The 168,655-nt window shown below is 62.1% G+C and carries 170 protein-coding genes and 9 tRNA genes (1 of these 179 only partly in view); 105 read left to right on the top strand and 74 right to left on the bottom strand.

What is annotated here, in order from left to right; genetic code table 11:
- The coding region (locus NH195_RS09330) for an IS1182 family transposase (RefSeq protein WP_066703577.1) at positions 1-579 on the bottom strand (579 nt) is incomplete at its 3' end.
- 233 nt (positions 580-812) lie between these two features.
- Positions 813-1,772 (bottom strand): NADPH:quinone oxidoreductase family protein, encoded by a 960-nt coding sequence (locus tag NH195_RS09320; RefSeq protein WP_066705880.1) that lies wholly within the window; start codon positions 1,770-1,772, stop codon positions 813-815.
- Positions 1,773-2,145: 373 nt separating this feature from the next.
- Between NH195_RS09320 and NH195_RS09315 the strand changes: the two genes are divergently transcribed.
- From NH195_RS09315 to NH195_RS09300, 4 genes are all read left to right on the top strand, one after another.
- Complete coding sequence (locus tag NH195_RS09315; RefSeq protein WP_066705813.1) at positions 2,146-2,529, top strand: helix-turn-helix domain-containing protein; 384 nt, start codon at positions 2,146-2,148, stop codon at positions 2,527-2,529.
- A 208-nt stretch (positions 2,530-2,737) separates the two neighbouring features.
- Entirely contained in the window at positions 2,738-3,547 is an 810-nt protein-coding gene (gene hisN, locus NH195_RS09310) for a histidinol-phosphatase (RefSeq protein ID WP_066705811.1), read from the top strand.
- Between the two features lie 40 nt (positions 3,548-3,587).
- Positions 3,588-4,928: an 8-oxoguanine deaminase gene (locus tag NH195_RS09305; RefSeq protein WP_066705809.1), complete on the top strand. Its 1,341-nt coding sequence runs from the start codon at positions 3,588-3,590 to the stop codon at positions 4,926-4,928.
- Between the two features lie 11 nt (positions 4,929-4,939).
- Positions 4,940-5,440: a CAP domain-containing protein gene (locus tag NH195_RS09300; RefSeq protein WP_066705807.1), complete on the top strand. Its 501-nt coding sequence runs from the start codon at positions 4,940-4,942 to the stop codon at positions 5,438-5,440.
- On the opposite strand, the gene guaD is transcribed toward NH195_RS09300, so the two are convergent.
- Positions 5,441-6,733: a guanine deaminase gene (gene guaD, locus NH195_RS09295; protein WP_066705805.1), complete on the bottom strand. Its 1,293-nt coding sequence runs from the start codon at positions 6,731-6,733 to the stop codon at positions 5,441-5,443.
- Between the two features lie 137 nt (positions 6,734-6,870).
- On the opposite strand from guaD, the gene mgtE reads away from it, so the two are divergent.
- The 6 genes from mgtE to NH195_RS09265 all read left to right on the top strand — a co-directional run bounded on the left by mgtE (position 6,871) and on the right by NH195_RS09265 (position 13,322).
- Positions 6,871-8,262 (top strand): magnesium transporter, encoded by a 1,392-nt coding sequence (gene mgtE, locus NH195_RS09290; protein ID WP_066705803.1) that lies wholly within the window; start codon positions 6,871-6,873, stop codon positions 8,260-8,262.
- Entirely contained in the window at positions 8,259-8,825 is a 567-nt protein-coding gene (locus tag NH195_RS09285) for a 5-formyltetrahydrofolate cyclo-ligase (RefSeq protein WP_066705801.1), read from the top strand. The genes mgtE and NH195_RS09285 overlap by 4 nt, the downstream gene beginning before the upstream one ends.
- A 36-nt stretch (positions 8,826-8,861) precedes the next feature.
- Positions 8,862-9,632, top strand: coding sequence for an HpcH/HpaI aldolase family protein (locus NH195_RS09280; RefSeq protein ID WP_066705799.1), 771 nt, complete (start codon positions 8,862-8,864; stop codon positions 9,630-9,632).
- Between the two features lie 80 nt (positions 9,633-9,712).
- On the top strand, positions 9,713-10,525 hold the full coding sequence (locus NH195_RS09275) for a TIGR00282 family metallophosphoesterase (RefSeq protein ID WP_066705879.1): 813 nt from the start codon (positions 9,713-9,715) through the stop codon (positions 10,523-10,525).
- 137 nt (positions 10,526-10,662) lie between these two features.
- Positions 10,663-12,444, top strand: a complete 1,782-nt coding sequence (locus NH195_RS09270; RefSeq protein ID WP_066705798.1) for an SLC13 family permease — start codon at positions 10,663-10,665, stop codon at positions 12,442-12,444.
- A gap of 137 nt (positions 12,445-12,581) precedes the next feature.
- Positions 12,582-13,322, top strand: a complete 741-nt coding sequence (locus tag NH195_RS09265) for a YebC/PmpR family DNA-binding transcriptional regulator (protein ID WP_066705797.1) — start codon at positions 12,582-12,584, stop codon at positions 13,320-13,322.
- 46 nt (positions 13,323-13,368) lie between these two features.
- On the opposite strand, the gene NH195_RS09260 is transcribed toward NH195_RS09265, so the two are convergent.
- Positions 13,369-14,250, bottom strand: coding sequence for a LysR family transcriptional regulator ArgP (locus NH195_RS09260; RefSeq protein WP_066705878.1), 882 nt, complete (start codon positions 14,248-14,250; stop codon positions 13,369-13,371).
- A gap of 75 nt (positions 14,251-14,325) precedes the next feature.
- On the opposite strand from NH195_RS09260, the gene NH195_RS09255 reads away from it, so the two are divergent.
- A complete protein-coding gene (locus tag NH195_RS09255) occupies positions 14,326-14,931 on the top strand; it encodes a LysE/ArgO family amino acid transporter (protein ID WP_198403459.1) in 606 nt (201 codons plus the stop codon).
- On the opposite strand, the gene NH195_RS09250 is transcribed toward NH195_RS09255, so the two are convergent.
- Entirely contained in the window at positions 14,928-15,809 is an 882-nt protein-coding gene (locus NH195_RS09250) for a DMT family transporter (protein ID WP_066705796.1), read from the bottom strand. The genes NH195_RS09255 and NH195_RS09250 overlap by 4 nt on opposite strands.
- 184 nt (positions 15,810-15,993) lie before the next feature.
- Between NH195_RS09250 and NH195_RS09245 the strand changes: the two genes are divergently transcribed.
- The 5 genes from NH195_RS09245 (at position 15,994) to NH195_RS09225 (ending at position 17,610) form a co-directional block, all read left to right on the top strand.
- Positions 15,994-16,236, top strand: a complete 243-nt coding sequence (locus NH195_RS09245) for an HP1242/YdcH family protein (RefSeq protein WP_066705794.1) — start codon at positions 15,994-15,996, stop codon at positions 16,234-16,236.
- A 234-nt stretch (positions 16,237-16,470) separates the two neighbouring features.
- Entirely contained in the window at positions 16,471-17,112 is a 642-nt protein-coding gene (locus NH195_RS09240; protein WP_066705874.1) for a thermonuclease family protein, read from the top strand.
- Positions 17,113-17,175: 63 nt separating this feature from the next.
- Positions 17,176-17,251 (top strand) — tRNA-Val (locus tag NH195_RS09235).
- A gap of 159 nt (positions 17,252-17,410) precedes the next feature.
- Positions 17,411-17,487: transfer RNA gene (locus NH195_RS09230), tRNA-Asp, on the top strand.
- Between the two features lie 46 nt (positions 17,488-17,533).
- Positions 17,534-17,610 (top strand) — tRNA-Asp (locus tag NH195_RS09225).
- 121 nt (positions 17,611-17,731) lie between these two features.
- On the opposite strand, the gene NH195_RS09220 is transcribed toward NH195_RS09225, so the two are convergent.
- The gene (locus tag NH195_RS09220; RefSeq protein ID WP_066705792.1) at positions 17,732-19,129 is read right to left on the bottom strand and encodes a helix-turn-helix domain-containing protein; all 1,398 of its coding nucleotides are present in this window, start codon (positions 19,127-19,129) and stop codon (positions 17,732-17,734) included.
- A 74-nt stretch (positions 19,130-19,203) separates the two neighbouring features.
- Positions 19,204-20,448, bottom strand: coding sequence for a multidrug effflux MFS transporter (locus tag NH195_RS09215; protein ID WP_066705784.1), 1,245 nt, complete (start codon positions 20,446-20,448; stop codon positions 19,204-19,206).
- A gap of 241 nt (positions 20,449-20,689) precedes the next feature.
- Between NH195_RS09215 and NH195_RS09210 the strand changes: the two genes are divergently transcribed.
- The 8 genes from NH195_RS09210 to NH195_RS09175 all read left to right on the top strand — a co-directional run bounded on the left by NH195_RS09210 (position 20,690) and on the right by NH195_RS09175 (position 27,918).
- A complete protein-coding gene (locus NH195_RS09210; RefSeq protein WP_066705782.1) occupies positions 20,690-22,222 on the top strand; it encodes an acyl-CoA carboxylase subunit beta in 1,533 nt (510 codons plus the stop codon).
- 29 nt (positions 22,223-22,251) lie between these two features.
- On the top strand, positions 22,252-22,608 hold the full coding sequence (locus NH195_RS09205; RefSeq protein ID WP_066705780.1) for a hypothetical protein: 357 nt from the start codon (positions 22,252-22,254) through the stop codon (positions 22,606-22,608).
- Positions 22,605-23,018 carry a DUF6497 family protein gene (locus NH195_RS09200; RefSeq protein ID WP_198403460.1) on the top strand — a complete coding sequence of 138 codons (414 nt, stop codon included), beginning with the start codon at positions 22,605-22,607 and terminating at the stop codon, positions 23,016-23,018. Before NH195_RS09205 ends, NH195_RS09200 begins: the two co-directional genes overlap by 4 nt.
- A gap of 1 nt (position 23,019) precedes the next feature.
- Positions 23,020-23,427 carry a RidA family protein gene (locus NH195_RS09195; RefSeq protein WP_155846126.1) on the top strand — a complete coding sequence of 136 codons (408 nt, stop codon included), beginning with the start codon at positions 23,020-23,022 and terminating at the stop codon, positions 23,425-23,427.
- 14 nt (positions 23,428-23,441) lie between these two features.
- Entirely contained in the window at positions 23,442-23,873 is a 432-nt protein-coding gene (locus NH195_RS09190; RefSeq protein ID WP_066705867.1) for a hypothetical protein, read from the top strand.
- Between the two features lie 325 nt (positions 23,874-24,198).
- A complete protein-coding gene (locus NH195_RS09185; RefSeq protein ID WP_066705778.1) occupies positions 24,199-24,399 on the top strand; it encodes a glycine zipper 2TM domain-containing protein in 201 nt (66 codons plus the stop codon).
- Between the two features lie 176 nt (positions 24,400-24,575).
- Positions 24,576-26,573: an acetyl-CoA carboxylase biotin carboxylase subunit gene (locus NH195_RS09180; protein WP_066705776.1), complete on the top strand. Its 1,998-nt coding sequence runs from the start codon at positions 24,576-24,578 to the stop codon at positions 26,571-26,573.
- A gap of 109 nt (positions 26,574-26,682) precedes the next feature.
- A complete protein-coding gene (locus tag NH195_RS09175; RefSeq protein ID WP_066705774.1) occupies positions 26,683-27,918 on the top strand; it encodes a Y-family DNA polymerase in 1,236 nt (411 codons plus the stop codon).
- 1 nt (position 27,919) lies between these two features.
- Here the strand turns inward: NH195_RS09175 and NH195_RS09170 are convergent, their stop codons facing one another.
- A complete protein-coding gene (locus NH195_RS09170; protein ID WP_066705772.1) occupies positions 27,920-28,369 on the bottom strand; it encodes a DUF4174 domain-containing protein in 450 nt (149 codons plus the stop codon).
- 103 nt (positions 28,370-28,472) lie between these two features.
- On the opposite strand from NH195_RS09170, the gene scpA reads away from it, so the two are divergent.
- Together scpA and NH195_RS09160 are read left to right on the top strand one after the other, a co-directional pair.
- Positions 28,473-30,596, top strand: coding sequence for a methylmalonyl-CoA mutase (gene scpA / locus NH195_RS09165; RefSeq protein WP_066705770.1), 2,124 nt, complete (start codon positions 28,473-28,475; stop codon positions 30,594-30,596).
- Positions 30,597-30,730: 134 nt separating this feature from the next.
- Positions 30,731-30,964 (top strand): hypothetical protein, encoded by a 234-nt coding sequence (locus tag NH195_RS09160; protein ID WP_066705768.1) that lies wholly within the window; start codon positions 30,731-30,733, stop codon positions 30,962-30,964.
- A gap of 69 nt (positions 30,965-31,033) precedes the next feature.
- Here NH195_RS09160 and nhaA read toward each other — a convergent pair whose 3' ends face one another.
- Positions 31,034-32,254 (bottom strand): Na+/H+ antiporter NhaA, encoded by a 1,221-nt coding sequence (gene nhaA, locus NH195_RS09155; RefSeq protein ID WP_066705766.1) that lies wholly within the window; start codon positions 32,252-32,254, stop codon positions 31,034-31,036.
- Positions 32,255-32,346: 92 nt separating this feature from the next.
- Between nhaA and NH195_RS09150 the strand changes: the two genes are divergently transcribed.
- The 5 genes from NH195_RS09150 to NH195_RS09130 are packed head-to-tail and all read left to right on the top strand — an operon-like array spanning position 32,347 to position 35,619.
- Positions 32,347-32,979 (top strand): VOC family protein, encoded by a 633-nt coding sequence (locus NH195_RS09150; RefSeq protein ID WP_066705764.1) that lies wholly within the window; start codon positions 32,347-32,349, stop codon positions 32,977-32,979.
- Complete coding sequence (locus tag NH195_RS09145) at positions 32,976-33,479, top strand: GNAT family N-acetyltransferase (RefSeq protein ID WP_066705762.1); 504 nt, start codon at positions 32,976-32,978, stop codon at positions 33,477-33,479. Before NH195_RS09150 ends, NH195_RS09145 begins: the two co-directional genes overlap by 4 nt.
- 52 nt (positions 33,480-33,531) lie before the next feature.
- Positions 33,532-34,215, top strand: a complete 684-nt coding sequence (locus NH195_RS09140) for a molecular chaperone DjiA (protein WP_066705761.1) — start codon at positions 33,532-33,534, stop codon at positions 34,213-34,215.
- Between the two features lie 2 nt (positions 34,216-34,217).
- Entirely contained in the window at positions 34,218-35,258 is a 1,041-nt protein-coding gene (locus NH195_RS09135; protein WP_066705866.1) for an endonuclease/exonuclease/phosphatase family protein, read from the top strand.
- A 25-nt stretch (positions 35,259-35,283) separates the two neighbouring features.
- Positions 35,284-35,619, top strand: a complete 336-nt coding sequence (locus NH195_RS09130) for a hypothetical protein (RefSeq protein WP_238379736.1) — start codon at positions 35,284-35,286, stop codon at positions 35,617-35,619.
- Between the two features lie 17 nt (positions 35,620-35,636).
- Here NH195_RS09130 and NH195_RS09125 read toward each other — a convergent pair whose 3' ends face one another.
- The 4 genes from NH195_RS09125 to NH195_RS09110 form a co-directional block, all read right to left on the bottom strand.
- Complete coding sequence (locus tag NH195_RS09125) at positions 35,637-37,190, bottom strand: Ppx/GppA family phosphatase (RefSeq protein ID WP_066705758.1); 1,554 nt, start codon at positions 37,188-37,190, stop codon at positions 35,637-35,639.
- A gap of 126 nt (positions 37,191-37,316) precedes the next feature.
- Positions 37,317-38,000, bottom strand: coding sequence for a P-loop NTPase family protein (locus tag NH195_RS09120; protein ID WP_066705756.1), 684 nt, complete (start codon positions 37,998-38,000; stop codon positions 37,317-37,319).
- A 2-nt stretch (positions 38,001-38,002) separates the two neighbouring features.
- Positions 38,003-39,097 carry an AI-2E family transporter gene (locus NH195_RS09115; protein ID WP_066705754.1) on the bottom strand — a complete coding sequence of 365 codons (1,095 nt, stop codon included), beginning with the start codon at positions 39,095-39,097 and terminating at the stop codon, positions 38,003-38,005.
- Positions 39,098-39,173: 76 nt separating this feature from the next.
- On the bottom strand, positions 39,174-40,964 hold the full coding sequence (locus NH195_RS09110; RefSeq protein ID WP_066705752.1) for a methyl-accepting chemotaxis protein: 1,791 nt from the start codon (positions 40,962-40,964) through the stop codon (positions 39,174-39,176).
- 173 nt (positions 40,965-41,137) lie between these two features.
- Here NH195_RS09110 and proS point away from each other — a divergent pair, with 173 nt between their 5' ends.
- From proS to NH195_RS09090, 4 genes are all read left to right on the top strand, one after another.
- Positions 41,138-42,475 carry a proline--tRNA ligase gene (proS, locus tag NH195_RS09105; protein WP_066705750.1) on the top strand — a complete coding sequence of 446 codons (1,338 nt, stop codon included), beginning with the start codon at positions 41,138-41,140 and terminating at the stop codon, positions 42,473-42,475.
- Positions 42,476-42,614: 139 nt separating this feature from the next.
- On the top strand, positions 42,615-43,121 hold the full coding sequence (locus tag NH195_RS09100) for a DUF2937 family protein (protein ID WP_066705748.1): 507 nt from the start codon (positions 42,615-42,617) through the stop codon (positions 43,119-43,121).
- A 91-nt stretch (positions 43,122-43,212) separates the two neighbouring features.
- Positions 43,213-44,508, top strand: coding sequence for a lipoprotein-releasing ABC transporter permease subunit (locus tag NH195_RS09095; protein WP_066705746.1), 1,296 nt, complete (start codon positions 43,213-43,215; stop codon positions 44,506-44,508).
- Complete coding sequence (locus tag NH195_RS09090; protein ID WP_066705744.1) at positions 44,501-45,181, top strand: ABC transporter ATP-binding protein; 681 nt, start codon at positions 44,501-44,503, stop codon at positions 45,179-45,181. Before NH195_RS09095 ends, NH195_RS09090 begins: the two co-directional genes overlap by 8 nt.
- Here the strand turns inward: NH195_RS09090 and NH195_RS09085 are convergent.
- Together NH195_RS09085 and NH195_RS09080 are read right to left on the bottom strand one after the other, a co-directional pair.
- A complete protein-coding gene (locus NH195_RS09085) occupies positions 45,178-46,050 on the bottom strand; it encodes a phosphotransferase (protein ID WP_066705742.1) in 873 nt (290 codons plus the stop codon). The genes NH195_RS09090 and NH195_RS09085 overlap by 4 nt on opposite strands.
- 161 nt (positions 46,051-46,211) lie before the next feature.
- Positions 46,212-46,634 (bottom strand): RcnB family protein, encoded by a 423-nt coding sequence (locus NH195_RS09080; protein ID WP_066705741.1) that lies wholly within the window; start codon positions 46,632-46,634, stop codon positions 46,212-46,214.
- A gap of 189 nt (positions 46,635-46,823) precedes the next feature.
- Between NH195_RS09080 and NH195_RS09075 the strand changes: the two genes are divergently transcribed.
- Positions 46,824-47,249, top strand: coding sequence for a type II toxin-antitoxin system PemK/MazF family toxin (locus tag NH195_RS09075; RefSeq protein ID WP_066705739.1), 426 nt, complete (start codon positions 46,824-46,826; stop codon positions 47,247-47,249).
- A gap of 139 nt (positions 47,250-47,388) precedes the next feature.
- Here NH195_RS09075 and NH195_RS21155 read toward each other — a convergent pair whose 3' ends face one another.
- Both NH195_RS21155 and parE read right to left on the bottom strand, forming a co-directional pair.
- Positions 47,389-48,093, bottom strand: coding sequence for a hypothetical protein (locus NH195_RS21155; protein WP_155846125.1), 705 nt, complete (start codon positions 48,091-48,093; stop codon positions 47,389-47,391).
- Positions 48,094-48,128: 35 nt separating this feature from the next.
- Entirely contained in the window at positions 48,129-50,084 is a 1,956-nt protein-coding gene (parE, locus tag NH195_RS09070) for a DNA topoisomerase IV subunit B (RefSeq protein WP_066705737.1), read from the bottom strand.
- A 184-nt stretch (positions 50,085-50,268) separates the two neighbouring features.
- On the opposite strand from parE, the gene ppk2 reads away from it, so the two are divergent.
- On the top strand, positions 50,269-51,291 hold the full coding sequence (gene ppk2, locus NH195_RS09065; RefSeq protein WP_238379734.1) for a polyphosphate kinase 2: 1,023 nt from the start codon (positions 50,269-50,271) through the stop codon (positions 51,289-51,291).
- A gap of 45 nt (positions 51,292-51,336) precedes the next feature.
- Here the strand turns inward: ppk2 and NH195_RS09060 are convergent, their stop codons facing one another.
- The gene (locus NH195_RS09060) at positions 51,337-51,981 is read right to left on the bottom strand and encodes a pyridoxamine 5'-phosphate oxidase family protein (protein WP_066705736.1); all 645 of its coding nucleotides are present in this window, start codon (positions 51,979-51,981) and stop codon (positions 51,337-51,339) included.
- Between the two features lie 113 nt (positions 51,982-52,094).
- Between NH195_RS09060 and NH195_RS09055 the strand changes: the two genes are divergently transcribed.
- A complete protein-coding gene (locus NH195_RS09055) occupies positions 52,095-52,484 on the top strand; it encodes a winged helix-turn-helix transcriptional regulator (protein WP_066705734.1) in 390 nt (129 codons plus the stop codon).
- A gap of 11 nt (positions 52,485-52,495) precedes the next feature.
- Here NH195_RS09055 and NH195_RS09050 read toward each other — a convergent pair whose 3' ends face one another.
- Positions 52,496-53,452: an isopenicillin N synthase family dioxygenase gene (locus tag NH195_RS09050; protein WP_066705732.1), complete on the bottom strand. Its 957-nt coding sequence runs from the start codon at positions 53,450-53,452 to the stop codon at positions 52,496-52,498.
- Between the two features lie 179 nt (positions 53,453-53,631).
- On the opposite strand from NH195_RS09050, the gene NH195_RS09045 reads away from it, so the two are divergent.
- On the top strand, positions 53,632-54,096 hold the full coding sequence (locus NH195_RS09045) for a GNAT family N-acetyltransferase (RefSeq protein ID WP_162265859.1): 465 nt from the start codon (positions 53,632-53,634) through the stop codon (positions 54,094-54,096).
- A gap of 10 nt (positions 54,097-54,106) precedes the next feature.
- On the opposite strand, the gene NH195_RS09040 is transcribed toward NH195_RS09045, so the two are convergent.
- Together NH195_RS09040 and NH195_RS09035 are read right to left on the bottom strand one after the other, a co-directional pair.
- A complete protein-coding gene (locus NH195_RS09040; protein ID WP_066705729.1) occupies positions 54,107-54,610 on the bottom strand; it encodes an HD domain-containing protein in 504 nt (167 codons plus the stop codon).
- Positions 54,603-55,022, bottom strand: a complete 420-nt coding sequence (locus NH195_RS09035) for a DUF983 domain-containing protein (protein WP_066705727.1) — start codon at positions 55,020-55,022, stop codon at positions 54,603-54,605. Before NH195_RS09035 ends, NH195_RS09040 begins: the two co-directional genes overlap by 8 nt.
- A 304-nt stretch (positions 55,023-55,326) precedes the next feature.
- Between NH195_RS09035 and NH195_RS09030 the strand changes: the two genes are divergently transcribed.
- From NH195_RS09030 to NH195_RS09015, 4 genes are all read left to right on the top strand, one after another.
- Positions 55,327-56,238: an EF-hand domain-containing protein gene (locus NH195_RS09030; RefSeq protein WP_066705725.1), complete on the top strand. Its 912-nt coding sequence runs from the start codon at positions 55,327-55,329 to the stop codon at positions 56,236-56,238.
- Positions 56,239-56,327: 89 nt separating this feature from the next.
- The gene (locus tag NH195_RS09025) at positions 56,328-56,918 is read left to right on the top strand and encodes an RNA polymerase sigma factor (RefSeq protein WP_066705860.1); all 591 of its coding nucleotides are present in this window, start codon (positions 56,328-56,330) and stop codon (positions 56,916-56,918) included.
- Positions 56,905-57,339: a hypothetical protein gene (locus NH195_RS09020; protein WP_066705723.1), complete on the top strand. Its 435-nt coding sequence runs from the start codon at positions 56,905-56,907 to the stop codon at positions 57,337-57,339. Before NH195_RS09025 ends, NH195_RS09020 begins: the two co-directional genes overlap by 14 nt.
- 3 nt (positions 57,340-57,342) lie before the next feature.
- A complete protein-coding gene (locus NH195_RS09015; RefSeq protein ID WP_066705721.1) occupies positions 57,343-57,885 on the top strand; it encodes a periplasmic heavy metal sensor in 543 nt (180 codons plus the stop codon).
- 38 nt (positions 57,886-57,923) lie between these two features.
- Here the strand turns inward: NH195_RS09015 and NH195_RS09010 are convergent, their stop codons facing one another.
- Together NH195_RS09010 and NH195_RS09005 are read right to left on the bottom strand one after the other, a co-directional pair.
- Positions 57,924-58,424: a hypothetical protein gene (locus NH195_RS09010; RefSeq protein ID WP_066705719.1), complete on the bottom strand. Its 501-nt coding sequence runs from the start codon at positions 58,422-58,424 to the stop codon at positions 57,924-57,926.
- Positions 58,425-58,522: 98 nt separating this feature from the next.
- The gene (locus NH195_RS09005; RefSeq protein WP_066705717.1) at positions 58,523-59,902 is read right to left on the bottom strand and encodes a diguanylate cyclase; all 1,380 of its coding nucleotides are present in this window, start codon (positions 59,900-59,902) and stop codon (positions 58,523-58,525) included.
- A 142-nt stretch (positions 59,903-60,044) separates the two neighbouring features.
- On the opposite strand from NH195_RS09005, the gene NH195_RS09000 reads away from it, so the two are divergent.
- From NH195_RS09000 to NH195_RS08980, 5 genes are all read left to right on the top strand, one after another.
- Entirely contained in the window at positions 60,045-60,323 is a 279-nt protein-coding gene (locus NH195_RS09000; RefSeq protein ID WP_066705715.1) for a DUF3572 domain-containing protein, read from the top strand.
- A gap of 9 nt (positions 60,324-60,332) precedes the next feature.
- The gene (locus NH195_RS08995) at positions 60,333-61,040 is read left to right on the top strand and encodes an HAD family hydrolase (RefSeq protein WP_066705714.1); all 708 of its coding nucleotides are present in this window, start codon (positions 60,333-60,335) and stop codon (positions 61,038-61,040) included.
- A gap of 130 nt (positions 61,041-61,170) precedes the next feature.
- Positions 61,171-61,770 (top strand): heme NO-binding domain-containing protein, encoded by a 600-nt coding sequence (locus NH195_RS08990; RefSeq protein WP_066705858.1) that lies wholly within the window; start codon positions 61,171-61,173, stop codon positions 61,768-61,770.
- A gap of 5 nt (positions 61,771-61,775) precedes the next feature.
- Positions 61,776-62,798, top strand: coding sequence for a GGDEF domain-containing protein (locus tag NH195_RS08985; protein ID WP_066705712.1), 1,023 nt, complete (start codon positions 61,776-61,778; stop codon positions 62,796-62,798).
- Positions 62,799-62,955: 157 nt separating this feature from the next.
- Positions 62,956-63,030 (top strand) — tRNA-Glu (locus tag NH195_RS08980).
- Positions 63,031-63,407: 377 nt separating this feature from the next.
- Here the strand turns inward: NH195_RS08980 and NH195_RS08975 are convergent.
- The 5 genes from NH195_RS08975 to NH195_RS08955 all read right to left on the bottom strand — a co-directional run bounded on the left by NH195_RS08975 (position 63,408) and on the right by NH195_RS08955 (position 68,539).
- Positions 63,408-63,482 (bottom strand) — tRNA-Glu (locus NH195_RS08975).
- A 104-nt stretch (positions 63,483-63,586) separates the two neighbouring features.
- On the bottom strand, positions 63,587-65,332 hold the full coding sequence (recJ, locus tag NH195_RS08970) for a single-stranded-DNA-specific exonuclease RecJ (protein ID WP_066705710.1): 1,746 nt from the start codon (positions 65,330-65,332) through the stop codon (positions 63,587-63,589).
- Positions 65,333-65,546: 214 nt separating this feature from the next.
- The gene (glpX, locus tag NH195_RS08965) at positions 65,547-66,521 is read right to left on the bottom strand and encodes a class II fructose-bisphosphatase (protein ID WP_066705708.1); all 975 of its coding nucleotides are present in this window, start codon (positions 66,519-66,521) and stop codon (positions 65,547-65,549) included.
- 231 nt (positions 66,522-66,752) lie between these two features.
- Positions 66,753-68,063, bottom strand: a complete 1,311-nt coding sequence (locus NH195_RS08960) for a homoserine dehydrogenase (protein ID WP_066705706.1) — start codon at positions 68,061-68,063, stop codon at positions 66,753-66,755.
- Positions 68,064-68,152: 89 nt separating this feature from the next.
- The gene (locus tag NH195_RS08955) at positions 68,153-68,539 is read right to left on the bottom strand and encodes a hypothetical protein (RefSeq protein WP_155846124.1); all 387 of its coding nucleotides are present in this window, start codon (positions 68,537-68,539) and stop codon (positions 68,153-68,155) included.
- A 59-nt stretch (positions 68,540-68,598) separates the two neighbouring features.
- Here NH195_RS08955 and NH195_RS08950 point away from each other — a divergent pair, with 59 nt between their 5' ends.
- Positions 68,599-69,081, top strand: coding sequence for a hypothetical protein (locus NH195_RS08950; RefSeq protein ID WP_066705701.1), 483 nt, complete (start codon positions 68,599-68,601; stop codon positions 69,079-69,081).
- 17 nt (positions 69,082-69,098) lie between these two features.
- On the opposite strand, the gene NH195_RS08945 is transcribed toward NH195_RS08950, so the two are convergent.
- Genes NH195_RS08945 through NH195_RS08935 form a run of 3 tightly spaced genes read right to left on the bottom strand, consistent with a single transcriptional unit; the run spans position 69,099 to position 72,099 of the window.
- Positions 69,099-69,815 (bottom strand): TadE/TadG family type IV pilus assembly protein, encoded by a 717-nt coding sequence (locus NH195_RS08945; protein ID WP_066705699.1) that lies wholly within the window; start codon positions 69,813-69,815, stop codon positions 69,099-69,101.
- 11 nt (positions 69,816-69,826) lie between these two features.
- Positions 69,827-70,372 carry a TadE/TadG family type IV pilus assembly protein gene (locus NH195_RS08940; protein ID WP_066705698.1) on the bottom strand — a complete coding sequence of 182 codons (546 nt, stop codon included), beginning with the start codon at positions 70,370-70,372 and terminating at the stop codon, positions 69,827-69,829.
- Positions 70,369-72,099: a TadE/TadG family type IV pilus assembly protein gene (locus tag NH195_RS08935; RefSeq protein ID WP_066705696.1), complete on the bottom strand. Its 1,731-nt coding sequence runs from the start codon at positions 72,097-72,099 to the stop codon at positions 70,369-70,371. Before NH195_RS08935 ends, NH195_RS08940 begins: the two co-directional genes overlap by 4 nt.
- A 363-nt stretch (positions 72,100-72,462) precedes the next feature.
- On the opposite strand from NH195_RS08935, the gene dnaG reads away from it, so the two are divergent.
- Entirely contained in the window at positions 72,463-74,421 is a 1,959-nt protein-coding gene (gene dnaG / locus NH195_RS08930) for a DNA primase (protein ID WP_066705856.1), read from the top strand.
- Positions 74,422-74,681: 260 nt separating this feature from the next.
- Positions 74,682-76,679 carry an RNA polymerase sigma factor RpoD gene (gene rpoD / locus NH195_RS08925; protein WP_066705694.1) on the top strand — a complete coding sequence of 666 codons (1,998 nt, stop codon included), beginning with the start codon at positions 74,682-74,684 and terminating at the stop codon, positions 76,677-76,679.
- Positions 76,680-76,713: 34 nt separating this feature from the next.
- Here rpoD and NH195_RS08920 read toward each other — a convergent pair whose 3' ends face one another.
- Entirely contained in the window at positions 76,714-77,193 is a 480-nt protein-coding gene (locus tag NH195_RS08920; protein WP_066705692.1) for a hypothetical protein, read from the bottom strand.
- 218 nt (positions 77,194-77,411) lie between these two features.
- Between NH195_RS08920 and NH195_RS08915 the strand changes: the two genes are divergently transcribed.
- A complete protein-coding gene (locus tag NH195_RS08915; RefSeq protein ID WP_066705690.1) occupies positions 77,412-77,714 on the top strand; it encodes an HlyU family transcriptional regulator in 303 nt (100 codons plus the stop codon).
- A 31-nt stretch (positions 77,715-77,745) separates the two neighbouring features.
- Here NH195_RS08915 and NH195_RS08910 read toward each other — a convergent pair whose 3' ends face one another.
- Positions 77,746-78,597 carry an SDR family oxidoreductase gene (locus NH195_RS08910; protein WP_066705688.1) on the bottom strand — a complete coding sequence of 284 codons (852 nt, stop codon included), beginning with the start codon at positions 78,595-78,597 and terminating at the stop codon, positions 77,746-77,748.
- 123 nt (positions 78,598-78,720) lie between these two features.
- Here NH195_RS08910 and NH195_RS08905 point away from each other — a divergent pair, with 123 nt between their 5' ends.
- The 6 genes from NH195_RS08905 (at position 78,721) to ribD (ending at position 82,188) form a co-directional block, all read left to right on the top strand.
- Complete coding sequence (locus NH195_RS08905; protein ID WP_066705686.1) at positions 78,721-79,110, top strand: winged helix-turn-helix transcriptional regulator; 390 nt, start codon at positions 78,721-78,723, stop codon at positions 79,108-79,110.
- A gap of 86 nt (positions 79,111-79,196) precedes the next feature.
- Positions 79,197-79,496: a hypothetical protein gene (locus NH195_RS08900; RefSeq protein WP_066705685.1), complete on the top strand. Its 300-nt coding sequence runs from the start codon at positions 79,197-79,199 to the stop codon at positions 79,494-79,496.
- A 60-nt stretch (positions 79,497-79,556) separates the two neighbouring features.
- A complete protein-coding gene (locus tag NH195_RS08895; protein ID WP_066705683.1) occupies positions 79,557-80,072 on the top strand; it encodes a hypothetical protein in 516 nt (171 codons plus the stop codon).
- On the top strand, positions 80,069-80,488 hold the full coding sequence (locus tag NH195_RS08890; protein WP_066705682.1) for a secondary thiamine-phosphate synthase enzyme YjbQ: 420 nt from the start codon (positions 80,069-80,071) through the stop codon (positions 80,486-80,488). Before NH195_RS08895 ends, NH195_RS08890 begins: the two co-directional genes overlap by 4 nt.
- A 135-nt stretch (positions 80,489-80,623) precedes the next feature.
- The gene (nrdR, locus tag NH195_RS08885) at positions 80,624-81,091 is read left to right on the top strand and encodes a transcriptional regulator NrdR (RefSeq protein WP_066705681.1); all 468 of its coding nucleotides are present in this window, start codon (positions 80,624-80,626) and stop codon (positions 81,089-81,091) included.
- Complete coding sequence (gene ribD / locus NH195_RS08880) at positions 81,088-82,188, top strand: bifunctional diaminohydroxyphosphoribosylaminopyrimidine deaminase/5-amino-6-(5-phosphoribosylamino)uracil reductase RibD (protein WP_066705679.1); 1,101 nt, start codon at positions 81,088-81,090, stop codon at positions 82,186-82,188. The genes nrdR and ribD overlap by 4 nt, the downstream gene beginning before the upstream one ends.
- Here ribD and NH195_RS08875 read toward each other — a convergent pair.
- The 3 genes from NH195_RS08875 to NH195_RS08865 form a co-directional block, all read right to left on the bottom strand.
- Positions 82,181-83,932 carry a capsular polysaccharide biosynthesis protein gene (locus NH195_RS08875; RefSeq protein WP_066705677.1) on the bottom strand — a complete coding sequence of 584 codons (1,752 nt, stop codon included), beginning with the start codon at positions 83,930-83,932 and terminating at the stop codon, positions 82,181-82,183. The genes ribD and NH195_RS08875 overlap by 8 nt on opposite strands.
- 4 nt (positions 83,933-83,936) lie before the next feature.
- Positions 83,937-85,067: a polysaccharide biosynthesis/export family protein gene (locus tag NH195_RS08870; protein ID WP_238379733.1), complete on the bottom strand. Its 1,131-nt coding sequence runs from the start codon at positions 85,065-85,067 to the stop codon at positions 83,937-83,939.
- Positions 85,068-85,297: 230 nt separating this feature from the next.
- Positions 85,298-86,602 carry a capsule biosynthesis protein gene (locus NH195_RS08865; protein ID WP_155846123.1) on the bottom strand — a complete coding sequence of 435 codons (1,305 nt, stop codon included), beginning with the start codon at positions 86,600-86,602 and terminating at the stop codon, positions 85,298-85,300.
- Between the two features lie 222 nt (positions 86,603-86,824).
- On the opposite strand from NH195_RS08865, the gene NH195_RS08860 reads away from it, so the two are divergent.
- The 7 genes from NH195_RS08860 to NH195_RS08830 all read left to right on the top strand — a co-directional run bounded on the left by NH195_RS08860 (position 86,825) and on the right by NH195_RS08830 (position 91,582).
- Positions 86,825-87,424 carry a riboflavin synthase gene (locus tag NH195_RS08860; protein WP_066705854.1) on the top strand — a complete coding sequence of 200 codons (600 nt, stop codon included), beginning with the start codon at positions 86,825-86,827 and terminating at the stop codon, positions 87,422-87,424.
- Entirely contained in the window at positions 87,421-87,987 is a 567-nt protein-coding gene (locus NH195_RS08855) for a hypothetical protein (RefSeq protein WP_066705671.1), read from the top strand. Before NH195_RS08860 ends, NH195_RS08855 begins: the two co-directional genes overlap by 4 nt.
- Positions 87,988-88,141: 154 nt before the next feature.
- A complete protein-coding gene (gene ribB, locus NH195_RS08850; protein WP_066705668.1) occupies positions 88,142-89,245 on the top strand; it encodes a 3,4-dihydroxy-2-butanone-4-phosphate synthase in 1,104 nt (367 codons plus the stop codon).
- Positions 89,246-89,249: 4 nt separating this feature from the next.
- Complete coding sequence (locus tag NH195_RS08845) at positions 89,250-89,795, top strand: 6,7-dimethyl-8-ribityllumazine synthase (protein WP_066705667.1); 546 nt, start codon at positions 89,250-89,252, stop codon at positions 89,793-89,795.
- Positions 89,792-90,277, top strand: coding sequence for a transcription antitermination factor NusB (gene nusB / locus NH195_RS08840; RefSeq protein WP_066705665.1), 486 nt, complete (start codon positions 89,792-89,794; stop codon positions 90,275-90,277). Before NH195_RS08845 ends, nusB begins: the two co-directional genes overlap by 4 nt.
- 186 nt (positions 90,278-90,463) lie before the next feature.
- Entirely contained in the window at positions 90,464-90,772 is a 309-nt protein-coding gene (locus NH195_RS08835) for a hypothetical protein (RefSeq protein WP_066705662.1), read from the top strand.
- Positions 90,773-91,114: 342 nt separating this feature from the next.
- Positions 91,115-91,582 (top strand): MmcB family DNA repair protein, encoded by a 468-nt coding sequence (locus NH195_RS08830; RefSeq protein ID WP_066705660.1) that lies wholly within the window; start codon positions 91,115-91,117, stop codon positions 91,580-91,582.
- Between the two features lie 60 nt (positions 91,583-91,642).
- On the opposite strand, the gene NH195_RS08825 is transcribed toward NH195_RS08830, so the two are convergent.
- Positions 91,643-91,834: a DUF6324 family protein gene (locus NH195_RS08825; protein ID WP_066705658.1), complete on the bottom strand. Its 192-nt coding sequence runs from the start codon at positions 91,832-91,834 to the stop codon at positions 91,643-91,645.
- Positions 91,835-91,974: 140 nt separating this feature from the next.
- Between NH195_RS08825 and NH195_RS08820 the strand changes: the two genes are divergently transcribed.
- Positions 91,975-92,051: transfer RNA gene (locus NH195_RS08820), tRNA-His, on the top strand.
- A gap of 461 nt (positions 92,052-92,512) precedes the next feature.
- On the opposite strand, the gene NH195_RS08815 is transcribed toward NH195_RS08820, so the two are convergent.
- A complete protein-coding gene (locus tag NH195_RS08815) occupies positions 92,513-92,833 on the bottom strand; it encodes a DUF6476 family protein (protein WP_066705656.1) in 321 nt (106 codons plus the stop codon).
- On the opposite strand from NH195_RS08815, the gene NH195_RS08810 reads away from it, so the two are divergent.
- The 4 genes from NH195_RS08810 (at position 92,832) to NH195_RS08795 (ending at position 97,228) form a co-directional block, all read left to right on the top strand.
- Positions 92,832-93,851 carry an RluA family pseudouridine synthase gene (locus NH195_RS08810; protein WP_066705654.1) on the top strand — a complete coding sequence of 340 codons (1,020 nt, stop codon included), beginning with the start codon at positions 92,832-92,834 and terminating at the stop codon, positions 93,849-93,851. The genes NH195_RS08815 and NH195_RS08810 overlap by 2 nt on opposite strands.
- A gap of 204 nt (positions 93,852-94,055) precedes the next feature.
- On the top strand, positions 94,056-94,952 hold the full coding sequence (gene rpoH / locus NH195_RS08805; RefSeq protein WP_066705652.1) for an RNA polymerase sigma factor RpoH: 897 nt from the start codon (positions 94,056-94,058) through the stop codon (positions 94,950-94,952).
- 107 nt (positions 94,953-95,059) lie between these two features.
- On the top strand, positions 95,060-96,028 hold the full coding sequence (locus NH195_RS08800) for a Gfo/Idh/MocA family protein (protein ID WP_066705650.1): 969 nt from the start codon (positions 95,060-95,062) through the stop codon (positions 96,026-96,028).
- A gap of 435 nt (positions 96,029-96,463) precedes the next feature.
- Entirely contained in the window at positions 96,464-97,228 is a 765-nt protein-coding gene (locus tag NH195_RS08795) for an esterase/lipase family protein (RefSeq protein WP_066705852.1), read from the top strand.
- A 3-nt stretch (positions 97,229-97,231) separates the two neighbouring features.
- Here NH195_RS08795 and NH195_RS08790 read toward each other — a convergent pair whose 3' ends face one another.
- Complete coding sequence (locus NH195_RS08790; RefSeq protein WP_066705649.1) at positions 97,232-98,401, bottom strand: dipeptidase; 1,170 nt, start codon at positions 98,399-98,401, stop codon at positions 97,232-97,234.
- A 144-nt stretch (positions 98,402-98,545) separates the two neighbouring features.
- Between NH195_RS08790 and NH195_RS08785 the strand changes: the two genes are divergently transcribed.
- From NH195_RS08785 to NH195_RS08775, 3 genes are read left to right on the top strand one after another with little or no spacing between them, the layout of a single operon-like run.
- Complete coding sequence (locus NH195_RS08785) at positions 98,546-98,863, top strand: DUF4389 domain-containing protein (protein WP_066705647.1); 318 nt, start codon at positions 98,546-98,548, stop codon at positions 98,861-98,863.
- 11 nt (positions 98,864-98,874) lie between these two features.
- Entirely contained in the window at positions 98,875-99,354 is a 480-nt protein-coding gene (locus tag NH195_RS08780) for a DUF2127 domain-containing protein (protein WP_066705646.1), read from the top strand.
- A gap of 55 nt (positions 99,355-99,409) precedes the next feature.
- On the top strand, positions 99,410-99,679 hold the full coding sequence (locus NH195_RS08775; protein WP_066705644.1) for a DksA/TraR family C4-type zinc finger protein: 270 nt from the start codon (positions 99,410-99,412) through the stop codon (positions 99,677-99,679).
- Here the strand turns inward: NH195_RS08775 and NH195_RS08770 are convergent, their stop codons facing one another.
- The 5 genes from NH195_RS08770 to NH195_RS08750 form a co-directional block, all read right to left on the bottom strand.
- Positions 99,680-100,150, bottom strand: a complete 471-nt coding sequence (locus NH195_RS08770; protein ID WP_066705642.1) for a GNAT family N-acetyltransferase — start codon at positions 100,148-100,150, stop codon at positions 99,680-99,682.
- Complete coding sequence (locus NH195_RS21150) at positions 100,147-100,956, bottom strand: HNH endonuclease (RefSeq protein WP_155846122.1); 810 nt, start codon at positions 100,954-100,956, stop codon at positions 100,147-100,149. Before NH195_RS21150 ends, NH195_RS08770 begins: the two co-directional genes overlap by 4 nt.
- A gap of 7 nt (positions 100,957-100,963) precedes the next feature.
- Positions 100,964-102,784 carry a M3 family oligoendopeptidase gene (locus NH195_RS08760; protein ID WP_066705638.1) on the bottom strand — a complete coding sequence of 607 codons (1,821 nt, stop codon included), beginning with the start codon at positions 102,782-102,784 and terminating at the stop codon, positions 100,964-100,966.
- 82 nt (positions 102,785-102,866) lie between these two features.
- On the bottom strand, positions 102,867-103,823 hold the full coding sequence (locus NH195_RS08755) for an alpha/beta fold hydrolase (protein WP_066705636.1): 957 nt from the start codon (positions 103,821-103,823) through the stop codon (positions 102,867-102,869).
- Positions 103,820-104,107 (bottom strand): SCP2 sterol-binding domain-containing protein, encoded by a 288-nt coding sequence (locus NH195_RS08750; protein ID WP_066705632.1) that lies wholly within the window; start codon positions 104,105-104,107, stop codon positions 103,820-103,822. Before NH195_RS08750 ends, NH195_RS08755 begins: the two co-directional genes overlap by 4 nt.
- An 87-nt stretch (positions 104,108-104,194) precedes the next feature.
- Between NH195_RS08750 and NH195_RS08745 the strand changes: the two genes are divergently transcribed.
- The 5 genes from NH195_RS08745 to NH195_RS08725 all read left to right on the top strand — a co-directional run bounded on the left by NH195_RS08745 (position 104,195) and on the right by NH195_RS08725 (position 109,432).
- On the top strand, positions 104,195-104,764 hold the full coding sequence (locus NH195_RS08745) for a tetratricopeptide repeat protein (protein ID WP_066705850.1): 570 nt from the start codon (positions 104,195-104,197) through the stop codon (positions 104,762-104,764).
- Positions 104,765-104,799: 35 nt separating this feature from the next.
- On the top strand, positions 104,800-107,712 hold the full coding sequence (locus NH195_RS08740) for a helicase-related protein (protein WP_066705630.1): 2,913 nt from the start codon (positions 104,800-104,802) through the stop codon (positions 107,710-107,712).
- A 6-nt stretch (positions 107,713-107,718) separates the two neighbouring features.
- Positions 107,719-108,099, top strand: coding sequence for an RNA-binding S4 domain-containing protein (locus NH195_RS08735; protein WP_066705628.1), 381 nt, complete (start codon positions 107,719-107,721; stop codon positions 108,097-108,099).
- 53 nt (positions 108,100-108,152) lie between these two features.
- The gene (gene fdxA, locus NH195_RS08730) at positions 108,153-108,491 is read left to right on the top strand and encodes a ferredoxin FdxA (protein ID WP_066705626.1); all 339 of its coding nucleotides are present in this window, start codon (positions 108,153-108,155) and stop codon (positions 108,489-108,491) included.
- Positions 108,492-108,922: 431 nt separating this feature from the next.
- Positions 108,923-109,432 (top strand): CarD family transcriptional regulator, encoded by a 510-nt coding sequence (locus NH195_RS08725; RefSeq protein WP_066705623.1) that lies wholly within the window; start codon positions 108,923-108,925, stop codon positions 109,430-109,432.
- A gap of 158 nt (positions 109,433-109,590) precedes the next feature.
- On the opposite strand, the gene NH195_RS08720 is transcribed toward NH195_RS08725, so the two are convergent.
- Positions 109,591-109,902 (bottom strand): CBU_0592 family membrane protein, encoded by a 312-nt coding sequence (locus tag NH195_RS08720; RefSeq protein ID WP_155846121.1) that lies wholly within the window; start codon positions 109,900-109,902, stop codon positions 109,591-109,593.
- 230 nt (positions 109,903-110,132) lie between these two features.
- Positions 110,133-110,885 (bottom strand): adenosylcobinamide-GDP ribazoletransferase, encoded by a 753-nt coding sequence (cobS, locus tag NH195_RS08715; RefSeq protein ID WP_066705848.1) that lies wholly within the window; start codon positions 110,883-110,885, stop codon positions 110,133-110,135.
- An 85-nt stretch (positions 110,886-110,970) separates the two neighbouring features.
- Here cobS and cobT point away from each other — a divergent pair, with 85 nt between their 5' ends.
- The gene (gene cobT / locus NH195_RS08710; protein WP_066705616.1) at positions 110,971-111,975 is read left to right on the top strand and encodes a nicotinate-nucleotide--dimethylbenzimidazole phosphoribosyltransferase; all 1,005 of its coding nucleotides are present in this window, start codon (positions 110,971-110,973) and stop codon (positions 111,973-111,975) included.
- Between the two features lie 28 nt (positions 111,976-112,003).
- On the opposite strand, the gene NH195_RS08705 is transcribed toward cobT, so the two are convergent.
- The 3 genes from NH195_RS08705 to NH195_RS08695 all read right to left on the bottom strand — a co-directional run bounded on the left by NH195_RS08705 (position 112,004) and on the right by NH195_RS08695 (position 118,104).
- Positions 112,004-113,893 (bottom strand): monovalent cation:proton antiporter-2 (CPA2) family protein, encoded by a 1,890-nt coding sequence (locus tag NH195_RS08705; protein WP_066705614.1) that lies wholly within the window; start codon positions 113,891-113,893, stop codon positions 112,004-112,006.
- A gap of 164 nt (positions 113,894-114,057) precedes the next feature.
- Positions 114,058-116,928: a hypothetical protein gene (locus NH195_RS08700; RefSeq protein WP_066705612.1), complete on the bottom strand. Its 2,871-nt coding sequence runs from the start codon at positions 116,926-116,928 to the stop codon at positions 114,058-114,060.
- Positions 116,929-117,099: 171 nt separating this feature from the next.
- Positions 117,100-118,104 carry a hypothetical protein gene (locus NH195_RS08695; protein ID WP_066705611.1) on the bottom strand — a complete coding sequence of 335 codons (1,005 nt, stop codon included), beginning with the start codon at positions 118,102-118,104 and terminating at the stop codon, positions 117,100-117,102.
- 107 nt (positions 118,105-118,211) lie between these two features.
- On the opposite strand from NH195_RS08695, the gene NH195_RS08690 reads away from it, so the two are divergent.
- Positions 118,212-118,649 (top strand): hypothetical protein, encoded by a 438-nt coding sequence (locus tag NH195_RS08690; protein ID WP_238379732.1) that lies wholly within the window; start codon positions 118,212-118,214, stop codon positions 118,647-118,649.
- A 25-nt stretch (positions 118,650-118,674) separates the two neighbouring features.
- Positions 118,675-119,133: a hypothetical protein gene (locus NH195_RS08685; RefSeq protein WP_155846120.1), complete on the top strand. Its 459-nt coding sequence runs from the start codon at positions 118,675-118,677 to the stop codon at positions 119,131-119,133.
- A gap of 36 nt (positions 119,134-119,169) precedes the next feature.
- Here the strand turns inward: NH195_RS08685 and NH195_RS08680 are convergent, their stop codons facing one another.
- The 3 genes from NH195_RS08680 to NH195_RS21145 form a co-directional block, all read right to left on the bottom strand.
- Positions 119,170-119,904, bottom strand: coding sequence for a dienelactone hydrolase family protein (locus tag NH195_RS08680; protein ID WP_081423846.1), 735 nt, complete (start codon positions 119,902-119,904; stop codon positions 119,170-119,172).
- A gap of 53 nt (positions 119,905-119,957) precedes the next feature.
- The gene (locus tag NH195_RS08675) at positions 119,958-120,815 is read right to left on the bottom strand and encodes a hypothetical protein (protein WP_066705609.1); all 858 of its coding nucleotides are present in this window, start codon (positions 120,813-120,815) and stop codon (positions 119,958-119,960) included.
- Positions 120,816-120,988: 173 nt separating this feature from the next.
- Positions 120,989-121,072: transfer RNA gene (locus tag NH195_RS21145), tRNA-Tyr, on the bottom strand.
- A gap of 156 nt (positions 121,073-121,228) precedes the next feature.
- On the opposite strand from NH195_RS21145, the gene rlmB reads away from it, so the two are divergent.
- On the top strand, positions 121,229-122,029 hold the full coding sequence (gene rlmB / locus NH195_RS08670) for a 23S rRNA (guanosine(2251)-2'-O)-methyltransferase RlmB (RefSeq protein WP_066705607.1): 801 nt from the start codon (positions 121,229-121,231) through the stop codon (positions 122,027-122,029).
- Positions 122,030-122,313: 284 nt separating this feature from the next.
- Entirely contained in the window at positions 122,314-122,745 is a 432-nt protein-coding gene (locus NH195_RS08665) for a CoA-binding protein (RefSeq protein WP_066705605.1), read from the top strand.
- Positions 122,746-122,802: 57 nt separating this feature from the next.
- Here the strand turns inward: NH195_RS08665 and NH195_RS08660 are convergent, their stop codons facing one another.
- The 7 genes from NH195_RS08660 to hisA form a co-directional block, all read right to left on the bottom strand.
- Positions 122,803-123,324: a YcxB family protein gene (locus NH195_RS08660; protein WP_066705603.1), complete on the bottom strand. Its 522-nt coding sequence runs from the start codon at positions 123,322-123,324 to the stop codon at positions 122,803-122,805.
- A 14-nt stretch (positions 123,325-123,338) separates the two neighbouring features.
- Positions 123,339-123,653, bottom strand: a complete 315-nt coding sequence (locus NH195_RS08655; protein ID WP_066705601.1) for a phosphoribosyl-ATP diphosphatase — start codon at positions 123,651-123,653, stop codon at positions 123,339-123,341.
- A gap of 10 nt (positions 123,654-123,663) precedes the next feature.
- The gene (hisF, locus tag NH195_RS08650) at positions 123,664-124,461 is read right to left on the bottom strand and encodes an imidazole glycerol phosphate synthase subunit HisF (RefSeq protein WP_066705599.1); all 798 of its coding nucleotides are present in this window, start codon (positions 124,459-124,461) and stop codon (positions 123,664-123,666) included.
- A gap of 60 nt (positions 124,462-124,521) precedes the next feature.
- Positions 124,522-124,797, bottom strand: a complete 276-nt coding sequence (locus tag NH195_RS08645; protein ID WP_066705597.1) for a hypothetical protein — start codon at positions 124,795-124,797, stop codon at positions 124,522-124,524.
- Positions 124,794-125,246: a DUF2867 domain-containing protein gene (locus tag NH195_RS08640; protein ID WP_066705596.1), complete on the bottom strand. Its 453-nt coding sequence runs from the start codon at positions 125,244-125,246 to the stop codon at positions 124,794-124,796. Before NH195_RS08640 ends, NH195_RS08645 begins: the two co-directional genes overlap by 4 nt.
- A gap of 95 nt (positions 125,247-125,341) precedes the next feature.
- Positions 125,342-125,704, bottom strand: a complete 363-nt coding sequence (locus NH195_RS08635; protein WP_066705594.1) for a hypothetical protein — start codon at positions 125,702-125,704, stop codon at positions 125,342-125,344.
- The gene (hisA, locus tag NH195_RS08630; RefSeq protein WP_066705592.1) at positions 125,701-126,423 is read right to left on the bottom strand and encodes a 1-(5-phosphoribosyl)-5-[(5-phosphoribosylamino)methylideneamino]imidazole-4-carboxamide isomerase; all 723 of its coding nucleotides are present in this window, start codon (positions 126,421-126,423) and stop codon (positions 125,701-125,703) included. Before hisA ends, NH195_RS08635 begins: the two co-directional genes overlap by 4 nt.
- A 149-nt stretch (positions 126,424-126,572) precedes the next feature.
- Between hisA and NH195_RS08625 the strand changes: the two genes are divergently transcribed.
- The gene (locus tag NH195_RS08625) at positions 126,573-126,959 is read left to right on the top strand and encodes a DUF2147 domain-containing protein (RefSeq protein WP_066705591.1); all 387 of its coding nucleotides are present in this window, start codon (positions 126,573-126,575) and stop codon (positions 126,957-126,959) included.
- A gap of 74 nt (positions 126,960-127,033) precedes the next feature.
- Here the strand turns inward: NH195_RS08625 and hisH are convergent, their stop codons facing one another.
- Together hisH and hisB are read right to left on the bottom strand one after the other, a co-directional pair.
- A complete protein-coding gene (gene hisH / locus NH195_RS08620; protein ID WP_066705590.1) occupies positions 127,034-127,672 on the bottom strand; it encodes an imidazole glycerol phosphate synthase subunit HisH in 639 nt (212 codons plus the stop codon).
- A gap of 18 nt (positions 127,673-127,690) precedes the next feature.
- Positions 127,691-128,278, bottom strand: coding sequence for an imidazoleglycerol-phosphate dehydratase HisB (hisB, locus tag NH195_RS08615; RefSeq protein ID WP_066705589.1), 588 nt, complete (start codon positions 128,276-128,278; stop codon positions 127,691-127,693).
- 205 nt (positions 128,279-128,483) lie between these two features.
- Here hisB and NH195_RS08610 point away from each other — a divergent pair, with 205 nt between their 5' ends.
- Positions 128,484-129,005: a hypothetical protein gene (locus NH195_RS08610; protein ID WP_066705587.1), complete on the top strand. Its 522-nt coding sequence runs from the start codon at positions 128,484-128,486 to the stop codon at positions 129,003-129,005.
- A gap of 20 nt (positions 129,006-129,025) precedes the next feature.
- Here NH195_RS08610 and NH195_RS08605 read toward each other — a convergent pair whose 3' ends face one another.
- The 4 genes from NH195_RS08605 to NH195_RS08590 form a co-directional block, all read right to left on the bottom strand.
- Positions 129,026-130,660 (bottom strand): FAD-dependent oxidoreductase, encoded by a 1,635-nt coding sequence (locus NH195_RS08605; RefSeq protein ID WP_066705585.1) that lies wholly within the window; start codon positions 130,658-130,660, stop codon positions 129,026-129,028.
- Positions 130,661-130,895: 235 nt separating this feature from the next.
- Positions 130,896-132,746: a hypothetical protein gene (locus NH195_RS08600; RefSeq protein WP_066705583.1), complete on the bottom strand. Its 1,851-nt coding sequence runs from the start codon at positions 132,744-132,746 to the stop codon at positions 130,896-130,898.
- A gap of 188 nt (positions 132,747-132,934) precedes the next feature.
- Positions 132,935-133,009, bottom strand: a tRNA-Gly gene (locus NH195_RS08595).
- A 61-nt stretch (positions 133,010-133,070) separates the two neighbouring features.
- Positions 133,071-133,145: transfer RNA gene (locus NH195_RS08590), tRNA-Gly, on the bottom strand.
- Positions 133,146-133,168: 23 nt separating this feature from the next.
- On the opposite strand from NH195_RS08590, the gene NH195_RS08585 reads away from it, so the two are divergent.
- Together NH195_RS08585 and NH195_RS08580 are read left to right on the top strand one after the other, a co-directional pair.
- The gene (locus NH195_RS08585; protein ID WP_066705580.1) at positions 133,169-133,348 is read left to right on the top strand and encodes a hypothetical protein; all 180 of its coding nucleotides are present in this window, start codon (positions 133,169-133,171) and stop codon (positions 133,346-133,348) included.
- Positions 133,349-133,434: 86 nt separating this feature from the next.
- Positions 133,435-134,601: an NAD(P)/FAD-dependent oxidoreductase gene (locus tag NH195_RS08580; protein ID WP_066705842.1), complete on the top strand. Its 1,167-nt coding sequence runs from the start codon at positions 133,435-133,437 to the stop codon at positions 134,599-134,601.
- A 36-nt stretch (positions 134,602-134,637) separates the two neighbouring features.
- Here NH195_RS08580 and NH195_RS08575 read toward each other — a convergent pair whose 3' ends face one another.
- Entirely contained in the window at positions 134,638-135,024 is a 387-nt protein-coding gene (locus tag NH195_RS08575; RefSeq protein ID WP_066705578.1) for an MAPEG family protein, read from the bottom strand.
- A gap of 117 nt (positions 135,025-135,141) precedes the next feature.
- Complete coding sequence (locus tag NH195_RS08570; RefSeq protein WP_066705576.1) at positions 135,142-135,711, bottom strand: helix-turn-helix domain-containing protein; 570 nt, start codon at positions 135,709-135,711, stop codon at positions 135,142-135,144.
- A 120-nt stretch (positions 135,712-135,831) separates the two neighbouring features.
- On the opposite strand from NH195_RS08570, the gene NH195_RS08565 reads away from it, so the two are divergent.
- On the top strand, positions 135,832-136,989 hold the full coding sequence (locus tag NH195_RS08565; protein WP_066705574.1) for a benzoate/H(+) symporter BenE family transporter: 1,158 nt from the start codon (positions 135,832-135,834) through the stop codon (positions 136,987-136,989).
- A 51-nt stretch (positions 136,990-137,040) separates the two neighbouring features.
- Here NH195_RS08565 and NH195_RS08560 read toward each other — a convergent pair whose 3' ends face one another.
- Both NH195_RS08560 and NH195_RS08555 read right to left on the bottom strand, forming a co-directional pair.
- Positions 137,041-140,484, bottom strand: a complete 3,444-nt coding sequence (locus NH195_RS08560; RefSeq protein WP_066705572.1) for a pyruvate carboxylase — start codon at positions 140,482-140,484, stop codon at positions 137,041-137,043.
- A gap of 265 nt (positions 140,485-140,749) precedes the next feature.
- The gene (locus NH195_RS08555) at positions 140,750-142,264 is read right to left on the bottom strand and encodes an MDR family MFS transporter (RefSeq protein ID WP_066705570.1); all 1,515 of its coding nucleotides are present in this window, start codon (positions 142,262-142,264) and stop codon (positions 140,750-140,752) included.
- A 138-nt stretch (positions 142,265-142,402) separates the two neighbouring features.
- On the opposite strand from NH195_RS08555, the gene NH195_RS08550 reads away from it, so the two are divergent.
- The 3 genes from NH195_RS08550 to NH195_RS08540 all read left to right on the top strand — a co-directional run bounded on the left by NH195_RS08550 (position 142,403) and on the right by NH195_RS08540 (position 146,910).
- On the top strand, positions 142,403-143,011 hold the full coding sequence (locus NH195_RS08550; protein WP_238379731.1) for a MarR family winged helix-turn-helix transcriptional regulator: 609 nt from the start codon (positions 142,403-142,405) through the stop codon (positions 143,009-143,011).
- A 45-nt stretch (positions 143,012-143,056) separates the two neighbouring features.
- Positions 143,057-145,666, top strand: a complete 2,610-nt coding sequence (locus NH195_RS08545) for an ATP-dependent helicase (RefSeq protein ID WP_066705568.1) — start codon at positions 143,057-143,059, stop codon at positions 145,664-145,666.
- A gap of 86 nt (positions 145,667-145,752) precedes the next feature.
- Positions 145,753-146,910: a Hint domain-containing protein gene (locus NH195_RS08540; RefSeq protein ID WP_066705566.1), complete on the top strand. Its 1,158-nt coding sequence runs from the start codon at positions 145,753-145,755 to the stop codon at positions 146,908-146,910.
- A gap of 437 nt (positions 146,911-147,347) precedes the next feature.
- Here the strand turns inward: NH195_RS08540 and NH195_RS08535 are convergent, their stop codons facing one another.
- Entirely contained in the window at positions 147,348-147,563 is a 216-nt protein-coding gene (locus NH195_RS08535; protein WP_066705564.1) for a DUF1127 domain-containing protein, read from the bottom strand.
- Between the two features lie 354 nt (positions 147,564-147,917).
- On the opposite strand from NH195_RS08535, the gene NH195_RS08530 reads away from it, so the two are divergent.
- The 10 genes from NH195_RS08530 to murD all read left to right on the top strand — a co-directional run bounded on the left by NH195_RS08530 (position 147,918) and on the right by murD (position 161,003).
- Positions 147,918-149,021, top strand: coding sequence for an Mrp/NBP35 family ATP-binding protein (locus NH195_RS08530; protein WP_066705562.1), 1,104 nt, complete (start codon positions 147,918-147,920; stop codon positions 149,019-149,021).
- 242 nt (positions 149,022-149,263) lie between these two features.
- Positions 149,264-151,243, top strand: coding sequence for a TonB-dependent receptor domain-containing protein (locus tag NH195_RS08525; protein ID WP_066705561.1), 1,980 nt, complete (start codon positions 149,264-149,266; stop codon positions 151,241-151,243).
- Positions 151,244-151,908: 665 nt separating this feature from the next.
- Positions 151,909-152,400, top strand: coding sequence for a division/cell wall cluster transcriptional repressor MraZ (mraZ, locus tag NH195_RS08520; RefSeq protein ID WP_066705560.1), 492 nt, complete (start codon positions 151,909-151,911; stop codon positions 152,398-152,400).
- A 1-nt stretch (position 152,401) separates the two neighbouring features.
- Complete coding sequence (gene rsmH / locus NH195_RS08515) at positions 152,402-153,394, top strand: 16S rRNA (cytosine(1402)-N(4))-methyltransferase RsmH (protein ID WP_066705558.1); 993 nt, start codon at positions 152,402-152,404, stop codon at positions 153,392-153,394.
- 14 nt (positions 153,395-153,408) lie between these two features.
- Positions 153,409-153,765 (top strand): cell division protein FtsL, encoded by a 357-nt coding sequence (ftsL, locus tag NH195_RS08510; protein ID WP_066705556.1) that lies wholly within the window; start codon positions 153,409-153,411, stop codon positions 153,763-153,765.
- Positions 153,762-155,564: a peptidoglycan D,D-transpeptidase FtsI family protein gene (locus NH195_RS08505; protein ID WP_066705554.1), complete on the top strand. Its 1,803-nt coding sequence runs from the start codon at positions 153,762-153,764 to the stop codon at positions 155,562-155,564. The genes ftsL and NH195_RS08505 overlap by 4 nt, the downstream gene beginning before the upstream one ends.
- A gap of 15 nt (positions 155,565-155,579) precedes the next feature.
- Positions 155,580-157,052: a UDP-N-acetylmuramoyl-L-alanyl-D-glutamate--2,6-diaminopimelate ligase gene (locus NH195_RS08500; RefSeq protein ID WP_066705552.1), complete on the top strand. Its 1,473-nt coding sequence runs from the start codon at positions 155,580-155,582 to the stop codon at positions 157,050-157,052.
- Positions 157,052-158,455, top strand: a complete 1,404-nt coding sequence (locus NH195_RS08495; protein ID WP_066705550.1) for a UDP-N-acetylmuramoyl-tripeptide--D-alanyl-D-alanine ligase — start codon at positions 157,052-157,054, stop codon at positions 158,453-158,455. Before NH195_RS08500 ends, NH195_RS08495 begins: the two co-directional genes overlap by 1 nt.
- 9 nt (positions 158,456-158,464) lie before the next feature.
- Entirely contained in the window at positions 158,465-159,547 is a 1,083-nt protein-coding gene (mraY, locus tag NH195_RS08490; RefSeq protein WP_066705548.1) for a phospho-N-acetylmuramoyl-pentapeptide-transferase, read from the top strand.
- Positions 159,548-159,608: 61 nt separating this feature from the next.
- Positions 159,609-161,003, top strand: coding sequence for a UDP-N-acetylmuramoyl-L-alanine--D-glutamate ligase (gene murD / locus NH195_RS08485; RefSeq protein ID WP_066705546.1), 1,395 nt, complete (start codon positions 159,609-159,611; stop codon positions 161,001-161,003).
- 15 nt (positions 161,004-161,018) lie between these two features.
- Here murD and NH195_RS08480 read toward each other — a convergent pair whose 3' ends face one another.
- The gene (locus NH195_RS08480; protein ID WP_066705545.1) at positions 161,019-162,395 is read right to left on the bottom strand and encodes an SLC13 family permease; all 1,377 of its coding nucleotides are present in this window, start codon (positions 162,393-162,395) and stop codon (positions 161,019-161,021) included.
- A gap of 103 nt (positions 162,396-162,498) precedes the next feature.
- Here NH195_RS08480 and NH195_RS08475 point away from each other — a divergent pair, with 103 nt between their 5' ends.
- Positions 162,499-163,305, top strand: a complete 807-nt coding sequence (locus NH195_RS08475; protein WP_066705537.1) for an AraC family transcriptional regulator — start codon at positions 162,499-162,501, stop codon at positions 163,303-163,305.
- 49 nt (positions 163,306-163,354) lie between these two features.
- Here the strand turns inward: NH195_RS08475 and NH195_RS08470 are convergent, their stop codons facing one another.
- The 3 genes from NH195_RS08470 to NH195_RS08460 all read right to left on the bottom strand — a co-directional run bounded on the left by NH195_RS08470 (position 163,355) and on the right by NH195_RS08460 (position 165,214).
- Complete coding sequence (locus tag NH195_RS08470) at positions 163,355-163,867, bottom strand: hypothetical protein (protein WP_155846118.1); 513 nt, start codon at positions 163,865-163,867, stop codon at positions 163,355-163,357.
- Between the two features lie 75 nt (positions 163,868-163,942).
- Positions 163,943-164,209, bottom strand: a complete 267-nt coding sequence (locus tag NH195_RS08465) for a hypothetical protein (protein ID WP_066705533.1) — start codon at positions 164,207-164,209, stop codon at positions 163,943-163,945.
- Positions 164,210-164,281: 72 nt separating this feature from the next.
- Complete coding sequence (locus tag NH195_RS08460; RefSeq protein WP_066705531.1) at positions 164,282-165,214, bottom strand: L-lactate dehydrogenase; 933 nt, start codon at positions 165,212-165,214, stop codon at positions 164,282-164,284.
- A gap of 261 nt (positions 165,215-165,475) precedes the next feature.
- On the opposite strand from NH195_RS08460, the gene ftsW reads away from it, so the two are divergent.
- The 3 genes in view from ftsW to murC are tightly spaced (at most 37 nt apart) and all read left to right on the top strand, a layout consistent with a single transcriptional unit that may run on beyond the window.
- On the top strand, positions 165,476-166,645 hold the full coding sequence (gene ftsW, locus NH195_RS08455; protein ID WP_066705527.1) for a putative lipid II flippase FtsW: 1,170 nt from the start codon (positions 165,476-165,478) through the stop codon (positions 166,643-166,645).
- 35 nt (positions 166,646-166,680) lie between these two features.
- Positions 166,681-167,778: a UDP-N-acetylglucosamine--N-acetylmuramyl-(pentapeptide) pyrophosphoryl-undecaprenol N-acetylglucosamine transferase gene (locus NH195_RS08450; protein WP_066705525.1), complete on the top strand. Its 1,098-nt coding sequence runs from the start codon at positions 166,681-166,683 to the stop codon at positions 167,776-167,778.
- A gap of 37 nt (positions 167,779-167,815) precedes the next feature.
- Positions 167,816-168,655, top strand: partial view of a UDP-N-acetylmuramate--L-alanine ligase gene (gene murC / locus NH195_RS08445; protein ID WP_066705523.1) — the 5' portion only. It continues 564 nt past the right edge of the window; only the first 840 of its 1,404 coding nucleotides appear in the window; its start codon is at positions 167,816-167,818; the stop codon falls past the right edge of the window.

Here is a 168,655-nt window from a genome sequence, read left to right as displayed (position 1 = left end):
TGCGCCAAATGCAGCCTCATCAAGGGTGTCGAGATACTCGCGTACGGCACGAGGCGCATCAGCGGGCTCGATGGTTGAAGCATCCCAGTCTTCCTTTGACGTCGAGTTCTGTTTGTTCGCATCTGCCTCAATCAGGCTGGCATCCACCGCCATGCGCTGGCCACTCGCCAGGCCTTCTTCGATGCAGCGCGCCACCGTTGTCTCAAATAGATGGCGCAGCAGCTCGCTCTCGCGGAAACGACCGTGCCGGTTCTTCGAAAACGTCGAATGATCAGGCACCCGGTCGTTCAGATCGAGGCGGCAGAACCAGCGATAGGCGAGGTTCAGATGCACCTCTTCGCAGAGCCGCCGCTCCGACCGGATGCCGAAACAATAGCCGACCAGAAGCATCCGGATCAGCAGCTCGGGGTCAACGGAAGGCCGGCCCGTGCGGCTGTAGAACTCAGCAAGATGAGCACGGATGCTGCCCAAGTCGACGAACCGATCAATCGACCGCAGCAAATGATCCTGAGGGACGTGATCCTCAAGCGAGAACTCGTAAAACAGCGATGCCTGCGCTTCCTGCCTCGGACCCATCATCGGTCAATCCTCCCGTCCGTTGGAAGAATTGAAACAGCAGATCACACACCGATCAAGCACGAGTTTTTCAACAAAATATCCGCAAAGCAGTCCTTCGCATCTCTGACGCTAACTTTCTCCACTCTCTCTGAAACCTCAATCGTCTGATGTCTGGCCTGATCGCGCCCCTGCGCGTGCCCGACAAAAGTCCGACGCAAATCCGACGCTTTGCCGACCGTCATTTTCGGCCTGTTTCACGGCTCCAGAACGACCTTCCCCGTCGCCTGTCGGCTGCGGATCAATTCGAGCGCCTCGGCAAATTGATCGAGCGGCAGGCGATGGGAGATATGCGGTTTGATCCGTCCTTCCGCCGCCCAGTCGAACAGCGTGGCGAGCGAGGCGCGCAGCGGTGCCGGGTTGAAATTCAGGTAAGCGCCCCAGTAAAACCCGATGGCCGTGATGTTTTTCACCAGCATGTGGTTCGGTTTCATCTTCGGCAGATCGCCGCCCGCAAACCCGATCAAAAGGATGCGTCCGTCGGGATTTGTGGCCCGAAAACAGGCCTCATACAAAGGTTCCCCGACCGCGTCGTAGACCACATCCGCGCCGCCAAGTGCTTTGATTTGTTCGCGAATATCTGGGCTGTCGGCGTCGATGAGATGATCGGCCCCGGCGGCTTTGGCGATGGCCAGTTTGTCGGCGCCGCGCGCGATGGCGATGACCTCCGCGCCCATCAGCTTGCCGATTTCCACCGCTGTCAGCCCCACGCCGCCCGCTGCCCCGGTGACGACAAGGCGTTCGCCGGGTTGCAGTCGGGCTTTGTAATCCAGCGCCATATGCGAGGTGCCGTAAGCGATCTGAAGCGCCGCCGCCTCGGCATAGCCCAGCCCTTCGGGGATGGGGATGCAACGGTCGGCAGGGAAATTCCCGGCCTCGGCCAGCCCGCCCTGACCGGAATAAATCGCCACGCGTTGACCGGTTTGAAATCCCGTAACCCCTTCACCGATCTCAATAATTTTGCCGGAGAGTTCAAGCCCGAGTGTAAAGGGCGGCTCCGGCGTATCCTGATAGCGGCCTGTGCACATCAGCGTGTCGGCAAAGTTCAAAGCCCCGGCACGGATCGCAACCTGGATTTCGCCGGCTGCGGGGGGCGCAAGAGCGGTGTCGGCGAGCTGCGGAGGTTGATCGAAGGCGGTGACGCGACAGGCGCGGATGGTTTTAATCTGTGACATAGCATATTTTGTGACGGCTACATGCGGTTCTGTCCATGTGAAAGGCGCTGAAAGCGAGTCGATTTTGCCCGGTCCGCATCGGTTGGCATGACTGATCCGGTGGCGGAAGATTTTGCAAAACGCAACAAATGATCAAAAAACACGCGCAGGTTTAGTGCTGTCCAAGCCGTGCCAGATCGTCACAGGACGGAATCTCAGGCGTTGCTTCGATATAAAACTTCATTTTTACAGATGGTTGGGGGGATTTGGTCAAATCCTGCCCAAAAAGACAGGTTGAGACATCGGGCCGGTCCTAAGAAATGTGCTATACACGCATAGGTTAAGGGCGTGCAGCACGATACAAGGAGCGGTCAGTATGAAACATCCCGTGGATGTCCATGTGGGAAAGCGGATTCGCCATCGTCGGTGGATGGTCGGCATGACGCAGCAGCAGCTTGCGGAAAAGGTCGGCATCAAATTCCAGCAGATCCAGAAATATGAAACTGGCATGAACCGCGTGTCTGCCTCCCGTCTCTGGGACATTGCCGAGGCGCTGTCCGTGCCCGTGGCCTTCTTCTTCGAAGGTATGGATATGCCTGTCGAGGCACAGTCCGTCGCTCATCAGGAGGATGCCTCCGTCCCGGCCGATATTCTCGCCGACAAGGAAGCGCTCGAACTGGTGCGCTCCTATTACGCGATTCCGGAAAATCAGCGCCGTCGTCTGTTTGAACTGGCGCGGGTGCTCTCCGACGTCGCCTGATCCGGGGACGATCAGGGCCTGAACCGACCCGAGCTGCAGAACCGGCCCCCGCGTCTCTGACGCCGGGGTCGTTTCTTTTTTGCGCAGCCGCCAGGTGGCACCTTCGGCGGTGTTGTGAAGACCCGGCGGGTCGCTTGACCTGTCGCGGCTGAGGGGCTACCGCGAAAGGGACGCGCCCAAGGCGCAGAGGATCGGAGCAGGAGAGAGCATGAACGTCTCGGAATTGAGCGCAGAGATGCGCGCGGAGATTATCGCAACGGCGGATGCGGCGGCAGAGGCCGCGCGCGAGATCACGCTCCGCTATTTTCGGGGGGGCGCGCTCGCTACGGAGTCGAAACAGGCGGTCGGGTTCGATCCGGTGACGGTCGCCGATCGCGGTTCCGAGCAGGCCATGCGCGCGGTCATTGAGGCGCGTCGCCCGGACGATGGCATCGTCGGCGAGGAATTCGGTCCCAAAGCGGGGACGTCGGGTCTCACCTGGGTGCTCGATCCGATCGACGGCACCCGCGGTTTCATTTCCGGGACCCCGACCTGGGGCGTGCTGATTGCGCTGCGCAATGCCGACAGTGTGGTTTATGGTGTGATTGACCAGCCCTATATCGGTGAGCGCTTTGTCGGGGGGCTTGGTCTGTCGGAACTGACCGGTCCGCTGGGCAAAAGCGCTCTGGCGGCGCGGCGCGGCGTGGCGCTTGACGATGCGGTGATCTATACGACCTTCCCCGAGGTTGGCAGCGAGACGGAAGGTAAGGCGTTCCACGATCTCGCCGGACGCTGCAAGCTGACGCGCTACGGCATGGATTGCTATGCCTACGCGCTTTTGGCCGCGGGGCAGGTCGATCTTGTGGTTGAGGCCGGGTTGCAGAGCTACGACATTCTCGGTCCCATCGGGGTGATCGAGGCGGCGGGCGGCATTGTCACTGACTGGCAGGGCGGTCCCGTTCTGGAAGGCGGTCGCGTGCTGGCGGCGGCGAGCAAAGAGTTGCATGAGGCGGCATTGGCGGTACTCTCAACCTATTGACGCCGCCGGGAGGAGCCGGCGGTCCCTCAGGGAGGCCCCGATGCACCATTGTTTCCTGATCCGCAATGCCGATGTCGTCCTGACCATGGACGACGACCGGCGTGAAATCAAAGGCGGCGACATTCTCATCCGCGACGGGGTGATCGAAGCGGTCGGGCAGGGGCTTTACGATGACGATGCGCAGATCCTCGATGGGCGCGGGTGCCTCGTCACCCCCGGCCTCGTCAACACCCACCACCATCTTTACCAGACCCTCACGCGGGCAGTGCCGGGCGCGCAGGATGCGCTCCTGTTCGGCTGGCTCAAGACGCTTTACCCGATCTGGGCCAAATTCGGCCCGGAGCATATGCGAATCTCGGCCCTGGTTGGGCTTGCGGAACTGGCGCTGTCGGGCTGCTCGACCACCTCGGATCACCTTTATCTCTACCCCAATGGCGCTCGGCTGGACGATACCATCGAGGCGGCGCGCGCCATCGGGCTCAGGCTTCATGCCACGCGTGGCTCTATGTCGATCGGCGAGAGCCTTGGCGGGCTGCCGCCCGACAGTTTGGTCGAGCGCGAAGAGGACATTCTCAACGATTGCATCCGCGTGATCGACGCCTTTCACGATCCGAACGCCGGCGCGATGATCCGCGTCGGCGTTGCGCCCTGTTCGCCGTTTTCCGTCTCCCGCGAGCTGATGCGAGACAGCGCCATTCTGGCCCGCGACAAGGGCGTGATGCTGCACACCCATCTGGCCGAGAATGACGAGGATATCGCCTATTCTCTGGAGAAGTTTGGCATGCGGCCAGGGCAATATGCCGAAGAGCTGGGCTGGACTGGGCCGGATGTTTGGCATGCCCATTGCGTGATGCTCGACCGCGAAGAAATCTCGCTGTTTGCGCGCACCAAGACCGGCGTGGCGCATTGCCCCTGTTCGAATTGCCGTCTGGGCTCGGGCATTGCGCCGGTGCGCCCGATGCGGGACGCGGGCGTCAGAGTGGGCTTGGGCGTCGATGGGTCGGCCTCGAACGACATGGGCAACCTGATCATGGAGGCGCGCACCGGCATGTTATTGCAACGGGTGTACTATGGTGCCGACAAGATGAGTCCGCTCGAGATGCTGGAAATTGCCACGCGCGGCGGTGCGGAAGTGTTGGGGCGCGATGACATTGGTATTCTGGCGCCGGGCAAACGCGCGGATATCGCGGTCTGGGATATGTCGGATGTGGAAGCGGCCGGGAGCTGGGACCCGGCGGCCTTGTTGCTGGCCGGGCCGATGATCGTGAAAGACCTGTTCGTCGAGGGGCGCCATGTGGTCGCCGACAGTTGGGTGACGACCATCGACATGGGCACGACACTGGCGCGGCAAAAGACCTTGGCGCTGGGGCTGAGAAACTAGGGGATGCCAGAATGAACCATAGAAAACGACGTGTCGGGGTGGTACTGTGCGCTGCACTCGCGCTGATGGCCTGCGGGCCGGAGACCGGGGCGGGGTTCAGCCAGATCACCCCTGTGACGACCGCCGCGCCCCATGCGCTGGAGCAGGAGGCGCAGATCATCGCCCTGATCAATGCGGAGCGTGCGCAACAGGGGCTTGGCGCGCTCGGTTACAACGCCGCACTTGCCACGGCGGCACAACGGCACGCCAGCGATCTCGCGGCGCAGAATTATTTCTCCCATACCGGCAAGAACGGTTCCTCTGTGGGCGACCGGGTGCGGGCGGCTGGCTATGGCTATTGCTACGTGTCCGAGAACCTCTCGGGCGGTTATTCGACGGCGCAGCAGGCGGTGCAGGGCTGGATGCAGTCCCAAGGCCACCGTGCCAATATTCTGAGCCCGAAAGCCCGTGACATCGGTATCGGCATCGCGCCGGGTGGTATTCGCGTGGCGGTATTTGCCCGCGGCTGCTGATCAGACCGCCGCGCGCTCGCCCATGACATAGGAGGCGACGATCGCCCGGTCGTCGCCCATCATGATGGTCGGGAAGACCTCTTCCCAGATCGTGTTGGCGGTGATGGCGCGCTGGGCGATGGCGGGGGTGGAGGCCAGGTCGATCACCGCGAAATCCGCTTCCATGCCGGGGGCGATGCAGCCGATTTTATCCTGCATGTGAAGCGCCTCGGCGGAGCCATAGGTCGCGAGCCACAAAAGCTGGGCTGGGTGGATCGCGGTGTGGCTGAGCTGGCCGATTTCATAGGCCGCCGCCATGGTGCGCAGCATGGAGAAGGACGATCCGCCGCCGGTGTCGGTCGCGAGACCCACGCGCAGACCTTCGCCCTTGCGCGCGCCCATGTCGAACAGGCCCGAGCCGATGAAGGTGTTCGATGTCGGGCAATGGATCAGCGAACAATCCATCGCCTTGAGATGCGCGATCTCGCGTGGCTCCAGATGGATTGCGTGACCGAACAGCGCGCCTTCGCGCACCAGCCCGAATTGCTCATAGGTGTCGAGGTAATCGCGCGCCTCCGGGTAGAGCCCCTTGACCCATTCGATCTCGTCGAGCTGTTCGGAGAGATGCGTCTGCATCAGGCAGGAAGGGTATTCGTCCCAGAGCTTACCCAGAGCGTCGAGTTGCGCGGGCGTGGAGGTGGGCGAGAAACGGGGCGTGATCGCATAGGTGGCACGGCCTTTTTCGTGCCAGCGCCCGATCAGGGCCTTGCTCTCGTCATAGGCTGCCTTTGCCGTGTCGCGGAGGAATGCGGGGGCGGTGTCGCGATCCATGCAGGTCTTGCCCGCCACGATCCGCATGCCCCGGTCCTCGGCGGCCTCAAACAGCGCATCGACGGAGCCGGGATGGATCGTGCAGAAAGAGGTGACCGTTGTGGTGCCGTTGGCCAGAAGCAGGTCGAGATAGCGCCCGGCGATGTCGCGGGCATAGGCAGGATCGGCGAATTTCGCCTCCTCCGGGAAGGTGTAGGTGTTGAGCCAGTCGATCAGCCGCTTGCCCCAACTGGCAATCATGGCGGTCTGCGGATAATGCGCGTGGGCGTCGATGAAACCGGGCACGATCAGCGCCGGACCGTGGTCGAAGAAGGCGGCTTCCTGATGTTTGGCGCGCATGTGATCGCGCCCGCCGATGGAAACGACATGCCCGTCCCGGATCAGGATTGCTGCGTCCGTGAGCACCTGAACGGCCTCCTCGGCGGGAATCTCGAAAGGGTTGCCGTGATAGGTGACGACCTGTCCTGCAATCAGCTTGTCCATCGGGGGCCTTTTTGATTAACCGCTTTTAACCTCGAGGGCAGATTAGGCGCTGGGCGAGGCAAGGTAAATCAATCTTGCCCCTGTTTCTCGCAAGGAAGCTGTCATAAGGTCCGGGGTGACGAGCAAACGGGCAGGGTATGGTCGAAGACAACGCGGATATCAAAGAGGAAGCCGATCTCGAGGAGGACGGCTACACGTTGAGCGCCAAGGTGCTCAGCGCCATTCTGTTTGCGGTGGACACCGGGGATCGGGCGAAGCTGATCGAGCTGATGGAGCCGCTGCACGCGGCCGACATCGCCGACATGCTCGAACAGGTGAACGCCTATGACCGGCGGCGGCTGATTCTGCTCTATGGCGAGGAATTCGATGGGGAGATCCTGTCGGAGCTTGACGAGGGCATCCGCGACGAGGTGATCCACGTCCTCAAGCCCGAAGTTCTGGCCGAAGCGGTCCGGGACATGGAATCGGATGACGTCGTCGACCTGGTGGAGGATCTCGACGAGGAGGCGCAGGAAGCGGTTCTCGCGAGCCTCGAGGATGTCGATCGTCTTGCGGTCGAGAAATCCCTGTCCTATCCGGAGTTCTCCGCCGGTCGTCTGATGCAGCGCGAGGTCGTGATGGGGCCGGAACACTGGACCGTCGGGCAGGCGATTGATTTCATGCGCGAGGCGGAGGAACTTCCGGACGATTTCTACCACATGGTGCTGACCGATCCGAAGATGCACCCCGTCGGCCACGTGACGCTCGGCAAGATCCTCGGTGCGCCGCGCAGTCAGCCGCTGATCGAATTGCTGGAGCCGGGGTTTCGCACCTTCCGCGTCGATGAGAGCGAAACCGACGTGGCCTATGCGTTCAACCAGTATCACATGATCTCTGCCCCGGTTCTCGACGAGAACGACAGGGTGGTGGGGGTGATCACCATCGACGACGCGATGAACGTCCTGGATGAGGAACACGAAGAGGACATCATGCGCCTCGCCGGTGTCGGCGAAGGCTCTCTGGCCGACCGGGTGAGCGACACGGTGAAACAGCGTCTGCCTTGGTTGGCGGTCAACCTCGTGACGGCGATTCTCGCCTCCATGGTGATCGCCCAGTTCGAAGATACGATCGCGCGGTTCGTGGCTCTGGCGGTTCTGATGCCCATCGTCGCCTCGATGGGCGGCAATGCGGGCACGCAGGCGCTGACGGTGGCCGTGCGCGCCATCGCGACGCGCGATCTTACCGGCGCGAACGTCTGGCGCGTGATCCGACGCGAGGTGCTTGTGGGGCTCGCCAACGGCTTGGTGTTTGCCGTGATCATGGGGGTGGTGGGGATCGTCTGGTTCGGGTCTCCGGCGCTGGGCGCGGTGATCGGTACGGCCATGGTGATCAATCTGGTGATTGCGGGGCTGGCCGGCATCGGGGTGCCGGTGCTGCTGGAGCGCGCTGGGGTCGATCCGGCTCTGGCTTCGGGGGCGTTCGTGACGACGGTGACCGATGTTGTGGGGTTCTTTGCCTTTCTCGGGCTGGCCGGTGTGGTGCTGCTGTGAACGATATTCGGGATGTGAAGGCGCAATTGCGCCAACGGGCGAAAGCGGCACGGGATCTGGCGCATGCGCAGGATCTGGGCGCTGCGGATCAGGCAACCAAGATGCTTCTGGGGTTCCTGACCCCACATAAAGGCAAGGTGACGGCAGGCTACATGCCTTTGGGCAGCGAGATCGACCCGCGCCCGGCGATGAGCGTTCTGCATGGGCGCGGCCCCGTCGCCGTGCCGGTGGTGGAGGCTAGGGCGCAACCCTTGCGGTTCGACCGCTGGACGCCAGAGGGTGCGATGGTGGAGGGCGCGTTCGGCGCGCTGATCCCGGCGCAGTCCGAGCCTGTAATCCCGGAAGTGGTGATCGTGCCGATGCTGGCGTTCAACCGGGCGGGGCACCGGCTGGGCTATGGCGGCGGCTTCTATGACCGGACGCTGGAGAAGCTGCGGGCCTCGGGGCCGGTCTTCGCCGTCGGTCTGGTCTATGCGGCGCAGGAGCTGGCGGACCTGCCGGTCGAACCGACCGACGCGCCGCTCGATGCGATTGTGACCGAGCGCGAAGTGCTTACGTTTTAATGCGCGCGACGTGCTCATCTTTTGAAAGAGAACGCCATGGAACTTCCCGTAAATCGGTTCAAACAGGCCCTCAAGGAGGGGCGGCAGCAATGGGGTGTCTGGCAGACCTTCGGCGGGCCGGACATGACGGAGCTTCTGGCCGCAGCGGGCTATGACTGGGTGCTGATCGACGGTGAACACGGTGCCTTCGATGTGCCCGAGGTGCGCCCCTGCCTTCAGGTGGTCGCGGGGTATCCGGCCTGTTCGGCGGTGGTGCGCGTCTGTGAACTTAACACCGCATTGATCAAACGCCACCTCGATCAGGGCGCGCAAACCCTGATGGTGCCGATGATCAATTCCGCCGAGGAGGCCCGCGCCGCCGTATCCGCCATGCGGTTCGCCCCCGAAGGCGTGCGTGGCTACAACAGCGCGACACGGGCCGGGCGATACGGCGCGATTGCGGAGTATGGCGCGAAGGCGAAGGACGAGCTTTGCCTGATCGTCCAGATCGAAACCCGCGCGGCTCTTGAGGCGCTCGAAGAGATTACCACGGTCGAAGGCGTGGATGCGGTGTTTATCGGCCCGGCCGATCTTGCCGCCGATCTGGGGTATCCGGGCAATCTTGCGGCGCCCGAAGTGCAGGCGGCGGTCGAAGGGGCGATTGCGCGGCTTAAGGCACTGGGTGTGCCTTCTGGGATCGTGACGGTGGACGAGACGTTGCTCGAACGCTCCATCGCGACGGGCACGCGCTTTACCGCTCTGGGGATAGATGCGGTGATGATGATGCAGGCGTCGCAGGGGCTTCTGAGCCGGTTTCGCGACGTCTGAGCGCGCATTTTCGAGTATTTCCGGCACAAAGGAAACGGGCTGTCTTGCGCGTGGCCGCGCTGGGTCTTATGGCTGACGCCATGAAAATCCTGTTTCTCGGAGATATTGTCGGCAGCGCCGGGCGCAAGGCCGTCATGGAGCGCATGCCGCAGTTGCGCAAGGACTGGGGTCTCGATTTCGTCGTGGTCAACGGCGAGAATGCGACCAATGGCATGGGGCTTTCGGGCGATCATGCGAAAGAGTTGCTTGCGGCGGAGGTCGATTGCTTGACGCTGGGCGATCATGCGTTCGACCAGAAGGACATGATGCAGTTTTGCGAACGCGAAACCCGCATCGTGCGGCCGATCAATTTCGCCAAGACGGCGCCGGGGCGCGGGGTGCGGATATTTGAGGATCGGCGCGGGCGGCGTATCCTCGTGGCGCAGATCCTTGGGCAGGTGTTCATGAAACGCGCCTTCGACGATCCGTTTTCGGCGATGGATCAGGTGTTCATGACCCACAAGCTGGGCGGCGCGGTGCAGGCGATTCTGGTCGATGTGCATTGCGAGGCGACGTCGGAGAAGATGGCCATGGGGCATTTTTGCGACGGCAAGGCGTCCGTCGTGGTCGGTACCCATACCCATGTCTGCACGGGCGACGCGCAGATCCTTCCGGGGGGCACGGCCTATCTGACTGATGCGGGCATGTGTGGCGATTACAATTCGGTGATTGGCATGGACAAGGCCGAGCCGCTGCGCCGGTTTGTGACCGGCATGGGCAAGGGGCGGTTCGAGCCCGCGAAAGGCGAGGCGACGCTGTCGGGTGTCTATGTCGAGACCGATGATCGCACCGGCAAGGCCACGCGCGTGAAGCAGATTCGCGTCGGCGGGCCTCTGGAGCAGAGTGCACCGTAACCGGGTTTTCTGGAAAATTCTTCGCGTTTTTGACTGTTTGGCCGGAATTTCCGTCCTTGGACGAGGCGTTTTGACGCTTGTGCCCCGGTGGGCTGGGCGGGCATATTGGTGCCGAAGACCACAGCGCACGGGGCCCCATGGAACTGTTTCATTTCAGCCAGACGACCGAGGCGGTGCTTGCGCTTGTCGTCGTGAGCCTCATGTTCGCCATGTTCGTGCGCGAGATCTTCCCGACGGAGGTTGTGGCGATCACGGGGGCGGCCCTGATGATCGTTCTGGGCATCCTGCCTTATGATGCGGGGCTCAAGGTCCTGTCGAACCCTGCGCCCTGGACCATCGCCGCGATGTTCATCGTCATGGGGGCGCTGGTGCGCACCGGGGGGCTCGAATGGTTCACCCGTCAGGCCGGGAATTATGCCGAGACCCATCCCTCCGTGGCCATTGCCATGTTGCTGGCCGTGGTGGTGGTGCTCTCGGCCTTTGTCGCCAATACGCCGGTCGTGGTGGTGATGATCCCGGTCTTCGTGCAGCTCTCCGGCAAGCTTGGCATTGCGCCCTCCAAGCTTCTGATCCCGCTGAGTTATTCTGCGATCATGGGGGGCACGATCACGCTTCTGGGGACCTCGACCAACCTGCTGGTCGACGGTGTGGCCCGGGCGCAGGGCATGGCGCCCTTCACGATTTTCGAGATTGCGCCCATCGGGCTGGTGGTGACGGCATGGGGGATGCTCTATCTGGCGCTGTTCGGACGGCATCTCTTGCCCAATCGCGACAGTCTGGCGGCGATGCTGTCGTCGAACCGGGCGAAGATGAAATTCTTCACCGAGGCGGTAATCCCGCCCGAGTCCAACCTGGTCGGGCGCGAGGTTCTCGGTGTGCAGCTTTTCAAACGCGAGGGTGTGCGTCTGATCGACGTCATTCGCGGCGACAAATCCTACCGACATGAACTCGACGGGCTGACGCTCGAGGTCGGGGACCGGATCGTGCTGCGCTCGAAGATCACCGAGCTTCTGAGCCTGCAACGCAACAAATCTCTCAAGCGCGTCGATCAGGTGTCGGCGGTCGAGACCACCACGATGGAGGTGCTGATCACGCCGGGCTGCAAGATGGTCGGGCGGTCGCTGTCCTCGATGCGTCTGCGGCGTCGCTATGGCGTCTATGTGCTCGCGGTGCACCGCCGAAACCAGAACCTCGGCCAGCAGATCCAGGACCTCGTGGTGCGCGTCGGCGACACGCTTCTGCTCGAGGGCGCACCGGCGGATATTCAGCGCCTCGCGACCGATATGGACATGGGCGATGTGTCGAAACCGACCGAGCGCGCCTATCATCGCAGCCACGCGCCGATTGCCCTTGCGGCGATGTTCTCCATCGTGTTGCTGGCCGCGCTTGGCGTGGCACCGATCCTGATGCTTTCGGTGATTGCCGTCGCGGTGGTTCTGGTCACCCGCTGCATCGACGCGGATGAGGCGTTTTCCTTTGTCGAGGGGCGCTTGCTCGCGCTTATCTTCGCCATGCTCGCGGTCGGTGCGGCACTCGATGCCTCGGGTGCGGTGGAGATGATCGTGAATGTGATCGCGCCTCTGCTCGATGGTTTGCCGGTGTTCTTCGTGGTCTGGGCCATCTTCCTGATGACCTCTTTCCTGACCGAACTGGTGTCGAACAACGCGGTGGCCGTGGTGGTGACGCCGATCGCGATCGGGCTCGCGAATTCGATGGGGCTTGATCCGCGCGGCCTCGTTGTGGCCGTGATGGTCGCGGCTTCGGCCTCTTTCGCGACGCCGATCGGGTATCAGACCAACACCATGGTCTATGGTCCGGGGGGGTATAAATTCACCGATTACATGAAGGTCGGTATTCCGCTGAACCTCACCATCGGGCTTATTGCCTCGGCTGTCATTCCGCTGATCTGGCCGCTTTGAGGCGATTTCGGGCGGAATTGAGTATTTGAACCATCAGAAAGACGGGCGCAAAGGCCTGTGGCGGCCTTGCAGGTCGGGGGCGCGCTGCTTTATAGAGACGCGAAAGCTCACACACTCGACATTTTCGGAGGCGCCACATGGCAGGCCATTCTAAATGGGCAAACATCCAGCACCGTAAAGGACGCCAGGACGCGGCCCGCTCCAAACTCTTTTCCAAGCTCGCCAAGGAGATCACCGTGGCGGCGAAGATGGGCGATCCCGACCCGGAAAAGAACCCGCGTCTGCGTCTGGCGGTGAAGACGGCGAAAACGGCGTCTTGTCCGAAAGACGTGATCGACCGTGCGATCAAGAAAGCCATGGGCGGCGATGCGGAAAGCTATGACGAGATCCGTTACGAAGGCTATGGCCCGGAAGGCATCGCCTTCATCGTCGAGACCATGACCGACAACGTGAACCGCACCGCCTCGAACGTGCGGTCCTATTTCACCAAGGCCGGTGGCAACCTCGGCACTTCGGGCTCGGTGTCCTTCATGTTCGACCGCGTGGGCGAAATTGTCTACGGGCCGGAAGCGGGGGATGCCGACACGGTGATGATGGCCGCGATCGAGGCCGGTGCCGAGGATGTGGAAAGCGACGAGGAAGGTCACTGGATCTATACGGTCGATGGCGATCTGGCGGCTGTGTCCGATGCGCTCGAAGCCGTGCTGGGCGAGTCCAAGGAGTCCAAGCTGATCTGGAAACCGCAGAACCGCACCGAGGTGGGGCTCGAGACGGCGCAGAAGCTGATGCGCCTCGTCGAGACGCTGGAAGACGACGATGATGTGCAATCCGTCACGGCCAATTTCGATGTGCCGGACGACGTGGCCGAACAGCTCTGAGCGTGTCTGAAAAGACTTTAAAAAGCCCCGCCTTGCGCGGGGTTTTTTATGAGATGAGCGCGGTTCGTGCGGCCTGTCTGACTGCGGCGGTGAGCGGCGCAAGGATTGGGGCCGCGAGCCGCGAGACATGCCAGTAGAGCGCGATGTCCGTTGAAGCCGGGGACAGGGACACGAGACGGCCCGCTTCAAGATGCGGGCGCAAAAGCACCTCCGGGTTCAGCCCCCAGCCGATCCCGGCGAGGGCCGCATCGACAAAGCCCTGCGTCGAGGGGATACGATGGGCAGGCAGGGCGATGCGCCGCCCGGTTTGCGAGCTGACCCAATTGTCCTGAAGCCGGTCTTTTCCATTGAACACAAGCGAGGGGGCCTTGCTCAGCGCCTCTGACGTGATGCCTTCGGGGAAGTGCCGCGCCACAAAAGCGGGTGTGGCGACGGCAAGATAGCGCAGTGCGCCGAGCGGATGCAGATCGCAGCCCGGAACGGCCGTATCGCGTGCAGAGACGGCGGCCATCACCTCGCCGCGCTTGAGCCAGTCGGCACTGTGGTCCTGATCGTCGAGCGTGAGCTGAAACAGCATCTCCGGCAGGTTCGCCATGGCGGGGGGGAACCAGGTGGCGAGGCTGTCGGCATTGACCGCCAGCGGCACGCGTAGGGCAGGACCATCGTTTTGCCCGAGATCGTGGGCGAGTTGTTCCTCCAGAATTCCGATCTCGTCCATGTGACGCGCCAGCCGCCGTCCGGTCTCCGTGCCCTGCGCCGGTGTGCCGCGCAGCACCAGAGGCGTGCCCATGCGTTCCTCCAGGGCCTTGATCCGTTGAGAAATCGCCGAGGGCGTGACGGAAAGCGCATGGGCCGCCGCGTCGAACGAGCCGTGGCGCAGGACGGCGGCGAGGGCACTCAGGGCAGGGTAATCGGATGGATTAAGCATGGCTAATTTGTTCATAGAAAGATTAATTTGTCTAATCTTTCCGCTCTGGTTACCCCATGCCGGAAAGGATTTCACATGTTGCACGCCACGCTCATCGGCTTTCTCACGGGGCTCAGCCTCATCGTCGCCATAGGGGCGCAGAATGCCTTTGTGCTACGGCAGGGGCTGCGGCGGGCGCATGTGCTGCCTGTGGTGCTGGTCTGCGCGCTTTCCGATGCGCTGCTGATCTCTCTGGGCGTTTTCGCCTCCGCACAAGTTTCGGAGGCCTTTCCGCCGCTTTTGCCGATTCTGCGCTGGGGCGGGGCGGCGTTCCTGATGTTCTACGGTGCGAAGGCCGCGCTGGCCGCCTATCGCGGGGGTGGGCATCTCGAAGCGGCCACACAGGGGGCGCAAAGCCTGAAAACGGTGGTGCTGACCGCACTGGTGCTCACTTGGCTCAACCCGCATGTCTATCTCGATACGGTGGTGCTTCTGGGCGCGATCTCCGCCCGGTTTCCCGAGGCGCGCGCGGGATTCGCCACGGGGGCGATCATGGCGTCTTTTGCCTTCTTCTTTTCTCTGGGATTCGGGGCACGTCTGCTGGCACCGGTGTTCGCACGCGAGACGTCTTGGCGCGTGCTCGATGGTGGGATCGCGCTTGTGATGTGGTCGATTGCTGTAGGGTTGATCCGAGGCGGTTAAGTGGCTTTCTTGCGTGCTTCGCGCCAGGTGATAAAGGAAATCGCCGCGATGATCATGGCGCCGCCGAGAATCACGTAGGGATCGACCGCCTCGCCGAACAGCAGATAGCCGAAGCTCACCGACCAGATCAACTGGACGAAGACCACCGGTTGCACCACGGATTGCGGCGCACAGGCGAAAGCGCGGGTCATGGCGTAATGGCCCAATGTGGCGAAGGCGGCGGTGAAAAAGAGCAGCAGAAGCTCATGCAGGCTCGGCGTTTCCCAATGCAGAAACGCGAAAGGTGCGATCACGAGGGGCACGGTCACCGACATCAGGAACACCACGACGGCGGCGGGCAGTTCCTTCACCAACCGTCCGGCGATCAGATACGACCCGGCAAAGGCCATGGCCGAGAGCATCATCGACAGGTGGCCGGGGTCGATCTCGCGGAACCCGGGGCGCAGGATGACAAGCCCACCGAGGAAGGCCACCACAAGCGCCAGAATTCGGGGCAGGGCGATCCGCTCGCCGAACAACAGCACCGCACCCAGCGTGATGTAGATCGGGTTCATGAAGTTCAGCGCGGTGACCTCCCCCATCGGGATGCGGGTCATGGCATAGAACCAGCAGGACATCGCCAGAGCATGAAACAGCGCCCGACCGAAGGTGAGTTTCCAGATTCGCGGCGTGAAGCGGACTTTGCGCACCGCGCCGAGCGCAGGGATAAGGAAGACGAGGCCCAACAGGAAGCGCAGGAAGGCGCTTTCCAGAACGGGCAATCCGTTGCCGACATATTTCACGAGGACGTTCACCATGACGAAGCACAGCGTCATGAACAACATCCAGAGAATGCCGGTCACGGATTTCGAGGGGGCGGTCAGTGAGGGTGCGCTCATGCGCGGACAGTGAAGCCTCGCCCCGGCGATGGCAATTCACTCAAAGCGCACGCGTCCGGCTGCATATTTGCACCTCGTTGTGCGGAACAGGGAGCAAGCCGGGTATCCCTTGATCCGTGTCAAGGCGTGTGGCCGTCCTCTGCGGCCAGACTGTAGCAAAGGCCATCAGACTGAGGAGACGCGCATGTCCAATACACCGCACCAACTCGCCGCTGATTTTCCGGATCTGGCCGGAAAAATCACTGAACGCAAAGCGAGCGATGCGCATTTCGCGACCCTGGTCGGGGAGTATGACGCCTTGAACGACGAGGTGCATCTCGCCGAAACCGATGTGCACCCGATGGAGGATATGGCGCTGGCCGAGTTGCGCAAGAAACGGATGCATCTGAAGGATGAGATCTACCGGCTTCTGACCGCTCCGGCGTGACGGCTGCCTCTATTTCGAGAGCGAGGGCGCGTTAACCGGCAGGTTGCGCGTCCTCTTGCATTCGGAGAACAAATCGCGCACAAATCGCGCGTGAGGTTGGGTAGAATACCATATGTTGCGGTTCTATGGGCCGCGGTGGGTCTTGGGATGACCCTGCTTCCGATTGAAACGGTCGAGGCCGTGAGCGATCGGAACACAGTTTTGCCATCTTCGTCGAACTCTCTCCGACTTGACTTGACTGCGACCGAAGAACCTGCCGAAGTCGCGATCCTGACGACGCCGGACAATGGTGCACTGCGGGTGATCGACGGGGACACGCTGGCCATTGGCGAGACCCGCATCCGGCTCTACGGCATTGACGCACCGGAACTGTCGCAGAGCTGTTCCGACATGCGGGGGCAGGACTGGGCTTGTGGGCAATGGTCGAAAGCGGTGCTCGCGAAACTGGCCGTCGGATCGGTGCGCTGTGTTGCCCGCGACACCGACCGCTATGGCCGCACTGTCGCCGTTTGCACATCGAAGGCGGGGGACATCAACGCCGCCTTGGTCGCCTCAGGCGCAGCCTATGCCTATGCGAAATACGCTCGCGATTATGTCGCGCTCGAAGAGGTTGCTCGGGCCGAGGGGCAGGGGCTCTGGCGGGCGGGGGCGCAGGCGCCTTCGGCCTACCGCGCTGAGAAACGTGGGGCACAGCCGGAACAAACCCCGCCCGGAGCCTGCGCGATCAAGGGCAATATCTCCGGTTCCGGCAAGCTCTACCATCTGCCCGGCGGGCGCTGGTACGGCGGCACGCGGATCAACGAGGCACAGGGCGAGCGCTGGTTCTGTTCCGAAGACGAGGCGCGCGCGGCGGGTTGGCGCAAGGCGCAGGGATAATCCCGCAGCCCCTCTGTCTGCCTCTTGCAAGGCGCGGCGTTTTCCCTTAGACGACGGTCCACCGGGTCGTTAGCTCAGTTGGTAGAGCGCTTCGTTTACACCGAAGATGTCGGGAGTTCGAGCCTCTCACGACCCACCATTTCCCCTCCGTCTCTCCTGCAAATCCTCCGTGCTGAAAAGACCGTGAAGTTTTTTCTTCTGCCCCGACACTTTTTCGCGATTCCCGGCTTGACGGGACCCTGCACTCCCCATAGAACGCCCCTCACGCTTCGGGGCGCAAGCCCCGGAACGGCAGCGAGCGGTTGTAGCTCAGTTGGTTAGAGTACCGGCCTGTCACGCCGGGGGTCGCGGGTTCGAGCCCCGTCAACCGCGCCATCGCTGCTTCACATAGCCCTTAGGGGCACGCTTTGAAAAGCATTGCGCGGTTGTAGCTCAGTTGGTTAGAGTACCGGCCTGTCACGCCGGGGGTCGCGGGTTCGAGCCCCGTCAACCGCGCCACTTTTCAGCAAAAGCAAACAAAAGCGCGTCCGGTTTCGGGCGCGTTTTGTCTTTTGATCATCTCGCTTCCGGCTGGTTTTCTGGTTTTCCGATGGCCAAATACTCAGCCGTACCGAAAGATTCACTCGATCCGATAGGGTAGAGTGCCCCGGTTGTTCGGGTCGATGGTCAGGCGCCGCTCCAGAGGCGGTACGGAGCGTTGATGACAATCGCGCCGTTCGCAGATCCGGCAGGAGATGCCGATCGGTTGGAACGCCGCCGGTTTGGTGACATCGAGATCGTCGGCATAGACCAGTTCCGAGGCGTGGGTGACCTCGCAGCCGAGGCTGATCGCATAGCGCCGCACCGGCGCATGGAAGGCGCCACCGGGTTTCGAGACGTCGCGGGCAATCGAGAGATAGCGCACCCCGTCCGGCGTCTCCGCCAGTTGCCGCAGGAAATGACCGGGGCGCTCAAAGGCCTGGTGCACGTTCCAGAGCGGGCAGGCGCCGCCGTAGCGCGCGAATTGCAGCCGCGTGGCGGAGTGACGTTTGGTGATCGTGCCGGCCTGATCGACGCGCACGAAATAGAAGGGGATCCCCTTGGCACCGGGGCGTTGCAGCGTGGAGAGCCGGTGCGCGACCTGTTCGATCGAGGCGCCGAAGCGTTCGGCCAGCATCTCCAGATCGTGCCGGGTTTCCTGCGCGGCCTCCAGAAAGGTCGTGTAGGGCAACAGTGCCGCGCCTGCGAAATAGTTCGCAAGCCCGATGCGGGCGATCTCGCGGGCCTCGTCGGAATGGAAGCGCGCCAGGTCGAGCGTGGCGTCGAGCAGCTTGCCCTGGGTCACGAGAGCGAGCTGGTGCAGGATCTGGAAACGGCGGGTGGCCCCCGAGGCGCGTGACGAGATCGTCAGTTCGCGCAACTCCGGATCGAAATGCCGCAAGTCGCGTTCGCCGCTGCGCACGGTGATGCCATGCTGTTCGAGCATGTCGAGCGCGGTTTTCATCACATCGCGGCCGCGAGTTTGATTGCGGGCGATGTTCTCGGCGACGCGGTCGACCGCGTCGATATAATTGTCGCAATAATGGAAGAAGTCGCGCACCTCTTCCCAAGGGCTGGGGCGCGACGGCATGTCTTCGCGACCCAGAGCCTCGTCCATCGACGCGAGCCGTTCGGTCGTCTGGCGATAGGCGCGGTGCAATTCGAGGAAGGCGCGGGCGAGCGCGGGGGCGTTCGAGGCGGCCAGGCGCAGATCGGCCAGAGGCGGTGCGCCGTCGGAGAACACCGGATCGGCCAGAGCTTCGCGCATGTCGGTGACCATGCGTTCGGCATCGCCCGACGAGAGTTCGGTGACATCGAAGCCGAACTCCTGCGCCAGCGCCAGAACCACGCCGGTCGAGACCGGACGGTTGTTGTTTTCCATCTGGTTGAGGTAGGGCAGGGAGACGCCGAGCTTTTCGGCGAACGCCCGCTGCGTCAGCCCGAGACGGGTCCGCGTTTCGCGCAGCTTCGCGCCGGCATAGAGTTTCTGCTGGGCCATGCTCTTCTCTCTTTCCCTTTTGCAAAACGAGGTTTGCCAGTGCAAACCCGTTCTGACAAGAGGGGAAAGCGCGCTCAGCCCTCGCGGATCAGCTTGCGTTCGCGCAGCACTACCCAGAGGGCTGCCGCGATGGAGGAGAGCGAGGCGCAGAGCATGATGACGAGAAGCGGTGTGCCGCCGCTTTCCGGGCTGAGGACGGAGCCTGCGAAGGCCGAAAGCACCGCTCCGCCACCGATATACATGAAGCCGCCGAGCCCCGCCGCCGTGCCCGCCAGATGCGGGCGCACGGAGAGCGATCCGGCGATGGAATTGGGCAGTTGCAGCCCGTTTCCGACGCCCAGGAGCGAGATCATGGCGAAGAAATTCATCGGGGTTGCGCGGTCTGCGAGGAAGGTCAGGAGGGAGACGAATACGCCGAGGGCGCAGATGCCTGCGCCGATCAGGATCATCGTGTTCATGCCAAAACGGGCGGAGTATCTTCCGGCGATGAAATTGCCGAAGAAATAGCCGATCGCTGGGGCGGCCATGTAGAGGCCGAGCTTGTCTTCGGTCAGATTGAACACTGTGGAGCCGAGGAAGGGTGCGCCGCCGAGAAAGGCGAAATAGGCGCCCGAGGCCGTGGCGGCGGAGAGCGCATAGCCGAGGAAGCGCTGCGATGTCAGAAGCTCCGGGAAGCCGCGCAGCATGTCCTTCATCGAACCACCGGTTTTCGGTGCGGTTTCTCCTGCATCGAAGGTCACGAGGAGCAGAAGGACAAAGCCGACCCCGAACAGCAGCCAGAAGGCGCTTTGCCAGCCGTAGATATGGGTGAGAAATCCGCCGACCGTGGGGGCGACCATCGGCACCAGAGACATGCCCATGGTGACATAGGCGATCATCTGCGCGGCCTCTTCGCCGGGCACCATGTCGCGCACGATGGCGCGTGAGAGCACCATGGCGCTGACGATACCGGCCTGGGCGGCGCGCATCAGGAGGAAGGCTTGCGCGGAGGGGGCGTAGATGGCGCCGAGTGTGGCGGCGAGAAAGATCAGGATGCCACCGATCAGCACCGGGCGGCGCCCGAACCGGTCCGAAAGCGGACCGATGACCAGTTGCAGCCCGGCGTTCACCGCGAGGAAGATCGCGATGGAAAGCTGCATGACGCTGTAATCCGTGCCGAAATAGTCGGTCATCTCCGGCAGGGCTGGCAGGAAGACGTTCATCGTCATGGCCGAGACCCCGGCCATCAGCACGAGGGTCAGGATGTGCGGCGGGGTGCGGCGGTCGAGAAGGCGGGCCGACGGTGTGCGGTCCGGAGAGGAAATGCGGTTTTGCGACATTGCGCCACCATGAGGAGGGCGCAGCGATCTGTCTACGGGGAATCTGCCGCAGGCCGCTGTTGTTTTCGCACAGCCCAGGCGTTGGTTTGTGCGATGCAGGGTGTTTCGAGGGGGCGCAAACCTTGCAGATTTGCATTTTTCAGCGCAATGATTTTGCATGTTTTGCAAATCTGCCAGAACTTGCTTTGAAAGAATATTTCGCTGGCATATGGTGCCCGCGAAATGACGAGGAGGCTTACCCGTGAAAGACATCATTAAAGAACTTCACGATCGCCGCGACAACGCCCGCCTGGGAGGGGGACAACGTCGCATTGACAGTCAGCATGCCAAGGGCAAGCTGACGGCGCGTGAACGGATCGAACTTCTGCTCGATGATGGCAGTTTCGAAGAGTTCGACATGTTCAAGACCCATCGCTGCACCGAATTCGGCATGCAGGACAACAAATTCTACGGCGATGGCGTGATTACCGGCTGGGGTACGATCAACGGTCGCATGGTCTATGTCTTCTCGCAGGACTTCACCGTGTTCGGCGGCTCGCTGTCGGAGACACACGCCCAGAAGATCGTCAAGATCATGGATATGGCGGTGCAGAATGGCGCGCCGGTGATTGGCCTGAACGACTCGGGTGGTGCACGGATTCAGGAAGGCGTCGACTCGCTTGCGGGCTATGCCGAAGTGTTCCAGCGCAACATCATGGCCTCCGGCGTGGTGCCGCAAATCTCCGTGATCATGGGGCCGTGCGCGGGCGGTGCCGTGTATTCGCCGGCGATGACCGACTTCATCTTCATGGTGCGCGACACCTCCTACATGTTCGTGACCGGTCCCGATGTGGTGAAAACCGTGACGAATGAGGTGGTGACCGCCGAGGAACTGGGCGGGGCCTCCACCCACACCAAGAAATCCTCCGTCGCCGACGGGGCCTTCGACAATGACATCGAAGCGCTCTCCGAAGTGCGTCGGCTGGTCGATTTCCTGCCGCTCAACAACCGTGAAAAACCGCCGGTGCGTCCGTTCTTCGACGCGCCCGACCGGATCGACGACGCGCTCGACACGATCATCCCGGACAATGCGAACACGCCCTACGACATGAAGGAAGTGATCCACACGATCGCGGACGAGGGCGATTTCTACGAAATTCAGGAAGATTACGCCAAGAACATCATCACCGGTTTCATCCGCCTCGAAGGCCAGACGGTCGGCGTGGTGGCGAACCAGCCGATGGTGCTCGCGGGCTGTCTCGACATCGACAGCTCCCGCAAGGCGGCGCGGTTCGTGCGGTTCTGCGATGCGTTCGAAATTCCGGTTCTGACGCTGGTCGACGTGCCGGGCTTCCTGCCGGGCACCTCTCAGGAATACGGCGGCGTCATCAAGCACGGTGCGAAACTGCTCTTTGCCTATGGCGAAGCGACCGTGCCGAAAGTGACGGTGATCACCCGCAAGGCTTACGGCGGTGCCTATGACGTGATGTCGTCGAAACACCTGCGGGGCGACATGAACTACGCCTGGCCGACCGCTGAGATCGCCGTGATGGGGGCCAAAGGCGCGACCGAGATTCTCTATCGCTCCGAACTGGGTGATTCCGAGAAAATCGCCGCCCGCACCAAGGACTATGAAGACCGCTTCGCCAACCCCTTCGTGGCGGCGGAACGTGGCTTCATCGACGAGGTGATCCAGCCGCGCTCGACCCGCAAACGTGTGGCCCGGGCTTTTGCGGCCCTGCGCAACAAGAAGCTCGAGAACCCGTGGAAAAAGCACGACAACATTCCGCTCTGAGCGGGGTCGTGTGACCCGCGAGTGATCCCATGGCCCGCCATGACTGGCATATCCTGAAGGACGAGGGCGCGCTGACCTTGGCGCGCCGTCTGCCCGCACGTTTCGATGTTGCTGTCACGGCGGTGATCGAAGGGGGCGCGGGGTTGCGCAAATCGCGCATCGCTTCTCAGGTACGCCAGGACATGTGGCGCAGCCTGCAAAACCTTCGGGGCTTTGCTCCGGTGGTGCGGGTGGCGGAGCGGGGGGAGGATCTTGAGATCACCGCCGGCGGCATGGTTGCCGGACGGTTTCCGAAATTCGAAACCGAGGCGTGCATTCGTGCGCTCCTTGATAGTCAAGATCACCGCGCCCGTTGGGTCCGGTTCGCCAGGGAGGGTGAAAGATGATCGCACGTGTGTCCGCATTTGCCGCGCTGGCGTCCGGCATGGCCTTTGCCGGTTTTGCCGAACTGGCCCCGCTTGAGGCGCAGGAGCTGAGCGTACCTTCGGGCCAGCCGGTGACATTCTTTGAGACCGTGATGGACCAGCCCGCCATGGGGGTGACCGCACGGTTCCGCTTTCTCGCCCCCGAGCTGCCTGCCTATCTGGAGCGGCTGTCCTATGAGGAGCTGGAAGCGGACCTGTCGTCGCTCTGCGTGAGCTATGCCCTGCCGCGGATCAGCGCGCCGGAACCCGCGATGATCGTCATTTCCCTGTCTTCCGCTCCGACGGAATTCGGCACGCCGGACCCGGATGTGGCGCAGGTCTTCGAGGCCTATCGCCCAATGGGCGGCAGTTGTGAATGGGAGGCGTTCTGAGATGGCTCCGAAATTCCACATGTTCTCCAACGGTCCGCGCCCGGTCGCACCGTTTTCCCACGCGGTCGAGGACGACGGCTGGGTGATCCTCACTGGCCAGATGCCGACCGAACCCACCGCGCCCGATGCGCCGCTGCCCGAAGGCATCGAAGCGCAGACCCGGCGGGTGCTGGACAATCTGTTGCTCATTCTCGGCGAATTGGGGCTTGGTGCGGAGCATATCGTGCAATGCCGCTGCTTCCTCACCGAGTTCGAACGCGACTACGCCCTGTTCAACGAGACCTACAAAAGCTACTTCGCCTCAGACAGGCTTCCGGCACGCACCACGGTGGGCGTGACCGCATTGGCCGTGGGGGCTCTGGTCGAGATCGACCTGATCGCCCGCAGACCGCAGGAGGGCGAGAGCTGATGGCACGCGACTACATGTTGAAACACAAGGGATTTCCGGGGCGGCTTCCGGGCTCGGATTACCAGTTCACGATCCGGCGGGCGAACCCCAAAGGAGTGACGCCGCTCAAGGGGCTTGAGCGTTACAAGGATCGCAAATCGGCGGACAAACGCGCCGATGCGGCGTTCATGGCGGCGCTTTGGGCGCATTTCGGCGAAGAGGAATTCGAACGCGGCAACCTCGATGCCGGGCGGCTGTCCTGGCTTTTCGGCCGCGAAGTGGTGCCCGCCGACCCCGAGACTTTCGACCCGGCCTCCTATGAGGCGCTTCTGAAGATCGACGTCAAACGGGCGATGGCGGCCTTCCCCGAGATCTTTGCCGAAGGCGGAGACGAGGATGAGGAGATGCCGGACTGGGACGCCATGTGGAATGGCGACGACGACTACGACGGGGAGATGGACGACTGATGCGCGGGATTTCGCTTGGCATTCCGGGGTTTGCGCGAACTGCTGCCGAAAATGGCGGGCAGGGCGGGCGTGCCCTTGTGAGCATGGCCGGGCGGGTCCATCTTACTCACAGGCCGCACGGGACCAGCAACCCGTCGACCTGTTCTGAAAACCGTTACCCTTCCCCTCTGGCGAGGTCCGTGCTTCCCCCGAACGGCCCTCGCCTTTCTTTCCCTGACCTTGGGCGTTCTTCCGCCGAGGGGCTTGACGGGGCATTTCACGGCTTTGCGACGGCGCGCGATTGCGTTAGAATCCGCTCAGTATCAACCAAATCACGAGCAGAAAAATGCGCAAATCCATTCTCGTTTCCGCCCTTGTCTCCGTCGCGGCGCTCGCCGGCTGCATGCAGACCGACGGTGAACGTGCCCTCGCCGGTGCGGCTGCCGGTGCCGTCGTGGCCGATGCGACCGACAACAATGTGCTCACCGGTGCGGCTCTCGGCGCGCTCGCGGGCACCTATTGCGACGACGCGGGCGTCTGCAACTAATTCCATTCGTCTGACCGGCGCGCTCACGCGTCGTGACGCTATGAAATCGAAAAGCTCTCCGGACCTTTGCGTTCGGGGGGCTTTTTTCGTGACTGTAACCCAAGAGACAAGTTCCGGCCCGGCGCGTGGCGCGTCTGGCCGGGGCGGACCGATTTGAGAAAGGGAGAGGGCAGGACATGTTCGACAAGATCCTGATTGCGAACCGCGGCGAGATCGCTTGCCGGGTGATGAAAACCGCCAAGAAGATGGGGATCAAGACGGTCGCCATTTATTCCGACGCGGACAAGAACGCGTTGCATGTGGCGATGGCCGACGAGGCGGTGCATATCGGCCCGCCGCCGGCGAACCAGTCCTATATCGTCATCGACAAGGTGATGGACGCGATCAAGCAGACCGGCGCACAGGCGGTACACCCGGGTTATGGCTTCCTGTCCGAGAACTCGAAATTCGCTGAGGCGCTGGCCGACGCGGGCGTGGCCTTTGTCGGCCCGCCGGTGAAAGCCATTGAGGCGATGGGCGATAAGATCACCTCGAAGAAGATTGCACAGGAAGCCGGTGTGAGCACCGTTCCGGGCTACATGGGCCTCATCGAGGATGCCGACGAGGCGGTGAAAATCTCCAACGAGATCGGCTATCCGGTGATGATCAAGGCCTCCGCCGGTGGCGGTGGCAAGGGTATGCGGATCGCCTGGAACGACGAGGAGGCCCGCGAAGGCTTCCAGTCGTCCAAGAACGAGGCCGCGAACTCCTTTGGCGACGACCGGATTTTCATCGAGAAATTCGTGACCCAGCCGCGCCACATCGAAATTCAGGTGCTCTGCGACGCGCACGGCAACGGCATTTACCTCAACGAACGTGAATGTTCGATCCAGCGCCGTAACCAGAAGGTCATCGAAGAGGCGCCGTCGCCCTTCCTCGACGAAGCCACCCGCAAGGCGATGGGCGATCAGTCCGTCGCGCTGGCAAAGGCCGTGGGCTACACCTCTGCGGGGACCGTGGAATTCATCGTCGATGGCGACAAGAATTTCTACTTCCTCGAAATGAACACGCGTCTTCAGGTGGAACACCCGGTCACCGAGCTGATCACCGGCATCGACCTTGTCGAACAGATGATCCGCATCGCCAATGGCGAGCCGCTTTCGATCACTCAGGACGACGTGAAAATCAACGGCTGGGCGATGGAAAGCCGTCTCTATGCCGAGGACCCGTATCGCAATTTCCTGCCCTCCATCGGGCGTTTGGCGAAATACCGTCCGCCGGAAGAGATCGTCACCAAGACCAATGTCGTGCGCAACGACACCGGCGTCTATGAGGGCGGCGAGATCTCGATGTATTACGACCCGATGATCGCCAAGCTCTGCACCTGGGGGCCGAACCGTCTGACCGCGATCGAGAACATGCGCAATGCGCTCGACGCCTTCGAGGTCGAAGGTATCGGTCACAACCTGCCGTTCCTCTCGGCGGTGATGGATCACGAGAAATTCGTCTCCGGCGACATGACCACGGCCTTCATTGCCGAAGAATATCCCGAAGGTTTCCAGGGGGTTGAACTGCCCTACGAGGAGCTTGAGCGGATCGCGGCGGCGGTTGCGGCGATGTACCGGGTGGCCGAAGTGCGCCGGGCGCGGATCTCTGGCCGGATGGACAACCACGAACGCCATGTCGGCGGCGACTGGGTGGTGCAGATCGGAGGTCATGATTTCCCGGTGCAGGTCGAGGCCGACAAGCGCGGTTCCACCGTTCTGGTGAACAACACCCGTCACCGTATCGAAAGCTCCTGGACGCCGGGGCAGACGCTGGCCCTGATCGACATGGAACATGGTACGCTGACGCTCAAGGTCGGCGACATTCCGGGCGGCTTCCGCATCCGCAACCGCGGCGCGGACCTCAAGGTCTATGTGCGCAGCCCGCGCGCAGCCGAGCTGTCGAAACACATGCTCGAAAAGCTGCCGCCGGACACCTCGAAGCTCCTGCTTTGCCCGATGCCGGGCCTTCTGGTGAAGGTCAATGTCGAGGTTGGCGACGAGGTTCAGGACGGTCAGGCGCTTTGCACGGTCGAGGCGATGAAAATGGAAAACATCCTGCGCGCCGAGCGCAAAGGGGTGGTGTCCAAGATCAACGCCAAACCGGGCGACAGCCTTGCCGTTGATGAAGTGATCATGGAGTTCGAATAATCCATGGTGGCCGGGCGGGCATATCCGGGGCGGCGAGACGCAGAGACTGGACAAATGTTCTCATTTTGTTCTAGTCTGAAAGCGTCTGCCCCCTCCCGTCTGCCCGGCCATGTCCCAGCTTTCGCATCTGCGCGTTTCGACGCTTTTCTTCGATATGAACAGCTACTACGCCTCCGTGGCGCAGGCCGAGGAGCCTGCGCTGATGGGGCGGCCTGTCGGCGTTTTGACAACGGACGCGCCGAATGCGGCCTGTATCGCGGCGAGTGTCGAGGCCAAGCGGCGCGGCGTGCGGATGGGCACGCGTCAGGACGAGGCCCGGAAGCTTTGTCCGGGGATCGTCTTTCGTCCCGTCAAACACGACATCTGCGTCGACTATCATCATGCGATTTTGCGGGCGGTGGAAACGGTTATTCCCGTGCATCGGGTCTGGTCGATCGACGAATGTTCCTGTCTTTTGATGGGATCGGAGCGGGACCTGTCCCAGGCTCTGGAAATCGGGCGGTCGTTGCAACAGGCGGTGTTGGGAATCAGTCCGGCCTTGCGCTGTTCCGTGGGGCTTGGGCCGACGCGGCTTCTGGCGAAGATCGCCGCCGAGCTGGAAAAGCCGATGGGGCTCAACTGGCTCACGCCGGAGGTTTTGCCGGAGAAGATCGCGCATCTGGGGCTGGACGATTTGCCGGGTGTGTCCTGGCGGATGAAAGCACGGCTGGAAGCGGCGGGCATTGCGGATGTGGGGACGCTCTACCACATCGCGCCGAAACGTGCCCGGGCGATCTGGGGCAACGTCGCGGGCGAACGGTTTCTCCGCGAGCTGCGTGGCGAGACGGTGGTTTGGCCGGAGACCAAACGCGGCATGATCGGTCACGGGCAGGTGCTGACCGGACCGAACGCAACGCCCGAGGGCGCGCGGCTTGTGACCCGGAGACTGCTTGTGAAAGCGGCGGCACGTTTGCGCCGCGAGGGGTTCTTTGCCCGCAGCCTGTCGATCAGCGTCAAAGGCGGGGACAAGAGGCGGCAGTATCGCGACAGCACATTGCGCGCGACGCAGGACACGTTCTTTCTTTTGGAAATCCTGGCGGGGCTTTGGGCCGAGTTGACGCTCTGTCCGGGACCGAAAGCCGTCTCCGTGACGCTGGGCGGGCTGATCCGGGAGGCGCGGGTGATGGACGATCTCTTCGCGCCCACACAGGATCGCGCGCCACTGTGTCTGGCCATCGACCGGCTCAACCAGCGGTTCGGTCAGGACACGGTGCGCTACGGTCTTCTGCCGCCGCATCACGTGCCCTATACAGGGGCGAAAATCGCCTTCGGGCGCATTCCGCTGGCCGAGGATTTTCGCGAGTAGCTTATCGCCCGCTTTCCATTTCCTGCTGCCGGAGCGGCGTCTTGTCGATGGCGCGGGTAATCTCGCGCACATCCCACGGGTCGGGTTTGCGGAGCATCACGCGCCCGTCCTTGTCGACGATCACAAGCGCGAAGCCGCGCGGGCGGAGTGCCGTGCGCAAAGGCGAGCGGAGGTCCGGGTCGGTGTCGGTGAGCACCACCACGTCACGCTCCAGAAGGGCATCGGGACGGGATTCGAGAAGTGAGATCTGTTCATTGTACGACGGGTCCAGCGTGCTGTCGGCGAAGACGGCGATGACGCGGGACTGCCATTTGAAGCTGGACAGTTCGGTGTCTCCGGCGCTCTGGATCAGCGGAGTTGCCTCCGCCTCCACGGCTATGTCCTCCTGCGCCAGAAGCGGGGCGGGGATCAGAAAAAGCGCTGTGATGGCGGCGAGATAGATTTGTTTCATCGGTCCTCCCGGGGTGTCCTCTATATAGGGCGACGGGACGGCCAAACCAAGGTTGAACGTGCCCTCACGGGGGTATGAGAGGAAAACGGGAAGGAGCCTGACGATGACGGACAGGAAAAAATGGGAAGAGCTTGCCGAGAAGGAGCTTCGTGGCAAGCCGCTTGAGAGCCTTGAGTGGGACACGCTTGAGGGGATCAAGGTCAAGCCGCTCTATGCCGAGGACGATCTCGAAGGCATGGCGCATCTGGGCAATACGCCGGGGTTGGAGCCGTTTACGCGCGGCGTGAAGGCGACGATGTATGCGGGCCGCCCCTGGACCATCCGGCAGTACGCGGGCTTCTCGACCGCCGAGGAATCGAACGCCTTTTACCGCAAGGCGCTGGCCGCTGGTCAGCAGGGGGTCTCCGTGGCCTTCGATCTGGCGACACACCGCGGTTACGACTCCGATCACCCGCGCGTGGTGGGCGATGTGGGTAAGGCCGGTGTGGCGATCGACAGCGTCGAGGATATGAAAATCCTCTTCGATGGCATTCCTTTGGACAAGGTTTCCGTGTCGATGACGATGAACGGGGCGGTGATCCCGATCCTCGCGAATTTCATCGTGACAGGCGAAGAGCAGGGGCATGACCGCGCGCTTCTGGCCGGGACCATTCAGAACGATATTCTGAAAGAGTTCATGGTGCGCAACACCTATATCTATCCGCCGGAACCCTCGATGAAGATCATTGCGGACATCATCGAGTTTACCGCCAACGAGATGCCGAAATTCAACTCGATCTCGATCTCCGGCTACCACATGCAGGAAGCGGGCGCGAACCTAGTGCAGGAGCTGGCCTTTACGCTGGCGGATGGGCGCGAATATGTCCGCACGGCGATTAAGGCGGGCATGGATGTCGATAAGTTCGCGGGGCGTCTGTCGTTCTTCTTCGCGATTGGCATGAACTTCTTCATGGAGGCCGCGAAGCTGCGCGCCGCGCGCTATCTCTGGACCCGCGTGATGGAGGAGTTCGAACCGAAGCTCGCCAAGTCCAAAATGCTGCGAACCCACTGCCAGACCTCAGGCGTGTCGCTGCAAGAGCAGGACCCCTATAACAACGTGATTCGCACCGCCTATGAGGCGATGTCGGCGGCTCTGGGCGGCACTCAGTCGCTGCACACCAACGCGCTGGACGAGGCCATCGCGCTTCCGACCGAGTTCTCGGCGCGCATCGCCCGGAACACGCAGCTCATCTTGCAGGAAGAGACCGGGATCACCAATGTGGTCGACCCGCTCGCAGGCTCTTACTACGTCGAAAGCCTCACCAAGGAACTGGCCGACAAGGCCTGGGCCCTGATGGAGGAAATCGAAGAGATGGGCGGCATGACCAAGGCCGTCAATTCCGGCATGCCGAAACTCCGCATCGAGGAAACCGCCGCGAAACGTCAGGCGATGATCGACCGCGGCGAAGAGGTGATCGTCGGTGTCAACAAATACCGCAAGGACAAGGAAGACCCGATCGACATTCTCGACGTGGACAACGTCGCCGTGCGCAACAGCCAGATCGCCCGCCTCGACAAGATCAAGGCGACCCGCGATGCCGCCAAGGTCGAGGAAACCCTTGGCGCGCTGGAAGCGGCGGCACAATCTGGCGAGGGCAACCTCTTGTCGCTGGCGGTCGAGGCCGCCCGTGCGCGTGCAACCGTTGGGGAGATTTCGATGGCCATGGAAAAAGCATTCGGACGTCACCGTGCCGAGGTGAAAACGCTCGCGGGGGTCTATGGCGCCGCCTATGAGGGCGACGAGGGCTTTGCCCAGATCCAGAAAGACGTCGAGACCTTTGCCGAGAAAGCCGGGCGTCGTCCGCGGATGCTCGTCGTCAAAATGGGTCAGGACGGCCACGACCGCGGCGCGAAAGTGATCGCCACCGCCTTTGCCGACATTGGCTTTGACGTGGACGTTGGCCCGCTGTTCCAGACGCCTGAAGAGGCCGCTCAAGACGCCATCGACAACGATGTGCATATCGTGGGGATTTCCTCGCAGGCGGCGGGTCACAAAACGCTTGCTCCGAAGCTCATCGAAGCGCTGAAAGAGCAGGGCGCCGAAGACATCATCGTGATCTGTGGCGGTGTGATCCCGCAGCAGGATTATCAGTTCCTCTATGATGCAGGCGTCAAGGCGATCTTCGGACCGGGCACCAACATCCCGGCGGCGGCGCGCCAGATCCTCGATCTGATCGCGGTCGATTAAGCACGATTTGCGTGTTGAAACAAAAAGGGGCCGGGGGATGGAAATTCCCCGGCCCCTGCCCGTATTCGGTCTTGGTTTGTGCCGGGATCTATTGCAGATAGAACGTCTTGGTATGTGTTCATGAAAGGTGTTCTATGGCTGTCATCATGGAAAATTCTGGCTCTGGTGTGCAACGTCCCGTTCTGGGCGCGCTTCACAGGCTTTGGGCTTTTCTTTTCGGTTTCATTTATTACGCGGCGAAGGGCGCATGGGGCTGGGCAATCATCAGCTTCTTCACGGCCAACGGGCTGTTCATTCTGTTGCCGCTCTTCAACCGTACAATCATTGTCCGGACCTACGAAAATCAGGGCTGGCGCGAGCTGCGCTGAACGCAGAGTGACAGGAAAAGGGCCGGGGGATTGCTCCTCCGGCCCTTTTATTTTGCGATGAGCGGTGCGTTAGTGTGCCGCTTCCTGAACTTCGGGAGCGGTCACATCGGCCTCTTTCAGGGCCGGTTTGTCGGTCGCTGCGGGGGCGAGCTTGAGCACCACGAAACCGATGATCGCGGAGATCACGGAGCCCGACAGAACACCGATGCGCACTTCGTTCATGTGGAAGGCGTCGTCAAAAGACAGCCCGCCGATGAAGAGCGACATGGTGAAGCCGATGCCCGCCAGAGCCGCCACACCGTAGATGTGCAGCCAGGTCGCGCCGAAGGGTTTCTTGGCCACACCGAATTTCACCAGAATCCAGGTCATGCCGAAGACGCCGATCTGTTTGCCGAGGATGAGACCCAGCGCGATACCCAGAGGTAGCGGTGAGAACACATCGGCGAAAGTTACGCCGGTCAGCACAACGCCCGCATTCGCAAAGGCAAAGATCGGCACGATCAGGAAGAACACATAGGGCGAGAGCGCGTTCTCAAGCGCATGCAGCGGTGACTTGCCCCATTTGTCCTTCATCGGAATGAAGAAGGCGGTGATCACGCCCGCAAGCGTCGCATGTACGCCGGATTTGAGCACCAGAACCCACAGCACCGTGCCCAAGAGGATGATCGGTGCAATGCGGTGAATGCCCGCACGGTTGAGATAGAACATGATCGCCAGCGGAATGACCGCAAGGAACAGGTAATCCAGATGAAGTTCGGCGGTATAAAAGAAGGCGATGATCAGGATCGCGCCAAGGTCGTCGAGGATCGCCAGCGTCAGCAGGAAGACCTTGAGCGAGGAGGGGACGCGGTCACCGACGAGGGCCAGAATACCAAGCGCGAAGGCGATGTCGGTCGCTGCCGGGATGGCCCAGCCGGAATGGGTCTCGGGGGAGGAGATGTTGAGGGCAAAATAAACCACGGCGGGCATGATCATGCCACCGACGGCGGCCATACCGGGCAGAACCACGTCGCGCGGATTCTTGAGTTTGCCTTCCATCAGCTCGTGCTTGAGCTCAAGGCCCACAAGCAGGAAGAACACCGCCATCAGACCGTCGTTGATCCAGAGGATCAGCGGTTTGGACAGGCCTGTGTCGCCGAGTTGCACGGTGAAATACGACGACAATGCGCCATCGTAATAGGGATAAAGCGAGGAATTGGCCACGAACATGGCAGCGACGGCGGCCACCATGAGCACGATACCGCCTGAGATCTCACTGTCGAAGAACTGTTCCAATTTGCGCAGGAGCATTGTCTTTTTCTGGTCTTTCCTGAAAGTTGATTTAAGGGTGCGTTATAGGGAGATGGGGACTCGTCTCCAAGGTTTCAATAAGGGCAATAGCAATGACCTACCGGATTGATCACCTTGTAATTTCCGCCTCCGATCTGGAGCAGGGCAAGGACGCGATGGAGGCGTTGCTGGACGTCGAATTCGGCCCGCGCGGGGTGCACAAGGATATGGGCACGGAAAACGTGCTTGTGGCCATGGCGGGCCCGGATGGCAGCGACGCCTATCTCGAGGTGATCGCCCCCGATCCGGCGGCAAAACGCCCCGATTTTCCGCGTTGGTTTGATCTGGACAACTTCGGAGGGCCGCCGCGATTGACGAACTGGGTCGTGTCCTGCTCCGATCTGGAGGAAGCCTGGGAACTGGCACCCGCCAATGTTGGGCGGATCATGTCGTTCCAGCGTGGAGATTACGCCTGGCGGATGATTGTGCCGGAAACGGGTGTTCTGCCCTTTGACAATTGTTTTCCGGCTCTGATCGAATGGCACTCGCCACGGCCCGTTCCGGGGTTGCCGGACCCGGGGCTGGCGCTGCGTCGGCTGAAGATCTCGCATCCGAATCCCGAAGAGCTGCGCGAGGCACTTGCACCTTTCATCTCCGCCATGGAGAATGTTCGAATTGTACAAGCCGATACGCCGGGAATGACCGCAGAAATTGGCACGCCGTCAGGGGAGATCTGGATCGCATGACCGAGAAACCGCATCTGCGCGTGGCGCGGGCCGAGGACGCGGGCGCCCTCATTGCCATCATGGCACCGGTGATTGCCGGGTCCACTGCTTCGTTTTCTTCCGTCGAGCGGGACGCTGCGGGATGGATCGCGATGATCGGCGACCGTCTGGCGCGGGGCCGGGCGTTTTACGTGGCCGAGATCAGGGGCGAGGTGGTGGGCTACGCCACCTATGACCAGTTTCGTCCGGGTAACAACGGCTATCGCTTTACCATGGAGCATTCCGTCTACCTGAACGATACGGCACAGGGCCACGGGCTTGGCCGGACGCTGATGCTCATGGTCGAGCAGCACGCGCGCGAGGCCGGGCATCATTCGATGATTGCGGCCATCGACGCCGACAACACCGGCTCCATCGCCTTTCACAAGACGCTGGGCTATGCCGAGGCGGGGCGCATCCCGCAGGCCGGGTTCAAGTTCGACCGCTGGCTCGACGTGCTCTTCTTACAGAAATTCCTTTGAACTCACGGATTTGTCGCGGGACTTGATCGGCTTTCGCGGATAAACTGCGGCCATGTCGATCTGGACCCGCATTCTCGAAGCGCTCAAGGCGCTTGGCGCAGGCGAAAGCCTCGCTTCGGTGTTCGAGCAGTTCCGCTCGGAGCCGGAGCGGCGCATGGGCTTTACCATCGCGGTCATCGGACTGGGCGCGAAGATGGCCAAGGCCGACGGGCTTGTCACCCGCGATGAAGTGACGGCGTTTCGCGAAGTGTTCCAGATCGCGAAAGAAGACGAGGCCGCCGCCGCACGGGTGTTCAATCTCGCGCGTCAGGATGTGGCAGGCTTCGAGGATTACGCGAAAAGCGTCAAGAAAATGTACGGCGACGAGTGCCGCCCGCTGATGGATCTGATGGACGGGCTGTTCCATATCGCCATGGCGGATGGCGAGTATCACCCCGGTGAGGATGCCTTTCTGACCCGGGTGGCGGAGATTTTCGACATCGAGGACCGGGCATTTCGGATGCTGAAGGCGCGCTATGTGCCGGAGGCGGCGCGCGATCCCTACGATGTGCTGGGGGTCGATCCTGCGGCTTCGCTCGAGGAAATCAAGAAGGCCTACCGTGCGCTGGTGCGCGAGACCCATCCCGACAAGATGATCGCGCGTGGTGTGCCGGAAGAGGCGGTCAGGCTGGCCTCCGACCGGTTGGTCGAGATCAACGCCGCCTGGGAGGAGATCGAGGCGGAGCGGGCGGCATGACGATCCGGGTCGCCACCTACAATGTCGAATGGTTCGACAACCTGTTCGACAACACGGGGCGGCCTCTGGCGGACGATGCCTGGTCGGCGCGGCATAATGTGACCCGGGAAATGCAGCTTGAGGCCCTTGGCAAGGTGTTCACGGCGATGGATGCCGATGCGATCATGGTGATTGAGGCGCCGGACACCAACCGCCGCCGCGACACCCGCCGGGCGCTCGAGCAATTCGCCGATTGGGCGGGGCTTCGGGCCATGGCCGTCGAGATTGGCTATGTGAACGAAACCCAACAGGAAATCGCCCTGATGTACGATCCGCTGGTGCTGCGCGCCCGGCACGATCCGATGGGCGCGCCTGCGGGATTGGGGGACAATTTCGAACCGCCCGCGTTCAACTCGATCTACCGGCTCGATCTCGACACCGATAGGGACCGGGAGGAAGTACGGTTTTCCAAACCGCCGCTGGAACTGGCGATGGAGGTGCGCGAAAGCGGTTTTGCCTTTCGCATGATCGGCGTGCATGTGAAATCCAAGGCGCCGCATGGCGCGCGCAACCGCGATGACGTGATCCGTATCTCGATCGAAAACCGGCGCAAGCAACTGGCGCAATGCATCTGGTTGCGCGAGCGGGTCGAGGGGCATCTGGAGGCCGGAGAGCCGCTCATTGTGCTGGGCGATTTCAACGACGGGCCGGGGCTCGACGAGTATGAGAAGTTGTTCGGGCGCTCGGGGGTCGAGATCGTCATGGGGCGCGAGGACCCGGATGTGCCGCCTGAGATGCGGCTGTGCGATCCGCATGCGACGGAGGCGCTGGCCCGGCGCGGCAATCAGGGGCCGACCTCGGCGCGGTTCTATATCGACGAGGAGAAACGCTACCTCTCGGCTTTGCTCGATTACGTCATGGTGTCGCAGGATCTGAAGGATGGCGCGACATGGCACATCTGGCACCCGTTCGACGATCCGCTCTGTTTTGGCACGCCGGAATTGCAGCAGGCGCTTCTGACCGCTTCGGATCATTTCCCGGTGACGGTCGATCTCGATCTTTAAGACATGAGGCGGGGGTGAAAACGTCATGAAAAGCCCTTATATGAAGGCCATGAAACGGATTGTCCTGATTATGATGCTGATGGCTGGCCCTGTCGCCGCAGAGGAGACCGGAGCTTCCGAGGGATCGGAAGGCTGGAACATGCTGCGCGAAGGCTCTCGGCTTTTGTTGCAGCAGTTGTTCGAGGAGATGGGGCCTGCGCTCGAGGATCTCGAGGGCTTCGTCGACGATCTGGGGGCCTATGAGGCGCCGGAAATCCTGCCTAATGGCGACATCCTGATCCGGCGCAAACCGGAACGGACCTTGCCGGAGCCGGAAACCCCCGAAGGGGCGCCGAAGGACGAGGGGATGATCGACCTTTGAGTTCTGTCTTCTGCGGCTCAGGCCTTGGCGTGGCGCACGTCGGGGGTCGCGCCGAGACTGCTGGCCAGCGACTGAAAACGCGCGTTGGTGACCTCGCCAAACAGGTCTTCGGCATCCGGGCTGAGCGTCAGGATCAGTTCCTTGCGTTTCGGGAAGTAATCGAGCTTGGCGACATCGGTGGGGGCATCGACGGCGAACATCGCGCCAAAGCGCATCGCCTTGCCGAGCACTTCGGCGTCACGGATTTCCTTGTCCGACAGCATCTGGATCAGCTCGGCGAAGGGCGTGTTTTCGCGCGAATTCTTGTAGCGATGGAGCAGGGCAAGGCCGAGAAAAATCCGCTCGTTATGCGTAAGCCCGCCAAGATTGGCACGCGTGGCATTGTCGAAACAGACCTCCGCCCGGTAGTCCGGATGCGCCCGCCATGTCACGTCGTGGAGCAAACAGGCGGCGCGGATCAGCCGCATCTTTTCATATTGGCGCGCACGGAACACCGGCTCGATGAAGGCGTGCAGGCGCTTGCCGAAACCCGGCATGCGCGCGTCCTTCTGTTCGGAAAACCGGCAAGCCTCGATCAGCGGATCGCGGGCGCGTACGCTTTCGGGCATCTGTTCGTACAAAAGTCCCTCGCGAATGCCGTAGGACGAGATGCAGATCTCTTTCGGATGGAAGGTGCGCACGAGCTGGCGCAGCACCTCGGCAGCAATCGGCACAAGCGACATCCGCGCCGAGGAGGTGCCGGTTTTGGCGCGCAGTTCGGCCATGTCGCTCTTGCGGATGAACTTGATCGTTTCGGTCACCGAGCGGCTCGACATCCGGTATTCATGCAGCACATGCAGCGGGTAATTGCGCCGCTCCATGTCGATCCGGGCGATGGCGCGCCACGATCCGCCGACGAGATAGATCCGTTTGTGATCCGTGCCCATGGCGGCGGCCAGATCCTTCATGATCGGCGCGATATGGTCCTTGAGCCCCTTGCGTCCGCCGGTCAGGCCGAGAAGTTTCAGCGGCCCGAGCGGCGAGGTGATGCGTTGGCCGACGGTGCCTTTCGAGACGATCGCCAACTCCATCGACGAGCCGCCGATGTCGCAGACCAGCCCGTCCGCCTCCGGCCAGCCCAGAAGCACGCCCTGCGCCGAAAGACGGGCCTCTTCCTCGCCGTCGATGACCCAAAGGCTGAGGCCGGTCTCCCGCTCGATCTCCTCCCGAAACGCGGGACCGTCCTCAGCCTCCCGTACCGCAGCGGTCGCAACCGCCGTCAGTGGTGGGATTCCCATGCCTTTTGCCAGTGTCTGAAATCGGCGGATCGCGGACATGGCGCGGATCTTGCCTTCCGGGTTGAGCCGACCGGTTTCCCGAAGCCCGGCGCCCAGTCCGCACATGATCTTTTCATTGTAAAAATAGGCCGGGCTGCGCGCAGCCCCGTCGAAGACCACGAGACGCACGGAGTTCGAGCCGACATCCACGACGCCGACACGCGACAGGGCGCGGGCTTCCTGATCGAGAAACAAAGGCCGCCCGAAGATGCCCCAATCCTGTTGCCCGGGCTCGGTGCGAGGAAGATCGGTCATATCAGTCACGGCGTATCCTCTGGATCATGCCGGGCATGGATGGCTCCGGCAGGCGCGACAGTGCCAAATGCCCCGGCCTTCGTCAATCGCATGATTATTGAGCGAAAACAAAACTTTCCCGCGGGGTCACTCGTCTTTCGGGAAAAACTGTGCCGCGAGGTTTCGCGAGATCGGCCTGCCGGAACGCAGTGCCGCCGCATCCAGCGTTTCCACCATCCGGCGCGCAGCCTCCGCCGAGCGTTCCATGCGTTTGACCAGCCAGAGGATCAGGGTGCCGGGGACGGCGATCTGCCGGTCGTCGAACTGTTTGACCAGCATGGCGGCGAGCAGCTTGTCATCGGGCGGCTCGATCCGCGCCACGGTAGTGCCCTGCATGCGCGAGGCGAGATCGGGCAGGCCGAGCGTCCAGTGATTGGGCGCACTCTGGGCGGTGAGCAACAACCGCCCACCTTCGGCCAGCGTCAGGTTGTGCAAATGGAACAGCGCCTCTTCCGCATGCTGCGGATCGGGCAGGCTGGACAGGCGGTCCGCATCTTCGACGACGACGAAACGACGGGCCGCGAGGGCAGGGATGTCGGCCTGCGCCAAGGTCTGCGCCGGGACGATCACGGCCGCATGGTCGCTGGCCCAGACATGCGCCATATGGGTTTTGCCCGCCCCCTTGGGGCCGATGAGTACGAGCTTGCCCGAGGGCCAGTTGTCGACGGCGTCGAGCGTGGCCATGGCGACGGCGTTCGAGGGCGAGACGAAAAATGCATCGCGTCCCAGGGCCTGACGCACCGGCAGATCGAAGATGAGCTGTTCGGCCATGGTCAGATGTCGTCGTCCGTGTCGTCCACGTCGTCCGGCGCATTGGCCTCGAGGCCCCGGTAGAGGCGGCTGTCGCGGTATTGATCGACGGCGAAGCGGGCCACCACGCCGAGGGCGGCGGCGACCGGGACGGCCACGAGCATGCCGACGAAACCGAACAGCGTGCCGAAGGCGGAGAGCGCGAAGATCAGCCAGACCGGGTGCAGTCCGACCGAGGAGCCGACGAGGTTCGGGGTCAGGATATTGCCTTCGACGAACTGGCCGACGGCAAAGATCGCGACCACGGCAGCGATCCACTGCCATTCGCCCCAGAACTGGAACAGCGCCAGCCCGATCGACAGCAGCCCGCCGACGATGGCGCCGACATAGGGGATGAAGGTCAGGGCGCCGGCCACCGCGCCGGCGACAAGGCCGAATTTCAGCCCCACGAGCATGAGGCCCGCGGCGTAGAACGTGCCGAGGATGAGACACACCGTTCCCTGTCCCCGGATGAAGGAGGCAAGCGTGCGGTCGATGTTGGAGGCCAGACGGCGGATCACCGGGGCATGGTCGCGCGGCAGAAGCTTGTCGACCTGTGCCACCATACGGTCCCAGTCCATCAGCAGGTAAAAGGTGATCACAGGCACCAGCACCAGCAGCATCACCACGTTCACGAGGCTCATCGCCGAGGCCAGCGCGCCCGACAGCAATTCGCCGCCTTTCGACTGGATGGTCTCGCCGATCTGCGCCAGCGTCTGGCGCAACTGGCTGCTTTCATCGAGCAGAACCGGGAATTTTGCGGTCAGGAAACTTTGCAGATTGTTGATCAGGTCGGGGGCGGTGTTGACGAGATCGGTGGCCTGTTTGACGAGTGTCGGAATTACAAGCAGGGCAGTCAGAACGAAGAGCACGGCTGCCACCAGCGTGATGACAATGGTCGCGGCGATCCGGCTCAGCCCCCATGATTCGAGGCGATCCGCCACCGGATCGAGCATATAGGCCACCGCCATGCTCAGCACGAAGGGCAGGATGACGTCGCCCATGAGCCACAAAAGCGCCAGAAACACCGCCGCAGCGGTGCCCCAGTATTTCATCTGATCGCGGACAGGTAACGCCATACTCGCCTTTCCATCTTTCCCTTCATATCGCCCGCATGGGGTTGGGTTTCAAGGGGAAGCGCATGATCGGGCCGCCTCAACCGGTTCTTTGCAGCGGCGCGGCGGTCGAGGGCGGCGGGAACGCCCTTGCACCGTATTGCGCTGAGCGGCGTGACCGGGCGGTGACGAAGGTCTGCACGAGATCGCTCAGCACACGGGCACGTTCGGAGAGCTGGGTGTTGGCGGCGGTGGTCTCCTCGAACATCGCGGCGTTTTGTTGGGTGACGGTCTCGAGATCGGAGATCGCGCGGTTGACGCGGGCGAGGTGGTCGGATTGCGATTGCACCGCACGGGCCGAGGCGTGCAGCCGTCCGGTAATCGTGTCGACGGAGGTCTTGATGCCGCCCAGGGCCGCGCCCGTGCGCCTGACCAGATCGGCGCCGGATTGCACCTGCTGGTTCGAACGCAGGATGAGCTGGTTGATTTCGCGTGCCGCATTCGAGGAGCGTTGCGCCAGCGCGCGCACCTCGGCGGCGACGATGGCAAAGCCCCGCCCGGCCTCGCCGGCCCGCGCCGCCTCGACACCGGCATTGAGCGCCAGGAGGTTGGTCTGAAAGGCGATGTCGTCGATGACCGAGGTGATCTTGTCGATCTCGCCGGCGCTCCGCTCGATGTCCTGCATGGCTTCTACCGCCTGTTGCACGATGTCCACGCCTTCAGCCGCCTCCCGAGAGGTGGTTTCCGAGAGCGATTGCGCATCGGTCGAGTCGGACGCGACGGTTTCGAGCGATCCGGCGAGCGTGTTCACCGTGCGCGCGACATCGGCCAAAGTGGCCGCCTGGCGCTCCGTGCGACCGGCCAGATCGGTGGCGGACGCCGCGATTTCCCCTGACAGCCCCTGCATCTCGCCGGATTGCGTCCGCACGTCTTCGATGGCGGCGCCGAGGGTGGCCATGGACTGGTTGAAACTGTCGCGCAGGACAAGATAGGCGTCATCGAGCTCTTCGTCGATGCGCGTGCTCAGATTGCCTTTCGCGAGATCCTCCAGATGCGCTTCGAACACCGTGAGAAGAATGTCGAGTGCGGCTTCGCGCTGCGCCCGTTCGGCATCTTCGCGCTCGCGCAGACGCTGACGTTCCGCGCGGGCCTCCTGATTGTCGCGCAGGGCGGTCTCTGCGGTTTTCTGTGCCTTGGCAGCGCGGGCGCCGGCCTTCTGTGCCTGTACAAGCGCCTGTTCGGCGCGGGTTTTCTCGCTTTCCGCCAAGGACAGGGCGTCCTGCGCCTTGCGCGCAGCCTCCTGTGCAGCCTCGGTCCGGTTCGCGGCAAGGGCGCTCAACTCGTGCCGCCGTGCGAGCATGTACCCCAGAGCGAGGAACTCGAGCAGGCTGATGACCGAATGAAACGCCAGGCGGGACAGGTTGAAACCGAGGTCCGCATCCGGGAAAACCAGTGTCGGAGCGAAACCCAAAAGAACGGCGTGGTGAATGGAAATGGTCACGGCGGCCCAGAACAGGGCGCGGAAATCCGACATGATCACGATGCTGGCGAGCATCGCGAAGAACAGCATGTTGGTGTCGAGATGCAGCGGCAGGCCCGTCAGAGCTGTGTTCAGCGTGATGGTGAGACCGACCAGCGCCTGACCGACGACGATGGCGGCGAGGCTTTGCGGCAGACGGGGGGCAAGCCCACCCATCGCGGCAAAAAGCACACCGCCTGCCAACGCCAAGGGCAGAGCACCGCCGAGGAAGGCCACAAGCCCGACGAGCGCCAGAGCGAGTGGCGTACACATACGGGCCAGGACCCGCACAGCCTCCGTCGAGGCCGCGTCCGCAGGACGGGTCAGCGCCATTTCGATGAGATGTCGAAGCCGGGCGAGCGGAAGGGCCATATGATCTGGGTTCTGTCTGAAATCTGTTGCGTTTCCCTGAGCCTTAAACCAAGTCGCTTTCCGAAAGTTTAATATGCATGCGCCGTGGGCAAGTTTCCCGTGTTCTGCGGCTTGTCTGGTTCACAACGATGGCATAGACCGTTGCAAACACTGATCACTCGAGGGCTTCACACATGCGTCTGTCGCGCTATTTCCTTCCGGTTTTGAAAGAAACCCCCGCGGAGGCGCAGATCGCCTCGCACCGTCTCATGCTGCGCGCGGGGATGATCCGTCAGCAATCTGCGGGGATCTATTCCTGGCTGCCGCTGGGCTACAAGGTGCTCCGGAATGTCGAACGGATCGTGCACGAGGAACAACAGCGCGCGGGTCACATTCCGGTGCTGATGCCGACGATGCAATCCGCCGATCTGTGGCGTGAATCCGGTCGCTATGACGCCTATGGCGACGAGATGCTGCGGATCACCGACCGGCACGGGCGCGATATGCTCTACGGTCCGACCAACGAAGAGATGATCACCGACATTTTCCGGGGCTATGTGAAGTCCTACAAGGATCTGCCGCTGACGCTCTACCAGATCCAGTGGAAATTCCGTGACGAGATCCGTCCGCGTTTCGGTGTGATGCGGGGCCGTGAGTTCTTCATGAAGGACGGCTATACCTTCGATTTGACGATGGAAGACGCGCTGCATGCCTATAATCGCCACCTCGTCAGCTACCTGCGCACTTATGAGCGCATGGGGCTTCAGGCGATCCCGATGCGCGCCGATGGCGGTCCGATCGGCGGTGACTACACGCATGAATTCCTCGTGCTGGCCGAAACCGGCGAATCCGAGGTATTCTATGACAGCGAGATCACCGATCTGAAATTCGGCGACCGCGAGATCGACTACGACAGCGTAGATCAGTGCCAGGCCGTGCTCGAAGAGTTCACCTCGCGCTACGCCCGCACCGACGAGACCCATGACGAGGCGATCTTTGCCGAGGTCCCCGAAGAGCGCCGTCGCAGCGCGCGCGGCATCGAGGTCGGTCAGATTTTCTACTTCGGCACGAAATACTCCGAATCCATGGGCGCGACCGTGCAAGGCCCGGATGGCAAACCGACGCCTGTGCACATGGGCTCGCATGGCATCGGTGTGTCGCGTCTTCTGGGCGCGCTGATCGAGGCAAACCATGACGACAAGGGCATCATCTGGCCGGAGGGGGTGACGCCGTTCCACGTCGGCATCGTCAACCTGAAACAGGGCGATGAAGAGGCGGATGCGGCCTGTGAGGCGCTGTATAAATCGTTCGAAACGCTGGGGCTTGAGCCGCTTTACGACGACCGCAACGAGCGCGCGGGCGGCAAATTCGCTACCATGGACCTGATCGGTTTGCCCTGGCGCATCACTGTCGGTCCGCGCGGCCTCAAAAATGGTGTGGTCGAAGTGACCTGCCGCCGCAGCGGTGAGAGCGAAGAGATGACGCCGGAACTGGCGGTTGAGAAAATCGTGAAAATCTACGCGGGTGTCTAACGACGCCATCGGCGAGTTTTCGCGAGATTTCGCACATTCGGGGGCGGGGCATTTGTGTCCCGCCCCCGAATCCTTTTAGCCTCTGCGCCATAGAAATTCCGCAAAGACGGATTCCGCAGCAGACGGAAGAGAGGCAGCCATGTTGAGAGCACTCGCCCTTGCGGGCGGCCTGTTGGGGGCCGCCGTTGTGTCCCAGTTTCCCGAGTTCACCCAGCAATATACCCAACGCCTCGCCGGTCAGGTCGAGGCCCTCGGCGTTGTGATTGCCGATTTCGACGCCTCCGCGCAGAAAGCGGAAATGACCAGGGAGGAAGCGTTGGCCTCCATGGGCGGTTCGGTATTTCTCGAAAACCGTCGTCGTGACATGCGTGAAACCATCGACCGGCACGGACGTCTCTCCGACGACCTCACCGTGTTGCGCGCCGCCACGCCGCTCGAGCGGCTGACCATGCCGCAGCGTGTGGCCGACACGAAACTCGCCCGTGCCACCTTCGACGATTTCCGCCCGGCTTTGCCGCTCACGCTCGAGGGCGGGATTTCCGCGCTTGCGGGCTATGCGGCGGGCTGGGCCGCGCTCTCGGGGCTTCTGGCGCTTCTGCTCTGGCCGTTCCGGCGCAGCAAGACGCGTGCGGGTCTCACGTTCTGATCGCTGGCGTTCACGCAGGCTTCACCCCGCCTGCGCTTGACCTTTGGCGTGCCAAAGGGTTTGGTCTGGCAAACTTGTGAGGAGCCCCCCGGTGGACGCGGCCAGAACGACCAAGCCCTTTTCCCGCTTCGAGTGGAAAATCGCCTTTGCCTACCTGCGCGCGCGGCGCGAAGAGGGGGGCGTGTCGGTGATGACATGGATTTCTCTGATCGGCATCACTTTGGCCGTGGCGGCGCTGATCATCACGCTTGCGGTGCGCACCGGGTTTCGCGATGAATTCGTCGATACGATCCTCGGCTCCAATGCGCATGTGACGGTCTATTCCTCGATCTACGTGACGCCGGAGGGCACCACCTCGCGTGCGCTCACGGATTATGACGACTGGGCCGCCAAGCTGCGCGAGGTGCCGGGGGTGACCCGCGCCGCGCCTCTGGTGCGCGGGCAGGTCATGGTCTCGTCTAACGGTCGCAATGCAGGCATCGAGGTCTATGGCATCACGCCCGAGAACCTGATGACTATCCCGCGTGTGGCGATCTCGCCGGACGAGCATTGGGGCGATGTTTCGCGCTTCTCTGAGGGCATTGCCATCGGCTCCGGCGTGGCGAGCGAGCTGGGCGTTACCGTCGGCGACAAGATCAAGCTGATTTCACCGGATGGCGCCAAGACCGCCTTCGGCACAAGTCCGCGCGTATCGGCCTTCGAAGTCGTCTATGTCTTCTCCGCCGGGCGCTATGACATTGACAAGACACGCGCTTACCTGCCTTTCGCCGAGGCGCAGAAGTTCTTCAACCGGCAGGGTGCTGCCGACGAGATCGAAGTGATGGTGGAGCACCCGGATCAGGTCGACGACATCACCCTGCCGCTCTTGCAAGCCGTCGGAGAGCGGGGCATGGTCTGGACCTGGCGCGATGCCTCGGGGGCCTTCCTGCGCGCGCTCGACATCGAGGACAATGTGATGTTCGTCATCCTCTCGGTGCTGGTGCTGATCGCCTCGATGAACATCGTCTCCGGGCTTATCATGCTGGTTAAGAACAAGGGCCGGGACATCGGCATCCTGCGCACCGTGGGGCTGACCGAAGGGTCCGTGTTGCGGGTGTTTTTCATCTGCGGGGCGATCACCGGCGTGTTGGGGACGCTTTTCGGCGTGATCCTCGGGTCGTTGTTTGCGATTTATATCGACCAGGTGTTGAGTTTCGTGAACTGGATGAGCGGCGGCGGGGCTTGGGACCCGTCGATCCGGGGCATTTACGAACTGCCCGCCGAGCTGCGTGCCGTCGATATTTTCAAAGCGGTCGGCCTCTCGCTTGGCCTGTCCTTCATCGTCACCATCCTGCCCGCGCGCCGAGCCGCACGGATGAACCCTGTGGAGGCGTTGCGCTATGAGTGACATGCTGTCCCTGAACCAGATCCGAAAGACCTACAACGCCGGAAAACCCAACGAAGTCGATGTGTTGCGCGGCGTGGACCTCACCGTCGCACGCGGCGAGATCGTTGGGCTGATCGCGCCGTCCGGGGCCGGGAAATCGACGCTTCTGCACATCGCGGGGCTTCTGGACCTGCCCGACACGGGCACGGTTCGGATCAATGGGCAGGACATGACCGGGCAGGGCGACAAGACCCGCACCGCCATGCGCCGCGCGGGGGTCGGGTTCATCTATCAGTTTCACCACCTGCTGCCCGAGTTCACGGCCCTCGACAACGTCGTCCTGCCGCAGCTCGCCAATGCCGTTTCGGAGCGAGAAGCGCGGGACAGGGCGATGAATTTGCTCGAAAAAGTCGGCGTGGGAAAACGCGCCGGACACCGTCCCTCGGCGCTTTCGGGCGGCGAACAGCAACGGGTCGCCTTTTGCCGTGCGCTGGCCAACAAGCCGGGGCTTTTGCTTGCGGACGAACCGACCGGGAACCTCGATCCGACGACCTCGGCTTTGGTGTTCGATGTGCTGATGGGGATTGTGCGCGACGAGGGGCTGTCGGCCCTGATCGCCACGCATAACCTTGAATTGGCTGCGAAAATGGACCGGGTGGTGCGGCTTGAAGACGGCCAGATCGTGCCGGTTTAAGGGGTTTCCCCGAGAAACCGGGCGCGCTCATGGGCGTAGCCGAGACCGCCCCCGGCATGGAGCTTGCGCGCCAGCGCCAGACCGCTGAAAATCGGAAAGGCGCGGGTGGTTTCTGCCTCCGGCAGGAGCGACAAAAGCGGTGTGGTGATCGCAGAAGTCAGGCCAAATTCGCTATGTTCTGCAAGGCCTTGCGCGAAACAGGCGATGTCTTCGAGGAGTGCGTTCGACCGCCGTCCGGAGAGGTCGATGGCGGTGACGCCCGCGGGGCCTATGATCAGGTTTGCGGGCCAGAAATCGCCATGACCGCCACAGATCGTCAGGATTTCGGGCGCGTGTTTTAACAAATCGCGGGTGCGCAGGACCACGTCGCGGGCGGGGCCGTCGGCGCAGTCGTCGAGGATGCGCCGGGCGCGGGCCATGGGGAAGGCGCCGGGGTGCCGGTCATCGCGCGTGGCCTCTGACAGCCACAGACGCGCGGCTTCGACAAGCTCGGGGAGGGCTGCGGCGCCGCGGTCGCGGAGCAGCTCATCCCCGCTTTTCCCCTCGATGAAGGAGATCACGAAAAACCCGGCTTTCGGAGCGATATGAAGCACTTGTGGCACATGGGCAGGACGGCCCGCGAGGGTTTCGAGCATCTCGCGCAGCGCGGAGGTCTGGCCGTTGACGGCACGGGTTTTCTCGCTGTGCCAGATCAGCTTGGCAATCGCCGGATGGTCGTCCCAGAGGAGGCGAAACACCGCGCGCTGACCACGGGTCTGGACGGCATCGACGTCTTTGGCGCGGGCGGCGAGATGGGGGCGTTCGGTGAACAGCGCTTCGAGCCGCCGATGGGCGGCGGTGAGGGCCAGAGTGTCGAAAGACCGGATCATGGCGCGACTATGCGGCGTGGAAGCCGGGCGGTCAAAGGCTTTGATCGGGGCTTTCAGGATGCGTTGAGAGCTGTCGGCAAAGCGTCGGATTTGCGTCGGACTTTTGTCGGCCCCTGATGGTGGACCCTGCGCGAGCGGGCGCAGGGTCGGGGACGACGGGGTCAGTTGCCGGTGATGTTGTTGTAAATCCCCATGGCGGTGATCACGATCGCGGCGTCGCGGGCGATCTTGTAGATCGTGTCGCCGGAGACCACGTATCGGTCGCCTTTCGGATCGGGCAGACCGTAGCGGTCGTAATCTCGGATCACCCGGTAGCCGTCGGGCAGACGGTCGCCACGCTCGTAGCGGTAAGCCGCCTGTTTGCCGTAGCATTGCTGTGCGAGGCCCGGCGGCAGGGTGCTGCGCTTGCCCTCACGCATCTGCTTTTCGATCCCCGGCGGCAGGTGACAGCCTTTGGGCACGTGGTAGACATAGACCTCTTGCGGGGCGTTTCTGGGTTTCTTGTCCTTGTGCCCGTCGGCGAGCGCCGGGGCGGCGGCGAGGGCCGCGGCGGCAAGGAGAAGGGGTTTGGTGAAAGAGATCATGCTCTGTCCTCCGAATGTCGTTTGTCGGAGATATAACCCGGCCGGGCGCGGAAGGGTTCCCCTCAGTGAGGGGATGGGCGGAAGGGTGCCGAGGCGGGGGGGATTGTTGCCGGTGGGGGTGCCGATTTTTGGTCTTGTCCGACTTCCGGTCTTTGTGATTCAGTCAGGGAAAAGGAGATCAGAGGGATTATGGGCCTCAGATACCATCCCACTCAGGGAACCGTTGTTTGCGTCGATTTCGATAAAGGATTTGTGCCACCGGAGATGATCAAGCCGAGGCTTGCGGTGGTTGTGTCCAAGGCGATCAAAAATCGTCACGGGCTTTGCACCGTTGTGCCGTTGAGCACGACTGCACCGGAACCGGCGATGCCCTATCATTGTACGCTGGATATTCCATTTGCCTTGCCGCCGAGGTGGGGCAAGATCACGCGCTGGGTGAAGGGGGATATGGTGTGTTCCGTGAGCTGGCAGCGGACGGATTTGTTGCGGCTTGGGAAGGATCGCAACGGGCGGCGGGTTTACCAGATGGAAACGCTTCCTGAGGCAGAGTTGGCGCGTGTGATGTCTTGTGTGCTGCATGGGCTGGGCCTGTCGGTTTTGACAAAGCATCTGTGAAGGATTATATTTCGCTTGTGGCGGCCCTGCTTCGGCATCCGCATTAAGACCCTACCAAGGGCCGCTGGTCAGACCGGAGACAGCAATCCGATGGCCAGTGCTGTAAGGCCCCGCTTCGGCGGGGTCTTTGCTTTTGGGGCTAGGTTTGCTGATCCTGTATACGATGCGTGCCGGTTGCCGTTTCAACAAATTGACCATTTTCAAAATGGAATATTTGTTTTCTTATGATATTTTCATTACCTATTGAATCCACTGCCAGTTCTAGTCCGTCAATTTTTTCAATTGGTTGTGCTGCCTGAAGTGAAATTTCAAATTCAGTGCCATTTAATATGTTGTGCCGTGCTTTCGGGGCTATTTTCAGGTTTAGGTCTTCTGCTCTGAAGGATACGAAGTTAACTTTTCTTGCATCTCCACCTCTATTAATGACCTTAAACTTTCGTGTGTGTGTGCCCATAGAACTACTGCCGCCGGATGCAGTGAGCATAAATCTCGGGGCGAGCTGTTCCATCCATTCTTTTTCAGAACGTGCAGCTTCGTGTTCACGCTTTTCGATCTCTAAACTAAGTTGTTGTTTAGAAACTCCGACCAAAGCAGTTTGTTGCTCAACAGAGCTCTTCAACTCTGCCGACTGCATCTCAAGAGCTCGTACACTATTTTGCAATTCATGACTTTGTAGCCAGAAACCAAGCACGACCCAAAAGAGTGCAAGGGGGCCAAATACCCCTGCGAGAAAATCGCCCCATTCGTTTGGCTTTAGTGCATGGAACCTCGACCAATCAAAATAGATCCAAATGACTATGACCAAAAGATATATGCTGGTTGTGATTATACCGAAGCGTTTCAATTTCTTCTTCTCGAAAGTAAAACTTTTGAGATCTCCTAAACATCCAATTCCTCAACAAACCGCGCGTTTTCCTGAATGTACTGGAACCTTAGCTCCGGTTTTTTCCCCATCAGACGCTCCACCAGATCGGCGGTTTCGCCGGGTTCGTCTTCGTCGATCGTCACCCGGATGAGCTTGCGCGTGGCCGGGTCCATCGTGGTTTCTTTCAAATCCTTGGCGTCCATTTCGCCCAAGCCCTTGAACCGCGAGACGTCGATTTTACCTTTGCCGCCAAGGCCTTTCTCCAGCCACAGGTCGCGTTCCGCCTCATCCAGGCAGTAGACGCGTTTTGCCCCCTGCGTCAGACGGTAGAGCGGCGGGCAGGCGAGGAAGAGATGGCCTTGGTCGATCAGGGGGCGCATCTGGGTGTAGAAGAAGGTCATCAACAGCGAGGCGATGTGGGCGCCGTCGACGTCGGCGTCGGTCATGATGATGACGCGTTCATAGCGCAGGTCGTCGACGTTGAAGCGCGTGCCCATGCCAACGCCCAAGGCCTCGCAGAGATCGGAGATTTCCTGGTTCGAGGTGAGCTTGTTCGAGGCTGCGCCCAAGACGTTGAGGATTTTACCTTTGAGCGGCAACAAAGCCTGCGTTTCGCGTTTGCGGGCACCTTTGGCGGAACCGCCGGCGCTGTCGCCCTCGACGATGAACAGCTCGGTGTTCGAGCGGTCTTTCGAGGTACAGTCGGTGAGCTTGCCCGGCAGGCGGAGTTTCTTGGTCGCGGATTTGCGCTGGGTCTCTTTTTCCTGACGGCGGCGCATGCGTTCTTCGGCGCGCAAGACGAGGAAATCGAGGATGGCACCGGCGGATTTGGTGTCGGCGGCGAGCCAGTTGTCGAAGTGATCGCGGACGGAGTTCTCGACGAGACGCGCGGCCTCGGTGGTGGCGAGGCGGTCCTTGGTCTGGCCGACGAATTCGGGATCGGCGATGAAACAGGAGACAAGCGCACAGCCGCCGGTCAGGAGATCGTCGCGGGTGATGTCCTTGGCCTTCTTGTTGCCGACCAGTTCGCCGTAGGCGCGCACGCCCTTGAGCACGGCGGCCCAGAAGCCCGCCTCATGGGTGCCGCCCTCGGGTGTGGGCACGGTGTTACAGTAGGACTGGATGAACCCGTCGCGCGACGGGGTCCAGTTGATCGCCCATTCGACCTTGCCGGGGACGCCGAAGCGGGGGCCGAATTCGACCACGCCAGCGAAGGGCCGCTCGGAATAGGTGGTCACGGCGCCCAGCGTCTCAGACAGGTAATCGGCGAGGCCGCCGGGGAAGTGGAAGGTGGCCTCAGTGGGCGTTTCGCCATCGTCGATCTCGGATTTCCAGCGAATTTCGACGCCGGAGAAGAGATAGGCCTTGGAGCGGGCGAGGGTGAAGAGGCGCTTGGGTTTGAACCGGTGCGAGCCGAAAATTTCGGCATCGGCGTGGAATTTCACCGAGGTGCCACGCCGGTTCGGGGCCGCGCCGATTTTCTCGACCGGACCCTGCGGAATGCCACGGGAGAAGCGCTGTTCGAACAGCTCCTTGTTCTTGGCGACCTGCACGATCATCAGATCGGAGAGCGCGTTCACCACGGAGGAGCCGACGCCGTGCAGACCGCCGGAGGTCTGATAGGCCTTGCCGGAGAATTTGCCGCCGGCGTGGAGCGTGCAGAGGATGACCTCGAGCGCGGATTTGCCGGGGAATTTCGGGTGCGGATCGACCGGGATGCCACGACCGTTGTCGGTGATGGTCACCGAGTAATCCGCATGAAGTGTCATCTCGATGCGGTTGGCGTGACCGGCGACGGCCTCGTCCATCGAATTGTCGAGAATCTCGGCCACGAGGTGATGCAGCGCGCGCTCGTCGGTGCCGCCGATATACATGCCCGGACGTTTTCGGACGGGTTCCAGCCCTTCGAGCACCTCGATGGAGGAAGCGTCATAGGCGGGCTCGGCCCCTGCGAGGAGATCGTCGGACATGGTGATTGCTCGATTCTTATGATGGCGAATTTGGTCAAGGATTAGACCATCGGGGCGCAAAAGGCGCAAGCGCTTGCGGGGGAAAGGTCGAAAACCTTGCCTCAGATCAAGGAAAGGACAAGGATTTTCGTGTAACAGGGAGATGACAAGCGCACAGTTTGCCGAACAATGGAGATATGCCCGCATGACGACGCCCATGACGCCCGCCACCGAAACCCCTGTGTCCGCCGAGACGCCGACCGGGACCGTGAACGGAACCGTCAATGGCACGTCTCCTGTGCCGCAGGCGAGCGGGGCGGATGATGCGGTCGTGCATGGCGGGCCGAAGCAATTCCCGACGGTGACGCCGGACAAGATCCGCGCCGCCTTCGAGACCGGCAAATACCCGTATCGCAAGAAGATGTCGCGGCTGGAATACGAGCGCACCAAGGTGGCGCTTCAGGCGGAATTGCTCAAGGCGCAGCTTTGGGCGCAGCAGACCGGCGAGAAATATGTGTTGTTGTTCGAGGGGCGCGATGCGGCGGGCAAGGGCGGCACGATCAAGCGGTTCATGGAGCATATGAACCCGCGGCATGCGCGTGTCGTGGCGCTCAACAAACCGACGGAGACCGAAAAGGGCCAGTGGTTCTTCCAACGCTATGTCGAACACCTGCCGACCAGCGGAGAATTCGTGCTCTATGACCGCTCGTGGTACAACCGCGCGGGGGTCGAGCGGGTGATGGGGTTCTGCACGCCGAACGAATATCTCGAATTCATGCGCCAGACGCCGGAATTCGAACGCATGCTGACGCGTTCGGGGATCAAGCTTTACAAATACTGGTTCTCGGTGACCCAGGCCGAACAGCAGCGCCGGTTTAAATCGCGCGAAACCGATCCGCTCAAGCAATGGAAACTGTCGCCGATCGACAAGGCCTCTCTCGACAAATGGGACGATTACACCGAGGCGAAAGAGGCGATGTTCTTTTACACGGACACGGCGGATGCGCCATGGATCATCGTGAAATCGAACGACAAGAAACGCGCCCGGATCGAATGCATGAAGCACTTCCTGATGACCCTCGATTACCCGGATAAGGACGAAGACCTGATCGGCGAGCCGGATCCGCTGATCGTGGGGCAGGCGGGGCATGTGGTGCATAAGAGCGAACATATTCTTGCCTCCGCACTGCACCCGGATGCGCGGCGCGGCAGGAACGGGAAAGTGTAAACGGAGCCGCCCCTCTTACGTTTCCTCGGCTTAGGTCTGCCCGGCTTACGTTTCCCAGAGAGCGTCTCCGCAGCCCTCCCAATTCGGGAAGCGGCTACGGAGGCCTTCGATCTCGCGTTCCAGTTCGTCAATCCTGCGGTCTTTTTCGGCCAGCGCGGCGGCCACATCCTCGGCTTCGAAGCGCTGGGGGATATGCTGCGGGCAATTCACGTCCCAGGCTTCGACCTCGATCAGAAAGGCTCTCTCGGCCCGGCCTCGCATGGCGTCAGGCATCAGGCGGGCGACCAGATCGGGGTCGTCCTCGACCATGCGCGCACGGCCCCAGATCTTGACCCGGCGCCTGTGGGCATAGTCAATCAGGAACAACTCCACCCTGTCGTTTTCGGACAGGTTGCCGAGGGAAATATACTGACCGTTGCCGCGCAGATCGGCCATGCCGATGCTGCGCGAATCCAGCACTTTCAGAAAGCCCGGCGGACCGCCGCGATGCTGGACATAGGGCTGGCCTTCGGCGCTGGCCGTTGCGAGGAAGACGCTACGCTGGGCGGAGATGAACGCTTCGAGGTCCGGGGAGATGTCGATGGGCCATTGGGCCCGTGCATATTGTGGACGGGAGCCAAGCCTGTCTTGTGCCGCCTGAACGGCGAGGGAAAAGGCAAGGCCGTCGGGGGAGCGGTCGAAATCGGACATGTGTATTCCTCGGATTTTGCGCGGCGGCGCGGATCGGCTGACACATGTATCGGATTTCGGTATATCATCGGCAAGAATGCACTATTTATATACTCAGTATCAAAGAGGATACCATGGAGGACCGGAACACCGGCGCGCCGGGACGGGCGCAGCGTTTCACCAGCTATAGCCATTCGAAGAATTGTGCGGTCGAAAGCGCGCTCGAGGTGATCGGCGGCAAGTGGAAGGGCGTCATCCTGTTCCATCTGCTGAGCGGAGAGATGCGGTTCAGCGAAATCAGGCGCGCGGTGGGCGCGATTACGCAACGCACGTTGACGAAGCAACTGCGGGAGTTGGAGGCGGACGGTGTGTTGACGCGCACCGTCTATCCGGTGGTGCCACCCAAGGTGGAATACCGGTTGACGGAGAAGGGCGAGGCGCTAACACCGATCCTGACGGGGCTGCGCGCTTGGGGGCTTCGGTATACGCTGTCGGAAACGGATGCGACCGGGGAGGAGGCGTAAGCCTCTTTGTCTTAGCCGTTGGCTGCGGCGAATTTGCTCATCAGATAAGGCCCGGAGGTGACTGCCTCGGAGGCGGGGCCGGAGAGCGGTTTGACCTCGGCGTGCCAGTTCGGCTGATGGAAATAGGCAATCGACATGCGGGTCTTGGTGGCCCAGTCCGGCGGCGTGACGACGCGGTGCAGGGTCGAGGTCCAGCGGCCACCCGTCCAGAGCGCCATGAGATCGCCGATGTTGATCACGAAGGCGCCGTCGACAGGCGGGATGCCTTTCCAGTTCCCTTCCGGCGTCAGGATTTCCAGGCCGCGCGAGCCGGGTTCGGGCAGGAGGATGGTGAGGGAACCATAGTCCGTATGGGCGCCCGCGCGGAGCTGGTTTTCTTCGGGGGTCTTGTCTTGCGCGGGGTAATTGAGCGCCCGCATGCCGGAGATCGGCGTGGTGATATAGGGTGCGAAATGATCGGCGGGCAGCTTCAGCGCGACGGCGAAGACCTCCATGATCCGGGCCGCCAAGGCCTCCATTTCCGCATAATAGCTGCGCCATGCGTCTTTGAAGCCCGGCAGGTCCGGGAAGGGTGTCGGGGCGTAGCAAAAGGCGAGCGCATCGGGGTCGGTCTCGCCGGGCGGGATGGCGGCGGGGCCGCCGTTGAAACTTTCCTTCAGGTCCGGGGGCGTGTCCCCACCGCGGGATTTCGCCAGAGCCTCGGTGCCGGGGCCGAGATAGCCATAGGGACCGCCCGGAGTGGGGGCGACCTTGTGTTTCGCCTCAGGCGATTGCGCGAAAAAGGCACGGGCGTGGGACCAGAGCGCCGCGATCACATCCGTGGGCACATCGTGGCCGGTGACGGCGAGAAAGCCGGTTTCGCGACAGATGCGATCCACCTCGGCACCGATGGCCGCGCGGCCCTCTGGCCTCGCGGCGGCAAAGGCGGCGAGGTCGAGCAGGGGAAAGTCGGGGGTGGTGTCGGTCATGGTGCGGGCTTTCTGTTGTGCTGTGCCGATAGAACGGGCGCGCGGGGCTTCTGTCAATTTCTGCCGTGACGCGCGGCGGTGCACAGGGCCGTTGCAGGGCCATTGCAACGCGGGCAGGCTCTATCTCTGAGCAGATCTGGCCCCATGACAGGGCGCGGGCGATGTGGATGAGTGGTGCGATGAGTGAAACGATGCCCCCGATGCTGCGCCCGGCCGTGCCCGAAGATGTGGCGGCGATCACCGATCTGGTGGTGACGGCCTTTGCACAATATACGCCGCTGATCGGCAAGCCGCCGGCGCCCGCGCTTTATGACTATGCGGAGATCGTGGCGCGGGGGCGGGTGACGGTTGCGGTCCGGGGCGCGGCGGTTTTGGGGGTGGTCTTCATCTATCCCGAGGAAGACGGGGCGATGATGCTCGATGTGCTGGCGGTGTCGGAGACGGCGCGGGGGCAGGGGCTTGCGCGGCGTTTGATTGAAGCGGCGGAGGCGCAGGCGGGCGATGAGGGCGCGGCCCTTATGCGGGTCTATACCAATGTGGTGATGGCCGGGCCGCAGGCGCTTTATCCCAGGCTTGGATATCACGAGACCCATCGCGGCGAGAGCGATGGATATCAGCGCATTCATTATGAAAAGGCGCTCTGAGCGGGCGGGCTCAGGCCGGGAAGCTGTGCCAGGCTCCGTCGCGGAAGACCAGTCGCTCCGGCGTCGCGGAGGGGGCCCCGAGCGTGTCGAGGACGTGCCGGTATTTTGCGTCAAAAGCCCGGGCGCGTTCCGGATCTGTCTCCGCCAAGAGATGCGCCTTGCCGAGATTGTGCGCGGCGTCGGCGATTTTGACCTGGACCGCATCGGGATTGCGCATCAGGCGTGGCAGGTAATCGCGAAGATAGTCCTCGCCGTCGCGTTTGGTCATGGCGCCGACCGCGGCGCGGACCTTTGGGCCGAACCGGGCGTCGATCTCGTCCAGTGTGGCACCGGTGTCCTCGACACAGTCGTGCAGCCATGCGGTGCAACGGATGACCGCAGAGCAGGACGAGACGCGATTCGCGACGTCTTCGAGATGGTGCCGATAGGCGATGCCGAGCTTGTCCGTCTGACCGTCGTGGCGCGCGAGGGCATAGGATTTTGCCGCTCGCGGATCGGGCGTGCCGTCACGCATCTTCGTTACCAAATCCGTGCATGCGTTTCGCCCATTGGAAGGCGACGATCATCCCCTTGAGGCGCGGCAGGAGATAGAGCGAGAGCGCGACCGTGCCGGTGGCGAAGATCGCGACCAGCACCAGAGGATCGGGACGGAAGGCGACGAAGACCCAGCCGAGCAGCGGCGCCATCAGGTGGCCGACGATCAGGATGGTGAGATAGGCCGGTCCGTCATCGGCGCGATGATGCGACAGGTCTTCGCCACAGACCGGGCATTCGTCACGCACGGTCAGGTAGCCCTTCATCATCGGCCCTCCGCCGCAACAGGGGCAACGGCGTTTCCAGCCGCGTGTCAACGCGGGGCGCAATTCGCGCTCGCCATCGGAGGGGGAGGTTTGTGCGGCCATGTAGCCGTGAGAAAGATCAGTCATCTGGTGCGCGCCTTCATGTGCGGTTCGGGCGAAGTCTAAAGGACAGCACAATCGAACGTGCCGCGCGGATTGTCCTTGCGGCGCGATGTCGCGCGCGGGGCCCGTCGCGCTCTCCTCCACGGGCAGGCTGACATGTTTTCGGCGGCAAAGCTACCGTTCACGACGCCGTGATGCGGGTTTGATGCGGGTTTTCGCCGGAGGAGGCGACGGAAACCGGGAGATGGCGCGTTTGTATTCCTGAAAGCGCGGTTTGAAGGGGAGTTCGACACGACCGCGCAAGGGTAGCCTTGAGAGGATGAAAGACATGAAACGTAAAAGCATTGTTTCCGCCGTTGCAGTGATCGCTGTTCTGGGCGGCACCACCGTGGCGATGGCTGCGGGCATGGGGCAAAAGGACCGGATGGCGCGCATGGGATGCGCGACCGGTCAGATGGGTGGTCAGATGAACGGTCAGCGGGGCTTTGGTCCCTTCGGTCCGGATTTCGATTTCACGACGGTCGATGCCGATGAAGACGGCAAGATCACCCAGGAGGAAATCGACGCCTTCCGCGCGGCGCAATTCGCCACGGTTGACAGCAACGGTGACGGCACCGTCGACGCGGATGAGCTTTATGCCCGACAGGAAGCTCGGCGTGCCGAACAGATGAAGGCGCGCGCGACGGCGATGCTTGAGGCCCGCGACGCCGACGGCGACGGCGTGTTGAGCGCCGAGGAAATGCAGGGACCCGGGGCGGGCACGATTTTTGACCGTCTCGACCGCGACAATGACGGGGCGCTGAGCGAAGAAGAACTGTCGATGATGACCCGCTGGATGCAGGGCCGCCAAGGTGGTCAGATGCAGGGCAAACAGGGCCGCATGGGCGGTCAGATGGGGGGCCAGATGCAGCAAGGCCATATGGGCATGATGGGCCATCCGGGCATGGGCTACGGTCCGATGAACGGTCAGGGCTATGGTGCGATGCAGGGCCAGCCGGGGATGGGCTATGGCCCGATGTATGGCCAAGGTTACGGCCAGGGCTACGGTCCGATGAACGGTCAGGGTTATGGTCCGATGCAGGGGCAGCCGGGAATGGGCTACGGCCAGGGCTATGGCCCGATGTATGGTCAGCCCGGCATGGGCTACGGTCAGGGATACGGCCCGATGAACGGCCAGGGCTACGGCCCTATGTATGGCCAGCAAGCCCCGGTGGATGCACCTGAGGCCGACGGCAACTGAGCCGTCACGTGAGCGGATCGGGGGCGGGTGCGTCCCCGATCGAGCGCGCGATGGACCTGCCGCGACGTATGCGCTACGCAGAACCGGTGATGACCATGCCCTTCGACGCCCTCAATGATGTTTCCGACGAAGCCCTGCTCGTTGCCTTCGGCAATGGCGACAGGGCGGCGGCGCGCGCGTTGACCCTTCGGCTGACGCCACGGGTCGTGGGCTATGCCGCCCGGCTTCTGAAGGATCGCGAAGAGGCGGAGGATGTGGCGCAGGACGCCATGTTGCGGCTTTGGAAGATCGCGCCGGAGTGGCGGCAGGGCGAGGCGCAGGTGACGACATGGCTCTATCGGGTCGTGACCAACCTGTGCACCGACCGGCTGCGCAAGCGGCGCAGCAAGGGGCTCGACGAGATCGCCGAGCCGGAAGACGGACGGCCTTCGCAGGATTCTGTGCTGATGCAGCGTCAGAGGGTCGATGCGTTGCAGGCCGCGCTGGATCAGTTGCCAGACCGGCAACGTGAAGCGGTGGTGTTGAGACATATCGAGGGATTGGGCAATCCGGAGATTGCCGAGGTTCTGGAGATCAGTGTCGAGGCGGTCGAAAGTCTGACCGCGCGCGGCAAGAGGGCGCTGGCGGCGGCTTTGGCGTCGCAACGCGAGATATTGGGGTTCGAAAATGACGGATCGTGACGACAAACGGACGGTTGAGTTTCCGGAACGGGAGCTGGAGGCGCTTTTCAAAGAGGCGCGCCGTGAGACGATGTTGCCGTCTGGCGGGTTGATGGAACGCATCCTCGCCGATGCCGAAAGCATGATCGACACCCGTGAGGCGACCGAGGCGGCGCGGCTTGCGGCGCTGCGTGCCCCTGCGAAACAGCGTCACCCGCTGATGGCGGCCATGGTGGCGGCGCTGGGCGGCTGGCGTGCGGTGGCCGGGCTTGCGACGGCAGGTGTCGCGGGGCTTGCGATCGGGCTTGGAGCCCCGTCTGCGGTGACCGTTCTTGCGACAGGATCCTATGTATCCGGCACGGAAGCCTATGACACGGCGACGAGCGAATACGGGATCGACGCGCTGCTCCCGAGCTTTTACGAACTGGCGGCGGAAGGATAAGCGATGACGGATGAACAAAACCCCAGCACGGCGCCGGGCAAGGGCGTGCACTGGAGCCGCATCGTGCTTGTGCTGTCCCTGGCGCTGAATGTCGCGATCCTCGGGATCGTCGGCGGTGCGGTGTTGCGCTGGAATGCGGGCATGGACCGGGCGCGGACCTTGCAGGCGCGCGATTTCGGGTTCGGACCTTTCGTCGGCGCGCTGGAGACCGAGGACCGGCGGGCGCTCGGGCGTGAATTTGCGCGCAGCGCGGGCGATCCGAGAGCCGCGCGGGCCAAGGTGGGCGCGATGTTCGGCGCGATGATCACGGCGCTCAAGGCGGACGATTTCGACGCGGCCGGGTTCGAGACGCTGCTCTCCGAACAGCAAAAGGAATTTGCTCGCGGCCAACAGATCGGCGCCCGCCTCGTGGCGCAGCAGATCGCGGAGATGAGCGCGCAGGAACGTCAGGCCTATGCCGAACGGCTTGAGGAGATGCTGCGTAACCCGCCGCACCGACCGCATGAACAGGGCGCGCGCGGGCCGGGAAATAGTCCGGGCCGCTGAGAATGGAAAAAGCGCCCTGAGGGGCGCTTTTGCACGTCTCAGTCGCGGGGCCGGGGTAGCATCCAGTCTGTGCAGCTCACTTCGCTGAGCGTTTGGAGCGTCGTCTCCTCGCCCTCGGCAATGGCGGTGTAGATATTGCGCGGGCCGAAAATCTCCAGATACCAATCGGACAAGGCGTCGGCGCTCTCGGAAGAGCCGAGAGAGAGGGTTTGACCCGGAGACGTGCCGGGGCCGCGATAATAAAATTCGGGATGGCTGGCCTGCAGCGAGGGGGATTCTTCGTAGACGCAAAGGCTCTCGAAGGGCATTCCGGCGAGGGTGAGGCCCCCCACGATCTTCCAGCAACTCAGACTGTCATATCCGAGGTTGTCGCCGGGGGTGATTTGTCCGTTGTCCGACAGGTTGCGCAGGATGGCGAGAGAGTTTGGTGCGCGCTCACAGGTCAACTCCTCAAGGACCATGCGCTCCAGCGGCGACAAGGCGAAGCTGGCCGCCGGGCAGAGCGTGAGAAGGAAAAGGCCGGTCAGGCGTTGCATCATATCGGGTCCAGACGTGACAAGAGGGCTTTGCGAGCATGTGCCAATCATGCTGGCAGAGCGGACGTGTCATGGCAAGATCGGGTGGATGTGCGCCGTCTTCAGGCGGCGTAGGAACCCAGCGTGACCTGGTTGCGGCCTTCGGCCTTGGCGGCGTAAAGCGCGCGGTCGGCGATGGCCAGAAGCGTGTCGATATCGGGTGTCGCGGCGCCTTGGTCGCCCCCCATGGCGAGGCCGATGGAGACGGAAACGCTGATCGGGGTCGTATCGGGGGCGATTGCGGCCGGACGGGCACAGACCCCGGCCCGCAGCCGTTCGGCGACGGCGCGGGCCTCCATCAGAGAGGTCATCGGCATGCAGATCAGGAATTCCTCACCGCCGAAGCGCGACACCAGATCCATGCCGCGGAGATTGTCCGCGAGCCGTCTAGCCACTTCGATCAGAACCGCGTCGCCCGTGGTATGGCCCCAGGTGTCGTTGACGGATTTGAACCGGTCGATGTCGATCAGCATGAGGGCGAAATGCTGGCCGGTTGCGCGGGCTTCGCGAGCGATCTTGTCGAGATGGGGCAGGGCATAATGCCGGTTGTAAAGCCCGGTGAGCTTGTCGCGGGTGGCGAGGCGGAGCCCCTCGTCGAGGGTGAGTTTGAGCAGGTCGGTTTCCTTCTTGCGCCGCATTTGGCTGCGCAGGCGCAGGGCCATTTCTTCCGGATCGGCACCGCGGGCGATCAGATCGTTGGCCCCGAGATCGAGCGCCATCAGCGCCTCGCGCCGGTCCTGCGGGCCATGGACGACGACGATCCCGGCGCCACGGGTGGCTTCGCGGGCGCGCAGATCGGAGATCAGTCGCAGCCCGTCGCCTCCGGCGCGGGTGGAGATCACGTAGAGATCGGCAATCTCGCCATGATAGATGGTTTCGAGCAGGTGATCGGCGCGTTCGATGGCAATCTCGTCATGCACCATGCCCTTGAGCCCGGCGCGCCAGCTCATCGCCTCCTCGGTGGTCGCTCCGATCAGAGCGATCTTTCCGGGAGTCTCGTACTGGCTTTGCGCCTCGGAAAACCCCAGCGCGCGGGCGGTTTCGTTGCGCCGGCGCAGTTCTTCGGAAGTGGCGGAGGCGCGCATCAGGGCGCGGACCCGCGCGGTGAGGGTCAATTCGTCAAGCGGTTTCGACAGCACCTCGTCGGCACCGGCCTTGAGCGCCGCGATCTTGGCTTCGGGGTTTTGCGCGGGGGTGAGGATGGCGACGGGAATATGCGCGGTCAGCGGGTCGGCTTTGAGCCGGGCGCAGGTCTCGAAGCCCGACATGTCGCCGAGATCGACATCGAGGAGAATGAGGTTGGGCCGCTCTGCGCGCGCCTGTGCGAGCGTCGCCGTGCCGGTTGTGGCCTGGGAGACGTCGTAGAAGGCGGACGCGAGCTTGACCTTGAGGATGATCCTGTTGGTCGGCACGTTGTCAGCGATCAGAATTCTGCCCGCCATCGGGGTTCCTTTTTGGCTACGGCTTTGGGGGAGAGCGCCATGCCGCATTTGATTTTTGTTGTGGTTCTGGTGTTGCGTCTGGTTAATAATTTCGGTCACAAAGGTTAAGAAAGTGTTTCCAACCCTTTGGAGTTATCCCCAGATGCAGCAGGAATCCGCCGAGGTCATCGGCCTGAAAGTTCTGGCCTGGCTGGCCTCGGAAGAGGAGATTTTTCCGGTTTTTCTGGGCTCTAGCGGCATTTCTGCGGGCGAGTTGATGGCCCGGGCCGGAGAGGTCGAGATCCTTACGGCGGTTCTCGATTTCGTGACCATGGACGATGCTTGGGTCAATGCCTGCGCGGCGGCCACGGGACTCGATCCGCATGAGCCGATGCGCGCGCGTCAGGCCCTGCCGGGTGGGGCGCAGATCAACTGGACCTGAGGCCGGGGTATGCGCGAAATCGGGAGCGAGATTGGGGCGGTGCTGTTCGACAAGGACGGCACGCTGATGGATTTTCAGGCGAGCTGGGGGCCTTGGGCGGCCTCGGTGATCGCGCGGATCTGCGGTGCGGATGCGGGGCTGAGCGCTGCCGTGGCCGAGGCGTTGGGATTCGACCGCGGGGTGCAGAGGTTTCACCCGGACAGCGCCGTGATCGCGGGCACGCCGCAGGAGGTTCTGGACCTGCTCAGCCCGTTTTTCCCCGAAGCCGCGCCGGATCGGCTCCTGTCCTGGCTGGAGCCGGACCCGGCGGCCTTCGTCCCGGCCCCGGTGGCGGGGCTGGCCACGACCTGTGCGGCATTGCGGGCGCGCGGACTGGCGCTTGGCGTCGTGACCAACGATTTCGAGGCGGCGGGGCACGATCATCTGCGCAGGATGGGCGTGGCGGAGTTTTTCGGCACGGTGGTGGGCTATGACAGCGGGTTCGGCGGCAAACCGGAGCCGGGCCCGTGCCTTGGTGCGGCAGATCGGCTGGGGGTGGCGGCCGGGGCCTGTGTCATGGTGGGCGACAGTCTGCACGATCTGGAGGCGGCGGCGCGGGCCGGGATGATCCCGGTGGCGGTGCTGACCGGCGTGGCGGGTGCGGCGGCGCTTGCGCCCTATGCGGAGGTGGTGCTCGAGAGTGTCGCGGACCTGCCGGAGTGGTTGTCCGGGCGGTAGAATTTCGCAAAAAGTACCAGAAATCGGATTAATTTTAGGAAGATGGCGGACACTGTTTCGGCAGTATTGGTAATTTCTTAAGGGACAGGCCGTAACACTCCCACATGTAGTACTGGGAGACATGGCCGTCATGCATGGGATGATCAATCGCGCGATTCAGTGTTTCATGCGCGATACATACGGGGGGACGACCTGGCAGGCGGTGGCGGAAAGCGCCGATCTCGGATTTGACAATTTCGAGGCCATGCTGAGCTATCCCGATCAGTTGACGATTGACGTTCTGGGGCGCGCGGCACGCCAGTTACACAAGCCTGTCGAAACCTTTCTCGAGGATCTCGGAACCTATCTCGTGTCGCATCCGAATGTGGAGGCGATACGCCGGCTGTTGCGCTTCGGCGGTGAGAATTTCACGGAATTCCTGTTCTCGCTCAACGATCTGGAAGGGCGGGCGAAACTGGCCCTGCCGGATCTCGAGATGCCGACCTTGCGGGTCGAGGACAATGGCGACGGCACGTTCCGGCTCAGTTGCCTCAGTTCGATGCCGGGGTTCGGCTATGCGATGGTGGGGGTGATGCGGGCGATGGCGGACGATTATGGCGCTCTGGTGTTTCTAGAACATCAGGGCTGGATGGATTCCGGCGAAGAAATCATCACGATCAACCTGCTCGAAGCGGCCTATGCCGAGGGTCGGACCTTTGAGTTGTCGGAACGGATCGGGGGAGAGCTGTGAGTGCGATGAAATTCGATCCGGAAGCGCTGATTGCCTTCATGCCGATGAGCCTGATGTATGACGATGCGGGGGAGATCCGTTATGTCGCGCCGACGCTGGCGAAGCTGCGCGAACCTGACACCCTGATCGGAGCGCAGATCGCCGATGTGTTCTCCGTGCGTGACAACGGGCGGGGTGGCGGCGAAGGGCCTATTCCTTTGGGGACGAAGCTCTATCTCAATTTTCTCACGGGGATTTCCACACCACTCAAGGGCATGGCGGCGGCAATCCCCGGGACGGGGCTGAACCTTTTGAACCTGTCTTTCGGGATTTCGATTGTCGATGCGGTGGCGGATTACCGGCTGACCTCCGGAGATTTCGCCCATACCGATCTTGCGATCGAGATGCTCTATCTGGTGGAGGCGAAGTCGGCCGTCCTCGAGGAAACGAAACAGCTCAACGCCCGTCTGCAAGGCGCCAAGGTCGCCGCCGAGGAGCAGGCCTATACCGATACGCTCACCGGGCTGAAGAATCGCCGGGCGATGGATCATGTGATGGAGCGGATGCTGCGCTCGAGCGTGCCGTTTGCGATCATGCATCTCGATCTCGATTACTTCAAATCGGTCAATGACACGCTGGGCCATGCGGCGGGGGACACGGTATTGCAGCGGGTGGCGAAGATCCTGCTCGAAGAGACCCGGGGTGACGATATGGTCGCGCGCGTGGGCGGGGATGAATTCATCCTGATCTTCAACAAGTTCATGGAGCACGACGGGCTTATGCGTACGGCGGAACGCATCATCACGCGGCTCGAGGAGCCGATCCCCTATCAGGATGAGCTGTGCCGGATTTCCGGCTCCGTGGGCGTCACGACGACCGAGTTCTATGAGACGCCCAATGCCGATGTGATGATTCACGATGCGGATCTGGCGCTCTACAGTTCTAAATATGAGGGCCGTGCGCAGGCAACCATGTTCGATCCCAAGGTTCACAAGGGTCATGTGAGCGACCATGTCAATGACCCTGTCGAGCATCGGGTGAGGGGCTGACCGCTCAATCTGCACGCGGTTTGCAGGCCATCCGGGGCCTGTCTGCGCGTGGTTTGCGCGGGACATGTGGGATGGCTGCTCAGGAAATGCAGGTTTCGCACATTTTCCTCTTGCGCCCCGCGCGCGCATCTCATAAACACCCGCTCACGCCAAGCGCGGTCCGTTCGTCTATCGGTTAGGACGCCAGGTTTTCAACCTGGAAAGAGGGGTTCGATTCCCCTACGGACTGCCACTTCCCCACTCAAATTTCTATCTTACGGCCGCCACGGTCGCAGTCCGCTGTTGCGTCATCCATTATCTCCATGTCCGAGCTGCCACTTGGGGCATCGCAGAGAATTGACGGGCACTGTGCGCCAAAACCGCTCCGCCAAGATGCATGACCTTTTGCGCCGGAATGCACTGAGAAGGTCGAAGTCTGCAGGACAGTCGCCCCGGCTTACTTCAAAGCACATGCCACTCCGCGAAGAGCGGGGTGCGCATCCGCCGATGCAACGCGGTAGACAATCCGGCCCTACCACACAGGTCATGGTTCTCCGCAGGCCACTCATGGCTCAAAGCACAACAGAGGCGTTTGGACAGGCTGGAAACAGGCATATATCGGGGGGAAAGTGGCAGTCCGTAGGGGAATCGAACCCCTCTTTCCAGGTTGAAAACCTGGCGTCCTAACCGATAGACGAACGGACCGCGCTTGGCGTGAGCGGGTGTTTATGAGATGCGCGCGAGGGGCGCAAGAGGGATTCTCACAGAATTTTGCAGTTTTTTTGACAGGGGGGATTTCATACGCGAAATCAGGCTTCGGCGGCATCTTCGAGGCGCAGTTGGACGGATTGCCGCCCTCCCCATGTGTTGAGCTCGAGCTTGCCCGCGAGGTGGAAACGCGCGCCACCATGGCGTTCGAGCGCGGGGCCGAGCGGGCCGTCGAAAGCGCCGAAACAGATGGCGTCGAGACGCGGCCCCTGGCCTTCGGAGAAGGTCACTTTCAGGTGGTTCGAGCCGACCCGCTTGGCGAAATGAATCGCGCATGCGGGGAAGGCGAAGCGCGGGGCGGGGGCGGAGGCACCATAGGGGCCGGCGGCTTCAAGCTGTGCGATCAGCTCCGGCGTGGCGGCGCCGGGCATCAGGAGGCCGTCGAGTTTCAGATCGGACGGCCCCATCGCGCCAGCGCCCTGTTTGGCGAGAAGTTCGGAGAGGCGTTCCATCGCGGGCTCAAGCCGGTCGCGCATCACGGTGAGGCCCGCGGCCATCTTGTGCCCGCCGCCCTTGACCAAAAGCCCTTCGGCGGCGAGGCGTTGAATGGAGGCGCCGAGATCGACGCCGGAGACGGAGCGACCGGAGCCCTTGCCGATGCCGTCCTCGTCAAAGCCGATGACGACGGCGGGGCGGTTGGTGGCTTCCTTGAGACGCGAGGCGACGATGCCGACCACGCCGGGGTGCCAGCCATCGCCTGCGGCCCAGACGAGCGGGGCGTCGAGGCCGCGCTGTTCGGCCTGCAACAGCGCGTCGTCGCGCACGGCGCTTTCGATGTCACGGCGCTCGGTGTTGAGCGCGTCGAGCCGTTCGGCGAGGGCCTGTGCCTCATGCGGGTCTTCGGTGGAGAGCAGTCGTGCGCCCAAATCCGCAGCGCCGATCCGCCCGCCGGCGTTGATCCGGGGGCCCAAAAGAAAGCCGAGGGAATAGGAGGTGGGGGCAGTGTCCATGCGGGATACATCTGCGAGCGCGCGCAAACCGATCCGGTCGCGCCGGGCCATGACCTTGAGGCCCTGACGGACGAGGGCACGGTTGACGCCGATCAGGGGCGCGACATCGGCGACGGTGGCGAGTGCGACGAGATCAAGCATGGCCATGAGATCGGGGCCTTTTTGCCCCTCGGCGCGCATTTGCCGCCCGACTTCGACCAGCATGAGAAAGACGACGGAGGCGGCGCAGAGATGCGCCAGATCGCCGCTTTCGTCCTGACGGTTTGGGTTCACCACGGCGACACAGTCGGGCAGGGTTTCCCCGCCCAGGTGGTGGTCGAGAACAATCACATCGGCCCCTTTGGCGGCGGCGATGGCATCATGGGAGAGCGTGCCGCAGTCGACACAGACGATCAGGTCGTGGTCGCGGGCAAGCGCCTCCATGGCGGGCTCGTTGGGGCCATAGCCTTCGTCGATGCGGTCGGGGATGTAGAGCGTCGCGGGGCGGCCCATCTGGCGCAGCCATGTGATCAGGAGCGCTGCCGAGGTGCCGCCGTCCACGTCGTAATCGGCGAAAACGGCGATGTTTTCGCCGCGTTTTGTCGCGTCGAGAAAGCGGGTGGCGGCCACGCCCATGCCCTTGAGGGTCAGCGGATCGGGCAAGAGGTCCTTGAGTTTGGGGTCGAGGAATTGCGCCGCCGCCTCGGGCGTCACCCCGCGCCGGGCGAGGGTCTGGCAGAGGGCCAGAGGCAGGCGGGTCTGTTGCACCAGAAGCTCCGCCTGACGGTCGAGATCGGCGGTGGGGCCGATCCAGCGGCGGCCAGTGAGCGAGGCGGAGACATTGAGAAAATCGGTCATGGGCCCAGTATATCGCCGAGGGAGAGGGCGGATGCAAACGCGCTGTTGGGATGCATCACAGAGTTGATACGACCGTTATCGGTATCGCTGCCATAAGGCCGGGCTAAGTGTCGGTCTGGCACAGCGCATATAAAAACTCCCGCCAGTGTCGGACTGGCGGGAGCGTTTCTTCTCGCCGTCGCGCAGATGGGCGATGCCCGGTGCGCGTTTGCGATCAGTCGTGACGCGGCGTCGTCGGGTTGCGGTAGGTCATGCGACGGATCGAGCCGGTTTTCGAGCGCATCAGGATGGTTTCCGTGGTGAGGAAGCCGGGTTCGCGCTTGATGCCATGCACGATGGAGCCGTTGGTCACGCCGGTGGCGGCGAAGATCACGTCGGAGGTAACGAGTTCATCGCGGCAGTAGATCTTGTCGAGATCGGTGATTCCCGCCTTGGCGGCGCGGCCACGTTCGTCGTCGTTGCGGAACAACAGCTTGCCCCACATCTGACCGCCCATGCATTTCAGCGCGGAGGCGGCGAGCACACCCTCGGGCGCACCGCCGGAGCCCATGTACATGTCGATGCCGGTGGTCGGCTCGGCACAGTGGATGACACCGGCGACGTCACCATCGGTGATCATGCGGATCGCGGCGCCGGTGGCGCGGAGCTCGGCCAGCATCTCTTCGTGACGCGGGCGTTCGAGCACGCAGAGCGTGATGTCTTTCGGCGCGACGCCTTTGGCCTTGGCCAGCGCTTCGACGCGCTCGGTCGGGGTCATGTCCAGCGACACGACGTCTTTCGGATAGCCCGGCCCGATCGCCAGTTTGTCCATGTAGACGTCGGGCGCGTGCAGCAGCGTGCCGCGCGGCGCCATGGCGATCACGGTTAGCGCGTTGGGCATGTCTTTTGCAGTGAGCGTGGTGCCTTCGAGCGGGTCGAGGGCGATGTCCACGGCGGGACCGTTGCCGTTGCCGACATTCTCGCCGATGTAGAGCATGGGGGCTTCGTCACGCTCGCCTTCGCCGATCACCACGACGCCCTGGATGTCGAGCTTGTTGAGCTGATCGCGCATGGCGTTGACGGCGGCCTGATCGGCGGCCTTCTCATCGCCGTGGCCGACGTAATCGGCGGAGGCGATGGCGGCCTGTTCGGCCACGCGGGCGAGGCCAAGGGAGAGCATACGGTCAAAGAAATTGGGGGCTTGCGACATGTGTCTTACGGGTCCTTTTCGGGCGGACGGAAATTTCTGCCCCTCTTCATGACCACATGTTCCGGGGCGGGGCAAGGCGGGTGCGGAGCTGTGCGCGCTAACAGATGGGTTGTTTGCGCTAACGTCTTGTCGCGGCGTAACAATTTCACGTCAACAGCATGACGTTTTCCATGGAAACATAAAAAGGGTCCGCCTGAGCGGACCCTCTGAATTCTGCCGGAGCGGGCGGGATCAGACGTTTTCGATGCGGATCGCGACCGGCTCCGAGGCCAGAACGGCGGTCGCTTTCATGCCTTCGAGGGCGGCGTCGAGCGAGGCGCGCGAGGTGGCATCGGTGACGATCAGCACGGGAGCCACCTCGGGATTGGCGTCCTGACCGTATTGCCGCATCCGGTCGATGGACACGCCCGCATCGCCCAGCGCCGCGGCGATTTTCGCCAGCGCGCCGGGTTTGTCCAGAAGCGACATCCGCAGGTAGAACGGCGCGGGGGTTGCAGCGACGGCAGGGGTGGCCTTTTCGAGGGCGGCGGCGGGGACGCCAAAGGTCGGGATACGGATGCCGCGGGCGATGTCGAGCACGTCGGACATCACGGCGGAGGCGGTGGGGCCTTCACCAGCCCCGGCGCCACGCAGCACGATCTGGCCGACCTCGTCGCCTTCGAGCACCACCATGTTGGTGGCGTTTTCGAGCTGTCCCAGCGGCGAGAGTGCGGGGACGAGGCAGGGGGTCATGCGTTGTTCAAGCCCGCGACCGGTCATCTGGGCGACGCCCAGAAGCTTGATGCGATAGCCCATGTCGGCGGCGTGGCGAATGTCTTCGATGGTGATGCGCTCGATGCCTTCGAGCACCATATTGTCGAAATCCACCTGCGTGCCAAAGCCGATGGCGGCCAGAAGGGCAAGTTTATGCCCGGCGTCGATGCCGCCGACGTCGAGCGTCGGGTCGGCTTCGAGATAGCCAAGCGCCTTGGCGGCGGCGAAGACCTCGTCATAGGTGAGGCCCTCGTTCTCCATCCGGGTCAGGATGTAGTTGCAGGTGCCGTTCATGACACCGGCGATACGCTCGATCCGGTTGCCTGCGAGACCTTCGGTCAGGGCCTTGATCACCGGAATGCCGCCCGCGACGGCGGCCTCATAGCGCAGCACGGCGCCTTTCGCCTCGGCCTTCTCGGCGAGCATCTGGCCGTGATGGGCGAGCATGGCCTTGTTGGCGGTGACGACATCCTTGCCGACGGCGAGCGCGGCCTCGGTCGCGGCCTTGGCGGGGCCGTCGGAACCGCCCATCAGCTCGACGAAGACATCGACGTCGTCCCGCAGTGCAAGCGCGACCGGATCGTCTTCCCAGGCGTAACCGGAAATATCGACACCGCGGTCCTTGTCGCGCGAGCGGGCGGAGACGGCGGTGATCACCACGGGCCGACCGCTGCGCTCGGCGATCAGATTGGCCTTGCGCTGGATGATCTTGATGACGCCCACGCCGACGGTGCCAAGACCTGCAATGCCGAGGCGCAGGGGGGCTTGGGAAGACGTAGATTTCGGCATGTGGGGCTCCGCTCGAGGATGTGTTGAAAAACCTGTCCGTCGTGATAGCGGCGAATGCGGGGGCGTGCAACTGCCCGCCGTTGCCGGGCTCAGTTTCCGGTTACAAGCGGGGGCAGGGGCTCGGTCTGGTCGTCCGTGGCGAACACGGGGTCGTTCGCGAGCGTCTCTGCCCGGGCGCGGAGCGCTTCGGCGCGGGCCAGCGTCGCACGGGTCTCCTGCGCAAGTTCATCGGCGCTTGCGGCATCCTCAAAGCCGGTTTGCGACGGCGAGGCGATCAGCGAGGGCCAGGGCAGCGCGGTGTCGACGGGTGCGAGCCGGTCGGAGAGGTCCGGGGTCTGAGCGCAGCCGATCAGCGCGACGAGGGGCAGCGCGACCAGGGGCAGGGCGAGAAGAGTGCGGCGAAGGGCGAGCTGCGTCATGAAGGGATCCGGCTGCGATTGCCGGGCGAGTTTAGCCTTTGGCGGAGGCGGGGACAATGCGGCTTTCCCTTCGGGCGAGGGCGGGCTAAAGCGGAGGGGTCTTTTAGGAGTGTGCCATGACGAGCGGAACCGATCTGAGCCTGACACCTTCGCCCGCGCGGCGGATGAGCGCGGTGGCGCTTCTGGGCGTGCTGGGGGCCTTGTTGCTGCGTGTGGCCTTCGGGGCCGAAGAGATGACGGCGGGCTGGATGGCTCTGCTGGTCGTGATGGCGTCGGCGGTGCTCTGGGTCGCGTGGCGGCTCTGGGTGGCGACGGGCGTGCGGCTTGTGCTGACCGAGGCGGATCTGCGCGAAGAGGGCGGGCGGGTGCTCTGCCGTCTCGACGAGATCGAGAAGGTCGAACGCGGCACCTTTGCCTTCAAGCCGTCGAACGGATTTCTGATCCGGCTGAAAACCCCGGGCAGTCGGGTCTGGGCGCCGGGGCTATGGTGGCGGTTCGGTCGCAGGCTGGGCGTCGGCGGTGTGACGCCGGCGGGTCAGGGCAAGGCGATGGCCGATGTGATTGCGGCCCGTATCGGCGGCATGGGACGGCTGGACTGAGGCGCGAGCTGTAAGGCTCACCACCACCAGTAATAGCCGCCGCCGCCGTAACGGTCGGAGCCCCAGCCGCTGCTGTTCGAGCCGGTCGAGGTGCCGCCGGTGTCGACATCGCTGTCGTCGGAATCCTCATGAGTGGCATCGTTGATCACTTCGGTGCCGTCGTCATAGATCACCTGCGAGGCGAACCGCGGTTTGGTGGTGACGATGTCCTCGAAATTCATCTCGCTCAGGATGGCGTTGAAGGGCGCGACCCAGCCGCGCTGGGTTTCCACCACGATCACCTCTTCGCCATCGGCCATGAGCGGCAGGCGTTCCTCGATGTCGACGAGAGTGATGTCGGTGAGTTTCTCATAACCGCCGGTGGCATAGGACCAGACCAGCTTGAAGCTCTCGTTTTCATCTTGGTCGATGACGAACTGGACGGCGGAGACCCGCATGTCGATGTCGCCGTCGTTGTTGAGGAAGCGGTAGAGATCGGCGAGCCCCCCCATGAAGGTGTCGTCGATCGTGTCGGTTTGCCGCGAGATGTAATCGGAGATGGTGTAATTGGCCTTGTTCGCGCGGGCCTTGGCCTCGAAGGCGGAGAAGAAGGTGTAGCAGGCCATCAGCGTGAAGATCAGCGCCGGGGCAACGATCAGGGCCTCAATGGCGACCGATCCGGCCTCGTCGCGGGAAAAGCGGTGCAGGAGGCGACGCAGGGCGGATTTCGGGGAGGTCTGGCGGATAGAGAACATCGTCGTCTCCCTTAGCTGTTGGGTTCGTTCACGAAGCCGCCGGTGGCGACGATGGCATAGCCGGAGCCCTCGGTGCGCTGCATGGCGGCCCCGATCCATGTGGTCGGAAAGATCGGATCGACGTTGACGCAGGCGCGCACCAGCATCAGTTCGTTTTCCTTGCCATCCTCGAAGACGGTGGAGGGTGCCACATCGGCGCTGCGGTCGATACATTCGGCGATATAGGTCGGGCGGGTGAAATTCCACGCGTCGACGGGTTCGAGCGCGATGTGGATGTTTTCCTCGCAATTGCGCACGTAGCGCGCGTATTCGCATGTGGCCGATTTCAGGGTGTCGAGCGTGACGGTGGGCATATTGCCGAGACGCACGTCGCGCACCGCGTTGTCGAGGCCGCGCTCCAGCATGGCGGAGGAGACGGTGTAATAACCGATCTCGTAGCTGCCCATGATGAGGAACATGAACATCGGGAAGATCAGGGCGAATTCGATGGTCGCATTGCCGTCGTCGTTCCGGGCGTGGCGTTGACGCAACCGATTCAGTTTGCGCAAAAGTGTCATTCGACCAACCTCAACTCGGTGATCTTGGTCGCGATGGCGGAGAAGGCCTCGGCGATCTCGATCCCTTCCACATCGTAGTAATGCGCATCGGAAGAGGCGCAGGAGCGCAGCACGTTCTGACCGGCGGTCGGGGCCTCGAAGCCGATGGCGAAGATGATGATCCCGGCATTCTTGGCGGCGGTACAAATCTCGTCCAGTCGCGCGTCCTTGGTCGCGGTGTCGTAGCTGGTGCGTGTCGCATTGCGCCAGGTGTAGTAATCGTAGTCATTGCCGGTGGCGTAGGAACGGGCCTTGGCGTGGTTGTAGACGGTCATCGAGGACCAGACCTCGGACCATGTGATTTCCCAGACATTGCCGGAGGCGAGCGTGTAGGGCAGCGAGGTCAGAACGCTGCGGTTGTCGATCCGGGTGTAGCGCATCTCGGTCGAGCAATTGTAGGGGTTTCCGTAGTAGTAGGAGCAGGTGGTGCGTTCGCCGCTGACGTAGATGCGACCGTCCTTGTCTTTATAGACGCCGGTCGACTGGTCGTCGTCGCGGTAGGGGTCAGGCATGAGATACTGGTTGGTGTGCGAGCCGTCGGTCATCACCACCATAAATTTCTGGGCGTCCGAATTGGAGGCAGGGTGGGCGCTGGCGGAGGTGCCTGCGGTCAGGATCTGCGCGCTTTCGTCGAGCAGGGCCGCGCCCCATTTCACGCCAAGATCGATCGAGGTATTGCCATAGGCGGTGAGTGCCTCGATGTAATCGTCGATTTCAGTCTGGTTGTTCGAGAACGGCAGGATTTCGCGGCTCGCGGCCGGAGCACAGGTGTGGTCCGACAGCGCCATGTCGAGGTCATAAAAATTGCTGTTGAACGCATCGAAATCCATTGTCTGGTCGTAAAAGCGGCCGGTGGTTTCGGTGACGGGGAATTCTAGGCCGATCGTCGAGAAATCGTCTTCCTCGAAGTTGATGCAGTAGGATTTGTCATGGGCGTTCAGGCGATGGAGTGAGTCCAGGATGTCTTTGCCTGCGTTCACCTGCGTGGCGTAGGGGATGACCGAGATCGCGATTTCGTCACTGGCGGCATTCTCGAAGACGGTTTCGGTGAAATCCTGGGCGGCGTCCTTCAGGTTGGTCAGGCGGCTGTAGCTGTTCATCGAGCCCGACACGTCGAGCACGAGCGAGATCTCAAGGCCTGCGAGACCCTGTTGTGCCATGGTTTCGCCCGACAGGGAGAGGCTGTCGATGGTGGCGAATTTCATGAAATAGGTCGGCACCTCCGCTTCGACCGAAGCATAGACCTGCCGCCCGTCGCCGAGCGGAACGATGTCGATCTCGTCTTCCTTGAGATATTCGCTCAGGCCCGCCTTCGCGAAATAGTCGATGATCACGTCTTTCGGATCGTTGGTGTTCTCGAGGTTGGTGGCGGCGAGCACGGCGCGGTCGAGCGTGTTCTGCAACTCGGTGCGCAGGGTCTCATGACGCACGATGTCGATGCCCATCCCGGCGAGCACCAGAAGAATGACAAAGGTGAACAGGCCGAAGAGCGCGAGCGAGCCCTGCTCGTCGCGCATATGCCGCCGCGCATCGAGTTTGCGCAGATGTGTTGCCGCGGCGCGGGCGAGACCCGAAGCCGGTTCCTGAACGGGCGCCTGCGACGTGTTCTCACGCGCAGCACCACCGGCGGCATGGCCCCGGTCCCTATGAAAAAGCCCCGCTTCGCGGCGCGTGATCTTACCCAACATGACACCGTCTCTCAGATCGGAGTGGTGCCCCCATATTCCCCAGTGTGCATGGTGTCTGGCCGGGGTTTTCCCCGTGCATGACAGACGCCACACGACATTATTTTGAGCGGTTGGAAACCATGGGTAAAGTCCGCAGAGGCTCTGCCGCGAAATGGTCATATTGGCGGGCGAGGCGGCGGGAAAAGCCGGGAAAGCCGCATATGCGCGGGGATGCGATTGGCGGGTGGACACGGTTTTGCCGCATTTTGCCACGCTGTTGTCGGATTCGTGTCGGAGTTTCGCCACAAAGCGATTCGCAGCCCGCATGGCGCGGCGTTGCAGGGCCTCTGGACCTTGGGCGATCCAGCGGCGATACTCGCGCCCATGTCACTGCCCCCGGGATTCTTGGATGAGCTGCGCAATCGCCTGTCGCTGACCGATGTGGTCGGCCGAAAAGTCATGTGGGACACGCGCAAATCGAACCCCGGCAAGGGCGACATGTGGGCACCATGCCCGTTCCACCACGAGAAATCCGCCTCCTTCCACGTCAATGACAAGGACGGCTATTATTATTGCTTCGGCTGCCACGCCAAAGGCGATGCGATCACCTTCGTGCGCGAGACCGAGAATGTCGGGTTCATGGAGGCGATCGAGATTCTCGCTCAGGAGGCTGGGATGCCGGTGCCGAAGAGCGATCCGAAGGCGCAGGAGAAATCCGACAAGCGGGCGGAACTGGCCAATGTGAACGAGGCGGCGAACCGGTTTTTCCGGCTCTGCCTGCAACAACAGGGCGGTACGGCGGCGCGGGCCTATCTCGACAAACGTGGGATGAAACCCGAGACGCGGGAGCGCTTCGAGATCGGCTTTGCCCCCTCCGGCAATGCGCTTTTGCGTGCCCTGAAGGATCAGGGTATTTCCGCCGAGATGGCGGTCGAGGCCGGGGTGGCGGCGAAACCCGACGACGGGCGTGAGCCTTATGATTTTTTCCGTGACCGCATCGTCTTTCCGATCCGCGATGCGCGCGGGCGGCTGATTTCCTTTGGCGGGCGGTCGATGGACCCGAACGCGCGGGCGAAATATCTAAACGGCCCCGAACGGTTGCTGTTCGACAAGGGCAATGCGCTTTACAACCATCAGGAAGCTCGTGTGGCCTGCGGGCGGGGGCAGACCTTGGTCGTCGCCGAGGGCTATATGGATGTGATCGCGCTGGCGGAGGCCGGGTTTGAGGCCACGGTTGCGCCTTTGGGGACGGCGATCACCGACCGGCAGTTGCAACTCATGTGGCGGATGTCGAGCGAGCCGGTGATCGCGCTCGATGGCGACAAGGCGGGGCTTCGGGCGGCCTACCGGGTGATTGATCTGGCGATGCCTCTTCTGGAGGCGGGCAAGGGGCTGCGCTTTGCCATTCTGCCGGAGGGGCAGGACCCGGACGAGTTGATCAAGGCCAAGGGGCCGGAGGCGATGCAGGAGGTGCTCGACGGGGCGTTGCCGATGGTGGCGCTGCTGTGGCGGCGCGAAACCGAGGGCAAGGTGTTCGACAGCCCGGAACGTCGCGCGGCCTTGGACAAGAGCCTGCGCGAGACCATTCGCCCGATCACCGACGCTTCGATCAAACGCCATTACGGCGAGATTTTGAACGACATGCGTCGCGAACTGTTTCGTGGCAAACGCGAAGAGAGCCCGCGCAAGGCCTGGACCCCGGGCGGTGGGCGCGGGCGGTTCGGCAAGCAGGCGGCGGTGCCCACCGAGGGGCTGAAAGCATCCCTGATCGTCTCCGGCGACGAGGCGCAGGCCGATCTGATGCGCGAGGCGGTGGTTCTGGCGGTTCTGATCGCCAATCCGGGGATGGCGATGGAGTTCCTGTCCCAGCTCGAGGCGCTGACGCCGCGTTCGGAGGATCATGCGGCCTTGCTTCATGCGGTGCTGACCCATGCCGAGGAGGAGGACGCGGGCGTGCTTCGGGATAATGTGAGTGCGATGGCGGGGCGCGGGGCCCTTGATCGGCTGATGTCGCATCCCCATGTGCAGATCGCGCCCCCTGTGCGCCGGCCCGACCGCGAGGTGGCGCAGATGTGCCTCACGGAGGAACTGGCCAAGCTCAAGGCGCGGCGGGGCTATCAGGCCGAGCTGGCCGAAGGGCTGGAGGACATGCTGGCCGCCGATGATGAAAAGCTGACCTGGCGGCTTCGGCAGGCGGCGGAGGCGCGCAATCGGGCGACCAAAGCGGAGGCGGAGGACAGGACGGAATTCGACATTGCGGAAAACGGGCTTGAGCTGTCGCGCGACGAACGCAACGCGTTTCGGGCACTTTTGAGCCGAATCGCCCCGGAACGTGGCAAGTGAGCCGCAAAAGCGGGCGGGCGTTGTATGGAGAGGCCCTGTGCCACTGGTGCAGGGATGGTTAAGGAAATATGGGTATTCGGGTGGCGAATCATTGATTCGCATGACATGATTCGGGTTTGAGCAGGCGCTGAGTCGGGTGAAAGGGTTGGGCGACCCCGCCCCGACTGCCGACCAAGGGGCCAGAGACTGGTCCATGACAGGGGCGGCGACAGGGCCATCGGGACCGCATCGGAACCCGCCAGAGTTTAGGGGAGAGCCGCATGGCAGCCAAAGACAATGACGACGCCAAGAGTGACGATCAGGACCAGGACGTGATGCTCGACGTGAGCCAGGCCGCGGTCAAGAAGATGATCGCCGAGGCGCGTGAAAAAGGCTACATCACCTACGATCAGCTCAACAAGGTCCTGCCACCGGAGCAGGTGAGTTCCGAGCAGATCGAGGATGTGATGTCGATGCTCTCCGAGATGGGCATCAACGTCATCGAGGACGAGGAAGTCGAAGACGACGACAACGCGGACGGCGAGGCCAAGGGCGGCGAGCTGGTTGCGACCTCCGGCTCGCGCGAAGTGGCGATGGCCTCCTCCGAGACCGAAAAACTCGACCGCACGGACGATCCGGTGCGCATGTACCTGCGCGAGATGGGCTCGGTCGAGCTGCTGTCGCGCGAGGGCGAGATCGCGATTGCGAAACGCATCGAGGCCGGGCGCAACACGATGATCGCCGGGCTCTGCGAAAGCCCGCTGACCTTTCAGGCGATCACCATCTGGCATGACGAACTTCTGTCCGAGGATATTCTCCTGCGCGACGTCATCGACCTCGAAGCCACGTTCGGCGGCGGCGTCGATGAGGACGAGGACGAGGAGAACGTCGTCGAAGGGCTGAACGCGGAGGCGACCGCCGGGGAGTCCAAGGAAAAGGAACAGGAATACGACGCCGACGGCAATCCGATTTCCTCCGACGAGGACGAGGATGATGACGAGCAGGCGAACATGTCGCTTGCGGCGATGGAATCGGCGCTGAAACCGCAGGTTCTCGAAACCCTGGCGCGGATTTCCGAGGATTTCGCCCATCTGTCCGAGATGCAGGACCTGCGGATGTCCGCCACACTCAACGAGGACGGGTCGTTCTCGGAAGGGGCGGAGGCCGAGTATCAGAAGCTGCGCTCCGAGATCGTGGTTCTGGTGAACTCGCTGCATCTGCACAACAACCGGATCGAAGCGCTGATCGACCAGCTCTACGGCATCAACAAACGCGTCATGTCGATCGACAGCGCCATGGTGAAGCTCGCCGACCAGGCGCGGATCAACCGGCGTGAGTTCATCGAGGATTATCGCGGCTCCGAACTGGACCCGACCTGGCTCGACCGCATGGCGGACAAGCCGGGCCGTGGCTGGCAGATGTTCGTCGAACGCTTCTCCGACAAGGTCGAGGAGCTGCGCTCCGACATGGCCATGGTCGGTCAGTACGTGGGCGTCGACATCTCCGAATTCCGCCGCATCGTGGCGCAGGTCCAGAAGGGCGAGAAAGAGGCCCGTCAGGCCAAGAAGGAAATGGTCGAGGCCAACCTGCGTCTCGTGATCTCGATTGCCAAGAAATACACCAACCGTGGCCTGCAATTCCTTGATCTCATTCAGGAAGGTAACATCGGTCTGATGAAGGCGGTCGATAAATTCGAATACCGTCGCGGCTATAAATTCTCGACCTATGCGACTTGGTGGATTCGTCAGGCGATCACACGCTCTATCGCGGATCAGGCTCGGACCATCCGTATCCCGGTGCACATGATCGAGACGATCAACAAACTGGTCCGCACCGGCCGTCAGATGCTGCACGAAATCGGTCGCGAGCCGACGCCGGAAGAATTGGCCGAAAAGCTGCAGATGCCGCTCGAAAAGGTCCGCAAGGTGATGAAAATCGCCAAGGAACCGATCTCTCTCGAAACGCCGATCGGCGACGAGGAAGACAGCCAATTGGGCGATTTCATCGAGGACAAGAACGCGGTTCTGCCCCTCGATGCGGCCATCCAGGAGAACCTCAAAGAGACCACCACCCGCGTGCTGGCCTCGCTCACGCCCCGCGAAGAACGCGTGCTGCGGATGCGGTTCGGCATCGGCATGAACACCGACCACACGCTCGAAGAGGTGGGGCAACAGTTCTCTGTGACCCGGGAACGTATTCGTCAGATTGAGGCGAAGGCGCTCAGGAAGTTGAAGCACCCAAGCCGGTCGCGGAAGCTGCGGTCGTTCTTGGATCAGTAAAGTTTAAAAGGCGCTCTTATGGAGCGCCTTTTATTTAACGCACCGCATTTTTGCGCGCTAGCTTCCGAAGTTCATCAGCTAAGATGAAATTTCTGTCGTTTGGCCTCATTATCCATACGTCTCTCCATGCATCGCGTGCGTGGCCAGCTGCTTGCTGCGCGAACTTGTTTGGACTGCCGATTGCTTCAGATTGAAAGAATATTTTCCCATCTTGGACGGTAGCATATTCGTAGCCATTCTTGAGTTGTATGCGCAGCTTTGTCGTGTCTGGAAGAAACAGTGAAGTGCTTGGTGTGTTGCCTTCACTTTGGATTTTCCAAGTATATCCGCTCTGAGTGCCCTCACTGACCAGTTCAGGAAGAAGATCTTCAGTTTTCCAACTGGCATTATCAATCCAATAATCGATTGCCTCTTCTACTTGATAGACGGGATCTCGATCACTTCCGATTGCTTTCAAAAAGTCTACTAACCGCAAGAAAGTTGGGAGAGAGACTGGGACGGCGATGTCATTCATGGCGATGTTCCTCTGTATTATGTGCGATCCAATATATCTGAAAAAAACTGAAAATAAACCATTAAGTTAATTTCAGATAATTGCGCAGAATATTAATGATTCTTTAAAGCTTTATTCTGACAAATGGATGCAATAAGCCACCCGCCCTCGATCAACCAATGCGCGGCTTGCACTTGGGCGGTCGGGGCTTCAAAATGCCTCTCAAACAGGAGGCCCAAATGTCCATTTTCTCCAAACTTTTCGGCAGCAAATCTGGCGGTGCATCCGGGGCGCAGAGCGCGTCGAAGGTGGACGTGAAACCCGAACTTTACGGCGATGAGTTCCGCATTTTCCCCGAGCCGATCAAGGAAACGAACGGCTACCGCGTCGCCGCCCGGATCGAAAAGGACATCGACGGCGTGACCAAGACGCACATAATGATCCGCGCCGACACGATGGGTGGCGAGGACGACGCGCGCATCGCCAGCCTGCACAAGGCGCAGATCTTCATAGACCAGATGGGCGAGGCGATTTTCAACTGATCCCCCGCCCAGCCGGTGTCCGTAAAACGGCTTAGAGCGCGGCTTTGACCGTCTCGGCGATCGGCTCGGTCGGGTGGCCGATCAGTTTGGACAGCGTTTGGCTGCCGTCGAACAGTGCGCCTTTGGCGGCTTTCGCATCCGAATCCGCGAGGATGGCGGCGAACCCGGCGGGCAGGCCTGCGCCGACCAGTGCTTCGGTAAACGCGGCTTCGGGCATGTCGGTGTATTTCACCTCTTTGCCGGACAGCTCGCTCACGATGGCGGCGTATTCCGCGAGCGTGTAGGCTTCATCACCAGCAAGCTCCAGAACCTCGCCGTCATGACCGCCCGCTAGCACGATGGCGGCGGCCTCGGCGTAATCCTTGCGCGGGGCGGTGGCGAGCTTGCCCTCACCGGCGGCACCGAAATGTTGACCCAGTTCAAGGTCCTGGCCCAGTGTCATGGTGATGTTCTCGGAATACCAGCCATTGCGCAGAAGCGTGTGCGGGATGCCGCTGTCCTTGAGCATGGCTTCGGTCGCAAGGTGCTCTTCGGCCAGCGCCATGTTGCCGGTGTCGGCCTTGAGGATCGAGGTATAGGCGATGAATTTGACGCCTGCGGCTTTGGCGGCCTCGATGACATTGCCATGTTGCGGTGCGCGCTGGCCCACCTCGGACGAGGAGATCAGAAGAAGGCGATCCACACCGTCAAAAGCAGCTTTGAGCGCGGCTGTGTCGGTATAATCGCCGCGGCGGGTGGTGATGCCCTTGGCGGCAAAACCTTCGGCGGCTTTGTCGGAGCGCACGAGGGCGAGGATGTCGTCTTTGGCGACGAGCGTGGCGAGGTGGTCGATGACGAGCTGGCCGAGCTGGCCGGAGGCGCCGGTGACGAGATAGGTGGTCATATGTCTTCCCTTCGGGGTTCGTTTTGGGTATAAGTCTCAATTAGAGACCTTTTTTACCTCTGAAAAGGAGGCACTTTTTCGGGACAAGGTCACATTGAGGGAACCGCCTGAAGGATGAGAGTGATGCGTGACATTCCGACGAACCGCCTGGAAGAATGGAAGGCGATGGGGTTTGAGCCGCAGAACTGCCCGGTGCGGCAGGTTCTGGATCACGTTGCGGCGAAATGGACCTCGCTCATCCTGCTCGAACTGGAACACGGGCCGCAGCGGTTCAACGCGCTGGGACGCGCGCTCCCCGACATTTCCAAGCGGATGCTGACCCAGTCCCTGCGCGATCTAGAGCGCGATGGAATGGTGGCGCGCGAGGTGTTCGATACGAAACCGCCCTCGGTGGCCTATAGTTTGACCGATCTGGGCCGATCCTTTCTTGGGCCTTTGCACGGGTTGATTGACTGGGCGGAGGGGCGGATGCCCGAAATTGAGGCGGCACGGGGCGTTTTCGACGCGGCCTGACGGGTTATCCACAGGAAATCTGACGGCGTTGAAACCTGATTAAGCCTTTGTGCGTTGTTCTGGGACAACTGCACGGGAGAGCTGTCATGACACGCGCCGCCAAGGCCCTCATTGCCTTCACCTTCGCCATCGTTGCCGCAGCGCTGATCGCGCCCTTTGGGGCGTTGGGCGAGGTGGTACAGGATCTTGCGGTGGCGGATGGTCCGTATGAGGGGGGCGACAACAGCGGTGTGATCGTCATCAAAGTGCCTGCCGAAGACCTGGACCGCTGTATCGCGACGCTGGACGCGGTGTTTATGGCACCGGTTCAGGATGCGCAGGTGCAGACCGCCTCCCTGTCTCCTGCACAGGCGGGGCAGACCGTCCGCTGCGAAGCTGAGGGCTGACGTTTCCATCGCGATCTGAATGAGGTAAGCCTTTCTGGCAACAGGTGAGGGGAGGCTTCGATGGGCACTTCAGGATACAGGCTGTCCGGCCATATCGCGATGACGGCGACATTTCTTTCACTGGGGGCACTGTCGTCCGGCGCCGCATGGGCGCAGGACGCGGTTCTGCTTCAATGTGAGTTTCCAAATGGCAAAGGCGTGGTTCTGTCGGCGCATGAAAATGGGGTGTCCTATCGTTTCGGTCATCCGGGTCAGTCGCCCGACCTTGCGCTGGAGCGCCCCTATGCCGAGGTTGTCGTGACGCCTTGGCCCGGTGTGGGTGGGGCGATCTGGGAGGAACTGCGCCTGACCAATGGCGATGTGAGCTATGTGCTCTGGGGGGCGCTCGACCGGATGACAGATGATCACGAAATGACGGGCGGGATTGTTGTTGAACGGAATGGCAAGGAACTGGCACGGTTCGACTGTGTGCCGGAGACGCTCGACTATACGGTGTTCGGATTTTCCGATGCCTATGAGGCTGCGGGCTATTGCTGGGATTCTTATGCGCTGATCTGGAAAGAGGACTGCGAATGAGCCATCGCCTATTTGAGATCGCCACTTCCGGTCCGGGCCTTTATGAATTCACCGCCGATCTGGCGCGCTGGGTGGCGGGCGAGGGGGCGATGGAGGCGCTGCTGACGCTCATGGTGCAACATACCTCCGCCTCACTGGTCATTCAGGAGAATGCCGATCCGGAGGTGCAGACCGACCTTCAAGCCTTTTTCCACCGCCTCGTGCCGCCCACGAGCGATCCGTCGATGGCCTATCTGACCCACACCTATGAAGGGCCGGACGATATGCCGGCGCATATCAAGGCGGCGCTTCTGCCGACGACGTGTACAATTCCCGTCCTGAACGGGAGAATGACGCTTGGAACATGGCAAGGAGTTTACCTTTTCGAACATCGCGCCCGACCGCATGTCCGGCGGGTCATGGCGCTGCTGCGTTGAGCCGGGGTGCCCTACAACATTTAGCGCTGAAAATTTCATCTACCCAAATTCTGGGAGAGCCCCTATAGTGCCTGTGGATAACTGGGGCGCAGACCCCAGACGAGGCAGTGACGAAGAGATGAAGGGGACGCCAGGATGCGTTGTCCATTTTGCGGAAATATTGATACCCAGGTGAAAGACAGCCGTCCGGCTGAGGATCATGTGGCAATCCGGCGGCGGCGGTTCTGTTCGGCCTGTGGCGGGCGGTTTACCACCTATGAACGTGTGCAATTGCGCGATCTCGTGGTGGTGAAATCCAACGGGCGGCGCGAAGATTTCGATCGCGACAAGCTGGAGCGTTCGATCCGGATCGCGGCCCAGAAACGCCCGATCGAACCGGAGCGCCTGGACCAGATGATTTCCGGCATCGTGCGACGGTTGGAGAGCATGGGGGAGACGGATATTCCGTCGAAAACCATCGGTGAGATCGTCATGGAAAGCCTCGCGCGGATCGACACGGTGGCCTATGTCCGCTTTGCCTCGGTCTACAAGAACTTCCAGGCGGCCGACGATTTCGACAAGTTTGTCAGTGAGTTGCGCCCCGACGCCAAATCCGACGAATGAGCGAATCCGAAGATTTGCGCCACATGCGCCACGCGCTGACTCTGGGTGCGCGCGGGCTTGGCCGGACTTGGCCGAACCCGGCGGTCGGTTGTGTCATCGTGCGGGACGGGCGCATCGTCGGACGGGGCTGGACCCAGCCGGGCGGACGTCCGCATGCGGAGGTCATGGCCTTGCGTCAGGCGGGCGAGGCGGCGCGGGGCGCGACCGCCTATGTTACGCTTGAACCCTGTTCCCATCACGGCAAAACCCCGCCCTGCGCCGAGGCGCTGATTTCGGCGGGGTTGTCGCGTGTCGTGGTTGCTCTGGGCGATCCGGACCCACGGGTGAACGGGCGGGGGTTTGCCATGCTGCAAAGCGCCGGGGTTGAGGTGGTTGCCGGGCTCTGTGATGCCGAGGCTCGGGCGCAGCAGCAGGGCTTCCTGTCGAAAGTCACTCTGGACCGCCCGATGGTGACGCTGAAGCTTGCGATGTCCTGGGACGGGCGGATCGCGACGGCGACCGGGGAGAGCCAGTGGATCACCGGCCCGATGGCGCGCCGACGGGTGCATGCGATGCGGGGCACGCATGATGCGGTTCTGGTCGGCGGAGGCACGGCGCGGGCGGACGATCCGACCCTGACGATCCGGGGGCTGGGTGTCGATCATCAGCCGGTGCGGCTGGTGATGTCGCGCAGGCTCGATCTGCCGTTGGACAGCCATCTGGCGCGCACGGCGGGCGAGGTGCCGGTGTGGCTCCTGCACGGGCCGGAGGCCGCGCCGGAACTGATTTCGGCTTGGCAAGGGCTTGGTGCGGAGCTGATCGAAGTGCCGGTCACGCAGGGACAGCTCGATGCCGAAGCCGCGTTGCAAGCGCTCGGTGCGCGGGGGCTGACGCGGGTGTTCTGCGAAGGCGGCGGCGCCTTGGCGGCGTCTCTGCTGTCGGCGGGGCTGGCCGATCATGTGGCGTTGTTCACGGCGGGGCTCGGCATCGGTGCCGAGGGGCGTCCGGGGCTGGGCGCGCTGGGGCTGGACCGTCTGGCCGAGGCGCCGCGCTACCAGCTTGAGAAACTCGAACAGATCGGGCCGGATGCGCTGAGCCTTTGGGCGCGGATCACCTGATGCCGAGGGTTGCGGCGCGCAACTGCCGCATCTTGGCCAAAAGCGCCTGAGCGAGACGACTGCGGCCCTTCGGGGCCTGCGCCAGTCGTTCCAGAGCCTCTTCCGGTGACAGGGGCGCACCGGTTTTCGGATCGAAATAGCGTGGATAATCAATCAGAACCGCATAGGCGAGGCTGATCAGGTCGGGGCGTGCGGCACGACGTGCGGGCACCGGGCCGAGATCGGTGGTCAGCCCCCACCCGGCGTAAAACGGCGTTCCGGTGCAGGTCACGGGCGTGTCGCGCAACAGCGCCTCGAAGCCGAGGAGCGAAGTCATTGTCCAGACCTCATCGCAGGCCTCGATCAACGCGAGCGGATCGGCCCCGGAGGCGATGACATCGGCAATGCCGCTGGCTTCCGGCAGGGCGCCGCGCCGCAGCCCGGCTTCGACATCGGGGTGCGGCTTGTAAACCAGAACGGCATCGGGATGCGCCGTCCGTGCGGCCTGCAACAGCGCGAGATTGGTCGCGATTTCGCCCGCGCCAAGGGTGATGGAAGCGTCGTCCTCGACCTGTCCGGCGACGAGGATGCGATGGCCTTCGGGTAGGGCGGGCAGATCCGCGCCGACATTGTATTTGCTCAGATGCAGGGCCTTGAGCCGGGAGAGAAAGCGCTCGATCCGGGCGCGCTGTGCGGCGCTGAGGGGCGTGCGCTCCGCGATCAGGGTTTCCAGCCGGGAGGGGCGGGTCGGGTCGAAGTAGAGGCCGCTGTCGTCGAGCACGAGCGACAGGGGGCGCAGGAGGGCGGCGCCGAGACCGCGAGAGCGCAGGAAACCGTCCTCGAGCCGCAAATCGGCCTCCGGGACGGCCCCCCAGGCGATGTGACGGCGGCCTGCGGCTTTTTCTCGGGCGATGATACTCGGATCGTCGCTGATCGTGAGAGCTGCGCGGCCGAGATATTGCCGAAGGAAACGGCGTTTCCACCGCAGGATGCCGGAGGCGACATAGCCCGATGCATCCTCACGAGTGGCGCGCTCGCGGGCTTCGAGCCGTGCCAAAATCTCCTCGATCTCCAGCGTCTCCGTGCCCGCATGCCATGTGGTGGCGCGCATCAGGGCGGCGAGAAAGAGCTGGGCGCGGGTCAGGCGATGGCTGCTGTGCGGATCGGGGTCTTCATCGGCGGTGAGACCGAGCGCGCCATACCATGGCCGTCCGAAGACGCGGGGACGATGCCCGGCGAGGACCGCGTCGAAGCCGTAGCCCGCGGAATGGGTGTAGACGGCGGTGGCCGCCTCGAGCAGGCGATAGAGATTGGCGTTCGGCGGCAGGCGGGTCAGACGCGGATCGGTGCTGTCGCTGAAAAAACCATCGTCGCAACCGAGGATGACGACACGGGCATTCACGAGCTCGGTCTGGGCGAAGACCAGCATTTCGGTCATTGCGGCTTCGGAAGGGGCGTCTTCAGCGCTGCGAGGCTGATCCAGAACGAGCACAAATGGAACATCCGGCGTCAGATCCGAGTCGATTTCGGCACTGGATCGGGACAATTTCAACGAGATCAGCCATTCAATCGCCTGACGCGCGCGGTCAAGTGCCGCACTGTCGTCGAGAGGCGCGCTGCGGGCGAGGTCGTGCCAGCTTAGCGTGGCGCAGGATAGGTCGGCCTCGGCATGCAGGCGCTCGATCAGACGTGGGATCTGAAACGAGAGCCGCCCCGGCGGGGAGGCCGGGGCGGGAGATTTCGGGCCGGGCAAGTCGCCGCCCATCCGATCACTGGCCGATGGCGGCGAGCGAGTTGGCGGAGTTGGCCGTGCCGGTGACTGCGCTCAGAGTTTTCTGCCACTGGGTGAACGGCGCTTCGGTGACATAGAGCGTGTCTCCGTCGCGAATGAGGAAGTCGCGGGCGAGGAACAACCCGTTCGGCTGGGTCAGGTCGAGCACATAGATCAGGCGTTGGGCGCCCATGATGTCGTCGCGACCGAGCACCTGTTTGGCGATGGTTTCCGGTTCGTTGCGGAAGACGAAAACGCCGGTCGGGTCGGCCGAACTGGTGCGCAGGCCGCCGACCTGTGCGATGGCTTCGAGCGCGGAGAGGTTGCGGGTCTCGAAAGGGATCACGCTTTGCGCGCCGGTGGCGCCGAGGGCGGTAAAGGAGCGCGGGTCGGCCTCGACCAGAATGCGATCGCCGTCGCGCAGCGGAATGTCGTATTTCGGGTTGTCGTAGAGGTCCTGGAACCAGACGACGCCGGTTTTCGAGCCGCGGATCACCTTGACCTGTGCGACATCGGGCTCGACGGCCACGCCGCCGGCATGCGCGAGCATGGCGGTGAGACGACGCGTCGGGCGCTGGATCGGATAGACGCCCTGACCGGAGATCTTGCCGGTGATGGTGACGGTGGCGCCATCGCCCGCGGCACGGGTGACCATGACCTGCGGATCGGGGGTTTGCGCGTCGAGTTTCTCGGTGATCAGGCGGCGGATCGCCTCAGGGCTGTTGCCCGCGGCCTTGATGCGCCCGGCATAGGGCACGAAGATGAAGCCCGCGCCATCGACCTGCACCTCGGAAAGCACGGTGGCATTGGCGCCGGCACCCGCCAGCAGCCCGTCATCGACGTTTTCCCAGATGGTAAGCGAGAGAACGTCGCCCGGCGCGATGGTGTCGGAGCCAATCACCCCGGCATTCTGGAAGGCGGCGGAGAAACCGAGCTCCTGGTTGATCGCGGTCACGGCATTGACGCGGTCGTTAACGGAGACGACAAAGGCATCGCCCTGTTTCATCTCGGAGCCCGCGAAGATTTCCTTCTTGGTCGGGCCGGAACGCGGCAGGGCGCAGGCCGACAGGCTCGCCGTCACTGCGGCCAGCGCAATGGCGCGGGTCATGCGCGATGTCAGGATATTCACTGCTCGATCTCCTCTGCCCCATATTTTTATCGAGTTTAGTCAGAAGATTAACCAATAGCGAGTCAAAAATCCAGCGTTCGCAGAGAGATGTGGGGCGCAGTGAAGGTGGTGTGGCGCGAAGGTCGCGGCTGTCGCAGAGAGTGTGGCGAGGGGCAGTTTTACACCACGATCTAGTGGTGTTCGCAGGAGTTTTCGGACATGAAATTGCCCTGTTCGGTACCCTCGCCGGTTTACTTGACGAGGCGCAGCGGCTGGCGCGGCGGGGTCTTGCCGCTCAGGAGCGCCTGATCGGGGGCCTCGGCGCCGAGCATCAGATCGACGACGAGACGCATGAGCTGCCGCCGCCCGCGTTTCGAATAGAACCCGCCAGGGACCTGCGAGGTTTCCAGAAGGAACTGCCGATAATCGCGATAGGCGCGGGTGTCGGGCCGCTCGGGCTGGGCGAAGAAGGTTTCCAGCGGTTGATGGGAGACGAATTCAGGTTTGTCATAGACTGCGCGCCCGAGGATGCGCAGCGGGATGCCCAGCGACAGCACCTGTTGCCCGGCAGTGGAATTGACGGTGACGGCTGAGCGCGCGCTCAGCAGCAGTTTCTGCAATTTGCCGCCGCGGACGTAATGCACCCGGTCCTCGATGCCGTATTCGGCGGCAATGCGGCGGATTTCGTGGCGCAGGTTACGGCGGTCGTTTTCCAGCGGATGCGCCTTGAACACGAGGTGGTGGTGACGCGGCGCGCCTTTGGCAAAGCCTTCGATCACATCGGCGACGAATTCGGGCATGGTGGAATAGGGGCTGTGGACCTGAAAGCTGGTGTCATGCTCGAGTTGCAGCAGCGCGATGTGAAACGGATGTCCCGCCCCGAGAATGGCGCGCGTGTGCCAGGCGCGCGATAGCCAATGGTGCGGCATCAGGATCAGGCGTTTGAAATATAATATGAATTCGCGCGTCACAGGCAATTCGCGATGGCCGCGGTAATGACGGAAACCGGAGTTCCGGAACATCACGAACCAATGGTAGAGCGCGCCGTAGAAGATGTGCTGGCGCATGTCGCCCCATTGTGCGGGCGGGTCGATCGTGTCCTGGTCGATGTTCTCGAGCGCGCCGCGCATCTCCGCGACGCCAAGCGTCATGAGGGCCGAATTGCCGTTCGAGCCACCACGCTCATAGGTCACCCAATAGGGGCGGATATAGCCCTCTTCAAACACATGGATGGTGAGACCCAGCGCCCGGGCGCGTTCGATAGCGAGGGCGTGGACGGGGCGGGTGTCGCCGTAGAGCACGATGTCGGTCACGCCCTTGTCGCGTATGATCCCTTCGAACCGGTCGGGCCAGTCCTCTGGCGGATCGGTGTAGGCGATAAAGCTCTTGGTCGAGAACCAGAAAGCGCGATCCCCGGCGTTGAAGCCGACGCGCCAGACCTGCGCGCCGGCCGCCGTCAGCATCTTGCCCAGGCCCCAGAAAAACGGTCCGTGCGGTCCCTGAAGCATCAGGAACACACGGGCGTCGGCGCTTTTCGTCGGGGTTTGGTTCGGCATGGGGCGGTTTTGCGGCATCGGTTGCGGTTTGTCGTGGTTAATTTCCTGTTAGCCATAAATTCGGGCGGATTTGTGGCCCGTGGAGCGCAGAGGCTGGTCTCTTGTCCGCGAGTTTGCCCGAGAAGCAGTTAACGAAACCTGAGCATGCTTGCGGGCGGGCGGCTGGGGCGTTACCTCTTGGCCAAGGTAAAGCAAAACGATCAACAAACGCATGGAGGCGTCATGTTCACAGGGATCATCACCGATGTCGGTACCGTGCTGGAACTGGAAAAACGCGGCGATCTGCGGGCGCGGATCGGCTGCGCCTATGATGTCGACGGGATCGAGATCGGCGCGTCGATTGCCTGCGACGGGGTGTGTCTGACGGTGATTGCGCTTGGGACTGATCCGCAGAACTGGTTCGACGTGGAAATCTCTGCCGAAAGCGTGTCGAAAACCAATATCGGTGCCTGGACGGTCGGCAAGCGGCTGAACCTCGAACGGGCCCTGAAACTGGGCGATGAGCTGGGCGGGCATATCGTGTCCGGCCATGTCGACGGCGTGGCGGTGATCACGGCGATGAAGGATGAGGGCGACAGCACGCGGATTACCTTCGAAGCTCCCGAGGCGCTGGCGAAATTCATCGCGCCGAAAGGTTCGGTGGCACTGAACGGCACGTCTTTGACGGTGAACGAGGTCGAGGGCTGCTCTTTCGGCATCAACGTCATTCCGCATACGCAGGAGGTGACGACCTGGGGCGTGGCCAAGGTGGGCGACAAGGTGAACCTAGAAATCGACACGCTGGCGCGCTACGTCGCCCGTTTGCAGGAGTGGCAGGTATGAGCGCCCCGCTCCATGGTGTGGGCCACAACGGCGGTCCCGCGCTCGATCCGGGCGTGAGCTATCGTCGCTTTGTCTGGAATAAGGCGCGCAAGAGCCTGATGGGCGAGAGCCTGCCCATCGAAGTGATCCGCATGCGTGTGCGCCGGGCCGAGGAACTTGGCCTGCCGTATAAATCCTATGCCTCGATCCGGGCCTCGACGGGGCGCGATGTGGTGGGATTTCTGTTTTCCTCCAATGCGCTGCGGCTTGTGCGGCTGGGAGATCGGATGAACCCGGCCTTTGCCGACAAGTTGGCAGAGGTGAAAGCCGCATGCATCGTGGCGGCGCATCATCCGCTGGTGCCGGAGCTGATCGAAGAGCTTGACGCGGTGGACCGGGCCGGGCGTGCGCCGCGCCCCTATGCGCCATGGGAGCAACAACGCGCCGCTCTGGCGGAACTTTTGGGGCCGAAATTTCCGCGGGATGGGCTTGTTCTGGTCTCGGAAGCGCCGTTTGAGGCGGAATGGGTCGAGGCGGGCAAGCTTGCCGGCCGGATCGACGCGCCGGTGTTTTTCGGCGGCTGAGCGGGCGCGAGCACGAATTGCCGTGCGAATTGCGCAGAGCCGTGCGAATTGCGCAGAAATGCTTGGCGATTGTGCGTGGCATGAGGCTGGCCTTTGCCCGCGCAAAGCTGTATCGGGAAGCGACCGAAGTCCCAGAAGGCCCGCCGAGATTACCATGTCCGAAACGCAAGTCAGCTACCAAGACGCCATCTCCCCGATTGAGGAGATCATCGAAGACGCCCGCAATGGGCGGATGTTCATCCTCGTCGACCATGAGGATCGCGAGAACGAGGGCGATCTGGTGATCCCGTCGCAAATGGCGACGCCCGAGGCGATCAACTTCATGGCCACCTACGGGCGCGGTCTGATCTGTGTGACGCTCACCGGCGAGCGGATCGACGCGCTGGGCCTGCCGATGATGGCCTCGAACAACTCTTCACGGCACGAAACCGCCTTTACCGTCTCCATCGAGGCGAAGGAGGGTGTGTCGACCGGCATTTCCGCGCATGACCGCGCGCGCACCGTTGCCGTGGCCATCGACCCGTCGAAAAACGCCGCCGACATCGCAACGCCGGGCCATATCTTCCCGCTGCGCGCGCGCGACGGCGGCGTTCTGGTCCGTGCAGGCCATACCGAGGCCGGTGTCGATGTGGCGCGTCTGGCGGGGCTTCTGCCCAGCTCGGTGATCTGCGAGATCATGAACGAAGACGGCACCATGTCGCGCCTTCCCGATCTCGTGGGCTTTGCGCAGAAACACAATCTCAAGATCGGCACGATTTCCGACCTGATCGCCTATCGTCGCCGCCACGACAACCTCGTGACGCAATCCGCGTCGCGCAAGGTCACCTCGGCCTTCGGCGGTGAGTGGGACATGCAGATTTACACCGACGATCTTCAGGGCGCCGAGCATATCGTGTTGTCGAAAGGCGACATCACCGATGGCGCGCCGGTTCTGGTGCGGGTGCATAACCTCAACCCGCTCGAAGACGTGCTGGGCATCGGGCGCACCTCGCGCGAGATGGAAGGCGCGATGGAGGTGATTGCCGAAGAGGGCCGCGGCGTGGTCGTGCTTTTGCGCGACACGACGATGAAAATGGTTGAAGAGGGCGAGGCCTCGCCGCAAACGCTGCGGCAATACGGGCTGGGGGCGCAAATTCTGGCCGCACTCGGTCTGCACAAGCTGATCCTCGTCAGCGACAGCCCGCAGCCGAAAGCACCGGGGCTTGAGGCCTTTGGCCTCGAAATCACCGGCACGCGCAAGATCACGGAAGGGAACTGAGCCCATGGCCGCCAATGAACAGCATTACACGCTCGAGCTGCCGTCTTTCGATCAGCCAGTGAAACTCCTCATCGTCGTGGCGCCCTATTACAAGGACATCGCCGACGAGTTGGTGGCGGGGGCCAAGGCGACCGTTGAGGCCGTGGGCGGGACCTGGGATCTCGTGGAGGTTCCGGGCGCGCTCGAAGTGCCGACGGCGATTTCGATTGCCGACAAGCTATCGAATTTCGACGGTTATGTGGCGCTGGGCTGTGTCATTCGCGGCGAGACCACCCATTACGACACGGTCTGCAACGACAGCTCGCGGGCGCTGCAATTGATGGGCCTGCAAGGGCTTTGCATCGGCAACGGCATCCTGACCGTCGAAAACCGCGATCAGGCGGTGGTCCGCGCCGAGGCGAAAGGCCAGAACAAAGGTGGCGGCGCGGCGGCTGCGGCCTTGCATCTCATCGCGCTTTCGCGCAAATGGGCTGCTCCGAGCAAGGGCGTGGGATTCCATGCCGACGCGATCAAGCTTGCCGGCCAGCCTGACGAGAGCAAAAAAGCATGACTGACGAGAACGACCACCTGAAACCGCCGACCAAGCGCGAGATGAAATCCGCCGCAAGGCTCTATGCCGTGCAGGCGCTGTTTCAGATGGAAGCGGCCGATATGACCGTCGACAAAGTGCGCCGCCAGTTCTACGACCATTTCTTCGGGCTGAAGACCGAGGAAGAGGGCGAGTTTATCGACGGCGACAGCGATCTGTTCCACGAGATCACCGAGATTGCCGTGAACGATCAGGCCAAGGTCGACCAGATGACCAACCGGGCGCTGGTTGCCAAATGGCCGATCGCTCGTATCGACTCGACGCTTCGCGCCCTGTTCCGGGCGGCAGGGGCGGAGCTTTTGTCCGGTCGCACGCCGCCGAAGGTGGTGATCGTCGAGTTCGTCGATGTGGCGAAAGCTTTCTATCCCGATGGTCGCGAGCCGAAATTCGTCAATGCGGTGTTGGATCATATGGCCCGCGAGGCGCACCCAGAAGCGTTTTAACGCGGAGGGAAAACGCGCGAATATTCTAACACGTGGAGCGCATCCCGAAGCGTTTCCGAGCACAATTCTGATGGAAACGTCCCTCCTTGGGGCGTTTTTTGCGTTTTGGGATGCGACGGAATGGAACTGGAAAATCCCGCCACATGTGCTAAGATTCTTGAATATGTTCCCGTTTGGAGTGCTGCTATGCCGAAGCTCGTGAAACTCTACATCACTCAGGTCCTGATCGGCTTTGCCATCGCGGCGGCTTTTGTGGGCGCGCTTCTCTACTTCAACGTCGCCAACCTCTGGCATCTGGTCACGCATAACGACGCGGGCATCATTGCTGTCATCGTCTTGTGGTTTGCCAATGGCATCGTGTTCTCCGGCGTGCAATTCGCCATTACGATCATGCGGATGGCCGAAAGCGAAGATACCGGGCAGGGCGGCAAGCGCGACGACATCCCGCTGATGGCGATGGAACCGATCCCGGTCGCGGCGTCGCGGCGCCGTTGAGCGAGTGTCACAACAAAGAAAAACGCGTCCTTTCGGGCGCGTTTTGCGTTTTGACCCTCTTCGAGGGCGTCTTGTTGAATTGCCTTCAAGAAGGCGGCGGGGGACCACAGCATCCGTAGCAGCGCGTATGCTCCCGAAGCCTGAAAAATCAGGTGGGCGCCAGGTAACTGGACCAGGATCCAGACAGAGCCAGCTCCCATTCGGTTGCGTAAGGCCACCGGAGACTTGCGCCCATGTGTACGAGAAGAGCAGATCCCGCCTGGGCTTCGAGATAGGGCTTTGCTGCGAGGACGACAAGGGGGAGGCGTTGAAAATCGCGCGAGACTGCGGCAGGGTCTGGCCATGACCGATACGTTTCTCACGTCCGCCCAACCCGGCCAGTTACTGGCGCGCGGCGTGTGCCGCCATCTGCGTTCGCATGATTTCGCGTGTGTCGAGGAATGGGTGCCCGCGCGCGGCCTGCGCGTCGATGTTCTGGCGCTGGGGCCGAAAGGCGAGGTCTGGGTGGTGGAGTGCAAATCGTCGCGCGCCGATTTCATGTCGGACGCGAAATGGCAGGGCTATCTGCCGTGGTGCGACCGGTATTTCTTCGCCGTAGATCTCGACTTTCCGACGGAGATTCTGCCGCCCGAAGCGGGGCTGATCATCGCCGATGCCTATCAGGCGGAGATTATCCGTATGCCGGAGGAGGACAAATTGCCTGCCGCCCGGCGCAAATCGGTGCATCTCAAGGCCGCGCGCGATGCGGCGCGTCGGCTACAGGGCTATCGCGATCCGGGCGTCGCGGCGTTGTTCGGAGGAGAAAGCTAAAAGGACTTTCCGTGGGAGAAATATTCTCGCCGGAGGCATTCAACGCTGGTCAAGCCGGGCTTATTTCGCCATTTTCCGCGCTTGCGCCGCCGCAGCCATCAGCTCTTCGGCGATCTCTTCGGCCTCTTCAGGTTCGAAATCCATCGGAATCTCGATGCCGCCGGTGGCCTCGATGAACATCCGCACCATGCCGAGCGAGGTCGGCCCGATTTGCAGATTGGCTTCGATGTCGCGTTCCGAATTGATACCCATGACGGCTCCTTTTGATCTTTCCCGAAATACGCGTTCGCCCGATCTGACGCAAGGGGCGCGGGAGATTCCGGGTCTCGGGCAATTTTCTCGCAATCTGCCTCTTGCAATCATCTGCCCGTCTCGTTAAATCCCCCGTCAGTGCCGCCTTAGCTCAGTTGGTTAGAGCGCCTGATTGTGGATCAGGAGGTCCCCCGTTCGAGCCGGGGAGGTGGTACCACTCTTTCCCTTCCTCTTTCAGTTTGACTGATCTCGTGGTGTTGCCACTGCGGGTGTTCCTGTACGCTCTCATGCCCTTCTGTCGACCGGCATGCTGCTGAAACCCGCGACGATGTCGATGTCTTTGTCAGTGGCGGTGTCGCCCTCTGTCGCAGGGCCTGCGACAAAATGTAGCAGATTTGGCGAATTTGTGGTATCCTTCCAAAAAGGGAGGAAAAAATGCATCTTTATTTCGTGGGTTTCGCCTATGCGGCGCTTGTCATGTCTCCAATCCTGTTTTTTGCCCTCGTCGGGCGGGAGCTGAATTGGGGAAGGTAGGGGCCGGTCCGCAGATGTGACCGGTCCATCGGGGGAGTAGCGCCGCAGGTCAGGCAAGGCCTCGGCGCTCGCTTCTCCGTTTGCGTTTCTGTGCGATCCGTTTCGCGGCGTATTTCCGGGGTGCGTTTCTGGGGTGTCAGGCGCTTACGGAGACACTTTGACGGAGACACGCTGGCGCAGGGCGCCGTCCTCGGCATTGAAAATCAGAATTTCATCGCCCGCGACCACGGCGACCCAGTCGGAACCGCGTGTCACCGCCTCTGGGGTGATGCCCTCCGGCAGGGCCAGACGATCGGGCCAGGGCAGGGATGTCGGAGCGGGCGCGTCCATTGACGGGAAACGGGTGACAAGCAGGGCGATCAGCACTAGAAACCCGGCAATCATCACCACCAGAAGTGTCGTGACCAGCCGTCGCAGGAGCGTCAGCCGGGCCGCGTCCTTCGGATCAATCTCAAGGTTGCTCATGCCCGTATCCACCGTCGCCTTCCTCATCGCGGAAAAACCGCCCAAGCGTCTTGATAAGGCGATTGCCCGCGATGTGCCAGAAGAAGCGGTGCTGTCGCGCTCGCGTCTGGCGAAATTGCTCGCCGAGGGGGCGATCAAGGTGAACGGTGCGGTGGTGACGGATCAGAAGGGCAAGGTGGCCGAAGGCGATCGGATCGAGATCACGGTGGAAGAGGCCGCCGAGGTCGAGGTGCAGGCCGAAGACATCCCGCTCGATGTGATCTACGAGGATGACGACCTGATCGTGGTGAACAAACCGGTGGGCATGGTGGTCCATCCCGCGCCGGGCTCGCCTTCGGGCACTCTGGTCAATGCGCTGATGGCGCATTGCGGCGACAGCCTGTCGGGGATCGGAGGTGAAAAACGCCCCGGCATCGTGCATCGGATCGACAAGGACACCTCCGGGCTTTTGGTCGCGGCGAAATCCGACAAGGCGCATCAGGGTCTTGCGAAACAGTTCGAAAAGCACACGGTGGAGCGGAAATATTTCGCGTTGGTCTATGGTGCGCCGGACCCGATGGACCCGCGCCTTCGGGGCGTGAGGGGCGTGAGTTTCGAAGGCTCGAACATTCTGCGCATCACGTCGTTTCTGGGCCGTCACAAAACAGATCGTCAGAAACAGGCGGTGTCCTTTACCGAGGGCCGTCATGCGGTGACGCGGGCGCGGGTGGTGGAGCTTTATGGCACGCCGCCGCAGCTTGCGCTGGTGGAATGCTGGCTGGAAACCGGGCGCACCCACCAGATCCGCGTGCATATGGCCCATGCCGGGCATGGGTTGGTGGGCGATCAGACCTATGGCGGGCGCAGGAAGCTTAATCACAAAGCGCTGTCGGACCAAGCGCGGGCCGCGGTCGACGCCTTCCCGCGTCAGGCGCTCCATGCCGCCGTGTTGGGATTCGTGCATCCGGTGACGGGCGAGGACATGCGGTTTGAGGCGCCTTTGCCTGAGGATATGCAGGTGTTGCTCGATCAGCTCTGAGCCGATGTAACAGAGACCACATTGGCGTGATCTGCATGTAATTTCGGTGAAATGCGCTGGTCGGGCGGCGGATGTCGGGTCATCTTTCGTTTAAATTGTCGCAATGAGAAAACGTGGCAGCGCCTCTTGAAAGCGCTAACATCCCTTCCCAAATGAGATGTTAAGCCTTATAACATGGCGCATGACGCGGGAGAGATGTGAGACATGAGTAACTACGCAAATTTGCCGGCTCCCAGTCCCGAACAGGGTCTGAACCGCTATCTGCAGGAAATTCGCAAGTTCCCGATGCTGGAACCCGAAGAGGAATACATGCTCGCCAAGCGCTGGGTCGATCACGAAGACAGCCGGGCGGCGCATAAGCTCGTGACGTCGCACCTGCGGCTCGCGGCCAAGATCGCCATGGGCTATCGCGGCTACGGTCTGCCGCAGGCGGAGGTGATTTCCGAGGCCAACGTGGGCCTGATGCAGGCCGTCAAACGGTTCGACCCGGAAAAAGGCTTCCGTCTGGCGACCTATGCCATGTGGTGGATCCGTGCGAGCATTCAGGAATATATCTTGCGCTCGTGGTCTCTGGTGAAACTCGGCACCACTTCGGCACAGAAGAAACTGTTTTTTAACCTGCGCAAGGCCAAGGCCCGGATTGGCGCCTTCGAAGAGGGCGATTTGCACCCGGACAACGTCAAGCAGATCGCGCACGATCTGGGCGTGACCGAGGACGAGGTGATCTCGATGAACCGGCGGATGTCGGGGGGCGATGCCTCGCTCAACGCTACGGTGGGCAGTGACGAGGAAGGCTCCGCGCAATGGCAGGACTGGCTTGAGGACGAAAGCGCCAACACCGCCGCCGATTACGAGGCCCGCGACGAGATGGAAACCCGGCGCGAGCTTCTGGTCCGTGCGATGGAGGTGCTCAACGACCGTGAAAAGGACATTCTCATGGAGCGCCGTCTGAAGGATCAGCCGATGACGCTCGAAGACCTGTCGGCGAAATACGAGGTGTCGCGCGAGCGCATTCGCCAGATCGAAGTGCGTGCTTTCGAGAAGCTGCAAAAGCGCATGCAGGAGCTGGCGAAGGAACAGGGCATTCTTGAGAACGCCTGAGCGGCGCTGAAAAAACGGAACATGAGGGCGGTCCTTTGGGCCGCCCTTTTCATTTGTTCCGCCTCCGCGCATGATGGTGCTATCGTTTCAGCAAGGGAGGGCTGAATATGAGCAAGCCGGTACGGTTCGGCGTCCTTGGGGCGTCGGATTTTGCGCTCCATCACATGGCGCGGGCGATCCATGAGGCGGAGGGGGCAGTGTTTGCCGCACTCGCCACCTCGTCGGAGGAGAAAGCGACGCCGTTTCGTGCCTTCGTCCCCGATCTCAAGGTGTTCACCGATTACAACGCCCTGCTGGCCTCGGAGGAGATCGACGCGGTCTATATCCCGCTGCCCAATCACCTGCATGTGGTGTGGAGCCTCAAGGCCATGGCGGCGGGCAAGCATGTGCTCTGCGAGAAACCCATTGCGATGAAGGCCGGAGAGATCGACGCGCTGATTGCCAAGCGCGATGCGACCGGGCTTGTGTGCGCCGAGGCCTTCATGATCGTGCATCACCCGCAATGGCAGCGGCTGCGCGATCTGTTGGCGGCGGGCGAGATCGGGACACTCGAACGGGTCGAGGTCGGGTTTTCCTTCGACAACCCGGACGCGGGCAATATCCGCAACCGGCCCGAAACCGGCGGTGGCGCTCTGGGCGACATTGGTGTCTACGCCTTTGGCTGTGTGCGGTTTGCGACGGGGGAGGAGCCTGTGGCGATCACACATGCGGAGATCACGCGCGAGGCCGGCGTCGATGTCACGGCGGAGGTCTCCGCGCGGTTTCCGGGCTTCGCCTATCACGGCTATGTCTCGATGCGGATGGCGCCGTTCCAAGAGGCACGGTTTCATGGCCGCAAGGGGCTGATCGTGGTGAAAACCCCGTTCAACGCAGGCGTCGCGGGGCTGGCCGAGATCGAGATCACGGACGGGCAGGGGCTGCGGTGGATCGAGAGTTTCCCGGCCGTGCGGCAATATGTTGTGCAGGTTGAAAACTTCGTTCGGAGTGTGAAGGAAGGTGTGACATATCCCTGGAGCCTGGAGGAGGCCAAGGGCACGCAGGCAATGATCGACGCGGTTTTCACAGCCGCGATTTGATCGGGATCAAGGTTGATCTGCGCGACTCGGGCTATGATTAAAGTGTTGATAAGGCAAGAAAAGGAGGAGACATGAGAATGTTCCACGCTTCTGGCTCTAACAACAAGGAGGATCCGCCGCAATAACCGGCGCCTCCGGCTTGGGTTTCTCGGATCCGTGGAGGGATGTTCGGGGGCAGGGCCGGGGAAGACGGTTCAAGGGATCTGAAAGGGTGCTGCCGATTGAGGCTTTGAGACCCCGGATGAAGCGAGACGGAGGAGCATGTGCCCCCTCGCTCAAAGGGCCAACACCCGGACGATCCTGACCCGCAAGGGGGGAGTTCCTCTGGGAGGTACGATTGGTAAGGGCGCCCTTGTCGGGCGCCCGTGTTGTTTTGAGGAAGTCGGCTTTGGGGCTGATCTTGTGCCTTTGCTAGCGCATCGCCATATCTCTTATATGACCCGTTTTCCCGCCCTTGTTTTCAGCACGTTCGTCGCCTTGACCGTCAGCCAGTCTGCGTTGGCGCAGGACGCACCGAAGCCGCGTTGCGTCATCCTGTTGCACGGGTTGGCGCGCACGGATGCCTCTATGCTGGTGATGGAGCATGCGCTTGAGGCGGCGGGGTACAAGACCGTCAATCAGGATTACCCCTCGCGCGCGGCCCCGGTGGCGCTTCTGGCCGATCCGGCGTTGCGCAGCGCCCGCGAGGCCTGTGCTCCGGACAGCACACCCGATGTGGTGACGCATTCCATGGGGGCGATCCTGTTGCGCAGCTTCGCCGCGGACCACCCGGAGCTGACGTGGGGGCGTGTCGTCATGCTTGGCGCGCCCAATCATGGCTCCGAGATCATCGACAGGTTCGGCGAATACACCGCCTTTCAAGCGGCCAACGGTCCCGCGGGGTTACAACTGGGCACCGAAGGCCTGCCGGGGACTCTGCCGCCTGTGCCGTTTGAGACTGGGGTCATTGCGGGGAGTCAGTCGCTCAATCCGGTGCTCTCGGCGGTGGTCGAGGGCGTGGATGACGGCAAGGTGTCGATCGACAGCACCAGGGTCGAAGGCATGACGGCGCATCTGACGCTTCCGGTCACGCATACGTTCATGATGCAGAACCCGCGCGTCATCGTGCAGACGCGCGCGTTTCTCGACAGCGGCGCGTTCGAGCCTGACCTGAGCATGGCGGAGGCGCTGCGGCGGCTTTGGCGAATTGGCGTCGACTGACGGTTACTGCGGCAACACCTCGCCCAGCATCCGCACCATATTGCCCCCCATGACACCGGCGATTTCCGTTTCGCTCAGGCCCTCATCCATCAGCGCCTGTGTCAAAGCCGCAAGTTCGGAGGTGTCGAATTCCACCGTGACGGAGCCGTCGTAATCGGAGCCGAGTGCCACATGATCAGCACCGACCAGATCAATGGCGGCCTTGATCGTTTTCGCAACCCCGGCGGGGGAGGCGTCACAGGTCACGTCTTCCCAATAGCCGATGCCGATCACACCGCCGGTCGCGGCGATCTCGCGCATCAGATCGTCCTCGAAATTGCGTTTCACCTCGCAATGGGAATGAATGCCGGTGTGCGAGAGGATCAGAGGCTGATCTGTCATCGCGATCACTTCGCGTGCCATGCGCGGCGAGGCGTGGGCAAGGTCGATCACCATATGCTTGTCGACCATGGCCTCGACCACCGCGCGTCCGAAATCGGTCAGCCCGCTGTTGTCCTCGCCATGCAGAGAGCCGCCAAGCGCATTGTCGAAGAAATGGGTCAGCCCCATCAGGCGATAGCCCGCTGCGTAAAGCCGGTCGAGATTGGCCAGATCGCCCTCAAGGATATGCCCGCCTTCCGAGCCGAGAAGCGCCCCGGTGAGCGGTTGTCCGGCAGCGCGGGCGGCCAGCACCGCGTCGAGATCGGCTTTGGTCCGGAGGATGCGCACCTGATCGGGGGCCTTGTCCTCATAGCGCTGCATCCGTTTGGCCATGTACAACCCGCGCTCGGTCAGATCGGACCAGCTTTTCACCGGCCACAGCTCAACAATGCTCAGCAGCGTGATGTTGTCGCGCGCCTCTGCGGAGTTTTCTTCGTAATTCTGACCCGCCGGGCTTTTGGTCACGGCGGTGAACACCTGCACCGCGACATTGCCCTCGCGCAGGCGCGGGAAATCCACATGGCCCCGGTCGGAGCGTTCCAGAAGGTTGCGGTTCCACAACAGGCTGTCGGCGTGCAGATCGCCGATCACGAGACGGTCGTGCAGGGCCTGTGCTTCGGGTGAGATCGGGTAGGGGGCATGGGCGACATAGCCGTTCTGGCCCTTTTCCACGATCCCCGGTCCGATGCTGAAAAATACCACGGCTGCGATCACCAGCACCACGGCGATGAGCCGTCCGATCCATTTGAGCATTGAAAGTCCTCCCGTTTTGCGGCGAGCCTAGGCGGTGTTTAAAAAACACCCAAATGAAACCCCACGTCAGTTTGGGGAGAGACGGACGATTTTGGTCGGTGGACGTTCGGGATAAACTGACACCGGACAACAAAGGAATCACCCATGGCCGACCCGCATGAATTCGATCACGTGATGCCCGATCTGGGCGGCAAAAAGGCTGCGCGCCCCGAGGAGATTTCCGAGAACATCGGCGCGCGAATCCTCTATTCGATCATCATCTGGGTGATGATGAGCTTCGCTTCGACGATCATCGGCGTGCTGGCGATCCTTCAGGCGATCATCATGCTGATGAACGGCAAGAAACCCAATGATCGGGTGGCGGATGCGGGCACGGATGTGGGTATATGGTTTGCCAAGGCAACGCGCTACATCACCGGCGACAGCGAGGTGAAGCCCTGGCCCTGGACGGAGCTCGACTGAGAGCTGCGGCGATGCCCCTGCGCGAGACATATTTCCGGAATGCCTTTCAGATCAGTGTGATCCTAAAGGGGGTGCACGCGTTGATCGAGATCGCGGGCGGGGCGCTGTTTTATCTGGCTCGCACAGAGACCGTGCTGCATTGGGTCAATGTTCTGACCCGCGAAGAGCTTCTGGAGGACCCGCGCGATTTCGTGGCGACCCATCTTCTGGCGGCGGCACAGGGCATGACCGGCGCGACGCAGAGTTTCTACGCCTTCTATCTGATGAGCCACGGGTTGATCAAAGTGGTGCTGGTCGCCGGGCTGTTGCGACGCAAGCCGGTCGCCTATCCGCTCTCGCTCGTCGTGATGACGCTGTTCATCCTCTATCAGCTCTATCGCTACAGCTACACACACTCCGCCGGGCTCTTGTTCCTGACCGGGTTCGATCTCGTGGTGATGTGGCTCGTTTGGCACGAATGGCGGGTGATGCGAGGCAAGGTGCGGGCTTGACGGGCGGGCGCTCAGGGCAAAGACTTGAGAGAGACGGTTCAGGAAAGGAACGGATATGGCAGGCGGCTGGGCGAAAGACGGCGCGGTGAGCGAACAGATCGAGGCCTCGATCAGCGACGAACTGGCCCGGATGAAACAGCATCGCACGCCGGTGGGCGAGAGTTTCACGGAATGCGCCGAATGTGGTGAGGAAATCCCCGAAGCACGGCGCAAGGCGATCCCCGGCGTGAAGCTTTGTATCGACTGTCAGCGCGACCGTGACAGCGCCTATAAGCCGCGCGGCGGGATCAACCGGCGCGGCTCGAAAGACAGCCAGTTGAAGTGATCAGGTGAGGGGCAGGCACATGACGTGCTGTGGCCCGAAGCCACCGTCGAGATAGAGCGCACCGGTGTCGATGAACCCTCCCTTGAGGTAGGCGCGGCGCGCGTTGGGATTGCGGCAATTCACGGTCAGGTAACAGGTGTCAGCCCCCGGGTATTGCGCTTGCAGATAGGGTTTCAGCGCCCGGCAGGCGGCGGAGGCATGGCCCTGGCCCTGCGCAGCGTGATCAATCATGAACTGACGTAATCCGAGGGCGCCTTTGGGGGCGAAATCGTGATGATCCGAATAATCCCGGTCGATGGCGAAAAAGCCCACCGGCTGGCTCTCGGAGATAATCACATGACCATCTCGTGCCGTGCCTGTGGACAGGGTGACGGACGGCAGATCGGCAAAGCCCGCTTGATCGGGTGGCAAAGAAAACCCCGCGAGACGGTTCAGGTCTTCGCGGGGCAGAGGGGAAATGCTAACAGTCATGCGTCTTGAAGGCCGACGTTTGATTTTTCGATAATGGAGCGGAGCGTTTCGATACCATTTTCAACATCCGTCAGGCGATGGATCATGGCATGGCAGTTCGGGCAAAGGGGTTTCAAATGAACCGTTGGGTCGAAGTCCTTCGGAGACTGCTTGTTGCCAAGTGGATGAACGTGATGGATATGAATGTAGCCGCGACCAATTTCTCCATACCTCTCCTGAAAATCAATCTTGCAAACTTCACAGAGGATACGGTTATCATCCGTTAGGTGATGAGCAATACAGGCACGTCTGTTTGCAGGTTTTCTTTCATACCGGTTTGTTGTGATCTGCGAGACGGCACCATCCGCTCCAGCGTTCTTAGCGAGTTCTTCTGGACTGAACGAAGAGGCTCCGATGTTCTCAGCTTCAAGGATATAATATCTGTTATCTGAAGGAACTCGACTCCGTGTACGTTCATCGCGCTTTGAAAATCCTTTTGTAGACTTTAGCTCACGCAAGGCTTGCAAACTCAGATCCCAGCAGTGCTGATGTTCGACAGAATTTTTTGGAAGCTCCTGCAATCCTAGTTTCTTGACCTTGTTCGTGACAGAAGTAGTGTTGCTGCTTTTTGTTTCAGACTGCCAGTTTGGTTTGTGTGCATCCCAAGCCCAAGCAAGAGGAACGACGAATTCATCTTGTTCATGTTTTACAACCAGAAAGACCGTAGCACGTTCAATTTTTTCTTTAAGCGATGCAGGACGCGTTTCTTTTTCTTGCCAGAGTTTAATCGCCGCATTTCTTAGCGTTTCGAGTGTCTCTTCTGACATTGCCAGCTCACTCCATCGCTTCCAATTCGTCGATGAAGCCGGAGATCATCGACAGGCCCTTGTCCCAGAATTTCGGGTCGGAGGCGTCGAGGCCGAAGGGTTTCAGCAGTTCTTTGTGATGTTTCGAGCCGCCCGATTTGAGCATGTCGAAATATTTGTCCTGGAAGCCTTCGGGTTGCTCGGTATAGGCCGCATACAAAGCATTCACCAGACCGTCGCCGAACGCATAGGCGTAGACGTAGAAGGGCGAGTGGACGAAATGCGGGATGTAGGACCAGTAGACCTCGTAGTCCGGGAAGAATTCGAAGGCCGGGCCGAGGGATTCGCCCTGCACCGACATCCAGATTTTGTTGATGTCCTGCGGCGTCAGCTCGCCGCCTTTGCGCGCCTCGTGCAGCTTGCATTCGAAATCGTAAAACGCGATCTGGCGCACGACCGTGTTGATCATGTCCTCGACCTTGCCAGCGAGCATGACCTTGCGCTCGGCGTCGGTTTTGGCGCCTTTGAGCATTTTCTGGAAGGTCAGCATTTCGCCGAACACCGAGGCCGTTTCCGCGAGCGTCAGCGGCGTATCGGCGAGCAATTCGCCTTGCCCTGCGGCCAGAACCTGATGGACGCCATGACCCAGCTCATGCGCCAGCGTCATCACGTCGCGCGGTTTGCCGAGGTAGTTGAGCATCACATAGGGATGCGCGTCGGTCACGGTCGGATGGGCGAAGGCGCCCGGAGCCTTGCCCGGTTTGACGCCCGCGTCGATCCAGCCCTTGGTGAAAAACGGCTCGGCGATCTCGGCCATACGCGGGTCGAACCCGGCATAGGCGTCCATCACGGTCTTGCGCGCCTCGTCCCAGCCGACGGTGCGGGTTTCTTCCATCGGCAGGGGCGCGTTGCGGTCCCATACCTGAAGTTTATCGAGCCCAAGCCAGCCACGTTTCAGCTCGTAATAGCGGTGCGACAGCTTCGGATAGGCTTTGACCACCGCGTTGCGCAGCGCCTCGACCACCTCCGGTTCGACATCGTTCGACAGGTGCCGTCCGGTCTGCGGCGTCGGCATGCCGCGCCATTTGTCCTCGACCTGGCCCATCTTGGCCAATGTGTTGTGCACTCGGGAGAAAATCTTGATGTTCTGACCCAGAACCTTGCCAATCTCGCGCGCCGCCGCTTCGCGCACGGAGCGGTCCTGTTCGGTCATCAGCGTGGTCGCGGCTTCGATCCCGAGCGTCTCGCCGTTCACCTCGAATTTCAGATCGGCAATGGTTTCGTCGAACAGTTTGTTCCACGCGGAGGCGCCGACGACCGACATGTCGTGCTCATAGCGCTCCAGCTCGTCGGAGAGCTGATAGGGGCGCATCTTGCGCATCCGCTCGAAAATCGGCCGGTAGCGGGCGAGCCCGTCGTGTTTCAGCATCTCTTCGAGCGTGTCCTCGGGAATGCGGTTCACTTCGAGTGAGAAAAACACCAGAGGCGCGGTGAAATTGGTGATCTTGTCCTGAATGTCGGAGAGGAATTTCGCCCGCTCGCCATCTACGGTGTTCTGGTAATAGAGCAGCCCGGCGAAAGAGCCGAGACGGCCCGCGACCTGCGAAATCCGTTCATTGCGCAGGATGCAGTCATACATGCCCGCGCCGTCGAGACCCGCGAGTTTGCTCTCGTAATCCTCGGCAAAGCTGGCGCAATGTTCCTCGAGCCAGTCGAGATCGCGTTTGACCTCGGGGGCGTCGGTGGAGGGATAGAGATCGGTGAGGTCCCAGTCCGGCAGATCCCCGAATTGGTTATGGCCGCTCTGGGCGTTCTGATCGAAAACCGGCTGGGGGAAGGTGAACCGCATCGCATCGCTCCTCAAGTTGTTTTTCAACAGATAGGGCGTCGCGGCGGCGGATGCAAAGGATCAGGTGCGTTTCTGATCCGTTTCAGGTGCATTGCTCGGAAAAAAGTGCGGCCAGATGGTCGTAGAAGTGTTTGCGGATCGTCGGGTTTTCCATCGGGATCTCGTGCCGCCCGCCCGCCACTTCGATCAACTCGCAGGAGCGCCAGCGCGCCGCGAAATCGCGCACGGCCCCGGTATTGACGATTTTTTCGTCGAGACCCAGAAAACAGAGCACCGGCACGTCGGGCAGCTGGTGATCGAAGGCCCAGTCGTTTTCCGCAATGGCCTCGGTGACCCAATGCGACGATGGCCCGCCCAACGAGAGGTCGGGTTTTTCCACCACCTGCCGGGTCATGTAATCGAACATGTCGCGGTCCGAGGTCAGAAGGTTGTCCTTGAACCCGTGCCAGACCATGTAGCTCTCGGGCTTGGTGCCCGGCGCGCGCAGGTTTTGCAGGCCGAGGGCATGAAACACCGGCGAGACGAAGCGCACCAGAAGTTTCTGGATCGGCGAGAGACCGATGCCCCACATCGGCGCGGAAAACCCGGCGGCCTTGAAGGGTCTGCCCTCGATCAGAGCGCGCACGCCAATGGCTCCGCCCATGGAGTGGCCGATGAGGAACCACGGTTTCGGCAGGGCTTTCTCACCGGCCAGATCTTCGACGAGTGCAATAACCGCGTCTAGGTCTTTCTGGTAATCGGCGAAATGCTCGACATGGCCGATGCGGCGGTCTTTCAAAAGACGCTCGGCAATGCCTTGCCCGCGCCAGTCGATGGCGAGGCTGGCAAAGCCGCGGGCGGCAAAATCCGCCGCGCCGCGCCCGTATTTCTCGACGCATTCGGTGCGCCCGGGCAGGATGAACACCGTGCCCTTCGCGCCCTCGTGCGGCCAAAGCCCGACACGAATGCGCACCCCATCCGAGGCGGTCAGCCAATAGGCCTCGCCATGGTCCGGCCCGTCGGCCAGTTCGGCATAATAGGGCGCGCGCTCGTGGCTCACGACAGCGCGGAGCCGAGCTGCATGGCAAGGCCCATGTCGCCGTCGATCGACAGTTTGCCCTGCATGAAAGCCGCGGTCGGGTTGACGTCGCCTTCCATCATACCCTGAAAGGTTTCGAGATCGGCTGTCAGCGTCACATCGGCCGCATCATCGGCGGCGCGCACGCCGTCGGCGTCGACCACGATGGCGCCTTCGCCCTCGATCACGAATTTCGCAACGCCGGCGGTGAAGCCGTCGATTTTCTCGGACAGGGCTTCCACGGCCTTGGTGATGATATCGCTCATATGTATTCCTCCGGTTGTCTGGGGCGCGCCCTGTCGCCACATTGTGACTATGAACATGGGGCCCAGAAAGCTACAATCCAGATCGTTATGAAGAGATTACGACAGTTTCTCAAATGTGCCGTTGCGTTCTGGCTCTTTTTCGGGGTCGGGATCGGGGGGGCGGGCGCTTTTGCCGCGGATGCAGCAAAGCTCGACACGCTGTTTGGTGAGCTGTCGCAGGCCGATCCCTATGATGCCTCCCGGATTGAGCAGGAGATTGCGCTTGAGCTGTCGCGCTCCGGCTCCGACGCCATGGATCTTCTGCTCGAGCGTGGGCGCCTGGCGATGGAAGCGGGCGATGTTCAGGGCGCCATCGGCCATCTGACCGCGCTTGTGGATCATGCCCCGGAGTTTACCGAAGCCTATAACGCGCGCGCCACGGCCTATTTCATGGCGGGGCTTTATGGCCCTGCGCTTCAGGACATCGGCGAGGTTCTCAGCCGCGAGCCACGGCATTTCGGGGCGCTCTCGGGCCTGTCGCTGATTCTCGAAGAAACCGGCGACGAGCCGCAGGCGCTCGCCGTGCTGCATAAGATCGAAGAAATTCATCCCAATATGGAAGGTCTTTCGGATCGGATTGCGCGGCTTGAACTGGCGCTCGGCGGTGTGGCGCTCTAAGTTCCCTCTGTAAAGACAAGACAGGACGAGACCCGATGGGGGACGCGATGGGCGGCGGTCGGATCACGGCGGTGCTGGGCCCGACCAACACAGGCAAAACGCATTACGCCATCGAGCGCATGTTGGCGCACCGCACAGGTGTGATCGGCCTGCCTTTGCGCCTTTTGGCGCGCGAGGTATACGACCGGATCGTCGCCGCGCGCGGTCCGTCTGTGGTGGCGTTGGTCACGGGCGAAGAACGCATCGTGCCGCCGCGCACGCAATATTGGGTCTGTACCGTCGAGGCGATGCCCACCGGCATGGGGGCGGATTTTCTCGCGATTGATGAGATTCAGCTCTGCGCCGATCCCGAGCGCGGGCATGTGTTTACTGACCGTTTGCTTCATGCCCGTGGCCTGCACGAAACCCTGTTCATGGGCTCCGATTCCATGCGTTCGGTGATCGCACAACTGGTGCCCAAGGCGCAGTTCATGCGGCGGGAGCGGTTTTCACGCCTGACCTATTCAGGTTCGAAAAAGATAAGTCGCATGCCCGCGCGGGCGGCGATTGTCGGGTTTTCTGTTGATGATGTCTATGCCATCGCCGAGCTTTTGCGCCGTCAAAAGGGCGGTGCGGCGGTGGTCATGGGGGCTTTGTCCCCCCGGACCCGCAACGCGCAGGTCGAGATGTATCAGAACGGCGATGTGGATTACCTCGTCGCCACGGATGCCATCGGCATGGGGCTCAATCTCGACGTCACCCATGTGGCGTTTTCCTCGACGATCAAGTTCGACGGGCGCCGGATGCGCTATCTCATGCCCAACGAGCTGGCGCAGATCGCGGGGCGGGCCGGGCGCTATCAGACCGACGGCACCTTTGGCGTGACGGGGGAGGCGGAGCCGTTTGACGCCGAGGTGATCGAGGCCATCGAGGAGCATCGGTTTACCCCGCAAAAGAAACTCAACTGGCGCAATCCGCGCCTCGAATTCGGCACGGTCGACCGGCTGATCGCCTCGCTCGAAATGGCCCCCTCCGACCCGGCCCTGGTCAAGGCGCGGGAGGCGGACGACCTTCAGGCGCTCAAGACGCTCTCGACGCTCAAAACCGTGCGCCCCCGGCTGCGTACGGCGCGGGATACGAAACTTTTGTGGGACGTGTGTCGCATTCCCGATTTCCGGGGAATCAGCCATGGCGAACACACCTCGCTTCTTGAGCGGATTTTTGAATTTTTACACGAATATGGGCGGGTTCCCGACGATTGGCTGGCCACACAGGTCAAACGCATTGACCGGACCGAGGGCAATATCGACACTCTGTCTAAAAGACTCGCCTATATCCGCACTTGGACCTATGTTGCGCAGCGCGAAAACTGGGTTGACGACGAAAGCCATTGGCGTGAGGCAACCCGCGCTGTAGAAGACCGATTGTCGGATGCGCTGCATGGCGCGCTGACGCAAAGATTTGTGGACCGGCGGACGAGTGTGCTCCTTCGGCGGCTCAAACAGAAGGAGGGCCTTGTGGCCGACGTGAACGACAAGGGTGAAGTGACGGTTGAAGGCGAATTCGTCGGCCGTCTTGAGGGGTTCCGCTTTATGCAAGATAAAGCCGCAACTCCGGATGAGGCGAAGACCCTCGCCGCTGCCGCCATGGCCGCACTTGCGCCGGAATTCAACCTGCGCGCGGACCGGTTCTACAACGCCCCCGATACGGAGATGGATTTCACCGATCAGGGCGGTCTGATGTGGGGCGAGCATGCCGTGGGCAAGCTGGTCGCAGGTGACGATGCGCTGAAACCGCGCGCCGTGGCCTTTGTGGACGAAGGCGTGGCAACGGATGTGGCTGAGAAGGTCCAGCGCCGTTTGCAGCATTTCATCGACCGCAAGGTGGCGACCCTGTTCGAGCCGCTTCTCAACATGTCGCGCGACGAAACGCTGACCGGGCTGGCCCGTGGTTTTGCTTTCCGTCTGGTCGAAAACCTCGGTGTGATCCCGCGTGAGCAGATTGCGCAGGAGGTCAAAGACCTCGATCAGGACGCCCGTGGCGCGCTGCGCAAACATGGCGTGCGGTTCGGTCAGTACACGATCTTCATGCCGCTGCTCCTGAAACCCGCGCCGACGCGTCTGCGTCTTTTGCTTTGGGCGTTGAACGCGAAATTTGACGAATTCCCCGATGCGCCGCCGCCGGGTCTGGTGACCATTCCCGCCGCCGATCACGCGCCGGATGGCTATTATACCATGTCGGGCTACCGCCTTTCGGGTCAACGCGCGATCCGCATCGACATGCTCGAACGCCTCGCCGATCTTCTGCGCTCGCAGGACAGCCGCGCGGGCTTTGAGGCCAATCCGGACATGCTGTCGATCACCGGTATGACGCTCGAACAATTCGCCGATCTGATGGAAGGTCTGGGCTACAAGGCCGACAAATCCGAACGGGTGAAGATGAAGACCGTGGATCAGGTGCTCTCCGACGACGCCATGCCCGCCGGTGAACCGGAAATCCCGGAAGCCGCCGATCTGTCCGGTATCGCCGCGGAGCTTCCGGACGAGGGCGAAGCCCCCTCTGCCGAATTCGCGCAGCCGGTGCCTGCCGAGGACGAAGCCTCTGAATTCGACGAAACCGAACTGCCCGAAGGCGTGGCGGTGGATGCAGGTGTCGTCGAAGAAGAGACCGAAGAGTTCTACACCTTCACCTGGGGTGGCAACCGTGGCGGCAATCGCAATGCCAACCGTGGTCCGCGTCGCGGGGCACAAGGCGGTCAGAATGCCGGTGGCGAGCGTCCGCAGGGCAAAAAGGGTGGCAAGCCGCAAGGTAAGAAGGGCGGAAAACCGCGCCGTGACGGGGATCGTGACGGCAAGGGGCAGGGTGGCAACCAGCCTAAAACCTTCTCAGCCCGCCCGCCGAAGAAAGAAAAAGCCATCGACCCGGACAATCCGTTCGCGGCGCTGATGGCTTTGAAGGACAAGAAGTAAGTCTCTATGGAAAAGCGGGAGACCATTCGCCTCGACAAGTGGCTTTGGTATGCCCGCTTTTTCAAAACCCGCGGCCTGGCGACGAAAACCGTCACGGGTGGCCATGTGCGGGTCAATTCCACCAAAGTGTCCAAGGCGGCGACCTCGGTGGGGGCGGGCGATGTGCTGACCTTTCCGCAGGGCCACCATATCCGGGTGATCCGGCTGGTCGGTTGTGGAACGCGGCGCGGTCCGGCGCCCGAGGCGCAGGGGCTTTACGAAGACCTGAGCCCGCCGGAGGCCCCGAAGGACCCTGTTCCGTCTGTGCCACGGTTCGAGGGAAAAGGTCGCCCAACGAAGAAAGATCGTCGCATGACGGACCTTTCGCGCCCCGACATGCTTGAATGATGGCGCGCTTGCCGCTAGCAAGTGCGAACAGATTCAGATTTGGATGAGCCGCAATGACCTACGTCGTGATTGATAACTGCATCGCCTGCAAATACACCGATTGCGTGGAAGTCTGCCCCGTGGATTGTTTCTACGAGGGGGAGAACATGCTGGTGATCCATCCCGACGAATGCATCGACTGCGGTGTCTGCGAACCGGAATGCCCGGCAGACGCGATCCGTCCGGACACCGAGCCGGACATGGAAAAATGGGTCGAGCTGAACCGGAAGTATGCCGAGCTTTGGCCGGTGATCCTCGAGAAGAAAGACCCGATGCCGGGGTATGAGGACAAGGATGGCGAAGAGGGCAAGCTCGACAAATACTTCTCCGAAGCGCCGGGCGAAGGCTCCTGATCCGGGATTTGTATCGTCATTTTGCAGCGGCAGAGATGATTCGCAGGTTGAACAGGGGTCTTTCGGGCCCCTTTTTCGTGCGTGCGCAGCTTGTAACCGGGGATTAACGCCTTGGAATCTCATGTAACCCCCTGAAAAACGGGGGGAAGTCCGTGGGTGAAGCGCGCAATGCTTTCTTTGGGCCGGATTTTGTGGTATCAAAGGGAAACCATGACAGGGCATATCGACCTCAACCCCCAAAGCAACGCTTTTTTAGGGGATTGAGTTTTTCGCGCCTCATATCCGTCGTCAGGTGCTTTGAAGAGAGCACGTGTCGGCTTCGTTTTGGCTTTCGGGCCGGCGGCTTTTGTGTGTGCCGTCAGAACGGGAATGGGGCGGGAAGCGAGTGCTTGTGTGGTGAGAACGGTCCCGTCTGAGGAAAAAACCTGCAAATGAGCAAGACCAAGAAATCCGAATTCCGCCCCAACGATTTCGTTGTTTACCCGGCCCATGGTGTTGGCCAGATCATGTCGATCGAGGAACAGGAAATCGCGGGCATGTCCCTCGAACTTTTCGTCATCGCTTTTGAGAAAGACAAGATGACGCTGCGCGTGCCGACCAACAAGGCCGTCGAATCCGGGCTGCGCTCGCTGTCTTCGCCGGAACTGGTGCAGGACGCGATGAAGACCCTGAAAGGCAAGGCCAAGGTCAAGCGCGCCATGTGGTCCCGCCGGGCGCAGGAGTATGAGCAAAAGATCAACTCCGGCGATCTGATCGCCATCGCCGAAGTGGTGCGCGACCTGCACCGCACCGATGACCAGCGCGAGCAGAGCTATTCCGAGCGTCAGCTTTACGAGGCCGCCCTCGACCGTCTGACCCGCGAAGTGGCCGCCGTGTCCGGCACCGGTGAAGCGGAAGCCCAGAAGAAGGTGGACGACGTGCTGGTGAGCCGCGCCGCCTGATTTCGAGTATTTGAAGCACAAAGGAAACCGCCGCCGGGGAGACCTGGCGGCGGTTTTTCTTTGCGGGGCACACGGACAAAAACGCTGCCATCCGAGGAGGTGACAGCGTTTCGTCTGACATCAGGAAGGGCACAAGGCTTGTCAGGTTTTCGGAGCGCTCATGTCGGGTCCTCCAGACGGTTGGGAGCCCCCCAGACCGATCTGGACCGCATCCGGGTGTTGCGTTCCTTGAGACGCAGGCCCAGCCCCATCAGGCAGAAACCGAGGAAAAAGACCTGAGTGATCGCCGATGCCAGATTAAAATCGACGCTCAGGCTGATCAGAAGGAAGCGCGCGCCCAGTATTTTGCTCCGTGAGTGCCAGAGCCCCTTGCCCCCGATCCAGTGCATCTGGAGCGCCGCGAAGCCCCCCACATAGATCACACTGCCTGCGGCACCGATCATCCGGCACAGGCGCGAGCGCGACGTCATGGATCGCAGACAGGATGTCGTCCGGCGGCGGCATGGGGGTGTCGTTTCTCGTGACCCTGTGCGTTTTGCGGTATCCGGTGTGGTCTCTGGCACAAGGCTTGCGCGTTCGGTGACGTCAGGGAAGAATTTTTTGAACGGCTGGGAAAAGCCCCGCGATTTTCCCAGTTCGAAAGTAAGGTTTGCCTCACCTCTGTGACGCAGGCGGGCACCTGTTTGCGTCGGGCGTCGGCTCAGGCGAGCGTGGCGAAGACGGTGAGCGCGGCGATTTCGCTCAGGAGCTGTGTCGCGCCCAGCACATCGCCGGTCTGACCGCCGATCTTGGCTGTGGCGATGCGCGAGGCGAGAAAGGCGGTCCCAACGATGGCGGAAGCTGCGACGACGGTGGGCACGAATCCCACCACCAGCCAGGACAGCAGGAAGGCGACCACGGCGCCCAGAGACGCGGCATCGCGCGGTGGGCGACCGGTTGTGACCGAGAGGCCATCTTTGCGCGCAGGCGGCATCAGCACCATGAGATAGGGCAGCGCGGCGCGCGACAGCATGGCGCTTGCGATCATCGCGGTAACGATCAGGTCGTCATGTGCCAGCGTGGAAAGTGCTGTGAAACGCAGCAGCAGCGCCAGGATGAGGGCGATCACGCCATAGGCGCCAATCCGGCTGTCGCGCATGATCTCGAGGCGACGGGCGCGCTCGAACCCGCCCCAGAACCCGTCGGCGCAATCTGCGAGCCCGTCCTCATGCATGGCGCCCGTGGCGATCACCAGAGCGGCGAGGGCAAATCCGGCGATCAGCCCTGCGCCGAGCCCGAGCCATCCGGCGATTGTTGCGACGGCCCCAGCAACAAGACCGACGGCGAGACCCGCGAGGGGAAAGGCCCAGGCGGCCTCGGCGCTGCGCGCAAAGCCCGCACGCACCGGGATGCGGGTCAGGAGCGCCAGAGCGGTGGCGATGTCGGCGGCTTCGGGGCGGAAACGGCGGATCATGGCATCCTCGCAATCGGACCTGTCCTCGGTCTGTCTCAGGGGATAGAAGGTCGGGGACTCAAAGACAATGAGGGAGAGTTGAGGCATGGCATTTTTCGATCTTGCAGGGTTCGAAGCGCTTCTGAAAGCGGCGCCTGGGCCGGATTTGGAGGCGAAGGCCGGGGCGGAGGCGCGCAACAGCCAGTTGACGAAACCGGCCGGCTCGCTTGGTCGGCTCGAGGAGATCGGCATCTGGTATGCGTCCTGGCGCGGGGAGGCGCGGCCCAGGATTGCCCAGCCGCAGGTGGCGGTTTTCGCGGGCAATCACGGTGTGACGGCGCGCGGCGTCTCGGCCTTCCCGGCGGAGGTCACGGTGCAGATGGTGGCGAATTTCGAACATGGCGGCGCGGCGATCAACCAGCTTGCGCGCAACGCGGGCGCGATCATGTCGATCCACCCGATTGAACTGGACCGTCCGACGGCGGATTTCACCATCGCCCCGGCGATGAACGAGGCGGAGTGCGTTGCGGCCCTCAAAGTGGGTTGGGACGCGGTCGATCCGCAGTCGGATTTGCTGGTCGTGGGCGAAATGGGCATCGGCAACACCACCTCGGCGGCGGCGATTGCCCATGCGCTGTTCGGAGGCACGGCAGCCGATTGGGTCGGGCGTGGCACCGGGGTCGATGATGCCGGGCTGAAGATCAAGGAAGAGGTCTGTGCTGCGGGTGTGGCGCTTCATGGCGGCAAAGCACCGCTGGAGATCCTTGCGTCTCTTGGCGGGCGCGAAGTGGCGGCTATGGCGGGCGGTATCGCGCGGGCGCGGATGCTGCGCATTCCGGTCATTCTCGACGGATTCATCTGCTGCGCGGCGGCGGCGACCCTTGAGAAGGCGGTGCCCGGCGCACTCGATCACTGCCTCGCGGGTCATGTTTCCGCAGAGGCGGCGCATCCGGCGGTGCTCGGGGCGATCGGCAAGGAGCCGCTTTTGTCCATGGGCCTGCGCCTTGGCGAAGGCTCCGGCGCCGGTTTGGCTATTCCTCTGGTGAAGGCCGCGGTCGCCTGCCTGTCGGGCATGGCGACCTTTGCCGAGGCGGGCGTGTCGGGCAAGTAACTCCCTAAGCTTGGGCGGAACGGCGCGGTCAGGCCGCGCTGTTCTTTTTGCGGTTCTGATCGAGCTGGGTGACCAGCGCCGCTTCGAAATCCTTGTCGAGCGTCTTGGCGCGTTCGATATAGGCGGGGTTTTCCGACACCGGCACATTGGGTTGCCAAAGCTCGGCCAGCACCCGCATGCTTTCGCGGTCATGCTGGTAATAGGCCTGTTCGGTCATCGCCGCGTCATATTCCGAGAACCCCATTTCCTCGAGCACATAGCGCCCGGCGCGCAGCGAACTGTCGAACATCTCGCGGACGATCTTGTTGGCGCCGGCCTTGTAGAGCTCATAGACATGCACCCGGTCGCGGGCACGTACGATGATGAAAAGATCATCGCGCAGCGAGCGGGCGTATTTCACCAATTGCGTGGCAGCGGCAGGGTCGTCGAGGGAGATCACCAGAATGCGCGCGCTGTCGATGCCCGCGGCATGAAGCAATTCGGGTCGGGTCGGGTCGCCGAAGAAGCCCTTGAAGCCGAATTTGCGCATGAGCTGGATGGTTTTCAGATCGTGATCGAGCACGGTGGTCTGAAAGCCCGAGGCCTGCACCAGACGGTTGACCACCTGACCGAAGCGACCGAGACCGGCGATGATGATCTTCTGCGGATTGTCGATTTCGTCGGCGGGCTGATCTTCTCCCCGTTCCGAGAGCTTGGCGCGGAGGTAATCATGCAGCATGAAGAACAGCGGCGTGAACAACAGCGACAGCGCGATGACCAGAAGCACACGCTCGCCCAGATAGGGCGTCAGCACCCCTTGTTGCAGCGAGAACGTGGTCAGCACCATGCCGAATTCCCCAGCCTGCGCCAGCGACAGTGTGAACAGCCACTGCGCTCGTTTGCGCAGTTTGAAAATCCGCCCGATGGCGTAAAGGATCAGCCCCTTGAGGATCATCAGGGCAACGGTCAATCCGACGATGGTCAGCGGGTCGCGAAACAGCACGGTGAAATTGATCCCGGCGCCGACGGCGATGAAGAACAGCCCCAGGAGAAGCCCCTTGAACGGCTCGATCGAGCTTTCGAGCTCGTGGCGGAATTCGGAGTTGGCCAGAACCACCCCCGCGAGGAAGGTGCCGAGCGCAGGCGACAGGCCGACCGCGTTCATCAGAAGCGCGATGCCGATCACGATCAGAAGCGAGACGGCGGTGTAGATCTCGCGCATGTTGGCGGAATGGATGTAGCGAAACAGCGGTCGGGTCAGGAACACGCCCGCGAGGATGATCGCCGCCACGGCCCCGAGCGTCACCAGCGTCACGCCCCAACCCGGCAGCCCCGCCACCAGAGACGCGCTGTGCCCGGTTGCCTCATGTGCGGCGTCGGTGCCGCGGCTGATCGAACCGTCGGGGTTGAGCGAAAGTGTCGCCCCGGTCGCCAGAAGCGGCATGATCGCCAGCATCGGGATCACCGCGATGTCCTGGGTCAGGAGCACGGAAAAACTCGCCCGTCCGCCTCCGGTGTGGATCAGCTTCTTTTCCGACAGGGTTTGAAGCACCACGGCGGTCGAGGACAGCGACAGGATCATGCCAAGCGCCAGCCCGGTCTGCCAGCTCTGCCCGGCCCAGATCGCCGCGCCCATGATCGCCGCCGCCGTCACCGTGATCTGCAACCCGCCGAGCCCCAGCAGCTTGTGCCGCATGTCCCAGAGCGCACGCGGGTCGAGTTCCAGCCCGATCAGGAACAGCATCATCACCACGCCGAATTCGGCGAAATGCAGCAGGTCGGCGCTTTCCGAATGCTGAATCATGCCAAAAAGCGGCCCGATCGCCATGCCCGCCAGAAGATAGCCCAGCACGGAACCGAGCCCGAGCCGCCGCGCCAGCGGCACGGCCACAACCATGGCGGCAAGATAGATCACGGCTTGGGTCAGGGCGCCGTCCATGAAGGGTCCTTTCTCAGGGGGCGGTCTTCAGGGGCGGGAGCGCCCGGGAGACGTCTTTTGGCATAGTCGCGTTTCGTCACGCAGAGGTAAAGTCTTCCCGATCTCCGGCAAGGTGAGGGGACGCGTTTTCAGACATACGCGGGGAGGTTCGGCCCATGCGGGCCTTAGCCGCCGATCTCGAGCGTGACCGCGCGGCCGTTCTTCACATAGGTGAGGGTGTCAGCGCCGATGGATTGCACCCGCCCGCCATCGAGCTTGTCGCCGACCTTCACCTTGGCGAAACGCCCGGACGGCAGGCGTACCAGAGCGCGACGGTCCGAACTTGAGCCGTAGACCCCCATCAGGTTCAGCTTGCGCAGGTTGATGGCGTTGTTGACCGTCGCGGCGCGGGCGACATTGGCGGGACCGGCCTGCGGAATGTTGGTCGCGGGGACCTGGGCGGTGACTTTTGCCGCATTGGAATTGCTGGTCGTGCCGGCCTCTGCGGCGGCGGCGGCCGCAGCTTCGGCGGCGCGGGCGGCGGAGGCGAGCTTGTCGAAATCCCGTGGCCGGGCTTTCGGCACGAGCGAGGCTGTGACCACGGGGGCGGTGCGCGCCGCTGTGGTTTCGCCTGCGGCCTCGGCATCCTCCTGCGCCATTTCCTGGGCGATCTCCTGCGCCGAGGCCGGGCGCAGACGCGGCGCGATACGGCCCAGTTCTACCCGGGTCAGCCCGCCGAGATTGGCTTTCTCATTGTTCTCGACCAGCGTGTCTGGGCGCAGCTTCGGCTGGAATTTCGCCAGCGCCAGCCGCACCGGATCGTTCGCCGCGACTGCAGCCGGGGCGAGGGCGGCTTCGACCGCATCGTCGACGGCGCTGCCGGGGCGGGGTTTCGTCGTGACCTGCGGACGACCGGCATAGACCACGACGCCGTCGGGTGTCACGGTGCCCTCGGGCGTGGCGCGGATGAACCCGTCCTCGTCATATTCGTAGCGCGTGCCCAGGGGGGCGGGCGGCAGGGCGGCGCGCGGCGCGGCCTCGCCGATATGGCGGGTGGCCTCGGGCAGGGCGACGGCATCCTGCGACGCGATGTCATGGTCGATCGAGGCGGTGTAAAGCGTGTCGAGGTCGTCCTCGGCGCTTTCTCCAGTGTCCGCCTCGGGCGCGAGCGGCCATATGCCGGTGGCGGCATAGCTTGCGGTCAGCGCCTCCATGTCGAGCGTTTCTTCTGCGGCAGCCTCGGCGGGGGGGGCGGGCACGCTGGCCTGCTCGAGAAGTTCCGGCGTCAACTCGGGCTCTTCCTCATCCGCGGCGACATCCATCGGCTCCGGGGCACGTTCGCCCGGCATGCCGTCGGGTGCCCCGGTGTCGTCTGTGGCGATCACCGTCGGACTGTCCTGCGTGGCGGTGACGGCAGAGACGTCGGTGGGCTGTGGCTCATCGGGCAGAAGCCCGGCGATGAGGCCGATCAGAAGCAGAAGCGCGACCAGCCCGCCAGTCAGGATCAGGCCGAGATGACGCGGCTTGTTGCGGCTGTCCCGGTTGTGGCGGCGGGCGCCGAAGACGGTCAGGGCCTCCGCCTCGTCGCGGGTGTTTTCCACCCGGTCGAGACCGGCTGCGCGATCCGACAGCGGGGCGATGTCCTCGCCCGCGGCGGCTGCGATCTTTGGCAAGACTGCGGGTGCGATGTCGGCGCCGGGCACGTCTTTGCGTGCCCTGGTCCCAGGTTTTGGAGACCGCGCCGACAGGGATTTCAGCGCGCCGAGCGCAGCGGCGCCGCGCGATTTCTCATGAGATTTCTCGCTATGTTCTGCGTGAGACGACGGCGTTTTCGGCGTCGGCTTGGCGACGACAGGCGCGGGCATCGGCGGCGGCTCGGGCAGCGGATCGGCCTTGCCCGGGCGTGGTGCTTTCAGCTTCGGCGCTTTCGGTGTGTCGACGGGCACCTCGCCGGAGGTGACGGCGACATGTGGATGTTCGACGGGGGACGGGGCCGAGATGTCTGCCGCTGAGGTGTCTTCGCGATCTTTCGGTCCCTGGCCAAGCGGTTCGGCGCGTTGGTCATCCTCTGGCGGGATTTGCGCCGGAACCATGGCCGACAGCACGCGCGAGGGCTGGGCCGAAAGCCGCGGAGGGGCTGGCGTGGTCGGTATTTCGCCCGTGTCAGCCCCGGTTTCGCGCCGACTGTGGAAGGTGGAGACCGGCGTCGTTTCGGGAAGGTCCCCGGCGGTGGCGTCTTCTACGGTTTCTGTGGCGGAGACTTCGGTGGGTGTGTCGAGAGAGGCGGCCTCTGTCGCCGGTGCATCGGACAGCAGCTCGAGCTGTTCCGGCGGTTGCGGAGCGTGTGCCTCTGGCTGCACCTCCGGGCCCATCTCTGGCGGCGTTTCCTCGTGCGTCTCCTGCGTGTCTGGCAGATCGGCGGCGCTTTCGCGCGTTGCGGTCTCCGGTTCGGGCGTCGCGGTTTCTTCGACCGGCGGCAGCGGTGCGCCCGGTGCTTCGGGCGTCAGGATCGGGCGTTGCGGCAGGAGGTGCATCGCCTCGTGGTCCGGCTCCACCACGGTCTCCGCCCCGATCAGCGCGTCGGCGCTGCGGGCGCGACCGAAGAAGGGCTCTCCCGCGAAATCGCCGCTCTCCGGGATGGCAATGAAGGACACCGGGTTGAACCGGTGCTCCGTCGCGAAGCTTTCCGCCTCGTCGAGGGTTTCGCGGGCCAGAACGGCGATCTGCAAGGTGCCGTCCGAGACGGTGCTGTCCCAGACCAGTTGGTCGAGCTCATAGGGTGTGGCGCCGTCGAGGGCCGCACGGATTGCCGCATCGCGGGCTTCCGGACCGGGATCGGGCAGAGCGCGGTAAAGGATCTGGCTGTTCGGGATCACCAGCTTGGTGGCGAGACCGGCGGTCGAGACCGAGGTTGCCAGCTTGCGCAGTTCGGCCAGTTCCGCCGCCATGTCGGGGGCATCGAGGGCCACCTCTCCCATCGCCAGCCAGCCGCTTGCGGTGCGGTGCAATAGCATGATGCCGTCATGGCTGAGATTCAGGGCAAAATTCGGTTTCATTTCCGTGTGCTGGCTCGACTGGTCCCGGGGTCACGGCGCACCCTAACGCAGCTTGCCGGGCATGCAAAGGGAAACCGGGGTGGCTGCGACCTTGAGGGCGGTGCGGATGGCGGAACCTTGCCGGGGACACCTGTTTCGGGGCGCGGCAGCTTGGTTAGGCAGCAGGCGGGCTTAGCGCATCCACAATCCGGCTTTCTTGATCTGGTTGCGGATCATCTGTTCGCGTCGGGGCAGGTTGTTGCGATCGAACATCTCGCGGATTTTCTCGCCTTTCGGCTGATAGACGAGGCGCTTGATCGGTTCGTATTCCTTGAGCACCTTCTTGATCCAGTTGGGATGAGTCACCTCGCGCAGCACCTCGACCACACGGTCGTCTTCGCGGGCGAACAGGAGCGGGAAGGTGCGGTAGTGGCAGGAGATCGCGCCATCGAGCGTGTCCTCCGGAATGGTCCGGCGCGCACCGCCAAAGGAATGGATGACGAGAGGCAGGGCCACCTGATCGAGCCAGGGGTCGAAGACCTGAAGGCTCGCGGCCTCGGGCGGGTTGTTGCGGATTTCGAGGGCATAGTCGAGGAAGCGCTGGCCGAATGTGCGCGGGCATTCATAGAAAAAGAAGCCGGCGTTGAAATAAAGATAGCGCTTCCAGTATTCGTCCGGCTGGGAGAGATCGAGCGTGCTTTCGAAGTCGAGGCCGAAGCGGTCATAGAGCGATTTCCAGATCTCCGTGTAGCCCGGCCCGTACAGTTCGATCTGTGGCCACGTTCCTTCGACTTTGAGCGAGGCGCAGGGGCGCGAGAAATCGAAGGGCACCGACGAAAGCGGCCCGGTGATCAGCGTGTCGCTGTCGAAGAACACGAAGGGCTCGCCTTCGGGCAGGGCCAGAAGGGCCTCGATCTTGTTGCCATAGGGATAGCTTTGGCCGAAATGCCGGCTCTCGAACGGCAGGATCTCCGCATCCAGCCGCTTGAACGCCTCCAGAAGATCGGCTTGTTTCATCCGTGGATCGTCCGACCATTTCTCGCCGGGTTGCGGTTCGGCGATGAAAAGCTTGCCTTTGAACTCCGGGTCGGAGGCCCGGAGCGAGGCCGCGAACAGCAGCGCCTCATACATCAGCCGCCCGTCCTGACCGATGACGACAACGTTGAACGGAGCGGGATTTTGGGGCTTACTGGTCATGAAAGAACTCTGATCGGGACAGCACGTAGGAACATCTTGGCCGACTATAGGGTGGATCACTATTGATCAAAAGGTGCTAATTCCCTCGAAGTAAAAGGATTGTTTCCATGATGCCGAGGATGACGCCGATGAAAGCTGCGATTGCCGGTGTTTTGAGCCTTAGCGCGCTGGCGCAGGGCGCTAAGGCCGAGAATTTCACCACCGCCGCCGAAGTCCGGCCGATCCTGCAGGCGACCAAGCCGCAATGGATCGCCCTGCGCAACTATGACGGCCATGACCTTTTGTATTTCACCAACCTCCTGAGCTGGCGCTGTGGACTGACCGAGATTTTCTATTCGGTGAACGGCGCCGAAATGGTGCCTTTTGCGATGGAGCCTTGTTACCTCGACACGGCTCAGCCCAATGCGCTCAAGGCGGAAACGCTTGACGCGATACTGGTGAGCTTTCCGCCGGGCACGGTCGACACGGTCGATCTCAACGTGATTTTCGATGACGGCATGGCGGAACAGGCGCATTACGAGCGCAAGGCGGTTGAGATTCAGTGAAGACAGATTTTTCCGGAGCCTAAAGGTGTTCGAGCAGACGTTGAATTTACATAATTGGCAGAGAGCCTTCCATGTCGACGGATCTCTCCGGGATATCTATGTGCATGAAACGACGGCTTGGGATTGGTCAAAATTCATGCAGCTTGTGGCGCGGTATAATCCTGTCTTTTACAGAGAAGGAGAGGCTGCTGTGCTACCTGATCGGGTGGAGGGTTTGCCCGGACAATTTGGTGCGGCTGCACTCTTGCTGTCCTTTTCCCCAGGGAAGGTGGGCGTGAATTGTCATTTCTTCGTAGAGGACGAGATTGAGCTCGATGTTGATCTGCGGGAGGTGACCTCGCCGCTTGAGGTGAAGGCCTTGATGGCGTTTATGGTCGAACTCGGTCGATCTCTGAAAAAGAATGTCACCTTGACGGAGGAGGGTTCTCCTACGTGGAAATGGTTCGGCTATGAACACACCGATGATTCCATCATATTGTTTTGAAAACCTTTACAAAGTGCATTCCATTCATATTCACCTTCACCGCAACACTTCCGTCAGAAAATCCACCAGCGCGCGCCAGCTTCGCGCCGTTGCTTTGACGTCGAACCCGAAGCCCGGCTGCGCGCCGGGTTTGGCTGCGGGGTTGGTAAAGGCGTGTCCGGTGTTGCCATAGGCGTGGAGCTGCCATTTCGCACCGCGTTCCGTCATTTCGCGACCGAATGCCTGAACGCTTTCGGGCTTGGCGAGCGGGTCGTCCCAGCCATGCATCACCAGCACATCGGCGACGATTTTCATCTCCGGCGCAGTCTCTGCCCGGTCGAGAATGCCGTGAAAGGTCGCGACGCCGCCGATCTCAACGCCCTCGCGGGCCAGATCGAGCACTGCTTTGCCGCCGAAACAATATCCGATCGCGGCGGTGCGCTCGGCATCCACCTGACCCTGCGCTTTCAGCGTCGCAAGCGCTGCCACCATGCGCGCGGCCAATGTGGCGCGGTCCGCATCCAAACGGTCCTTGGCGGCATGGGCTTCCGTCGGGTCGGTGGTGCTCCAGCCCTGACCGTAATAGTCGATGGCGAACCCGACATACCCCAAGGCTGCCAGCTCCTGCGCACGCTGTTCCTCGAACTGCGCCCGACCGCGAAAGGCCGGGGCGACGAGCACGCCGGGACGTGGGCCTTCAAGCTCGGCGTCCCAGTGCAGGGTGCCGATGAACGGTCCGCCGATGTCGCCCTTGCGGCCATCGTAGCGAATTTCCATGCTGCGCAGATCCATGCCCGTTCCTTTCCTGTGACGTTACAGGCAGTCTGAGGGTTTCCGATGGGATTTCAAGCCTCTTGCGGGGCGACTGTCACGGGATTCTCCATCATGGTTTCCGCTGGATCAGGTTCGGTGTCGAGAGACAGCGCATGGACCAGCCGCCCGTCCGGCAGATGCAGCGTTTCGCACTCCGGCGCGCTGTCGGCCCAGGTTACGCCGGGGGACAAGCCCTTGAGCCGGAGGACCATGCCGCTGCGCGCGAGCGTGGCCCCGAGATGCTCAAACGCATGAGCAAAACTGTCACAACGGGTTCTGAACAGGAACCGCCGCCGTCCGTCGCAGGCCAGGCGCACCGTCAGGTGGCAGGCCGGGTCATAGCGCCAGGCGGCGTAGTAATCGAGGGTCCCCGTGGCGGTCTCGACCGTGCGGCTGAGATGGGTGACGGGTCCAGATGGTCCGCGGGCCTTGCCGACTTTGCCGGGGAGCTTCGGTCGTGGGCGGAAGCGTTTGAACCAGCCTCTGAGGCCGGGGGCCCGGGTGAAGATTACAGGCAGCTCCGCGAAATCCGTCGCCCGCTCTTCGGCCAGGTCGTGATCCCATGCGGCGAATTGCGGCTCCGGTGTCGCCCGGAGCGGGGCGTCTTTTTCTTCCTCGTCCGAAGCCTGCGGTATCGCCAGAATCGGAAGATCGCAGGGCACCCCCAGCAACAGCAACCTGCGCGAGATCAGCTTGTCGAGTTCGAGCCGCGCCTCCTGCGTGCTCAGTCCCGACACGCCTTCACGTGCGATCCGTGCCTGCAGGGCGCCGATGGTCTGCACCCGCCCGCGATGGCTTTGCAGCGGCGCGCGGGCCAGGGTGTCGGTTACAAGCGCACTCAGGGCGTCGGCAGGCAGAGGGTGAGACAGAGAAGACGAGGGGGCAGACACGATGCAGCGCTCCGCAACCGGGGATTTTGGTGGAGTGTGGCAGCAAGGCGTGAAGATTGGCTTGAGGACAGAGATAAAATGCGAAGGACATACAGGGAAAGCCGCGCCTGAAATGGCTCGTCGCCATTGCGGATCATGTGACCGCTTCGAAAAAGAAATCGGAGGGGGAGAAGTGGTGGGCGACCCTGGAATCGAACCAGGCATGAGTCTCCTCGGCGGAGTTACAGTCCGCTGCCGCACCTTGCAGCCCGTCGCCCACTTTCACGCTCGATCCGCAATCACTCACCGACCGTTTCGCGTTGTGTGGGCGGTGGATACAAGTGTGATCGGGGGGCGTCAACAGGAAAATTGCTTGTTCTTGGAGATTGCCTGCGCCAAGAAGGGCCAGCCACAAAAAGCGGGACACCAAAGCCATGAAAAAACCCAAGTGGGTCGTCGAGAAAGAGCAAGCCAAGCGCAAGGCCGCGCAGGAAACCGTTTGGCTTTTCGGCCTGCATGCGGTGCGCGATGCGCTTGCGAACCCGGCGCGGGAGAAGCTTCGGCTTTTGGTGACGAAGAATGCGATGGCCAAACTTGAGGCGGAAATTGCCGCCTGTGGCATCACGCCCGAAGAGATCGACCCGCGCAAATTCCACGATCCGCGCAACCATGGCGTGCCGGTCGACCCGGCCTCCGTGCACCAAGGCGCTCTGCTTGAGGTGAAGCCGCTGAGCTGGGGCTCGGTCGAGGAGGTTTGTCTGGCGGCGGGCGAGGGCGCGCCGACGGTGGTTTTGCTCGATCAGGTGACCGATCCGCATAACGTGGGGGCGATTCTGCGCTCCGCCGAGGTGTTCGGTGCCGAAGCCGTGATCGCGACCGCGCGCCATGCCGCGCCCGAAACCGGCGCCCTGGCGAAAACCGCCTCCGGCGCGCTGGAGCGTCAGCCTTATCTGCGGGTGCGCAACCTGTCGGAGACGATTCTCAAGCTTCAGGAACTGGGGTTCACCTGTCTCGGTCTCGATGGCGAGGCGGAGGTGACGATCGGTCAGGCACTGGGCGATCTCAAGGGGCGTCCAGTGGCGCTTGTGATGGGGGCCGAGGGGCCGGGGCTGCGTCAGAAGACCAGGGAAACCGTGGACGGGCTGGTGAAAATCCCCTTCGCACGGGATTTCGGCTCGCTCAACGTGTCGAACGCCGCCGCTGTGGCGCTTTATGCGGCTTCGATGCGGGGCTGAGAGCTGGGCGAAAAAAACAGCGGAAACGCAGGCGGTGTTCACTCCGTGTTCACGTTTTTCTTACACGCTCTTCCATATCGAGAGCGACCACCTATCTGATGTGGTGAGACGCGCAACTTGGAACACGCGCGTTGTTCTCACTGTCCCTCGTTCCATACCTATGCCCGGGTCTTCTGTCGTCCAGAGCCCGGGCTTTTTTCATCCGCATTCGTTCAGGGGCGGTCTGTGGCAAAGGCCTGCCGAGGGGGCTTTTTTCTTTTTCAGAACGCGCTACTATCCTCATCATGCAACATGTTGACCGACTGACCGACACCGATATCGCCCGCATCCTCGGAGACACGAAAGTGATCGCCCTCGTCGGCGCGTCGCCCCGGCCCGAGCGTCCGTCGCATCAGGTGGGGGAATTCCTCGCCAAGCGGGGCTACAAGGTGATTCCTGTCAATCCGGGGCAGGCGGGCAAGGAATTGTTCGGCCAGACAGTCGTGGCGTCTCTGTCGGAGATCGACGAGCCAGTCGATATGGTCGACATCTTCCGTCGCTCCGAAGAGGTGATGAATGTGGTCGAGGATGCGCTCAAGCATCTCAAAGGGCTGAAATACGTTTGGATGCAGCTCGGCATCGCAAATGATAAGGCTGCCGCTCTGGCCCATGCCCAAGGCGCGGAGGTGGTGATGGATCGCTGTCCGGCAATTGAAATCCCGAGGCTGGGGCTTTGAGCCGGAATTTGAGTATTTAGTCCATCAGAAAAAGCCGATTCTGCAGCGGCGGCGCTTCTATTTCACGCTTTTTGCAATGAAAGCGCGTGCTGTCGAGCAGGCATTTCCGAGGTCTTCGGCGCTTTCAAAGGCTGAATTCGGGATAAAGTAGAACTCACCTTCGGCAATCAACAGTGCCAGACCTTGACTGGTTTCTTCCGCCGCAATGAAAGCCCCCCAAGCCAGTTTAAATTGATGCAAGGAGCTTTCTGCCTCGTAGCCGCTTTCAGAAATCGAAAACCGTGTTTCGACTGTGCGCAGTTTCGCATTTTGAAAGCCGGTGAAAAGGTGGCGTCTCCATCTCAGAGTAAGCCAGACAAACAGAAGAAGAATACCAATAATGAAGAGTGGGAATAATAGCATGGCCCACTGCGGGACTGGGGTCGGCAGTGCGATGTTCAATGCGTAAAGCATGAAAATCGCGCCGATCATGAGGATCAGCCTGTGCCTGTAAAACCAGGGTGTTCGTTTCCTCGTGAGGTCTGAAAGACCTTTTTGAACGTTGAAATCTGAAAGCTGTGCTGAAAATTGAAGGGCCATAATGCTCTCTAAATTTAGGGGGTGCGCGCGGCCTTTTCCGCGATCCCCGAAAGTCCCTGACGGCGGGCCAGTTCGCTCAGCACGTCATCGAGTGCGATATCGCGCGCGGCCAGCATGACCAACATGTGGTAGAGCACATCGGCGGCCTCGTAGGTCAGGTTTTCCTTGTCGTCGATGGCAGCGGCAATAATCGCTTCGATGGCTTCTTCGCCGAACTTCTCAGCGCATTTCTGCGGCCCTTTGGCAAAGAGTTTCGCGGTCCAGGAGCTTTCCGGATCGGCGGATTTGCGGGAGATGATGACCTGTTCAAGCTCGTGCAAAACGGACATGGACGGCTCCTTAGTTTAGACGCATGGGGATGCCCTTGGCGGCCATATATTCCTTGGCCTCCTGGATCGTGTAATCCCCGAAATGGAAAATAGAAGCGGCCAGAACGGCGCTGGCGTGGCCTTCGGTGACGCCTTCGACGAGGTGGTCGAGATTGCCGACCCCGCCCGAGGCGATGACCGGGATGTTCACGGAATCGGCGATGGTGCGGGTCATGGCGATGTTAAAGCCTGCGCGGGTGCCGTCGCGGTCCATGGAGGTCAACAGGATCTCGCCTGCGCCCTTGCTTTCAATGAGCTTGGCGAATTCGACGGCATCAATCGGATGGCCATCCTTGTCGAGGGCGGCTTTGCGCCCGCCATGGGTGAAGATCGCCCATTTCGTCGGATTGCCTTCAGCGTCCCATTCGATGGTTTTGGCGTCGATGGCGCAGACGATGCACTGGCTGCCGAAGTGATCGGCGGCGCGCGCAATCACGTCCGGATCGGCCACGGCAGCGGAGTTGAACGACACTTTGTCCGCACCGGCCAATAGCAAATTGCGCACGTCTTCGGTGGTGCGCACACCGCCGCCGATGGTCAGCGGCATGAAACACTGTTCTGCGGTGCGGGTCGCCAGATCGTACATCGTGCCACGGTTTTCATGCGTGGCGTGGATGTCGAGGAAGCAGAGCTCGTCCGCGCCCGCCGCATCATAGGCCCGCGCGCTCTCGACCGGATCGCCCGCGTCGATCAGGTCCACGAAGTTCACGCCTTTCACCACACGGCCATCGGCCACGTCGAGGCAGGGGATGATGCGGGTCTTGAGCATGGGTCACGCGCCTTTCGCCAGTGTCGGTCTTGGCTTACTGCGCCGGCGCGCGCGATGCAATCATTTGGACGCTGTGTGGCGTGTGCGGCGGCCAAGCCAGAGGCGCAACAAGACGGCAATCAGGGCAAGCGGGCTCAGCAGCAGCGTGAAAACCGCTGGGGCGAAGCTGAAATAAAGGGCTAGCCCCCATTCTTTCCCGTCGATCTTGCAAGATAGGGGTTCGAAGATGCTGCCGACGAGACCGCAGCCCGTCACAAGGCTGATCACCCAGGCGACCAGCGCTGGCAGGATGGGGAAAGCCCAGAGAAGGATAAAGATCGAAAGAGCGCGTTTCATGCGGCGCGGGCGATCCGGCGCATGGCGTCCCGCACGATCAACACGTGAAACGGTTTGACGATCATCAGATAGGCCCGCCCCAGCGCATTGTTGCGATGCACCCAGGTTGCCATATGAATGTGGCCTGCCTCCTGCCTGATGCAGATGCGGAAATTCAAGTGCCGGTCGTCGGTGCCGATGATCAACTCATCCGTGCCCTCGTACTCCACTGGAAAGATCGCGCCGTCACCGCTGTCGGAGCTTTCTGTTTTCAGGCCAAGGGGCTTCACGATCCGATTGCGCAGGTTTAAGAGCGCGTCGGCCCAGCCGGGCATGGTCAGGCCGATATTGGCCGCCTCTCGTGGGGACAGTTTACTTTCGACCGCGTAACCGTCGATGAAATCGTCGGGCAGGACCTTTGACCAGAGCCGGGAGGTGGCGGGAAGGGGGGTATGCTGAACCTGTGCCATCGGAACTCTTTACGCCATGTTAAACGTGTTCACTTAACGGCGAACCATGGCGCAAGGGAAGGGACAGCTTGACGCAGGGAGAGGATGTTTTGGCTTTAAGCCTCTGGGGCAGAACAAGCTGCAATCGCGACTTTGAGCTCTTCATAAACATGTGAAGGCAGATGGGTTTGCAAAAACCTTTGAAACTCTGCGTTTTCCTGAGTGCCAGCCAAATAAATTGCGTCCTCATACAATTCTTTGAGTGCCATTCTCAGAATGCCTTGCCGATCGTTTTCATCCTGCGCTTTGCGAATGGCGGTATCAAATTTCTCTCCAAGGGCATCCTCAATGCCGGGAATGCCTTTGGAAACCGTGAGCTTGTAATCGCGCAGAGCGAACGCGCAGCTGGCTTTTTCTTCGACGCAGAGAGCGTCATCCAAGGCCTTGAATGCAGCACGTTTGCTCGCGATCCGTGTCAAGCCTTCATCACCTTGAGAGCTTCCGCTAGATCAATCGCCCCATCGTAAAGCGCGCGGCCGGAGATGGCCCCATTGAGTGGCGCACCGCAAGCCTTGAGGTTTTCTAGATCGGCAATCGAAGACACGCCGCCGCTTGCGATCACCGGGATCGACACGGCATTGGCGAGTGCTGCGGTTTCTTCCACGTTTGGCCCCTGCATGGCGCCGTCGCGGTTGATGTCGGTGTAGATGATCGCCGAAACACCTGCGTCCTCGAAGCTCTTCGCCAGATCGGTGGCGTTCACATTGGTCTCTTCGGCCCAGCCCTTGGTCGCGACCATGCCTTTGCGGGCATCAATTCCGACAGCAACATGACCGGGGAAAGCACGCGCCGCTTCCCGCACCAGATCGGGGTTTTCGACCGCGACCGTGCCAAGGATGACGCGCTCAAGCCCTTTCGAGAGCCACATCTCGATCGTCGCCATGTCGCGAATGCCGCCGCCAAGCTGGGCCGGGACCTTGCACTGTTTGAGAATCTCCTCGACGGGGGCCGCGTTCACCGGCTCGCCCGCGAAAGCGCCGTTCAGATCGACAAGGTGCAGCCACTCACAGCCCGCCGCAACGAACTCCAGCGCCTGCGCCGCCGGGTTCTCGTTGAACACGGTGGCTTTCTCCATTTCGCCCTTGTAGAGGCGCACGGCATGGCCGTCTTTCAGGTCGATGGCGGGGTAGAGGATCATGGGGTGCTCCTGTCGTGACACTGTTGCGCTCCCTTTGGCATGATTGCGCAGGAATTGCAAAACCCGCTTTGGCGCGATGTGCCGCTGCGTTAATCTTGCCAGGAAACCCGCACCCGGCTCAGGATGCGGGCATCTAGGGAGGATACACTATGAAACGATTTATGACTGCGGCTGTGACCGCGCTCGCGCTTGCGACCCCGGCCTTTGCCGCCGACCCGGTTGAGGGCACATGGCAGACACAGGTGGATGACGGCCATTACGCCTATATCGCCATCAAACCCTGCGGGGCGCAGATTTGCGGGACCATCGCCAAGGCCTTTGACGCCAACGGTCCGATCAAGTCGGAGAACATCGGAAAGCCCATCGTCTGGGACATGGCGCCGCAAGGCGGCGGTGCCTATAAGGACGGCAAGATCTGGCAGCCCTCGACCGGCAAGGTCTACAATTCGAAAATGACGCTCTCGGGCAATACGCTGACCGTGAAGGGCTGCGTCGGGCCGATCTGCAAAGGCCAGACCTGGACACGGGTTCAGTAACCGCCGGTACTTAAAATGTGAAAGGGGCCTCAAGCGGGCCCCTTTGTCTTCTTGTCGGTGTATGTACGCGGCCTTTACGGCTTCCAACCGAGAAAGTTCGACACGATGCGCAAACCGGCTCGCTGGCTTTTCTCCGGGTGGAACTGCGTGCCGATCATATTGTCACGCGCCACGATCGCGGTGACCTCTTCGCCGTAATTCACATAGGCCAGACGATGCGCCGGATTCGCCACCTTGAAATGGTAGGAGTGGACGAAATAGGCGTGATCGCCGGTTTCGATGCCGTCCAGCACCGGGTGCACCCCTTCGAGATGGAGGTTGTTCCAGCCCATATGCGGCACTTTTAGCGCCGGGTCGGACGGTTCGATCTTGACGACTTCGCCGCCGATCCAGTCGAAGCCTTTGGTGTCCTCATACTCGAGGCCACGGGTCGCCAGCATCTGCATACCGATGCAAATCCCCATGAAAGGACGGCCTTTTTCGGTCACCGCCTCGGAGATCGCTTCGAACAAGCCACTGTAATCGAAAAGCTGTTTCTTGCAGGCCGGAAACGCGCCGTCGCCCGGCAACACGATGCGGTCGGCTTTCGCGACCACATCGGGTTCCGAGGTGACGACGATGGTGCCTTCGCCCCGCTCGCGCGCCATACGTTCGAAGGCCTTGTGGGCGGAGTGGAGATTGCCGCTGTCGTAATCGACCAGTGCTGTCAGCATGTCAGTCTTCCTCCGCGCTCAAAGCGCGCCCTTGGTCGACGGCAGGCTGTTGGCCATGCGCGGGTCGATCTCAAGCGCCATGCGCAACGCGCGGGCAACCGATTTGAACGCCGCCTCGGCGATGTGGTGGGAATTGATCCCGTGCACCTTGTCGATGTGCAGCGTGATGCCGCCATTCGTTGAGAGCGCTTGGAAGAATTCGCGCACCAGCTCGGTGTCGAACGTGCCGATCTTGTCGGTCGGAAACTCGACATTCCACACAAGGAAGGGTCGCGCCGAGAGATCGAGCGCGCATTGCACCTGCGTGTCGTCCATCGCGAGCGCGAAGTGGCCGTAGCGGTAGATGCCCTTCTTGTCGCCCACGGCCTTGACCAAGGCCTGACCCAGCGCGATGCCGGTGTCTTCGACCGTGTGGTGATCGTCGATATGGGTGTCGCCCTTGGCGCGGACGGTCATGTCGATCAGCGAGTGGCGCGACAATTGGTCGAGCATATGGTCGAAGAATCCCACGCCCGTCTGGTTGTCGTATTTGCCCGTGCCGTCGAGGTCGATCTCGACGGTAATCTCGGTTTCCGCAGTCTTGCGGCTGATCAAAGCCTTGCGCATGGGCTGTCCCTCTTCTCGCTTCACGCCGCTTATACGCGCCTCGGGGAGGGTTTGCCAATGGGCGCTCTGATCCGGCGGAGGCACCGTTTCGCCGCCGTTCTGGAGAAAGGTGAAAAACTGTCGAAAACTGTCATGGAAAAATTAGGGATATGTTAAGCATAACGCCCTCATATGGACCCATCGCAACGTCAACAATGGGACTCACATGCGCGTCCTGATCTGGCATGAAGACATCGAAAGCTCGACCAAATGGCAAACCGCCTTTGGTCGGCGCGGACATGATGTCCGGCGTAGCCGCACGGCCGAGGATGCCATGGACCGTGTGCGCAAGGAACCGTTCGATCTCCTGCTCTTCGATCTTCTGGTGCGTGAGGAAGGCGGCCTGGGGGTTGCACTCATGGCGGAGTTTCATCAGCCCGGGATCGCCTCGGTGCTGATCACCTCCCGCGAACCGGAGTTGCACAACGATATGTTTGCGCGGCTGTCCTCGCTGCGCTGTGTCCTCGGGTGCCAGACGCCGGTCGACGATCTTGTCGCCATCGCCGAGGGCATCGCCGAGGGGCCGGAAAAGGGCTGCAAGGCGCTCAGCGAGGATCTGCCGCAGCTTTGCGGCAATTGCCAGATCCGATCCGCCTGCCTGCGGGGCGAGGAGGTGCCGCCGATGTTCCGTCATCGCGACATGTCCCCTGCCAGTCTCGCCGCCGGTGTGGCACAGAGCGGCCTCTGAGGTCGCCCCGTACAGGGGTGTCAGGCCACCTTGTTGTCGCTTTGCGGCGCTTTCCAGTTCAGCGCATAGGTGCTTTTCAGGTACTCCTCGAAATACACGCCAAGCGCACCGAAGGTGCCGGTGAGCTTGGTGAACTCGTCGCGCCCGAGCACCAGAACCTTGCCATCGGTCAAGGCCCGCACTGTGCCGAAACGGGTGCTTTCCCCCATCAGCATGCGTTCGCCGAAATGCCCGCCGGGGCCAACCTCGTAGGTGGTCGTCTCGCCGGTGTCGTCATCGCGCAGGCGGACCTCGAAACGGCCTTCGACCACGGTGTAGAACCCGTCGGAGCGGTTGCCCTTCTCGAACACCGGATCGCCCGCCGCGTAATGCACGTAATGCGCGGCGGTTTCCTGCGGTGCCTTGAGGGCCACGACGGAACGCGGGCGCATGCTGTCCAGAAGCCAGTTGAGGAAGACCCTGAGCTTGGTGTCGAAGCCGGGCATGAAGCTCAGGTAATACATCCGCCACAAAAGCCAGGCTGGGTAGCCCGAAAGTTTCACGCCGAAAATCTCCGCCACGCCGCGCCGCGCGCCGAGCGAAGCCAGCGCGCCGCGGCTCTTGTATTTGAACGGTTTGAGCGGTTTGCCCGCAACTGCGCGCTGGATGTTGGCGGCGAGCTGTATTGCCTCGCGCACCGCGAATTGCGCCGTCGGTGTGGCGAAGTCGCCGCGCTCTGTGGCATCGTCCTTCATCGGGATCATCGCGCAATCGCCCAGCGACCAGACGTTTTTGCGTCCCTTGGCCTGCATCGTGCGCTCCACCGCCACGCGGCCATGGGCCAGCTCCAGATTCATGTCGAGCACGACGGGCGAGGGGGCGTTGCCGATGGTGGCGACGATGGTCCGGGTCGGGATCACCTCGCCGCCTGAGGTCACCAGACGTCGCCCGGTCGCCGAGGCCACACCGGTGTTGAGCAGAATTTCGACGCCGCGTTTTTCGAGCTGTTTGACCGCATAGGCGGCAAGACTTTCGGGCAGTTCGTTGAGTGCGCGCGGAGCGAATTCCACCGCGATCACCCGCACCTCGCTGGGGTCGATATTGGGATAATATTTGAGCGAGCGGTCGATCAGTTCTTTCATCTCGCCGATGGTCTCGATGCCCGAGAACCCGGCGCCGACCACGACGAAGGTCAGCGCCTCGCGTTTCACCTCCGGCAGGAAGGTGACGTCGGCATGTTCGAGCCGCTCGATGATATGGGCGCGCAGGCGGCGGGCATCTTCCAGGGTCTTCATCTTGAGCGCATGTTCCTCGAGCCCGGGCACCCGGCTCAGGTCGATGCGCGAACCCATGGCGACGACGAGGTGGTCATAGGCGATCTCGGTCGGGCGGCGCTGCACGCCCTGAAATACGGTGACCACCTGACGCTCGAAATCGACGGAATGGATCGTCGCCTTGCGCAGCCGCACGCCCTTCAGGAGTTCGCGCAGCGAGGTGACGGCGTGCATGTCCATGATTGCACCGGCGGCGACCTCGGGCAGGAGCGGCTGGAACACGAAATAATTCTCTTCGCTGATCAGTTGGATCTCCGCCTCCGCGCCGAAGCGTTTGCGCAATTCGCGCGCCGCGTAGAGCCCGCCAAACCCGCCGCCGAGAACGAGAAGTTTCTGTGTCATAGATATATCGCCTTTTCACCTTTTGCCGGCTCCCTGCCGGTGCATGTAGCGGGAGAAAGGCGGTCTGTCACCCATTGTTTTTTCAAAAATTCTTTATTTTTCAGCAACTTAATGGAATACATTCGTATACAAACGCGCGAGGCGATCCGCATGCGGCCTTGCGCTTCGCCAGGTGGCGAAAGCGCTTATGCTCTGATGTCAAAGCAAAATATCGCTGCCACGGGGCGGTGGGGTGTCAGGGGCGGTAGCTGCGGTAGAGGGGGTCTTCCGTGCCGTCGTCCCGGACGTGATACCCCACGGCATGCAAGGTGTCGTCGCTGTAGATCATGCTCTCGAGGTAGATGCCGTCGTAATTCTCCCGGGCCAGCACATTGGCCCGGCTGTCGAGGATGACCAGCGCACCGAACGGGTGTTCGGCGTTGTCATCCTCGCGCAGCAGCACCGCGAAACGTCCGCCGCTCAGCCCTTCGATGTCCTGAACGCGCAGACCTTCGTCCCGGTAGGTGTCGTTGCGGGCCAGCATGCGCACGGCGTAATTTTCGTCGACATCGGCGATGCGTACAAAAGCCGTCGGGCCGGGGTGGGTCTCATAGGTGGCACCCCTGGCGTCGACGCCGCTGATCACGCCCGCGACCGCATAGGTCGTGTCATCCGTCGCCACCGTCATGCCGGAGAGTGTCACGCCGCCGATCGTACTGCCGAGTCCTCCCGGCACCCGGATGAACTCGCGCGGCACATGGGGTGGAAACTCTTCCATCAGCCAGTCGTTGGCATATTCGAAGCGGCTGTCCACCTCATTGCCTGTCTGGCTCCTGCGGATCGTGTATTCGCCGTAAAAGTCTTTGCCATAGCTGCCGGTGGCAAGCAGGAAGAGCGCGGCGTTTCCATCCTTCATGGCATCGACGCTGATCGTATTGTATCGCAGCACATACTTGAATGCGCTGTTGGCTTCGTCTTCGGGAAGGTAAAGCCGATCTCCCTGACCGCCACGGATATAGGTGAGGGCATGATATCGTGTGCCCATGGCCTCTTCGAGCGCGCCGCTGACCTTTGTGTCATATCCCAGCATGACCATGAAATCGCCGTTCTGATCGCTGCTGTAGATATGGAGATCGTCATAGGGTACATCCTGCGGCCCGAGATGATCTTTCTCGGCGGAGTAGAGCAGGGTCGTGGTCGGCAGCCAATCGGTGGAAATCTCGAAATTCCGTTTCGGGGTGAAGCCGACGAGGTCCCTGTCGCCCATCCCGAAAAAATCTGCGAAGACAAAGGCATAGGTCGGATCTATGTCGGTTGTTTTCGTGCCGGTCACTTTCTTGGTCGACGGGTCGTAAGTCGTGACGAAGGCACGACCGTTCATCTCTCCGACGATCTTCACCTTGCCGTCCCGGTCCACGTCGAGATTGAGTGCGCGGCCGTTTGTCAGGGAACCGCCGGAGATATATTGCACACTGTCGAGATGCGGGGCCGACAGCCAGCTCCGGTCCTCGGCCGTGGGGAAGACGGGTTTCGCAGGGGCGGGTGTTGCCTGGGCGCTTGAGGGTGTGCTTGCGAGGGTGGTCTGGTCGGTGCCAAGGTCTTCGTTCGCCGTTGTGATGCGATTGAATACAAAACCGGCAGAGGCAATCACGAGGGTGACGGCAAGCACGGACAGGCCGCGACGTGAGAATGCGCCGGTGAGGCGGTCGGGGGCGCTTGGGGGCGTTTCCGGTTTCGGCTCGGGTCTCGGTGGCGAGTTCGGGGTCGAGGTTGGCCGGGCCTGCGGTTTTGCTTTCGGCGGCTCGGCGGAGGCGGTGGGTTTGGCCCCGGCGCGTTTCGTGCGCGGGATCGGCGGCACTTCGGCGGCAGCGTCTTCCTCGATGGAGATCACCGGTTCGGGCGCCTTGAGAATCGTGCCGGTGGGCATGAGCCGTGAAATCGTGCCCTCGATCGCGCAGTTGATCTGAAGCGTGCGCCCGTTCCCGGTCAGGAGCCGCATCGCAGGGGTGGCCGCCGTCACCCATTGCCCTTCCCGCACCAGCACTTCCTCGATGCGGATCGGATAAAGCGCGCTGTCTTTGGGTGAGCGGATATGTTTGAGGGCCATCTGGGTGTCCTGGAAAGGCGCGCGCGGCTGACGCAACGGAAACAGGATCAGTTTTTCCGGGAAATGTTTTTGCGGTCAACGCCCCATGCGGGAAAACACAGATTTTGCCATATCGTTGGTGGTACAGATGCAGCTTGCCCAATCGCTGGGCGATGCTGTTTCTTCCGACAGTATGTGAAAAGAGAGTTTGGAGCGGGTGATGAGATTCGAACTCACGACATTTACCTTGGCAAGGTAACGCTCTACCCCTGAGCTACACCCGCTCTCTTTCCAGCCTGTAACATCGGCTCGGTTATGTCTCTCCGGTGGGTGACCGGAGAAAGTTGGAGCGGGTGATGAGATTCGAACTCACGACATTTACCTTGGCAAGGTAACGCTCTACCCCTGAGCTACACCCGCGTCCTTCGGGTGAGGCGTGAAATATGAAATCCCGCCGGGGGCTGCAAGAGGAAAAACGCGCTTTCGGCGGATTTTTTCATCGCGAGCGGAAAAGTCCGCTCCCGGATCGAATGTGTCAGCCTGCGCACGTAGCTGTGATGGCCGGGGCCAACCTGCCGCAGGGACTTATGGTGTTTTTTGAATATATCTTTGATGTGGATTAAGGACAGGGCGCGCGCGCCGGGCTCTGATCCCCATCGGTTTCAAGGCCTATCGGCCAGAATTTCTCAGGTGCTCCATGACGACCGCGATGACGACCCAAACGACCACAAAGACCCATATCATGATCCTCGGCAGCGGCTTCGGTGCGCTGACCGCGGTGCGCGAGATCCGCAAGGCGAAGATGAACGCGCGCATCACCGTGGTGTCGCCGAACAACCACCTGACCTATCTGCCCAGTCTGATCTGGATGCCTTCGGGGCTGCGGACGGCGACCGACATTGACGTCGATCTGACGAAATTTTTCGCCCGCGAAGAAGTCGACTGGCTCAAGGGGCGAGTGGTCAATGTCCGGGAGGCAGGCCGCACGGTCGATGTCGAGACCGAGGTGGAAACCATTGCCGTCACCAATGACGTGCTGATCATCGCCACCGGCGGGCGCTATCTCAAGAAACTTCCGGGGCTGGCGGAACATGCGATCATCCCTTGCGAAGGGGCCATCAAGGGCCAGCTTATCCACGACCGTATCCGCGACATGGAAGGCGGCACCATCGCCATGGGGTTCGGTACCAACCCGAAAGAGCCGCAGGCCGTGCGCGGCGGGCCGATGTTCGAATTCCTCTTCGGCATCGACACCATGCTGCGACAACAGGGGCGGCGGGACAAATTCCGCCTTGTGTTCTTCAACGGCTCGGACCGTCCGGGGCAGCGGCTTGGGCCGAAAGCGGTGGACGGTTTGCTCAAGGAAATGTGGAAGCGCGATATCCTCGTGCATATCGGGGCCAAGCCGCTGCGCATCGAAGCCGACAAGGTGGTCACTGAGCGCGAAGAAATTCCCGCCGATCTGGTGCTCTTCATGTCCGGTCTCACGGGGCCTTTGTGGCTCGACAATTCCGAGCTGCCGCGCTCGTCCGGTGGCTTCATTCAAGCGGATGAGAAATGCCGGGTGGTCGGCTGGCCGCGCACCTATGTGGTGGGCGACACCGGGTCCTATCCCGGGCCGGAGTGGCTCGCCAAACAGGCGCATCAGGCCGATCTTCAGGCCGAGGCGGCGGTGGCCAATATTGCCGACGAACTGGCGGGCCGCGAGCCGTGCCACAATTTCAAGGCCGAACTCGTGTGCATTGTCGACTCGGTCAACAAGGGCATTCTCGTGTTCCGCAATCACAAGATGGCGCTGACCCTGCCGAAATCGCGGCTGTTCCACTGGGCCAAGCGGTTCTTCGAGCGGCACTATCTCAAAGCCTATCGCAACTAAGAAAAAGGGGCCTTCTGGCCCCTTTGTTTTATTGTTTTAGAAAATCGCCATGAAAATATCGGCGAGAGACAAGACCAGCAGCAGGGCGAAGGTCGAGAGGATGCCGTATTTGCGGCCCCATTCTTTGCCGCCGCCCTGCATCCCGTAGGCGTGCAGTGCGCGCGAGACAATGAGGACAATCCCGGCAAGGTGAACCAGAAGGGCGGGGGCGCCCATGGCCTCGAAACCGGCGATCAGAACGAGGGTCAGCGGCGCGTATTCGTTGAAATTGCCATGCGCCCGGATGCGGCGATTGAGCGTGTCGTCGCCACCGTCGCCGAGGCCCTGTCCGATGTTGAGGCGCTGTTTGATCACATGAATGGAGAGGGAGAGATAAAGCAGGCCGGTGAGTCCGGCATAAAAAGCGGTCAGTGTGAGAGTCATCTGTGCGTCTTCGATTTGAGGAGGTGTGTACCAGTATAACGGGTCATATTCCAAAAGCATTGTGTGTTGCCGCACAGTCGATGCGCGGGCGCGGTGGCGTGACCCGTCGTCGCGGGATCAGTCGCCGTCTTGTTCCACTGTGCGGCGCGGATAATGGATCGTGTTGTGAAACTGCGCAACCTCGCCCGTCCGGTTGCGATAGCCATGCGGCTGGTCGGCGGCAAACCGCAGCCCGTCGCCGCTGTGCAAAACGGTCCAGGTTCCGTCAGTGAGCACCTCCATCTCGCCGCGAATGACGAAGACATCCTCGACCACACCGCTGTCATGGGACGGCGTCTCGTGGCTGTGGCCGGGGGGCAGCGTCATGATGAAGGTTTCCGAGCCGAACCTCGGGTCGAAGGCGAACACCGTGTGCATGCCGACCTCAGGATCGGTGCGATCCGCGCGTGCCGGGGCAGGGGTGAAACTTCCTGCCGTCAGCACCATGTCTTCGAGAAACGCCGTCAGCGGCAGGTGAAACCCCTTCGCGATCTTCCAGAGTGTTGCCAGCGTCGGCGAGGATTCGCCGCGCTCGATCTGGCCCAGCATGGCCTTGCTCACCCCGGTCAGCTCTGACGTCTGCGCAAGGCTGAGGCCCGCGTGGGTGCGCGCGGCCTTCAGGTTGATCTGGAGTTTGTCGCCGGTCATCGAAACCTCTTGTTGCCCCTTGTGCGTTATAGCGTCCGTGCGTTATAGCGGTCATGGCCGTTATAACGCACGCAACGCGGCCTGCCAAACGCTTCCTGTCTCCTCTCGGAAAGGCCATCCATGTCCGGACTGAAACTCTCCCATCTCGTCGCGGGTGCGGTCGCCGTGCTCCTGGGCTATACCAGCAGCGCCGCGATCATCTTTCAGGCCATCGACACGCTGGGGGCTTCCCCTGCGGTGGCCAATAGCTGGATGCTGGCGCTGGGCCTCGGCATGGGGCTGTCGACGCTGGTTCTCGCGTTGCGCTACCGGATGCCGATCCTGACGGCCTGGTCGACGCCGGGGGCGGCGCTTCTGGTGGTCAGCCTGGCGGGGGTCTCCGTGCCGGAGGCGGTGGGGGCCTTCGTCTTCTGCGCGGTGCTTCTGACCCTGACCGGGGTGACCGGCTGGTTCGAGAAGATCTCCCATCTCATCCCGGCGGCCATCGGCAGCGCCATGCTGGCGGGCATTCTGTTCCGCTTCGGGCTTGGGATCTTCGCTTCGATGGAGGACAACCTGCCGCTGGTGATCGCCATGTGCGCCACCTATCTCGCCGGGAGGCGCTTTTTCGCCCGCTTCGCCATCCCGGTGGTGCTGCTGGTGGGGGTCATGTTCTGTGCGCTCACCGGAGCGTTCGACACCAGCCAGCATATCGCTTTCGAGATCGCAAAGCCGGTCTTTGTCACGCCGGAATTTTCGCTTTCGGTGCTGATCGGGGTGGGGCTGCCGCTTTATATCGTCACCATGACGTCGCAGAACGTCCCCGGCGTGGTGACGCTCAAGGCCGCGGGGTATGAGCCGCCGGTGTCCGCCTCGATCACCGTGACCGGACTGACCTCTCTGATCCTCGCGCCCTTTGGTGGTTATGCCTTCAACCTCGCGGCGATTACGGCGGCCATCGTTGCCGGCCCCGAGGCGGATGAGGACCCCGTGACTCGCTACAAAGCGGCGGTGGCCACTGGCGTGATCTATTGCATCGTCGGCTTGCTGGGCGCGGCGGTGATCGGGCTTTTCCTGATCGCACCGAAGGCGCTTGTGGTGACGGTCGCGGGGCTGGCGCTTTTGAACACCATCTCGGCGAGCCTGACGGCGGCGCTCAAGGATCCGGATCAGCGCGAGGCGGGACTCGTGACCTTCATGACCACCGTGTCGGGGATTTCCTTCCTCGGCATCGGCGCGCCGCTCTGGGCGCTGGTGTTCGGCGGGCTGACCTCGCTGGTTCTGACGCGCAGGGGCTGAAGAAAAAAGCCCCGCGATGAGGCGGGGCTTTCCAATCTTCGGACCGGCGACTTATTCGAACTCGACGAGCAAATCCTTGGCGTCGATCTGGGCGCCGGGTGTGACGTGGATCGCCTTGATCGTGCCGTCCTGATCGGAGGTGATCGAGGTTTCCATCTTCATCGCCTCGATGGTCAAAAGCACATCGCCCTTCTTCACCGCCTGACCGGAGGCGACCGCCACGGTCGCCACGACACCCGGCATCGGCGCACCAATGTGTTTGCCGTTGCCCGCCTCGGCCTTCGGGTTCGCCTTGACGGAGGCGACGGCAGAGCGGTCCTTGATCCGCACCGTGCGCGGCTGGCCGTTCAGTTCGAAGAACAGTTTGACCTCGCCGGTCTCGGTGATGTCGGAGATCGCCTGACAGCGGATCTCGAGCGTCACGCCCGGGTCGATGGTGGCGGAAATCTCCTCGCCCTCTTCCATGCCGTAGAAGAAGTTCTTGGTCGGCAGGACGCGCACCGGACCGTATTGCTCGTGGCGGGCGACGTAATCGGTGAAGACCTTTGGATACATCAGGTAGCCGTTGAAATCCTCGTCGTCGAACTCCTCGTCGGGGAATTTCGCCTGAAGTTCGGTGCGCAGCGCTTCGAAATCGGCCGGTTTGAGGTGTTTGCCGGGACGTTCGAGGTTGGGTTTCTCCTTGCCGAGCACCTTCTTGACGATGCTGTCCGGGAAGCCGCCCGGCGGCTGGCCGAGATTGCCGCGCATCATGTCGATGACGCTGTCGGGGAAGGCCACATCGCTTTTCGGGTCCTCGACCTGTGCGCGTGTCAGGCCCTGGGACACCATCATCAGCGCCATGTCGCCCACGACCTTGGAACTGGGCGTCACCTTGACGATGTCGCCGAACATCATGTTCACGTCGGCATAACATTGCGCCACCTCATGCCAGCGCTCTTCGAGCCCCAGCGAGCGGGCCTGCGCCTTGAGGTTGGTGAACTGGCCGCCGGGCATTTCATGCAGGTAGACCTCGGAGGCCGGGGCCTGAAGCCCGCTCTCGAACGCCTTGTACTGGCCGCGCACGGCTTCCCAGTAGTTCGACATCTCGCGGATCGCCGCGATGTCGAGCCCGGTGTCGCGCTCGGTGAACCGGGTCGCCTCGACAATGGAGCCCAAACACGCCTGAGATGTGCCACCAGAGAAGGCGTCCATCGCCGCATCCACCGCATCCACGCCCGCGTCGGCGGCGGCGAGGATGGTAGCGGCGGCTGCGCCGGAGGTGTCATGGGTGTGGAAATGGATCGGCAGGCCGACCTCTTCCTTGAGCGCGGTGATGAGCTGGCGCGCCTGCGCCGGTTTCAACAGCCCCGCCATGTCCTTGAGCCCCAGCACATGCGCACCGGCGGCTTTCAGGTCCTGACCCATTTTGACGTAATATTTGAGATCGTATTTCGAGCGCGCCGGATCGAAGAGATCGCCGGTGTAACAGATCGTGCCTTCGCAGACCTTGCCGCTCTCAATGACCGCATCCATCGCGACGCGCATGTTCTCGACCCAGTTGAGGCTGTCGAAGACGCGGAACACATCGACGCCAGTCTCGGCGGCCTGACGCACGAATTCCTGCACCACATTGTCGGGGTAGTTGGTATAGCCCACGCCGTTGGAGGCGCGCAGCAGCATCTGCGTCATGATGTTGGGCATGCGCTCGCGGATGTCGCGCAGACGCTGCCACGGGCATTCCTGCAAGAAGCGGTACGCCACGTCAAAGGTCGCGCCGCCCCAGCACTCGACCGAGAACAGCCCCGAAAGGTTCGACGCATAGGCGGGCGCCGCGTTGATCATGTCGATCGACCGCATCCGGGTGGCGAGCAGGGATTGATGCCCGTCGCGCATGGTGGTGTCGGTGATCAGGAGCTTTTGCTGCGCGAGCATCCAGTCCGCCACCGCCTGCGCACCCTGTTCCTCAAGCAATTGCCGGGTGCCCATCGGCGGGGTGTCCACCTTGAGCTTCGGTGCGACGGGTTTGCGCGCATCTGCGGCGGGTTTGGCACGGCCGAGCGTCTCCGGATGGCCGTTCACCGTGATCTCGCCGAGATAGGTGAGGATTTTCGTCGCCCGGTCGCGGCGCTGTTTGAAGTCGAACAGCTCGGGCGTCGTGTCGATGAATTTCGTGGTGTACTCATTGGACAGGAACACCGGGTGTTTCAGCAGGTTCTCGACGAATGCGATGTTGGTCTGAACGCCCCGGATGCGGAATTCGCGCAACGCCCGGTCCATCCGCGCAATCGCAGCCTCCGGCGTGCGCGCCCAGGCGGTCACCTTGGTCAAGAGGCTGTCATAATAGCGCGTGATCACAGCACCGGAATAGGCTGTGCCGCCATCGAGGCGGATGCCCATGCCGGTGGCGGAGCGATAGGTGGTGATCCGGCCATAGTCGGGGATGAAATTGTTCGTCGGGTCCTCGGTCGTCACCCGGCACTGAAGCGCATGGCCGTCGAGTTTGACGTCATACTGGCTGGCAACGCCGGTGGCCTCCATGAGAGACTTGCCCTCGGCGATCAGGATTTGCGCGCGAACGATGTCGATGCCGGTGACTTCTTCGGTGACGGTGTGTTCCACCTGCACACGGGGGTTCACCTCGATGAAGTAGAACTTGCCGCTCTCCATATCCATCAGGAACTCAACGGTGCCGGCGCATTCGTAATTCACATGTTCGCAGATGCGCTTGCCGAGATGACACAGTTCTTCGCGTTGCGCAGGCGAGAGATACGGGGCAGGGGCGCGCTCGACCACTTTCTGGTTGCGGCGCTGGACCGAACAGTCGCGCTCGTAGAGGTGATAGATATGGCCGTGCTGGTCGCCGAGGATTTGAACTTCGACATGGCGCGCCTTGATGATCATCTTCTCAAGGTAGCCCTCGCCATTGCCAAAAGCGGCTTCGGCCTCGCGGCGACCTTCTTTGACCTTCTCCTCAAGCTCCTCGGCATTCATGATCGGACGCATGCCGCGCCCGCCGCCGCCCCAGGAGGCCTTGAGCATCAGCGGGAAACCGATCTCGGCGGCCTCCTTGCGGATCGCGTCGAAATCGTCGCCAAGCACCTCGGTCGCCGGAATGACCGGCACCCCTGCCGCGATCGCCACCTTGCGCGCCGAGGCCTTGTCGCCCAGTTGCCGCATGGTCTTGGCTTTCGGACCGATGAAGGTGATGCCGGCTTCGGTACAGGCATCGACGAAATCGGGGTTCTCGGAGAGCAAACCATAGCCGGGGTGGATCGCATCCGCGCCAGACAGTTTCGCAACCCGGATGATCTCGGGGATCGAGAGATAGGCCGCCACCGGTCCCATGCCTTCGCCGATCTTGTAAGCCTCGTCCGCCTTGAAACGGTGCAGGGAAAGCTTGTCCTCTTCGGCATAGACCGCAACGGTGCGCTTGCCCAGCTCGTTGGCGGCGCGCATCACGCGGATGGCAATTTCACCTCGGTTGGCAATCAGAACTTTCTGAAATTCGGCCATGGCGGCGGGTCCCCTCATTTGCTTGATCAGTGATCACGTTAGGCATTTCTGCGGCGCAGTAAATCCCCATAGCGTGATGCAAATGACGCAGGCAGAATATTTGCGACACCTTGCGGCGATTTTTGCTGTGCTGGTGGTCCCATATACCTTTCTTTGCAATTTTTGCAGAAAGAAATCGGGGATTAGCAAAGGGGGGTGCGTTCTGAAACGCGTTTTTGCAAATCCCACGTTTCGTGGATTCGGGCGGTCAGTGCGGTGCCCGATCTTACGCTTCGCGGGATCTGAGAGGGATTTCCTTCATCAGCAGTGCCAGCGCGAGGCCGCACAGCGCCAGGCCTGCCGCGATCCAGTACACCGGATGCAGTGCGCCTGAAATCGTGTCGCCGATGAGCTGGCGGGTGGTCGCCGGGAGTTGCGCAAGCACCTGCGGCCCGAGTTCGGTGACGTTCGAGAGTCCTTCGATATGCGCCTCCCCCATCATCCGTGCCATGCGGCTTGCAAACAGGGCACCGAACAGCGCCACGGCGATGGATGCGCCGACCTGACGAAACATCAGCCCCGCAGCGGTGGCAGTGCCGATCTGTTGTCGCGGCACGGCGTTCTGCACGGCGGTGGTGGTCACCGGGAAGATGCAGCCCATGCCCATGCCAAGCCCGGCGAGCGACAGCCAGAGCGACCAGGAGGCCATCTCCGGCGACAGCCGCGTGAGCGACAGAAGCGAGAGGGTCGCGAAGCTCAGTCCGATCACCGGCAGGATGCGGTAGCGCCCGGTGCGGCTCATGTATTGGCCGGAGACGGTGGAGGCGGCGAGGATGCCGAAGGTCATCGGGATGAGTTGCAGGCCGGATTGGGTGGCGCTCGCCCCCTTGGCCATTTGCAGGAAGACCGGGATGAAGGTCAGCGCCCCGAACATCAGCGCGCCGGAGACAAAGGAAATCGCGGAGGCGATGGAAAAGACATTCATCTTGAACAGCCCGATTGGCAGGATCGGCTCGGAGGCCTTGCGCTCGATCGCCACGAAACTCACGGTTGCCGCCCCGAAAAGGCCCATGAGGCCGAGGCCGATGGGGGAGGTCAGGGCGAATTCCTTGCCGCCCAGGGCCGTGAGAAGCACGAGGGAGGAGAGCGACAGGGTCAGCGCCAGCGCGCCGGCATAGTCGATCTTGTGGGCGACGCGCTCGGGATGCGCCTTGAAGCCAAAGATGAACCCCGCCAGTGCCAGCGCGCCGAAAGGCAGGTTGATGAAGAAGATCCAGTGCCAGGACAGCGCATCGACGAACCATCCGCCCAGCAGCGGCCCGGCGACGGAGGACACGCCGAAGACGCCTGCGAAAACGCCCTGCACCTTGCCGCGCTCCTTGGGCGGGATCACGTCGCCGATGATCGACAGCGCCAGAACGAACAGCCCGCCGCCGCCGAGGCCCTGAAGTGCGCGGGCGGCGATGAGAAAGCCCATGGAGTCCGACAGGCCGCATAAGACGGAGCCGGAAAGAAACAGAGAGACCGAGAAGATCACGACGTTCCGCCGCCCGTAGAGGTCGCCGAGCTTGCCATACAAGGGCGCGACCACGGTTGAGGCGAGAATATAGGCTGTGACCACCCACGACAGGTGCTCAAGCCCGCCGAGATCGGCGACGATGGTGGGAAGGGCGGTCGAGACGATGGTCTGGTCGAGTGAGGCCAGCAAGAGAAGCACCGCGACGGAGGCGATGACAAGCGCGACCGAACTGTGCTCCGGCGCGCGCCTCGCTTCTTCGGGCAGGCTTTGCGTATGCGGCATGGAAACTCCTTTGGCCCGTGCGGGCCCGTGCTTGACGTGTCGTTCGGGAGGTAGCGCTCACATCAATATGTGTCAATAGCACATAAATGTGTCTATCATGAATTTGACATTCACACATGGTTGTGCGACGGACATGTCATGAGCATGGATGATACCTCTTCTCTCGACGCCCGACAGGCCTCTCCCGATCCGCGTATTCGCGCGGGCGTGCCCGACTACCTTGAGGGCGAAGGCTTTTCCGACGTGGCCATCGAAGCGCTTCTGTCGCTCGATCTGGCGATGTTCCAGTGGCGGCGCATGGCGGAAAAGGGCGAGTTCAAGGGCCGCGTCCTCGATGGCATGAACGAAAAGCTCGAACCCGCGATTCTGCAGGGGCTTTTGTCCATTGCCCAGATCACCGCCGGTCTTGGGCGCGATGTAGCGGAGGCGCCGACCATCGGCATGGTGGCGGAGGTCATGGCCGTCGATCCGTCACGCGCGTCGCGCATCGTTTCCGAACTCGTTTCGCGCGGCTATGTCACCCGCCAGGCGGTGCAGGAAGATGCGCGCAAATCCGTTCTGGTGATCACCCCGAAGGCACGGACCTTCCTGCGGGCCTTCACCCTGTCGAAGTGGCGGTTGTTCGCAAAAGCCTTTCAGGCCTGGTCGGGGGAGGAGATCGAGAGTTTTTCCACCCTCTTCGGACGCTATGTCTCCGGTCTGCTCTCTGCCGTGTCCGATCCGGCAGGCGATGATGAGAACAATTGAAGAACGCACTTTTCCTCGCCTGCGACCTTCTGTAATCTCACTGCCATGAGCAGTTTCGATGAAGACGACGCCTTCGAGGCGGCGGTGCAGCCCCAACGTCCCTCCCTGTCCCAACTCGCGATGCAAGGCGCGCGCGAGGCCGCCTTTGGTGCGCGAAAGGGGACGGTGTATCTTGATGATTTAAACCCTGCACAACGTGAAGCCGTTGAGGCACTCGAAGGTCCTGTGCTTATCCTTGCCGGGGCGGGTACAGGTAAGACGAAAACGCTCATGGCGCGTGTTGCGCATCTGATTACCACAGACAGCGCGCGTGCAAATGAAATCCTCGCCGTGACTTTCACAAACAAAGCGGCGAAAGAGATGCAGGATCGGCTAAGGAAAACGCCGTTTGACATCGAAGAACCAGTTCGCTGGATGGGAACATTTCACTCGATTAGCGCCAAGCTTTTGCGCCGTCACGCCGAGCTTGTCGGGCTCAAGTCGAACTTCACCATTCTGGACACGGATGACTCGATCCGATTGCTCAAACAGCTGATCTCAGCGGCGGGCATCGACGAGAAGCGCTGGCCTGCGCGCCAGCTCTCCGGCATGATCGACAATTGGAAGAATCGCGCCCTCACACCCTCTGCTGTGTCCGGTGAAGAAGGCAGTGAATTCAACGGCATGGGCGTCAAACTTTACGCACAGTATCAAGAGCGCCTGACCACGCTGAACGCCGTCGATTTCGGCGATCTTCTGTTGCATATGGTGATGATTTTCCAGAAACATCCGGACCTCTTGGAGCAATATCAGCGCTGGTTCAAATACATCCTTGTGGACGAGTATCAGGATACGAACGTCGCGCAATATCTTTGGCTCAGGCTCCTTGCGGGCGGGCATAAGAACATCTGTTGCGTCGGCGATGATGACCAGTCGATCTACGGCTGGCGCGGGGCCGAAGTGGGCAACATTCTGCGGTTCGAAAAGGATTTTCCCGGCGCTAAAGTCGTGCGCCTTGAGCAGAACTACCGCTCCACGCCACACATCCTCGCCGCCGCCTCTTCGGTGATTGCGGGCAACCGGGATCGTCTGGGCAAGGAGCTTTGGACCTCGGAGACCGAGGGCGAATTGGTGCGTCTCATCGGCCATTGGGATGGCGAGGAAGAGGCGCGTTGGGTCGGTGAAGAAATCGAGGCGCTGCATGGTGGCACGCGGAGCCGCCTTCGTAAATATTCCCTCGATGACATGGCCATTCTGGTCCGCGCCTCGCATCAGATGCGCGCTTTCGAGGATCGGTTCCTCTCCATCGGCCTGCCATATCGCGTGATCGGCGGGCCGCGGTTTTACGAGCGGATGGAGATCCGCGATGCCATGGCCTATTTCCGCATCGTCACCCAGGCTGAGGACGATCTGGCCTTCGAGCGCATCATCAACACGCCGAAACGCGGTGTGGGCGACAAGGCGCTGCAAGAGATCCAGATGTGCGCCCGCCGCCATGGCGTGCCGCTTTTGGAAGCGGCGGGGATTGCCGTGGAAGAGGGTCTTTTGAAGGGCAAGGCCAAGTCGGGTGTCGCGCAACTTGTGGCGGACATCGCGCGCTGGTCGTCGCTCAATGGCACGAGAATTCGCTATGTCGTTGACGGAGAAGACATTCAGGAAGAGGACGACATGCTGTTCGAAGATGAGCGCATGTCGGATGATGAAATGGATGTTTTCGAGGATATTGGTTACGAAGGCCATAAAATGAGGCGTGTCAATCGTTTGGACGATGACCCAGACGCGCTGGTGGAAGATGTCGCTTATGACCCCGCCGAGATCGGCCATATCGAATTGGCCGAGAAAATTCTCGATGAGAGCGGCTACACCACCATGTGGCAGAACGACAAAACACCTGAGGCGCCGGGGCGGCTCGAGAACCTCAAGGAACTCGTCAAAGCCTTGGAACAATTCGACAATCTGGCGGGCTTTCTCGAACACGTCGCGCTGATCATGGACAATGACAGCGGTGAAGACGGCGAGAAGGTCACGATCATGACGCTGCACGGCGCCAAGGGGCTTGAGTTCCCGGTCGTCTTCCTGCCCGGCTGGGAAGAGGGGCTGTTCCCGTCGCAGCGTTCGATGGATGAAAACGGCACCAAGGGTCTCGAGGAAGAGCGTCGTCTGGCCTATGTCGGCATCACCCGCGCCGAGGAGCTTTGCACCATTTCCTTCGCCGCCAACCGCCGGGTGTACGGCCAATGGCAATCGCAACTGGCCTCGCGCTTCATCGACGAACTGCCGCCCGAGCATGTCGATATCCTGACGCCGTCGGGCCTCTATGGCGGACAGCGCAGCCCGGCGGTCGCCTCTTACGAGACGGCCTCCTATGACAGCCAGCCATCCACCACGTTCGAACAGCGCGCCGCCAAGGCCGATGTCTATAATTCGCCGGGATGGAAGCGGATGCAAAGCCGTACGCAGCGGGCGGGTACGCCGCGCGCGCCCATGACCATCGACATGAAGGCCAGCGCCTCTTTCACCCTTGGGGATCGGGTGTTCCACAAGAAATTCGGCTATGGCGAGGTAATGGAGATCGAGGGCGAAAACCTCACGGTGGAATTCGATCATTCGGGCACGAAAAAGCTCAAGGCGGGATTCGTGATGCCCGCCGATCAGGCGGACGACGTGCCGTTCTGACGCGTGGGGCCGGGGCATTCTTCCGTGTTGATCGTGGGTTAACCCTTTTCATCTAATCTGGCGCCGGATCATCAGGATGAGGCGTCATGACCATCTTAATCGAGGCCATCGACAGTCAGTTCGCGGCATCGACCGGCTCGAATGTGAATTCGGGACCGGGCACGTCGCAATTCGACTATCCGCCGACTTCGACAAACTCTCTGACCATCGAATCGCAGGAGGGAGACGAAAGTCCCTATGTCTTCTCCCCCGGCGATACCTATACGTTGACCTTTTCCGGGCAGGGGGGCGATACGATCGAAAACGCCACGGTGGTGCGCTCCGATTATATCAACCTCAACGGGGATGAGGGCTATGCCGTGGTGTTCGAGGGGCTCGATAGCAACGGCGAGTTGGTCCAGATCGTCTGGACCCCGGAATTCGATCTCGAAACATGGTATTGGGGCAGTTTCAATGCCGGGCAATCGCCGGGTTTCTACAACACCGACCAATCGGCCACGACCACCTATCAGGCGGTCTGTTTCGAGGCGTCCATGCCGATCGAAACCCCGGAGGGGCCGCGCGCGGCGGGGGAGTTGCGTCCCGGCGACCGGGTCGTGACGCTCGATCATGGCGTTCAGCCGATTGCCTGGATCGCCGCGCGTCGGGTGCGGGGCTGGGGGCGTCATGCCCCGGTGGTCTTCGCCCCGGGCAGTCTCGGCAATGAGGCGCCTCTGGTGTTGAGCCAGCAACATCGCATCCTTCTCGATCTGCCGGAGGAGATGCAGGACGGGCGAGGGGCAGAGGTGCTGGTCCCGGCGGTGTCCTTCCTTGATGGCGATGCGATTCGCCTGTGTCCGCGCGATGCGATTTCCTATGTCCATCTGTTATGCGCCAATCACGAGTTGATTGCCTGCCGGGGGGTGGTCTGCGAAAGCCTGTACCTCGGCCAGATGGCGCGCGATGTGCTTGGTCCGGTGGCCCAGTATCTGCCGGGTGGGGTTGAGCAGGGCTCGGTGGAGAGCCTGCTCGATCTCTTCACGGGGAAAAGGGCACAGCATCCGGCGCGTCCCTTGCTGACGCCCAAGGAGGGCAGTGCGCTGATCCGACGGATTTCCGGTGCGCCGGAACGCAAGCCGGTGATGTTGCTCCGCCCGGGGCGCAAGCACGCCCGGCCATACCCGCTCGACCCGATGAAATACGCGGGCGCCCCCGGGCTGGTTGGCCTGCCGGCCTTCGAGCGGGTGATCGACCGCGCCGCCTGAGCCGGTGATTGCCTTGCGCGTTTCCCCAGCCGGAGGAGGCTGCTCAAAGTTTCTGATGTCTGATCGGTAAAAAGCAAGACACCCGCGCCCAGGGAGGAGGAGGGGCACGGGTGTCTCTTGGTATCGGGCCCCAAGGGAGGAGGAGAGGACCCGTATTCTGAAAAGAAATGCGGCGGTACCAGGGAGGAGGAAGGCACCGCCGCCTTCAGTCACGACCCCTCAGGGAGGAGGAGAGAGGGACCGATTTCTTGGGCTTTCGCCCGGTATAGGTGCGACGATGCAGGGAGGAGGAAGCATCGCCGCTCTGGTCATCAGGGCCAAGGGAGGAGGAGAGGCCCCGAATTCCGGTATCTGATGCGGCAGCCCCAGGGAGGAGGAGAGGAGCTGCCGCAGGTATCAGGGCCCAGGGAGGAGGAGAGGGCCGTGATGTCTATTCTTCAGTTGCCGTAAGCGGCTTCGTAGGCCACGGCCCGGATCGACGCGCGGGACAATCCGAGATCGGCGAGGTCGCGATCCTTCAGGTCCGACAGCTCAAGCACGGTCTCACGGTAGACCCGGTAGCGCGCAACGCGTTCCGCGATGGATTTGAACAGCCCACCGAAGAGGGTGGGGGACGCCGGAGCGGCACTGTCGATGTCGTTTGCGTAAGCCATAAGCTTTCAACCTTAGATGTGCGTGCGGGACCCCCCGCGACCTGCGCTGCCGTGTCTCGTCCTCGCTGGCGTTTTGCCAACGCCTCCTTTCGGGAGGCAAACCGCTTTGGAGCGATCAAGGGTGCAAGCCTCGGCTGCTTTCGTTGATTTCAATATCGGGGAATTGCTGCGAATGCACAATCCGCCCTGTCGGCAATGCCGCTATGCAGAAAATGCATGACCAATACTGACCTATTTTCACCTTTGGGGGCAGGTTTCGGACCGGGAGCGTCAAACCGCTGTGGAAAAGGGTCAGCAAAGGGCCTATTTCGGGGTAAAGGGTCAGACCATGAGACGTGGCGGAAAGGAAGACGTATGTCCGCAGATCAAGACAGGATTATGACGGCGCTCGCGGGGGTGAAGCTGCCGGATGGCACTTCGCTGGTTGAGCGTGACCTCATTCGGGCGCTTTCGGTGAAGGAGGGGGCGGTCAGTTTCGTGATCGAAGCGCCGGATGCGGCGACGGCGCAGGCTCTGGGTGGGGTCGAGGCCGTGGCGCGCGCCAGGCTCGAATCGCTGCCCGGCGTGACGAAGGTGTCCATCGTGACCACGGCACATGGGCCTGCCGCCAAGCCTGGGCCTGCCGCCAAGCCTGCCGCGCCCGCGGGTGAGCCGCCGAGCCTCAAGATCGGACGCCATCCGACCCCGCAGCAGGGCAAGCAAGGCGTGCCGGGAGTCAAACACATCATCGCCATCGCCTCGGGCAAGGGCGGCGTGGGCAAATCCACAGTCTCCGCCAACCTCGCCGTGGCGCTGGCGCGTCAGGGGCGCAAGGTCGGGTTGCTCGACGCCGACATCTACGGCCCGTCGCAGCCGCGCATGATGGGGATCAATAAACGCCCGGCCTCCCCAGACGGTCAAACCATCGAGCCGCTGCACGCTCATGGCGTCACGCTGATGTCGATCGGATTCATGATACCCGACGGGGAAGCGGTGGTCTGGCGCGGGCCGATGCTCATGGGGGCGATGCAGCAGATGCTCGGGCAGGTGGCTTGGGGTGAGCTGGACGTTTTGTTGATCGACATGCCGCCGGGCACCGGCGATGTGCAGTTGACGCTGGGCCAGAAAACCGAACTCACCGGCGCGCTGGTGGTTTCGACGCCGCAGGACGTGGCGCTGATCGACGCGCGGCGCGGGATTTCGATGTTCGAAAAGCTGAAAGTGCCGGTTTTGGGGTTGATTGAGAATATGTCCACCTATGTCTGTCCGAACTGTGGCCATGAAGAGCATATCTTCGGCCATGGCGGGGTGGCGGCGGAGGCGGCGAAGCTCGACGTGCCGCTTCTGGCCGAGTTGCCGCTGGCGCTCGAAGCGCGGCTTGCGGGCGACTCCGGCGTGCCGGTCGCGGCGACCGACAGCCCGCTGGCCGAGCCCTATATGAAGCTTGCCGAGCGTCTGGTTCAGGTCGGGCTGGCCTGACGGCTGCGGCTTTCGCGCCACAGATCGACATCGAACCCGCACGGGAAACCGTGCGGGTTTTCTTCTGTCTTGCGTCATACCTTACAGTTTTTATGTGTTTTTATGGGGCGAAGCGGTCGATTTCGGTTGAGGTTATGAAAATTCAATATCTATCAATATGATAAATTCCCGACAAAAATACTTGTGAATCAATCTCTGGTCCCGTAGCTCCTCAAATATCGCACAACAAGAGGGGATATCTCATGACTATGGCGCGTTTTGTGGCGCTGTGCGGCGTGTCTTACGCCGCGTTTGCATCTGCTGGTTTTGCTCAGGATGCATTTGAACTGGATATGATCACCGTGTCTCTCGTCGATGAGGGGCAGGAAAACGTCGAAGCCACCGGGGGAGCGTTGATTTCCGAAGAGGAACTCGAAGCCCTGCAGCCACAAAACGTTTCTGAACTTTTCGCCCGCGAATCCGCTGTGACGGTCTCGGGCGGCGCGGGCCCGTCGAAGCGGATCCACGTGTTCGGCATGGAACAATCCAATCTGGCCGTGACGGTCGACGGGGTCCCGCAAGGGGGCACAAGCTGGCACCACACCGGCTCCAACGTCGTCGATCCGGCTTTCCTGAAATCCGTCGAGGTCGAGGCGGGCGCCGCCGCCGCCGACGCGGGCGTTGCCGCGGCCGCGGGTGCGGTGCGCTATGAGACCGTTTCGGCCTTCGATCTGCTGGCCGAGGGCGAGGTCGCGGGCGGGCGCGTGAACCTGACCTATGGCGACAACGGGCAGGGGCTTTCCGGCTCGCTGGCGAGCTTCGGCGTCTATGGTGCGGTCGACTGGATGGTGATGATCCACGCGCAGGACGGCGACAATTACAAGGCCGGGAATGGTGAGGAAATGCCGGGCACCGAACCGGCGGCCAAGGGCATTCTGTCGAAATTCGGCTATGAATTCGGCACCTCGCGGCTCGAACTCGCCTATGAGCGCTCCGAGGATGATGCCGATCGCGTGATCAAGATGAACATGGATCTCAACCATGACGACACGGTCTATCCGCTCGACGTGACGCGTGACACGATCAGTCTGAAATACACGTCCACCGCGCCCACGGACCTGTGGGACCCGGAGGTTATGATCTATGCCACGCAGAACGATTACTGGCGTCCGAACTATGTCGTCGGTGGGCGCAATGGCGACATGGTCCTCGATGACGATGCCATCGGCGGGGTGGTGAAGAACACCTTCACCCTCGATGCCGGCACGATCACCGCCGGACTCGATTTCGCGCAGACCGACTACAGCATCGACAATTACGGCGATGTCGCCAACACGCCGCGTCTCCAGAAGCTGACCACCAAGCAGATCGGTGCCTTCGCGCAGGGGCGGTTCGCCTTCGCCAGCGGCATCGACCTTTCGACCGGGCTTCGGGCCGATTATCATCGTCTCGAGGATATGGATGGCCAGACCTTCAACGACACGGGGCTGAGCGCCAATGCGACCGTATCTTATGAGATCGTCCCCGGTCTCGAGGTCTTCGCGGGTGGGTCGCGCACCTGGCTGGGCTATGACATCGGCGAATTCGGATTGATGCATGCCCGGGATTACGACTTCGACGCCGATTACAAGGCTGGCTCTGCGACCAACTTCAAGCTCGGTTTCAATGGAAGTCTTGGCGACTTTTCCGGCGGGATCACCTATTTCGATACGAAGATCAAGGATTTGGCGAATTACGATTCGAGCAATGACGAGGTCAACAACTCGGGTGAGGTGCGTTCCAAGGGGGTGACGCTGAACGGCCAGTACAACTGGGGTTCCGGGCGGCTCGGTGCGAGCTATACCAAGGCGGACGTGACCGAGGACGGCGATTTCGTTATCCCGGATGGCGGTACGGTGATGCCGGTGAGCGATGTGGCGACGCTTTACGTCGATCAGGAACTGCCTGCGGCGAATATGACGCTCGGCGCGACCGTGGAGTGGGCCGGTAAGCTCGATGACGATCTGATGGAAAGCGCGGGTTATGAGGCGCATGCCTCCTACACGGTGGTCAATGCCTATGCCGAGTGGCAGCCGCCGCAGATCGAAGGGGCTAAGGTTCGGCTCGGGGTCGATAACCTCTTCGATGAAACCTATTACGAGCGTTCGAGTTATGTCTATCGCGAGATCAGCGCCACCCGGACGGTCTACCCGGCCTATGCCTCGGGGCGCACGGTGAGTCTGTCCTTGACGCTGGATTTCTGATCCCGGAGCGATGTGACGACGGAAAGGGGCCTTCGGGCCCCTTTTTTGTGTTTCGGGATTTCATGGTACAGGTCAGGGGTGAGTGGTGGGACTTCATGGAACTTCCGGGAAATCATGGTCGCAATCTTCAATGCGAATCACAATCCTGTGGATAACTCGGTGGATTTGTGGAGAACCCTGTGAATTCTGTGGATTTATCGAAACTTCCTTGGGAAAACTCATGGGAAAATGCGACCACTAAATGTGGTTAAATTTAGGCTTTGTTTGCCTATATGTGCTCTCAATTTCGTGAGGGGCGTTTCTATACCTAGATTCGCCCTGTCCTGGAAAGCAAGATTTGGGGGCTGTGGAGAAAATATCCGTTGATTACCATGAATTCCCGTGGCATCTTGGCTTTACGCGATGAGACGGGAATGAGCGGCGCATCCAAGACCGCGAATAAAGACCCATAAGTCAGGTTCATACAGGCACCCAGCCTCATCGGAACAAAGAGATCCGGCGCGCGAGCGAGCAGACATCCCCCCAGGTGGCGCGCGCAGTCCGGACAGCCCGAAATATCGGGACGAGGGCGGCGGATTGAGCGGTGGCAGCAGCTCATTCCGCCGTTTCGCTTAAAAGGCCTCATGACGGGGCAGGGACAGTAAAGGAGCCGCCACTTGGTTGGCATGTTCATCGGCGAACACACCTTTAAGGTGGACGGAAAGGGACGCGTGTCGATCCCCGCCGATTTTCGTCGCGAACTCGAGCTTGGCGATCCTCTGGCTGCGGAAACCGGCCGTCCCCGCATGGTCATCGTCTATGGCCACGACAAACAAAAACAACTGATCGTGCATACTTACGAGGGCTATCGGGCGCTGGCCTCCGACATCGCGCGCCTGCCGCGCGGCTCGGAAAAGCGCAAGATCATGGAGCGCATGATTCTCAACCGTGCCCGCCCGACCGAGGTGGACAACGATGGCCGTCTGGTGTTGCCGCAGCCGCTGCGTGACAAGATCGCGCTCGACGGCGTGGCCTATTTCGCCGGCATGGGCGAAACCTTCGAGATCTGGAAGCCGGAGACCCACGAGGCGGTCGATGCGATGATCTCCGAGAAATGGTTGGAAGAGCAGGGCGAGGATTTCGATCCGCTGAGCCTTCTGGACGATCTGGAGGGCTGAGATGGCCTCGGATGAGAAAAAGCCCCACATTCCGGTCCTGCTGAACCCGTTGCTGCGCGAATGCGCACCCATTTCGGGCCGTTGGCTCGATGGCACCTTCGGCGCAGGCGGCTATACCAAGGGCCTGATCGCAGAGGGCGCCGATCACGTCACCGGCGTCGATCGCGATCCGCTGGCGCATGAGATGGCCGCGACTTGGATCAACGAGCCGCCTTATGCCGGTAAAATCGACCTCGTTCTGGGGACCTTCGGCGAGATGGACCAATATGCTTCGGGTCTCGACGGCGTGGTGCTCGATCTCGGGGTGTCTTCGATGCAGCTCGACCTGCCGGAGCGCGGTTTTTCCTTCATGAAAGACGGGCCTCTGGATATGCGCATGTCGCAGGACGGGCCGACGGCGGCCGATTTCGTCAATACAGCGGACGAGGCGGAGATCGCCGAGGTGCTGTTTCACTACGGCGAGGAAAAACAGTCGCGCAAAATCGCCCGCGCCATCGTAAAGGACCGCGTCGAAAAAGAACCGTTCACTACGACGCTGCAACTCGCGAACCTGATCGAACGGCTGCTGCCGCGCAAGAAACCGGGGCAAAGCCATCCGGCGACCCGGAGTTTTCAGGCCATTCGCATCGCGGTGAACGACGAATTCGGTCAGCTCATCGAGGGGTTGGAAGCCGCCGAGCGCGCGCTTAAACCCGGCGGGCAACTGGCCGTCGTGAGCTTTCATTCGCTCGAGGACCGGGTGGTCAAGCGCTTCTTTCAGGAAAGGGCCTCGACGGGTGGTGGCGGCTCGCGCTATGCTCCTGAACAAGAGGTGAAAACACCCGGTTTCGAGCAGCTCTCCAAAGCCATCGGTCCCGATGCGGACGAGCTAGACATAAACCCGCGTGCGCGCTCGGCGCGGCTGCGGGTCGGTCGGCGTACCACGGCCCCGGCAGTGCCGGTGGACCGTGCGGCAATGGGCCTGCCGAAACCTGTTTTGAGGTCGGTCTCGTGAGGCAAGGGTAAGAGATGCGTGGGGTTTATCTGATATTGGCAGGTCTGGTGGTCATGATGCTCGGCGTCTGGGCCTACCGGGAAAATTACGCGACCCAGCATGTGCTGCGCGAGATCAGCCAGATCCAGCGCGACATCGGACATCAACGCGAAGAGCTGGCCGTGCTCAATGCCGAATGGGCCTATCTCAACCGTCCCGACCGCCTGCGCGATCTCGCCGCGATCAATTACGACCGTCTCGGTCTTCTGCCCTTCCAGCCGGAACAATTCGGGCGGGTCGACCAGATCGCCTTTCCGCAGGAAGACGATCTCATTTTGGATCTGACCGACTCCGTCGATGTGGTCGGCTCTCTGGAGGCCATCGAGCCATGAGTATCCGCACCCCGCTTCGCCCCCTGGCCCGCGTCCTGACCGCCCGCTCCCGGGGCGAAAATCCCGACGCCATCGAGCGCGAGAACCTGCGCCTGCGTCACGAGGAAATGCGCGACCGCTCCCGCCTTCGGGCCGAGGGGCGGCTTCTGGTTCTGGGCCTGTGTTTCGTCTCCGCCTTCGTCGTCGTGGGCGCGCGCATGGGGCAGGTGGCCGCCACCGTCCCCGAGGAACCGCGCGCCGAGGCCTCCGGCACGCCGATCCTCGCGCAGCGCGCCGACATCGTCGACCGCAATGGCCGTATCCTTGCGACCAACCGCGTGACCAATTCGCTCTACGCCCAGCCGCAGGAGATGATCGACCCGGTCCACGCCGCCGAGGAGCTGGTGCGCATCTTCCCCGATCTCGACCGCGAGCGGCTGATCCGCGATTTCACCGGCAAACGCAAATTCCTCTGGATCAAGAAGAAAATCGCCCCCGAGCAACAGCAGGCCGTGCATGACATCGGCGAGCCGGGGCTTCTGTTCGGTCCGCGCGAGGAGCGGCTCTATCCGAATGGCAAGCTGGCCGCCCACGTTCTGGGCGGCACGAAATTCGGCCGCGAGGGCGTGATGAGCGCCGAGATCGTCGGTCAGGCCGGGATCGAGAAACAGATGGACGCCTATCTGCGCGATCCGGCCAATGGCGATGCGCCGCTGCAACTGTCGCTCGATCTGACGGTGCAGTCGACGGTGCGCGAAGTGCTCGATGGCGGTATGCGCATGCTCGGCGCCAAGGGCGCGGCCGCGGTGATGATGGACGTTCACACCGGCGAGATCATTGCCCTGGTGTCCCTGCCGGATTTCGACCCGAACTCGCGTCCCGAGTTTTTCGAGGGCAAGGACCCGAGTGCCAACCCGCGGTTCAACCGTGCGGTGCAGGGGGTCTATGAGCTTGGCTCGACCTTCAAAATCTTTGCCGCCGCCCAGGCCATGGAGCTTGGTCTTGCAACCCCGGACACGCAAATCCCCGCCACCCCGCCGTTTCGCTGGGGAAAGTTCAGGATCGGCGAGTTCGAGGGCCACAATTACGGCCCCTTCCTGTCGCTCAGGGGGATGATCGTCAAATCCTCCAACGTCGCGACCGCCCATGTGGCGCAGCAGATCGGCGTGGAGCGGCAACAGGCTTTCCTAAAGTCCTTGGGCTTTTTCGAACCGACCACGGTAGAACTGGCTGAGGCGCCCACCGGCAAACCGCTTCTGCCGCCCAACTGGTCCGAGCTCTCGACGCTGACCATCGGCTACGGTCACGGTCTGTCCGCCTCGCCGCTGCATCTGGCGACGGCCTACTCCACGCTCTTGAACGGTGGCACGAAAGTTACCCCGACGCTGCTCAAACGCGACGGCTATGTCGCGCCGGGCGAGCGCATCGTGCGCGAAGACGTCTCGGCGGCGGCGCGCGAGATGCTGCGCGCCGTGGTGGCCGATCCGGCGGGCACGGCCTCCTTTGCCGAGGTGCCGGGGTATCGTATTGGCGGCAAGACCGGCACCGCCGACAAGCCGAAACCCACGGGCGGTTATTACGACGACAAGACCATCAACACCTTTGCCTCCGTCTACCCGGCGGACGATCCGAAATATGTGTTGATCGTGACGCTCGACGAGGCGGTGGAGACCTCCGGGCCGAAACCGCGCCGCACCGCCGGTTGGACCGCCGTTCCCGTGGCGGGCGAGGTGATCCGTCGCACCGCACCGCTCATGGGGCTGCGTCCCGAGATTGAAACCCCCTCGCAAGCTGGGCTAACACTGACCGCGACGCATTAAGGGAAGGGCGCGGCCATGATGAAATCTCTTTCGGAACTCGGATTGACCGCCCAAAGCGGCCGTGAGGCGCAGATCACCGGCCTGTCCGTCGACAGCCGCAAGGTTGAGGAGGGGCACCTCTTTGCTGCGCTTCCCGGGGCGCGGGCGCATGGCGCGGAATATCTGCCGATGGCCCTGTCGATGGGCGCGCGTGCGGTTCTGACCGATCCGGAAGGCGCGCGCATCGCCGCCGGAGCGATTGCCGAATACGAGCCGGCGCTGGTCGTGGTTGAAGACCCGCGTCAGGCGCTGGCCTATGCGGCAGCCCTTTATTACGGTGTGCAGCCAGAGGTGATGGTCGCCGTCACCGGCACCAATGGCAAGACCTCGGTCGCCACCTTCACCCGCCAGATCTGGCAACTTCTGGGCGCGCGCGCGATCAATGTCGGCACCACCGGCGTCGAGGGCGACTGGCAGGCGCCGAGCCCGCACACCACGCCGGAGCCGATCACACTGCACCGTATGCTGTCCGAGGCCGCCCACGCCGGTGTCACCCATGGCGCGATGGAGGCAAGCTCGCACGGTCTGGCGCAGCGCCGTCTCGATGGCGTCCGCCTCACCGCCGCCGCCTTTACCAATTTCACCCAGGACCACCTGGATTATCACGCCACGTTCGAGGCCTATTTCTCCGCCAAGGCCGGGCTCTTCACCCGCGTTTTGCCGGAAGACGGCGTGGCGATCGTGAATATCGACGATGCCAGAGGCATGGAGGTCGAGGGGCTTTGCGCCGAGCGCGGCATCGACGTGATGCGCGTCGGGCGCTCGGATGCCGCCGATCTGCGCATCGTCGGCCAGCGGTTTGATGCCACCGGGCAGGACCTGCGCGTCGATTTCGTTGGCAATATCTATCAGATCCGCCTCGATCTCATCGGCGGGTTTCAGGCTGAAAACGTCATGGCCGCTGCCGGGCTCGTCATGGCCTCCGGGGCGGATCCGGAAGAGGTGTTCTCCTGCCTGCCCGAGCTGGTGGGCGTGCGGGGCCGGATGCAACATGCCGCGACGCGCGACAATGGCGCGGCGGTGTTTGTCGATTACGCCCATACGCCCGACGCGGTTTCGACCGCGATCACGGCGCTCCGGCCCCATGTCATGGGCCGCATCATTGCCATTGTCGGCGCGGGCGGGGATCGCGACAAGACGAAACGCCCGCTGATGGGCAAGGCCGCTGCGGAAAACGCCGATCTGGTGATCGTGACCGATGACAACCCGCGCTCCGAAGACCCGGCCTCGATCCGGGCGGAGGTTCTGGCTGGTGCGCCCGAGGCGATGGAGGTCGGGGACCGCGCCGAAGCCATCCTCAGAGGCGTCGATGCGCTGCAACCCGGCGATGCTCTGCTGATCTGCGGCAAGGGGCATGAGAGCGGCCAGACCGTGGGCGATACGGTCTACCCGTTTGACGATGTGGAACAGGCCTCTCTGGCGGTCTCGGCGCTGGACGGGGCGCTGTGATGGCGCTCTGGACCTCGGAAGAAGCGGCCAAGGCCACCGGCGGGCGGGCGACACAAGCGTTTGATATCTCGGGTGTCTCCATCGACACGCGGACGATCCAGCCGGGCGATTTGTTTGTCGCCCTCAAAGATGTGCGAGACGGCCATGAGTTTGTTGCACAAGCTCTGGACAAAGGTGCCGCCGCCGCTCTGGTGTCGCGCATTCCCGAAGGTGTCACGGCAGACGCGCCGCTGTTGATCGTGGACGAGGTGCTGCCCGCTTTGGAGCGCTTGGGTGCTGCTGCGCGCGCGCGCATGACCGGCAAGGTGATCGGGGTCACAGGCTCCGTCGGCAAGACTTCGACCAAGGAAATGCTCCGCGCGATCCTCTCCGGGCAGGGCAAAACCCACGCCGCCGAGGCCAGCTATAACAACCATTGGGGCGTGCCACTGACGCTCGCCCGCATGCCAGCCGACACGGACTTTGCTGTGATCGAGATCGGCATGAACCACCCCGGCGAGATCGCGCCTCTGGCGAAACTTGCCCGTCCCGATGTGGCGATGATCACCACGGTCGCCCCCGCTCATATGGCGGCGTTTGAAAGTCTTGAAGGTATCGCGCGGGAAAAATCCGATATTTTCAAAGGGCTTGTGCCGGGTGGCGTGGCCGTGTTCAACGGCGATCTGGAGGTCTCCGACATCCTTGCCGCCGCTTGGGATGGCGACACGATCCGCTTTGGCGAGGACGAGGCCTGTGCGGCGCAGCTCACCTCTGTTGAGCTGTCCGATGGCGCAACCCAAGGCTCCGCCGTGATCGACACGACACATCTGGAGTTTCGCCTCTCCACTGCCGGGCGGCATTTCGCCGCCAATGCCGTGGGCTGCCTCGCGGTGGCCTATGCGTTGGGGCTCGATCTGGAAAAAGCTGCCGCCGATCTGGTGCTCTGGGCTCCGCCCGAGGGCCGCGGTGCGCGCGAGCAGGTTCAGCTTGCCGTCGGCGCGCCGGTCGATTTGATCGACGATGCGTTCAACGCCAACCCGACCTCCATGGCCGCAGCACTCGAAGTTCTGGCCAAGGCCGAGCCGCATGACACCGGTCGCCGGATCGCCATTCTGGGCGATATGCTGGAACTCGGCGTAAAGGAGCGGGCGATTCACGAAGGCCTCGCGGCGCTGCCGTGGTTCGCCGCTGTCGATGCGGTGCATTGCGTTGGGCCTTTGATGCGGGCGCTTTACGATGCCTTGCCCGCCGAGCGGCGCGGCGTCTGGTTCGAGACCGCGAAAGACGCCGTTCCGGCGCTCCAGACCCTCGTCGGCCCCGGCGATGTCGTGCTTGTGAAAGGCTCGAAAGGCTCCAAGGTCAGCCTTCTGGTTGACGCGCTGCGCGAATTGGGACAAGTGCCGCAGCAAACAGACGAAAGGTGAGTTGAGCGTATGCTGTATTGGATTTCCAGCCTGTCGGACGGGGGCGACCTGTTCAACCTGTTTCGCTATATCACCATGCGCTCGGGCGGGGCGTTCTTTACGGCGCTGATCTTCGCAATGGTCTTCGGGCGTCCTCTGATCGACCTGCTGCGCCGCCGTCAGGGCCGGGGCCAACCGATCCGCGATGACGGTCCCGAAACCCATTTCGCCAAGGCCGGAACGCCCACCATGGGCGGTTTGCTGATCCTGACGGCACTTCTGATCTCGACGCTTTTGTGGGCACGGCTTGACAATCCCTATGTCTGGATCGTGATGTTCGTGACCTTTGGTTACGGCTTGATCGGCTTTGCCGACGACTATGCCAAAGTGTCGAAATCCAACACCAAGGGCGTCTCGGGCAAGGTGCGGCTGGCGCTTGGCTTCCTCATTGCCTTCATCGCCTCGGTCTGGTCGACCATGGTGCATCCCGCCGAGTTGCAGTTCCAGCTGGCGCTGCCGGTGTTCAAGGATCTGCTGATCAATCTGTGGTGGTTCTTCATCCCCTTCGCGATGATCGTCATCGTCGGTGCGGCGAATGCGGTGAACCTCACCGACGGTCTCGACGGGCTTGCCATCATGCCAGTGATGATCGCGGCGGGGACGCTGGGCGCGATTGCCTATGTCGTGGGCCGCGTCGACTTTACCGACTATCTCGGCCTGCATTACGTGCCGGGCACGGGTGAAATCCTCGTGTTCACCGCAGCCTTGATCGGGGGCGGGCTTGGCTTTCTGTGGTTCAACGCGCCGCCTGCCGCTGTGTTCATGGGCGACACCGGGTCGCTGGCTTTGGGCGGTGCGCTTGGCGCGATTGCGGTCGCCACCAAACACGAGATCGTTCTGGCCATCGTTGGCGGGCTGTTTGTTGTGGAGGCCCTGTCGGTGATCATTCAGGTGGCCTATTTCAAACGCACCGGCAAGCGCGTGTTCCTGATGGCGCCGATCCATCACCATTATGAGAAAAAGGGCTGGTCGGAGCCGACCATCGTGATCCGGTTCTGGATCATTTCTCTGGTGCTGGCGCTGATCGGTCTGGCGACTCTGAAACTGCGGTAAGACGAGAGGGGGCCGCGGCCCCCTTTTTTGAGTATTTGGACAGCAAAGGAGTGAGCGCGCGATGATCCCTGTGCTTGGATACGAAGGTAAGAAAGTGGCCGTTCTGGGCCTTGGGCGGTCCGGTCTGGCGACGGCGAAGGCGCTTGAGGCGGGTGGGGCCGAGGCTTTGTGCTGGGACGATTCCGTCGAGGCGCGGGAGCGGGCGGAGGCCGAGGGCTTCGTCATTCATGACCTGCACAAAACGGGTGCGTTTGATGGCGTGTCCTGTCTTGTCGTCTCGCCGGGCATTCCGCATCTCTACCCTGAGCCGAACAAGGTAATCGCGCTCGCCTGGGACGCGGGCGTGCCGGTCGACAATGACATCGGGCTGTTTTTCCGCTCGCTGGGGCAGGGCGACTGGATGGAGCACGACACGCCGCCGCGTGTCATCGCGGTGACCGGATCGAATGGCAAATCCACCACCTCGGCACTCATTCACCACATCTTCGAAGCGAACGGCACGCCGTGCCAGCTTGCGGGCAATATCGGGCGTGGGGTTCTCGACATTGACGAGCCTGCCGATGGCGAGGTGATCGTGTTGGAGTTGTCGAGCTACCAGACCGATCTCGCCCGCGCGTTGACGCCCGATGTGGCCGTGTTCACCAATCTCTCGCCCGATCATCTCGACCGTCACGGCGGCATGGGCGGCTATTTTGCGGCCAAGCGACGGCTGTTCGCGGAGGGCGGGCCGGACCGCGCCGTGATCGGCGTCGATGAAAAGGAAGGCCGCTATCTGGCGAACCAGATGGTGGAGGACCCGGAGGATTTGCGGCTCATTCGGATCTCTTCGGGGCAGAAGCTTGGCGGGCCGGGCTGGAACGTCTTTGCCCGCAAAGGGTTCCTGTCGGAATATCGCAAGGGCAAGCAGACCGCGTCGATTGACCTGCGCGATATGGATGGGCTGCCCGGCGCGCACAACCATCAGAACGCCTGTGCCGCCTATGCCGCCGCGCGGGCGCTGAACCTCGCGCCCAAGGGCATCGAGGCGGCGTTGCGCAGTTTTAAAGGCCTGCCGCATCGCTCGCAGCTTGTGCGTGAGTTGAATGGTGTGCGTTATGTGAACGACTCGAAAGCCACCAATGTCGATGCTGCCGCCAAGGCGCTTCAGGCCTTCCCACGCATCCGCTGGATCGCGGGCGGGCTTGGCAAGGAGGGCGGGATCGAAGCGTTGCAGCCCTTCTTAGGTTCGGTGTCGAAAGCCTATCTCATCGGCTTTTCAGCGCGTGATTTCGCGCTTCAGATCGGTGAGACGCCCTATGAGATTTGCGAAACCATGGAGGTGGCCGTCGCCAAGGCCGCAAGCGAGGCGGAAGAGGGCGAGACCGTTTTGCTCGCCCCCGCCGCCGCCTCGTTCGACCAGTTCCCGAATTTCGAGAAACGCGGCGATGCCTTCGCCGCCGAGGTCGAAAAGCTCTGAGTGACTGGGCTGGCGTTAAATCCAGCCCAGAGCCACCCACCACAGGTAATCGAGCGGGATGAAGATCAGGAAGGTCAGCGCCGCCATCGAAAGGGTCATCTTCATCAGGTGGCGGGTGCTTTCGCCCGCAAGCCCCATGGCGACGATGAGCGGCCCGACCTGATAGGGGAAAATCACCGTCGAAAATCCGATGACCTGGGTCATCAGCACACTCTCAAGCGAAAATCCGGTGGCCTGTGACAGTTCTTCGGCCAGAGGCGTCAGCACGGCGGGCACGCCCGGCATGGTGGTAAACACGGATGTCAGCGCGCCGAGTGTCGAAAGCGAGTAGAAGTTGAGGAAGTCGCGGCCCTCTGCCAAGGGAAGCACCCCCACGACCTGATGGGCGATGATGGCGCCGAGACCTGAGCTGTTGACCACGGCGCCAAGTGCCAGGGCGCCCGAGACGAACATCAGCATGCCGAAATCGACCGCGCCCTTGAACACCGGCGGCGGCACAAGGCCCAGACGCGGCACCAGCAGCACCAGCGTGGCCGCGAGGCCGATCCAGGCGGCGTTGATATGGTGCAACTGGTCGGTGGCCCAGAAGCCGATGGTGGCGAGCAGGATCACCATCAGGATCATTTGCTTGCGCGAGGAGGCGGGTGTGTCCTTGGTGACTTCGATGGGTGTCGGCTCGACCTTGGCCGGGAAGAAATAGAGCGTCAGAAGCACCAGAGCGATGGATTTCAACACGCCCAGAACCGGATAATGCAGCAGCAGATAATCGGCATAGGAGAACTCCATGCCAAAGATCTTGTCCGCCATGCCCGAGAGCACGATGTTCGGAATGTTCGACGGCAGGATCGCAAAGCTCGGCATATTGGTGCCGAAGGCGATGATCACCGCCACACCAATGCGCCCCTTAGAGCCCTTCTCAAGCCCCAGCATATCGGACAGCGCCATGCCGACGGGCACCAGAACGGCGGAACGACCCAGCGACGAGGGCATGACAAAGCCCAAGGCCATGCCGATCACCATCAGCCCGCCGATCAGCATCGGATAGTTTTTCGACAAATGCGGTCGGGCCACTTCGCCGATCTTCGCGCCAAGCCCGGAATGCGTGATCGCCGCCCCGATGACAAACCCCGCGATGATCAGCCACATCGCGGTGGAGGTGAAGCCCGAGAACACCACGTCGGGTGCGGCCAGCCCCGGTAGCAGAAGCGCCGTGAAGAAGAACAACGAGGCCAGATAGCCGGGCACGAGCCCGGTGGCCCAAAGTCCCAGTGTCACGAGGACGATGGCGAAGATCAGTGCCTGGTTGGCGGCGAATATGCCGGGAACCGTGATGGCGATCGCAAGCGCGATCAGGGTGATGGCCGTGATGACGGCTTCTCGGAAATAGGTCATGGGCTGTCCTGCGATGTGAATGCGAAAACAGGCGCTGGCTTTGGGGGCTGCACCTTTTGCGAAAGATGTAGAAAAAATGTCGGAAATACGGTAGAGCGACATTATGCCAAATCATGTCGAATATCTGCCAAATGCCGATGCGCCACCCACGGGGATCGGTTTCGACCTGACCCCGGGCCGCCCGGTGATTGCCCGCCGCGAACAATTCACCGGCGGCTACACGGTCGAACCGCACAGCCATCCGAGGGCGCAACTGGCCATGTGTTACAATGGGGTGATGCGGTTGCAGGCGGGCAAAGATGTCTGGATCATCCCGCACAAACACGCGATCTGGATTCCGTCCGATGTGGAGCATCAACTCAGCACGCAATCTGCCGTCCTGACCCATCATCTCTATGTCGCGCCGGCCTATGTGAGCCGGGCAGGTTTGCCGCAGGAGATGACGGTGTTGCGGACCTCTCCTCTGCTGCGCGGGGTGGTCGAGCGGATGGTGGAGCAGAGAATGGAGGGGGGGCTGACGCAAGCGGAAACCCGTCGGCTGGCCTGGGTGGCTTTGGACGAGATCGGGCGCCTGAAACCGGCCGCGATGCATCTGCCGGGCGGGCGCGACCCGCGCCTGGTGGCCGCCATGTCGATCTTTCTGGAGCATCCGGAAGAGCGCCGCGGCCTTGCCGAGATCGCCCATGAGGTCGGCACCTCGGAGCGCACGCTCGCGCGATTGTTCGTGACGGAAACCGGCAAGAGTTTTCGCGACTGGCGCGCCCGGCGGCGGATTTTATTCGCTTTGGAACGGTTGGAGCAGGGCGAAAGCAGTACGGATCTGGCCGCACGTCTGGGCTATTCCAGTCCCTCAGCCTTTATCGCGGCGTTCAAGCGGGACTTGGGCGCACCGCCTTCCGCGTTCCGGTGAGGGCGCGCGGAAACGCTCACCCTGCCGGAAACGCGTAAAGCCGGTGAGGTTATTGCGAGGCCTCGACCACACCGCCGGTCGAAACGAAACGGCCGGTTTCCGACCAGACATAGGCGGCATAGCAGGACTCGGCGGTCACGTCACAATTTGTGCCATGTTCCGGCAACAGAAGGACCGGCCGGTCCGGGCGGCCCTGCGGGGTGACGATCATCGCGGCATAGGCCAGAAATTCGAACCGGCTATAGCCGCCATCGGGCTGAGAGACGAAGAGGTGGACATAGCTCCCGCCCGTTCCGCCGCTGAATATCGTGGCGGAACTGGAGCAGGAAAACCGCCATTCCTCGACAATCGGATCGGTGATGCCGTCGCCGTTGAAATCGGTGGTGCGGCTGACGGCCTCCGCCGGGGCGTCGAATGCACCGTTCTCAAACCCGGTGCAACGGGTGCGCAGCGTATCGACGAAAGCCGAATAGGTTTCGTCGAATGTTGCCGGGGTTTGGGCTGCAATCGGAGTGGTGGCGAGCCCAGCCAGAAGCATTGCGGGGAAAAGGGGAGTCTTCATGAAATTTTCCTTTCGAAATTGGGTTTCAAGGTGTTTGGCCTGTGACCAGTGGAAACCCGGAGGTTGGGCCGGAACTCATTGTGCACATCTGATTTCAACATGCCCGTCACGCCGGGTCAGGGTCACACTTGAGGCCTTCACGTCCAGTTGCAGATCGGCCTGGGGATCGAGACCGCCGGGTGCCGCAAAACCGCACAGCTCGGAGAGAATCTGGCTTTTCCCGTGGATTTCTCCGCTTGCCTCCCCAAGCGCCTGCCATTTGTTGCGTGTGGCGGTGTACGTGGCCAAGAGGCTCAAGGCCCAAACGACCAGCACAGCAACACTAATGATAGAAAGGCGCATTCTCGTGTTCCTCGATATTGATGAGCCCTGCGAGAGTGGCTCCGACCGGATATAGTGCTTGCCGGTCAGGGCTCAATACTCCAACGCATCCAGCGTCTCTTTCAACAGCCGCGCTGAGGCTCCAAGCGCCTCGTGTTCGCCGTCATCCAGTTCGGGGAACAGGTCGGAGACCACGCCCTGCGCACCGACGATGCGGGGGATCGACAGGGCGACGTCCTGCACGCCTTCGACCTTCGGTGTTACGATGGAGACCGACAGCACGGTTTGCTCGTCGCGGGCGATGGCGCGCACGAGGCGTTCCAGCCCCGCGCCGATGCCATACCATGTCGCGCCCTTGCCGTTGATGATCGTATAGGCGGCATTACGCACCCCATCATCAATGCGCGCCTTGACGCCTTCGGTCAGCGGCACGCGCATCTGGGCGGCGAAATCCTTGACGGAGAGCGTCCCCGCGCGCGCCGAGGACCAGCACAGCACCTCGCTGTCGCCATGTTCGCCCAGCACATAGGCATGGACCGAGCGCGGCGCCACGCCCAGATGTTCGCCGATCAGATGGCGGAACCGGGCGGTGTCCAGAATGGTGCCCGATCCAATCACCCGCGCAGGCGGTAGACCGGAGAGCCGGGTGGCGATCTGGGTCATGATGTCGACGGGGTTGGTGGCGACCAGAAGGATCGCATCGGGCGCGGCGTCCAGCACCTTGCCGATGATCTGGCGGAACACCTCGGCGTTGCGGGTCAACAACTCAAGCCGACTCTCCCCCGGTTTCTGGCCGACGCCAGCGGCGAGGATCACCACGCCTGCGCCTTTCAGCTCCGCGTAATCGCCCGCCGTGACCACGGTGGAGGAGGCAAAGGGCACGGCATGGGCGATGTCCTCGGCCTGCGCGCGGGCGAGGCCTGCGTTGTAATCGACAAAGACGATCTTGCTCGCGGTGCCTTTGAGCGCGATGGCATAGCCTGCGGCCGAGCCGACCATGCCCGCGCCGACGATCCCGATTTTCATATGCGTTCTCCGTGGTTGGAGGAAAGAAGGAGGATGGGTTAGCGCCACCATGCGCAGATTCACGTTAACGATCAATGACGGTGATCAATTCGCGTTTTTGCATAAGAGGCGCAGCAGAGAGACTGTTTTGGGCAAAACCCCGCTTTCCTGCGGCTCCCGATCGGTCTGACCGCAATCTGTAGTGGCGTGCGGGCGCGAATGCCGCTATTCTGATCGGTATAGACCCGGAAAATCGGGCATGAGGCAGATGTAGGCGGTATCATGACAGAGATGGTGTATGGCTCGGCGCCGATGCGCGTGGGAGAGCCGATCCTTCCGCGTTGGTGGCGGACAATCGACAAATGGACGCTGTCCTGCGTCTTCATTCTCTTTGGCATCGGGCTTTTGCTCGGGCTGGCGGCCTCGCCACCCCTGGCCGAGAAAAACCACTTCACCGACCTGTTTCACTACGTCAAACGTCAGGCGTTTTTCGGCGGTGTCGGTCTTGTCGTCATGATCGGCATCACCATGATGGACCCGGCGCGTGTGCGTCGTGTCGCTGTGGTCGGCTTCGGGATCGCCATGCTGTCGCTTTTGCTCCTGCCGTTCTTCGGCACGGATTTCGGCAAAGGCGCGACCCGGTGGTTCTCGCTCGGTTTCGCTTCGGTCCAGCCGTCGGAATTCCTCAAACCCGCCTTCGTCATCACCGCCGCCTGGCTGATGGCCGCCGCCCATGAAATCGGCGGGCCTCCGGGGCGGATGTATTCCTTCCTTCTGGCGTCTTTCATCGTTATCCTGCTGGCGTTGCAGCCGGATTTCGGTCAGGCCTCGCTCATTCTCTTCGCCTGGGGCGTGATGTATTTCGTCTCCGGGGCGCCTCTGACGCTGCTTGTCGGCATTGCCGGGTTGGTCGTCGCGGGCGGGACGTTCGCCTATCACAATTCCGAACACTTCGCGCGTCGTATCGACGGCTTCCTGAACCCGACCATCGACCCCACGACCCAGATCGGCTATGCCACCAACGCTATTCGCGAGGGCGGGATTTTCGGCGTCGGCGTAGGTGAGGGGACGGTGAAGTGGTCCCTGCCGGATGCGCATACCGATTTCATCATCGCCGTTGCCGCCGAGGAATACGGGCTCATCCTTGTGGGCATCATCATCGCACTTTACGCCACGATCACCGTGCGGTCCCTGTGGCGGCTTCTGCGCGAACGCGATCCGTTCATTCGGCTGGCAGGCACCGGGCTGGCCTGTGCTTTCGGCATTCAGGCCTTCATCAACATGGGCGTGGCCGTCCGGCTTCTGCCTGCCAAAGGCATGACTCTCCCGTTCGTGTCATATGGTGGCTCGTCCGTGATCGCCTCGGGCATTGCGCTCGGCGCACTTCTGGCCTTTACCCGCACCCGTCCGCAGGGCGAGATCGGCGACATCCTGATCCGGCGCGGGCGCTGAGCTCCGTACGACCGCAAGACCAAAAAGAGACTGACATGACCCAAGCCCCCCTTCTCGTCATCGCCGCCGGCGGCACCGGCGGGCATATGTTCCCGGCACAATCGCTGGCCGAGGTGATGCTGGCCCGGGGCTGGCGGGTGAAACTGTCGACCGACGACCGTGGCGCGCGTTACACTGGCGCGTTCCCGAAAGCGGTCGCGATCGACACCGTGCCCTCGGCCACCTTCGCGCGCGGCGGCATCCTGGCGAAAGCTCTGGTGCCGTTTCGCATCGCGGGTGGCGTGCTTTCGGCGCTCACCAAATTCGTCTCCGACAAGCCCGCCGTCGTTGTGGGCTTCGGTGGCTACCCGGCGATCCCGGCGGTGGCGGCGGCGACGCTTCTGAAACTGCCGCGGATGATTCACGAACAGAACGGCGTTCTGGGGCGGGTCAATCAGGCCTTTGCCAAACGCGTCAACACGGTCGCCTGCGGCACATGGCCGACCACTCTGCCGCAGGGCGTCGAGGGCTATTATGTCGGCAACCCGGTGCGTGGTGCGGTGCTTGAAAAACACGCTGCGCCCTATATTCCGCCTGGGGATTATCCGATGGAGCTTCTGATCGTCGGCGGCTCGCAGGGCGCGCGCATCCTCTCCGACGTAGTGCCGGATGCGATCTCGCGTCTGCCGGAACACATGCTGTCGCATCTGCGGGTGAGCCAGCAGGCGCGTCCCGAAGATCTCGACCGCGTCACCGAATTCTATCACACTCAGGGCATTCAGGCCGATGTGCGCCCGTTCTTCGACGACATCCCGACCCGGATGAGCGAGGCGCAACTGGTGATCTCCCGCTCCGGCGCCTCGACCGTTGCGGATATTTCCGTGATCGGGCGTCCGTCGATCCTGATCCCCTATGCGGCCGCCGCTGGCGATCATCAAACCGCCAATGCGCGCGGGTTGGTCGAAGCAGATGCCGCCGTGATGATCCCCGAAAGCCAACTGACGCCGGAGAGCCTGGCCGAACAGATTTACAACGTGCTGGCTCACCCGCAGGGCGCAACGATGATGGCCCATGCCGCGCTTTCGGTCTCGAAACCGATGGCGGCAGAGGAACTGGCGGCTCTGGTCGAAGAGCTGGCCTTCAACAAACAATGATGGCCCGAACGGGCGACAGACGAGTGAGACGAAACAGATGAACGCTTCCGTGACCAAGCTTCCCACAGAGATGGGCGCAATCCATTTTGTCGGCATTGGCGGCATCGGCATGTCGGGGATTGCCGAGGTGCTTTTGAACCATGGCTATCAGGTGCAGGGCTCCGATCTGAAAGCGTCGAAAATCACCGACCGGCTCAAGGCGCTGGGTGCGGTGATCTACGAGGGGCAGCGCGCGGAAAATCTGGACAATGCCGAGGTCGTGGTGATCTCAAGCGCGATCAAACCCGGCAACCCGGAGCTTGATACCGCCCGCGCCAAAGGCCTGCCGGTGGTACGCCGCGCCGAGATGCTGGCCGAGCTGATGCGCCTGAAATCCAACGTCGCCATCGCGGGCACCCACGGCAAGACCACGACCACCACGCTCGTCGCTGAATTGCTCGTCGCGGGCGGCATCGACCCGACCGTGATCAACGGCGGCATCATCCACGCTTACGGCTCCAACGCCCGGATGGGGCAGGGCGACTGGATGGTCGTCGAGGCCGATGAGAGCGACGGCACGTTCAACCGTCTGCCCGCCACCATCGCCATCGTGACCAACATCGACCCTGAGCACATGGAACACTGGGGTACGATCGAGAACCTGCGTCAGGGCTTCTACGATTTCGTCTCCGGCATTCCGTTCTACGGCCTCGCGGTCTGCTGCACGGATCACCCGGAGGTTCAGAGCCTCGTCGGCAGGATCACCGACCGCCGCGTCGTCACCTACGGGTTCAATGCTCAGGCCGATGTGCGTGCTGTCAATCTGACCTACAAGAAAGGTGTGGCGCATTTCGACATCGTTCTGGCCGCCGACAATATGGTGATCGAAGGTTGCACC

It is taken from the genome of Celeribacter ethanolicus, assembly GCF_001550095.1.
Lineage (GTDB): Bacteria > Pseudomonadota > Alphaproteobacteria > Rhodobacterales > Rhodobacteraceae > Celeribacter > Celeribacter ethanolicus.
The sequence above is the reverse complement of the archived record's forward strand: the minus strand, read 5'-3'. Positions and strand labels throughout refer to the sequence as shown.

Excerpts from the sequence above, each read along its gene's own strand:
- NH195_RS09315 (WP_066705813.1), top strand. The coding sequence starts at position 2,146 with ATGAAACATCCCGTGGATGTCCATGTGGGAAAGCGGATTCGCCATCGT.
- hisN (WP_066705811.1), top strand. The coding sequence starts at position 2,738 with ATGAACGTCTCGGAATTGAGCGCAGAGATGCGCGCGGAGATTATCGCA.
- NH195_RS09305 (WP_066705809.1), top strand. The coding sequence starts at position 3,588 with ATGCACCATTGTTTCCTGATCCGCAATGCCGATGTCGTCCTGACCATG.
- NH195_RS09300 (WP_066705807.1), top strand. The coding sequence starts at position 4,940 with ATGAACCATAGAAAACGACGTGTCGGGGTGGTACTGTGCGCTGCACTC.
- guaD (WP_066705805.1), bottom strand. The coding sequence starts at position 6,733 with ATGGACAAGCTGATTGCAGGACAGGTCGTCACCTATCACGGCAACCCT.
- mgtE (WP_066705803.1), top strand. The coding sequence starts at position 6,871 with ATGGTCGAAGACAACGCGGATATCAAAGAGGAAGCCGATCTCGAGGAG.
- NH195_RS09280 (WP_066705799.1), top strand. The coding sequence starts at position 8,862 with ATGGAACTTCCCGTAAATCGGTTCAAACAGGCCCTCAAGGAGGGGCGG.
- NH195_RS09275 (WP_066705879.1), top strand. The coding sequence starts at position 9,713 with ATGAAAATCCTGTTTCTCGGAGATATTGTCGGCAGCGCCGGGCGCAAG.
- NH195_RS09270 (WP_066705798.1), top strand. The coding sequence starts at position 10,663 with ATGGAACTGTTTCATTTCAGCCAGACGACCGAGGCGGTGCTTGCGCTT.
- NH195_RS09265 (WP_066705797.1), top strand. The coding sequence starts at position 12,582 with ATGGCAGGCCATTCTAAATGGGCAAACATCCAGCACCGTAAAGGACGC.
- NH195_RS09260 (WP_066705878.1), bottom strand. The coding sequence starts at position 14,250 with ATGCTTAATCCATCCGATTACCCTGCCCTGAGTGCCCTCGCCGCCGTC.
- NH195_RS09255 (WP_198403459.1), top strand. The coding sequence starts at position 14,326 with ATGTTGCACGCCACGCTCATCGGCTTTCTCACGGGGCTCAGCCTCATC.
- NH195_RS09250 (WP_066705796.1), bottom strand. The coding sequence starts at position 15,809 with ATGAGCGCACCCTCACTGACCGCCCCCTCGAAATCCGTGACCGGCATT.
- NH195_RS09245 (WP_066705794.1), top strand. The coding sequence starts at position 15,994 with ATGTCCAATACACCGCACCAACTCGCCGCTGATTTTCCGGATCTGGCC.
- NH195_RS09220 (WP_066705792.1), bottom strand. The coding sequence starts at position 19,129 with ATGGCCCAGCAGAAACTCTATGCCGGCGCGAAGCTGCGCGAAACGCGG.
- NH195_RS09215 (WP_066705784.1), bottom strand. The coding sequence starts at position 20,448 with ATGTCGCAAAACCGCATTTCCTCTCCGGACCGCACACCGTCGGCCCGC.
- NH195_RS09205 (WP_066705780.1), top strand. The coding sequence starts at position 22,252 with ATGGCCCGCCATGACTGGCATATCCTGAAGGACGAGGGCGCGCTGACC.
- NH195_RS09200 (WP_198403460.1), top strand. The coding sequence starts at position 22,605 with ATGATCGCACGTGTGTCCGCATTTGCCGCGCTGGCGTCCGGCATGGCC.
- NH195_RS09195 (WP_155846126.1), top strand. The coding sequence starts at position 23,020 with ATGGCTCCGAAATTCCACATGTTCTCCAACGGTCCGCGCCCGGTCGCA.
- NH195_RS09190 (WP_066705867.1), top strand. The coding sequence starts at position 23,442 with ATGTTGAAACACAAGGGATTTCCGGGGCGGCTTCCGGGCTCGGATTAC.
- NH195_RS09185 (WP_066705778.1), top strand. The coding sequence starts at position 24,199 with ATGCGCAAATCCATTCTCGTTTCCGCCCTTGTCTCCGTCGCGGCGCTC.
- NH195_RS09180 (WP_066705776.1), top strand. The coding sequence starts at position 24,576 with ATGTTCGACAAGATCCTGATTGCGAACCGCGGCGAGATCGCTTGCCGG.
- NH195_RS09175 (WP_066705774.1), top strand. The coding sequence starts at position 26,683 with ATGTCCCAGCTTTCGCATCTGCGCGTTTCGACGCTTTTCTTCGATATG.
- NH195_RS09170 (WP_066705772.1), bottom strand. The coding sequence starts at position 28,369 with ATGAAACAAATCTATCTCGCCGCCATCACAGCGCTTTTTCTGATCCCC.
- scpA (WP_066705770.1), top strand. The coding sequence starts at position 28,473 with ATGACGGACAGGAAAAAATGGGAAGAGCTTGCCGAGAAGGAGCTTCGT.
- NH195_RS09160 (WP_066705768.1), top strand. The coding sequence starts at position 30,731 with ATGGCTGTCATCATGGAAAATTCTGGCTCTGGTGTGCAACGTCCCGTT.
- nhaA (WP_066705766.1), bottom strand. The coding sequence starts at position 32,254 with ATGCTCCTGCGCAAATTGGAACAGTTCTTCGACAGTGAGATCTCAGGC.
- NH195_RS09150 (WP_066705764.1), top strand. The coding sequence starts at position 32,347 with ATGACCTACCGGATTGATCACCTTGTAATTTCCGCCTCCGATCTGGAG.
- NH195_RS09145 (WP_066705762.1), top strand. The coding sequence starts at position 32,976 with ATGACCGAGAAACCGCATCTGCGCGTGGCGCGGGCCGAGGACGCGGGC.
- NH195_RS09140 (WP_066705761.1), top strand. The coding sequence starts at position 33,532 with ATGTCGATCTGGACCCGCATTCTCGAAGCGCTCAAGGCGCTTGGCGCA.
- NH195_RS09130 (WP_238379736.1), top strand. The coding sequence starts at position 35,284 with ATGAAAAGCCCTTATATGAAGGCCATGAAACGGATTGTCCTGATTATG.
- NH195_RS09125 (WP_066705758.1), bottom strand. The coding sequence starts at position 37,190 with ATGACCGATCTTCCTCGCACCGAGCCCGGGCAACAGGATTGGGGCATC.
- NH195_RS09120 (WP_066705756.1), bottom strand. The coding sequence starts at position 38,000 with ATGGCCGAACAGCTCATCTTCGATCTGCCGGTGCGTCAGGCCCTGGGA.
- NH195_RS09115 (WP_066705754.1), bottom strand. The coding sequence starts at position 39,097 with ATGGCGTTACCTGTCCGCGATCAGATGAAATACTGGGGCACCGCTGCG.
- NH195_RS09110 (WP_066705752.1), bottom strand. The coding sequence starts at position 40,964 with ATGGCCCTTCCGCTCGCCCGGCTTCGACATCTCATCGAAATGGCGCTG.
- proS (WP_066705750.1), top strand. The coding sequence starts at position 41,138 with ATGCGTCTGTCGCGCTATTTCCTTCCGGTTTTGAAAGAAACCCCCGCG.
- NH195_RS09100 (WP_066705748.1), top strand. The coding sequence starts at position 42,615 with ATGTTGAGAGCACTCGCCCTTGCGGGCGGCCTGTTGGGGGCCGCCGTT.
- NH195_RS09090 (WP_066705744.1), top strand. The coding sequence starts at position 44,501 with ATGAGTGACATGCTGTCCCTGAACCAGATCCGAAAGACCTACAACGCC.
- NH195_RS09085 (WP_066705742.1), bottom strand. The coding sequence starts at position 46,050 with ATGATCCGGTCTTTCGACACTCTGGCCCTCACCGCCGCCCATCGGCGG.
- NH195_RS09080 (WP_066705741.1), bottom strand. The coding sequence starts at position 46,634 with ATGATCTCTTTCACCAAACCCCTTCTCCTTGCCGCCGCGGCCCTCGCC.
- NH195_RS09075 (WP_066705739.1), top strand. The coding sequence starts at position 46,824 with ATGGGCCTCAGATACCATCCCACTCAGGGAACCGTTGTTTGCGTCGAT.
- parE (WP_066705737.1), bottom strand. The coding sequence starts at position 50,084 with ATGTCCGACGATCTCCTCGCAGGGGCCGAGCCCGCCTATGACGCTTCC.
- ppk2 (WP_238379734.1), top strand. The coding sequence starts at position 50,269 with ATGACGACGCCCATGACGCCCGCCACCGAAACCCCTGTGTCCGCCGAG.
- NH195_RS09060 (WP_066705736.1), bottom strand. The coding sequence starts at position 51,981 with ATGTCCGATTTCGACCGCTCCCCCGACGGCCTTGCCTTTTCCCTCGCC.
- NH195_RS09055 (WP_066705734.1), top strand. The coding sequence starts at position 52,095 with ATGGAGGACCGGAACACCGGCGCGCCGGGACGGGCGCAGCGTTTCACC.
- NH195_RS09050 (WP_066705732.1), bottom strand. The coding sequence starts at position 53,452 with ATGACCGACACCACCCCCGACTTTCCCCTGCTCGACCTCGCCGCCTTT.
- NH195_RS09045 (WP_162265859.1), top strand. The coding sequence starts at position 53,632 with ATGAGTGAAACGATGCCCCCGATGCTGCGCCCGGCCGTGCCCGAAGAT.
- NH195_RS09040 (WP_066705729.1), bottom strand. The coding sequence starts at position 54,610 with ATGCGTGACGGCACGCCCGATCCGCGAGCGGCAAAATCCTATGCCCTC.
- NH195_RS09035 (WP_066705727.1), bottom strand. The coding sequence starts at position 55,022 with ATGACTGATCTTTCTCACGGCTACATGGCCGCACAAACCTCCCCCTCC.
- NH195_RS09030 (WP_066705725.1), top strand. The coding sequence starts at position 55,327 with ATGAAACGTAAAAGCATTGTTTCCGCCGTTGCAGTGATCGCTGTTCTG.
- NH195_RS09025 (WP_066705860.1), top strand. The coding sequence starts at position 56,328 with ATGACCATGCCCTTCGACGCCCTCAATGATGTTTCCGACGAAGCCCTG.
- NH195_RS09020 (WP_066705723.1), top strand. The coding sequence starts at position 56,905 with ATGACGGATCGTGACGACAAACGGACGGTTGAGTTTCCGGAACGGGAG.
- NH195_RS09015 (WP_066705721.1), top strand. The coding sequence starts at position 57,343 with ATGACGGATGAACAAAACCCCAGCACGGCGCCGGGCAAGGGCGTGCAC.
- NH195_RS09010 (WP_066705719.1), bottom strand. The coding sequence starts at position 58,424 with ATGATGCAACGCCTGACCGGCCTTTTCCTTCTCACGCTCTGCCCGGCG.
- NH195_RS09005 (WP_066705717.1), bottom strand. The coding sequence starts at position 59,902 with ATGGCGGGCAGAATTCTGATCGCTGACAACGTGCCGACCAACAGGATC.
- NH195_RS09000 (WP_066705715.1), top strand. The coding sequence starts at position 60,045 with ATGCAGCAGGAATCCGCCGAGGTCATCGGCCTGAAAGTTCTGGCCTGG.
- NH195_RS08995 (WP_066705714.1), top strand. The coding sequence starts at position 60,333 with ATGCGCGAAATCGGGAGCGAGATTGGGGCGGTGCTGTTCGACAAGGAC.
- NH195_RS08990 (WP_066705858.1), top strand. The coding sequence starts at position 61,171 with ATGCATGGGATGATCAATCGCGCGATTCAGTGTTTCATGCGCGATACA.
- NH195_RS08985 (WP_066705712.1), top strand. The coding sequence starts at position 61,776 with ATGAAATTCGATCCGGAAGCGCTGATTGCCTTCATGCCGATGAGCCTG.
- recJ (WP_066705710.1), bottom strand. The coding sequence starts at position 65,332 with ATGACCGATTTTCTCAATGTCTCCGCCTCGCTCACTGGCCGCCGCTGG.
- glpX (WP_066705708.1), bottom strand. The coding sequence starts at position 66,521 with ATGTCGCAAGCCCCCAATTTCTTTGACCGTATGCTCTCCCTTGGCCTC.
- NH195_RS08960 (WP_066705706.1), bottom strand. The coding sequence starts at position 68,063 with ATGCCGAAATCTACGTCTTCCCAAGCCCCCCTGCGCCTCGGCATTGCA.
- NH195_RS08950 (WP_066705701.1), top strand. The coding sequence starts at position 68,599 with ATGACGAGCGGAACCGATCTGAGCCTGACACCTTCGCCCGCGCGGCGG.
- NH195_RS08945 (WP_066705699.1), bottom strand. The coding sequence starts at position 69,815 with ATGTTCTCTATCCGCCAGACCTCCCCGAAATCCGCCCTGCGTCGCCTC.
- NH195_RS08940 (WP_066705698.1), bottom strand. The coding sequence starts at position 70,372 with ATGACACTTTTGCGCAAACTGAATCGGTTGCGTCAACGCCACGCCCGG.
- NH195_RS08935 (WP_066705696.1), bottom strand. The coding sequence starts at position 72,099 with ATGTTGGGTAAGATCACGCGCCGCGAAGCGGGGCTTTTTCATAGGGAC.
- dnaG (WP_066705856.1), top strand. The coding sequence starts at position 72,463 with ATGTCACTGCCCCCGGGATTCTTGGATGAGCTGCGCAATCGCCTGTCG.
- rpoD (WP_066705694.1), top strand. The coding sequence starts at position 74,682 with ATGGCAGCCAAAGACAATGACGACGCCAAGAGTGACGATCAGGACCAG.
- NH195_RS08920 (WP_066705692.1), bottom strand. The coding sequence starts at position 77,193 with ATGAATGACATCGCCGTCCCAGTCTCTCTCCCAACTTTCTTGCGGTTA.
- NH195_RS08915 (WP_066705690.1), top strand. The coding sequence starts at position 77,412 with ATGTCCATTTTCTCCAAACTTTTCGGCAGCAAATCTGGCGGTGCATCC.
- NH195_RS08910 (WP_066705688.1), bottom strand. The coding sequence starts at position 78,597 with ATGACCACCTATCTCGTCACCGGCGCCTCCGGCCAGCTCGGCCAGCTC.
- NH195_RS08905 (WP_066705686.1), top strand. The coding sequence starts at position 78,721 with ATGCGTGACATTCCGACGAACCGCCTGGAAGAATGGAAGGCGATGGGG.
- NH195_RS08900 (WP_066705685.1), top strand. The coding sequence starts at position 79,197 with ATGACACGCGCCGCCAAGGCCCTCATTGCCTTCACCTTCGCCATCGTT.
- NH195_RS08895 (WP_066705683.1), top strand. The coding sequence starts at position 79,557 with ATGGGCACTTCAGGATACAGGCTGTCCGGCCATATCGCGATGACGGCG.
- NH195_RS08890 (WP_066705682.1), top strand. The coding sequence starts at position 80,069 with ATGAGCCATCGCCTATTTGAGATCGCCACTTCCGGTCCGGGCCTTTAT.
- nrdR (WP_066705681.1), top strand. The coding sequence starts at position 80,624 with ATGCGTTGTCCATTTTGCGGAAATATTGATACCCAGGTGAAAGACAGC.
- ribD (WP_066705679.1), top strand. The coding sequence starts at position 81,088 with ATGAGCGAATCCGAAGATTTGCGCCACATGCGCCACGCGCTGACTCTG.
- NH195_RS08875 (WP_066705677.1), bottom strand. The coding sequence starts at position 83,932 with ATGGGCGGCGACTTGCCCGGCCCGAAATCTCCCGCCCCGGCCTCCCCG.
- NH195_RS08865 (WP_155846123.1), bottom strand. The coding sequence starts at position 86,602 with ATGCCGAACCAAACCCCGACGAAAAGCGCCGACGCCCGTGTGTTCCTG.
- NH195_RS08860 (WP_066705854.1), top strand. The coding sequence starts at position 86,825 with ATGTTCACAGGGATCATCACCGATGTCGGTACCGTGCTGGAACTGGAA.
- NH195_RS08855 (WP_066705671.1), top strand. The coding sequence starts at position 87,421 with ATGAGCGCCCCGCTCCATGGTGTGGGCCACAACGGCGGTCCCGCGCTC.
- ribB (WP_066705668.1), top strand. The coding sequence starts at position 88,142 with ATGTCCGAAACGCAAGTCAGCTACCAAGACGCCATCTCCCCGATTGAG.
- NH195_RS08845 (WP_066705667.1), top strand. The coding sequence starts at position 89,250 with ATGGCCGCCAATGAACAGCATTACACGCTCGAGCTGCCGTCTTTCGAT.
- nusB (WP_066705665.1), top strand. The coding sequence starts at position 89,792 with ATGACTGACGAGAACGACCACCTGAAACCGCCGACCAAGCGCGAGATG.
- NH195_RS08835 (WP_066705662.1), top strand. The coding sequence starts at position 90,464 with ATGCCGAAGCTCGTGAAACTCTACATCACTCAGGTCCTGATCGGCTTT.
- NH195_RS08830 (WP_066705660.1), top strand. The coding sequence starts at position 91,115 with ATGACCGATACGTTTCTCACGTCCGCCCAACCCGGCCAGTTACTGGCG.
- NH195_RS08825 (WP_066705658.1), bottom strand. The coding sequence starts at position 91,834 with ATGGGTATCAATTCGGAACGCGACATCGAAGCCAATCTGCAAATCGGG.
- NH195_RS08810 (WP_066705654.1), top strand. The coding sequence starts at position 92,832 with ATGCCCGTATCCACCGTCGCCTTCCTCATCGCGGAAAAACCGCCCAAG.
- NH195_RS08815 (WP_066705656.1), bottom strand. The coding sequence starts at position 92,833 with ATGAGCAACCTTGAGATTGATCCGAAGGACGCGGCCCGGCTGACGCTC.
- rpoH (WP_066705652.1), top strand. The coding sequence starts at position 94,056 with ATGAGTAACTACGCAAATTTGCCGGCTCCCAGTCCCGAACAGGGTCTG.
- NH195_RS08800 (WP_066705650.1), top strand. The coding sequence starts at position 95,060 with ATGAGCAAGCCGGTACGGTTCGGCGTCCTTGGGGCGTCGGATTTTGCG.
- NH195_RS08795 (WP_066705852.1), top strand. The coding sequence starts at position 96,464 with ATGACCCGTTTTCCCGCCCTTGTTTTCAGCACGTTCGTCGCCTTGACC.
- NH195_RS08790 (WP_066705649.1), bottom strand. The coding sequence starts at position 98,401 with ATGCTCAAATGGATCGGACGGCTCATCGCCGTGGTGCTGGTGATCGCA.
- NH195_RS08785 (WP_066705647.1), top strand. The coding sequence starts at position 98,546 with ATGGCCGACCCGCATGAATTCGATCACGTGATGCCCGATCTGGGCGGC.
- NH195_RS08780 (WP_066705646.1), top strand. The coding sequence starts at position 98,875 with ATGCCCCTGCGCGAGACATATTTCCGGAATGCCTTTCAGATCAGTGTG.
- NH195_RS08775 (WP_066705644.1), top strand. The coding sequence starts at position 99,410 with ATGGCAGGCGGCTGGGCGAAAGACGGCGCGGTGAGCGAACAGATCGAG.
- NH195_RS08770 (WP_066705642.1), bottom strand. The coding sequence starts at position 100,150 with ATGACTGTTAGCATTTCCCCTCTGCCCCGCGAAGACCTGAACCGTCTC.
- NH195_RS21150 (WP_155846122.1), bottom strand. The coding sequence starts at position 100,956 with ATGTCAGAAGAGACACTCGAAACGCTAAGAAATGCGGCGATTAAACTC.
- NH195_RS08760 (WP_066705638.1), bottom strand. The coding sequence starts at position 102,784 with ATGCGGTTCACCTTCCCCCAGCCGGTTTTCGATCAGAACGCCCAGAGC.
- NH195_RS08750 (WP_066705632.1), bottom strand. The coding sequence starts at position 104,107 with ATGAGCGATATCATCACCAAGGCCGTGGAAGCCCTGTCCGAGAAAATC.
- NH195_RS08745 (WP_066705850.1), top strand. The coding sequence starts at position 104,195 with ATGAAGAGATTACGACAGTTTCTCAAATGTGCCGTTGCGTTCTGGCTC.
- NH195_RS08740 (WP_066705630.1), top strand. The coding sequence starts at position 104,800 with ATGGGGGACGCGATGGGCGGCGGTCGGATCACGGCGGTGCTGGGCCCG.
- NH195_RS08735 (WP_066705628.1), top strand. The coding sequence starts at position 107,719 with ATGGAAAAGCGGGAGACCATTCGCCTCGACAAGTGGCTTTGGTATGCC.
- fdxA (WP_066705626.1), top strand. The coding sequence starts at position 108,153 with ATGACCTACGTCGTGATTGATAACTGCATCGCCTGCAAATACACCGAT.
- NH195_RS08725 (WP_066705623.1), top strand. The coding sequence starts at position 108,923 with ATGAGCAAGACCAAGAAATCCGAATTCCGCCCCAACGATTTCGTTGTT.
- NH195_RS08720 (WP_155846121.1), bottom strand. The coding sequence starts at position 109,902 with ATGACGTCGCGCTCGCGCCTGTGCCGGATGATCGGTGCCGCAGGCAGT.
- cobS (WP_066705848.1), bottom strand. The coding sequence starts at position 110,885 with ATGATCCGCCGTTTCCGCCCCGAAGCCGCCGACATCGCCACCGCTCTG.
- cobT (WP_066705616.1), top strand. The coding sequence starts at position 110,971 with ATGGCATTTTTCGATCTTGCAGGGTTCGAAGCGCTTCTGAAAGCGGCG.
- NH195_RS08705 (WP_066705614.1), bottom strand. The coding sequence starts at position 113,893 with ATGGACGGCGCCCTGACCCAAGCCGTGATCTATCTTGCCGCCATGGTT.
- NH195_RS08700 (WP_066705612.1), bottom strand. The coding sequence starts at position 116,928 with ATGAAACCGAATTTTGCCCTGAATCTCAGCCATGACGGCATCATGCTA.
- NH195_RS08695 (WP_066705611.1), bottom strand. The coding sequence starts at position 118,104 with ATGACCAGTAAGCCCCAAAATCCCGCTCCGTTCAACGTTGTCGTCATC.
- NH195_RS08690 (WP_238379732.1), top strand. The coding sequence starts at position 118,212 with ATGATGCCGAGGATGACGCCGATGAAAGCTGCGATTGCCGGTGTTTTG.
- NH195_RS08680 (WP_081423846.1), bottom strand. The coding sequence starts at position 119,904 with ATGGATCTGCGCAGCATGGAAATTCGCTACGATGGCCGCAAGGGCGAC.
- rlmB (WP_066705607.1), top strand. The coding sequence starts at position 121,229 with ATGAAAAAACCCAAGTGGGTCGTCGAGAAAGAGCAAGCCAAGCGCAAG.
- NH195_RS08665 (WP_066705605.1), top strand. The coding sequence starts at position 122,314 with ATGCAACATGTTGACCGACTGACCGACACCGATATCGCCCGCATCCTC.
- NH195_RS08660 (WP_066705603.1), bottom strand. The coding sequence starts at position 123,324 with ATGGCCCTTCAATTTTCAGCACAGCTTTCAGATTTCAACGTTCAAAAA.
- NH195_RS08655 (WP_066705601.1), bottom strand. The coding sequence starts at position 123,653 with ATGTCCGTTTTGCACGAGCTTGAACAGGTCATCATCTCCCGCAAATCC.
- hisF (WP_066705599.1), bottom strand. The coding sequence starts at position 124,461 with ATGCTCAAGACCCGCATCATCCCCTGCCTCGACGTGGCCGATGGCCGT.
- NH195_RS08645 (WP_066705597.1), bottom strand. The coding sequence starts at position 124,797 with ATGAAACGCGCTCTTTCGATCTTTATCCTTCTCTGGGCTTTCCCCATC.
- NH195_RS08640 (WP_066705596.1), bottom strand. The coding sequence starts at position 125,246 with ATGGCACAGGTTCAGCATACCCCCCTTCCCGCCACCTCCCGGCTCTGG.
- hisA (WP_066705592.1), bottom strand. The coding sequence starts at position 126,423 with ATGATCCTCTACCCCGCCATCGACCTGAAAGACGGCCATGCCGTGCGC.
- NH195_RS08625 (WP_066705591.1), top strand. The coding sequence starts at position 126,573 with ATGAAACGATTTATGACTGCGGCTGTGACCGCGCTCGCGCTTGCGACC.
- hisH (WP_066705590.1), bottom strand. The coding sequence starts at position 127,672 with ATGCTGACAGCACTGGTCGATTACGACAGCGGCAATCTCCACTCCGCC.
- hisB (WP_066705589.1), bottom strand. The coding sequence starts at position 128,278 with ATGCGCAAGGCTTTGATCAGCCGCAAGACTGCGGAAACCGAGATTACC.
- NH195_RS08610 (WP_066705587.1), top strand. The coding sequence starts at position 128,484 with ATGCGCGTCCTGATCTGGCATGAAGACATCGAAAGCTCGACCAAATGG.
- NH195_RS08605 (WP_066705585.1), bottom strand. The coding sequence starts at position 130,660 with ATGACACAGAAACTTCTCGTTCTCGGCGGCGGGTTTGGCGGGCTCTAC.
- NH195_RS08600 (WP_066705583.1), bottom strand. The coding sequence starts at position 132,746 with ATGGCCCTCAAACATATCCGCTCACCCAAAGACAGCGCGCTTTATCCG.
- NH195_RS08585 (WP_066705580.1), top strand. The coding sequence starts at position 133,169 with ATGAAATCCCGCCGGGGGCTGCAAGAGGAAAAACGCGCTTTCGGCGGA.
- NH195_RS08580 (WP_066705842.1), top strand. The coding sequence starts at position 133,435 with ATGACGACCCAAACGACCACAAAGACCCATATCATGATCCTCGGCAGC.
- NH195_RS08575 (WP_066705578.1), bottom strand. The coding sequence starts at position 135,024 with ATGACTCTCACACTGACCGCTTTTTATGCCGGACTCACCGGCCTGCTT.
- NH195_RS08570 (WP_066705576.1), bottom strand. The coding sequence starts at position 135,711 with ATGACCGGCGACAAACTCCAGATCAACCTGAAGGCCGCGCGCACCCAC.
- NH195_RS08565 (WP_066705574.1), top strand. The coding sequence starts at position 135,832 with ATGTCCGGACTGAAACTCTCCCATCTCGTCGCGGGTGCGGTCGCCGTG.
- NH195_RS08560 (WP_066705572.1), bottom strand. The coding sequence starts at position 140,484 with ATGGCCGAATTTCAGAAAGTTCTGATTGCCAACCGAGGTGAAATTGCC.
- NH195_RS08555 (WP_066705570.1), bottom strand. The coding sequence starts at position 142,264 with ATGCCGCATACGCAAAGCCTGCCCGAAGAAGCGAGGCGCGCGCCGGAG.
- NH195_RS08550 (WP_238379731.1), top strand. The coding sequence starts at position 142,403 with ATGAGCATGGATGATACCTCTTCTCTCGACGCCCGACAGGCCTCTCCC.
- NH195_RS08545 (WP_066705568.1), top strand. The coding sequence starts at position 143,057 with ATGAGCAGTTTCGATGAAGACGACGCCTTCGAGGCGGCGGTGCAGCCC.
- NH195_RS08540 (WP_066705566.1), top strand. The coding sequence starts at position 145,753 with ATGACCATCTTAATCGAGGCCATCGACAGTCAGTTCGCGGCATCGACC.
- NH195_RS08535 (WP_066705564.1), bottom strand. The coding sequence starts at position 147,563 with ATGGCTTACGCAAACGACATCGACAGTGCCGCTCCGGCGTCCCCCACC.
- NH195_RS08530 (WP_066705562.1), top strand. The coding sequence starts at position 147,918 with ATGTCCGCAGATCAAGACAGGATTATGACGGCGCTCGCGGGGGTGAAG.
- NH195_RS08525 (WP_066705561.1), top strand. The coding sequence starts at position 149,264 with ATGACTATGGCGCGTTTTGTGGCGCTGTGCGGCGTGTCTTACGCCGCG.
- mraZ (WP_066705560.1), top strand. The coding sequence starts at position 151,909 with ATGTTCATCGGCGAACACACCTTTAAGGTGGACGGAAAGGGACGCGTG.
- rsmH (WP_066705558.1), top strand. The coding sequence starts at position 152,402 with ATGGCCTCGGATGAGAAAAAGCCCCACATTCCGGTCCTGCTGAACCCG.
- ftsL (WP_066705556.1), top strand. The coding sequence starts at position 153,409 with ATGCGTGGGGTTTATCTGATATTGGCAGGTCTGGTGGTCATGATGCTC.
- NH195_RS08505 (WP_066705554.1), top strand. The coding sequence starts at position 153,762 with ATGAGTATCCGCACCCCGCTTCGCCCCCTGGCCCGCGTCCTGACCGCC.
- NH195_RS08500 (WP_066705552.1), top strand. The coding sequence starts at position 155,580 with ATGATGAAATCTCTTTCGGAACTCGGATTGACCGCCCAAAGCGGCCGT.
- NH195_RS08495 (WP_066705550.1), top strand. The coding sequence starts at position 157,052 with ATGGCGCTCTGGACCTCGGAAGAAGCGGCCAAGGCCACCGGCGGGCGG.
- mraY (WP_066705548.1), top strand. The coding sequence starts at position 158,465 with ATGCTGTATTGGATTTCCAGCCTGTCGGACGGGGGCGACCTGTTCAAC.
- murD (WP_066705546.1), top strand. The coding sequence starts at position 159,609 with ATGATCCCTGTGCTTGGATACGAAGGTAAGAAAGTGGCCGTTCTGGGC.
- NH195_RS08480 (WP_066705545.1), bottom strand. The coding sequence starts at position 162,395 with ATGACCTATTTCCGAGAAGCCGTCATCACGGCCATCACCCTGATCGCG.
- NH195_RS08475 (WP_066705537.1), top strand. The coding sequence starts at position 162,499 with ATGCCAAATCATGTCGAATATCTGCCAAATGCCGATGCGCCACCCACG.
- NH195_RS08470 (WP_155846118.1), bottom strand. The coding sequence starts at position 163,867 with ATGAAGACTCCCCTTTTCCCCGCAATGCTTCTGGCTGGGCTCGCCACC.
- NH195_RS08465 (WP_066705533.1), bottom strand. The coding sequence starts at position 164,209 with ATGCGCCTTTCTATCATTAGTGTTGCTGTGCTGGTCGTTTGGGCCTTG.
- NH195_RS08460 (WP_066705531.1), bottom strand. The coding sequence starts at position 165,214 with ATGAAAATCGGGATCGTCGGCGCGGGCATGGTCGGCTCGGCCGCAGGC.
- ftsW (WP_066705527.1), top strand. The coding sequence starts at position 165,476 with ATGACAGAGATGGTGTATGGCTCGGCGCCGATGCGCGTGGGAGAGCCG.
- NH195_RS08450 (WP_066705525.1), top strand. The coding sequence starts at position 166,681 with ATGACCCAAGCCCCCCTTCTCGTCATCGCCGCCGGCGGCACCGGCGGG.